This window comes from Azonexus sp. MM2026_4 (assembly GCF_055901855.1).
In genome coordinates this window covers 848474-1074509 of record NZ_CM148380.1, presented here as the reverse complement: position 1 = coordinate 1074509, position 226036 = coordinate 848474, and the positions used below count along the sequence as shown (strand labels likewise).

At 63.8% G+C, this 226036-nt stretch carries 204 protein-coding genes, 6 tRNA genes, 7 pseudogenes and 2 riboswitches (2 of these 219 cut by a window edge); of the genes and pseudogenes, 124 read left to right on the top strand and 93 right to left on the bottom strand.

All coding sequences use genetic code 11. The features are described 5' to 3' along the window. The 6 genes in view from AC0KWY_RS05000 to AC0KWY_RS04975 are tightly spaced (at most 23 nt apart) and all read left to right on the top strand, a layout consistent with a single transcriptional unit that may run on beyond the window. Window positions 1-155, top strand: partial view of a TolC family protein gene (locus AC0KWY_RS05000; RefSeq protein ID WP_474028541.1) — the end only. 1063 nt of this gene lie to the left of the window's left edge; 155 of the gene's 1218 nt are visible here — the last part of the coding sequence; its start codon lies beyond the left edge, outside the window; it ends in the stop codon at window positions 153-155. 5 nt (window positions 156-160) lie between these two features. Beyond that, window positions 161-676, top strand: coding sequence for a hypothetical protein (locus AC0KWY_RS04995; RefSeq protein WP_474028540.1), 516 nt, complete (start codon window positions 161-163; stop codon window positions 674-676). Continuing rightward, window positions 673-1782 carry an efflux RND transporter periplasmic adaptor subunit gene (locus AC0KWY_RS04990; protein WP_474028539.1) on the top strand — a complete coding sequence of 370 codons (1110 nt, stop codon included), beginning with the start codon at window positions 673-675 and terminating at the stop codon, window positions 1780-1782. Before AC0KWY_RS04995 ends, AC0KWY_RS04990 begins: the two co-directional genes overlap by 4 nt. Before the next feature lie 13 nt (window positions 1783-1795). Next, entirely contained in the window at window positions 1796-4900 is a 3105-nt protein-coding gene (locus AC0KWY_RS04985; protein WP_474028538.1) for an efflux RND transporter permease subunit, read from the top strand. A gap of 23 nt (window positions 4901-4923) precedes the next feature. Next, window positions 4924-5295, top strand: a complete 372-nt coding sequence (locus AC0KWY_RS04980) for a hypothetical protein (protein ID WP_474028537.1) — start codon at window positions 4924-4926, stop codon at window positions 5293-5295. A 10-nt stretch (window positions 5296-5305) separates the two neighbouring features. After that, on the top strand, window positions 5306-5770 hold the full coding sequence (locus AC0KWY_RS04975) for a DUF411 domain-containing protein (RefSeq protein WP_474028536.1): 465 nt from the start codon (window positions 5306-5308) through the stop codon (window positions 5768-5770). Here the strand turns inward: AC0KWY_RS04975 and AC0KWY_RS04970 are convergent. Continuing rightward, window positions 5761-8097 carry an ATP-binding protein gene (locus AC0KWY_RS04970; RefSeq protein WP_474028535.1) on the bottom strand — a complete coding sequence of 779 codons (2337 nt, stop codon included), beginning with the start codon at window positions 8095-8097 and terminating at the stop codon, window positions 5761-5763. The two genes, AC0KWY_RS04975 and AC0KWY_RS04970, sit on opposite strands and share 10 nt — an antisense overlap. Window positions 8098-8219: 122 nt before the next feature. On the opposite strand from AC0KWY_RS04970, the gene AC0KWY_RS04965 reads away from it, so the two are divergent. Both AC0KWY_RS04965 and moaE read left to right on the top strand, forming a co-directional pair. Next, complete coding sequence (locus tag AC0KWY_RS04965; RefSeq protein ID WP_474028534.1) at window positions 8220-9794, top strand: peptide chain release factor 3; 1575 nt, start codon at window positions 8220-8222, stop codon at window positions 9792-9794. Window positions 9795-9807: 13 nt separating this feature from the next. Continuing rightward, window positions 9808-10263: a molybdopterin synthase catalytic subunit MoaE gene (gene moaE / locus AC0KWY_RS04960; RefSeq protein ID WP_474028533.1), complete on the top strand. Its 456-nt coding sequence runs from the start codon at window positions 9808-9810 to the stop codon at window positions 10261-10263. On the opposite strand, the gene AC0KWY_RS04955 is transcribed toward moaE, so the two are convergent. Continuing rightward, the gene (locus tag AC0KWY_RS04955; RefSeq protein WP_474028532.1) at window positions 10260-11714 is read right to left on the bottom strand and encodes an MFS transporter; all 1455 of its coding nucleotides are present in this window, start codon (window positions 11712-11714) and stop codon (window positions 10260-10262) included. The genes moaE and AC0KWY_RS04955 overlap by 4 nt on opposite strands. Before the next feature lie 84 nt (window positions 11715-11798). On the opposite strand from AC0KWY_RS04955, the gene AC0KWY_RS04950 reads away from it, so the two are divergent. After that, window positions 11799-12752: a LysR family transcriptional regulator gene (locus AC0KWY_RS04950; protein WP_474028531.1), complete on the top strand. Its 954-nt coding sequence runs from the start codon at window positions 11799-11801 to the stop codon at window positions 12750-12752. 6 nt (window positions 12753-12758) lie between these two features. Here AC0KWY_RS04950 and AC0KWY_RS04945 read toward each other — a convergent pair whose 3' ends face one another. After that, on the bottom strand, window positions 12759-14384 hold the full coding sequence (locus AC0KWY_RS04945) for a methyl-accepting chemotaxis protein (protein WP_474028530.1): 1626 nt from the start codon (window positions 14382-14384) through the stop codon (window positions 12759-12761). Window positions 14385-14540: 156 nt separating this feature from the next. Between AC0KWY_RS04945 and clpB the strand changes: the two genes are divergently transcribed. After that, the gene (gene clpB / locus AC0KWY_RS04940) at window positions 14541-17123 is read left to right on the top strand and encodes an ATP-dependent chaperone ClpB (RefSeq protein ID WP_474028529.1); all 2583 of its coding nucleotides are present in this window, start codon (window positions 14541-14543) and stop codon (window positions 17121-17123) included. Window positions 17124-17175: 52 nt separating this feature from the next. Here the strand turns inward: clpB and AC0KWY_RS04935 are convergent, their stop codons facing one another. Next, on the bottom strand, window positions 17176-17463 hold the full coding sequence (locus AC0KWY_RS04935) for a DUF2502 domain-containing protein (protein ID WP_474028528.1): 288 nt from the start codon (window positions 17461-17463) through the stop codon (window positions 17176-17178). 87 nt (window positions 17464-17550) lie between these two features. On the opposite strand from AC0KWY_RS04935, the gene AC0KWY_RS04930 reads away from it, so the two are divergent. The 3 genes from AC0KWY_RS04930 (at window position 17551) to AC0KWY_RS04920 (ending at window position 20125) form a co-directional block, all read left to right on the top strand. Next, a complete protein-coding gene (locus AC0KWY_RS04930; protein ID WP_474028527.1) occupies window positions 17551-18333 on the top strand; it encodes a DUF1684 domain-containing protein in 783 nt (260 codons plus the stop codon). 78 nt (window positions 18334-18411) lie between these two features. Next, window positions 18412-18831, top strand: a complete 420-nt coding sequence (locus AC0KWY_RS04925; RefSeq protein ID WP_474028526.1) for a DUF4395 family protein — start codon at window positions 18412-18414, stop codon at window positions 18829-18831. A gap of 172 nt (window positions 18832-19003) precedes the next feature. Continuing rightward, complete coding sequence (locus AC0KWY_RS04920) at window positions 19004-20125, top strand: methyl-accepting chemotaxis protein (RefSeq protein ID WP_474028525.1); 1122 nt, start codon at window positions 19004-19006, stop codon at window positions 20123-20125. A gap of 42 nt (window positions 20126-20167) precedes the next feature. Here the strand turns inward: AC0KWY_RS04920 and ilvN are convergent, their stop codons facing one another. Both ilvN and ilvB read right to left on the bottom strand, forming a co-directional pair. Next, on the bottom strand, window positions 20168-20479 hold the full coding sequence (gene ilvN, locus AC0KWY_RS04915; RefSeq protein WP_474028524.1) for an acetolactate synthase small subunit: 312 nt from the start codon (window positions 20477-20479) through the stop codon (window positions 20168-20170). After that, window positions 20476-22152, bottom strand: a complete 1677-nt coding sequence (gene ilvB, locus AC0KWY_RS04910; protein ID WP_474028523.1) for an acetolactate synthase large subunit — start codon at window positions 22150-22152, stop codon at window positions 20476-20478. The genes ilvN and ilvB overlap by 4 nt, the downstream gene beginning before the upstream one ends. Window positions 22153-22542: 390 nt before the next feature. On the opposite strand from ilvB, the gene AC0KWY_RS04905 reads away from it, so the two are divergent. Further along, window positions 22543-22869, top strand: a complete 327-nt coding sequence (locus AC0KWY_RS04905) for a hypothetical protein (RefSeq protein WP_474028522.1) — start codon at window positions 22543-22545, stop codon at window positions 22867-22869. Continuing rightward, the gene (locus AC0KWY_RS04900) at window positions 22869-23708 is read left to right on the top strand and encodes an HDOD domain-containing protein (protein ID WP_474028521.1); all 840 of its coding nucleotides are present in this window, start codon (window positions 22869-22871) and stop codon (window positions 23706-23708) included. Before AC0KWY_RS04905 ends, AC0KWY_RS04900 begins: the two co-directional genes overlap by 1 nt. Here AC0KWY_RS04900 and AC0KWY_RS04895 read toward each other — a convergent pair whose 3' ends face one another. Beyond that, window positions 23709-23942 (bottom strand): hypothetical protein, encoded by a 234-nt coding sequence (locus AC0KWY_RS04895; RefSeq protein ID WP_474028520.1) that lies wholly within the window; start codon window positions 23940-23942, stop codon window positions 23709-23711. Window positions 23943-24056: 114 nt separating this feature from the next. On the opposite strand from AC0KWY_RS04895, the gene AC0KWY_RS04890 reads away from it, so the two are divergent. Both AC0KWY_RS04890 and AC0KWY_RS04885 read left to right on the top strand, forming a co-directional pair. Then, complete coding sequence (locus AC0KWY_RS04890) at window positions 24057-24608, top strand: YaeQ family protein (protein ID WP_474028519.1); 552 nt, start codon at window positions 24057-24059, stop codon at window positions 24606-24608. 46 nt (window positions 24609-24654) lie between these two features. After that, the gene (locus AC0KWY_RS04885) at window positions 24655-25131 is read left to right on the top strand and encodes an OmpA family protein (RefSeq protein WP_474028518.1); all 477 of its coding nucleotides are present in this window, start codon (window positions 24655-24657) and stop codon (window positions 25129-25131) included. A 43-nt stretch (window positions 25132-25174) separates the two neighbouring features. On the opposite strand, the gene AC0KWY_RS04880 is transcribed toward AC0KWY_RS04885, so the two are convergent. The 3 genes from AC0KWY_RS04880 to AC0KWY_RS04870 form a co-directional block, all read right to left on the bottom strand. After that, window positions 25175-25888, bottom strand: coding sequence for a zf-TFIIB domain-containing protein (locus AC0KWY_RS04880; RefSeq protein WP_474028517.1), 714 nt, complete (start codon window positions 25886-25888; stop codon window positions 25175-25177). Next, a complete protein-coding gene (locus AC0KWY_RS04875) occupies window positions 25885-27786 on the bottom strand; it encodes a peptidase U32 family protein (protein ID WP_474028516.1) in 1902 nt (633 codons plus the stop codon). Before AC0KWY_RS04875 ends, AC0KWY_RS04880 begins: the two co-directional genes overlap by 4 nt. 94 nt (window positions 27787-27880) lie before the next feature. After that, window positions 27881-28702, bottom strand: coding sequence for a class I SAM-dependent methyltransferase (locus AC0KWY_RS04870; RefSeq protein ID WP_474028515.1), 822 nt, complete (start codon window positions 28700-28702; stop codon window positions 27881-27883). Window positions 28703-28810: 108 nt separating this feature from the next. Here AC0KWY_RS04870 and AC0KWY_RS04865 point away from each other — a divergent pair, with 108 nt between their 5' ends. Then, window positions 28811-29089: a hypothetical protein gene (locus tag AC0KWY_RS04865; protein WP_474028514.1), complete on the top strand. Its 279-nt coding sequence runs from the start codon at window positions 28811-28813 to the stop codon at window positions 29087-29089. An 87-nt stretch (window positions 29090-29176) separates the two neighbouring features. On the opposite strand, the gene ettA is transcribed toward AC0KWY_RS04865, so the two are convergent. Both ettA and AC0KWY_RS04855 read right to left on the bottom strand, forming a co-directional pair. After that, window positions 29177-30841, bottom strand: coding sequence for an energy-dependent translational throttle protein EttA (gene ettA / locus AC0KWY_RS04860; RefSeq protein ID WP_474028513.1), 1665 nt, complete (start codon window positions 30839-30841; stop codon window positions 29177-29179). 72 nt (window positions 30842-30913) lie between these two features. Further along, the gene (locus AC0KWY_RS04855) at window positions 30914-31492 is read right to left on the bottom strand and encodes a bactofilin family protein (protein ID WP_474028512.1); all 579 of its coding nucleotides are present in this window, start codon (window positions 31490-31492) and stop codon (window positions 30914-30916) included. A gap of 238 nt (window positions 31493-31730) precedes the next feature. On the opposite strand from AC0KWY_RS04855, the gene AC0KWY_RS04850 reads away from it, so the two are divergent. From AC0KWY_RS04850 to AC0KWY_RS04840, 3 genes are read left to right on the top strand one after another with little or no spacing between them, the layout of a single operon-like run. Further along, a complete protein-coding gene (locus tag AC0KWY_RS04850; protein WP_474028511.1) occupies window positions 31731-33134 on the top strand; it encodes a sensor histidine kinase in 1404 nt (467 codons plus the stop codon). Beyond that, complete coding sequence (locus AC0KWY_RS04845; RefSeq protein ID WP_474028510.1) at window positions 33124-33651, top strand: permease; 528 nt, start codon at window positions 33124-33126, stop codon at window positions 33649-33651. Before AC0KWY_RS04850 ends, AC0KWY_RS04845 begins: the two co-directional genes overlap by 11 nt. Beyond that, window positions 33648-35036, top strand: a complete 1389-nt coding sequence (locus tag AC0KWY_RS04840) for a sigma 54-interacting transcriptional regulator (protein ID WP_474028509.1) — start codon at window positions 33648-33650, stop codon at window positions 35034-35036. The genes AC0KWY_RS04845 and AC0KWY_RS04840 overlap by 4 nt, the downstream gene beginning before the upstream one ends. Window positions 35037-35077: 41 nt before the next feature. On the opposite strand, the gene AC0KWY_RS04835 is transcribed toward AC0KWY_RS04840, so the two are convergent. The 8 genes from AC0KWY_RS04835 to tig all read right to left on the bottom strand — a co-directional run bounded on the left by AC0KWY_RS04835 (window position 35078) and on the right by tig (window position 41692). Continuing rightward, window positions 35078-35154, bottom strand: a tRNA-Arg gene (locus AC0KWY_RS04835). A gap of 51 nt (window positions 35155-35205) precedes the next feature. Continuing rightward, window positions 35206-35282: transfer RNA gene (locus AC0KWY_RS04830), tRNA-Arg, on the bottom strand. 111 nt (window positions 35283-35393) lie between these two features. Continuing rightward, window positions 35394-35469 (bottom strand) — tRNA-Val (locus tag AC0KWY_RS04825). A gap of 33 nt (window positions 35470-35502) precedes the next feature. Continuing rightward, a complete protein-coding gene (locus AC0KWY_RS04820) occupies window positions 35503-35775 on the bottom strand; it encodes an HU family DNA-binding protein (protein WP_374327525.1) in 273 nt (90 codons plus the stop codon). 161 nt (window positions 35776-35936) lie between these two features. Beyond that, entirely contained in the window at window positions 35937-38351 is a 2415-nt protein-coding gene (lon, locus tag AC0KWY_RS04815) for an endopeptidase La (protein ID WP_474028508.1), read from the bottom strand. A 70-nt stretch (window positions 38352-38421) separates the two neighbouring features. Continuing rightward, window positions 38422-39684, bottom strand: coding sequence for an ATP-dependent Clp protease ATP-binding subunit ClpX (gene clpX, locus AC0KWY_RS04810; RefSeq protein ID WP_474028507.1), 1263 nt, complete (start codon window positions 39682-39684; stop codon window positions 38422-38424). A gap of 14 nt (window positions 39685-39698) precedes the next feature. Next, window positions 39699-40328 (bottom strand): ATP-dependent Clp endopeptidase proteolytic subunit ClpP, encoded by a 630-nt coding sequence (clpP, locus tag AC0KWY_RS04805; RefSeq protein WP_474028506.1) that lies wholly within the window; start codon window positions 40326-40328, stop codon window positions 39699-39701. Window positions 40329-40390: 62 nt separating this feature from the next. Further along, on the bottom strand, window positions 40391-41692 hold the full coding sequence (gene tig / locus AC0KWY_RS04800; protein ID WP_474028505.1) for a trigger factor: 1302 nt from the start codon (window positions 41690-41692) through the stop codon (window positions 40391-40393). Between the two features lie 165 nt (window positions 41693-41857). On the opposite strand from tig, the gene AC0KWY_RS04795 reads away from it, so the two are divergent. Beyond that, a tRNA-His gene (locus AC0KWY_RS04795) sits at window positions 41858-41933 on the top strand. Between the two features lie 59 nt (window positions 41934-41992). Here AC0KWY_RS04795 and AC0KWY_RS04790 read toward each other — a convergent pair. From AC0KWY_RS04790 to AC0KWY_RS04760, 7 genes are read right to left on the bottom strand one after another with little or no spacing between them, the layout of a single operon-like run. Then, on the bottom strand, window positions 41993-42700 hold the full coding sequence (locus AC0KWY_RS04790; RefSeq protein ID WP_474028504.1) for a class I SAM-dependent methyltransferase: 708 nt from the start codon (window positions 42698-42700) through the stop codon (window positions 41993-41995). Window positions 42701-42750: 50 nt separating this feature from the next. Beyond that, complete coding sequence (locus tag AC0KWY_RS04785) at window positions 42751-43707, bottom strand: phosphatidate cytidylyltransferase (RefSeq protein WP_474028503.1); 957 nt, start codon at window positions 43705-43707, stop codon at window positions 42751-42753. Further along, complete coding sequence (locus AC0KWY_RS04780; RefSeq protein WP_474028502.1) at window positions 43707-44327, bottom strand: lysophospholipid acyltransferase family protein; 621 nt, start codon at window positions 44325-44327, stop codon at window positions 43707-43709. Before AC0KWY_RS04780 ends, AC0KWY_RS04785 begins: the two co-directional genes overlap by 1 nt. 6 nt (window positions 44328-44333) lie before the next feature. Next, window positions 44334-44771, bottom strand: a complete 438-nt coding sequence (locus AC0KWY_RS04775) for a hypothetical protein (protein WP_474028501.1) — start codon at window positions 44769-44771, stop codon at window positions 44334-44336. Beyond that, window positions 44768-46084: a phosphatase PAP2/dual specificity phosphatase family protein gene (locus tag AC0KWY_RS04770; protein WP_474028500.1), complete on the bottom strand. Its 1317-nt coding sequence runs from the start codon at window positions 46082-46084 to the stop codon at window positions 44768-44770. The genes AC0KWY_RS04775 and AC0KWY_RS04770 overlap by 4 nt, the downstream gene beginning before the upstream one ends. Continuing rightward, window positions 46081-47832, bottom strand: coding sequence for a bifunctional alpha/beta hydrolase/class I SAM-dependent methyltransferase (locus tag AC0KWY_RS04765; protein WP_474028499.1), 1752 nt, complete (start codon window positions 47830-47832; stop codon window positions 46081-46083). Before AC0KWY_RS04765 ends, AC0KWY_RS04770 begins: the two co-directional genes overlap by 4 nt. Further along, the gene (locus tag AC0KWY_RS04760; RefSeq protein ID WP_474028498.1) at window positions 47829-48440 is read right to left on the bottom strand and encodes a CDP-alcohol phosphatidyltransferase family protein; all 612 of its coding nucleotides are present in this window, start codon (window positions 48438-48440) and stop codon (window positions 47829-47831) included. Before AC0KWY_RS04760 ends, AC0KWY_RS04765 begins: the two co-directional genes overlap by 4 nt. A 130-nt stretch (window positions 48441-48570) precedes the next feature. Here AC0KWY_RS04760 and AC0KWY_RS04755 point away from each other — a divergent pair, with 130 nt between their 5' ends. Further along, entirely contained in the window at window positions 48571-50028 is a 1458-nt protein-coding gene (locus AC0KWY_RS04755) for an aminoacyl-histidine dipeptidase (RefSeq protein WP_474028497.1), read from the top strand. Here the strand turns inward: AC0KWY_RS04755 and AC0KWY_RS04750 are convergent, their stop codons facing one another. The 7 genes from AC0KWY_RS04750 to dapC all read right to left on the bottom strand — a co-directional run bounded on the left by AC0KWY_RS04750 (window position 50029) and on the right by dapC (window position 56859). Beyond that, the gene (locus tag AC0KWY_RS04750) at window positions 50029-50649 is read right to left on the bottom strand and encodes a hypothetical protein (protein ID WP_474028496.1); all 621 of its coding nucleotides are present in this window, start codon (window positions 50647-50649) and stop codon (window positions 50029-50031) included. It lies immediately after the preceding gene. 77 nt (window positions 50650-50726) lie between these two features. Continuing rightward, window positions 50727-51593 (bottom strand): spermine/spermidine synthase domain-containing protein, encoded by an 867-nt coding sequence (locus AC0KWY_RS04745; protein ID WP_474028495.1) that lies wholly within the window; start codon window positions 51591-51593, stop codon window positions 50727-50729. Window positions 51594-51602: 9 nt separating this feature from the next. Next, window positions 51603-52499: a 50S ribosomal protein L3 N(5)-glutamine methyltransferase gene (gene prmB, locus AC0KWY_RS04740; protein WP_474028494.1), complete on the bottom strand. Its 897-nt coding sequence runs from the start codon at window positions 52497-52499 to the stop codon at window positions 51603-51605. Continuing rightward, complete coding sequence (dapE, locus tag AC0KWY_RS04735; RefSeq protein ID WP_474028493.1) at window positions 52496-53629, bottom strand: succinyl-diaminopimelate desuccinylase; 1134 nt, start codon at window positions 53627-53629, stop codon at window positions 52496-52498. The genes prmB and dapE overlap by 4 nt, the downstream gene beginning before the upstream one ends. After that, window positions 53629-54813, bottom strand: coding sequence for a PilT/PilU family type 4a pilus ATPase (locus AC0KWY_RS04730; protein WP_474028492.1), 1185 nt, complete (start codon window positions 54811-54813; stop codon window positions 53629-53631). Before AC0KWY_RS04730 ends, dapE begins: the two co-directional genes overlap by 1 nt. 24 nt (window positions 54814-54837) lie before the next feature. Further along, a complete protein-coding gene (dapD, locus tag AC0KWY_RS04725) occupies window positions 54838-55653 on the bottom strand; it encodes a 2,3,4,5-tetrahydropyridine-2,6-dicarboxylate N-succinyltransferase (RefSeq protein ID WP_474028491.1) in 816 nt (271 codons plus the stop codon). 18 nt (window positions 55654-55671) lie between these two features. Continuing rightward, window positions 55672-56859 carry a succinyldiaminopimelate transaminase gene (gene dapC / locus AC0KWY_RS04720; protein WP_474028490.1) on the bottom strand — a complete coding sequence of 396 codons (1188 nt, stop codon included), beginning with the start codon at window positions 56857-56859 and terminating at the stop codon, window positions 55672-55674. Window positions 56860-57030: 171 nt separating this feature from the next. Here dapC and AC0KWY_RS04715 point away from each other — a divergent pair, with 171 nt between their 5' ends. From AC0KWY_RS04715 to AC0KWY_RS04685, 7 genes are all read left to right on the top strand, one after another. After that, window positions 57031-58104: an HD-GYP domain-containing protein gene (locus tag AC0KWY_RS04715; RefSeq protein ID WP_474028489.1), complete on the top strand. Its 1074-nt coding sequence runs from the start codon at window positions 57031-57033 to the stop codon at window positions 58102-58104. Window positions 58105-58191: 87 nt separating this feature from the next. Next, entirely contained in the window at window positions 58192-61701 is a 3510-nt protein-coding gene (smc, locus tag AC0KWY_RS04710) for a chromosome segregation protein SMC (RefSeq protein ID WP_474028488.1), read from the top strand. Next, a complete protein-coding gene (locus tag AC0KWY_RS04705) occupies window positions 61698-62999 on the top strand; it encodes a cell division protein ZipA C-terminal FtsZ-binding domain-containing protein (RefSeq protein ID WP_474028487.1) in 1302 nt (433 codons plus the stop codon). Before smc ends, AC0KWY_RS04705 begins: the two co-directional genes overlap by 4 nt. Further along, on the top strand, window positions 62999-65437 hold the full coding sequence (ligA, locus tag AC0KWY_RS04700) for an NAD-dependent DNA ligase LigA (protein ID WP_474028486.1): 2439 nt from the start codon (window positions 62999-63001) through the stop codon (window positions 65435-65437). The genes AC0KWY_RS04705 and ligA overlap by 1 nt, the downstream gene beginning before the upstream one ends. 109 nt (window positions 65438-65546) lie before the next feature. Beyond that, entirely contained in the window at window positions 65547-66416 is an 870-nt protein-coding gene (gene galU / locus AC0KWY_RS04695; RefSeq protein WP_474028485.1) for a UTP--glucose-1-phosphate uridylyltransferase GalU, read from the top strand. Then, complete coding sequence (locus AC0KWY_RS04690) at window positions 66413-67102, top strand: class I SAM-dependent methyltransferase (protein ID WP_474028484.1); 690 nt, start codon at window positions 66413-66415, stop codon at window positions 67100-67102. The genes galU and AC0KWY_RS04690 overlap by 4 nt, the downstream gene beginning before the upstream one ends. A 1-nt stretch (window position 67103) precedes the next feature. Next, window positions 67104-67874 carry an S-methyl-5'-thioinosine phosphorylase gene (locus tag AC0KWY_RS04685; protein ID WP_474028483.1) on the top strand — a complete coding sequence of 257 codons (771 nt, stop codon included), beginning with the start codon at window positions 67104-67106 and terminating at the stop codon, window positions 67872-67874. A gap of 12 nt (window positions 67875-67886) precedes the next feature. Here AC0KWY_RS04685 and AC0KWY_RS04680 read toward each other — a convergent pair whose 3' ends face one another. Then, window positions 67887-70445, bottom strand: coding sequence for a [protein-PII] uridylyltransferase (locus AC0KWY_RS04680; RefSeq protein ID WP_474028482.1), 2559 nt, complete (start codon window positions 70443-70445; stop codon window positions 67887-67889). Further along, a complete protein-coding gene (gene map / locus AC0KWY_RS04675; RefSeq protein ID WP_474028481.1) occupies window positions 70445-71245 on the bottom strand; it encodes a type I methionyl aminopeptidase in 801 nt (266 codons plus the stop codon). The genes AC0KWY_RS04680 and map overlap by 1 nt, the downstream gene beginning before the upstream one ends. Before the next feature lie 111 nt (window positions 71246-71356). Between map and rfbD the strand changes: the two genes are divergently transcribed. The 23 genes from rfbD (at window position 71357) to glmS (ending at window position 101216) form a co-directional block, all read left to right on the top strand. Beyond that, window positions 71357-72253 carry a dTDP-4-dehydrorhamnose reductase gene (gene rfbD / locus AC0KWY_RS04670; RefSeq protein ID WP_474028480.1) on the top strand — a complete coding sequence of 299 codons (897 nt, stop codon included), beginning with the start codon at window positions 71357-71359 and terminating at the stop codon, window positions 72251-72253. Window positions 72254-72456: 203 nt separating this feature from the next. Further along, window positions 72457-73200 (top strand): 30S ribosomal protein S2, encoded by a 744-nt coding sequence (gene rpsB, locus AC0KWY_RS04665; protein ID WP_474028479.1) that lies wholly within the window; start codon window positions 72457-72459, stop codon window positions 73198-73200. Window positions 73201-73261: 61 nt separating this feature from the next. After that, entirely contained in the window at window positions 73262-74161 is a 900-nt protein-coding gene (gene tsf, locus AC0KWY_RS04660) for a translation elongation factor Ts (protein WP_474028478.1), read from the top strand. 20 nt (window positions 74162-74181) lie between these two features. Continuing rightward, window positions 74182-74898 carry a UMP kinase gene (gene pyrH, locus AC0KWY_RS04655; protein ID WP_474028477.1) on the top strand — a complete coding sequence of 239 codons (717 nt, stop codon included), beginning with the start codon at window positions 74182-74184 and terminating at the stop codon, window positions 74896-74898. A gap of 11 nt (window positions 74899-74909) precedes the next feature. Beyond that, the gene (gene frr / locus AC0KWY_RS04650; protein ID WP_474028476.1) at window positions 74910-75467 is read left to right on the top strand and encodes a ribosome recycling factor; all 558 of its coding nucleotides are present in this window, start codon (window positions 74910-74912) and stop codon (window positions 75465-75467) included. Window positions 75468-75479: 12 nt separating this feature from the next. Continuing rightward, window positions 75480-76241: a polyprenyl diphosphate synthase gene (uppS, locus tag AC0KWY_RS04645; RefSeq protein ID WP_474028475.1), complete on the top strand. Its 762-nt coding sequence runs from the start codon at window positions 75480-75482 to the stop codon at window positions 76239-76241. Continuing rightward, window positions 76234-77064: a phosphatidate cytidylyltransferase gene (locus AC0KWY_RS04640; protein ID WP_474028474.1), complete on the top strand. Its 831-nt coding sequence runs from the start codon at window positions 76234-76236 to the stop codon at window positions 77062-77064. Before uppS ends, AC0KWY_RS04640 begins: the two co-directional genes overlap by 8 nt. Beyond that, window positions 77061-78248 (top strand): 1-deoxy-D-xylulose-5-phosphate reductoisomerase, encoded by a 1188-nt coding sequence (gene ispC / locus AC0KWY_RS04635; protein ID WP_474028473.1) that lies wholly within the window; start codon window positions 77061-77063, stop codon window positions 78246-78248. Before AC0KWY_RS04640 ends, ispC begins: the two co-directional genes overlap by 4 nt. Beyond that, a complete protein-coding gene (gene rseP, locus AC0KWY_RS04630; RefSeq protein WP_474028472.1) occupies window positions 78245-79612 on the top strand; it encodes an RIP metalloprotease RseP in 1368 nt (455 codons plus the stop codon). Before ispC ends, rseP begins: the two co-directional genes overlap by 4 nt. 2 nt (window positions 79613-79614) lie before the next feature. Further along, entirely contained in the window at window positions 79615-81891 is a 2277-nt protein-coding gene (gene bamA, locus AC0KWY_RS04625) for an outer membrane protein assembly factor BamA (RefSeq protein ID WP_474028471.1), read from the top strand. A 48-nt stretch (window positions 81892-81939) separates the two neighbouring features. Next, the gene (locus AC0KWY_RS04620) at window positions 81940-82410 is read left to right on the top strand and encodes an OmpH/Skp family outer membrane protein (protein WP_474028470.1); all 471 of its coding nucleotides are present in this window, start codon (window positions 81940-81942) and stop codon (window positions 82408-82410) included. Then, a complete protein-coding gene (gene lpxD / locus AC0KWY_RS04615) occupies window positions 82410-83453 on the top strand; it encodes a UDP-3-O-(3-hydroxymyristoyl)glucosamine N-acyltransferase (protein WP_474028469.1) in 1044 nt (347 codons plus the stop codon). Before AC0KWY_RS04620 ends, lpxD begins: the two co-directional genes overlap by 1 nt. A 4-nt stretch (window positions 83454-83457) precedes the next feature. Then, window positions 83458-83892: a 3-hydroxyacyl-ACP dehydratase FabZ gene (gene fabZ, locus AC0KWY_RS04610; protein ID WP_416692963.1), complete on the top strand. Its 435-nt coding sequence runs from the start codon at window positions 83458-83460 to the stop codon at window positions 83890-83892. Between the two features lies 1 nt (window position 83893). After that, window positions 83894-84664: an acyl-ACP--UDP-N-acetylglucosamine O-acyltransferase gene (lpxA, locus tag AC0KWY_RS04605; protein ID WP_474028468.1), complete on the top strand. Its 771-nt coding sequence runs from the start codon at window positions 83894-83896 to the stop codon at window positions 84662-84664. Between the two features lies 1 nt (window position 84665). Then, window positions 84666-85814, top strand: coding sequence for a lipid-A-disaccharide synthase (gene lpxB / locus AC0KWY_RS04600; RefSeq protein ID WP_474028467.1), 1149 nt, complete (start codon window positions 84666-84668; stop codon window positions 85812-85814). Beyond that, the gene (gene rnhB, locus AC0KWY_RS04595) at window positions 85802-86392 is read left to right on the top strand and encodes a ribonuclease HII (RefSeq protein ID WP_474028466.1); all 591 of its coding nucleotides are present in this window, start codon (window positions 85802-85804) and stop codon (window positions 86390-86392) included. Before lpxB ends, rnhB begins: the two co-directional genes overlap by 13 nt. After that, a complete protein-coding gene (locus tag AC0KWY_RS04590; RefSeq protein ID WP_474028465.1) occupies window positions 86389-87156 on the top strand; it encodes a TrmH family RNA methyltransferase in 768 nt (255 codons plus the stop codon). The genes rnhB and AC0KWY_RS04590 overlap by 4 nt, the downstream gene beginning before the upstream one ends. Window positions 87157-87278: 122 nt before the next feature. Continuing rightward, window positions 87279-94724 carry a type I polyketide synthase gene (locus tag AC0KWY_RS04585; protein ID WP_474028464.1) on the top strand — a complete coding sequence of 2482 codons (7446 nt, stop codon included), beginning with the start codon at window positions 87279-87281 and terminating at the stop codon, window positions 94722-94724. Between the two features lie 3 nt (window positions 94725-94727). Further along, a complete protein-coding gene (locus AC0KWY_RS04580) occupies window positions 94728-95975 on the top strand; it encodes an aminotransferase class I/II-fold pyridoxal phosphate-dependent enzyme (protein WP_474028463.1) in 1248 nt (415 codons plus the stop codon). 16 nt (window positions 95976-95991) lie between these two features. Beyond that, window positions 95992-97266, top strand: a complete 1275-nt coding sequence (locus AC0KWY_RS04575; RefSeq protein WP_474028462.1) for an aminotransferase class I/II-fold pyridoxal phosphate-dependent enzyme — start codon at window positions 95992-95994, stop codon at window positions 97264-97266. A 136-nt stretch (window positions 97267-97402) separates the two neighbouring features. After that, window positions 97403-98806, top strand: coding sequence for an MBL fold metallo-hydrolase RNA specificity domain-containing protein (locus tag AC0KWY_RS04570; protein WP_474028461.1), 1404 nt, complete (start codon window positions 97403-97405; stop codon window positions 98804-98806). 58 nt (window positions 98807-98864) lie between these two features. After that, the gene (locus tag AC0KWY_RS04565; protein WP_474028460.1) at window positions 98865-99203 is read left to right on the top strand and encodes a VanZ family protein; all 339 of its coding nucleotides are present in this window, start codon (window positions 98865-98867) and stop codon (window positions 99201-99203) included. A gap of 189 nt (window positions 99204-99392) precedes the next feature. Continuing rightward, window positions 99393-101216, top strand: a complete 1824-nt coding sequence (gene glmS / locus AC0KWY_RS04560) for a glutamine--fructose-6-phosphate transaminase (isomerizing) (RefSeq protein WP_474028459.1) — start codon at window positions 99393-99395, stop codon at window positions 101214-101216. Window positions 101217-101415: 199 nt separating this feature from the next. Here glmS and AC0KWY_RS04555 read toward each other — a convergent pair whose 3' ends face one another. From AC0KWY_RS04555 to AC0KWY_RS04540, 4 genes are read right to left on the bottom strand one after another with little or no spacing between them, the layout of a single operon-like run. Then, complete coding sequence (locus tag AC0KWY_RS04555; protein ID WP_474028458.1) at window positions 101416-102663, bottom strand: nucleotidyltransferase domain-containing protein; 1248 nt, start codon at window positions 102661-102663, stop codon at window positions 101416-101418. Then, window positions 102660-104405, bottom strand: a complete 1746-nt coding sequence (locus tag AC0KWY_RS04550) for an ABC transporter ATP-binding protein (RefSeq protein WP_474028457.1) — start codon at window positions 104403-104405, stop codon at window positions 102660-102662. Before AC0KWY_RS04550 ends, AC0KWY_RS04555 begins: the two co-directional genes overlap by 4 nt. After that, window positions 104402-104890, bottom strand: a complete 489-nt coding sequence (locus tag AC0KWY_RS04545; RefSeq protein ID WP_474028456.1) for a lasso peptide biosynthesis B2 protein — start codon at window positions 104888-104890, stop codon at window positions 104402-104404. Before AC0KWY_RS04545 ends, AC0KWY_RS04550 begins: the two co-directional genes overlap by 4 nt. A gap of 16 nt (window positions 104891-104906) precedes the next feature. Continuing rightward, window positions 104907-105194 (bottom strand): PqqD family peptide modification chaperone, encoded by a 288-nt coding sequence (locus tag AC0KWY_RS04540; RefSeq protein ID WP_474028455.1) that lies wholly within the window; start codon window positions 105192-105194, stop codon window positions 104907-104909. A gap of 75 nt (window positions 105195-105269) precedes the next feature. Between AC0KWY_RS04540 and AC0KWY_RS04535 the strand changes: the two genes are divergently transcribed. The 7 genes and pseudogenes from AC0KWY_RS04535 (at window position 105270) to AC0KWY_RS04505 (ending at window position 112123) form a co-directional block, all read left to right on the top strand. After that, entirely contained in the window at window positions 105270-106955 is a 1686-nt protein-coding gene (locus AC0KWY_RS04535; RefSeq protein WP_474028454.1) for an asparagine synthetase B family protein, read from the top strand. A gap of 265 nt (window positions 106956-107220) precedes the next feature. Next, on the top strand, window positions 107221-107478 hold the full coding sequence (locus tag AC0KWY_RS04530) for a hypothetical protein (protein ID WP_474028453.1): 258 nt from the start codon (window positions 107221-107223) through the stop codon (window positions 107476-107478). 43 nt (window positions 107479-107521) lie between these two features. Then, window positions 107522-109219: an IS1634 family transposase gene (locus AC0KWY_RS04525; protein ID WP_474026189.1), complete on the top strand. Its 1698-nt coding sequence runs from the start codon at window positions 107522-107524 to the stop codon at window positions 109217-109219. Window positions 109220-109660: 441 nt separating this feature from the next. Next, window positions 109661-110269, top strand: a pseudogene (gene tnpC, locus AC0KWY_RS04520) (IS66 family transposase); the annotation flags it as partial. Window positions 110270-110312: 43 nt separating this feature from the next. Next, window positions 110313-110450, top strand: a pseudogene (locus AC0KWY_RS04515) (IS3 family transposase); the annotation flags it as partial. Window positions 110451-110772: 322 nt separating this feature from the next. After that, window positions 110773-111384, top strand: coding sequence for an IS701 family transposase (locus tag AC0KWY_RS04510; protein WP_474028452.1), 612 nt, complete (start codon window positions 110773-110775; stop codon window positions 111382-111384). A 265-nt stretch (window positions 111385-111649) separates the two neighbouring features. Next, window positions 111650-112123, top strand: a complete 474-nt coding sequence (locus AC0KWY_RS04505) for a hypothetical protein (RefSeq protein WP_474028451.1) — start codon at window positions 111650-111652, stop codon at window positions 112121-112123. 504 nt (window positions 112124-112627) lie between these two features. Here AC0KWY_RS04505 and AC0KWY_RS04500 read toward each other — a convergent pair. Then, window positions 112628-112765: pseudogene (locus AC0KWY_RS04500) on the bottom strand (IS200/IS605 family transposase); the annotation flags it as partial. A 217-nt stretch (window positions 112766-112982) separates the two neighbouring features. Here AC0KWY_RS04500 and AC0KWY_RS04495 point away from each other — a divergent pair. Then, entirely contained in the window at window positions 112983-113270 is a 288-nt protein-coding gene (locus AC0KWY_RS04495) for a lasso peptide biosynthesis PqqD family chaperone (protein WP_474028450.1), read from the top strand. Between the two features lie 123 nt (window positions 113271-113393). Here the strand turns inward: AC0KWY_RS04495 and AC0KWY_RS04490 are convergent. The 11 genes and pseudogenes from AC0KWY_RS04490 to AC0KWY_RS04440 all read right to left on the bottom strand — a co-directional run. Continuing rightward, window positions 113394-113510 (bottom strand): annotated as a pseudogene (locus AC0KWY_RS04490) (hypothetical protein); the annotation flags it as partial. 5 nt (window positions 113511-113515) lie between these two features. Further along, the gene (locus AC0KWY_RS04485) at window positions 113516-114832 is read right to left on the bottom strand and encodes an ATP-grasp domain-containing protein (RefSeq protein ID WP_474028449.1); all 1317 of its coding nucleotides are present in this window, start codon (window positions 114830-114832) and stop codon (window positions 113516-113518) included. 9 nt (window positions 114833-114841) lie between these two features. Then, complete coding sequence (locus AC0KWY_RS04480; protein ID WP_474028448.1) at window positions 114842-115696, bottom strand: sulfotransferase domain-containing protein; 855 nt, start codon at window positions 115694-115696, stop codon at window positions 114842-114844. Between the two features lie 3 nt (window positions 115697-115699). Continuing rightward, complete coding sequence (locus AC0KWY_RS04475; protein WP_474028447.1) at window positions 115700-116596, bottom strand: hypothetical protein; 897 nt, start codon at window positions 116594-116596, stop codon at window positions 115700-115702. Window positions 116597-116864: 268 nt separating this feature from the next. Next, on the bottom strand, window positions 116865-118976 hold the full coding sequence (locus AC0KWY_RS04470; RefSeq protein ID WP_474028446.1) for a YjbH domain-containing protein: 2112 nt from the start codon (window positions 118974-118976) through the stop codon (window positions 116865-116867). After that, window positions 118973-119770, bottom strand: a complete 798-nt coding sequence (locus AC0KWY_RS04465; protein ID WP_474028445.1) for a capsule biosynthesis GfcC family protein — start codon at window positions 119768-119770, stop codon at window positions 118973-118975. The genes AC0KWY_RS04470 and AC0KWY_RS04465 overlap by 4 nt, the downstream gene beginning before the upstream one ends. Further along, window positions 119770-120429 carry a YjbF family lipoprotein gene (locus tag AC0KWY_RS04460; RefSeq protein WP_474028444.1) on the bottom strand — a complete coding sequence of 220 codons (660 nt, stop codon included), beginning with the start codon at window positions 120427-120429 and terminating at the stop codon, window positions 119770-119772. Before AC0KWY_RS04460 ends, AC0KWY_RS04465 begins: the two co-directional genes overlap by 1 nt. 4 nt (window positions 120430-120433) lie before the next feature. Beyond that, window positions 120434-121558 (bottom strand): polysaccharide biosynthesis/export family protein, encoded by a 1125-nt coding sequence (locus AC0KWY_RS04455; RefSeq protein ID WP_474028443.1) that lies wholly within the window; start codon window positions 121556-121558, stop codon window positions 120434-120436. 66 nt (window positions 121559-121624) lie between these two features. Continuing rightward, window positions 121625-122032 carry a hypothetical protein gene (locus AC0KWY_RS04450; protein ID WP_474028442.1) on the bottom strand — a complete coding sequence of 136 codons (408 nt, stop codon included), beginning with the start codon at window positions 122030-122032 and terminating at the stop codon, window positions 121625-121627. 63 nt (window positions 122033-122095) lie between these two features. Then, window positions 122096-124351: a polysaccharide biosynthesis tyrosine autokinase gene (locus tag AC0KWY_RS04445; RefSeq protein WP_474028441.1), complete on the bottom strand. Its 2256-nt coding sequence runs from the start codon at window positions 124349-124351 to the stop codon at window positions 122096-122098. A gap of 17 nt (window positions 124352-124368) precedes the next feature. Next, on the bottom strand, window positions 124369-124809 hold the full coding sequence (locus AC0KWY_RS04440; protein WP_474028440.1) for a low molecular weight protein-tyrosine-phosphatase: 441 nt from the start codon (window positions 124807-124809) through the stop codon (window positions 124369-124371). 125 nt (window positions 124810-124934) lie between these two features. Here AC0KWY_RS04440 and AC0KWY_RS04435 point away from each other — a divergent pair, with 125 nt between their 5' ends. From AC0KWY_RS04435 to AC0KWY_RS04340, 20 genes and pseudogenes are all read left to right on the top strand, one after another. Next, window positions 124935-125285, top strand: a complete 351-nt coding sequence (locus tag AC0KWY_RS04435; protein ID WP_474028439.1) for a MarR family EPS-associated transcriptional regulator — start codon at window positions 124935-124937, stop codon at window positions 125283-125285. A gap of 109 nt (window positions 125286-125394) precedes the next feature. Beyond that, the gene (gene wecB / locus AC0KWY_RS04430) at window positions 125395-126534 is read left to right on the top strand and encodes a non-hydrolyzing UDP-N-acetylglucosamine 2-epimerase (RefSeq protein ID WP_474028438.1); all 1140 of its coding nucleotides are present in this window, start codon (window positions 125395-125397) and stop codon (window positions 126532-126534) included. A gap of 13 nt (window positions 126535-126547) precedes the next feature. After that, window positions 126548-127801 (top strand): UDP-N-acetyl-D-mannosamine dehydrogenase, encoded by a 1254-nt coding sequence (wecC, locus tag AC0KWY_RS04425; protein WP_474028437.1) that lies wholly within the window; start codon window positions 126548-126550, stop codon window positions 127799-127801. Between the two features lie 312 nt (window positions 127802-128113). Then, window positions 128114-128749 (top strand): glycosyltransferase, encoded by a 636-nt coding sequence (locus tag AC0KWY_RS04420; protein ID WP_474028436.1) that lies wholly within the window; start codon window positions 128114-128116, stop codon window positions 128747-128749. A gap of 32 nt (window positions 128750-128781) precedes the next feature. Next, a complete protein-coding gene (locus AC0KWY_RS04415) occupies window positions 128782-128997 on the top strand; it encodes a hypothetical protein (RefSeq protein WP_474028435.1) in 216 nt (71 codons plus the stop codon). A 516-nt stretch (window positions 128998-129513) separates the two neighbouring features. Beyond that, on the top strand, window positions 129514-129984 hold the full coding sequence (locus AC0KWY_RS04410) for a hypothetical protein (protein WP_474028434.1): 471 nt from the start codon (window positions 129514-129516) through the stop codon (window positions 129982-129984). A 794-nt stretch (window positions 129985-130778) separates the two neighbouring features. Continuing rightward, a pseudogene (locus AC0KWY_RS04405) lies at window positions 130779-130991 on the top strand (CatB-related O-acetyltransferase); the annotation flags it as partial. A gap of 70 nt (window positions 130992-131061) precedes the next feature. After that, a complete protein-coding gene (locus AC0KWY_RS04400) occupies window positions 131062-131988 on the top strand; it encodes an O-antigen ligase family protein (RefSeq protein WP_474028433.1) in 927 nt (308 codons plus the stop codon). Between the two features lie 342 nt (window positions 131989-132330). After that, window positions 132331-133449 (top strand): glycosyltransferase, encoded by a 1119-nt coding sequence (locus AC0KWY_RS04395; protein ID WP_474028432.1) that lies wholly within the window; start codon window positions 132331-132333, stop codon window positions 133447-133449. A gap of 2 nt (window positions 133450-133451) precedes the next feature. After that, entirely contained in the window at window positions 133452-134492 is a 1041-nt protein-coding gene (locus AC0KWY_RS04390) for a polysaccharide biosynthesis protein (RefSeq protein ID WP_474028431.1), read from the top strand. A gap of 4 nt (window positions 134493-134496) precedes the next feature. Beyond that, window positions 134497-135624: a UDP-2-acetamido-2,6-beta-L-arabino-hexul-4-ose reductase gene (wbjC, locus tag AC0KWY_RS04385; protein WP_474028430.1), complete on the top strand. Its 1128-nt coding sequence runs from the start codon at window positions 134497-134499 to the stop codon at window positions 135622-135624. Window positions 135625-135650: 26 nt separating this feature from the next. Beyond that, window positions 135651-136502, top strand: a complete 852-nt coding sequence (locus tag AC0KWY_RS04380) for a UDP-N-acetyl glucosamine 2-epimerase (RefSeq protein ID WP_474028429.1) — start codon at window positions 135651-135653, stop codon at window positions 136500-136502. Continuing rightward, window positions 136423-136788 (top strand): UDP-N-acetylglucosamine 2-epimerase, encoded by a 366-nt coding sequence (locus AC0KWY_RS04375; RefSeq protein WP_474028428.1) that lies wholly within the window; start codon window positions 136423-136425, stop codon window positions 136786-136788. Before AC0KWY_RS04380 ends, AC0KWY_RS04375 begins: the two co-directional genes overlap by 80 nt. 4 nt (window positions 136789-136792) lie before the next feature. Then, the gene (locus AC0KWY_RS04370) at window positions 136793-138016 is read left to right on the top strand and encodes a glycosyltransferase family 4 protein (RefSeq protein ID WP_474028427.1); all 1224 of its coding nucleotides are present in this window, start codon (window positions 136793-136795) and stop codon (window positions 138014-138016) included. Between the two features lie 27 nt (window positions 138017-138043). Next, complete coding sequence (locus AC0KWY_RS04365; protein WP_474028426.1) at window positions 138044-138721, top strand: PIG-L deacetylase family protein; 678 nt, start codon at window positions 138044-138046, stop codon at window positions 138719-138721. After that, window positions 138721-139350, top strand: a complete 630-nt coding sequence (locus AC0KWY_RS04360) for a sugar transferase (RefSeq protein WP_474028425.1) — start codon at window positions 138721-138723, stop codon at window positions 139348-139350. Before AC0KWY_RS04365 ends, AC0KWY_RS04360 begins: the two co-directional genes overlap by 1 nt. A 15-nt stretch (window positions 139351-139365) precedes the next feature. Next, window positions 139366-140169, top strand: a complete 804-nt coding sequence (locus tag AC0KWY_RS04355) for a GNAT family N-acetyltransferase (protein WP_474028424.1) — start codon at window positions 139366-139368, stop codon at window positions 140167-140169. A 17-nt stretch (window positions 140170-140186) separates the two neighbouring features. After that, on the top strand, window positions 140187-140843 hold the full coding sequence (locus AC0KWY_RS04350) for a NeuD/PglB/VioB family sugar acetyltransferase (RefSeq protein WP_474028423.1): 657 nt from the start codon (window positions 140187-140189) through the stop codon (window positions 140841-140843). 3 nt (window positions 140844-140846) lie between these two features. After that, on the top strand, window positions 140847-142022 hold the full coding sequence (locus AC0KWY_RS04345) for a DegT/DnrJ/EryC1/StrS family aminotransferase (protein ID WP_474028422.1): 1176 nt from the start codon (window positions 140847-140849) through the stop codon (window positions 142020-142022). Between the two features lie 92 nt (window positions 142023-142114). Continuing rightward, window positions 142115-144163, top strand: a complete 2049-nt coding sequence (locus AC0KWY_RS04340) for a polysaccharide biosynthesis protein (RefSeq protein ID WP_474028421.1) — start codon at window positions 142115-142117, stop codon at window positions 144161-144163. Window positions 144164-144219: 56 nt separating this feature from the next. On the opposite strand, the gene ppsR is transcribed toward AC0KWY_RS04340, so the two are convergent. The 9 genes and pseudogenes from ppsR to AC0KWY_RS04295 all read right to left on the bottom strand — a co-directional run bounded on the left by ppsR (window position 144220) and on the right by AC0KWY_RS04295 (window position 155650). Beyond that, a complete protein-coding gene (ppsR, locus tag AC0KWY_RS04335; RefSeq protein WP_416691951.1) occupies window positions 144220-145038 on the bottom strand; it encodes a posphoenolpyruvate synthetase regulatory kinase/phosphorylase PpsR in 819 nt (272 codons plus the stop codon). Window positions 145039-145052: 14 nt separating this feature from the next. Beyond that, the gene (ppc, locus tag AC0KWY_RS04330; RefSeq protein WP_474028420.1) at window positions 145053-147815 is read right to left on the bottom strand and encodes a phosphoenolpyruvate carboxylase; all 2763 of its coding nucleotides are present in this window, start codon (window positions 147813-147815) and stop codon (window positions 145053-145055) included. Between the two features lie 105 nt (window positions 147816-147920). Beyond that, window positions 147921-149741 carry an L-lactate permease gene (locus AC0KWY_RS04325; protein ID WP_474028419.1) on the bottom strand — a complete coding sequence of 607 codons (1821 nt, stop codon included), beginning with the start codon at window positions 149739-149741 and terminating at the stop codon, window positions 147921-147923. Window positions 149742-149873: 132 nt separating this feature from the next. Continuing rightward, complete coding sequence (locus AC0KWY_RS04320) at window positions 149874-152657, bottom strand: FAD-binding and (Fe-S)-binding domain-containing protein (protein WP_474028418.1); 2784 nt, start codon at window positions 152655-152657, stop codon at window positions 149874-149876. Between the two features lie 99 nt (window positions 152658-152756). Further along, window positions 152757-153050 (bottom strand): lactate utilisation protein LutB domain-containing protein, encoded by a 294-nt coding sequence (locus tag AC0KWY_RS04315; RefSeq protein WP_474029699.1) that lies wholly within the window; start codon window positions 153048-153050, stop codon window positions 152757-152759. Between the two features lie 51 nt (window positions 153051-153101). After that, a pseudogene (locus AC0KWY_RS04310) lies at window positions 153102-153215 on the bottom strand (hypothetical protein); the annotation flags it as partial. Between the two features lie 166 nt (window positions 153216-153381). Further along, window positions 153382-154086: pseudogene (locus AC0KWY_RS04305) on the bottom strand (LUD domain-containing protein); the annotation flags it as partial. 110 nt (window positions 154087-154196) lie between these two features. Continuing rightward, window positions 154197-154865: a LutC/YkgG family protein gene (locus AC0KWY_RS04300; protein ID WP_474028417.1), complete on the bottom strand. Its 669-nt coding sequence runs from the start codon at window positions 154863-154865 to the stop codon at window positions 154197-154199. Then, window positions 154862-155650 carry a (Fe-S)-binding protein gene (locus AC0KWY_RS04295; RefSeq protein ID WP_474028416.1) on the bottom strand — a complete coding sequence of 263 codons (789 nt, stop codon included), beginning with the start codon at window positions 155648-155650 and terminating at the stop codon, window positions 154862-154864. Before AC0KWY_RS04295 ends, AC0KWY_RS04300 begins: the two co-directional genes overlap by 4 nt. Window positions 155651-155836: 186 nt before the next feature. On the opposite strand from AC0KWY_RS04295, the gene AC0KWY_RS04290 reads away from it, so the two are divergent. From AC0KWY_RS04290 to AC0KWY_RS04280, 3 genes are all read left to right on the top strand, one after another. Next, window positions 155837-156604, top strand: coding sequence for an FCD domain-containing protein (locus AC0KWY_RS04290; RefSeq protein WP_474028415.1), 768 nt, complete (start codon window positions 155837-155839; stop codon window positions 156602-156604). Between the two features lie 44 nt (window positions 156605-156648). Continuing rightward, window positions 156649-159024, top strand: a complete 2376-nt coding sequence (ppsA, locus tag AC0KWY_RS04285; RefSeq protein WP_474028414.1) for a phosphoenolpyruvate synthase — start codon at window positions 156649-156651, stop codon at window positions 159022-159024. 148 nt (window positions 159025-159172) lie between these two features. Further along, window positions 159173-159472: a hypothetical protein gene (locus AC0KWY_RS04280; RefSeq protein WP_474028413.1), complete on the top strand. Its 300-nt coding sequence runs from the start codon at window positions 159173-159175 to the stop codon at window positions 159470-159472. Here the strand turns inward: AC0KWY_RS04280 and AC0KWY_RS04275 are convergent. Together AC0KWY_RS04275 and AC0KWY_RS04270 are read right to left on the bottom strand one after the other, a co-directional pair. After that, entirely contained in the window at window positions 159453-159869 is a 417-nt protein-coding gene (locus tag AC0KWY_RS04275; protein ID WP_474028412.1) for a hypothetical protein, read from the bottom strand. The genes AC0KWY_RS04280 and AC0KWY_RS04275 overlap by 20 nt on opposite strands. Further along, window positions 159847-160437, bottom strand: coding sequence for a nucleotidyltransferase domain-containing protein (locus AC0KWY_RS04270; RefSeq protein ID WP_474028411.1), 591 nt, complete (start codon window positions 160435-160437; stop codon window positions 159847-159849). Before AC0KWY_RS04270 ends, AC0KWY_RS04275 begins: the two co-directional genes overlap by 23 nt. Before the next feature lie 360 nt (window positions 160438-160797). Here AC0KWY_RS04270 and AC0KWY_RS04265 point away from each other — a divergent pair, with 360 nt between their 5' ends. Next, window positions 160798-161175, top strand: coding sequence for an OsmC family protein (locus AC0KWY_RS04265; protein ID WP_474028410.1), 378 nt, complete (start codon window positions 160798-160800; stop codon window positions 161173-161175). A 57-nt stretch (window positions 161176-161232) separates the two neighbouring features. Here AC0KWY_RS04265 and AC0KWY_RS04260 read toward each other — a convergent pair whose 3' ends face one another. From AC0KWY_RS04260 to AC0KWY_RS04250, 3 genes are all read right to left on the bottom strand, one after another. Continuing rightward, complete coding sequence (locus tag AC0KWY_RS04260; RefSeq protein WP_474028409.1) at window positions 161233-161451, bottom strand: Nif11-like leader peptide family natural product precursor; 219 nt, start codon at window positions 161449-161451, stop codon at window positions 161233-161235. 124 nt (window positions 161452-161575) lie between these two features. Next, a complete protein-coding gene (locus tag AC0KWY_RS04255) occupies window positions 161576-161935 on the bottom strand; it encodes a hypothetical protein (protein WP_474028408.1) in 360 nt (119 codons plus the stop codon). Window positions 161936-161965: 30 nt separating this feature from the next. After that, entirely contained in the window at window positions 161966-163156 is a 1191-nt protein-coding gene (locus AC0KWY_RS04250; RefSeq protein ID WP_474028407.1) for a tetratricopeptide repeat protein, read from the bottom strand. Window positions 163157-163231: 75 nt separating this feature from the next. On the opposite strand from AC0KWY_RS04250, the gene AC0KWY_RS04245 reads away from it, so the two are divergent. Next, window positions 163232-163891: a 2'-5' RNA ligase family protein gene (locus AC0KWY_RS04245; RefSeq protein ID WP_474028406.1), complete on the top strand. Its 660-nt coding sequence runs from the start codon at window positions 163232-163234 to the stop codon at window positions 163889-163891. Between the two features lie 134 nt (window positions 163892-164025). Here AC0KWY_RS04245 and AC0KWY_RS04240 read toward each other — a convergent pair whose 3' ends face one another. From AC0KWY_RS04240 to AC0KWY_RS04210, 7 genes are all read right to left on the bottom strand, one after another. Beyond that, on the bottom strand, window positions 164026-164658 hold the full coding sequence (locus AC0KWY_RS04240) for a LysE family transporter (protein ID WP_474028405.1): 633 nt from the start codon (window positions 164656-164658) through the stop codon (window positions 164026-164028). Window positions 164659-164701: 43 nt separating this feature from the next. Further along, window positions 164702-164786: transfer RNA gene (locus tag AC0KWY_RS04235), tRNA-Leu, on the bottom strand. Window positions 164787-164831: 45 nt separating this feature from the next. Further along, window positions 164832-164916, bottom strand: a tRNA-Leu gene (locus AC0KWY_RS04230). Between the two features lie 127 nt (window positions 164917-165043). Further along, the gene (gene ribB / locus AC0KWY_RS04225; RefSeq protein WP_474028404.1) at window positions 165044-165676 is read right to left on the bottom strand and encodes a 3,4-dihydroxy-2-butanone-4-phosphate synthase; all 633 of its coding nucleotides are present in this window, start codon (window positions 165674-165676) and stop codon (window positions 165044-165046) included. A gap of 83 nt (window positions 165677-165759) precedes the next feature. Further along, a riboswitch (FMN riboswitch) is annotated at window positions 165760-165918 on the bottom strand. A gap of 45 nt (window positions 165919-165963) precedes the next feature. Continuing rightward, the gene (locus tag AC0KWY_RS04220) at window positions 165964-167037 is read right to left on the bottom strand and encodes an MBL fold metallo-hydrolase (RefSeq protein ID WP_474028403.1); all 1074 of its coding nucleotides are present in this window, start codon (window positions 167035-167037) and stop codon (window positions 165964-165966) included. Window positions 167038-167039: 2 nt separating this feature from the next. Beyond that, window positions 167040-167981, bottom strand: a complete 942-nt coding sequence (locus AC0KWY_RS04215) for a DUF533 domain-containing protein (protein WP_474028402.1) — start codon at window positions 167979-167981, stop codon at window positions 167040-167042. A gap of 90 nt (window positions 167982-168071) precedes the next feature. Beyond that, window positions 168072-168533 (bottom strand): PaaI family thioesterase, encoded by a 462-nt coding sequence (locus AC0KWY_RS04210; protein ID WP_474028401.1) that lies wholly within the window; start codon window positions 168531-168533, stop codon window positions 168072-168074. A gap of 165 nt (window positions 168534-168698) precedes the next feature. On the opposite strand from AC0KWY_RS04210, the gene AC0KWY_RS04205 reads away from it, so the two are divergent. Together AC0KWY_RS04205 and AC0KWY_RS04200 are read left to right on the top strand one after the other, a co-directional pair. Next, window positions 168699-170027 (top strand): malonyl-CoA decarboxylase, encoded by a 1329-nt coding sequence (locus AC0KWY_RS04205; protein WP_474028400.1) that lies wholly within the window; start codon window positions 168699-168701, stop codon window positions 170025-170027. 5 nt (window positions 170028-170032) lie between these two features. After that, window positions 170033-170641 carry a YitT family protein gene (locus tag AC0KWY_RS04200; RefSeq protein WP_474028399.1) on the top strand — a complete coding sequence of 203 codons (609 nt, stop codon included), beginning with the start codon at window positions 170033-170035 and terminating at the stop codon, window positions 170639-170641. Window positions 170642-170812: 171 nt separating this feature from the next. Here AC0KWY_RS04200 and AC0KWY_RS04195 read toward each other — a convergent pair whose 3' ends face one another. Beyond that, complete coding sequence (locus AC0KWY_RS04195) at window positions 170813-171142, bottom strand: DUF2917 domain-containing protein (protein WP_474028398.1); 330 nt, start codon at window positions 171140-171142, stop codon at window positions 170813-170815. A gap of 145 nt (window positions 171143-171287) precedes the next feature. Between AC0KWY_RS04195 and AC0KWY_RS04190 the strand changes: the two genes are divergently transcribed. After that, on the top strand, window positions 171288-172736 hold the full coding sequence (locus AC0KWY_RS04190; protein ID WP_474028397.1) for an aminotransferase-like domain-containing protein: 1449 nt from the start codon (window positions 171288-171290) through the stop codon (window positions 172734-172736). A 77-nt stretch (window positions 172737-172813) separates the two neighbouring features. After that, window positions 172814-174691, top strand: a complete 1878-nt coding sequence (locus AC0KWY_RS04185; protein WP_474028396.1) for a SurA N-terminal domain-containing protein — start codon at window positions 172814-172816, stop codon at window positions 174689-174691. Window positions 174692-174858: 167 nt separating this feature from the next. Here AC0KWY_RS04185 and AC0KWY_RS04180 read toward each other — a convergent pair whose 3' ends face one another. The 4 genes from AC0KWY_RS04180 to AC0KWY_RS04165 form a co-directional block, all read right to left on the bottom strand. After that, window positions 174859-175401: a lysozyme inhibitor LprI family protein gene (locus tag AC0KWY_RS04180; protein WP_474028395.1), complete on the bottom strand. Its 543-nt coding sequence runs from the start codon at window positions 175399-175401 to the stop codon at window positions 174859-174861. Window positions 175402-175428: 27 nt separating this feature from the next. Beyond that, window positions 175429-177117: a SulP family inorganic anion transporter gene (locus tag AC0KWY_RS04175; protein WP_474028394.1), complete on the bottom strand. Its 1689-nt coding sequence runs from the start codon at window positions 177115-177117 to the stop codon at window positions 175429-175431. An 89-nt stretch (window positions 177118-177206) separates the two neighbouring features. Next, window positions 177207-178004: an enoyl-ACP reductase FabI gene (gene fabI / locus AC0KWY_RS04170; protein WP_474028393.1), complete on the bottom strand. Its 798-nt coding sequence runs from the start codon at window positions 178002-178004 to the stop codon at window positions 177207-177209. A gap of 88 nt (window positions 178005-178092) precedes the next feature. Next, window positions 178093-179736, bottom strand: a complete 1644-nt coding sequence (locus tag AC0KWY_RS04165; protein ID WP_474028392.1) for an electron transfer flavoprotein-ubiquinone oxidoreductase — start codon at window positions 179734-179736, stop codon at window positions 178093-178095. Between the two features lie 87 nt (window positions 179737-179823). Between AC0KWY_RS04165 and AC0KWY_RS04160 the strand changes: the two genes are divergently transcribed. Beyond that, window positions 179824-180228 (top strand): acyl-CoA thioesterase, encoded by a 405-nt coding sequence (locus AC0KWY_RS04160; RefSeq protein WP_474028391.1) that lies wholly within the window; start codon window positions 179824-179826, stop codon window positions 180226-180228. A gap of 43 nt (window positions 180229-180271) precedes the next feature. After that, entirely contained in the window at window positions 180272-181624 is a 1353-nt protein-coding gene (gene dgt, locus AC0KWY_RS04155) for a dGTP triphosphohydrolase (protein WP_474028390.1), read from the top strand. Here dgt and AC0KWY_RS04150 read toward each other — a convergent pair whose 3' ends face one another. After that, window positions 181625-181930 (bottom strand): hypothetical protein, encoded by a 306-nt coding sequence (locus tag AC0KWY_RS04150; RefSeq protein WP_474028389.1) that lies wholly within the window; start codon window positions 181928-181930, stop codon window positions 181625-181627. A 99-nt stretch (window positions 181931-182029) separates the two neighbouring features. Between AC0KWY_RS04150 and AC0KWY_RS04145 the strand changes: the two genes are divergently transcribed. From AC0KWY_RS04145 to AC0KWY_RS04120, 6 genes are all read left to right on the top strand, one after another. Next, window positions 182030-183346: a methyl-accepting chemotaxis protein gene (locus tag AC0KWY_RS04145; protein ID WP_474028388.1), complete on the top strand. Its 1317-nt coding sequence runs from the start codon at window positions 182030-182032 to the stop codon at window positions 183344-183346. A 71-nt stretch (window positions 183347-183417) separates the two neighbouring features. Next, the gene (gene lexA / locus AC0KWY_RS04140; protein WP_474028387.1) at window positions 183418-184023 is read left to right on the top strand and encodes a transcriptional repressor LexA; all 606 of its coding nucleotides are present in this window, start codon (window positions 183418-183420) and stop codon (window positions 184021-184023) included. Continuing rightward, window positions 184020-184745 (top strand): translesion DNA synthesis-associated protein ImuA, encoded by a 726-nt coding sequence (gene imuA, locus AC0KWY_RS04135; protein ID WP_474028386.1) that lies wholly within the window; start codon window positions 184020-184022, stop codon window positions 184743-184745. The genes lexA and imuA overlap by 4 nt, the downstream gene beginning before the upstream one ends. Further along, complete coding sequence (locus AC0KWY_RS04130; RefSeq protein WP_474028385.1) at window positions 184678-186111, top strand: Y-family DNA polymerase; 1434 nt, start codon at window positions 184678-184680, stop codon at window positions 186109-186111. Before imuA ends, AC0KWY_RS04130 begins: the two co-directional genes overlap by 68 nt. An 81-nt stretch (window positions 186112-186192) precedes the next feature. Then, the gene (gene trhA / locus AC0KWY_RS04125) at window positions 186193-186837 is read left to right on the top strand and encodes a PAQR family membrane homeostasis protein TrhA (protein ID WP_474028384.1); all 645 of its coding nucleotides are present in this window, start codon (window positions 186193-186195) and stop codon (window positions 186835-186837) included. 77 nt (window positions 186838-186914) lie between these two features. Continuing rightward, complete coding sequence (locus tag AC0KWY_RS04120) at window positions 186915-189128, top strand: OsmC domain/YcaO domain-containing protein (protein WP_474028383.1); 2214 nt, start codon at window positions 186915-186917, stop codon at window positions 189126-189128. A 91-nt stretch (window positions 189129-189219) separates the two neighbouring features. On the opposite strand, the gene AC0KWY_RS04115 is transcribed toward AC0KWY_RS04120, so the two are convergent. Together AC0KWY_RS04115 and AC0KWY_RS04110 are read right to left on the bottom strand one after the other, a co-directional pair. After that, complete coding sequence (locus AC0KWY_RS04115) at window positions 189220-190290, bottom strand: IS30 family transposase (RefSeq protein WP_474025629.1); 1071 nt, start codon at window positions 190288-190290, stop codon at window positions 189220-189222. Between the two features lie 50 nt (window positions 190291-190340). Further along, on the bottom strand, window positions 190341-191435 hold the full coding sequence (locus AC0KWY_RS04110) for a hypothetical protein (protein ID WP_474028382.1): 1095 nt from the start codon (window positions 191433-191435) through the stop codon (window positions 190341-190343). A 232-nt stretch (window positions 191436-191667) separates the two neighbouring features. After that, window positions 191668-191762, top strand: a riboswitch (glycine riboswitch). Between the two features lie 154 nt (window positions 191763-191916). On the opposite strand from AC0KWY_RS04110, the gene AC0KWY_RS04105 reads away from it, so the two are divergent. From AC0KWY_RS04105 to AC0KWY_RS04085, 5 genes are all read left to right on the top strand, one after another. Then, a complete protein-coding gene (locus tag AC0KWY_RS04105) occupies window positions 191917-192585 on the top strand; it encodes a trimeric intracellular cation channel family protein (RefSeq protein ID WP_474028381.1) in 669 nt (222 codons plus the stop codon). Between the two features lie 58 nt (window positions 192586-192643). Next, complete coding sequence (locus tag AC0KWY_RS04100) at window positions 192644-195736, top strand: error-prone DNA polymerase (protein WP_474028380.1); 3093 nt, start codon at window positions 192644-192646, stop codon at window positions 195734-195736. Between the two features lie 55 nt (window positions 195737-195791). Beyond that, a complete protein-coding gene (locus tag AC0KWY_RS04095) occupies window positions 195792-196187 on the top strand; it encodes a hypothetical protein (protein WP_474028379.1) in 396 nt (131 codons plus the stop codon). Next, complete coding sequence (locus AC0KWY_RS04090; RefSeq protein WP_474028378.1) at window positions 196184-197152, top strand: CapA family protein; 969 nt, start codon at window positions 196184-196186, stop codon at window positions 197150-197152. The genes AC0KWY_RS04095 and AC0KWY_RS04090 overlap by 4 nt, the downstream gene beginning before the upstream one ends. A gap of 307 nt (window positions 197153-197459) precedes the next feature. After that, window positions 197460-197621, top strand: a complete 162-nt coding sequence (locus tag AC0KWY_RS04085) for a DUF3149 domain-containing protein (protein WP_474028377.1) — start codon at window positions 197460-197462, stop codon at window positions 197619-197621. 48 nt (window positions 197622-197669) lie between these two features. Here the strand turns inward: AC0KWY_RS04085 and AC0KWY_RS04080 are convergent, their stop codons facing one another. Further along, window positions 197670-198323, bottom strand: coding sequence for a pyridoxamine 5'-phosphate oxidase family protein (locus AC0KWY_RS04080; protein WP_474028376.1), 654 nt, complete (start codon window positions 198321-198323; stop codon window positions 197670-197672). 85 nt (window positions 198324-198408) lie between these two features. Between AC0KWY_RS04080 and pdxR the strand changes: the two genes are divergently transcribed. The 13 genes from pdxR to iscX all read left to right on the top strand — a co-directional run bounded on the left by pdxR (window position 198409) and on the right by iscX (window position 209090). Beyond that, the gene (gene pdxR / locus AC0KWY_RS04075) at window positions 198409-199845 is read left to right on the top strand and encodes a MocR-like pyridoxine biosynthesis transcription factor PdxR (RefSeq protein ID WP_474028375.1); all 1437 of its coding nucleotides are present in this window, start codon (window positions 198409-198411) and stop codon (window positions 199843-199845) included. A gap of 46 nt (window positions 199846-199891) precedes the next feature. Continuing rightward, complete coding sequence (locus tag AC0KWY_RS04070; RefSeq protein WP_474028374.1) at window positions 199892-200608, top strand: hypothetical protein; 717 nt, start codon at window positions 199892-199894, stop codon at window positions 200606-200608. A 20-nt stretch (window positions 200609-200628) separates the two neighbouring features. Further along, window positions 200629-201501, top strand: a complete 873-nt coding sequence (gene bla / locus AC0KWY_RS04065; RefSeq protein ID WP_474028373.1) for a class A beta-lactamase — start codon at window positions 200629-200631, stop codon at window positions 201499-201501. A gap of 56 nt (window positions 201502-201557) precedes the next feature. Beyond that, a complete protein-coding gene (cysE, locus tag AC0KWY_RS04060; protein ID WP_474028372.1) occupies window positions 201558-202307 on the top strand; it encodes a serine O-acetyltransferase in 750 nt (249 codons plus the stop codon). Window positions 202308-202365: 58 nt separating this feature from the next. Further along, window positions 202366-202869, top strand: a complete 504-nt coding sequence (locus AC0KWY_RS04055; RefSeq protein ID WP_474028371.1) for an Rrf2 family transcriptional regulator — start codon at window positions 202366-202368, stop codon at window positions 202867-202869. Between the two features lie 7 nt (window positions 202870-202876). Then, window positions 202877-204034, top strand: coding sequence for a cysteine desulfurase family protein (locus AC0KWY_RS04050; protein WP_474028370.1), 1158 nt, complete (start codon window positions 202877-202879; stop codon window positions 204032-204034). A gap of 21 nt (window positions 204035-204055) precedes the next feature. Then, complete coding sequence (locus AC0KWY_RS04045; RefSeq protein WP_474028369.1) at window positions 204056-205267, top strand: IscS subfamily cysteine desulfurase; 1212 nt, start codon at window positions 204056-204058, stop codon at window positions 205265-205267. A 20-nt stretch (window positions 205268-205287) separates the two neighbouring features. Beyond that, the gene (gene iscU, locus AC0KWY_RS04040; protein WP_374328440.1) at window positions 205288-205671 is read left to right on the top strand and encodes a Fe-S cluster assembly scaffold IscU; all 384 of its coding nucleotides are present in this window, start codon (window positions 205288-205290) and stop codon (window positions 205669-205671) included. Between the two features lie 3 nt (window positions 205672-205674). Further along, window positions 205675-205998 (top strand): iron-sulfur cluster assembly protein IscA, encoded by a 324-nt coding sequence (iscA, locus tag AC0KWY_RS04035; protein WP_474028368.1) that lies wholly within the window; start codon window positions 205675-205677, stop codon window positions 205996-205998. Between the two features lie 133 nt (window positions 205999-206131). Next, a complete protein-coding gene (gene hscB, locus AC0KWY_RS04030; protein WP_474028367.1) occupies window positions 206132-206665 on the top strand; it encodes a Fe-S protein assembly co-chaperone HscB in 534 nt (177 codons plus the stop codon). 12 nt (window positions 206666-206677) lie between these two features. Next, entirely contained in the window at window positions 206678-208558 is a 1881-nt protein-coding gene (gene hscA / locus AC0KWY_RS04025) for a Fe-S protein assembly chaperone HscA (protein WP_474028366.1), read from the top strand. Continuing rightward, a complete protein-coding gene (gene fdx / locus AC0KWY_RS04020) occupies window positions 208555-208899 on the top strand; it encodes an ISC system 2Fe-2S type ferredoxin (RefSeq protein ID WP_474028365.1) in 345 nt (114 codons plus the stop codon). The genes hscA and fdx overlap by 4 nt, the downstream gene beginning before the upstream one ends. After that, window positions 208896-209090, top strand: a complete 195-nt coding sequence (gene iscX, locus AC0KWY_RS04015) for a Fe-S cluster assembly protein IscX (RefSeq protein ID WP_474028364.1) — start codon at window positions 208896-208898, stop codon at window positions 209088-209090. The genes fdx and iscX overlap by 4 nt, the downstream gene beginning before the upstream one ends. On the opposite strand, the gene AC0KWY_RS04010 is transcribed toward iscX, so the two are convergent. Continuing rightward, the gene (locus AC0KWY_RS04010; protein WP_474028363.1) at window positions 209091-211652 is read right to left on the bottom strand and encodes a chemotaxis protein CheW; all 2562 of its coding nucleotides are present in this window, start codon (window positions 211650-211652) and stop codon (window positions 209091-209093) included. A gap of 193 nt (window positions 211653-211845) precedes the next feature. Between AC0KWY_RS04010 and AC0KWY_RS04005 the strand changes: the two genes are divergently transcribed. From AC0KWY_RS04005 to AC0KWY_RS03990, 4 genes are read left to right on the top strand one after another with little or no spacing between them, the layout of a single operon-like run. After that, window positions 211846-212160: a YkgJ family cysteine cluster protein gene (locus AC0KWY_RS04005; protein WP_474028362.1), complete on the top strand. Its 315-nt coding sequence runs from the start codon at window positions 211846-211848 to the stop codon at window positions 212158-212160. After that, complete coding sequence (locus AC0KWY_RS04000; protein WP_474028361.1) at window positions 212157-212354, top strand: hypothetical protein; 198 nt, start codon at window positions 212157-212159, stop codon at window positions 212352-212354. The genes AC0KWY_RS04005 and AC0KWY_RS04000 overlap by 4 nt, the downstream gene beginning before the upstream one ends. Window positions 212355-212356: 2 nt before the next feature. Next, window positions 212357-212629, top strand: a complete 273-nt coding sequence (locus AC0KWY_RS03995) for a hypothetical protein (RefSeq protein ID WP_474028360.1) — start codon at window positions 212357-212359, stop codon at window positions 212627-212629. Next, window positions 212616-213863 carry a threonine/serine exporter family protein gene (locus AC0KWY_RS03990; RefSeq protein ID WP_474028359.1) on the top strand — a complete coding sequence of 416 codons (1248 nt, stop codon included), beginning with the start codon at window positions 212616-212618 and terminating at the stop codon, window positions 213861-213863. Before AC0KWY_RS03995 ends, AC0KWY_RS03990 begins: the two co-directional genes overlap by 14 nt. Here AC0KWY_RS03990 and serB read toward each other — a convergent pair. Together serB and AC0KWY_RS03980 are read right to left on the bottom strand one after the other, a co-directional pair. Next, the gene (gene serB, locus AC0KWY_RS03985) at window positions 213844-214686 is read right to left on the bottom strand and encodes a phosphoserine phosphatase SerB (RefSeq protein ID WP_474029698.1); all 843 of its coding nucleotides are present in this window, start codon (window positions 214684-214686) and stop codon (window positions 213844-213846) included. The two genes, AC0KWY_RS03990 and serB, sit on opposite strands and share 20 nt — an antisense overlap. A gap of 65 nt (window positions 214687-214751) precedes the next feature. After that, window positions 214752-215279 carry an RBBP9/YdeN family alpha/beta hydrolase gene (locus AC0KWY_RS03980; protein WP_474028358.1) on the bottom strand — a complete coding sequence of 176 codons (528 nt, stop codon included), beginning with the start codon at window positions 215277-215279 and terminating at the stop codon, window positions 214752-214754. Between the two features lie 77 nt (window positions 215280-215356). On the opposite strand from AC0KWY_RS03980, the gene AC0KWY_RS03975 reads away from it, so the two are divergent. Next, on the top strand, window positions 215357-215638 hold the full coding sequence (locus tag AC0KWY_RS03975; protein WP_474028357.1) for a type II toxin-antitoxin system Phd/YefM family antitoxin: 282 nt from the start codon (window positions 215357-215359) through the stop codon (window positions 215636-215638). Then, the gene (locus AC0KWY_RS03970) at window positions 215635-216045 is read left to right on the top strand and encodes a PIN domain-containing protein (RefSeq protein ID WP_474028356.1); all 411 of its coding nucleotides are present in this window, start codon (window positions 215635-215637) and stop codon (window positions 216043-216045) included. Before AC0KWY_RS03975 ends, AC0KWY_RS03970 begins: the two co-directional genes overlap by 4 nt. A 14-nt stretch (window positions 216046-216059) precedes the next feature. Here AC0KWY_RS03970 and AC0KWY_RS03965 read toward each other — a convergent pair whose 3' ends face one another. Next, window positions 216060-217004, bottom strand: coding sequence for an MBL fold metallo-hydrolase (locus tag AC0KWY_RS03965; RefSeq protein WP_474028355.1), 945 nt, complete (start codon window positions 217002-217004; stop codon window positions 216060-216062). Between the two features lie 79 nt (window positions 217005-217083). On the opposite strand from AC0KWY_RS03965, the gene AC0KWY_RS03960 reads away from it, so the two are divergent. Continuing rightward, the gene (locus AC0KWY_RS03960) at window positions 217084-217917 is read left to right on the top strand and encodes an alpha/beta fold hydrolase (protein ID WP_474028354.1); all 834 of its coding nucleotides are present in this window, start codon (window positions 217084-217086) and stop codon (window positions 217915-217917) included. Between the two features lie 19 nt (window positions 217918-217936). Here the strand turns inward: AC0KWY_RS03960 and AC0KWY_RS03955 are convergent, their stop codons facing one another. From AC0KWY_RS03955 to AC0KWY_RS03940, 4 genes are read right to left on the bottom strand one after another with little or no spacing between them, the layout of a single operon-like run. Next, window positions 217937-218278, bottom strand: coding sequence for a hypothetical protein (locus AC0KWY_RS03955; protein WP_474028353.1), 342 nt, complete (start codon window positions 218276-218278; stop codon window positions 217937-217939). A gap of 33 nt (window positions 218279-218311) precedes the next feature. Beyond that, window positions 218312-219382: a 3-deoxy-7-phosphoheptulonate synthase gene (locus tag AC0KWY_RS03950; RefSeq protein WP_474028352.1), complete on the bottom strand. Its 1071-nt coding sequence runs from the start codon at window positions 219380-219382 to the stop codon at window positions 218312-218314. Beyond that, a complete protein-coding gene (gene mfd, locus AC0KWY_RS03945) occupies window positions 219379-222816 on the bottom strand; it encodes a transcription-repair coupling factor (protein WP_474028351.1) in 3438 nt (1145 codons plus the stop codon). Before mfd ends, AC0KWY_RS03950 begins: the two co-directional genes overlap by 4 nt. A gap of 54 nt (window positions 222817-222870) precedes the next feature. Further along, entirely contained in the window at window positions 222871-223638 is a 768-nt protein-coding gene (locus tag AC0KWY_RS03940; protein ID WP_474028350.1) for a hypothetical protein, read from the bottom strand. 92 nt (window positions 223639-223730) lie between these two features. Here AC0KWY_RS03940 and AC0KWY_RS03935 point away from each other — a divergent pair, with 92 nt between their 5' ends. Continuing rightward, on the top strand, window positions 223731-223907 hold the full coding sequence (locus AC0KWY_RS03935) for a hypothetical protein (RefSeq protein ID WP_474028349.1): 177 nt from the start codon (window positions 223731-223733) through the stop codon (window positions 223905-223907). Here the strand turns inward: AC0KWY_RS03935 and AC0KWY_RS03930 are convergent. The 3 genes in view from AC0KWY_RS03930 to amrA are tightly spaced (each overlapping or abutting the next) and all read right to left on the bottom strand, a layout consistent with a single transcriptional unit that may run on beyond the window. Next, complete coding sequence (locus tag AC0KWY_RS03930; RefSeq protein WP_474028348.1) at window positions 223897-224502, bottom strand: hypothetical protein; 606 nt, start codon at window positions 224500-224502, stop codon at window positions 223897-223899. The genes AC0KWY_RS03935 and AC0KWY_RS03930 overlap by 11 nt on opposite strands. After that, window positions 224499-225593 carry an AmmeMemoRadiSam system radical SAM enzyme gene (gene amrS, locus AC0KWY_RS03925; protein WP_474028347.1) on the bottom strand — a complete coding sequence of 365 codons (1095 nt, stop codon included), beginning with the start codon at window positions 225591-225593 and terminating at the stop codon, window positions 224499-224501. Before amrS ends, AC0KWY_RS03930 begins: the two co-directional genes overlap by 4 nt. Next, window positions 225587-226036: the 3' portion of an AmmeMemoRadiSam system protein A gene (amrA, locus tag AC0KWY_RS03920; RefSeq protein ID WP_474028346.1), read on the bottom strand. Its footprint extends 99 nt past the window's final position; the window shows 450 of its 549 coding nt (coding positions 100-549); its start codon lies off the right edge, out of view — the gene reads right to left on this strand; its stop codon occupies window positions 225587-225589. Before amrA ends, amrS begins: the two co-directional genes overlap by 7 nt.

Below are 226036 nucleotides of genomic sequence, written 5' to 3'. Positions count from 1 at the left end.
ACAAGGCTTTCCGCCTCGGAGAGAGCGACCTGCCGACGCGCCTGCGCATCGCCCAGGAATCCCTTGCCGCCGAACGCGCCGCCAGCCGCGCGCGCATCCAGCAGGCCGCCGCGCTGTCGGCCTATCGCCAGGCCCTTGGCCTGTTACCGGAATAAACATCATGAAGCTGAAAAAACTACTGATTGCGGGCGCCGCCGTTGCCGCGCTGCTGCCGGCCCAGGCTGCCGAAACCGTCGTCCCGCTGCCGGTCGTCGTCGCCGAGAGCGAGGCCTTCGAGATCGTCGGCCGGCTCGACGAAAATTCGCTGCTGCTTTATGTCAACCGGGCGCCGAGCAACGCGCCGCTGCTCGGTGCGACGCTGGCGGTCGAGGCCGGCGGTAAGGAAATCGCCGCCGCGTTCGACGCCGCCGCCGGCGCCTACCGGATCGCCGACGCCGCCTGGCTGCAGCCGCTGCGTGCGGTAGGCAAGCACAGCCTGGCGTTCACGCTGGTGGTTGGCGACGAAGCGGACCTGCTGGCCGGCGACCTGGTCGTCGAGGCCGCCGCGCCGACGGCCGGCCAGACACCCTGGCGGCTGTCGCCACTGGCCGGCGCCGCCTTGCTCGGCGGCCTAGGCTTGCTGGCGGGCGGTTTCGGCTGGCGCCGCTGGAAGCAGCGCCGGGGAGCTGCGGCATGAAGCGCGAACTCCTGATCGGTTGCCTGACGGCAGCGTTGGCGCTGCCGCTGGCGGCGCACGAGGGCCACGACCACGGCGACGAAAAGGCGGCCCTGCCCAATCTCGGCAACACGCCGCAGCGTTTGGCCGATGGCGTCGTTTTCCTGCCCAAGGCAGCGCAGCGCCAGCTCGGCGTGCGCACCGCACCGGTCGCCGCCGCCGACGTGGCACGAGCGCTCGAACTGCCCGGCCAGGTCGTGATCGACCCGCAGCGCGGCGGCCGCGTCCAGGCCATGCTCGCTGGGCGCATCGAGGCCGGCCCGCAGGGGCTGCCGGCGGTTGGCAGCCGGGTGCGCAAGGGCGAGGTGCTGGCCTGGGTGGTGCACGCCGCCGGCCAACTCGAGCGCGCCGACCTCGCCGCGCAACTGGCCGAAACGCAGGCGGCGCGGCAACTGGCGGAAAAGCGCCTGGCCCGCCTGCGCGAACTCGCCGACACCGTGCCCGGCAAGGAAATCGAGGCCGCCGAGAGCGAGCTGGCCAGCCTCAAGGGGCGAGTCGCCGCGCTCGGCCACGGGGTCAGCGGCCGCGATGCGCTGGTCGCCCCGGTCGCCGGTGTCGTTGCCGCGGCCAACGCGGTGGTCGGACAGGTCGTCGATGCGCGCGAGGTGGTGTTCGAGATCGTCGATCCCGACGGCCTGCAGATCGAGGCGCTGGCCTATGAGGCGCTGGCGCCCGACGAGGTGCTGGCGGCGGCGGTGGCCGTCGGCGAGCGCAGCGTCGACCTCGCTTTCCTCGGCGCCGCCCGCCGCCTGCGCGAGCAGGCGCTGCCGCTGCGCTTCGGCCAGCGCGGCGACGGCCTCGGCTTGCTGCTGCCGCTCGGCCAGCCGGTGAAAATCCAGGTCCAGCTGAAGGCGACCGCCAAGGGCTGGCCGGTGCCGCAGCGCGCGCTGGTGCGCAGCGCCGCCAACGTCGCCATGGTCTGGGTCAAGACCTCGCCCGAACGGTTTACACCGAAACCGGTGCGCAGCCAGCCGCTCGACGGCGGCCGCGTGCTCGTCACCGACGGCCTGACCGACGGCGACCGCGTCGTCGTCGACGGCGCGACGCTGATCAACCAGATCCGTTGAGCGAGGCCGCATCATGTTCCAGTGGTTATTGAACAACAGCCTGGCCAGCCGCCTGCCGGTCCTGGTCGTCGCCGTGCTGCTGATGGCCTACGGTGCCTTCGAGGCGCAGCGGTTGCCGGTCGACGTCTTTCCCGACCTCAACAAACCGACCGTGACGCTGATGACCGAAGCCGGCGGCATGGCCGCCGAGGAAGTCGAGCAACTGGTCAGCTTCCCGCTCGAGACGGCGCTCAACGGGCTGCCCGGCGTCGCCGGCGTGCGTTCGGTGTCGAGCCCCGGGCTGTCCATCGTCTATGTCGCCTTCGACTGGGAAGTCGATCTCTACCGCGCCCGGCAGATGGTCGCCGAGCGCCTGACCGCGCTGCAGGGCACGCTGCCGCCCGGTGTCGTGCCGCACCTGGGGCCGGTGTCGTCGATCATGGGCGAGGTGATGATGCTGGCGATCCCCTTGGCTGCAGAGGGCGGCAACGCCATGGCGGCGCGCGAGTACGCCGACTGGGTGCTCCGGCCGCGGCTGATGGCGGTCGCCGGCGTCGCCCAGGTCATCCCGATCGGCGGCGAGGTCCGCCAGTTCCAGGTGCAGCCGGATACGCAGCGCATGGCCGGGCTGGGGATCACGCTGGAGATGCTGGAAGGCGCGCTGCGCGGCTATTCGGCGAATACCTCGGGCGGTTTTCTGGAAGTGAACGGGCGCGAGTACCTGATCCGCCACATCGGCCGCAGCGCCAGCCTGGAAAACCTGCAGAATCTCGCGTTGACCGCCCGCAACGGCCAGGCGGTACTGCTCCGCCAGGTTGCTGCGGTCAATTTCGCCGCCGCCACCAAGCGCGGCGACGCCGGTTTCAACGGCGCGCCGGCGGTGATCCTGAGCCTCCAGAAGCAGCCGACCGCCGACACCGTCGACCTGACCCGCCGCCTGGAAAGCGCCCTGGCCGACATGCAGAAAAGCCTGCCGGCCGGCGTGTTGGCGCCGCAGGTGATCTTCCGCCAGGCCGATTTCATCCAGGCCTCGATCGACAACCTGCAGGCCAAGCTGCTGCTCGCCGCCTGTCTGGTCGCCGCGGTGCTCTTCTTCTTCCTCGGCAACCTGCGCACGATGCTGATCTCCTTGACCGCGATCCCGCTTTCCATCCTGATCGCGGTGCTGGTCTTCAAGTGGCTCGGCCTGTCGATCAACACGATGACGCTGGGCGGGCTGGCGATCGCCATCGGCGAGCTGGTCGACGACGCGGTGGTCGACGTCGAGAACATCCTGCGCCGGCTGCGCAACGCGGCGGCGCGCGGCACGCCGTACCAGCTCACCGAACTGGTCGTCGCCGCCTCGCTCGAAGTGCGCTCGGCGATCGTCTATGCGACGCTGATCATCGCCCTGGTCTTCGTCCCGCTGTTCGCGCTGCCGGGGATCGAGGGGCGGCTGTTCGTGCCGCTCGGCATCGCCTACATCGTCTCCATCCTGGCCTCCTTGCTGGTCTCGGTGACGGTGACGCCGGTGCTGTCGTGGTACCTGCTGCCGAAACTGGCGGCCGGCCGCCACGGCGATACGCGCCTGGTCGAATGGCTCAAGCGCCACTACCGGCGGGCGCTCGAAGCGGTGCTGCGGGCGCCGCGCCGGCCGGTGGCACTGGCCGCTGCCGCCGTCGCGCTCGCCGCCGTCGCCGTGCCTTTCTTCCCGACCACCTTCCTGCCGCCGTTCAACGAAGGCTCGATGACGGTGACGCTGCGCCTCAATCCGGGCATCACGCTGGCCGAATCGGTGCGCGTTGCCAGCCAGGCCGAACGCCTGCTGCTCGGCGTGCCGGAGGTCGAGCACATCGGCCGCCGTTCCGGCCGCGCCGAGCTTGACGAGCACGCCGAGGGCGTCCATGTCTCGGAGCTGGAAATCCGCCTCAAGCCCGGCGGGCGCAACAAGGAAGCGCTCTACGCCGACCTCCGCCAACGCCTGAAGGACTTGCCGGGCAGCCTCAACCTCGGCCAGCCGATCTCGCACCGGATCGACCACATGCTCTCGGGCGTGCGCGCCCAGGTGGCGATCAAGGTTTTCGGCGACGACCTCGACACCCTGCGCGCCCAGGCCGCGCTGCTGCAGCAACGCCTGCAGCGGATTGCCGGCGTCGCCGACCTGGAAATCGAGAAGCAGGTGCTGGCGCCGCAGATCAAGGTACAGGTCGATTTCGACGCGGCGGCGCGCTACGGGCTGTCGTCCGGCGAACTGCTGCGCAACCTGCAGATCCTGGTCGATGGCGAGAAGGTCACCCAGATCGTCGACGGCAACCGCCGTTTCGACCTGCTCGTCCGCCTGCCGGAAAGCGCGCGCGGCATCGACGGCCTGCGCGGGCTATTGATCGAGACGCCGGCCGGTCCGGTGCCGCTGGCCCAGCTGGCGCGCATCGAGGACGGCGACGGACCGAACCAGATCGTCCGCGACGATGGCCGGCGACGCATCGTCATCTCGCTCAACGCGCAGGGGCGGGCGTTGTCCGACGTCGTCGCCGACATCCGCGCGGTGATCGCCGAGCAGCCGCTGCCGGAAGGCTACTTCATCACCCTCGGCGGCCAGTTCCAGGCGCAGGAAGAGGCGGCACGGCTGATCGCGGTGCTCGCCAGCGGCTCGGCGATCCTCATCTTCCTGGTCCTCTACGGCCGCTATCGCTCGGCGCTGCTTGCCGCGCTGATCATGGCCAACGTGCCGCTGGCGCTGGTCGGCGCCGTCTTCGGCCTGTGGCTGTCCGGGCAGCCGCTGTCGATCGCGGCGCTGATCGGCTTCATCACGCTGGCCGGCATCTCGACCCGCAACGGCATCCTCAAGGTCAGCCACTGGTTGAACCTGATGCGCTTCGAGGGCGAGCAGTTCGACACCGCGATGATCGTCCGCGGTTCGCTCGAACGCCTGACGCCGGTGCTGATGACCGCGCTGGTTGCCGCCTTCGCGTTGGCGCCGCTGCTCTTCGAGGCCGAACAGCCGGGCACCGAGATCCTGCATCCGGTCGCCGTGGTGATCTTTTCCGGCCTGGTCGGCGCGACGCTGCTCGACACCTTCATCACCCCCGCGCTGTTCTGGCTGTTCGGGCGGCAAGCCGCCGAACGCCTGCAACGCGAGAATTTCAACGAAGCCCTCTGACTATTCATTACCAGGAGAAAACCATGAAACAACTGCTATCCATTTTCTGCCTTGCCGCCCTGTTGGCCGCCGGGCCGGTGGCCGCCCATGACATGCACGGCCAGCCGATGCACGGCGGCGTCGTCGCCGAAGCCGGCCACGCCCAGTTCGAGATCGTCGCCCGCGACGGGGTGCTGACCGTGTATGCCAGCAACCACGGGGAGCCGGTTGCCACGGCCGGCGCGACTGGCAAGCTGACGGTGCTGTCCGGTAGCGCCAAGCGCGAGATCGAACTGAAGCCGGCCGGCAACGACCTGCTGCAGGGGAAGGGCAGCCTCGCCGCCGGCGACAAGCTGCTGCTCAACGTCGTCTGGCCGGGCCAGAATCCGCTGACCGCGCGCGCCGTCGTCAAGTAAGGAGAAAATCATGTCGAACATCGAACGCCGCCGCCTGCTGCTGGCTTCGCTCGCCCTCGGCCTGCCCGGCCTGGCGCTGGCGGCACCGGCCAGGGTCCTGGTCGAGGTCTGGAAGAGCCCGTATTGCGGCTGCTGCAAGGATTGGGTGGCACACCTGGAAGGCGCCGGCTTTGCCGTCAGCGTGCACGAGGTCGGCGACCTCGACGGCGCCCGGCGCCAGCTGGGCATGCCCGAGCGCTACGCTTCCTGCCATACCGCGAAGGTGGCCGGCTACCTGCTCGAAGGCCATGTGCCGGCCGCCGACATCCGTCGCCTGCTGGCCGACAAGCCGAGCGCCATCGGCCTCGCCGTGCCGGGCATGCCGGTCGGCTCGCCGGGGATGGACGGCCCGGCCTACCAGGGCCGGCGCGATCCCTACGCGGTCCTGCTGGTGCGCCGGGACGCCAGCGCGAGCGTGTTCGCCAGCTACCGCTGAGCGGCGTCCAGCCACTTCAGCAGCATCGCGAACAGGTGCTCGGGGACGAAGGGCTTGGCGATGAAGTCGTTCATGCCCGCCGCCTCACAGCGCTGGCGATCCTCGGCGAAGGCGTTGGCGGTCATCGCCAGGATCGGCGTCAGTGCGTGGGCGGCCAGCCCGCGAATCCGGCGGGTGGCTTCGAGGCCGTCCATGCGCGGCATCTGCATGTCCATCAGGATCAGCCGGTAGTTGCCGCTGCCGGCGAGGTCGAGCGCTTCGCTGCCGTCGCCGGCGAGGTCGACGCAGAGGCCGACGTCTTCGAGCATGGCGAGGGTGATTTCCTGGTTGATCGGTTCGTCCTCGACCAGCAGGATCGAGGTGCCGGCGTGGCGGGCTTTCAGTTTGTCCTCGGCCGTGCTGTCGGGAGCGGACGCATTGCGCTGCAGGCTCGGGTTGCCCTTGCTCAGGCGGGCGGTGAACCAGAACGTGCTGCCGACGCCCGGTGTGCTGCTGACGCCGGCTTCACCGCCCATCAGCTCGGCAATCCGGCGGGTGATGGCGAGCCCCAGCCCGGTGCCGCCGTAACGCCGGGTCATCGAGTTGTCGGCCTGTTCGAAGGGCGTGAACAGACGGGGAACCACCGCTTCGTCGATGCCGATGCCGCTGTCTTCGACTGCGAAGCGGAGCAGCGCGCCGTCGGAGTTTTCCTCGAGCTGGCTGACGCGTAGCGTGATGCCGCCCTGTTCGGTGAACTTGATCGCGTTGGCGGCCAGGTTGAGCAGCGCTTGTTGCAGGCGGGTCGGGTCGCCGAGCAGGTGGCGGCAGAGCGGGCCGATGTCGCACTGGATGGCCAGCCCCTTGCCGCGCGCCCGCTCGTGCAGCAGCGAGGCGACGTTGCCGAGCAGGCTTTCCGGTTGCACCGGCAGGCGTTCGAGTTCGAAGCGCCCGGCTTCGATCTTCGACAGGTCGAGCACCGCGTTGAGGATTTCCAGCAGGTGCTGGCTGGCCGCTTCGAGTTTGCCGAGGCGGTCCATCTGGCGCGCTTCGAGGCCATTCTGGCGGATCAGGTGGGCGAGGCCGGTGATGGCGTTGAGCGGCGTCCGGATCTCGTGCGACATGTTGGCGAGGAAGGCGCTCTTGGCGATGCTGGCGGCCTCCGCCGCTTCCTTGGCCTGGGTCAGCTCGGCGGTGCGGGCGGCGACCAGCGATTCGAGCTCCTGCGAATAGCGTTGCAGCGCCTCCGCCTGTTTCAGTTCCTCGGTGATGTCGAGGCTGAGGCCGACCAGCGCGATCGGCTCGCCGCGGCCATTGCGCTTGACCGCCTTGATCACCTGCAGTTCGTGTACCAGCCCGTCGACGAACATCTGCTGCTCGTGCGAAACGACGACACCCTCGCAACGCAGCGCGGCGGCGTCGGAATCGAGGCACTGCTGGCAGTAGGCGGTGGGCAACAGCTCGCGGTAATGCGCGGCGGCGAGGAAGCGTTCCTCGCTGATCCCGGTCGAGTCGCAGAAGCACTTGTTGACGAAGACCAGGCGCCCCTTTTCGTCCTGCAGCCAGATGCCGATCGGCGCGTTGTCGAGGATCAGTTGCAGGGTTTCGCGCTCGCGGCGCAGCGCGCGCTCGGTTTCGAGCTTGTCCGAGATGTCGCGGGCAACGCCGAACAGGCCGATGAGGTGGCCGGCGTCGTCATGAATCGGGTACTTGCGGTTGTCCACCCAGCCGGTACTGCCATCCGGGCGGCGGAATTCCTGGACTTCGCTGGCGATCGCCTCGCCAGCGAAGACCTGCTTTTCCAGACGGTAGTAGATATCGGCGTAGTTCTCCGGAAAAACGTCGTAGTCGGTAAGACCGAGCAAGTCGGTCCAGTGTCGGCTGGGGTCGGTGATCCTTGTCAGCGTCTGGCTGGCGCCGGTGAAGACGTGGTTGCGGTCCTTGAAGTAGATGAAGTCGTCGGTGTTGTCCATCATCGCCCGGAAGTTCACCATCAGGCCGCCGACGTCGATCGGCGCGGCCAGCGCCCTGGCGTCGTCGAGGTAGACCTCGCGCAATGTCGGGTCGCTCGCCTCGGGGGCGACGCATTCGCCGCGGCAGCAGCGAATCCGGCCGTCGGCGTGGCGCAGGCGGATGTTGAAGCGGTAGGGGAGGGGCGTGTCGGCGGCAAACAGGCGGCTGACGATGTCGGCGTCGTCGAAATGGACGATACCGCCGGCGGCGAAACTGCCGGCCAGCAACGCTGCCTCGCTGAGGCCGAGCAGCTCTTCACAGGTCTGCGCCGCGAGCAGTAGCGGCGGCGAGCCGGCGCGCAGACGGATACGGCAGGTGGCGGGCTGTGGTTGGGGCATGGCCGTTCCTCCTCGGGACCGATCTTATACCGGGCTTTGTTGCGCGTCACCGACGTTTTGCGGGCCGGGTGGCGCCGGGGACAAGGGGTATAATCCGCCGTTTTGCGCCTTTCCGAAACGCCGTGAGCCAGCTCGAACAAGAAATTTCCCGTCGCCGCACTTTCGCCATCATTTCCCACCCCGACGCCGGTAAGACGACGCTGACCGAAAAGCTGCTGTGGTTCGGCGGCGCCATCCAGGTTGCCGGCGAAGTCCGCGCCCGCAAGGCCAGCCGCCATGCGACCTCGGACTGGATGGAGCTGGAAAAGCAGCGCGGCATCTCGGTGACCTCGTCGGTGATGCAGTTCCCGTACCGGGAATGCATGATCAACCTGCTCGACACGCCGGGCCACGAGGACTTCTCGGAAGACACCTACCGCACGCTGACCGCCGTCGACTCGGCGGTCATGGTGATCGACTCGGTCAACGGCGTCGAGGCGCAGACGATCAAGTTGTTGAACGTCTGCCGCATGCGCGACACGCCGATCCTGACCTTCATCAACAAGCTCGACCGCGAAGGCAAGGAGCCGATCGACCTGCTCGACGAAATCGAGTCCGTGCTCGGCATCCAGTGCGCGCCGATGACCTGGCCGATCGGCATGGGCAAGCGTTTTCGCGGCGTCTATCATCTCTACGACGACGCCATCGCCTTCTTCGATCCGCAGGCCGAGAAGGGCACGGCGGAAATGATCCAGGGCCTGGACAACCCGCGTCTCGACGAACTGATCGGCAGCCAGGCCGACGAGTTGCGCAGCGACATCGAACTGGTGCGCGGTGCTTCGCACCCCTTCGACGCCGAGGCCTATCTGTCGGGCAAGCAGTGTCCGGTGTTCTTCGGTTCAGCGGTCAACAACTTCGGCGTGCAGAGCCTGCTCGACGCCGTCGTCGACCTGTCACCGGCGCCCAAGGCGCGGCCGGCGGTGACGCGCAGCGTCGACGCTTTCGAGCCGAAATTCTCCGGCTTCGTGTTCAAGATCCAGGCCAACATGGACCCCAAGCACCGCGACCGCATCGCCTTCCTGCGCGTCTGTTCCGGCCGCTTCGACCGCGGCATGAAGGTCAGGCAGGTGGCGAGCGGCAAGACGCTGTCGATCAACAACGCGATCACCTTCATGGCGCGCGATCGGTTGACCGCCGACGAAGCCTGGTCGGGCGACATCATCGGCATTCCCAACCACGGCACGATCCGCCTCGGCGAGACCTTCACCGAGGGTGAAGACCTGCGCTTCACCGGCATTCCGTCGTTCGCGCCGGAACATTTCCGCCTGGCGCGCATCGCCAACCCGCTGAAGATCAAGCAGTTGCAGAAGGGCCTGCAGCAACTGGCGGAAGAGGGCGCGACGCAGCTGTTCCGCCCGCTGTCGGGTACCGACCTGATCCTCGGTGCGGTCGGCACGCTGCAGTTCGACGTCGTCGCCAGCCGGCTGGAAAACGAGTACGGCGTGCAGGTCATCTTCGAAAGCTACAATTGTTCGACGGCGCGCTGGATCCACGGCGACCCCGGCGAACTCAAGCAGTTGTCCGAGCGCTACAGCGCCAACGTCGCCCTCGACGGCGCCGATGATCCGGTCTACCTGGCGCCGAACAACGTGTACCTGAACATGGTCAAGGAAAAATACCCCAAGCTGCGTTTCGACGAAGCGCGCGAGGTGGCGTAAGCAGGAGCGAGAGATGAGCGTCCGCGTACAGACCGAAGATTTCGACGTCGGCGCCGAACTGGCGGCGTTGCGCGCGGGCGATGCCCGGGTCGGTGCGCTCGCTTCCTTCCTCGGCCTGGTGCGCGACATCAACGACGGCGCCAGCGTCTCCGGCATGACCCTGGAGCATTACCCGGGGATGACCGAGAAGGCGCTCGCACAGATCGTCGCCGAGGCGAAATCGCGCTGGGACATCTACGACGTGCTGGTCATCCACCGCGTCGGGCCGCTCGCCCCCTGCGACCAGATCGTGCTGGTCGCGGTGACCAGCGCGCATCGTGGCGAAGCCTTCGCCGCCTGCGAATTCATCATGGACTACCTGAAGACGAAAGCGCCGTTCTGGAAGAAGGAAGCGACGGCGGACGGCGGGCGCTGGGTGGACGCCCGCGACACCGACGACAGCGCGGCGGCGCGCTGGCAGCAGGCCTAACGGAAAGTCCGCTGCAGCCGGACCAGCGCGGCGACCGGCAGGGTAGCGATGGCCAGCCAGAAAAATACTTCGGCCGCCGCCAGCGTCAGCGGCGCCTGCAGGCCGCCTGACTGGCCGCCCAGCCCATGCAGCGCCAGCGCCCAGTCCGCCTGGATCGCCTGCGGTTGGCGGATGCGCTGGGCAGCGTAGAAATGCTGCAGGCCGACGGTGGCTAGCGCGATGCTGCTGGAAATGCCGAGCTGACGGACGATGTTCTTGACCTGGTAGGCGTGCGAGAAGACGTGTGCCGGCAGTTCGCTGAAGGTGCCGAAGGCGACCGGGCCGATATAGAAGGGCACGGCGACGCCGCAGACGAGAGCCGGCAGCAGCAGGAGCGGCCAGTCGGCGAGGTGTCCGGCCTGACTGAAGGCGAAGCAGGCGAGGGCGTAGAGGCCGAGGCCGGCGAGCATGAAGCTGCGCTGGCGCGCCAGCCGGCGGGCCGCCCAGGCGTGCACGATGGCGGCGGCGACGCTGCAGGCAGCGCTCAGGCCGAGGATCAGGGCGGTGCTGGTCAGCGACAGGCCGAGACCGTTGTGAAAGAAGATCGGCAGCAGAAAGCCGAGTGCGCCAAGCATGAAATAGCCCGAGAAATACAGGGCGATTCCCAGCAGGTAGCGCCATTGCAGCAAGCCCCGGTAATCGATCAATGGCCTTTCCTTGCGCCACTGCCGCCAGGCGAAGATGGTCAGCGCGATGATCGAGGCGAGGCCGATGGCGAAGACCAGGCGATGCGCCCCGGCGCCGGCCGCCGGGATTTCCTGGATCGCGTATTGCAGGCCGAAGATGCCGATCACCAGCCAGAGCAGCCAACCCCAGTGTTCCTCGCTGCGTTGTTCGGGGGCGACGGTGCTGTTGTCCAGATGCGGCCCGGCGATATCGGCGATCAGCAGGCAGAGCGGCAGCGCTACCCAGAACAGCGCCTGCCAGCCGAAAACGGCGAGCAGCACGGCGGCCACCACCGGGGCGACGGCGGAAGCGCCGAGCAGGCTGCCGATGAAGGCGAGCAGGCCGGCAAAACGCGCCGCCGCCGGCAGGCGGTTGATCGCCAGGCGTCCGGCGGTGAAGAAGGTGGCACCGCTGGCGCCCTGCAGCAGCCGGCCACAGGCAAACTGCCCGAAGCCGCCGGCGGTCGCCGCGAGGATGCCGCCGAGCGCGAAGACGCCCAGCGAAGCCAGGACGAAGCGGCGATAACCGAGGCGTTCGACCATCCATTGGTGCTTGTACAGCATGTAGATCGAGCTGACGCCGTACAGCGTGTAGGCCAGCGCGAATTGTTCGGGCGTCAGTCCGAGGCCGGCCATGATGTGGGTGGCGCCGAACATGACCAGCCCGGTTTCGAAGAACTCGATGCAGGTGATCGCAGCAATGCTGCGCAGCAGGCCGCGTACCTGCGGAGCGGGGAGGTTGGACATCGGTATCTGGCGGAGGAAAAACCGGACAGTTTAAGACCGGTTATTGAATGCATTAAATCGATTGATGTGATCTAGACTATCGATATGAACGATATCGACTACCAAGCCTTCCGCCGTCTCGATCTCAACCTGCTCGTTGCCTTCGACGCCCTGCTGCGCGAGGGCGGCGTCAGCCGCGCCGCCGCCCGGCTGTGCATCGGCCAGCCGGCGATGAGCCACGCCCTGGCGCGTCTGCGCGAGCTGTTCGAGGATGACATCCTGTATCGCGCCGGCGCCGGCATGCAGCCGACTGCCCGCGCTCTGGCCCTGGCGCCGCGCATCCGGCGCCTGCTTGCCGAAGTCCAGGCCGTCACCTGCAGTGCGGCGGATTTCGATCCGGCTCAGGTCGTTGGCGATTTCCGGCTGGCGCTCAACGATCCCCTTGAGGCCCTGTTGCTGCCCGGTCTGGTCGCCCGCATCCGGGAGCGGGCGCCGGGCCTCAGCCTGTCGGTGCGACCGATTCCCGCGTCGCGTCAGCTCGAGCATCTCGATGCCGGCAACATCAATCTCGCGGTCGGCCATTTTCCCAGCGTGCGCGAGGTTCATGAGGCGCAATTGCTGTTTCGCGCCGGGTTCTGTTGCGTCTTCAATCCGGCCCTGCTCGACATGCCGTCGCCGATCGGCCTCGCCGACCTGGTCCGGCATCCGCATATCCACACCAGCTATACCGGGGATGCGCCGGGGCTGACCGAGCGCCTGCTCGGCGAGGCCGGCCTGCAGCGCCACGTGGTGGCGCAGGCGGCGTCGCCACTGGCGATTCCCTTCGTGGTCAAGCAGAGTCCGCTGCTGGCGGTGGTTCCCGATCTGGTGGCGCGCTTGTTCGCGGCCCACGCCGATCTGGCGATCGAGCCGCTGGCGGTGGCCGGACTGGAACTACCGATTTCGCGCGTCACGCACCGGCGTGACCGGGGAGACCCGCTGACCGGCTTCGTCGCCGATCAGGTAGAGCAGGCGGCCACTGCCCTGTTCGGAGAAGCGGCCGCCGGCAGCCAGGTGTAAACCGCGTCAGGTCTTGAACTGGGCAACGGCTTGGTGCAGTTCGCCGGAGAGCTGGTGCAGGCGGCGCGCGGCGTCGGCAGTCTGGCGCACGGCAATGGCGCTTTCCTCGGACATCTGGGCGATCGTTTCGAGCTTCTGCGCGATGTCGTTGCTAGCCTGGCTCTGCTCGGAAATCGAATCGGAAATGCCGTTGACGACAAAGGTGACGCGCTGTGCGCCATCGCGGATGCGGTTGATCGAATCGCCGGCCTGGTTGGCCAACTGGACGCCGTTGCCGACCTTGGCGACGCCGTCCTGCATGCTGCTGACCGCGCTGCGCGTGCCGTTCTGGATCTTGGTCACCATGCCGGCGATTTCGGTCGTCGATAGACTGGTCCGCTCGGCCAACTTGCGCACTTCGTCGGCGACGACGGCGAAGCCGCGGCCCTGCTCGCCGGCGCGGGCCGCTTCGATGGCGGCGTTGAGGGCGAGCAGGTTGGTCTGGTCGGCGATCTCGCGGATGGTGTTGACGATCGAAGTGATCTGATCGGAGCTGCGGCCGAGGTCCTCGACGATTTGCGACGAGGATTGCACCGCCTCGGAAATCTTGCGCATTTCGGTGGCGGCGTTATGAATCACCGCGGCGCCTTCTTCCGAAATGTTGCCGGCCTCGCGCGAGATGCCGTGCGCTTCGGTGGCGTTTTCCTTGACCTGGTCGATGCTCACCGCCATCTGCTCGACCGAGGCGGCCATCGACGACGCGGCGTCGCTTTGCTGGCGGGCACGGTCGGCGACTTCGTCGGACGAACTGAGCAACTGGTCGGCGGCGCTGGCCAGATGCTGGGCGTTGCTGATGATGGTCGAGATCATCGCCCGCAGCGTGTCCTGCATGGCGCGGATGTCGGACAGCAGGTTTTCGCCCGGCGGGCAGTTGACCGGCGACGAGAGGTCGCCGGCGGCGATGCGCCGAGTGACGGCGGAGGCGGCCGAGGGGTCGCCACCGAGGGTCTTGATGATGTTGCGCGATACCAGGGTCAGCGAGACGGCGATGAAACCGCCGATGGCGAGGCCCCACAACAACAGGATGGCGGCGTCTTCGCGGAACCTGGCATCGACGTCGTCGATGTAGATGCCGGAACCAATGACCCAGCCCCAGGGTTTGAAACCCATGACGTAGGAAATCTTTGGTACGCCGTCCTCGTGGCCGGGTTTGGGCCACAGGTAATCGACGAAGCCGGCGCCCTGGTTGCGCACCACGGTATTGAATTCGAGGAACAGCAGCTTGCCGTTCTTGTCCTTGAGCTGGTCGAGTTTCTTGCCATCGAGTTCCGGCTTGATCGGGTGCATCACCATCAGATCGTCGAGATCGTTGATCCAGAAGTACTCGACCTGATCGTAGCGCATCGCCCGTACAGCGTCGGCGGCGGCCTTCTTGGCCTCGGCCTCGCTGAGGCGGCCGGCCACGGATTCGGCGTGGAAGTGGGCGACCAGCGCCTGGGTGGCCTCGACCAGGTTGCGTACCTTCGCCTGGCGGTCCTCGAGCATCCGTTGCTTGCCGCTGATCAGCAGGACGACGAACAGGATGATCAGGGCACCAATGGTGGCCAGCGTCATCGCGGTCAGCTTGCCGCGAAGTGTCATTGATTTTGCCATTTTTTCCTCTTGTGGGAATTGCTCTGCAAAGGGGAAACTAACATCCGCTAGTCCATGAGGCAATAGGGGTTATTGCGTAAAGTGCCGAACGGGACTTGAAAAGTGGCGGGGCGGACGCATCTGTGGGCTATCGAGAAATTACCGCGGGAGCACAGCATGCGATTTGACAAATTCACCACCATGTTCCAGCAGGCACTGGCGGAAGCGCAGAGCCTGGCCAATGGCAACGACCAGCAGTTCATCGAGCCGCAACACCTGCTGCTGGCGCTGCTCGAGCAGGACGATGGCGGCGCGACCTCGTTGCTGGCGCGCGCTGGGGTCAATGTGGCCAGCCTCAAGCGCGAGCTGACGCTGGCCCTGACCCGGCTGCCCAAGGTCGAAGGCCACGGCGGCGACGTCCAGGTCGGCCGCGATCTGGCCAATCTGCTGAACCTGACCGACAAGGAAGCGCAGAAGCGCGGCGACCAGTTCATCGCCAGCGAGATGTTCCTGCTCGCCCTGTGCGACGACAAGGGCGAGACCGGCCGTCTTGCCAGGCAGCACGGCCTGCAGAAGAAGGCGCTGGAAGCGGCGATCATGGCCGTGCGCGGCGGCCAGGGCATTGATTCACAGGAGGCCGAAGGTCAGCGCGAATCGCTGAAGAAATACTGCATCGACCTCACCGAGCGCGCCGCCCAGGGCAAGCTCGACCCGGTGATCGGCCGCGACGATGAAATCCGCCGCGCCATCCAGATACTGCAGCGCCGCACCAAGAACAACCCGGTGCTGATCGGCGAGCCGGGCGTCGGCAAGACCGCCATCGTCGAAGGCCTGGCGCAGCGCATCGTCAATGGCGAGGTGCCGGAAACGCTCAAGGGCAAGAAGGTGCTGGTCCTCGACATGGCCGGGCTGCTCGCCGGCGCCAAGTACCGCGGCGAGTTCGAGGAGCGTCTGAAAGCCGTGTTGAAGGAAGTGGCGCAGGACGAAGGCCGCATCATCCTGTTCATCGACGAGTTGCATACCATGGTCGGCGCTGGCAAGGCCGAGGGCGCCATCGACGCCGGCAACATGCTGAAGCCCGCGCTGGCGCGCGGCGAACTGCACTGCATCGGCGCGACGACGCTCGACGAATACCGCAAATACATCGAGAAGGACGCGGCGCTCGAACGCCGCTTCCAGAAGGTGCTGGTCGACGAGCCGAGCGTCGAATCGACGATCGCCATCCTGCGCGGCCTGCAGGAGAAGTACGAGCTGCACCACGGCGTGGACATCACCGACCCGGCCATCGTCGCCGCCGCCGAACTCAGCCACCGCTACATCACCGACCGCTTCCTGCCGGACAAGGCGATCGACCTGATCGACGAGGCCGCCGCGCGGATCAAGATGGAAATCGACTCCAAGCCGGAGTCGATGGATAAACTGGACCGCCGCATCATCCAGTTGAAGATCGAGCGCGAGGCGGTCAAGAAGGAGAAGGACGAAGCCTCGAAGAAGCGTTTCGCGCTGATCGAGGACGAGATCGCCAAGCTGACCAAGGAGTATTCCGACCTCGAGGAAATCTGGAAGGCGGAAAAGTCGGCCGTGCTTGGCACCGCGCAGATCAAGGAAGAGATCGACCACCTCAAGGCCGACATCGTCCGCCTGCAGCGCGAGGGCAAGCTGGAGCAGGTGGCCGAACTGCAATACGGCAAGCTGCCGCAACTGGAAGCCCAGTTGAAGGCGGCGGAAAAGGCCGGCGAGAGCGAGCCGAAGCAGAACAAGCTGCTGCGCACTCAGGTCGGCGCCGAGGAAATCGCCGAAGTCGTCAGTCGCGCCACCGGCATTCCGGTGAGCAAGATGATGCAGGGCGAGCGCGACAAGCTGCTCAAGATGGAAGAAAAGCTGCACAACCGCGTCGTCGGCCAGGACGAAGCGGTGCGCCTGGTCGCCGATGCGATCCGCCGTTCGCGCGCCGGCCTGTCCGATCCGAACCGGCCTTACGGCTCCTTCCTCTTCCTCGGCCCGACCGGCGTCGGCAAGACCGAGCTGTGCAAGGCATTGGCCGAATTCATGTTCGACGCCGAGGATCACCTGATCCGCATCGACATGAGCGAGTTCATGGAGAAGCACTCGGTCGCCCGCCTGATCGGCGCGCCGCCGGGCTACGTCGGTTACGAGGAAGGCGGCTACCTGACCGAGGCGGTGCGCCGCAAGCCGTATTCGGTGATCCTTCTCGACGAGGTCGAAAAGGCCCACCCGGACGTTTTCAACGTGCTCCTGCAGGTGCTCGACGACGGCCGCATGACCGACGGTCAGGGCCGCACCGTCGATTTCAAGAACACGGTGATCGTCATGACCTCGAACCTCGGCAGCCAGATGATCCAGCAGATGCAAGGCGACGATTACCAGTTGATCAAGCTGGCGGTGATGGGCGAGGTGAAGACCTATTTCCGCCCGGAATTCATCAACCGCATCGACGAGGTGGTGGTCTTCCACGCCCTCGACGAAAAGCATATCGCCGGCATCGCCAGGATCCAGCTCGGTTACCTGGAAAAGCGGCTGGCGCAGCTGGAGATGGGCATCGTCGTCGAGGACAGCGCACTGGCCGAACTGGCCAAGGCCGGCTTCGACCCGGTGTTCGGCGCCCGGCCGTTGAAGCGGGCGATCCAGCAGCAACTGGAAAACCCGTTGGCCAAGGCCATCCTCGAAGGGAAATTTGCCGCCAAGGACACCATCCGGGTGGCTTGCGACAACGGTGTGATGCGCTTCAGCCAAGGGTAAACGCAAACGGGCGGGCCATCAGGCCCGCCCGCTCCGCAGGAATGGCTATGCGTCAGCAATCGCCCTTTCTGGCGTGTCCCGGCGGACAGAACCCCGGACCGCGCTGATGCCGATGGCCGGTGTAGTATTTATGGCCGCGCGGGCCATGGTGTCTTTTCCAGTAGCGGGGTTCGCGCCACTCGTAGCCGTCCCAGTAATAGCCGCGATCGTCGCGCGAGCCGAACGTGACGGTGACACCGCCGGCCTGGACGCGGACGTTGCCGATATCGACCCGGATGTCGCTGGCGTTGCCGAACAGCGGCGTGGCGGCGAGCAGGGCCAGGATCAGGTATTTCTTCATCAGTTTTTCTCTCCGGAAATGCAGGAAGCGCATTGGCGGAGACTATAACGCCCGAGGCGTCAAAAAGATAACGCGAGAATCCCTGCCATGTCACAGAACTCCCTCGAAGACTGGCGCCAGCGGCGCCACGCCGAACTGGCCGGACCCGAGAGCTGGCTCGGACTGGTTGGCCTGTACTGGCTGGAGGACGAAATCTCCCGAGTCGGCAGCGCTGCCGATTGTGTCGTCCGGTTGCCTGCCGGGCCGTCGCATCTGGGCGATCTGCTGGTTCGCGACGGCGGCGTCGTCTGGCGCCCGGTCGGCGGGACCGAGCGTTCATTGGCGACCGACCGCGACGGCTTGCCGGATGTGGTCGAGCATCAGCAGTTGTCCTTTTTCGTCGTCGAGCGCGACGGCAAACTGGCGGCCCGGGTCCGTGACCGGGGCTGGGCACGGCAACGGCCTTTCACCGGTGTCGCGTATTTCCCGGAAGACCCGGACTGGGTCGTCGAAGCCGACTGGTTGCCGCTCGCAGCGCCGCTGACCCTGGAAGTACCGAATGTCAGCGGCGACCTGAAGCCGGTGACGGTAAGCTTCCAGGCGGTTTTCGAGCTTGCCGGCCAGCGCCTGGCATTGCTGCCGATGTCGGTTGGCGAGCACGAGGTCTTCTTCGTTTTCCGGGACCGCAGCAGTGGCCGAGACACCTATGGCGCTGGCCGTTTCCTGAAGGTGAAGCCGGCGGTGGACGGCAAGATCGTCCTCGATTTCAACCGCGCCTATAATCCGCCCTGCGCCTTCACGCCGTTTGCCACCTGCCCGCTGCCGCCGGCGGAAAACTGGCTGCCCCTGGCGGTCACGGCGGGCGAGAAACGCTGGCAGGGCGATCACTGAAGCCAGCCGCCGAGGATTGCTGTGCTGCATTGCAACATGCTAATATAAGCGGATGTTAATAGTCTTGTGGAGTCTGTCATGTTGCGTTTCGACATCGCCCCGGTCTGCTCGAATGCCTACCGCCTGCAGGCGACGATGAGTTTCGCCATCGCTGCGCTGTACCTGTTTACGCCCTATCAATGGGTCTCCATCCTGCTGGCGCTGGGTGGTTTGTTGCGCGGCTTCGTTTCGCCGCACAAATGTCTTTCCTACCTGGCTTTTGCTGGCGCAACCGGCAAGCTGGGCATCGCCAGGATGCAGAACGCCGGTTCCAAGATGTTTGCCGACAAGATTGCCGGCATCGCCGGCACCGCGATGTTCGTGACCTGGCTGCTCGGTTCCGGGGTCGGCGTAGTGCCGGCCTACGCCATCCTGATCTTCGCCTTCATCGACCTGGCGACCGGCTTCTGCGCCGCCTGCTGGGCCTACGGCGCCTGGTACAAATTCCGTCAAGCCTGACACATTGTCAGGGCAATGAAAAAGCGTGGGCGACCACGCTTTTTTCATTTTGTTGAGACGATTTCCCCATAGTAAAATCGCCACCCGAAAACCGACCATACGGTTTCAGCCGAAAACTATACATACAAGGCGCTACCCGACCGGGCGTGCCGTTGCGGATGAGGGTTGTACGATGTTCTGGAGCAACAATCGCCGAGTCAGCGAGCTTGAACGCTCGCTGGCCGAGGGGGCGCGCCGCGAAGCGGCGTTGTCCGACGAAATCGCCGCGCTCAAGCGCGACCTGGCGGCACAGACGGTGGCGCAGCGCGAGAAGGAGGCCGAGTGCGACACCCTGCGCGAGATCGTCCGCAATCTGGCCCTGTTCGGCGAATCGCTGGGCAGCTCGCAAGCCAGTCTGGGCGACATGGCCAATCTGCTGAAGCAGGAAAAACAGCAGGCCGTCCAGGCGGCTGAAGTCTCCCGGGCGAGCGGCCAGACGACCACCGAAATCGCCGCCAACCTGCACCGGCTGGCCGAGGATTCCGCCCAGGCCGCCCGCGAGGTCGACGTGCTGGCCCACCAGGCGAGCGAGATCGGCGCCATCGTCCAGCTGATCCACGAAATCGCCGACCAGACCAACCTGCTGGCACTCAATGCAGCGATCGAGGCAGCCCGCGCCGGCGAGGCCGGGCGCGGTTTCGCGGTTGTGGCCGACGAGGTGCGCAAGCTCGCCGAGCGTACCGCCAAGGCGACCAAGGATATCGATGGCCTGGTGACCGGCATCCGCCGCGATTCGAATTCCGCCAAGACGGCGATGGAAACCCTGGCCCACACCGCCGACGACTACAGCGAGCGCGGCAACCGGGCGACCGACGACATGAACCGGCTGATCGGCCTGTCGCAGAAGATGGAGCAGGTGATCGCCGGCAGTGCGCTGAAAAGCTTCGTCGAAGTGGCCAAGGTCGATCACCTGGTGTTCAAGTTCCGCATCTACCTCGGCTTGTTCGGCATCGAACAGGTCGATCCGGCGAACGTCGCCTCGCATACCACCTGCCGGCTCGGCAAGTGGTACTACGAAGGCGAGGGGCGCGACTGCTTCAGCCGTCTGGGCGGCTACCGCGAGATCGAGGCGCCGCACATCGACGTTCACCGTTACGGCATCGAAGCGCTGAAGGCACGGCTGGCCGGCGACTTCCCGGGCATGCTGCGCCATGTCCAGGCGATGGAAAGGGCGAGCATGCAGGTCCTCGACAGCCTGCAGCGGATGGCCGACGGCGCCGCCGACAGTCCGGATCTGCTCTGCCTTTCTCACTGATCCCGAACTCAGCAACGACAACCCGGCCGCGGCCGGGTTTTTTCATGGCCGGAAAAACTCCTCCAGTTCGGCGAAGACCGCGTGCTCGGCGTGGTGGCGCCGGACACTGGCGACATCTTCGAGCTTTTCCAGTTGCCGGATCATCTGCGGTAGCCGCTGGTCTTCATTGACCAGCAGCCAGATCCGGCTCTGCCGGCCGTCGCCGACCGGCAGGCAGAGGATGCCTTCGACGTTGTAGGCGCGGCGCGAGAAAAGGCCGACGACGTGCGACATCACCCCGGGGTGGTTGGCGACGTCGATCTGCAGCACGGCGCGCGCCAGGGCGCGGGATTCGTTGCGGCTCAGGGCGTTCATGCTTGGGCTCCGATCATGTCACGGTTGGCGGCGCCGGGCGGCACCATGGGATAAACCTTCTGTTGCGCGTCGATGCGGGCGTGGATCAGGCACGGGCCGGGGCGGGCGAAGGCCTCGGCGAGCGCCGCCAGCGGGTTGGCGGCGGCGTCGAGATCGACGGCGGCGATGCCGAAGGCGCGGGCGGCGGCGGTGAAGTCTGGCTGTACCTGGAAAGTCGAGGCGACCGGACCCTGGCCGTAGAACAGCGTCTGCTGCTGGTGCACCAGGCCGAGCGCGGCGTTGTCCAGGAGCACGATCTTGAGGTTGGCCTGCACCTCGGCGGCGGTGACCAGTTCCTGGATGTTCATCAGGATCGAGCCGTCGCCGGTGAAGCAGACCACTGTCCGCTCGGGGGCGGCGAGCGCGGCGCCGATCGCCGTCGGCACGCCGAAGCCCATCGTTCCCAGCCCGCCGGAAGTCAGCCACTGCCGGGGGCGGCGCAGCGGGTAGGCCTGCGCCACCCACATCTGGTGCTGGCCGACGTCGGTGACGACGATCGCCTCATCGTCCACACAGGCGGCGACGCAACGGATCAGCCCGAAGTGCGAGCGCGGGTCGGCCAGCCCGGGCAAGGGCTGCGGGTGCGCGGTTTTCAGCGCGTCGACGCGCTCGTTCCAGGCGCTCCGGGCATTCTCCGGGACCAGCGGCAGCAGGCGGGCGAGCGCTTCGCCGAGGTCGGCGACGATACCGACGTGGGCGGCCTTGATCTTGTCCAGTTCGGCGGCGTCGATGTCGATGTGGACGATCTTCGCCTGCGGGCAGAAGGCGGCGACCTTGCCGGTGGCGCGGTCGTCGAAGCGGGCGCCGACGGCAATCAGCAGGTCGCATTCCTCGAGCGCCAGGTTGGCGCAGGGGGCGCCGTGCATGCCCAGCATGCCGAGCGACAGCCGGTGATCGACCGGCATCGCGCCGAGCGCCATCAGCGTCATCACGGTCGGCAGATTGGCTTTTTCGGCCAGGTCGAGCGCCAGCCGCGAGGCACCGGCGTGGATGACACCGCCGCCGAGGTAGAGAATGGGGCGCCGTGCCGCGCCGATCAGCGCGGCCGCTTCGGTCAGCGCCATGCCGTCGGCCGGCGCCACCGGGCGGCGGCAGCCGGGTTCCGGCCAGTCGGCGATTTCGATGGCGCGGCTCTGCACGTCCTTGGGAATGTCGATCAGCACCGGCCCGGGGCGTCCGGAAGCGGCGATGGCGAAGGCGCGGGGAATCACCTCGAGCAGTTCCTCGGTCGAGGAAACCAGGAAGTTGTGCTTGGTGATCGGCAGCGACAAGCCGTAGACGTCGACTTCCTGGAAGGCGTCGGTGCCGATCATCGCCCGCGGCACCTGGCCGGTGATCGCCACCAGCGGGATCGAATCGAGCTTGGCGTCGGCGATCGCCGTCAGCAGGTTGGTCGCGCTCGGCCCGGAAGAGGCGAGGCAGACGGCGACTTCGCCGGAAACCCGGGCCATGCCCTGGGCAATGAAGCCGGCGCCCTGTTCGTGGCGGGGCAGGACGTGGCGGATCGTGGTCAACTCGCCGAGGGCGTCGTAGATCGGCAGGATGGCGCCGCCCGGGTAGCCGGTCAGCAGGCGCACGCCCTGGCGTTCGAGAAGACGCACGGTGAGCTGCGCGCCGGTGAGGGTTTCGGTCATTGAGAACTCCTTTCGGTTTCTGGCGATTCCGGGAGGCTCAACGAAAAACCCCGCCGGTTGCGCCGGCGGGGTTTGAGGGAAACTGTCTGCTGCTTACCCGATCCGCGACGGCGCGTGCGTGACGACACCTACGACGATGACGCGTACGACGACCGGCGATACTGCGCGGGCAGCAAACGGGAAGCGGGTCGGGGTGGCGGTCATCGACGTTGCGGGATGCGGAAAGTGGCTGAGCGGCGACTATCGCCGATTTTCCGGCGAAAAACAACAACGGGATGAATGGGGTTATTGCCCGGCCGATGCCGGTGAGCGTGCTTGCGGCAAGCATGCCTTGACCTGTGCGGCAAAAAGTGACAGATTCGATTCAAATAATAAATATTGGAGAAAGCAATGCGGCAACGTCTGCACTACATCCCGATTTCCGAGGCGGTCGAAGGCATGGTGCTGGGCGCCCCGCTGGCCATCGCCGATCACGGCGTGACCAACTTCACGCTGCCGGCCGGCAATCCGCTGACCGAAGGCAACCTGCACCAGATCGCCATGCGCCACGGTGAATTCGTCTGCATCCGCGAAGACGATCCACGCAGCGATGCCGAGCGCGACGCCGATCTGGTGAGGGAAAAGGCCCGTCTGGACCGCATCTTCGCCCATGCCGACCGCTCGCAGCCGGCGCTCGCCGCGCTGTATGCCGCGGTGCTGGCCTACCGGAGCCTGTGATGCCGCTGCACCTGAGTGAAAGCGATATCGTCCGCCGGTCGGCGCTGTTGCCGGCCTTTCCGACGGTGGTCAACGACCTGTTGCAGACGCTGGACGACGACAACGCGACGATCGGTGCGCTGATCCAGCTGGTCGGGCGCGATCCGGTGATCACCGCGCGCGTGCTGTCGATTGCCAATGCGGCGGCGATGGGCGGGCGCAACCAGCGTGACCTGCGCGACATGCAGGTCGCGGTCTCGCTGATCGGCCTCGCCAAGGTCAGGGAAATCGTGCTCGCCGTGGCGCTCGCCGAGTTTTCCCGGGAAAGCCGCATGGGCAGCCACTTCTGGGAACACAGCGTGGCAGTCGGCGTGGCCGCCCAGGAACTGGCCCGGATCGGCCACCTGTCGCAGGATTTTTCGCTGGTCTGCGGCTTGCTGCACGACATCGGCCAGCTCTGGATGGCGCGTTGCCATCCGCTGGAGTTCCAGCTGGTGCGCATGAGTCTGGAGCAGGACGAAGGGCTTGACATCATCGACGCCGAGCGCCGGGTGTTCGGCATCGATCATTGCACCATCGGCCGCCTGCTGGCGACCGCCTGGCGGCTGCCGGCGTCGGTGGTGGCGGCGATCGAGCATCACCACGACGTCCAGCCGCCGGCCGACAAGCTGGTCGCGGTGACCCATGTTGCGGAAGTCGTGGTCAATGCCCTCGACCTGGCCACGCACCAGAACTCGCGGGTCACCAACCTGGCCGAGAGCGCCTGCGAGCTGATCGGCCTGAACTGGAACGACGACCTCGGTTACCTGTTCGGACGCATCGAAGCGCGCAGCCACTACCTGACCCGCATTTTTTTCTGATCAGGCGGGCGGCGTTTCGCCATCGAGCAGCACCGGCCAGATCCGCCAGTGGCCGCAGGCCGAGCGGGCGCGCCGCTCGCTGGCGTGCCAGCCGCCGCCGTCGCACAGTCCGACGTCGGTTTCGGCGACGATGGCGACGCTGCCCGGTGTCGTGCCGACGGCGCGCGGGCCGCTCCAGCACTGGCAACTGGCGCAGCGCTTGCGGGCGACGGGCTGCAGCAACGTTCCGCTCATCGCCGAGCCGCTGTCGCTGACTGTCTGCCGACGGGGGCGTGTTCCATGGTCTCCTCCGGGTGGTTGGCGGGCCTGCCGCCATGGGATAATCGCGCACTTTTCCCAGGGGCTGCAATGGCGCTCAAATCCACCGTCTTCAAGGCCGAGCTGCAGGTGGCCGATCTCGACCGCGGCCACTTCGCTGATTACGCGCTGACCGTCGCCCGTCATCCTTCGGAAAACGACGAGCGGATGATGGTCCGCATCCTCGCCTTCGCGCTGCATGCCGGCCCCGATCTGGCTTTCGGCAAGGGGCTGTCGAGCGATGACGAATGCGCGCTGCAGGAGGTCGATCCTTCCGGCGTGCTGCAGACCTGGATCGAGGTCGGCCAACCCGACGAGACGCGCATCCGCAAGGGCTGTCACCGCGCCCGCCGGGCGGTGGTGCTGACCTACGGCGCCCGTTCGGTCGATGTCTGGTGGCAGCAGATTGCGCCGCAACTCGCGCGTTTCGACAATCTGACGGTACTGCGCCTGTCGGCCGAAGAAACCCAGGCCCTGGGGGCGCTGGCGTCGCGTTCGATGCAGCTCTCCTGCACGGTCCAGGAAGGCACGGTGTGGCTGGCGGCCGGAGAGCGTTCGCTGCAATTGCACCCCGATACACTGTTGAGTCCGAATGCTGGGTAGAATGCCGCGGTAATTTTTCCTTCTTCCTGAAATGAGGTTACCCAGTATGTCCAGTCAAGACGAAAACGAAACTCAGGGTGTGGTCTTCGGTGTTCTCGCCGGCGTCATCTTTGGTGTGATCGCGCTGGTTGCCGGTCTCGGCGTATGGAAGGCGAACCAGTCGCTGCCCGCCGTTGCGCTTGTTGCCGAAGGCGACATTGCGCCGGTCGGCGAGGCGCTGGCCAAAGTCTATTTTGCGGTTGGTTCGGCGGCGCTCGGCGACGGCGACCTGATGGTCGTCGCACGGACGGTCAACGCGCTGGCCGCCAAGAGTGAAGGCATCGTCCTGCTTTCCGGTTTCCATGACGCTTCAGGCGACCCGGCGCAGAATGCCGAACTGGCAAAACAGCGCGCGCTGGCGGTACGCGATGCCCTGGTGGCTGGCGGCGTGGCCAGCGACAAGGTCAAGATGCGGCGCCCGGAATCGACGCTGGGCAGCGGCAACGCCGAGGAAGGTCGGCGCGTCGAGATCCGCGTCCAGTAACGTCGGGCGCTTCGTCAGCGGCGGGCCGGCAGGCCCGCTTTTTTTAGCGGCGCAGGACGCGCCACAACAGATCGACGCCGGCGACGACCAGGTCGCCGATGTCGAGGTTGTTGAAGCGTTCGCGCTGTTCGCGTTCGAAACGCGATTTTTCCCGTTCGCGCATGACGATGGCGTCGCCGAGCATTTCGACATCGCGCCGGCTGCGCTGAACCTCAGCCTGGTCGAGCCGGTCCAGAGTCTTTTCGACGGCGGCCGGATCGAGAATGGCGATCGGCGCCCGGCAGTGGCGGCAGGCGTGGTCCTGGCGAATGTCGATCGGCGCACCGCAACCGGTACAGCGGACGATGCTGACCTTGCTCGCCAGTTCGTCGATTTCGGCGGATGACAACTGGCGGACGAAACCCTTTTCGACCATCAACTGGGCGAAGGTGGTGAAGCGCCCGTGTTTCTGCAAGCAGCGGTGGTAATTGAACTGTCCACCGTGCTTGGAGACGTCGAGGCCATGCAGCAGGCGATCGTTGCAACGCGGGCACTGCAGTACGTCGCTCAGTGGCTGGCGCGGTGCTTCCCGGTACTCGTGGATCAGGCGGAATAGTTCGATGACGCCGCCCGGCGTGATCTGCACGCTCTCGAATTCGTCGAACCAGACGCCGTGACACTGGAAGCAGAGGTCGAGGACGACCTCTCCATGCAGGTTGCGTTCGAAGCGCCGCTTTTCCATCGGCTGCCGGCAGGAGGGGCAGGGCGTCGGTTTCATCCACAGGCGGCGGTCGGCCGGACCGTTCCGAGGTTGAGAGTGACGCCTTTCTTCATCTTGCCGACAACGTGCATTTCGCAGGCCTTGCAGTCGAACTTGAGGATCAGCTTTTCGTTGCCGTTGATCAGCGTCATCGGGTCCGGCTTCAAGTGTTTCACCTCTTTAGGGCAGAGGTTGAAACTATAGCGCAGGCAGTGGCGGGTGATCATCAGCGAGACCATGCCTTTTTCATGGCCGGCCTCGTAGGCCTCTTCGATCAGCCGTACGCCGTGTTTTTCGTAGAAGGCGCGGGCCTTGGCGTTGAAGACGTTGCCGAGGTAGGTCAGTTCTTCCTGCGGGTAGGGCACCGGATCGGCAGCCGGCGCCGCGCGCGGCGGCCGTGGGTGGGTGGCGAGACGGGCGGCTTCGAGTTTTTCGGCGGCCTCGCGGCGCAGCGCATTGATCGCGCCGACCGGCAGGAACCAGGGCCGGGTCAGTTGCAGGTCGATGGCTTCGGCAACGAACATGGTGTTGCCGAACTTGCCGAGATTTTCCTTCAGCTTGCCCAGCGCGGCCTCCGGATTCTGTGCCAGTTCGCGGCCGATCCGCTCATCGCGGGGCAGGGCGACGGCCACGCTGACCTGATCCTCGTCGGTCAAGGTGAGTACGAAAGCGTCGGCCTGCTCGGCGAAAACCGCCTTGACGCTCACGCGCCGGTCGGCCGAGTCCTTTTCCAGCGCGCGCTCGAACTCCTGGTCGCGGTTGCGGAACAGCGTGGTGCCTTCGCTCAGCTCGGCCGGGATTTCCATCGGGAAGAGTTTCTTGCCCTCGACCCGGTTGATGCGCATCCCCTGGACGTCGCCGTGGGCGTCGTGGAAGCAGACGCCGTCACCGTTGTGGAAGGTTTCGGCGGTGTTGACCGTGAGCCAGCCGTCGCCGATTTCACTGACTTCGCCGATCGGCTCGCCGACGAAGGCCGGCGAATCGAAGGCGCCGATGTCGTCCTGGCGGTCGTTGGCGAAATAGTCGGTGTAGCCGCGGTTGAAGGTCTTTTCCGGCTGCGGCGTGAAGGTGAAGGTCGAGCGGCCACTGGAAGCACGCACGTAACGCGGGTCGGACGCGATGATCTCGTCGAGCAGCGTGCGGTAGTGGGCGGTGATGTTCTTGACGTAGGACAGGTCCTTCAACCGGCCCTCGATCTTGAACGAGGAGACGCCGGCATCGATCAGCGCGCGCAGGTTGTCCGACTGGTTGTTGTCCTTCATCGACAGCAGGTGCTGGTTCTCGGTGATCGTCTTGCCCTTGTCGTCGACCAGCGTGTAGGGCAGCCGGCAGGCCTGCGAACACTCGCCGCGGTTGGCGCTGCGCCCGGTGTGGGCATGGCTGATGTAGCACTGTCCGGAATAAGCGACACAGAGCGCGCCATGCACGAAGTACTCGAGCGACAGCGTCGTCGCGGCGGCGACCTGGCCGATTTCGGCGATGCTCATCTCGCGCGCCAGGACGATCTGCGAGAAGCCGGCATCTTCCAGGAACCTGGCCTTGGCCGGGTTGCGGATGTCGGTCTGGGTGCTCGCATGTAGTTGAATCGGCGGCAGATCGAGTTCGAGCAGGCCCAGGTCCTGGATGATCAGCGCATCGGCGCCGGCGTCGTACAACTGCCAGGCGAGTTGGCGGCTGGCTTCGAGTTCGCTGTCGTGCAGGATGGTGTTGAGCGTGACGAAGACCTTGGCCCGGAAACGGTGGGCGAAATCGCACAGGCGTCGGATTTCGCCGACATCGTTGCCGGCGCCGTAGCGGGCGCCGAAGGCCGGGCCGCCGATGTAGACGGCGTCGGCGCCGTGCTTGATGGCTTCGATGCCGAAGTCGGCGTTCTTGGCCGGGGCCAGGAGTTCTAGGGGGTGCTGGGGACGGGACATGTTCTTGTTTGCCGCAGGGCGTGGAGATTTGCAGGAGAGGAAGACAGCATGGCTTTTTCTGGGTTCCTCCTCGCCTCAGCGGTGATATTCATGGTCAATAGGTGAAACGGGGGGCGAGTTCCTCGATGTTGAATTCGCGCAGGATCGCTTCGGCCCGCTCGCGGGCGTTCTTGCGCGGCTTGCCGCGCTGGCTGGCGATGATCAGTTCGTTCTTCATCGAGTGCTCCCAGCCGACTAGTTCGGTGACGGTGACGTCGTAGCCGTGCGACTCCAGCAACAGGCAGCGCAGTACGTTGGTCAGGTGGCTACCCAGTTCGCGGGTATGGATCGGGTGCCGCCACAGTTCGGCGAGCGGCGTCCGCGCCAGCGATTCGGCCTTGCGTGCGCGCATTGTCGCGGCGACCTCGGCCTGGCAACAGGGCACCAGGACAATGTGGCGGGCTTGTCGTGACAAAGCGAAACGAATCGCGTCATCGGTCGCCGTATTGCAGGCGTGGAGGGCGGTAACGACGTCGACGGAGGGCGGCAGGTCGGTCGAAGCCTGGGCTTCCTCAACCGTGCTGGCGATGAAGCGCATCCGTGGAAAGCCCAGCCGCTGCGCCAGTTCGCGGGATTTCTCGACGAGTTCCGGGCGGCTTTCAATGCCGATGACCTCGCCGCTGGCACGGCTCTTGATATAGAGATCGTAAAGGATGAAGCCAAGGTAGGACTTGCCGGCGCCATGATCGACCAGGGATTCCATGCCATCGAGCAGGGGCTCGATGAACTGGGCGAGATGGTAGACCTGCTTGAGCTTGCGGCGGCTGTCCTGGTTGAGCTTGCCGTCGCGGGTCAGGATATGCAGTTCCTTGAGCAGTTCGATCGACTGCCCGGGGCGAATGTCCGGGATGGCGGCGCTGATGTTCTGTTTTTTCATGGAGGCAATTATCGCATTCAAACTTTGCCGACTTGCGTGTTAACCGGAACACGATCGCCTCGTTAATGGAAGCATGGTGCAACTGCACCGTATCTCACGGAGAAATGAATGGGCAGTCTGAGCAATGAATCCTTCGAGCAATTTCTGGATTCCCTGAAAAAGGCAGGTATCTCGATTTCCAACGAAGCCGAGTTGCGCGAGCGACTGGCCGAGGCACAGCGCTGGCGTTACGCTTTCCAGACGCTGGCAGCCAACGGCAAGAGCATCGGCATCTGTTTCGAGGACCACTCCGACGGCAGCAACCAGGCCGAAATCGAACGAGCCTTCGTCGAATTCCAGTTTTCCGAAAAGAGCAAGGCGGTTTTTTCCGCCAGCCTCAAGCACTGATTTTCAGCAGTAACCGCGACATGACAACAGACGGGCGCCACCAGGGCGCCCGTCTTGTTTTGCAACGGCCGATGCCGGCCGCTCCGCTCAGCGACTGATCGGCTTGTAGCGAATGCGCTTCGGCTTGGCGCCTTCTTCGCCCAGGCGGCGGCGCTTGTCTTCTTCGTATTCCTGGTAGTTGCCCGGGAAGAAGGTCCACTGCGATTCGCCTTCGGCGGCCAGGATGTGCGTGCAGATACGGTCGAGGAACCAGCGGTCGTGGGAGATCACCATGGCGCAGCCGGGGAACTCGAGCAGCGCATCTTCCAGCGCGCGCAGGGTCTCGACGTCGAGGTCGTTCGACGGTTCATCCAGGAGCAGGACATTGCCGCCGGACATCAGCGTCTTGGCCAGGTGCAGGCGGCCGCGTTCGCCGCCGGAGAGGTTGCCGACCAGCTTGCCCTGATCGCCGCCCTTGAAATTGAAGCGGCCGATGTAGGCGCGGCTGGGCATCTCGAACTTGCCGATCTGCAGGATGTCGCTGCCCTGGGCCAGTTCGTCGAACACCGTCTTGCTGCCGTCGAGGCAGTCGCGCGACTGGTCGACATAGGCAAGCTTGACCGTCTGGCCGATCTTCACTTCGCCCGAATCCGGCTGTTGCTGGCCGGTGATCATCTTGAATAGCGTCGATTTGCCGGCGCCGTTCGGGCCGATGATGCCGACGATGGCGCCGGGCGGGATGGCGAAGCTGACGTTGTCCATCAAGAGCTTGTCGCCGAAGCACTTGCTGACGTTGTTGAATTCGATGACCTGGTCGCCCAGGCGCTCGCCGACCGGAATGAAGATTTCCTGGGTCTCGTTGCGCTTCTGGTATTCGTGCGAGGACATTTCCTCGAAGCGGGCCAGGCGGGCCTTGGACTTGGCCTGGCGCGCCTTCGGATTGCTGCGCACCCATTCCAGTTCCTGCTTCATCGCCTTCATGTGGGCGTCGACCTGCTTGTTTTCCGTCTCCAGGCGGGCTTCCTTCTGCTCCAGCCAGGACGAGTAGTTACCCTTCCACGGAATGCCGTGGCCGCGGTCGAGTTCGAGAATCCACTCGGCGGCGTTGTCGAGGAAGTAGCGGTCGTGGGTGACGGCGACGACGGTACCGGGGAAGCGCACCAGGAACTGTTCCAGCCATTCGACCGATTCGGCGTCGAGGTGGTTGGTCGGCTCGTCGAGCAGCAGCATGTCGGGTTTCGACAACAGCAGCTTGGCCAGCGCCACGCGGCGCTTCTCGCCGCCGGACAGGACGCCGATCTTGGCGTCCCAGGGCGGCAGGCGCAGCGCGTCGGCGGCGATTTCCATCTGGTGTTCGGTGTCGGAGCCGGCAGTGGCGATGATCGCCTCGAGGCGGGCCTGTTCTTCGGCAAGTTTGTCGAAATCGGCTTCCGGGTCCGCGTAGGCGGCGTAGACCTCGTCTAGCTTGGCCTGCGCCTGCATGACTTCGCCGAGCGCCGATTCGACTTCTTCGCGCACGGTCTTGTCGGGGTCGAGTTGCGGTTCCTGCGGCAGGTAGCCGATCGAGACACCGGCCAGATGCTGGACCTCGCCGTCGTATTCCTTGTCGACGCCGGCCATGATCTTCAGCACGGTGGACTTGCCGGCACCGTTGAGACCGAGCAGGCCAATCTTGGCGCCGGGGAAGAAGGAAAGGGAAATATCCTTGATGATCTGCCGCTTGGGCGGAACAATCTTGCTCACGCGGAGCATACTCATCACATACTGAGCCATGAATCTGCCTGTAAAAAAAAGGGGGAAGTCCCGCAGTTTACGAGGCTTCCCCTTAAATGACCAGTTTTGTGTTCAGGCTGAGAGTGCGTTCAATATCGGTGGGCTGCTCCTTTCTGCCGACAAGGCGTTGATGTCACCACACAATTCGCCACCTTCGGCGATCACCAGTTTGCCGTAGCGGATTTTTCCGCTGACCCGGCCGGTGGCGTGGATGATCAGTTGAGAACGGGCGGTCAGTTCGCCATCGAAACTGCCGTGAATTTCGGCCACGTCGATACTGACCTTGCCGGAGAAAGCACCCTTGTCGGCGATGCGGATGACCCGGCTGTCCATTGTCGCCTCCACCCGTCCCTCAACGACCAGCATGTCGCAGTCCAGAATTTCCGCCCCTTTGAGCTTGACGTCCGGGCCGACAATGAGGCGGGCTCCCTTTTCTTTTTCGATGGATTGATCTTGCTGCGGCGCACTCACGGGATTGCTCGCGGCAGTGTTGGCTGTTGCGGAGGATGTCGTGATTTCCGGCTTGAGAGCTTCCGGGCGGTTCGTGCTGAGTGCTGCTGGGGTCGGGGTGCTGGTGATGCCGCTCTTGACATCCCTTCGGTTGATGCTGTCGTTTTGAATGCCTGACGCTGAGCTGGACTTGATGAACATGTATTCTCCTGGACGCTGGTTTCGGGGTTGCGGCTATCCCGTTGCGATAACTGTGCCAGCTTTGTAACTTCATTGGATTCATCATGTTACGAGAGGGTGTCGGCAATCTTGCCGATCATTTGTCGGTATATGGCGACAGATTTTTTGCGACTCTTCCAGAAGTCATTCAGGACAAGGGGATAGAATGTCGCTTGTTTCCGACATTTGCTTATGTTAATGATTCCATGGGGTTTTTTAGATGAGATGGCTCTCCTTCAGGCAGGGCTTGTTCGCCGGGTTCGTGATCGTGGTCTTGCTGCTGGGTGGGGTCGGAATTCACGGCTGGTTGTTGCTCGAAGGGATGGTTGCGCAAAGCCGCGAACGTAATGCCCAGGCTCTGCAGTTGAGCACCGCCGTGCAAGCTCTCGGCGAGCGAAGCGTCGATATCGAACGCAGTGCCCGGCAATACCTGGTGCTCGGCGATGCCTTGCTGCGCGAGCGTTTCGACGCCCATCTCGCGGGGGCGCTGGAGCAACTCGAGCGTATCGAGGCAACGCCCGTGGATGGATTGCTCGGTTTGTCCAGTCGTTGGCGGGAACAGGCCGGGCTGCTGCGCGACGGTATCGAGCAGACGCCGCCGCGGGGTAGTCTTGCCGATCAGCTTGATCGGCTGGCGGTGCTCAACGACGAAATACAAGCGCTGGCAAAGCGCTGGATCGATGGTGGCAACGAGCGCTTGCTGGATCAGCTCGAGCAGCGTCGGGTCGAACTCGGCAGCCGTCTGGCGCTTGCCCTGCTGGGGGCGGTGCTGGTCGCCATGGCCATGGGGTGGTGGCTGGTGCGGGCTGTGCAGCAACTGGAAAAGGCGATCGGGCGCTTGGGCGAAGGACGCTTCGACGCTCCCTTCGAGGTTTGCGGTCCGGCCGACCTGCGTCGACTCGGGCAGCGCCTGGATGGCTTGCGCACTCATCTGGCGGGACTGGAGGCGGATCGGGAACGGACGCTGCGTCACGTTTCGCATGAACTGAAAACGCCATTGACCGCGCTGAAGGAGGGTATCGCGCTGCTCGCCGAGGAAGTGCCCGGCCCCTTGAGCGAGGGCCAGCGCGAGGTGACCCGCATTCTCGGGCACAAGGTGGATAGCCTGCAGTGCCAGATCGAGAGTCTGTTGCGACTTAACGCGGCGGTGTTCGATGCGCGTCGCCTGAATCTGCTTCAGGTCGAAATGCGCCAGGTGCTGAACGAGGCGGCGCAGCGCCACGAATTACGCGGGCAGGCGCGCCAGGTGGGGGTTCAGGTCGAGGCCGGGGAAGGGCGGGCGCGTCTCGATCCGGGCAAGCTGGCGGTGATCCTCGACAACCTGCTGGCCAACGCTATCGATTTCAGTCCGCAGGGCGGTGTCGTCCGCTTGACGGCGGAGCGGCTCAAGGGCGGCTGGCGCATCGTCTGCCGCGATCAGGGACCTGGGGTGGCCGCCGAGGATGTCCAGCGCATCTTCGAGCCCTTCGTCCAGGGGCGTCGGCCGGCGCCGGTGGCCAGAGGAGGGAGCGGGGTCGGACTCTCCATCGTCAGGGAACTTGCCCAAGCCATGCGGGCTCGGATCAAACTTGTCGGCAGCGATATCGGTGCCGTCTTCCAATTGGATTTGCCGGATGAAAAATAGATTTTCGTACCTGATACTTGTTGTCGCGTTGTTGGCCGGATGTAGCAGTGCGCCGACGACGACGGTTTTTCCCTCGCCCGGCGAGCGTGCATCGGCGCTGGATGAGGCACTCGAGTATCGCCAGACACTGGCGGGCATGAGTGGCAACGAACTGGTCCGCGAACGGAGCGAGCTGGCGACGCGTGGCTCCGATCCGGAGGCGCAGATGCGGCTGGCTTTCCTGCTGCTGCAGCCCCGCCAGGGAAATGTCGAGTTGGCACGGGCGATTGCCTTGCTGGAGTCCATCCTGAAATCGTCCCGGCCGGGGGCGCAGGCCCTGCAGCCGCTGGCCCGGTTGCTGGCCGACCAGTTGAACGAACGGCAGCGTCTGGAGGGAGCGGTGGACCGGCAGGCCCAGCAATTGAAGGAGAGTCAGAAAAAGGTTCAGGAACTGCAGGAAAAGATCGATCGGCTCGCCGAGATTGAGCGCAGCCTGCCGCAGCGACCGGCGCTGCCCGCTGCGGGAGGGGCGCGGTGAGCCGCGCCGGCGCCGTTGGCGCGCATGTCCTGATCATCGATGACGACGAGGACATCCGCCGTCTGCTGACGATGCGCCTGCACGCGCGTGGCTTCCGGGTCACCCCGGCAACTTCGGCGGAGGAGGGGCTGGCCAGCATTGCCGTTGATCCGCCGCGGCTGGTGGTCAGCGATATCCGCTTGCCCGGGCGCGACGGCTTGTCGCTGTTCGAGGAGTTGCGGACGACGCGGCCGAGCCTGCCGGTGATCCTGCTGACTGCGCATGGCACCATTCCCGATGCGGTCGAGGCAACCTCGCGCGGCGTTTTCGGTTACCTGACCAAGCCTTTCGATAGCCAGACGCTGCTCGCCAAGATCGATCAGGCGCTGCTGGTTTCCGCTGCCCCCGAGGCGCAGCCGCTGCCGACGGACGACGGCCGCTGGCTGGAAGACATCGTTTATCGCAGCACCTGCATGGCCGAGTTGCTGGCCGATGCGCGGATGGTTGCCGCTTCCGACGCCAGCGTCCTGATCCGTGGCGAAAGCGGGACCGGCAAGGAAGTCCTGGCGCGCGCCATCCACCGCGCCAGCGCGCGCGCCCAGGGGCCATTCATCGCCATCAATTGCGGGGCGATTCCCGAGCCCTTGCTCGAATCGGAGCTCTTCGGCCATGTCCGGGGCGCCTTCACCGGTGCCGCCAGTGCCCGCAGTGGCCTGGTCCAGGCCGCCAACGGCGGCACCCTGTTCCTCGACGAAATCGGCGACATGCCGCTGGCGCTGCAGGTCAAGCTGCTGCGCGTCCTGCAGGAGCGGGTGGTGCGCCAGGTGGGTAGCACCAGCGCCGAGCCGGTCGACATCCGCCTTCTTTCGGCGACCCATCGTAACCTGGAGACGGCGATGGCGCAGGGGCAGTTCCGCGAGGATCTCTACTATCGGCTCGATGTCGTCTCGCTGACGCTGCCGCGGCTCGAGGAGCGACGCGAGGACATTCCGCTGCTGGCGGCGCACTTCCTGCGCAAGCTGGCCGAGAAATACGGCAAGCCGATCAGCGGCTTCGCACCGGATGCGCTGGAGGCGCTGGCGACCGCCGGCTGGCCGGGAAACGTCCGACAATTGCTGAACGTCGTCGAGCAGTGCTGCGCGCTGTGTTCGACGCCTCTGATCCCGGCCTCTCTGGTCCAGCGCTCGCTGCGGGTGCCGGTGATGGAAGCCTTGAGCTACGCCGAGGCCAAGCGGCGTTTCGAACGGGATTACCTGGTCCGGCTGCTCAAGCTGACCGATGGCAGTGTCGCCGACGCGGCGCGCATCGCCGATCGCAACCGCACCGAGTTCTACCGCCTGTTGCAGAAGTATGACCTGACGCCGGCGATGTTCCGCGGCGCGGAAACCGGCAATCCGCCGGAATGAGGCGAAAAAAAAGCACCGCAGTGGCGGTGCTTGCTTCGTTTTGGCGCGCCCGGAGCGATTCGAACGCCCGACCCCTTGGTTCGTAGCCAAGTACTCTATCCAACTGAGCTACGGGCGCGCTGTCTTACGAAGCTGGATTTTCCCCGGAAGGAAATCCATGTTTTCTGAATGGCGCGCCCGGAGCGATTCGAACGCCCGACCCCTTGGTTCGTAGCCAAGTACTCTATCCAACTGAGCTACGGGCGCGCTGTCAGAGCCGCGCATTATACGGGCGTGGAGCCAGATTGCAAGGGGTTTTCGCAGAAATGGCGGAGTTTGTCGCAAATGAAAAAACCCCGCCGGAGCGGGGTTTCGAATTGGTGGGTGCTGACGGGGTCGAACCGCCGACATTCGCCTTGTAAGGGCGACGCTCTACCAACTGAGCTAAGCACCCGTCTGCGCCTGGCGCAGAAGGAGCGGCAGTATATCAGTTAACTGCGTCCTTGAGGCCCTTGCCGGCGCGGAATTTCGGGGACTTGGCAGCCTTGATTTCCAGGCTCTTGCCGGTACGCGGATTGCGACCGGTACGTGCGGCGCGCTCGCCGACGTAGAAGGTGCCGAAACCGATCAGGTTGACGCTGTCGCCTTCCTTCAGTGCGCCCTTGATGGCGTCAACGGCGGCGTCCAGCGCACGGCCTGCAGCAGCCTTGGAAATATCGGCGGCAGCGGCGATCTGATCGATCAGTTCAGTCTTGTTCATGTAGGTCCCCTAGTGGAAGTTTGGAGTGGTGAAAATTCTGCGAGGGGCGATTTATATCCCCCCCGAAATCCTTGTGTCAAGCGGATTCTGAGCCGATCGACCGGGGTTTCGAGGGGGCTGCCGATGGCCTTTTTTTGCTGTCGGCAGCCGGCCTTTTAAAATCAATGGGTAAGGACCGTCTTGCTGACCGGGTCTTCGTTGCCGGCGGCCAGCCCGGGCGTTGCTTCTCCAGTGTCGGGCAAGGCCTGCGGCAGGCTTTCCAGGGCACGCTCGAGCACCTGGTCGATCCATTTCACCGGCACGATCTCGATGCGGTTCTTGAGATTTTCCGGCATTTCGGTCAGGTCCTTAGCGTTCTCTTCCGGGATCAGCGCCGTCTTCAGACCGCCGCGCACGGCTGCCAGCAGCTTCTCCTTGAGGCCGCCGATGGCCAGCACTTCGCCACGTAGCGTGATCTCGCCGGTCATGCACACGTCACAGCGCACCGGGATGCCAGTGTAGGACGAGACCAGCGCGGTGGTCATGGCGATGCCCGCCGAGGGGCCGTCCTTGGGCGTGGCGCCCTCGGGGACGTGGATGTGGATGTCGGTCTTCTCGAAGATCTCGTCCTTGATGCCAAGGCGGCGGGCGCGGGCGCGCACGACCGAGCGGGCAGCTTCGACCGATTCCTTCATGACGTCGCCGAGCGAGCCGGTGCGGATGATGTTGCCCTTGCCCGGCATGTTGGCGCACTCGATGGTCAGCAGTTCGCCGCCGACTTCGGTCCAGGCCAGACCGGTAACCTGGCCGACCTGGTTTTCCTTCTCGGCCATGCCGAAGGTGTAGCGGTGGACGCCAAGGTACTTGTCGAGATTGCGGGCGTTGACCGTGATCTTGCTGTCGCGCGACTTGAGTACCAGCGTCTTGACCACCTTGCGGCAGATCTTGGAGATTTCGCGTTCGAGCGCGCGCACGCCGGCTTCCCGGGTGTAGTAGCGGACGATGTCGCGGATCGCGCTTTCGGCGACGACCAACTCCGTTTTCTTGACGCCGTTGTTCTTCATCTGCTTGGGCAGCAGATAGCGCATCGCGATGTTGACCTTCTCGTCCTCGGTGTAGCCGGAGAGGCGGATCACTTCCATGCGGTCGAGCAGCGGCGCCGGGATGTTCAGCGTGTTGGCGGTGGCCACGAACATCACGTCGGAGAGGTCGAAATCGACTTCGACGTAATGGTCCTGGAAGGTGTTGTTCTGTTCCGGGTCGAGCACTTCGAGCAGCGCGGACGACGGGTCGCCGCGGAAATCCTGGCCGAGCTTGTCGACTTCGTCGAGCAGGAACAGCGGGTTACGGACACCGACCTTGGTCAGGCTGGAGAGGATCTTGCCCGGCATCGAGCCGATGTAGGTGCGGCGGTGGCCACGGATTTCGGCCTCGTCGCGAACGCCGCCGAGCGCCATGCGCACGAACTTGCGGTTGGTTGCCTTGGCGATCGACTGGCCGAGCGAGGTCTTGCCGACGCCCGGGGGGCCGACCAGGCAGAGGATCGGTGCCTTGACCTTGTCCACGCGCTGCTGCACGGCGAGGTATTCGACGATGCGTTCCTTGACCTTCTCCAGGCCGAAGTGGTCGGTGTCGAGGATCTTCTCGGCAGCACGCAAATCCTTGCTGATGCGCGTCTTCTTGCGCCACGGCAGGCCGATCAGCGTCTCGATGAAATTGCGCACGACAGTGGCTTCGGCCGACATCGGCGACATCAGGCGCAGCTTCTTCAGTTCGCCCTGGGCCTTGGCCAGCGCTTCCTTGCTCATGCCGGCGGCGGCGATCTTTTTGTCGAGTTCCTCGAGGTCGGCACCTTCCTCGCCTTCGCCGAGTTCCTTCTGGATCGCCTTGACCTGTTCGTTCAGGTAGTACTCGCGCTGGCTCTTTTCCATCTGCCGCTTGACGCGGCCGCGGATGCGCTTCTCGACCTGCAGGATGTCGATTTCGGATTCGAGCTGCGAGAGCAGGCGGTCGATGCGTTCGCGGACGTTGTCCATCTCCAGCACTTCCTGCTTCTGCTCGATCTTCAGCGGCAGGTGGGCGGCGATGGTGTCGGCCAGGCGGCCGGCATCCTCGATGCCGGTGATCGACGACAGGACTTCCGGCGGGATCTTCTTGTTCAGTTTGACGAACTGGTCGAACTGGGCGACGACGGCGCGGCGCATCGCCTCGATCTCGTGGTCTTCGGTGCCAGTCTGCTTGAGCGGCAGCGCGGTGGCCATGAACACCGAGGACTGGACGTCGATGGCTTCGATGCGGGCGCGCTGGGTGCCTTCGACCAGAACCTTGACGGTGCCGTCGGGCAGCTTGAGCATCTGCAGGATGTTGGCCAGGCAGCCGATGCTGTAGAGGTCTTCGGCCTCCGGCTCATCCTTGGCGGCCGACTTCTGGGCCACCAGCATGATCTGCTTGCCGGACTCCATGGCCATTTCGAGGGCCTTGATCGACTTCGGGCGGCCTACGAACAGCGGGATCACCATGTGCGGAAAGACCACGACGTCGCGCAGCGGCAGCAGCGGCAGTTCGAGGGTTTCCGGGAGCGTGTTGGGGTTCGACATCAGTGTGCCTTTGAAATGGGGTTGAGCCCCCTAGATGGGGGCGGGGAACCGGATTTCAAGAACCCCCGGCTCAGTTCGAGCCGGAGACCTTGGGCTGGTCGGCGTAGATCAGCAGCGGCGGCGTGTCGCCGGTGATCATGTTTTCGTCGATGACGACCTTTTCGACATTTTCCATGCCGGGGAGTTCGTACATCACGTCGAGCAGGGCATGTTCCATGATCGAGCGCAGACCGCGGGCGCCGGTCTTGCGCTCGAGCGCCTTCTTGGCAATGGCGGAGAGGGCGGCCGGGCGGATTTCCAGATCGACTTCTTCCATGTTGAACAGCTTCTGGTACTGCTTGACCAGGGCGTTCTTCGGTTCGGTCAGAATCTGGACGAGGGCGCTTTCTTCAAGCTCCTGCAGCGTTGCCACCACCGGCAGGCGGCCAATCAGTTCCGGGATCAGGCCGAACTTGATCAGGTCTTCCGGTTCGACGTCGAGCAGGATCTTGCCGACTTCCTTGCCGTCGTCCTTGCTCTTGACCTCGGCGCCGAAGCCGATGCCACCGCGTTCGGAGCGGTTGCGGATGACCTTTTCCAGGCCGGCGAAAGCGCCGCCGCAGATGAACAGGATGTTGGTGGTGTCGACCTGGACGAAGTCCTGGTTCGGATGCTTGCGTCCGCCCTGCGGCGGGATCGAGGCGGTGGTGCCTTCGATCAGCTTGAGCAGTGCCTGCTGCACGCCTTCGCCCGAGACGTCGCGGGTGATCGACGGATTGTCCGACTTGCGCGAAATCTTGTCGATTTCGTCGATGTAGACAATGCCCTGCTGCGCCTTCTCGACATCGTAATCGCACTTCTGCAGGAGCTTCTGGATGATGTTCTCGACGTCCTCGCCGACGTAGCCGGCTTCGGTCAGCGTGGTGGCGTCGGCCATCACGAAGGGAACGTTGAGCATGCGCGCCAGCGTCTGGGCGAGCAGGGTCTTGCCGGAGCCGGTCGGGCCGATCAGCAGGATGTTGCTCTTCGACAGTTCGACGTCGCCGGTGTTTTTCGCTGTATGGCGCAGGCGCTTGTAGTGGTTGTACACCGCTACCGCCAGGATACGCTTGGCGACTTCCTGGCCGATCACGTACTGGTCAAGGATGGCGCTGATCTCGCGCGGCGTCGGCAGGTCGGAGCGACCGGCCTTGGCCGATTCCTCCGGCAGTTCGTCGCGGACGATGTCATTGCACAGGGCGATGCATTCGTCGCAGATGAACACCGACGGACCGGCGATCAGTTTCTTGACTTCATGCTGGCTCTTGCCGCAGAAGGAGCAATAGAGCAGTTTTTCCTGGCCGTCCTTCGACATCCCTCTCTCCTTGATCAAACCGCGTCGCGGCGGGTCAGCACCTTGTCAATCAAACCATATTCCATGGCCTCGGCCGAGGACAGGAAATTGTCGCGGTCGGTATCCTTCTCGATCCGTTCCAGCGGCTGGCCGGTGTGCTCGGCCATGATGCGGTTCAACTTGTCCTTGATCGACAGGATTTCCCGGGCGTGGATCGCGATGTCCGAGGCCTGGCCCTGGAAGCCGCCGAGCGGCTGATGGATCATCACGCGCGAGTTGGGCAGCGCGAAACGCTTGCCCTTGGCGCCGGCGCACAACAGGAAGGCGCCCATCGAAGCCGCCTGACCGATGCACAGCGTCGATACATTCGGCTTGATGAATTGCATCGTGTCGTAGATCGACATGCCGGCGGTCACCGAGCCGCCAGGCGAATTGATGTAGAAATAGATGTCCTTGTCCGGGTTCTCGGCTTCCAGGAACAGGAGCTGGGCGACCACCAGGTTGGCGCTGGCGTCGTTGACCGGGCCAACAAGGAAAATCACCCGCTCCTTCAACAGGCGCGAATAGATGTCGTACGCACGTTCGCCGCGTCCGCTCTGCTCCACCACCATCGGGACCAGGCCCAAAGCCTGCGGGTCCCAGTTGCTTGCGTTGTCGATAATCATGTTGGCCCTTGTCTGTTGCATTTGATACGTCTGTCGGTTTTCTGACGAAGAACGGCTTACTGCTATTGCTGGCTCATCAGTTCATCGAAAGCGACGGCCTTGTCGGTGACCTTGGCCTTGCCAAGGACCCATTCAACGACGTTGTTCTCGATGGCGACGCCCTCGACATCGCTCAGGCGCTGCGGTTGAGCATAGTACCAACGGATCACTTCTTCCGGCTGTTCGTAGCTGGCGGCCATGTCTTCGACCATGGCGCGAACCTGCTCCGGCTTGGCCTGGAGGTTCTCCGTCTTCACCACTTCAGCAAGGATCAGGCCAAGCGTGACACGACGCTTGGCGTTCTCGGCGAACCACGCCGCTTGCAGCGGCATGTCCTTGGCCTTCATGCCGCGTTGTTCCATGTCCTGGCGGGCAGCCTGCATCAGGCGCTGGATTTCCATATCGACCAGCGCGTTCGGGATGGCGATCGGGTTGGCCTTGAGCAGGGCGTCCATGACCTGGTCCTTGAGGCGGGTCTCGATGCGACGCTTCACTTCGCGCTTCAGGTTGGCTTCGACTTCGGCGCGCATCTTCTCGACGTCGCCGTCGGCAACGCCCATCTGCTTGGCGAAATCGGCATCGACTTCCGGCAGGCGCGGTGCCTGAACCTGCTTGACGGTGATTTCGAACTGCACGGTCTGGCCGGCCAGATCCTTGGCGTGGTAATCCTCGGGGAAGGTCAGGTCGAAAGTCTTGGTTTCGCCAGCCTTGCTGCCTTCAACGGCCTTCTCGAAGTCGGGTAGCATCATGCCCTGGCCGAGGACGAAGGGGTAATCGGTGGCCGAGCCGCCGGCGAAGGCGACGCCGTCCTTCTTGCCGATGAAGTCGATGACGACGCGGTCTTCCTTCTCGGCGCCGCGCTCGGCGTTGTCGTAGCGGACGCGCTGCTTGCGCAGGATGTCGAGGGTCTTTTCGATTTCGGCGGCGCCGACTTCGAGCAGCGGACGTTCGATTTCAGCGGCCGACAGGTCGCCCGGGACGAATTCGGGATAGACCTCGAAGACGGCGGTGAATTCAATGTGCGTCGTGCTTTCGGTGCTCTTCGGTTCGAGGCGCGGATAGCCGGCGACCAGCAGCTTCTGCTCGGTCACGGCGGTGCCGAAGGCGCGGTCCAGTTGCTCGGACAGCACTTCATGACGAGCCTGGTCGCCGTACTGCTGCTTGACCATGGCGAACGGCACCTTGCCCGGACGGAAGCCCGGCACCTTCATGTTGCGGCCCATGCGCTTCAGACGCGGCTCCATTTCCTTCTCGACATCGGCGATGGCGATGGAGAGGTCGATGCGACGTTCGAGTTCGTTGGCTTGTGCGGTAGTAGCTTCCATGAATTTTCCTTGTGCTTGAGGCGCCAAAAAATAAAGCTGGTAATCATATCACGGCGAGCCGCCCAAGCATTGCGCCACGTGCGCCGAATCGCCGCTGCGGGAGATTTGAAAAAGCCTGTAGACAGCCGCGGCGACAGGCCTTACAATGCGCGCCTTCTTGCAGCGGCGGCTGTAGCTCAGTTGGTAGAGTCCCGGATTGTGATTCCGGTTGTCGTGGGTTCGAGCCCCATCAGTCGCCCCAGAATTCAAAAGCCCGTACATCGCAAGATGCACGGGCTTTTTCCGTTGGCGCGTCCGGACTCAGCGCTTGACCAGCAGGTCGACGCGTTGCGGCGGGTGGAAGGTGACGCCTTCCGGGGTCATGAAGGATTCGAACCTGGCCTTGACCGCGGCGTAGAGCTCCGGCGACAGCGCGTGGTCGGTGTGGGTGACGCGGATCATCCGGCGGTCGAACTGCTCGAAGCTCTCGAAATAGCTGCGGGTATTGAAGAACAACTGGCGTTCGAGCGCCAGCGGGCCTTGGTCAACGGCGCGGCAGAGCGCGGCGAAGGCGGCTTCGCGGACCGTCTTCTCGTCGTGGAAGAGGCGGAACACCTCGTTCATTTCGCCGGCGTAGACCGGTTCGGAGATCCAGGCCAGGCCGCCCGGTTTGAGGACGCGCGCGACTTCGGCCAGTGCCTGGTCCATCAGCTTAACCGGTACATGGTGCAGCGACTTCAGCATCAGCACGATGTCGAAGCTGCCGTCGGCGGCCGGAATCGCCTCGGCGCCGCCATGGATGAAACTGACCTTGGGCAGGTCGGTGATGGCGAGATTCTTCTCGTGCTGGATGGTATCCACCTCAAGGGCGACGATTTCGCTGATTCTGCCGGTTTCGGCTAGGGTGCGCGTCTTCTCGGCCCGGCCGCAGCCCAGTTCGAGGACGCGGGCGCCATCGAGCGGCAGGGTGTCGAGCATCAGCTTGACTTCGTTGACCAGGGTGTCTTGAGTGGGATCGGCGATACGCATGCTTGGCGATGAGGGAGGGTTGGCGAAGCGCTGGATTCTAACTGAAGGCGTCAGGGCACCCACCAGTAGCGGACGATGTGGAAGAAGACCGGCGCCGAGAAGCTGATCGAGTCGACGCGGTCGAGCATGCCGCCGTGTCCTTCGATCATCGAACCCCAGTCCTTGAGGCCGCGGTCGCGCTTGATCGCCGACAGCACGAGGCCGCCGAAGAAGCCGAAGAGGTTGATGCAGAGCGCGACCAACGCCGCCTGCCAGGGCGCGAACGGGGTGATCCACCAGAGCGCGGCGCCGAGCGCGGTCGAGGTGAGGACGCCGCCGAGCAGCCCCTCGACCGTCTTCGACGGCGAGATGCCGGGGGCCAGCGGATGGCGGCCGAGCAGCTTGCCCCAGATGTACTGGAAGACGTCGCTCGATTGCACGGTGAGGACCAGGAAGGCGATCAGTTGCAGGTTGCGTCCGGCGAAGTCGGGAATCTCCAGCGTCAGCAGCGCCGGCACGTGCGACACGCAATAGACGCAGATCATCAGCCCCCACTGCACCTTGGCCGCGCGTTCGAAGAAGCGTTTGGTATCCGCGCCGAGCGTCGCCGAAATGGGCAGCAGCAGGAAGGCATAGACCGGGATCAGGATCGAGAACAGGCCGTACCAGTCGACGGCGATCAGCGCGTACTGCAGCGGCAGGAAGAAAAAGAAGCTCCAGACCAGGGCGCCATGGTCGCCACTGCGCGTGTAGGTGACCGAGATGAACTCGCGCAGCGCCTGGAAGGAGATGAAGGCGAACAGCAGGATGACGCCGCCGCGGCCGATCCAGAAGGCGATGGCGAGGACGCCCACCATCACCCACCAGGCGTTGATGCGGGCGTTCAGGTTGGCGATCAGCGCACTGCCGGCGAGCGGGCCGCGCCAGGCCAGGGCGCCGCCGACGGTGCTGGCGAGCAGGAGGAAGGCGGCGACGCCAGCGAAGATCAGGCGCAGCGTCGAGGTCGGATCGAGGTCGGTCATGGTCATCATTCACTGGCCGGCGCCAGCGCCAGCAGGGCGTCGCGGCAACGCGACAGGAAGGCGCGGCGGGTCTCGCCGGCCTGCAGCCGGAGCGGCGGACCGAAGCTCAGGGAACACAGCAGCGGCACCGGAATCAGCGATCCCTTGGGCATGGCGCGGCCGAGGTTCTCGATCCACACCGGGACGAACTCGACCTCCGGCCTGGCCTGGGCCAGGTGGTGGATGCCGCTCTTGAACGGCAGCAGGCCGTCGCCCTGGTTGCGTGTGCCTTCCGGGAAGAGGATCAGCGATTCGCCGGCGGCCAGCGGCGCCAGCATGGTCGCCAGGGGATCGTCGTGTGGCCCCGGTCGGCGGTCGATCAGCACGCCGCGGAACACCCGCTGGATCAGGTAGCGGCGCAGACGGCCGCGCAGCCAGTAGTCGGCGCCGGCGACCGGGCGGGTCAGCGCGCGCAGCGCCCCCGGCAGGCAGGCCCAGATCAGCAGGAAATCGCCGTGGCTGCGATGGTTGGCGAAATAGATACGGGCCCCGGGCGAGGGCGCGTTGTCCAGCCAGACGGCGCGCACGCCCGTGACGGACTTGGCGAACTGGCACAGCGCGGCGGCGAGGAAGCGTTCGAGAGACATGCTCGTTCAGTGAAGTGACAGGAGAAGCACGGCGCTGCTGGCAGCGAGCAATTGTGCCGCAAATGCCTGGCCTTGGCGGAGGAGCAGGGCTCGGGCGCCGGCGACGCGTGGGGCGAGCGGCCGCTCGGCGTCGGCGACCGGCCAGCCGAGGCCGGTCAGCGCGGTGTCGAAGGCGGCGAGCGCGCTTGTCGCATCTTCGTCAGCCGCCTCGGCCCAGTGGGCGAAGAGCGGGCGGTCGAAAGCCAGGCGCAGCGCCCAATAGCCTTGAAGCAGGCCGAGCAGGACGCTGGCGGCGAGTGCTGCGGCGCTTGCCGCCGTGACCTGGGGCAACAGCAGGGCGGCCAGCGCGAGCAGCGCCAGCGGCCGGCTCCAGGCGTCGATGCGGCTGGCGGCGGCGCAGATGGCGCTGCCGATCGCGGCGAGCTGGCGGTCTGCCGGGCTCATGCGGGTTCGCTCCCGGCGGCATCGACTTGCGCCAGGCTCGCCCGCCAGCCGTCGTCGAGCGCGACCTGCGGGCGCCGCTCGCGGATCAGGCGGATCGCCTCTTCGGTGTCGGCAGCCAGGCCGCTCAGTTGCAGCCAGGCGGCGACCGCCGCTGCGCTGCGCGAATAGCCGAGGGCGCAGGCGACCAGGACCGGGCCGTCGGCCACCCGTCGGGCAATCTCGCGGGCCGCCGCGCCCAGGACTTCCGGCGCCGCCGGCACCAGGTCGAGGCAGGGCTGGACGTGGTGCGGCGTGGCGAGGCGCGGTGCCGGCAACTCCGCGCTGAGGTCGACCAGGGCGCCGAAGCCGCCGTCGGCATAGGCGGTCGCGTCGGGCATGCGCCCGAGCCAGACGGCGCCGGCGATATGCACCGGGGCGGGGTGGCGCCGCGTCCACCAGCGCGAATTGAGCCAGGCGGCGAACTGGTAGGGCGCGAACAGCCAGCGCGCAGCGAGGCTGTGGCCGCCGGCCTGCTTCTGGAATCCGGCGCTGCCCGCCCAGGCGTAGTTCCAGGCGACCAGCAGCAGCGCGAGCGCCGGCCAGGCGAGGAGCAGCGCCAGGCCGCCGAGGCCGATGGCGGCCGCCAGCAGGGCTGCCGCAGCGCCGCCATAGAGCGCTGCCAGCCGGAAGTGGCCGGCATCGGCGGCGCGCTGCAGCGGCGAGCGCAGGCCGCCTTCCGGCAGCAGCCAGAGGCAGAAGAGGCCGAGCGCGGCGCCGGTCGGGACGTCGATGAAATGGTGCTGCCAGGTGGTCAGCACGGAAATCCCGATGAGTAGCGCCCAGCCGTGCACCAGCAGGCGCCAGGGGCGGGCCAGCGGCAATTTGGCGAACTGGAACCAGATCAGGACGAGCAGGGCGATGTGCAGCGACGGCGCCTGGTTGTACGGCTGGTCGAAGGCGCTCAGGGCGGTGAACATGGCGCCGGCCAGGCCGTCGGTCGCTGGGCGGGCGAAGGCGAAGCGCAGCGGGAAGGCGAGAAAGCAGGCGACGGCGATCACTTGCGCGGCGAGCAGGCGCTGGCCGTGCCGGTCGACGGCGCGGGCGTCGCGGCAGCAGAGGAAGGACAGCCCGTAGAGGAGGTCGATCGACCAGTAGGGAACGATGGTCCAGGGCAGGAAGGGCAACTGCCTTTCCCAGGCGAAATACAGGCTGGCCACCGTCTCGCGGCTGGCCGCCAGCTGGTTCGCCTGACCGTAGCTGAGAAAGAAGAAAGGGCCGAGGAAGAGCAGCCAGAGCAGGCTGCGTTTCCAGGGCAGTGGCGGCTTGCCGTTCATGCCGGCCGGCGGCGGGCCAGCGAGACGGTGAAGATGCCCCAGGCGTCGATGCGCTGCTCGATCTTCTCGAAGCCGGCGTCGCTGACCAACTGGTCCATCTCCGCCTGGGTACGACGGCGCATCACCCAGGCCTCGCCGTCGCGGTGGCTGGTCAGCGCGCGGGCGATCAGTTCGAGCTGCGGATGCCAGGGCTGGCCGGTGTAGATCAGGTAGCCGCCCGGCGCGATGGCGTCGGCCATGCCGGCCAGCGAGGCGGCGACCCGGTCGTTGTCGGGGAACAGCTCGTAGAGCCCGGAGACGATGCCGAGCGTCGGCGCCGGCGTTACCGCCGCCACCGAGGTGCGGTCAAAGGCGTCGCCGCGCTCGAAGCGGGCGATGTCGCTCAGGCCCTTGGCGGCGATCAGGGCGCTCCCCTGGTCCACGTTGAGCGGGCTGAAATCGCGCAGCAGGACGGATTCCGGGCGCGGCGCGTCGGCCAGCGCTTCCAGCACGTAGCGGCCGTGGCCGGCGGCGATGTCGAGGATGCGCAGCGGCTGGCCCTCCGCCTGCAGGCGGCTGAGCGCCGCGCGCAGCAGTTCCTCGATGTTGAGCTTGCGCTGGCGGATGCCGCGCCAGCCGATGGCGTCGAGGTAGTTGCGGTCGATCAGTCGGCCGAGCGGGCCGCGGCCGGTCGGCGTGTTGCGGTAGACGTAGTCGAGGGTGCTGCCGGAATCGAAGCCGGTGCGGTGACCGAGCGCGACGCCGGCGGAGAGCAGGCCGCCGAGCTTCATGCCGAGGCGGTAGAAAGCCCAGTACAGGCCGCGCGGGCTGAACAGGGCGAGCGGGCGGGCAAGTGCCTGCGCCTCGTCGAAGGTCGGCCCCTGGCGGTGCGCCTGGCGCAGGTCGGGACGCGACCAGGGCAGCGAGAACTGGCGCAGGATGAAGCTGCGCGCCAGCGAAGTCGCGACGTGGCGATCCTTCTCGCCGAAGGTGTCGTGGTAGAAGCCGTCGAGGACGTGCTTCTCCTTGGCGCTCGTTCCCAGGCGCTCGAAGAATTCGTGTTGCGGCGCGTGATGCACGACCCAGTCGGCGCCGGAGACGAGGAGCTGGGTCGGCACGGTGATCGCCTGCGCGTCGGCGACGACGCGGTCGGCCGCCTCGTAGAGGGCGAGCAGGATGTTGACCGAGATCGGCCGCGAGATCTGCGGGTCGCTGTCGTAGGACGCCTGGCGCGCCGGGTCGTGGGTCAGGAACTTCGATTTGACGTAGCTGTTGACGAAGAAATTGCCGCGCAGCGCGCGCAGCAGGCGCAGTCCGGGGCGGGCGAAGGGGACGTAGAGCTTGACCTTGAACGCCGGCGAGGCGAGCACCAGGCAGCGCACGCGCGGCGCGTAGTCGTGGGCCCAGGTGCTGATCAGCACGGCGCCGACGCTTTGCGCCAGCACCGCCATGTCGCGCTCGGCCACGCCCCAGGTATCGCGGATGTGTTCGATGAAGGTCTGCACGTCGCGCACCGATTGCCCGAAGCTCGGCGAATCGCCGCGCGGCCCCGGCGAGTTGCCGTGGCCGCGGGCATCCCAGGCGTAGAAGTCGAAATCGGGTAGATCGAGTTCGTCGACCAGGTGGGCCATGCGCCCGCCGTGTTCGTGGCCGCGGTGGAAGAGGACGACGGCGCCGCGACGTTGCGGCGCGACGGCGGGCCAGCGGCGGTAGAAGAGGGCGCTGCCGTCGCTGCAGGGGACGTGGTGGTTTTCGGCGATTCGGGTCATGGGGTGATGGCGGCGATGCCGCTGCGGATACGGTTGACGATGTTCAGCGCGATGCCGGCGGCAGCCAGCGGCATCAGCCAGAAAACGGCTGCCGGCAGGCTGCCGGCGAGGCCGAGCCAGAAGCCCAGGCAGCCGAACAGGAAGGCGCGGTCGCTCTTGCCGAGCGGGCCGTCGTACTGGCGCGGGGCGCCGACCATCGGCCCGAGCGCGCCGGCCATTTCGGAGAGCGCGGCGAGGAAGACGACGGCGCCGATGCTCGCCCAGCCGAACGGCGGGACGAGGACGAAAGGCAGGTAGAGCGCGGCGTCGGAGACGACGTCGCTCAGTTCGTTGAGGTAGGCGCCGAGCGGTGTTTGCTGGCCGAACTCGCGGGCCAGCATGCCGTCCAGCGCGTTGAGCGCCATGCGCAGGAACATCCAGGCCGGCAAGAGCAGGAAGAGCTGCGGTGCGCTCGCGCCGAACAGGTAGAGAACGCCGCCGAGCAGCAGCGACAGCAGCATCGCCGCCACGGTGACGGTATTGGCGGTGACACCGAGTTGCGCCAGGCGGGTCGCGAGAGGACGCAGGAGATTCTGGAAAGCGGGCTTGAGCTGGTAGATCGAGATCATCGGAAGAGGTCCGGCTGGTGCGCCGGGATTGTACGTCAAAGGCATAGGACATTGGTTTTTCGATAATCGTCCGTACTTCACCGCCGGCCGGCCATTGGTTAAGCTGCCGCTTTTGCCCGGATTTTTGCCCATGTCGCAGCCCGAACTATTCTCCCGCCTGCAACCGTCCGTCGTCTGGCGGCATTTCGCCACGCTCTGCGCGACGCCACGCGCTTCCAAGGCCGAAGCCGCGCTACGCGACAGGCTGCTGGCCTGGGCGCGGGAGAGATCGCTCGCCGCCAGCGTCAACCGCGCCGGCAACCTGATTCTGAAGAAGCTGGCGACGCCCGGCTGCGAACATGCCCCGACCGTCGTCCTGCAGGCACACCTGGACATGGTCTGCCAGAAAAACGCCGACAGCGCCCACGACTTCTCCCGCGATCCTATCGTCCCCGAACTGCGCGACGGCTGGCTGGTCGCCGGTCAGACGACGCTGGGCGCCGACAACGGCATCGGCGTGGCGCTGATCCTTGCTGCGCTGGAAGACGAAACGCTGCGCCATGGCCCGCTGGAGGCGCTGCTCACGGTCGATGAGGAAGCCGGCATGGGTGGCGCCCGCGGCCTCGAACCAGGGCTGCTCGACGCGTCGCTGATGCTCAACCTCGATACCGAGGCCTGGGGCGAGTTCTACCTCGGCTGCGCCGGCGGGCTCGACGTCAACGTCCGCCGCGACGGCGATCACGAGCCGCTGCCGGCCGGCTGGACGGTGCGCCGGATCGCGCTGCGCGGCTTGCGCGGCGGCCATTCCGGCGTCGATATCCACGAGGAACGCGGCAACGCGATCAAGCTGCTGGTCGGTGTCCTGCACGACCTGGCCGGCGTCATGCCTTATCGTCTGGTCTCGCTGCACGGCGGTTCGGCGCGCAACGCGCTGCCGCGCGAGGCCTTCGCCGTGCTCGCCTTGCCTGACGCCGCTGGGCTCGATGCCTGGCTGGCGACGCAGCAGACGGCACTGTGCGAACTGCTGCGCGGCGTCGACGACGGTGTTGCGCTGGGCGCGGAAACGGCGACGGCCGATGCGGTGATGGCCGGTGAGGAACAATTCACCTGGCTCGCCTCGCTGCACGCCGCGCCGCACGGCGTCAAACGTGTCAGCCGGCAGGTGGCGGGCGTCGTCGAAACCTCGAACAACCTCGGCATCGTCGAGCTGACGCCGGCTGCCGGCTATTGCAATTTCATGGTCCGCTCGCTGGTCGACCGTGCCGCCGAGGCGCTCGCCGACGAGATCGTCAGCCTGTTCGCGCTGTCCGGCACCGCCGCCGAAAAATCCGGCCAGTATCCGGGCTGGCAGCCGAACCCGGAGTCGGCGCTGCTGCGCACCTGCCAGGCGGTGTTCAAACGCGATTTCGGCAGCGACTCCAAGGTCCAGGTGATCCACGCCGGCCTCGAATGCGGGCTGATCGGCGCCAAATACCCGGGCCTCGACATCGTTTCCTTTGGCCCCACCATCCACGGCGCGCACGCGCCCGGCGAGCGGGTCGAGGTGGCGTCGGTCGAGCGCTGCTGGCAGTTGCTGCGGGCGATCCTAGGCGAAATCGCCGGCGGCTGATCAGGCACTTGCCGGGCGCTGTTCGAGGTAGCCGGCCAGCGCTGCGAGACGTTTGGCGCTGGCGCCGTCGCTATCGACGAACATCGCCGTGAACAGCTTGCGGATGTTTTCCGGGCTGATTTCGGTCGTCGTCGGGTCGAAGCTGCTGCCGTCGGGCAGCGTCACCTGCTGGCCGCCCATGCCCTGGCGGGCCAGCGCGATCAGGTTCATGCCTTCGACCGCCGCGTAGTTGCCGGCGGCGACCATCTCGTCGTAGAGCGCCTTCTCGGCGGTCAACAGGTTGGCCATGGTGTTCACGAAGCCGCCGGCCTTCTGCTGGTAATCGACTTCATCGGCGGTCAGGGTTTGCGGGTCCTTGGCCCGGATTTCGGCCAGCCGCTTGTCGTTGGCCAGCAGGTATTCGGTGTCGGCGGCGCTTCGTTCGACGGCAGGTTTGCTTTTGATCTGCTCCAGCCGCGCTTCGACCCCGGCATCACTGGCGAGCAGCGCGCGGGCGGCGCTGGAGATGCTGACCTTGTCGGCAAGCGTTGCCGGGGGGGCGGCAGCGATTTGCCGCCCGGCGTCGGCGATTTTTCCGGATTGCCAGGCGCTGGAAAGGGAATTGATGCCGGTGACGATCATTTGGCGGGCTCCGTTGTCGTTGATGCGGAGCAATTGCAAACGGCATGCCAACGCCGATGCCGCGGCGACAAACCGCCTTACCGGCCGCGGATCGCCTCGCGCCGGGCGAAGCCGAGCTTGGCCGAGCGTTCCATCTTCTGCGCGAAGGCCGGGAAGTCGAGGCCGAGGCGGGCGCGCAGTTCCTTGGCGTGGTTGTGCAGCCAGCGCCAGCGCGGTTCGAAGTACTTTTCCTTGAACGCGTAGAGGATGTGGTTGCCGTCGTCGGGCACCGAGATGACGATCACCTGGTCGTCGAAGACATGCATCACCTCGCCGATCAGCCCGGCATAGCTCTCCTTGTCGCCGGCCAGGTTGACCACCAGCACGCCGTCACCGGAAAGTTTGGCGAAGGCGTTTTCGAAGAACTGGCGGTTGGCCAGTTCCGGCGCGTAGCCGCTGCGGTCGAAAGCATCGACCAGCAGCGCGTCGATGCCTTTCTCGGCCTGCGCGATGAACTCGGCGCCGTCGCCTGCGACGATCTGCAGGCGTTCGTCGTCCGGCGGTACGAAGAAGGCGTCGCGCAGCGCGATCACGTCGGGGTCGAGTTCGACGGCGGTGATGTGCACGCCGGGCAGCCGGCGGTGGCAGAACTTGACGATCGAACCGCCGCCCAGCCCGATCAGGACGATGCGTTTCGGGCGCGGGTGGAAGAGCAGGAAGCCCATCATTTTCTGCGTGTAGCGCAAGGCGAGGTCGTGCGGCGCCTTCAACGCCATCTCGCTCTGCATCAGGTGGACGCTGAAATAGAGGTAGCGCGATTTGCCGTCGTCGATGACGAAAGGCTTCAGGTAGCTTTCGTCGAGCAACTGCATGCGCAGTTCCCAGGCGGGCGTCCATTCCGGTTCGAGCATCAGCACCGTGCCGGTCTGGAGGTCGAACGGGCTGGGGAGTTCGTAGAGTTTCAAGCTGCCGCTTCAGTCGGGTAGATCGGCGGCATGCAGCAGGAAAACGTATTCGTCCCCGGCGGCGGTGTCGAGCCAGGTGAAGGGCAGGTCGGGGTAAGCGGCTTCGAGCGCAGCGCGGTTGTGGCCGATCTCGACGACGAGGATGCCGTCTTCGGTCAGATGTTTCTTTGCTTCGGCGAGGATGATGCGGGTGAAGTCGAGGCCATCGTCGCCAGAGCCGAGCGCCATTTCCGGCTCGTGCAGGTATTCCGGCGGCAGCGCGGCGACGGCTTCGGCGTCGACGTAGGGCGGGTTGGAAATGATCAGGTCGTAGCGTTTTCCGCCAAGCTTGGCGAAAGCGTCGGAGCGGACCGGGTGCACCCGGTCGGCGAGGCGGTAGTCGGCGATGTTGCGCTCGGCGACGGCGAGCGCGTCCTGCGACAGGTCGACGGCGTCGACCCGGGCGTTGGGGAAGTTCAGCGCCAGCTTGATCGCCAGGCAGCCGGAACCGGTGCACAGGTCGAGCGCGTTTTCCACGGCCCACGGGTCGGCGACCCACGGCGCCAGTTGTTCGTCGAGCAGTTCGGCGATGAAGGAGCGCGGCACGATGACGCGCTCGTCGACGTAGAAGCGGTCGTCGCCCAGCCAGGCCTCGTTGGTCAGGTAGGCGGCGGGCAGGCGGTCCTGGCAGCGGCGGCTGTAGAGGTCGAGCAGGCGGACGCGCTCGTCCGGCAGCAGGCGCGCGTCGAGGAAGGGTTCGAGGCGGTCGAGCGGCAGGTGCAGCGTGTGCAGCGTCAGGTAGACGGCCTCGTCCCAGGCGTTGTCGCTGCCGTGGCCGAAGAACAGGTGGGCGGCGTTGAAGCGGCTGACCGCGTAGCGGATGAAGTCGCGGACGGTGATCAGTTCGTGCTGGGCGTGAGCGGTCATGCGAGGAGGATTTTTTCCAGGATGCGGCGGTAGATCGCCGAGAGTTGCGCCGGGGCGTCGACGGCGATGCACTCGTCGATCTTGTGGCTGGTCGCGTTGGACGGGCCGATTTCCAGCAACTGGCCGCAGATCGGCGCGATGAAGCGGCCGTCCGAAGTGCCGCCGGTGGTCGACAGTTCGGTCTCGATGCCGCAAACGGCACGGATCGCCTCGACCGCCGTGTCAGCCAGCGGGCCGCGTCCGGTCAGGAAGGGGCGGGCGCCGAGCGTCCATTTGATCTCGTAGTCCAGGCCGTGCCGGTCGAGGATGGCGCACAGGCGCTGCTGCAGGCCTTCCGGCGTGCTGGCGGTGGAGAAACGGAAGTTGAACTTGATTTCCAGTTGGCCGGGAATGACGTTGGTCGCGCCGGTGCCGCCGTGGATGTTGGAGATCTGCCAGGTGGTCGGCGGGAAGTATTCGTTGCCCTGGTCCCACTCGGTCGCCGCCAGTTCGGCGATGGCCGGCGCCGCCTGGTGGATCGGGTTGCGGCCCTTTTCCGGGTAGGCGATGTGGCACTGGATGCCCTTGACGTTGAGCACGCCGGAGAGCGAGCCGCGGCGGCCGTTCTTGATCATGTCGCCGAGCGTGTTGACCGAGGTCGGTTCGCCGATGATGCAGTAGTCGAGCCGTTCGCCGCGCGCCTGCAGGGCTTCGGTGACGGCGACGGTGCCGTCGTTGGCGTCGCCTTCCTCGTCGGAGGTGAGCAGGAAGGCGAGCGAGCCGGGGTGTTCAGGGTGGGCGGCGACGAAGGCTTCGACGGCGGTGACGGCGGCGGCGACGCCGGTCTTCATGTCGGCGGCGCCGCGCCCGTAGAGCTTGCCGTCACGGATTTCCGGGGCAAATGGGGGGCTGGTCCATTTTTCCAGCGGGCCGGTCGGCACGACGTCGGTATGGCCGGCGAAGACGAACAGCGGCGCCGTATTGCCGCGGCGCGCCCAGAGGTTGCGGGTGCCGTTGCGGTCCAGCCATTCGAGGGAAAAGCCGACGGCGCTCAGACGCGCGCCGAGGATGTCCATGCAGCCGGCGTCGTCGGGCGTGACGGACGGGCACGCCATGAGTCGGCGTGCCAGTTCGAGAGTGGGGTCGGTCATCAGTGGGTTTCGTCGTCGTCGGCGAGACTGAGCTGGAATTCCTTGAACGAGGCACCGCCTTCGTCGGTGCTGTCGAATTCGAGCGAGATGTCGGGTTTCTTCTCGTCCTTGCCCGTGTTGGAATTGAACTCGGAGTTGTTGATCAGCCACGACAGGTTGGTCGGCGAATCGGCGTTGGCCAGCGCTTCGTCGAGGGTGATCGAGCCTTCGTGGTAGAGGCGGAAGAGATCCTGTTCGAAGGTCTGCGATCCCGGCGCCAGCGTCTGCTCCATCGCGTCCTTGATGCCCTGGACTTCGCCGCGCTCGATCAGTTCGCTGATGTGGCGGGTGTTGAGCATGATTTCGCAGGTCGGCAGGCGCTTGCCGTCCGGGTTGCGCACCAGGCGTTGCGAGACGATCGCGCGCAGCGCCACCGAGAGGTCGAGGAAGAGCGCCGGTCGGTTCTCCAGCGGGAAGAAGCTGATGATCCGGTTGAGCGCGTGGTAGGAGTTGTTGGCGTGCAGCGTCGCCAGGCACAGGTGGCCGGTCTGGGCATAGGAAATGGCTGCCTGCATGGTGTCGCGGTCGCGGATTTCGCCGATCAGGATGCAGTCCGGCGCCTGGCGCATCGCGTTCTTCAGCGCCGTGTTCCAGTCGTGCGTGTCCATGCCGATTTCGCGCTGGTTGACGATCGATTTCTTGTGCTTGAACAGGAATTCGATCGGGTCCTCGACGGTCAGGATGTGGCCGGCGCGCGTCGAGTTGCGGTGGTCGAGCATCGAGGCGATGGTCGTCGATTTGCCGGAACCGGTAGCGCCGACGATCAGGATCAGGCCGCGTTTCTCCATGATCAGCTCGCCGAGCAATGGCGGCATGCCGAGCGTGTCGAGCGGCGGGATGTTGCCGAGGATGAAGCGGACGACGATGCCGATCGAACCGCGCTGACGGAACAGGTTGATGCGGAAGTTGCCGACCTGCGGCACACCGAACGAGAGGTTCATCTCGTTGGTGGCCTCGAAGGTCTTGGCCTGATCCGGCGACATCAGCTCGTAGGCGATCTTTTCGATCATGTCGGGCAACATGATCTGCTGGTTGACCGGCATGGTCGTTCCCTGGATCTTGATGTGGATCGGGGTGCCGGCAGAAATGAAGATATCCGATGCCTGCTTTTCCGACATCAGCTGGAACAGTTTGTCGAGGATCATGGCAAGACCTCCGCGGGAGGAAAGTTAAGCGCGCAACAGTTCGTTGATGCTCGTCTTGGAGCGCGTCTGGGCGTCGACCTTCTTGACGATGATCGCGGCGTAAAGGCTGTAGCGGCCGTTGTCCTTGGGCAGCGAGCCGGAGATCACGACCGAACCCGGCGGGATGCGGCCGTAGCTGATTTCGCCGGTTTCGCGGTCGTAGATCGGCGTGCTCTGGCCGATGTACACGCCCATCGAGATCACCGAGTTCTCGCCGACGACGACGCCTTCGACGACTTCCGAACGGGCGCCGATGAAGCAGTTGTCCTCGATGATGACCGGGCCGGCCTGGATCGGTTCGAGCACGCCGCCGATGCCGACGCCGCCGGAGAGGTGCACGTTCTTGCCGATCTGCGCGCAGGAACCGACGGTGGCCCAGGTGTCGACCATCGTGCCTTCATCGACGAAGGCGCCGATATTGACGAAGGACGGCATCAGCACGACGTTCCTGGCGATGTGCGAACCCTTGCGGGCGAAGGCGCCCGGCACCACGCGGAAGCCGCCGGCCTTGAACTGTTCTTCGCTCCAGCCCTGGAACTTGGTGTCGACCTTGTCGTAGAAGCGCACGTCGCCAGCTTCCTGGACGCGGTTGTCGCGGGTGCGGAAGGAGAGCAGCACGGCCTTCTTGGCCCACTGGTTGACGACCCACTCGCCACCCACCTTCTCGGCGACGCGCAGCTTGCCGCTGTCCAGATCGCCGATCACGGATTCGATGATCCGGATCGCGTCGGTCGATTGGGTGGTCAGCTCGGTGCGCTTTTCCCAGAGTTCGTCGATGGTGGCTTGCAACGGATGGCTCATTTGGCGGTTCTCTCTTGGTTACAGTTGTTGTGTGAATTGAACGATGCGGCGGCTGGCTTCCAGGCATTCCTCCAGGCCGGCGACCAGGGCGATGCGAACGAAACCGGCACCCGGGTTGACGCCCTGGGAATCGCGGGCAAGGAAACTGCCGGGCAGGACTACGACATTATAGTGTTCGAGCAGGCCGCGGGCGAATTCGCTATCGGCAATCGGCGTTTTCGCCCAAAGATAAAAACTTGCGTCCGGCATGCCAGTGCCGAGCACCGAGGCGATCAGCGGCGTGCAGGCGGCGAATTTCTCGCGGTACTGGTTGCGGTTGTCGAGCACGTGCGCCTCGTCGTTCCAGGCGGCGACCGAGGCGGCCTGCACCGGGGGCGCCATGGCGCAGCCGTGGTAGGTGCGGTAGAGCAGGAAAGCCTTGAGCAGCTTCGCATCGCCGGCGACGAAGCCGGAACGCATGCCGGGCACGTTGGAACGCTTCGACAGGCTGGAGAACATCACCAGTCGGTCGAAATTGCGGCCGAGCAGCTTCGCCGCCTGAAGGCCGCCGATCGGCGGGTTGGCTTCGTCGAAATAAATTTCCGAATAGCATTCGTCGGAGGCGATGACGAAACCGTACTTGTCGGACAGCGCAAACAGCGTCTTCCAGTCGTCGAGCGACAAGACCTTGCCAGTCGGGTTGCCGGGAGAGCAGACGTAAAACAGCTGCACGCGCGCCCATTCTTCCGGCGTCAATTGCTCGTAGTCGAAGGCGAAGCCGTTTTCCGGCAGGTTGTTCAGGAAGCGCGGCTCGGCACCGGCCAGGTAAGCCGCGCCTTCGTAGATCTGGTAGAAGGGATTGGGGCTGACGACGATCGGGCTGCCCCGGCTCGGGTCGATCACTGCCTGGGCAAAGGAGAACAGCGCTTCGCGCGAGCCGTTGACCGGCAGGATTTCGCTTTCCGGATCGACGGCGATGTCGTAGCGGCGGGCGCACCAAGCGCTGATCGCCTGGCGCAGGGCCGGGATGCCCTGCGTCGTCGGGTAGTTGGCGAGGCCGCGCAGGTTGGCGTGCAGCGCGTCCATGATGAACTGCGGCGTCGCATGCTGCGGCTCGCCGATCGACAGCTTGATTTCCCGGTATTGCGGGTCCGGTGTGACGCCGGCGAACAGCGCGCGCAGCTTTTCGAAGGGGTAAGGCTGGAGTTGGTTCAGATGGGGATTCACTGGATCGATATTCGTGACGGCGAAGAGGAGCGATTATCGCCGAAAAATGTCGCCTTTCTCGCATAACGCCAAAAGTGGCATGCGGCTTACTGCTTTGGTGGCTTTGTTATTACCTTAGTAGTATTCTGCCTGCCAACGACAAAATAAGCGGACTGCCGTCCGACGATAAAAATGGAAGCATTGTCTGCGGATTCCCGGTCGGTCATCGATGCGCTGACGGCGCACGTTGCACTGATCGACGGCGAAGGGGAGATCGTTGCGGTCAATCTGGCCTGGCGACGGTTTTACGATGGCAACGGCTGTTGCCTGCCGGATTACGGCGTCGGCTGCAACTACCTGAAATTGTTGGCGCCGCTGGCGGAACAGGCGGGAGAAGGCGGCGCCTCCGACGACAGCGTGCTGGCCGGTGCCGTCGTCGCCGGCTTGCGCGGCGTGCTCGACGGCAGCCGGGAACGTTTCCAGCTCGAATACCCGTGCCACGCGCCGGACGAGCGCCGCTGGTTCCTGCTGACGGCGACGCCGTTCGCACCGGGGCACCGGATCCGGGCCGTCGTCTCGCACGAGAACATCACCGCCCTCAAACTGGCCGAGGAGAGGACGCGCCAGCAGGCGCTGCAGGTGGCGGCTTCCTTCTCCAGCATGGTCGAGGCGATCGCGCTTGCCATCGAGAAACGCGATCCCTACACCGCCGGGCATCAACGCCAGGTGGCCGCGCTGGCCAGCGAAATCGCCCGCGTCATGGGCTTGGGCGACGATTTCCGCCTGGGTCTGCATCTCGGGGCGAGCATCCACGACATCGGCAAGATTTCGGTGCCGGCCGAAATCCTCAACCGCCCCGGGGCGCTCAGCACGCCCGAATACGCGATCATCCGGCAGCATTCGCAGACCGGCTACGAGATTTTGTGCGGCATCGATTTTCCCTGGCCGATTGCCGACATGATCCTGCAGCACCACGAGCGTCTCGACGGCAGTGGTTATCCGCAGGGCCTGAAGGGGGACGAAATCTGCCTGGAGGCGAAGATCATCGCCGTCGCCGACGTTTTCGACGCGATCGTCTCGCATCGGCCTTACCGTCCGGGACGCAGCTTCGACGATGCGGTCCGGGAATTGCGCCGCGGCGCCGGGACGGTCTATGACGCCGGGGTCGTCGATGCCGGCCTGAGTTTCTTCGGCGAAGTCGGCGGCGACTGGTATCGGCAGCATCGCCACGGCCTCGCTGCGCTCCAATCGCTGGCCGCTTTCTGAGCCCGGCGATGCCGGAATGAGCGGCCGGGGCTTGGTGCTATCATACGGCCCCCGATGTGGCGGGCATCCTGGCCGCCCTAACCGCGCATGCGCCTGACCAAACTCAAACTCGCCGGCTTCAAGTCCTTCGTCGATCCCACCCAGGTTGCCCTGCCCGGGCAGCTGGTCGGCGTCGTCGGGCCGAACGGCTGCGGCAAGTCGAACATCATGGACGCGGTGCGCTGGGTGCTCGGCGAGTCGAAAGCTTCCGAGTTGCGCGGCGAGTCGATGATGGACGTCATCTTCAACGGCTCGACCAACCGCAAGCCGGTGTCGCGGGCTTCCGTCGAGCTGATCTTCGACAACCTGCTTGGCCGTGCGCTGGGGCAGTGGTCGCAGTACGCCGAGCTGTCGGTCAAGCGGGTGCTGACGCGCAGCGGCCAGTCGGATTACTTCATCAACAACCTGAAGGTCCGGCGCAAGGACATCACCGATCTCTTCCTCGGCACCGGGCTGGGGCCGCGCGCCTACGCCATCATCGGCCAGGGCATGATTTCGCGCATCATCGAGGCCAAGCCCGACGACCTGCGCGTCTTCCTCGAAGAAGCGGCCGGCGTCACCCGCTACAAGGAGCGGCGCAAGGAAACGAACGGCCGGCTCGAGGATACGCGCGAGAACCTGCTGCGCGTCGAGGACATCCGCGAGGAGCTCGGCCACCAGATCGAACGGCTGGCCTCGCAGGCCGAGGTTGCCCGCCGCTACCACGCGCTCAACGAACAACTGGTGCAGAAGCAGCAATTGCTCTGGCTGCTCAAGAAGCGCGAAGCCGACGCCGAGCGCCAGCGGCTGGCGCTCGAGGTGGAGCGGGCGACGACCGAACTCGAGGCGCAGAGCGCCGCGCTGCGCGAGACCGAGGCGCGCGCGGAGGCAACGCGGGAAGCTCACTTCGCCGCCGGCGACGCGCTGCACAACGCGCAGAGCTCGATGTACGCGGCCAACGCCGAAGTCGCCCGGCTCGAGGCGGAAATTCGCCATCGCCGCGAGTCGCGCAGTCAGCTCGAAGCGCGGTTGGTGCAACTGGAGGACGAGCTGGCGCGGTGGACGCAGAACGCCGAAAAGCTGGCCGAGGACCGCGAGAGGTGGGAGGAGCAGCAGGAAGTCACCCGCTTGCGCGTCGACGAGGCCGAGGAGCGCCTGCACGCCCAGATGAACCTGGCGCCGCAGGTCGAGGAGGACCACGCGCAGGCGCTCGACGAACTGCAGCGCCTCAAGACACGGACCGCCAACGGCGAGCAGAAGCTGGAAGTCGAGCTGACCAACAAGGCGCACGCGCAACGCTCGCTGCAGGCCTTGATTCAGCGGCGCGAGCGGTTGCGCGACGAGACCTTCGGCGAGGCGCCGGACGAACTGGAAGTCGCCGAGAAGGAAGAGGAACTGGAACTGCTGCGCGAGGAACTCGCCGGCGATCAGGAACACCTGCAGCAACTGCAGGAGGAAATTCCCCAACTGGAGGCCAGGCGCAAGGCGGCGCACGGCGAGCTGCAGCGCCTCGAGCGCGAGCTCGCCGCCGGCCAGGCGCGGCGCGCCGCGCTCGAACAGATGCAGGCGAAGACCGCCGGCAGCGGCAAGCTGCCGGAATGGCTGGAACGGCATGGTCTGGCCGAGGCTGTGGCGCTGTGGCAGAAGATCCATGTCGACGCCGGTTGGGAAGAGGCGGTCGAAGCGGTGTTGCGCGAACGCCTGTCGGCGATCGCCTGCGACGATCCGGCCAAACTCGACATCTGGTTGCATGACCGGCCGCAAGCGCGGCTTTCGGTGATGCTCGGCAATCTTGCGGAGCCGCCGACGGCAAGCGGGGAAACGCTGCTGGCCCGGGTGCGCTGCGACGATCCCGCGGTGCGCGCGGCACTCACCGACTGGCTGGGTGACATCGCCACCGCCGAAACGCTGGGCGAGGCGCTGGCGTTGCGCGAAACGCTGGCGCCCGGCGCCGTCATCGTCACCCGCGGCGGCGACCTGCTGACCCGCGGCAGCGTCACCTTCTTCGCGCCCGACCAGGGCGAGCACGGCCTGCTCGAACGCCAGCGCGAAATCGAAGCGCTGGCCGAGGGCATCGCGCTCGCCGAGGAAAAGAGCGAAAGTCTGCGCGAGCAGGCGGCGCTGCTCGACGAGCAGTACGCCGACAAGCAGGAAGAAATCGACGAGACCCGCCAGTACGTCACCGACCGCCAGCAGCGCGTGCACCACGTGCAACTGGAAGTGCTCAAGCTGACGCAGGCGCTGGCCCGCTACAACGAGCAGAAGGAACGCATCGCCGAGCAGCTCGCCGAACTGGCCGAGGAAGAAGAGGGCGAGCGCGAGCGGGAAATGGCCGCCGACGAGCGGATCGAGGAAATCCGCGACGGTCTCAACCGCATCCGCGTCCTGGTCGCCGGCGCCCAGGCCCGGCTCGACGAATGCGAACGCGCCGTGCGCGCCGAGCGCGAGAAGAACGCCGATTTCGACCGGGCATTGCGCGAGGCGCAGTTTTCGGCGCGCGAGGCCGAGGGCAAGCTGCAGGACATCTTCGCCCAGCAGGCGGTCGCCCAGCGCGAACTGAGCCGCATCGAGCGCGACCGCGCCGCCTGCGCCGAGCAGGTCGAGGCGGCGCCGGCCGACGTCATGGAAGAACAACTGCAGCAGGCGCTGGCCGCCCGCCAACTGGCCGAGCAGGAACTGGCGGCGAAGCGCGACGCCCTGGAAGCGGCGACCAACGCGCTGCGCGCGCTGGAAGAACAGCGGCTGAAGATCGAGCAGGGGCTGGAGCCGCTGCGCGCGAAGATCGGCGACCTCAAGCTGAAGGAGCAGGCGGCCTCGCTCAACGCCGAGCAGTTCGCCATGCAGCTCCTCGAAGCCGGCGCCGACGAAGCGGCGCTGCTGCCGCTGCTCGAAATGTTGGGAAACGCGGCGCGGCCGCCGGTGCTGCAGGGCGAGATCACCCGCCTCGGCAACGCCATCGCCGAACTCGGCGCGGTCAACCTGGCGGCGTTGCAGGAACTGGAAACGGCGAGCGAGCGCAAGGGTTACCTCGACATGCAGGCGGCCGACCTGACCGAGGCGATGGAAACCCTGGAAAACGCCATCCGCCGCATCGACCGCGAAACGCGCGATCTGCTGCAGAGCACCTTCGACACGGTCAACGGCCATTTCGGCCAGCTGTTCCCGGAACTCTTCGGTGGCGGCCGCGCCGAGCTGGTGATGACCGGCGAGGAAATCCTCGACGCCGGCGTGCAGGTAATCGCCCAGCCGCCGGGCAAGAAGAACTCGACCATCCACCTGCTGTCCGGCGGCGAGAAGGCGCTGACCGCGATCGCGCTGGTATTCTCGATGTTCCAGCTCAACCCGGCGCCCTTCTGTCTGCTCGACGAGGTCGATGCGCCGCTCGACGACTCCAACACCGAGCGTTTCTGCAGCATGGTCAAGAAAATGTCAGGGGCAACGCAGTTCCTGTTCATTTCCCATAATAAAATCGCGATGGAAATGGCCGAACAACTGGTCGGCGTCACCATGCAGGAAAGCGGCGTCTCGCGCGTGGTGGAAGTGGATATCGAAGAAGCCTTGAAGATGAGGGATGCATGACCGAACTCCAACTGGGAATGATCGGCCTGAGCGCGACCGTCGTGGTCGGCGTGTACGCGTACAACAAATGGCAGGAATATCGGCACCGCAAGGTCGCCGAAGCGATGCTCAAACCCGGGCACGACGATGTGCTGCTCAACGGCGGTGCCCGGCCGGCACGCCGTGAACGGCAGCCGGAACGGGCGCCGGAAAGACCGCTGGAGCGGGTGGAGCCGGCCTATGCGGCGCCGGTCGCCGAGGCGCCGGGGCGGCACGAAATGCCCTCGCAGAACGATCCGGAACCGCTTGTTTCGGTGGCGGACGAGCCTGACAACACGCCGGTCCCGGTATTCATGCCGGTGGAAGAGACGGAGCTGCCGCCGGTCTTTGCCGACCCCGTCGACGAACCCGTCCCGGACAGCCCGGTCGTCGACAGCGTCGCCGCGCCGGCGCCTGCCGAACGGACGGCGGCGGAGATTCCCCATGTTGCCCTGCCGCCGGAACTGCTCGATCCGCGGATCGAACTGATCGTCGCCATGGAGCTGGTCGAGTCGGTGTCGTCGCGCCAGATCCTCGGTTCGCAGCGCGAGACCCTGCGCCGCCTCGGCAAGCCGGTGCATTGGGTTGCCTTCGACGAGAGCCGCCGCAAATGGCTGCCGCTGCACAGCGACGAGGACATCCCGGTGCGCCGCCTGCGCGTCGGGTTGCCCCTGGTCAATCGCCTCGGGCCGGTGGCGGAGGGCGACCTCGCGCTGTTCAACGGCGCCATGCAGGCGCTGGCCGACGAACTGATGGCGGTGGCCGACCTGCCGTCGTCGCGTCCGCTCGACCAGGCGGCGGAGATCGACCGCTTCTGCGCCGCCGTCGACCTCGAGATCGGCCTCAACCTGGTCAGCCGCGGCATTCCCTTCCCCGGGACCAAGATCCGCGCGCTGGCCGAAGCCGCCGGCATGATCCTCGGTGTCGATGGCCTGTTCACCCGCTACGACGACGCCGGCCGCCCGCAGTTCAGCCTGCAGAACTACGAGAACACCCTGTTCTCCGGCGACAGCCTGCGCACCCTGACCACACACGGCATCACCTTCCTGCTCGACGTGCCGCGCGTCGAACACGGCGAAGCGGTGTTCGTGCAGATGGTCGCCCTGGCGCAACGTTTCGCCGAGGTGCTGCAGGGCACGCTGGTCGACGACAACCGCAACCCGCTCGGCGACAGCCAGCTCGATCACATCCGCCGCGAGTTCATCGGCAAGCCGCAGGCGACGATGCGCTCCTTCGGCCTGCCCGCCGGTTCGCCGCAAGCCCTGCGCCTGTTCTCGTGATGCCGGCAGCGGAAATCACGGCGCGCGCCGCCTGGCTGCGCGCCGAACTGGAACATCACAACCACGCCTACTACGTCCTCGACGCGCCGACCATTCCGGACGCCGATTACGACGCGCTGTTCCGCGAACTGCAGGCGCTGGAAGCTGAATATCCGGCGCTGGCGACGGCCGATTCGCCGACCCGGCGCGTCGGCGGCAAGCCGCTGGCGCAGTTCGCACCGGTGGTGCACGACGTGCCCATGCTGTCGATCCAGACCGAAACCGACACCGAGTCGAGCGGCGCGCTCAACTTCGACGCGCGCGTCCGCCGCGAGCTGGAACTGCCGGCCGACGCCCCGGCCATCGCCTACGCCGCCGAACTGAAGTTCGACGGCCTGGCCGTCAGCCTGCGCTACGAGAACGGCGTGCTGGTGCGCGGCGCGACGCGTGGCGACGGTGCGACCGGCGAGGACGTCACCCAGAACCTGCGCACCATCGGCCAGATTCCGCTGCGCCTGCGCGGCGAAGCGCCGCCGCTGCTGGAAGTACGCGGCGAGGTGTACATGCGGCGCGACGACCTCGAGCAATACAACGCGGCGGCCGCGGCGCGCGGCGAAAAGACCCTGGTCAATCCGCGCAACGCCGCCGCCGGCAGCGTTCGCCAGCTCGACCCGGCGATCGCCGCCAGCCGGCCGCTGAAATTCTTCGCCTACGGCATCGGCACGGTCGCCGGCTGGGATGAACCGTCAACCCACAGCGGCTTGCTCGATGCGCTGGCCGCCTTCGGCCTGCCGGTCTGCGAGCATCGCGCGGTATTGCAGGGCGGTACGGCGCTGGCCGGTTTTCATCAGCGCGTTGCCGAGTTGCGCGAGGATCTGCCGTTCGACATCGACGGCGTGGTGTACAAGGTCGACGACCGCGCACTGCAGCGCCGTCTCGGCTTCCGCTCGCGCGAGCCGCGCTGGGCGGTGGCGCACAAGTATCCGCCGCAGGAGGCGGCTACCGTGCTCGAGGCGATCGACATCCAGGTCGGCCGCACCGGCGCCCTGACGCCGGTGGCGCGCCTGCAGCCGGTGTTCGTCGGCGGCGTCACGGTGACCAACGCGACCCTGCACAACGCCGACGAGATCGAGCGCAAGGGCGGCATCTGCGTCGGCGACACGGTGATCGTCCGCCGCGCCGGCGACGTCATTCCGCAAATCGTCGGCATCGTCGCCGAACGCCGGCCGGCCGACGCCCGGCCCTTCGCCATGCCCGATGCCTGCCCGGTGTGCGGCGCGCACACGGTGCGCGAGCCGGGCGAGGCGGCGACCCGCTGCTCCGGCGGTTTCTCGTGCAGCGCCCAGCGTACCCAGGCGATCCTGCATTTTGCCGGCCGCCGCATGATGGACATCGAAGGCCTCGGCGATCGCTACGTCGAGCGCCTGGTCGAGTTCGGCTACATCCACGGCGTCGCCGACCTGTACAAGCTGACGCTGGGCGACCTGCTCGAGATGAAGCGGCGCGCCGACGAGAAGGACGCCGAGGCCAGTCTCGGCGCCCCCATCCCGTGCGGCGCCGATGGCGCTGCGGAGGCGAATCGCGGCAGCGCTCCGGAGGCGCCGAAGGCCGGCCAGACGCCGACGCGCTGGGCGGAGAACCTGCTCGCCGGCATCGCCGCCAGCAAAACGCCGAAGCTCGCCCGGCTGCTTTTCGCGCTCGGCATCCGTCATGTCGGCGAGAGCACCGCCAAGACGCTGGCCGACTGGCTCGGCAGTCTCGAACGCGTGCGCCGCGCGCCGGCGCCGCTGCTCGCCGTGCTGCCCGACATCGGCGCGACGGTGGCGGCGGCGATCGCCGATTTCTTCGCCGAGCAGCGCAACCTCGACGCCGTCGACGCCTTGCTCGCTGCCGGCGTGACGCCGGCCGACGAGCATCCGCCGCATCCCGGCCTGGCCGAACGCCTGGCCTGGGCCGACATCTACACGGCGCTGGCGGTGCCCAAGCTGACCGCCAAGCGCGCCGGCCAACTGGCCGTCGTCGTCGACGGCGCCGCGCTTGCCGACGGCAGCGTCGATGCTGCCGCGCTGTCGGTCGCCGGCCTGCCCGGCGAGGTGATCAGCGCCTTGTTCGCCTGGCTCAACGAGACCGGCAGGCGCGGTCTGCTCGCCGCCGTCGCCCATCGTCGCCAGGAACTGCTCGACGCGCTGCCGCAGGGCGTCGCGGCTGCCGCACCGGCGCCGCTGGCGGGCAAGACGCTGGTGCTGACCGGCACGCTGCCGACGCTGAAACGCGACGACGCCAAGGCGATGATCGAAGCGGCCGGCGGCAAGGTCGCCGGCTCTGTGTCGAAGAAGACAGACTATGTGGTCGCCGGCGAGGAAGCTGGCAGCAAGCTCGACAAGGCGCGCGAGCTGGGCGTCGCGGTGGTCGACGAAGCGGGTTTGCTGGAACTGTTGGATCGGGGAGCGGAAACATGAGAAAAGTCAGGAAAGCCGTCTTTGGCTGCGGCCGCCATGCCAAAGCATGGCTTAACGCCGGCTATGCCGGGTTAGCCTGTGCTGAAAACGGCTTTCAATGGAGTATGAAATGAAGAAAGTCAGGAAAGCCGTTTTTCCGGTGGCCGGGCTGGGAACGCGTTTCCTGCCGGCGACCAAGGCCAGTCCGAAGGAAATGCTGCCCATCGTCGACAAGCCGCTGATCCAGTACGCGGTCGAGGAAGCGGTGGCGGCGGGGATCACCGACATGATCTTCGTCACCGGCCGTTCGAAGCGGGCGATCGAGGATCACTTCGACAAGGCCTACGAGCTGGAAAGCGAACTGGCAATGCGCGGCAAGATGCAGATACTTGAATTCGTGCGCAACATGATTCCGAAGGAAATCAACTGCATCTACATTCGCCAGGCGGAAGCCCTGGGGCTTGGTCATGCGGTGCTGTGCGCGCGGCCGGTGATCGGTGACGAACCCTTTGCCGTCTTGCTCGCCGACGATCTGCTCGACGGGACGCCTTCGGTGATGAAGCAGATGGTTGATAAATACGACTATTACTGCTGTTCGGTGCTTGGCGTCCAGGATGTGCCGCGTGCCGACACGGCCAGTTACGGGATCGTCGACGCCCGCCCGGTGGCCGAGCGCCTGGAGCAGGTCAGCGCCATCGTCGAGAAGCCGACGCCCGATGTCGCGCCGTCCACCCTGGCCGTGGTCGGACGTTACATCCTGACGCCGCGCATTTTCGATCATCTGGAACGGGTGACTCCCGGTGCCGGCGGCGAGATTCAGCTGACCGACGGCATCGCTTCGCTGCTCGCCGAGGAACAGGTGCTGGCTTACCGTTACGATGGCGTGCGCTACGACTGCGGCTCCAAGCTCGGCTACCTGAAGGCGACGGTCGCTTTCGGTCGGCGCCACCCCGAAATTGGCACCGAATTTGCCGCCTATCTCGACGGCGAGCAGGGATGAGCGGCGCCAATCTCGACAGTTTCCTCGACTACTGGGAGAGCGAGGGCGAAGCGCTTGCCCGGCACGGCGACTACGACTGGATGGCGGCGCTGACGCCGGGGCGTCGGGTGCTGGAAATCGGCTGCGGGCCGGGTTTTTCGACGCTGGCGCTGGTCCAGCGCGGGTTGGCGGTGCTCGCCGTCGATGCCCAGTCGAGCTGTCTGGCGCTGGCCCGGCAACGTGCCGGGGAGCAGGCGCTGGCTGTGCTCGAAGCGGAAGTGACGGCGCTGAGCGCCGAACAGCGGGCGGCGATCGTCTCATTCGCGCCCGATACCGTCGTCTGCTGGCTGATGGGGGCGCCGGCGGCAATTACCGGGGCGAGCGCCGGCGACGGCGGCAAGGCGGTCGTCGCCTACCGCGAGCGCGTGCATCGGGCGGCGGCCGAGCTGGCGGTCGACCTGCCTTCGGTGACGGCGCTGCATCTCGTCGACCGGACGGCGATTCCCTGGCAGGCGAAGGATATCGGCCGCGACACGCTGCTCGGGTATCATCGCCAGAAAACCTTGGCCGGCCTGCCTTTCCAGGCGCAGCGCAAGGATGCGCTGTACCGCAAGCTGGAGGCCGCGGCCCCTTCCTTCAAACCGCATGCCGCCCTCAAGGGCGTCGTGCCCGTGCTGGCTTCGCTGCTGGCTTACCGGAGTTCCTGACATGCTGGCCATCATCGGCGGCAGCGGCCTGACGACGCTGTCCAATCTCGACGTTTCGCACCGTGAAGTGGTGCGCACCCCTTACGGCGAAGCTTCCGGGGCGCTGGTCTTCGGCCAGATCTGCGGCCGGCCGGCGGTTTTCCTGCCGCGCCACGGCTACGGCCATACCATTCCGCCGCACATGGTCAATTACCGCGCCAACCTGTGGGCCCTGCATCACCACCAGGTCAGCGGCATCATTTCCGTGGCCTCGGTCGGCAGCATCCGTCCCGACCTGCAGCCGGGCGACATCGTCCTGCCCGACCAGATCATCGATTACACCTGGGGCCGCAAATCCACGTTCTTCGACGGCGTCGGTGGCCCGGTGACCCATATCGACTTCACCGAACCCTACGATGCGGCGCTCGGCCAGCGTATTGCCGAGGCGGCGGCGGCATTGGGGATCGGCATCGCCATCGGTGGCGTCTACGCGGCGACGCAGGGGCCGCGACTCGAGACTGCGGCCGAGATCAACCGCCTGGAACGCGACGGGGCCGACCTGGTCGGCATGACCGGCATGCCGGAAGCGGCGCTGGCCCGCGAGCTGGGCGTGCCCTACGCGGCGATCAACGTCGTCGCCAACCATGCCGCCGGGCGCGGCAGCAGCGCCAACGGCATCCGTTTCGACAGCCTGGAACACGTGCTGCAGGAAGCCATGGGCCGGGTCAAGGCGATCATCGAACGGGTGGTCGGCTGCGAGAAGGCGTGCCTGCCGCTCGGCATGTCGGTGTGAAGCCCGCCGGGCTCACACCTTCAAGCGTTCCATCAGCTCGGTTTCCAGCCGGATGCGGCGGTTGGTGTCCGAGAGGTCGCCACCGCTGATCAGGAAGACGTCCTCGGCGCGCTCGCCGAGGGTGACGATCTTCGCCGTGTGCAGGTTGGCGCCGTGCTCGGCGAGCGTGCTGGCCACCGTGTACAGCAGGCCCGGGCGGTCGGCGGCGGTCAGCGAGAGGATGAAGTGCTTGCCCTTCTCGTCGCCGCTGATGCTGACTTCCGGCTTGATCGGGAAATGCCGGACCTGGCGCGACAGCCGGCCGGGCGAGGGAATCTCCGGCGGCAGTTCGCGGGTCAGGCGGTCTTCCAGCTCGTGTTCGATGTAGCTGAGCATTTCCCGGCTGTGGTCACGCCGCTCGACGTCGAGCAGGATGAAGCTGTCGAGCGCGTAGCCATGCTCGGTAGTGTGGATCTTGGCATCGACGATGCTGTAGCCGGCGCGAGCGAAAAAGCCGACCAGGCGCGCGAACAGGTCGCGCTGGTCGCGGGTGTAGACCATCACCTGCAGGCCGACGCCTTCCTGCCAGAGGCGGGCGCGGACGACCGGCTGGTTGTTGTGGATGCGGTAATGCAGCGAGCGCGTGTGCCAGGCGATTTCCTCGGCCGAGTGGCGCAGGAAATAGACCGTGTCGAGCTGTTTCCAGAGCCGCTCGTGCACGGTGTCGGAGAGTGCGAAGAAGCGCAGCAGGCGCATCGCTTCGGCCTGGCGGTCGGCGATGATGCCGTGGCTGACCGGGGTTTCGTCCTGCGCCAGGTAGTGCAGCGTCAGTTGGTAAAGGTCGGCGAGCAGTTTGCCTTTCCACTGGTTCCAGACCTTCGGGCTGGTGCCGCGGATGTCGGCGTGGGTCAGCAGGTAGAGCGCCTGCAGATGCCGGACGTCGCCGACCAGCGCGGCAAAACGGCCGATCACCGCGGGGTCGCCGAGGTCTTCCTTCTGGGCGATCTGCGACATCACCAGGTGATGGCGGACCAGCCAGACCACCAGCTCGGTGTCGGCTTCCGGCAGGCCGTGGTTGTCGCAGAATTCGCGGGCGTTGACGGTGCCTTTTTCGGAATGGTCGCCACCGCGTCCCTTGGCGATATCGTGGAAGAGGGCGGCGATGTAGAGCAGCCAGGGTTGTTCGAACTCGTTGATGGTGCGTGAACAGAGCGGGTATTCGTGGGCGAACTCGCTCATCGTGAACCGGCGCAGGTTGCGCAGCACCTGCAGGATGTGCTGGTTGACGGTGTAGACGTGGAACAGGTCGTGCTGCATCTGGCCGACGATGCGTCCGAAATTCGGCAGGTAGGCGCCGAGGATGTCGAGCTGGTTCATGCGCCGGAATTCGTGGATGACGCCGCGCTCGGCCTGCAGCAGGCCGAGGAACATGGCACGGTTGGCCGGGTCGGCGCGGAAGCCGTCGTCGATCCGTTCGCGGGCCAGCCACAGGGCGCGCAGCGTCGATGCCGTCATGCCTTGCAGTTCCGAGTTCTCCTGCATGATGCGGAAGGCGTCGAAGATCAGCTTCGGCTGGCGCTCGAACAGCTCCTCGTCGCAGATGTCGAGCAGGTTGCCGACGATCTGGAAATTGGCGTCGTAGGCTTGCGGGTGCTGCAGGTTTTCCGGGGCCAGCGCCGCGCCCATGTTCTGCAGGACGATGGTGTTGAGCAGCATCAGTCCCTTGGCGTTGCGGTAATACGCCTGCATCAGCTGTTCCGAGGCGCGCTTCGATTCGCTGTCCAGGTAGCCGTAACGGGCGGCCAGCGCGGACTGGTAGTCGAACAGCAGGCGATCCTCGCGGCGGCGGGCGACGAAATGCAGGCGGATGCGCAGGTGGCGCAGGAACTCCTCGAACTGCTTGCCGAAGGCGACGCCTTCCTGCGACATGACGCCGCCGTTGCCGAGTTCGTCCCAGGTGCCGCCGAAACCGGCCGCCTTGGCGATCCAGAAGATCACCTGCAGGTCGCGCAGGCCGCCCGGCGATTCCTTGAGGTTGGGCTCCAGGCTGTACGGTGTTTCGTTGTGCCGCAGGTAGCGGTCTTGCTGCTCGAGGCGTTTGGCTTCGAAAAAGCCGAGCGGGTCGAGGTTGCCGAACAGCCGCTTGCGGAAGGTGGCGAACAGTTTTTCACTGCCGGTCAGCAGGCGGGCTTCGAGCAGCGCGGTCTGCACCGTGATGTCGCGCGTCGCTTCGTCCAGGCATTCCGGGATGGTGCGGACGCTGTGGCCGATTTCCAGGCCGATGTCCCAGAAACAGCCGACCAGGCGTTCCAGCTTTTCCGCCGTGCTTGCGCTCGGCGCCTGCGGCAGCAGGATCAGCAGATCGATGTCGGAGGCCGGGTAGAGTTCGCCACGGCCGTAGCCGCCGACGGCGGCGAGGGCGATCGAGGCGGGAAAGCCGAAGCTTTCCCAGAGGCGGCGCAGGGTGTCGTCGACATCGGCGCAACGCTGCTTGAGCAGGGCCTCGGCATCGTTGTCGGCTTCGTAACGGGCCTGCAGCGTGGCCTGGCGGGTCCTGACCTCGTTGCGCAGCGTCGCGATGTCGAGGCTCATCAGGCGATCCAGTCGGGCTTCGGCCGGCAACCGGCCGACTGGGTGAGGATTTCGTAACCGTTGTCGGTGACCAGGATGGTGTGCTCCCATTGCGCCGACAGGCTGCGGTCCTTGGTGACGATGGTCCAGCCGTCGGACATTTCGCGGATCGCCGCCTTGCCGGCATTGATCATCGGCTCGATGGTGAAGGTCATGCCCGGTTCCAGCGCGATGCCGGTGCCGGTCTTGCCGTAGTGGACGACCTGCGGGTCTTCGTGAAACTTGCGACCGATGCCGTGGCCGCAGAATTCGCGGACCACCGAGTAACCGTTCTTCTCGGCGTGTTTCTGGATGATCGCGCCGATGTCGCCGAGGCGGGCGCCGGGGCGGACCACCGAAATTCCCAGCCACATGCATTCGAAGGTGATTTCGCACAGGCGCTTGGCCTGGATCGAGCCTTCGCCGACGATGAACATGCGGCTGGTGTCGCCGTGGTAGCCGTCCTTGATCGTCGTGATGTCGAGATTGACGATGTCGCCGTTCTTCAACACCCGGTCGCTGGGCACGCCGTGGCAGACCTGCTGGTTGATCGAGGTGCAGATCGATTTCGGGTACGGGTCGTAACCGGCCGGCGCGTAGTTGAGCGGGGCCGGAATGCAGCCCTGGACATTGACCATGTAGTCATGGCAGAGGCGGTCGAGTTCCTCGGTGGTGACGCCGGGTTTGACGAAAGCGTCGATGTAGTCGAGAACTTCTGCGGCCAGCCGGCCGGCGACGCGCATTTTCTCGATTTCCTCGGGCGTCTTCAGGGTGATGCTCATGGCTGTTCTGGGGGCTGGGGTAAAGGAACAAGGATAAATGATGGCCCCCGTTTCGCAAAGCTGGCACGCCAAAAATGGCATACTGCGCGGGTTTGACGGAGGGAATGGCGGATGAGCATCTTGTTGCTGGGCAAGGACGGCCAGTTGGGTTGGGAGCTGCAACGCTCGTTGGCGCCGCTGGCGCCGCTGGTCGCCTGCGGGCGCGGCGAGTGCGACCTTGGTGATGCGGCGGGCTTGCGCGCGCTGGTCGCGGCTTGCCGGCCGTCGGTGATCGTCAATGCGGCGGCTTACACGGCGGTGGATAAGGCGGAATCCGACGCCGCCACGGCCCATGCCGTCAACGCCGAGGCGCCGCGCCTCCTCGCCGAATGCGCCGCCGCCACCGATGCGCTGCTGATCCATTATTCGACCGATTACGTCTACGACGGCGGCAAGGCTTCGCCTTATGTCGAAAGCGACCCGGTGGCGCCGCAGAGCGTCTATGGGCGCAGCAAGCTGGCCGGGGAGGAGGGGGTGCGCGCCAGCGGCGCCCGTTCGCTGATCTTCCGGACCAGCTGGGTGTTCGGCGAGCACGGCGGTAATTTTGTCCGCACCATCCTGCGCCTGGCGCGCGAACGCGACAGCCTGTCGGTGGTCGACGACCAGCTCGGTTCGCCGACGCCGGCGGCGCTGATCGCCGATGTCACGGCCGCCGTCCTGCTGCGCCTTGACCTCGGTCGTCATCTCGCCAGCAGGGAGAGCCGGCTCTACCACCTGGCGGCCGCCAATCCGGTGAGCTGGTGCGAATTTGCCCGGTGCATCGTCGGGCTGGCCGGGGGGCGTGCCGGTGGGCTGCGTTTCGATGCCGCGGCCATCCGGCCGATCACCAGCGCGGAATATCCGACCCCGGCGCGGCGTCCGGCCAATTCACGCCTCGACTGCAGCCGGCTGGCCGGCGATTTCGGGCTGCATCAGCCGGACTGGCAGCCTTACCTGCAGCGCATGCTGGCGCAGATTGCCGGGAAATGACATTGGAGCTGCGGGTGGCTTTGGCTTGGGCGAATTCGCTGCTATAATCCTGCGGCTTTTCCGGGCCTGTCTCGGGAATGACGGCGGCGCGCACGGTGTGCGTCGTCAAATCCTCACATCCGCCGATTAAGGGTGTTCGTCAAAATCAAATAATGACGGACGTTTGCGGCGGGTGGCGGTTCAACCCTTAAAGGAGTTTTGCAATGTCCGTTACCATGCGCGAAATGCTGGAAGCCGGTGTCCACTTCGGCCACCAGACCCGTTTCTGGTCCCCCAAGATGGCCCCGTACATCTTCGGCGCCCGCAACAAGATTCATATCGTCAACCTCGAAAAGACCCTGGCCAAGTACAACGAAGCCATGGCTTTCGTGAAGAAGCTGTCGGCCAACCGCGGCAACATCCTGTTTGTCGGTACCAAGCGCCAGGCCCGCGAAATCGTCGCTGAAGAAGCGGCGCGCGCCGGTGCACCGTGTGTCGACCAGCGCTGGCTGGGCGGCATGCTGACCAACTTCAAGACGGTCAAGACCTCGATCAAGCGCCTCAAGGACATGGAACTGGCCGTCGAAGCCGGCGACCTGGAAAAAATGTCGAAGAAGGAAGCGCTGACCTTCCGTCGCGAACTGGAAAAGCTGCAGAAGTCGATCGGCGGCATCAAGGATATGGGCGGCCTGCCAGATGCCATCTTCGTCATCGACGTCGGCTACCACAAGATCGCCATCACCGAAGCCGAAAAGCTCGGTATCCCGGTGATCGGCGTAGTCGATACCAACCACTCCCCGGAAGGCGTTTCCTACGTCATCCCGGGTAACGACGACTCTTCCCGCGCCATCCAGCTTTACGCCCGCGGCGTTGCCGATGCGATCCTCGAAGGTCGCACCCTGGCCATTCAGGAAGTGGTTGCCGGCGGCGACGACGAATTCGTCGAAGTCGAAGAAGCTGCCGAATAAATAACGGTGTAACGGCGGAGCCCCAGGCTCCGCCTGTCTCATAAGCTCAGGAGAATCAAGTATGGCGGCAATTACCGCAAGCATGGTCGCGGAACTGCGCGGCAAGACCGATGCGCCGATGATGGAATGCAAGAAGGCGCTGACCGAAGCCGACGGCGACATGGCCAAGGCTGAAGAAATCCTTCGCGTCAAGCTGGGCAACAAGGCCTCCAAGGCGGCCACCCGGGTCGCCGCGGAAGGCATCGTGGCAATCAGCATCTCCGCTGACGGCAAGATCGGTGCGATCGTCGAAGTCAATTCGGAAACCGACTTCGTTGCCAAGAACGACGATTTCATCGCGCTCGCCAACGGCTCGGCGGCCCTCGTCGCGGCGCAGAATCCGGCCGACGTCGCTGCCCTGTCGGCGCTGCCGATGGGCGACGGTACCGTCGAATCGACCCGTGCCGCGCTGGTCGGCAAGATCGGTGAGAACATGACGATCCGCCGTTTCGTCCGTTGCGAAGCCAAGGGCAAGCTGGTTTCGTACATCCACGGCGGTGCCAAGGTTGGCGTGCTGGTCGACCTGGTCGGCGGCGACGAGCAACTGGGCAAGGATCTGGCGATGCATATCGCCGCCTCCAAGCCGAAGTCGCTGGATGTCTCGGGCGTTTCCGCCGAGTTGCTGGAAACCGAGCGCCGTGTCGCCATCGAGAAGGCGCGCGAAGCCGGCAAGCCGGAAGCGATGCTCGAGAAGATCGCCGAAGGTACCGTCCAGAAGTACCTGAAGGACGTGACCCTGCTCGGTCAGGTCTTCGTCAAGGCGGAAGACGGCAAGCAGACGATCGAGCAGTTGCTGAAGCAGAAGGGCGCTTCGGTCGCCAGCTTCACGCTGTACATGGTCGGCGAAGGCATCGAGAAGAAGGTTGACGATTTCGCTGCCGAAGTCGCTGCCCAGGCCGCTGCCGCGGCTGCCAAGAAGTAATCTGCCGCAAGGGAAAGCCGATGACCACACCCAAATACAAGCGCATCCTCCTCAAACTCTCCGGTGAGGCCCTGATGGGCACCGACGCCTACGGCATCAATCCGAAGGTGATCGGCGAAATCTGCGGCGAGATCAAGGCGGTTGCCGACCTGGGCGTGGAAATCGGCGTCGTGATCGGCGGTGGCAACATCTTCCGCGGCATGGCCGGCACGGCCACCGGGATGGATCGCGCCACCGCGGATTACATGGGCATGCTGGCCACGGTGATGAATGCCATGGCGCTGTCCGACGCGATGCGTCAAGTCGGCCTGAATGCCCGCGTGCAGTCGGCCCTGAATATCGAGCAGGTGGTCGAACCCTATATCCGCGGCAAGGCCATCCGCTACCTCGAAGAAGGCAAGGTGGTGATCTTCGGTGCCGGTACCGGCAACCCTTTCTTCACCACCGATACCGCCGCCGCGCTGCGTGGCTCGGAAATCGCTGCCGAGATCGTCCTCAAGGCGACCAAGGTCGACGGCATTTATACCGCCGATCCGAAAAAGGACCCGGCGGCGACCCGCTACGACAAGATCAGCTTCAACGATGCGATCTCGCAAAACCTCGCGGTGATGGATGCGACCGCGTTCGCACTGTGCCGCGACCAGAAACTGCCGATCAACGTGTTTTCCATCTTCAAGGCCGGCGCGCTCAAGCGCGTGGTCTGTGGCGAAGACGAAGGCACGCTGGTCTATTGCTGAGGGAGAGAGCAATGATTGCCGAACTCAAGAAAACCGCCGAAGCGAAGATGCAGAAGTCGCTTGAGGCGCTGAAGAACGACCTGCTGAAGATTCGTACCGGCCGTGCCCATACCGGCCTGATCGACCACGTCATGGTCGATTACTATGGTTCGCCGGTGCCGGTGAACCAGGTCGCCAACGTCACTCTGGTTCACGCTCGCACGCTGGGTGTCCAGCCGTGGGAAAAGAACATGCTGCAGAAGATCGAGAAGGCGATTCGCGATTCCGATCTCGGCCTCAATCCAGCCTCGCAGGGCGATCTGATCCGGGTGCCGATGCCAGCGCTGACCGAAGAACGGCGCAAGGAAATGATCAAGGTCGTCAAGCACGAGGGCGAGGGTGCCAAGGTGGCGATCCGCAACCTGCGCCGCGACGCCAATACCCATCTCAAGGATGCGCTGAAGAAGGGCGAAATTCCGGAAGATGCCGAGCGCAAGGCGCAGGACGATGTCCAGAAGCTGACCGACAAATACATTGCCGAAGTCGACAAGATGCTCGCCACGAAAGAGGCCGAGCTGATGCAGGTCTGAGTCGCGCCCGGGATGGCGTTTTTTTCCAGTTCGACGCGGGATCTGCCGCAAAGTACCGTCGTGCCGCGGCACCTTGCGGTGATCATGGATGGTAATGGCCGTTGGGCAAAGAAGCGCTTCCTGCCCCGCGTCGCCGGCCACGTCAAGGGCGTGGATGCCCTGCGCGACATGGTTCGCGTCTGTCTTGACCGGGGCATCCGTTATCTGACGGTGTTTGCCTTTTCGTCGGAGAACTGGCGGCGTCCTCAGGACGAGGTCAGTCTCCTGATGCAGTTGTTCGTCAAGGCGCTGCAGCAGGAAGTCGAGCGGATGAACCGCAACAACGTCCGTCTACGCGTTATCGGCGACCTCTCCCGTTTCGATCCCCTGTTGCGATCCCTGGTTGCCGAGGCTGAAGCAAAGACGGCGACGAATACCGCGCTCGACCTGACGATCGCCGCCAATTACGGCGGGCGCTGGGACATCATGCAGGCGCTCAACCGGCTTGCCGCCACCGACCCGTCGCGTGCCGGCGCCTGGACCGAGGCCGATCTGGAGCCTCACCTGGCGATGCATTTCGCGCCCGAGCCGGACCTTTTCATCCGCACCGGCGGCGAGGAGCGGATCAGCAATTTCCTGCTCTGGCAACTGGCCTACACCGAGTTCTACTTCACGCCGACCCTGTGGCCGGATTTCGACGCCGGCGAACTGGACAAGGCGATCACCTCCTACCAGCAGCGCGAGCGCCGTTTCGGGCGGACCAGCGAGCAGCTTACCGACACCGGCAATGCTTAAGACGCGCGTGATCACGGCGTTGGTGCTGGTCAGTCTGCTGCTGCCCAGCATGTTTTTGTTGCCACAGGCTGCCTGGGCGATCCTGGTGGCGCTCTTCATCGGTGTCGGCGCCTGGGAATGGGGGGCGCTGCTGGGCTGGCAAAGTTCCGCGCGCATCGCTCTCGGTGCCGGCGTGGCCTTGCTCTGTTCGACGCTGGCCTGGATCGATCCGCTGGCCGTCGGTGCTGCCGGCTTCCAGCCGGGGCAGACCTGGGTTTTCCTGCTGTATGGCGCGGCAGCGGTGTTCTGGCTGCTGCTGATACCGTTCTGGCTGCGTGGCAAGTGGGCGCTGCAAGGTATTACCGGCCTGTTGGTCGGGGCCGTCGTCCTGTTGCCGACCTGGCTGGCCATGGTCCAGCTGCGGGCTGCCTCGCCGCTGCTGTTGCTGGCGGCGTTTGCCGTCGCCTGGGTGGCCGACATCGCCGCCTATTTCGCCGGTCGCCGTTTCGGGCGCCGCAAGCTGGCACCGACGATCAGTCCGGGCAAGACCTGGGAAGGCGCGGCGGGCGCTGTGTTGGGCGTCCTTGTCTATGGTCTGTCGCTCGGCCACTATTTTCTCGCCGGCAGCCTGGCCTTGCCGCTCTGGGTGCTGGCCCTGCTGGCGGTGACCGCGGTCAGCATCGTCGGCGACTTGTTCGAATCTCTGCTCAAACGCAAGGCCGGCATCAAGGACAGCAGCAACGTCCTGCCCGGGCACGGCGGCGTGCTCGATCGCATCGACAGCCTGACCTCGACACTGCCGTTGATCGCACTTGTCTGGTTGCTGGTAATCTACCGCGGATGACCCAGAACATCACCGTCCTTGGATCGACCGGTTCGATCGGCAGCAGCACGCTCGACGTGATCCGACGTCACCCGGACCGTTATCGCGCCTTCGCGCTTTGTGCGCATACCCAGGTCGACGCCCTGTTCGAGCAGTGCCTGGAATTCCGCCCGGTTTTCGCCGTCATCCGCGATGCGGCGTTGGCTGCCGAACTGGCCGGGCGCTGCCGGGGTGCCGGTTTGTTGACCGAGGTCCGGCACGGGGTGGATGCCCTGGTCGAACTGTCGGCGTTGCCGGAAGTCGATGCCGTGATGGCGGCGATCGTCGGAGCCGCCGGTCTGGCGCCGACGCTGGCCGCAGCCCGCGCGGGCAAGCGGGTGATGCTGGCCAACAAGGAAGTGCTGGTCATGGCCGGCGAGCTGTTCATGCACGCCGTCCGCGATCATGGTGCGACCCTGCTGCCGGTCGATAGCGAACACAACGCGATCTTCCAGGCGCTGCCCGCCGATTTCCCGCGTGGCCTGGCCGCAGTCGGCGTCGAGCGCATCCTGCTCACGGCTTCCGGCGGCCCGTTCCGTAACGTGGCGCTGGCCGATCTCGGCGCGGTGACGCCGGAACAGGCCTGCGCCCATCCCAACTGGGTGATGGGGCGCAAGATTTCGGTCGATTCGGCGACCATGATGAACAAGGGGCTGGAAGTCATCGAGGCGCGCTGGCTGTTCGATGCGCCGCCGGAGATGATCCAGGTCGTCGTCCACCCGCAGAGCGTGATCCATTCCGCGGTCCAGTATGCCGATGGCTCGACGCTGGCCCAGCTCGGCAACCCCGACATGCGCACGCCGATCGCCTGTGCCATGGCCTGGCCAGAGCGTATCGCCGCCGGCGTCGCGCCACTCGACCTGTTCCAGGTCGGTCGACTCGACTTTTTCGCGCCCGATTTTGAGCGTTTCCGTTGCCTGCAACTCGCCTACGATGTCCTGTGCGAAGGTGGGACGGCGCCGGCCATCCTCAACGCGGCGAACGAGGTTTCGGTGGCCGCCTTCCTTGATCGGCGCTTACCCTTCCTCGGTATCGCCCGCCTCAACGAAGCCGTTCTCGCCGACTTGCCGGCCGGCCCCGAAGGCAGTCTCGACGATGTCATCGCCGCCGACGCCCGGGCGCGGCAACTGGCGGGCGAGATGGTCGCCGACGGGCGTTTCGCATGAACGATCTGCCGCTGACCCTGGCCGCCTTCGCGCTGGCGCTGGGCATCCTGATCGTTGTCCATGAATTCGGGCATTACCTCGTTGCGCGCTGGTGCGGCGTCAAGGTGTTGCGCTTCTCGATCGGGTTCGGCCCCGTCCTCTGGCAGCGGCGGCTCGGGCGCGATGCCACCGAGTGGGCGGTCAGCGCGCTGCCTCTGGGCGGCTACGTCAAGATGCTCGACGAGCGGGAAGGCGAAGTGGCCGCGGAAGAGCTGCCGCGCGCCTTCAACCGGCAGGGCGTCGGTCGGCGCAGCCTGATCGTCGCCGCCGGCCCGCTGGCCAATTTCCTGCTCGCCATCCTGCTCTACTGGGCGGTCTTTCTGCACGGTACCAACGAACTGCTGCCTGTCCTCGGCGCGCCGGCGGCGGCTACGCCCGCTGCCGCAGCAGGCATCCGGGCCGGCGACCAGGTGACGCGGATCGACGATGAGACGGTGGCGACCTGGGACGATTTCCGCTGGCAACTGCTGCAACTGGCCGCATCGCGCGCCCAAGTCACGCTCGATGTCGTCGATGCCGACGGGGTCGGCCGTACCCGTCTTCTACCGCTCGAGGTCGTGCGGGAAGAGGGCTGGGAGGGCGATCCATTGGTTCACCTCGGCCTGCGTTTCTATCGTCCCGACCTGCCGGCGGTCATCGGCCGCCTGGTCGATGGTGGTCCCGGCGCCCGCGCCGGGCTGCGGGAAGGCGACCGCGTGCTGGCCATCGACAGTCGTCCGCTCGCCAACTGGCAGGCGCTGGTCCTCACGGTCCGCGAGGCGGCCGGGCGCCGCCTGCGTTTCGACATCGAACGGCAGGGTGTCAGCTTGACGCTCGATGTCGTCCCGGACGAAGTTACGGAAGGCGGTCAGCGGATCGGTCGTATTGCCGTAGCGGTCGCCGAAACCCCGGAAAGCCGCCGCGAATTGCGTACTTTCGTGCGTTACGGCGTCATCGATGCGGGGCGCAAGGCCATTTTCGAGACCTGGGACAAGTCGGTTTTCAGTCTGGTCATGCTGGGCAAGATGCTGACTGGCGAGGTTTCCTGGAAAAACCTCTCGGGGCCGGTGACGATCGCCGATTACGCCGGGCAGACGGCGAAGCTTGGCATCGATTATTATGTCCGCTTCATGGCGCTGATCAGCATCAGCCTGGGGGTCCTCAACCTGCTGCCTGTCCCGGTGCTGGATGGCGGGCATTTGATGTATCATATGATTGAAGTCGTCAGGCGGAAGCCCCTCTCGGAGCGGGCAATGGCAATCGGGCAGCAGTTCGGTCTCGCCATTCTGTTCAGCTTGATGGCTTTCGCATTTTTTAACGACTTGAATCGCCTGTTCGGCGGCTAACGATGAAAAAATCCCTGTTGCCAGCCCTGATTGCCGGTCTGTTTGCCTTGCCCGCGATGGCCTTTTCCCCGTTCGTGGTCAAGGACATCCGTGTCGAAGGCATTCAGCGTACCGAGGCGGGGACGGTCTTCAGCTATCTACCGGTCAAGGTCGGCGAAACCTTTACCGACGAAAAAGCGGCGCAGGCCATCAAGTCCCTGTTCGCCACCGGTTTCTTCAAGGATGTGCGGATCGACGTCGAAGGCAACGTCATGGTCGTCGTCCTGCAGGAACGCCCGGCCATCGCCTCGCTCGATTTCGTCGGCATGAAGGAATTCGAGAAGGACGCCATCGTCAAGGCGCTCAAGGAAGTCGGCATCGCCACAGGCCGCATCTTCGACCGTTCGCTGCTCGACAAGGCGGAGCAGGAACTGAAGCGTCAATACCTGACCCGCGGCAAGTATGCCGCCCGGATCACGACGACGGTGACGCCGCTCGAACGCAATCGGGTCGGCGTCAATTTCACCGTCGTCGAAGGCGATGCCGCCAAGATTCGCCAGATCAACATCGTCGGCGCCAAGGCCTTTCCCGAGAAGGAACTGCAGTCGCTGTTCGAGTTGACCACGCCGGGTTGGCTGACCTGGTACACCAAGAACGACCAGTACTCCCGCCAGAAGCTTTCCGCCGATATCGAGAAGCTGCGTTCCTTCTACCTTGACCGCGGCTACATGGAATTCAACGTCGAGTCCACCCAGGTCTCGATCTCGCCGGACAAGCAGGACGTCTACATCACCCTCAACATTGTCGAGGGCGAGCGCTACAAGGTGGCTTCGGTCAAGCTGGCGGGCGATTTCACGATTGCCGAGGCGGAGTTGCGCAAGCTCGTCACGGTGCGTCCCGGCGATGTCTTCTCGCGGGAAAAGCTCAACGAATCGACCAAGGCGATCGTCGATCGCCTGGGCGTCGAGGGTTACGCTTTCGCCAACGTCAACGCTTCGCCTGACATCAATCGGGAAAAGCATCTGGTCGATTTCACCATCTTCGTCGATCCCGGTAAGCGGGTTTATGTCCGTCGCATAAATGTCACGGGCAATACCAAGACGCGCGACGAAGTCGTGCGTCGCGAAATCAGGCAGATGGAAAGTGCCTGGTACGATGCGCAGAAGGTTCAGTCCTCCAAGGAACGCATCGATCGTCTCGGTTTCTTCACCGAAGTCGCTGTCGAAACGCCTCCGGTGCAGGGAACGACCGACCAGCTCGACGTCAATGTGAACGTCACCGAGAAGCCGACCGGCAACCTGATGCTCGGTCTCGGGACTTCCAGCGCCGACAAGGTGATCCTCTCCGGGGCAATTTCCCAGAACAATTTCATGGGCAGCGGCAACAACGTCGGTCTGCAGGTCAATACCTCGAAATCCAACCGCACCTATTCGGTTTCCTACACCAATCCCTATTTCACGCCGGACGGTGTCAGCCAGGGCTTCGACGTCTATCACCGGACAACCGATACCAGTTCGACCGATCTCGCCTACTACAAGTCGCAATCCAGTGGTGGCGGCATCCGTTTCGGTTTCCCGATCGACGAGTACCAGTCCTTCTCCTTCGGCATTGCCGCCGATACGACGACAATCGACGTCTTCGACAGCAGTCCGAGCTATTACAAGAAGTATGTCGCGGATTTCGGCAAGACCAATATCTCGCTCCCGTTGACCCTGACCTGGGCCAAGGATACGAAGAACAGCTTCTTCTTCCCGACCAACGGAACCTACCAGCGCGCTGGTCTGGAAATTGGTCTGCCCGGTGGCGACCTGACCTATTACCGTGCCAATTACCAGATCCAGCATTTCCTGCCCGTGTCCAAACGCTTTACCCTGATGCTCAACGGTGATGTCGGCTATGCTCGCGGTTATGGTGGCAAGGAGTTGCCGTTCTTCAAGAACTACTACGCCGGTGGGGTGAACTCGGTACGCGGTTTCAAGACCAGTACGCTCGGGACTTCTGGTACGCTCGATGGCGACGATCGCGTCGGCGGCAACCGCAAGATCATCGGCAATGCCGAACTGCTCTGGAGTTTGCCGGGCTTCGAGAGGACGGCGCGGGTTGGTCTGTTCTTTGATGCCGGCCAGGTATACGCTGCGGGCGACAAGTTCGACCTCGGGGAGTTGCGTTATTCAACCGGTGTGACGGCGTCCTGGGTGTCGCCGATCGGACCGTTGAAATTCAGTATCGGTACGCCGCTGAACAAGAAGGATGACGATGAAAAGGAAGCCTTCCAGTTCCAGTTGGGTACCACTTTTTGATCCAGGAGTCTCATGTTGAAAGCCAGAACCTTTGCAGTCGCCTCCCTGATGTCCCTCTTGAGCGTCGGTGGGCTCGGAGCCGCCGAACTCAAGGTGGGTTACGTCGATACCCAGCGCATTTTCCGGGAGGCGCCGGCCGCCCAGAAGGCCGCCAAGAAGCTCGAAAGCGAGTTCTCCCGGCGTGACCAGGAATTGCAACGCATGGCCAAGCAGTTGCAGGGCCTGCAGGAATCCCTGGAAAAGAACGGGGTGACCATGGCTGAGCCGGAACGCCGTGGCAAGGAAAAGGAATTGGGCGACCTGTCGCGTGAATTCCAGCGCCGCCAGCGTGAGTTCCGCGAGGACCTCAACCTGCGCCAGAACGAGGAAAACGCTGCGATCATCGAGAAGGCCAACCGTGCGATCAAGCAGATTGCCGATGCCGACAAGTACGACCTGATCCTGCAGGACGTCGTCTGGGTCAGCCCGCGTCTGGATGTCACCGATCGCGTCATCAAGGCGCTGTCCGACGGCAAGTGATGCCGGATACCACAGCCCATTCGCTGACGCTAGCCGAGATCGCCGCCCAACTGGGCGGCGACTTGCTTGGGGACGGCGATATTCGCATCTTCCGGGTGGCGACTCTGGCGACGGCGGGAGAAGGTGAAATCGCCTTCCTGGCCAACCCGAAATACCGCGCCCAGTTGCGTTCATCGGGGGCTGCCGCAGTGATTCTGGGAGCGGATGCCGCGGCTGATTTTGCCGGGCCGCGCATCGTTGCCGGCAACCCCTATGCCTACTACGCGCGCGTTGCCTCGCTGCTCAATCCGCTGACGGCTGGCTTTTCCGGCGTTCATGCCAGCGCGGTGGTCGATTCGGCAGTACCGGCCAGCGTCGCCATCGGGCCGCTGGTCAGCATCGGTCGCGGCGTGACCCTGGGCGAGAATGTCATCGTCCATGCCGGTTGCGTGATCGGCGACGGGGTCAGCATCGGCAGCGGTAGCGTGCTCTATCCGAATGTCACCGTCTATCACGGCTGCCTGCTCGGCGAGCGGGTGATCGTCCATTCCGGTGCGGTGATCGGTGCCGACGGCTTTGGCTTCGCTCCCGAGGGAAAGCACTGGATCAAGATTCCGCAGACCGGTATCGTGCGCATCGGCAACGATGTCGAGATCGGCGCCAACACCACGATCGACCGTGGCGCCCTCGACGATACGGTGATCGGCGACGGCTGCAAGATCGACAACCTGGTGCAGGTCGCCCACAACTGTCAGATCGGCGCCAACAGCGTGCTGGCCGGTTGCGTCGGTATTGCCGGCAGCGCCACCTTGGGGGAGCACTGCGTGGTCGGTGGTGCCGGCATGATTGCCGGACATCTCGAACTGGCGGCGGGAACGACCGTCTCCGCTGGTACCTTGGTGATGAAGAGCATCAAGGAGGCCGGCCGCTACACTGGTGTCTTCCCGCTCGATAGCCACGACGACTGGGTGCGCAATGCGGCGCATATCCGGCGCCTGTCGAAGTTGGCGGAGCGGGTTTCCGAACTTGAGAGACTACTTAAAGAAAATAATATAAAGGACTGAAAAAATGGATATTCACCAGATTCTTGAGCACCTCCCGCACCGCTATCCCTTTCTGCTGGTCGATCGCGTCGTCGATCTCGTCCCGGGTAAGTCCATCCACGCCTACAAGAACGTCACCATCAACGAACCCTTTTTCGTCGGTCACTTTCCGCACCATCCGGTGATGCCCGGCGTGCTGATCATGGAAGCGCTGGCCCAGGCGGCCGGCATCCTGTCGTTCAAGACCATGGAAGAGAAACCGTCGCCGGACACCGTGTTCTATTTTGCCGGCATCGACGACGCGCGTTTCAAGCGGCCGGTGATGCCGGGCGATCGTCTTGACCTGCACGTCGAGATCGAGCGCCAGATGCGCGGCATCTGGAAGTATGTTGCCGAAGCCCGGGTCGATGGCCAGCTCGCCGCCTCGGCCAAGCTGATGTGCGCCAAGCGGGACCTCTGACATGATCCATCCGACCGCCATCGTCGATCCGGGCGCACGCCTCGGCGCCAATGTCGAAATCGGCGCCTATTCGATCATCGGGCCGCACGTCGAGATTGGTGACAACACTGTCGTCGGACCGCATGTCGTGATCACCGGCCACACCCGCATCGGTTGCGACAACCGCATCTTCCAGTTCTGCTCGCTGGGCGAAGTGCCGCAGGACAAGAAATACGCCGGCGAGCCGACCCGTCTTGAGATCGGCGACCGCAACACGATCCGCGAGTGCTGTACCTTCAACGTCGGCACCGTCCAGGATGCGGGTGTCACCCGTATCGGCGACGACAACTGGATCATGGCCTACGTGCATATCGCGCACGACTGCCAGGTCGGCAACAAGTGCACCTTCGCCAACAATGCCTCGCTCGCCGGCCATGTCGTCGTCGGTGACTGGGCCATCCTCGGCGGTTTCACCGGCGTGCATCAGTTCTGCCACATCGGTGCCCACGTCATGACCGCCGTCAGTTCCGTCATCCTGCAGGACGTCCCGCCTTACCTGATGGCCGCCGGCAACACCGCCCAGCCTTACGGCATCAACGTCGAAGGCCTGAAGCGGCGTGGTTTCGGTCCGGACGCCATCATGGCACTCAAGCGCGCCTACCGGACGATCTACAAATCCGGCCTGCTGCTCGAAGAAGCGAAGGCCAAGCTGGTCGAGGAGGCCACGACGCATCCGGAATTGCAGCTCTTCGTCGACTTCTTCGCGCAGTCCCGCCGCGGCATCATTCGTTGACATGACTTCCGTGGTCCGTATCGCACTGGTGGCAGGCGAGGCCTCCGGCGACCTTCTGGGCGCCCACCTGATCGCCGCGCTGAAAAACCGGCTGCCCGATGCCGTCTTTTTCGGCATCGGCGGTCCGCGCATGCAGGGGCAGGGGATGGACTGCTGGTGGCCGATGGGCAAGCTGTCGGTCATGGGCTACTGGGAGGCGCTCAAGCATTACCGGGAAATCGCCGGCATCCGGCGGAAACTGAAGAAGCGCCTGCTTGAGCAGCGGCCGGACATCTTCATCGGCATCGATGCGCCCGATTTCAACCTCGACCTGGAAGCCGACCTCAAGTCGGCCGGCATTCGGACCATCCACTACGTCAGCCCGTCGATCTGGGCCTGGCGGGGCAAGCGGATCAGGAAGATCGGCCGGGCCGTTTGCCGAGTGCTGGCGCTGTTCCCGATGGAGCCGCCGCTCTATCACCAGGCGGGGATTCCCGTCAGTTACGTCGGCCATCCGCTGGCCGACAGCATTCCCCTGGAAACCAGCCGCCAGGCGGTCCGCGAAAAGCTGGCCCTGCCGCGCGCCCTGCCGATCTTCGCGCTGCTGCCCGGCAGCCGCCAGGGCGAACTGGGCGCCATGGCCGATACCTTCGTGCAGACGGCGCGCCTGATCCGCGAGCGCTACCAGCCCGATGCCGTCTTCGTCGTGCCGCTGGCCACCCGCGAGACCCGGCTGCAGTTCGAAGCCGCCATCCATCGCTGCCAGGCGGCGGACATTCCCTTCCGCCTGCTCTTCGGCCACGCCCAGGATGCCGTCGGCGCCGCCGATGTCGCCCTCGTCGCCAGCGGTACGGCGACCCTGGAAGCGGCGCTGATCAAGCGGCCGATGGTGATCACCTACAAGATCGCCAAGTTCTCCTACTGGCTGATGAAGCGCATGGCCTACCTGCCTTACGTCGGCCTGCCCAACGTCCTTTGCGGCCGTTTCGTGGTGCCGGAAATCCTGCAGGACGAAGCGACCCCGGACAACCTCGCCGAAGCGCTCAACAAGCTTTACGAAGACGAAGAGGCAGCGACGGCGATCGAAGCGGCGTTCACCGACCTCCACCTGCAGTTGCGCCAGAACACCGCCGAGAAGGCGGCGCAGGCGGTGATCGAATGCCTGAACTGATCGTTCCCGAAGGCCTCGTCTGCGGCGTCGATGAAGCCGGGCGCGGACCGCTCGCCGGGCCGGTCGTCGCGGCCGCGGTGATCCTCGACCCGGCCAGGCCGATCCTCGGTCTCAACGATTCGAAGAAGCTCTCCGAACGGCGGCGCGCGGCGCTGGCCGTCGAAATCCGCGAGAAGGCGCTGGCCTGGGCGGTGGCCGAAGCCAGCGTCGAGGAAATCGACCGCCTCAACATCCTGCATGCCAGCCTGCTCGCCATGCAGCGCGCCGTCGCCGGGCTCGGCGTGGCGCCGGAGCGGGCACTGATCGACGGCAACCGCTGTCCGCGCCTGCCGATGCCTGCCGAGGCCGTGGTCAAGGGGGACGGCAAGATCGCCTCGATCGCTGCTGCTTCGATCCTCGCCAAGACCGTCCGCGACGCCGGCATGCTCGTCCTGCACGAGCAGTATCCGCACTATGGTTTCGACTGCCACATGGGCTACCCGACGCCGGCGCATTTCGCCGCCCTCGAAGCGCACGGCGCTTCGCCGGTGCATCGCCGGAGCTTCGCCCCGGTCGCCCGCCAACTGTCGCTGCTGTGAAGCTGATCCAGTCGCGCGACAACGCCTACTACAAGCAGCTCAAGCGGCTGGCCGAATCCGGCCGCGAGCGCAAGAAGCGCGGCCAGACCTTGCTCGATGGCCTGCATCTGGCGCAGGCCTGGGAGGCGCAGCGCGGCCCGCTGGCCGAACTGGTGGTCGCCGAATCGGCGCTGGCCGGCGGCGAGATCGCCGACTGGCTGGGCGGCCGCCACTGCACGGTGATCGGCGACGCCTTGATGCGCGAACTGGGCATTGTCGACACCCCGAGCGGCCTGCTCGCCGTCGTTGACACGCCGCAGCCGGCGGCGGCCGCCGATCCCGAGCGCGATGCTGTTCTCCTCGATGGCGTCCAGGACCCCGGCAACCTCGGCAGCATGCTGCGCAGTGCCGCTGCCGCCGGTGTTGGCCAGGTGCTGCTGTCCGCCGGCTGTGCCGCCGCCTGGTCGCCGAAAGTCCTGCGTGCCGGGCAGGGCGCGCATTTTGTCCTGAGCATCCATGAAGACCGGGAGCTCGCCGATTTCATGGACGCTTACCGGGGAACGACGCTGGCGACCACACTTGATCGGGCCACTTCGCTCTATGCAGCGCAATGGGCCGGGCCGCTCGCCTGGGTGTTCGGTGCCGAAGGACGGGGCGTCAGCCCGGCGCTGATCGAGCGCGCCGGTCTGCGCATCCGCATCCCGATGCCGGGCGCCGTCGAATCGCTCAATGTCGGCGCGGCAGCGGCCGTCTGCCTGTTTGAAATGGTGCGGCGGCGCGGTTAGCGCGAGGCTTTTTGTATGGTACCGTTGGCTTTGGCGGGATATACACGAAGCAGTGCAGGGGACATTGCCTTACCCGAAAAGGTCGTGGTTTTCGCTCGCACGCCTTACAAAGAGAAGTTGCCATGAACAACGATAACATCGCGATCGTCGGGATCGCCTTCCGTTTCCCCGGGGATATGTCCAACGAAACGGAATTCTGGCAGGCCCTTGCCGGCTGCCGTGATCTGGTCACCGAAATTCCCGCCAGCCGCTGGGCGACCGAGCGGCTGCAGCATCCCCAGCGCAATGAGCCGGGCCGCAGCATCACTTTCGCTGCCGGGGTGCTTTCCCGGATCGAAGAGTTCGATGCCGCCTTCTTCGGCATTTCGCCGCGCGAAGCGACCTGTCTCGATCCGCAGCAGCGCCTGCTGCTCGAACTGGCCTGGGAGGCGATGGAAAACGCCGGCACCCCGGCCAGCCACCTGGCCGGCAGCGATTGCGCGGTGTACGTCGGGATCTCCGGCATGGATTACGCCAACCGCTCGATGGACGATGTTGCCGTCCTTGGCGCCCATTCGATGACCGGCAACACCTTGAGCATCGCCGCCAACCGGCTTTCCTACGTCTTCGACCTGCATGGGCCGTCGCTGGCGGTCGATACCGCCTGCTCCTCGTCGCTGGTCGCGCTGCATCACGCCTGCACCGCCTTGCGCACCGGCGAGGCGTCGCTGGCCCTGGCCGGCGGCGTCAGCATCCTGCTTCATCCGCATCCCTTCATCGGCTTCACCAAGGCCTCGATGCTCTCTGCCGGTGGCCGCTGCAAGACCTTCGATGCCAGCGGCGATGGTTACGTCCGGGGCGAGGGCGGGGCGCTCCTGCTGCTCAAGCCGCTGTCCCAAGCGCTTGCCGACGGCGACCGGGTCCATGCCGTGATCCGCGGCTCCGGCGTCAATGCCGACGGCAGCCGCAAGACCGGGCTGACCATTCCCAGCATCGACGGTCAGGTCGAACTGATGCGCCAGGTGCTGGCCCGCCACGACCTCGACCCCGCCGCCATCGATTATCTGGAAGCCCACGGTACCGGCACCGCGATCGGCGATCCGATCGAGACCGCCGCCATCGGCGCCGTCTACGGCCAGGCGCGGGCCGCCGACGATCCCTTGCCGATCGGTTCGGTGAAGACCAACGTCGGCCACCTCGAGCCGGCTTCCGGCATGGCCGGGCTGGTCAAGGCGCTGCTCGTGCTCAAGCACCGCGAAGTGCCGCCGTCGCTGCACATGGAAACGCCCAATCCGAAGATCGACTTCGCGGGCTGGCATCTGCACGCGGTCAATGCGCCGTATTCGCTGGCCGAACGCGCCGCCCGCAAGCCGCTCATGGTCGGTGTCAATTCCTTCGGTTTCGGCGGCGCCAATGCCCATGTCGTGCTCGAAGAACACCGTCCGGCCGCCAGCGTCGCCAGCACGCCGGCGACGAGCGGTTTGCCGCTCGTCCTTTCCGCGCGCAGCGCGCCCGCCCTGCGTGCGCAGGCCGCTGCTTACGCGGCGCGCCTCGCCGAGCCGGTCGATGTCTACGATCTCGCCTGGTGTGCCGCGCACCGCCGCGACTGGCTCGAACACCGCCTGGCCGTGCGCATCGACGACCGGCAGTCGGCGGCACAGCTGCTCCAGCGCTACGCCGAAAACGGCGAAGCCGCCGGTGTCGTGGTCGACGAAGCGCCGACCGTCGCCGGCAAGCTGGCCTTCATCTACGCCGGCAACGGTTCGCAGTGGGTCGGCATGGGACAGATGCTGCTCGTCGAAAGCCCGCGCTTCCGGCAACTGATCGAGGAACTGGAAGCGCCGGTGCTGGCGCAATCGGGAATCTCCCTGCTCGCAGAACTGCAGGCCGGTGCCGAAACCGCCCGTCTCGACGATACCGGCGTCGCCCAGCCGACCTTGTTTGCACTGCAGTACGCCCTGACCGTGCTGCTGCGCGAGCAGGGCATCGTCGCCGATTGCACCGCCGGCCACAGCGTCGGCGAAATCGCCGCCGCCTGGGCGGCTGGTGCCTTGAGTCGGGACGAAGCGGTGCGCGTCATCTGCGCCCGCAGCGCCGCCCAGGCCCTGACGCGCGGCGCCGGCCGGATGGCTGCCGTCGCCATCGGCGAGGCGAGCCTGCGCCTCCTGCTGGCCGAGCACGGCCTGGACAGCATCGAGATCGCCGGCATCAACAGTCCGCAGAATCTCACCGTTTCCGGCCCGCTCGCCGCGCTCGAACAACTGTCGCCGCTGCTGCGCGCGCGCGGCGCCGCCTTCCGCCTGCTCGACCTCGACTACGCCTTCCACAGCGCGGCAATGGAAGCGACGCGCGAGATGCTGCTCGTGTCGCTGGCCGATTTCGCGCCGCGGCCGGCGCTTTCGGGAACGCAGTTCTTCTCGACGGTGACCGGGCAGGCCTGCGCCAGACCGCTCGATGCCGTTTATTGGTGGGACAACATCCGCCAGCCGGTGCGTTTCGCCGACGCCATCACGAGCCTGGCGGCCGCCGGCGCCAACGTCTTCGTCGAGATTTCCCCCAACGCCATCCTCCAGCGCTACCTCAAGGAATGCCTGGCGGCGGCCAAGCTCAAGGGGCGCTTGCTGCCTACGCTGCGCAAGAACGACGACGGCCTGGACCGGGTCGAGGAACTCGTCCTGCGCCTGCAACTGCTCGGCGGTGTCGACCGTCTGGGTGCGCTCTTCCCGGTGGCTGGGCGCTTCGTCGATCTACCGCTCTATCCCTGGCAGCGCGAACGTTTCTGGCAGGAGAATTCCGCCGAGGGTTACGGCCTGATCGCGCGCGACCGCGTTCATCCGCTGCTCGGCTGGGCGCTCAAGGAAGCGCCGGCCGCCTGGGAGAACCTGCTCGATCCGCGCGTCGACCGCTGGCTGGCCGACCACCGCGTCGGCGGTGCCGTCGTCCTGCCCGGCGCCGCCTACGTCGAGATGGCGCTGGCCGCGTCGCAGCAGTTCTACGGTGGCGACAGCATCGAGGTCGAACAGCTCGACATCATTTCGCCGGTGGTCTTCGACGAAGCCCACGCGCGCAGCATCCGCTTCGACCTCAATGCGCGCGACGGCAGTTTCCAGATCCGCAGCCGGCAACGGCTGAGCGACGACGAATGGTCGCTGCACGCCGCCGGCCGCCTGCTCGGCACGATGAGCGTGGCGCTGGCGACGCGTCCGGCGCTTGCCATCGACCCGGCCGCCGCCATCGATCACGACACCCACTACCGCCTGGCCGGCGAACTCGGCCTCGACTATGCCGGCGCCTTCCGCGGCCTGGCCAGTGCCAGCCACGACGACGCCCGGCTGAGCGGTGAGTTCGTCGCCGCCACGGAAGCCGACAACTGGCTGCTGGCGCCGGCCCGGCTCGACGTCTGCTTCCAGTCGCTGCTCGATTTCCACCGGCCGCAGATCGAATCCGGCAACGGCGTTCCCCTGCTGCCGGTCAAGGTCGGCCGCCTGCAACTGCGCCTTGGCGCCGGGCCGGTCGTCGCTTTCCGAACCAACCTGCGCAAGCGCAGCCTGCGCTCGGTGCTTGCCGACTTCGAACTGTTCGACGCCGCCGGCCAGTGCGTCGCCCGCCTTACCGGTTGCCGCTTCCGGGCGGCGGCGCTGCGCCGGGAAGGACGGACGGCGCCGGCCGCCTGGGAAATCGTGCCAACCCTGGCGGCGCACCCGTCGGCAACCCGCCAGGCGGCCTTCGCCGCCGGTACCGACTGGCCGGCAATTCTCAATCAGGCGCTGCTCGCCCAGGAACCCCGCCTGCAGCGTCAGTCGGCCATCGGCGAAGCCCTGCCGCTGCTCGACGCGCTGGTCACCGCCTACGCGTTGCAGGCGATGGCCGGATTGCTGCGCGATGCCCCGGAAAGCGCCGGGCGCTTCCTGGCCGGCGAGGGCTTTGCCAGCGAAGCGCAGCAGGCCCTGTTCACCTGGATGCGGGCTCTGCTGGAAAGTCAGGAACTGCTGCAGATCGATGACGGCGTTCCCGAACTCGACGCCGACGCCTTGCCGGCGCCGGCCGAAATCTGGCGTACCCTGCTTGCCGAGTACCCGGACAGCCTGGCCGAACTGATCCTGGTCGCCGCCGCCGGCAGCCGGCTGGCCGATGTCCTGGCCGGGCGCGCCGACGCCGGCGCGCTTGCCGCCGCGCTCGCGCGCAGCCCGCAATGGGAAACCCTGCACGACGATTCGCTGAGCTACCTGGCCAGCCGCGTCGCCTGCGAAACCCTGGTCGTCGAGGCGATGCGCCGACGCGACCCGGCGCGCCGCCTGCGCGTCCTGGAAATCGCCGCCGGCGCGACGACGATTCCGCGCCAGATCGCCGGCGCCATCGACGCCAGCGGCATCGACTACTGGATCGCCCATGCCGATCCGGAAATTCGCGACCGCCTGAGCCGCGATTACCAGGAGCGCGACTGGGTACAGGTCGCCGCGCTCGATGCCGAGGCCGCGCGTCTCGACGCCGCCGCCTTGCTGGGCGGTGATTTCGACCTCATCCTGCTGCGCCATGCCTTGACCGCCAGCGCCAATCCGCGCGCGCTGCTGGGCATGCTGCAGGGCGTGCTGGCCGAGGGCGGTCTGCTCGCCGTCAGCGAACGGGCGGCCGATCCGGCCGCCGGGCTGCTCGCCGCCGGCCGTCTGCTGCCCGGGGCCGGCGCCTGGCAGGCGCTGCTCGAAGGCAGCGGTTTTGCCACCTGCCGGCTCTGGTACGAACCGGCCGCCGCCGACCTCGCCGCCGGCAGCTACCTGTTGCTGGCCGAAGGCGGCGCGCGCGCTGGCGAGCCGATGCCCGAAGCGGCGCCCGCCGTCGCCGAACACTGGCTGCTGCTCGCCGCCGAACCGGCTGCCGCCGGCGTTGCCGGGCTGCAAGCCGCACTGGCCGCCAGCGGCAAGAGCGTGGAAGTCGCCAGCGAACTGCCGGCCACGGCCTGCCCGGCGCACGTCGTCTGGCTGCCGGCCGCTGTTTCGGCCGACGATACGGGACCGACGCTGGCCTTTTTCGAACTGGTCCATCAGCTTGCCGCGTGTAGTCCGGCGCCGCAACTGCACTTGCTGCTCGGCGGCGGGGCACCGGTCGATGGGCTGGCCGACGAACTGCCGGTACAAGCGGCGCTGGCCGCCGTCTGGGGACTGGCGCGCGTGGTCATGAACGAGATGCCAGGGTTCAAGCTGCAACTGATCGACAGCCCGCTGACTGGCGATGTCGCCGCGCTGTGCGCCGAACTGACGCAGCCCGATGGCGAAAGCGAAATCATCCTGCGCCCGTCGGGGCGCCAGGTGCTGCGCATGCGTGCGACGCAGGTCGCCGCGCCGCCGGCCGTAGCCGAAAGTGAATCCCGCTACCGCCTCGATTTCCGCATTCCCGGCCAGTTGCGCAACCTGCTCTGGCTGGAGGCGCCGGCCGTGACGCTCGGCGCCAAGGAGATCGAGGTCCGCCCGCAGGCGACCGGCCTCAATTTCCGCGACGTCATGTACGTCATGGGGCTCTTGCCCGACGAGGCGGTCGAGCACGGCTTCGCCGGCGCGAGCCTGGGGCTGGAGTTCGCCGGCGTGGTCAGCCGGGTCGGCAGCGAAGTCACCGGCTTCAGGCCCGGCGACGCGGTGATGGGCTTCGGTTCGGCCTGCTTCGCCAGCCACGTCGTCACCCGCGCGGATGCGCTGATGCCGATTCCCGACGGCTGGTCCTTCGCCGCCGCGGCGACGGTGCCGACCGTCTTCTTCACCGTCTATTACGCGCTCCACGAGCTGGCCCGCCTGCAGCCCGGCGAACGCGTGCTGATCCACGGCGCCGCCGGCGGCGTCGGCATCGCTGCCGTGCAACTGGCCCGGCATCTCGGCGCGGAGGTTTTCGCCACCGCCGGCAGCGACGAGAAGCGCCTCTTCGTCGAACTGCTCGGCGCCGACCACGTGCTCGATTCGCGCAGCCTGGCCTTCGCCGAGGACATCCTGGCGCTGACCGGCGGCGAGGGCGTCGATGTCGTCCTCAACTCGCTGGCCGGCGAAGCGATCCGCCGCAACTTGCAGATCCTGCGTCCCTTCGGGCGCTTCCTCGAACTCGGCAAGCGCGATTTCTTCGAGAATACGCCGATCGGCCTGCGCCCGTTCAAGGACAACATCAGCTATTTCGGCATTGACGCCGACCAGTTGCTGATCGCTCGCCCGGCGCTTGCCGCCCGCCTGTTCGGCGAAGTCATGGCGCTGTTCGGTGAGGGCGTACTGACGCCGCTGCCGGCACGCGTCTTCCCGGCGGAACAGGTGGTCGATGCCTTCCGCTACATGCAGCAGGCGCGGCAGATCGGCAAGGTCGTCGTCTCCTTTGAGGACGCCCGGGTCGATGCCCAGCCGCTGTTTGCGCAGCGCCACGTGGCGCAATTCGACGCGGACGGCAGTTACCTGCTGACCGGCGGCGTCGGCGGTTTCGGTCTCGAAACCGCCCGCTGGCTGGCCCGCCATGGCGCCGGCCAGCTCGTCCTGGTCAGCCGGCGCGGCGCCGAAACGCCGGGGGCCGAGGCCGTGCGCCAGGAACTGGAAGCGCTTGGTGCCCGCGTCCGCATTGTCGCCTGCGATGTCGCCGACCGGGCGGCAGTGGTGCAATTGCTGGCCGGTCTGGCCGACCTGCCGCCGCTGAAGGGGATCTTCCACGCGGCGATGGTGATCGACGACGCACTGCTCGGCAACCTCGACGCCCAGCGCGTCGCCCGCGTCCTCGAACCGAAGATCAAGGGCGCCTGGCACCTGCACGAACTGACGCGCGACTGTTCGCTCGAGCATTTCGTCCTCTATTCGTCGATCACCACCAGCATTGGCAACCCGGGGCAGGCTTCCTACGTCGCCGCCAACACCTGGCTCGAGGCGCTGGCCGTGCTACGTCGCCGCAGCGGCTTGCCGGCGACCTGCGTCGGCTGGGGGCCGATCGGCGATGCCGGTTACCTGACCCGCAACCAGGCGGTCAAGGACAGCCTCGCCAGCCGTCTTGGTGCGGCGCCGCTGGCGGTGGAAACGGCGCTCGCCATGCTCGGCGAAGTGCTCGCTGCCGGCAGTCCCAATCTGGCGCTGGCCGATTTCCACTGGCCGACGCTGGCGCGCCTGTTGCCGTCCAGTCACAGCCCGCGTTTCGCCGCGCTCTGGCGCAACGGCGACGAAGCGGCGAGCGGCCCGGAGAACCTCGAGGACTTCCGCAGCCTGATCGAAGGCAAGTCGCCGGAAGAGGTCAGGCAACTGGTGCGTTCGCTGGTCACCCAGGAAGTCGCGCAGACGCTGGCGATCAACCCCGAGCGCATCGACGCCGGCCGCTCGTTGCACGATCTCGGCCTCGATTCGCTGATGGGCGTCGAACTCGCCCTCGGCCTGGAAAAGCGCTTCGGCGTCCAGGTGCCGGCGATGATGCTGAACGAAGGGCCGACCGTCGACCGCGTCACCGAGCGCATCGTCGAGCGTCTCGGCGGCGGTGGCGAGAGCACCGATCTCGCCAGCACGGCGGCCGGCATGGCGGCGCAGCACGCGCCGGACATCGCGCCGGAAATCCTGCAGTCGGTGGTCAACGATCTGCAAAAGGAAGCCTGATCGATGGCGATTTTTTCAGTGGGGCGCAGCGACGCTGCCGCCGGACTCAAGGTGCCGGACAAGTTCTGCCGCATCGACAAGCTGCCCAGCTACACCAAGATCGCCCTGTTTCGTCTGGCGGCGCAGAAGCTGCGCATCGACGATCCCTATTTCATCTGTCACGAAGGCGTCGCCGGTGCGACGACGACGGTCGCCGGCCGTAGCCTGGTCAACTTTTCGAGCTACAACTACCTCGGCCTGTCCGGCGATCCCCGCGTCAGTGCCGCCGTCAAGGCGGCAATCGACCGTTACGGTACCTCGCTGGCGGCCGCCCCCCGGGTGGCCGGCGAGGTCGCCGTGGTGCGCGAACTGGAGACCGCGATCGCCGGACTGTACGGTGTCGACGACGCGGTGACCTTCGCCAGCGGCCACGCTACCAACGTCAACACCATCGGTTTCCTGTTCGGACCGAAGGACCTGATCGTTCACGACCAACTGGTCCATAACAGCGTGATCGAAGGTGTCCGTCTCTCGGGAGCGACGCGCCGCGCCTTTCCCCATAACGATCCCGCCGCGCTGGATCTCCTGCTCAGCGAAATCCGCGGCAACTTCGAGCGGGTGCTCGTGGTGATCGAAGGGCTCTACAGCATGGACGGCGATCTGCCGGCGCTGGCGAGCTTTGTCGAAATCAAGCAGCGGCACCGCGCTTTCCTGATGGTCGACGAGGCGCATTCGCTCGGCGTGCTCGGTGGCAGCGGCCGGGGGATTCGCGAACACTGCGGCGTGCCGGCCGGCGACGTCGATATCTGGATGGGCACCCTGAGCAAATCGTTTGCCGGTTGCGGCGGCTTCATCGCCGGCGAGCAGGCGCTGGTCGACCTGATCCGTTACGCGGCACCGGGCTACAACGCCAGCGTCGGCCTGGCGCCGGCCCTGGCGGCAGCGTCGCTGACGGCGATCCGGATCATGCGCGACGAGCCCTGGCGGCTCGATCAACTACGCGCGGCGGGCCGTCACTTCCTCGAACAGGCCCGGCAGCGCGGCTTGCATACCGGACTCTCCGAGGGCTACTGCGTCGTTCCGCTGATCACCGGCAGTTCGCTGAAGGCGGTCAGTCTCTCGAAAAAGCTCGCCTGGGCGGGAATCAACGTGCAGCCGATCATTCATCCGGCGGTCGAGGAGAAGCTGGCGCGCCTGCGTTTCTTCATCAGCCACGCCCACACGCCGGCCCAGATCGAGCACACACTCGACGAAATTTCCCGTTGCCGCTGAAATCATGAAGAAACCGATGTCCGTTCTTGCCGGCGATGTCCGGGAGAAACTCGTCAAACGCTTTGCCGCCCGCCGGGAAACCGGCGAAGTTCCGGCCGCGCCGAGCCTGCCCGCCGCGTCGCCGGATATCGACCAGTTCTGTCGCTTCGATGCCTTTCCGGCCTATCGGCAGATTCCGCCGTCGCTGAAATCCAGCCGCCCGGCGCTTGCCCCGGGGCAAGGCGAGGGCGATTTCGCGAGCTACGACTATCTGGGCCTGGCCGGCGACGCACGCGTCCAGGAAGCGGCCAAGCAGGCCGTCGATCGGTACGGCAGCTCGGTCTCGGCCAGTCGCCTGGTGGCCGGCGAGCGCCCCTTGTTGCGCGAACTCGAAGCGGCGCTGGCGGAAATCTACGCGGTGGACGACGCGCTGGTTTTCGTCAGCCGCTATGCCGGCAACGAAACGACGATCGGCCATCTGTTCGGCCCGCGGGATCTCGTCGTCCATGACCAGTTCTGTCATCTCAGCGTCCTTGAAGGCGCCCGTCTGGCCGGGGCGACGCGGCGCGCCTTTCCGCACAACGACTTGCCGGCCCTGGAAAGACTGCTCGCCGCGGCGCGCGGCGATTACGAGCGGGTGCTGATCGTCGCCGACGGGCTATCCCCGGTCGAAGGCGATATCTGCGACTTGCCTGGCCTGGTTGCCCTGAAACGGCGCTACCGGACCTTCCTGATGCTCGATGACGCCCACGCGCTGGGCGTGCTCGGCGAAGGCGGCCGCGGCAGCCGCGAGCACTGGGCGCTGGCCGGCGACGATGTCGACCTCTGGTCGGGCAGCCTCGGGCACGTACTGGCCGGGGCGGGCGGTTATATCGCCGGCAGCCGGGCGCTGATCGACCTGCTGAAATATTCGGCTCCGGGTTTCGTCTACAGCGTTGGCCTGGCGCCGGCGATGGCCGCCGCCGCGCGCGAGGCGCTGCGCATCCTGGGCAGCGAACCGGCGCGCCCCGCGCTGCTGCGGCAAAACGCCAGGCAGTTTCTCGCCGGCGTGCACGCCCTGGGTTTCGCTACCGGCGCCTGTGCCGGGCAGGCGGTGATTCCGCTCCTCCTCGGCGATTCCCGGACGGTCCTGGCTTTCTCCGAGCACTTGGCCAGCCGGGGAATCCGGGCACTGCCGCTGGTTTCCCCGGCGGTGGACGAGAGCCAGGCGCGCCTGGTCTTCTGCATTCACCATGGGCATGGCGCTGAGTTGCTGGAGCGGGCGCTGGCAGCGCTCGACAGCGCCCGGCAGCGGGCAGGCGAGAAGCCGTAGGCAGCACCCCGTAGTCTGCGGTTCGCCGGCATGCGCCGGAGGGCGGCGCTAATTCGTTGCAGCAGCGATTCGCCAGCCGGATCGCGCTGCATGAAAAATGCAAATATCATTGCCGAGTCCTTCCCCGGAGAGTGCAATGAACGATTACACGCTGCTGCATCACGGTGCCGTCGATGGCGTCACCGGTTCCTGCCACGAACTGCGCGCCCGGGATGGCACAGCCATTCTTGTCGACTGCGGGTTGTTTCAGGGGGCCGAGGTCTCCGCCGAGGGCGGTTCGGCCGGCACGCCGGCAATCGACTTTCCCGTAGACCACATCCGGGCCATCGTCATCACCCATGTGCACATCGATCATGTCGGCCGTCTGCCCTACCTGCTGGCGGCCGGATTTCGCGGCCCCATTCTGTGCAGCGAGGCGAGTGCCGAACTGCTGCCGTTGATGCTGGAGGATGCGATGAAGGTTGGCATGACGCCTGACCAACGCCTGATCCGGCGGATACTGGAACAAATCGCCGGCCAGTTGGTGGCGCTGCCCTACAAGCACTGGCATGCCTTGCTTCCCGGTTGGCAGATCAAGCTGCACTCGGCCGGACACATTCTCGGTTCCGCCTTCGTCGAAGTCCGCCTCAGCGGCGAACTGGCTACGGGTTCCGACAAAGGCGACTGGCGTATCGTCTTTTCCGGCGATCTCGGCGCTCCCCTCAGCGCGCTCTTGCCAGCACCCCGTTCGCCGTGGCGGGCCGACCTGCTGCTCCTCGAAAGCACCTACGGCGATCGCTTGCACGCCGACCGGAAGCAGCGTCGCCGGCAACTGAAGGAGACCATCGAACGCGCCCTGCGCAACCGGGGCAGCGTCCTCATTCCCGCCTTCAGCATCGGGCGTACCCAGGAAATCCTCTACGACCTGGAGCATGTCATCGCCAGCGCGAAAAAGCAGCCGGCGGAAACCGATTGGTCGGCGCTGGAGATCATCGTCGATTCCCCGCTGGCGGCGCGTCTGACGCAGGCACATATCCGCCTGCATCACCTGTGGGACGTCGAAGCCCGCCGCCGCACCGCCAGCGGTCGCCACCCCCTGGCCTTCGAACAGCTATATACGGTGGACGGTCACGACGAGCACCTGCAAACCGTCGCCTACCTGGCGCGTAGCGCCCGCCCGGCAGTCGTCATCGCCGCCGGCGGGATGTGCTCCGGCGGGCGCATCGTCAATTACCTGAAAGCCATGATCGGCGACGCCCGGCACGACATCGTCTTCGTCGGCTATCAGGCGGCCGGAACGCCCGGGTACGCCATCCAGCAATACGGACCGCGCGGCGGATATGTCGAATTCGACGGTGAGCGCCACACCATCCGCGCCGGCATTCACCGCATCGCGGCGTATTCCGCGCATGCCGACCAGGCCGATCTGCTGCGCTTCGTCGGGCGCATGCGCTACAAACCGGAGGAAATTCGTCTGGTCCATGGCGATCGCCGGGCCAAGCAGGTTCTGATGGAAAAACTGCACGCAAGATTTCCAGAGGCGCTGGTCCACATTCCCTAGCCGTCAGTTCGCTGGGCGAAACGGCTAAAATGCCTGACTCGCGTTCGGGCAGATGTGCATGCAGATGACAGTCATCAACAGGGTAGGGCGGGGCGCCACCGTCATTGTATTTTTGGCGATTTGCTGGCTGTCTGTCATGCCGAGCGAGATTGCTGCAGTGGATGGTTTCAACGACAAGGCCAAGCACGTCTTTGCCTTTCTGGTCCTGGCCTTGTGCATCTCCTTGTTCTGGCGGGCGTCACGGCCATTTGTCGCTGCGACGCTGATCGTTTATGGCGTCGCTATCGAACTCGTCCAGTTGTTCGTGCCAGGACGTAGTGCCAGCGTCTGGGATGTCCTGGCTGATGTGATCGGGATCGCCTGCGGTTTGTTGCTGGCAACCAGAAGGCTTGGCTAATTCCCCGAAAATCGTCTGATGGCCTTGGTTTTACGGCACTTTCCCGGCTGGCTGGCGAACATGTTGTGATATCTTTCGGTCATGGAATATGGTGCGGTGCAATATGTTTTCCTGCCTGATTTCGGAGGGGAAGATGGGGTTTGCGGGACGCATGTTGAATAGTCGGAATATTCGAAAGGAAATGGCAGGATGTGTGGGATCGTTGTCGCAGCGGCTGGCGGTTGTATCGTTTCGGTTCTGGTGGAAGGACTCAAAAAGTTGGAATACCGCGGTTACGATTCCGCGGGGCTCGCAGTCATCGCCGATGGCGAAATTGCCCGGGTACGCTCGGTGGGCCGGGTTGCCGAACTTGAAAAGGCGGCCGCCGAACTGAGCGCTTCGGTCGGCATTTCCCATACCCGTTGGGCCACCCACGGCGTTCCTTCCGAACGCAACGCGCATCCCCATGTTTCCGGGAAAATCGCGGTGGTCCATAACGGGATCATCGAGAACCACGAAGCCTTGCGCCAGGAACTGAGCGCGCTGGGCTACGTGTTCACTTCCGATACCGATACGGAAAGCATCGCTCACCTGATCGAGTTCGTCTTGCGTACCGAACCCGACCTTTTTGCGGCGGTGCAGCAGGCCTGCCAGCGACTGATCGGCGCCTACGCCATCGGCGTCATCGATCTCGATTTTCCGGAGCGCGTCATCGTCGCCCGCGAAGGCTCGCCCTTGCTGCTCGGAGTGTCCGACGCAGGCAACTATGCGGCGTCCGATGCCTCCGCGCTGCTGCAGGTGACCCGCAACATGATCTACCTGGAAAACGGCGATGTTGCCGAGCTGACGGCCAACTCGCTGCGGATCGTCAGCGGCAACGGCCAGCCCGTCGTCCGGCCGATCACGGTGTCCGAACTCTCCGCCGCCGCCGTTGAACTCGGTCATTACCAGCACTTCATGCAGAAGGAAATCTTCGAGCAGCCGGAAGCGCTGGCCAATACCCTGGAAATGATCGGTGGCAGCAAGACCATCCAGCCCGGCATCTTCGGGGCCGCAGCCGGGGAACTCCTTGCCGGTATCGATTCCGTGCTGATTCTCGCCTGTGGTACCAGCTCTCATTCGGGCATGACTGCCCGCTACTGGCTGGAAGGCCTCGCCGGCATCCCGTGTACCGTCGAGATCGCCAGCGAATACCGCTACCGGACCTCGGTGCCGAATCCGCGGCAGCTCGTCGTCGCCATCTCCCAGTCCGGTGAAACCGCCGATACGCTGGCGGCGCTCCAGTACGCGAAAAGCCAGGGCCAGCAGAATACGCTGGCAATCTGCAATGTTCCCGAATCCGCCATCGTTCGCGAATGCGCGCTGCGCTTCATTACCCGCGCCGGCCCGGAAATCGGTGTCGCCTCGACCAAGGCCTTCTCCACGCAACTGGTCGCGCTGTTCCTGCTCACCCTTGTCCTGGCCAAGGTCAAAGGCCGCTTGAGCAGCGAGGATGAAAGCTGCCATCTCGAGCAACTGCGCCATCTGCCGGTCGCCGTCGGCAAGGTGCTGACGCTGGAACCGGAAATTGCAGCCTGGGCGGCACGATTCGCCAACAAGAAGGATGCGCTCTTCCTGGGGCGTGGCCGGCACTATCCGATCGCGCTGGAAGGTGCCCTCAAGCTCAAGGAAATCTCCTACATCCACGCCGAGGCCTATCCGGCCGGGGAACTCAAGCATGGTCCGCTGGCGCTGGTGGATGCCGAGATGCCGGTGATTTCCGTTGCTCCCAACGACGAACTGCTGGAAAAGCTGAAATCCAACCTGCAGGAAGTGCGCGCCCGTGGTGGCGAACTGTATGTCTTTGCCGATGCCGGTTCCGAAATCGCCGAGAGCGACGGCGTGCATATCCTGCATCTGCCGGAGCACTACGGACAGCTTTCTCCCGTCCTGCATGTCATTCCCCTGCAACTGCTCTCCTACCATGCAGCGTTGGTCAAGGGGACGGACGTTGACAAGCCGAGGAATCTGGCGAAATCGGTGACCGTCGAATAAGGCGGGACCCGAAAAAATGAAAGGCTAGACGGTCTCAAGAGTCAAGTGCACCACTGACATCCCCGACACCGGATTCGTTCACCAAGAAAGCAAACGCCAGAAGTCCATCATGCGCAGTATCCTAGGGCTTCGAGAATTATGATTTTCGAGTGAAAAGGCCCTGGTGTCATGCCATGGCCCAAACTGCCTTGCTTTCACTTCATGTTCGGAGCCAGTGACTTAAATAATTCAATCGTTGCAAGTCTGCACTGGTTTGAGATTGTCGTTGGCTTTTCAGAAAATCGGGAAGGCGCTGGGTGGCAAGTCGCCACCAGTTTTTAATATAAAAAGGTAAAACCATGACCGAGTTGGGTGAGACCGGGTAGTTTGCGGCGAGTTTGGTCCGGGAGGGGAAGGCTTTCGACAGGATCAGACGAAGCTTGCTGATTCCGCTGTTCTCAATATCGATTTCCTTGGAAAGCTTTAGATTTGAGCGAGCATCGAAATCTTGCAGGATCAACAGAGAGGCGGTCTCGATAACATCGCTCATGTCCGTGTTCAAAACCAAGAGATGCTCTGGCCACTGTACAGGTTGGCTACCGTAATAGCGCTCTACTAGTTTGAGAGCCAGCAGGCAGGCACGGGTTTGTCCATGGGTCTCGGCGAGTCGCCAAAACAGCGGCCAGTTGATGTTGTGCAATTCCAGCAGAAAGGCAATATCACTGAACAGCAAGGGGCCGTTGTCAAACATGTGGTCGTTGACCGCATGAACAATCAAGTGCAGCAGAAGATCGGTAACCGAGAGAAAACCGATCGATTCGCCCGCCACTTCGCGATGAATGGCGCGAAGCCATAATTCAGGATCATCAGCTAGGTCAACTTGCTTGTCTTGTTGCTGAGGATGAAATAACCGCAGGTGCAGCTCAATACTGGTCTGCCCGGAAGGCGAAGCCAAGGGGGGCAAATGTTTATTGAGTTCAGCAACAGCCGAGGGGTCGCCCTGATACTCCGCTAGTCTCGATAGTCCGCTAGACAGGAGCACCTGATAAGCACGCAAGACTGATTCTTTCGGCACCAGAATGTCTAAATCACGTAACGGACGAAGCGCTGGATTCGGGTAGGCGTTAAACGCCAGAAAAGCCCCTTTCAGGGCGATATGCGGAATGCCGGCATTTTTCAAAATGCGGTGCGTGAGCAGCAGCTCACGCTGCATCACTAAGGCGCGCAAAGCCGCTCTCTTGAAGCTGGCAGCCAGCTCTGTTTTTACGGCCTCAGGAACTGGTAAATCGCTGCGCTCACGGGTCAGCCGCCAATGCAGAAGCGGGCCGAGCCGATGTTGGCGGACCATGTGGAGCAGAATCTCCCATTCTGGTAACTCAAGCGCCACAATTGCTCTGATTTCAATTTGGCGATGTGTGGAGAGCATGTCCAACAGCAGGCCTTGTAAATCAGGAAGAGTGTGTGTCATATCGACAGATTCCTTGAAGTGTTGATCTCAGCCCAAGTACCTTGGGCAACAATCCGTCCCTCTGCCAATTGAATCACCTGATCGGCGTGCTCCAAGGTTGGTAGTCTGTGGCCGATTATGACCACCGTCAGATTTCCATGCAGTTGTTCGATGGCCTCGCGCACGCGCGCCTCGTTGTTGAGGTCCAGGGCACTGGTGGCCTCGTCCAGAATCAACAGGCTGGGTCGCTGCAGCAAGGCGCGGGCAATGGCGATTCGCTGGCGCTCGCCTCCCGAAAGACGAACGCCGCCATCGCCCACCAGGGTATCGAGAGCTTGAGGCAGGTCAAACACGAAGTCTGCGGCAGCCTGCTGCAGGGCTTCGCGCAACTCAGCTATGCTGGCCCCCGGTGCAGCCCAGAGCAAGTTGTTGCGAATGCTGTCGTGAAACAGAAAGACTTCCTGAGGTACGTAGGCGACCGAACGACGCCAGAGCATGCGCTGCCCGCCATCGATCCGCACTCCATCGACCTCCAGATTCCCGGCGTCCGGTCGTAACAATCCCATCAACACATCGGCCAGCGTGCTCTTGCCCGCACCAGAAGGCCCAATAATTGCGGTAGTCGTCCGGACGGGGAAACGAACCGTAAGCGCGTCCAACGCGGGTTGCTCGCGGCCATCGTAACGCACGCTTATGTCTTTTAGCGTCAAAGCCTCCCGCAAAGGCAAGGTAAGGAGACCTTCCGGCGCCACAGGTTCTGCGGCCTGCCGACAGGCGCGGAGCAATTCATCGATCTCATCCAGGGCCGGCATGGCATGCAGCCAGTGGTGATAATGCTGATGCGCAGTCATGAATAAGGGAATCATCCGGGAAAACAGCAACACCAGCGTCAAAAGTTCTGGCAAGGGCATGGGCCACACGGTCAGACCCAAATAAAGGTAGATGCAGAGTAAAGCAGCCCCCCCTACCTGAAAGAAGGCCCGCGACAAACTGGTATCGGCAATAAAGCGTAGCTGCTGTTCACGCAGATGCCTCGTGGTCTTCAAAAAATAGGCCAGATGCCGGGATTCATTTCCCAATATCTTGGCTAGCTTGATTCCAGCCAGGCTCTCCTGCACGTTGCCCTGCAAAGCACGATTGGCACTGCCGAGATTTTGCCCAAGCATCAACGCCGCCCGCCGGTGCCGCGACAATAGCCCGAACACCAGGCCAGCGCTCATCAGGACGACGGCGGTCATGCTCCACGAAAGTACCAAGGCCGCAGACACATACGCCGCCAGCGTGGCCAGCGCCGCTAGCAGGCTCAGGCCGAAGTTGAGTCCTACCCCCACCCGGGAGACATCGGTCAGCAACAGGTTCGCGTGATCGGACTTGCGTCCGGCTACGATCCAGCGCCACTCCACCCCCAAAAGGGCAGCAAAACAGCGCTCTCGCATCCGGTCGGCGATCTGGTGTTGCAGGCTCGCTCCCAGACGTTCTCGGGCGTATTGCACAACGCTGCGTAAGCCGATCAATATTAGAAAGGCGACCAGCAAGCCCTCAACGGAAATCGGCAGGCCAGCTCTCGGCAGGGTCGTGAGCAAGTAAGTGACCAAAGGATTTTCACTATCGCTCCGTCCACCAAGCAGCCCCAGCAAGGGTACCAGCAGCAGGAGACCGATGCCCTCGGTCAAACTGGCCAGCACCATCAGGGCTAACAAGGCCATTGGCCAACCACGAGGTGCTTCCCGCAGCAGGCTTACGAAACGGGACGGCGCGTTCATGTCGAATCAGGCATGCCGAGCCCCGGCGATACGAAGCAACCCACCACCGTAAACTGGCCGAAACTTTCGCCCCCCGTCACCCGAATTCGCCCGGCCGCTACCCAGGCATGCGCCTTCATCTCGGCGGATTCCGGGTCGCGCATCAGGCCGAAGTACAGGGCATAGGGCACGTTGTACCAGCCAAGCAAAAGGCGGGCTACCACGGCCTGAGGAAAGCAGTTGGAGTCCCAGGGCGTGTAGCGGGCCGTCATGCGAACCAGTCGGCCAATTTGCAGTGCTCGGACCTCCTTGGCGGGGTCAAGTAGGGGCACCTGGGCTGAAATGCCGGCGTTCGCCCCCAAGCGCGGTGCAAGACGACGGAAAGAGATGGTGAAGATCAGGGCTTTGGCTATGCCCAGCAATAACCAAACCGGCACAAAGCCGATCTGGTTCAACAGCGGTTGGCGCAGAAAACTCTTCGCCTTGCGCAGCAAAAGCTTGAGCATGTAAATCTGCGACGGGTCAGCGTGCAGAAATGCTAACCAGTCCGTGGCTCTGCATATCCTCGACAAACCATTTCATATCGGCCTGGCAAGTGGGTTCATTTACCTCGAATTCGCCGCAAATGGCCTTAACGATGTCTGTTATCGAAGCGGGGGACTCCGGTAGTTCCCATACCCGTGAACCGACACCGCCGACGCCATAATGCTCAGCACGTTCGATGCTCATCATCACGGTGTCACCATCCATGTCGGTGGCGACCAGGTCGGGGTTACGGACAAAAAGACAAGTGGGATCAAAATCGGGCATGGCGTATATTGGGTTCAGGAATATCAAGCAGAAGTGTAGCATCTCGACCCTCTCAGCCCAATCCTACCCATATTCATGACTTCAGATTCCATTCAGATTGATTTCACCGGCCAGATTCATAATCTCGCCGATCTGCACAGGGAATTGGGAATCCCCGAGAAAAATGCTGAAGTAATTGTCGTGGCAGCCTGGCGGCGCTGGGGTGAGGCCTTGGTTGAACACCTGATCGGCGACTACGCCCTTGCCATCCGCGATGACGCGCGCCATCTCACCTACCTTGCCCGCGACCCGCTCGGCGTCAAACCGCTTTATTACCGCCTTGACCAAGGGCGGCTTACCTACGGCTTCAGCATCCCGGAACTGCAACGGCGTGCGGCACTGCCTTCAACCAAGGACCTGGATTGGGCCGCCGCCTACATGCTGCATCTCTCCTTCAGCCAAACCGAAACGGCTTACAAGGAGATCAAAAAGGTCGCCCCTGGCCATTGGCTGACCTGCGACGACAATGGCCGCATCAAGATCCAGCGTTATCACCACTGGCGCGACGACGCCCCCTTCACCACGAAGCGAGATCCGCGCTGGGTCGAGGCGTATCGTGAAGTGTTGGAAGAGGCTATTCGCTGCCGCATGGACCCGGATGCCCCCATGGGCACCGAGAACAGCGGCGGCATCGATTCCGCCACCATCACCGCCTACCTGGCCCATTTCCTCGGCGAGCCAGGCGACCGGCTATATAGCTTCGGCTTCGCCCTGTGCGAACAGGAACCCGCCTTCATCCTCGAAACCAGTCAGGCGCAGCATATCCGCCACAACTACCTCATCACCGCCCGCTGCGCTCCAGGCATCGTCGACAGTGTTGCGCACGGCTTCCCGATTCTGGGTTACCCCCAAGAACATGGTAATGCCAGCGGTCACATTCCCTTCCACGAGGAATGCCAACGGCGTGGTATCCGTAGTCTGTTCTCGGGTTTTGGGGGCGACGAGGTGGTGACCAACTCGGGCGGCCATTTGCGCCATGAACTCCTCGACGGACGGCATTACGCCGCCTTGTGGAATATTCTGCCGGGCGACCCGGTACGGCGCAGCCTGCGGCTGATCAAGGCGCTCGCCACCCCAAGCAGCAGGCCAAGCCACAACCCCAACTATCTCCGGGCCTGGCAGCAGCACTGGCCCAATCAGTTAGTGCGGCCCGAGGTGGTACAACGCCTGAACCTGTACGAGCAGTACATGGAAACCGCCATCTACGACGCCCCCTACCGACGGATTAACGACTTCATCCTTATGCATCACCTAAAGCGGATGCAGGTCACCGCCCGCCTGGAAGACTGCACGCTGATGGCGGCGGCCTATGGCGTCGATTACCGCTGGCCGCTGTGGGACGTGCGCCTGGTGCAGCAATACCTGTCCACTCCGAGTATCGAAAAGGTCGGCCCGAAGGGCGTCGGTCGCTACCTGCACCGCCGCGCCATCGATGCGGTGGTGCCCAAGCGGGTGGCCTGGAAGCCAAGCAAGGACATGGGCTATGCCCGCGTGTACCAGGACATGAAAGACACAGGAATCGTGACAATGGCCGAACAGGCGCGGCAACTTGAAAGTGGCCTGCATCCGGCGTTCGATGCCCTCATCGACCGCGACAAATGGCGTCGGCAGATTGCCCGCGCCCTACAAGGCCAAGCCGACGACGGGATTGCCTTCCAGTTCAGCCGTAGTGCGAATGCCATCGCCTGGCTCGACCGGTGGCTAAACGACGGCCCCGCATAGGCGAGGCATCGGACATTTTGTGGGAAGGTGCCGCCTGTCAGCGACCGCCGTATTGGAGCCACCAAATGATCGGCATATAGGAGCCAGGCTGTGACTGGCGTAATGGAGCCAGTGCGTGATCGGCGTATAGGCGCCACTGGATGATCGGCGTTATGGCGCCAGCGGCGATGAAGAGGTAAGCAACGGGCATTTCGGGATATCAACCACGACTCGTTACCCTCGGCGATTTTTTGCTGGAGGGTTGGTGAGCAGGAGGAGGTTCGAAATGCACCACTACCGACAGGCCCTGATGCGGATGCGTCAGGGGGATTCCGACCGCGACCTGGCCAAGAGCGGCCTCATGGGCCGGCGCACGGCGGCCGCGCTGCGGACACTGGCCGGCAGGGCTGGCTGGACAGCCAGCACCCCCGAGTTCGACAGTTCGAGCCCAAAAAAGGCCATTTTCGAGCAGTTGCCCACGCAGCCATGCGGGTTTCAAGGCGATTTTCCAAAAAGTCGTGTAGTGGCACGTCGCTGGTTTTAATAGCTATATTTGACAAGCATTGCCGTGCTGGTAAAGTATTGGCATGTTCCTCAAGATCACTCGTTCCGGTCCGCGCCAGTATCTCCAGCTTGTCGAAGCCTTCCGTGACGACGCTGGCAAGGCCAAGCATCGCACCCTGGTCACGCTCGGTCGCCTGGATCAACTGACCGACAGCCTGGATTCCGTCATCTCTGGCCTGCTCAAGGTCACCGGTCGGCCGGATTTCCTGAATGCTCCATTGCCCGCAGTCGAGTTCGAATCGGCGCGTGCGCTCGGCAACGTCTGGGCACTCAACGAACTGTGGGAATCGCTGGGCTTTGGCGAACTGCGCCGCGTGTTCCGCAAGACCCGGCACAGCATCGATGTCGAAGCGCTGATTCGGGTCATGGTGTTCAATCGCCTGTGTGATCCGGAGTCGAAGCTCGGTATCTTGCGCTGGCTGGAGACGGTAGCGATGCCGGACGTTGAGGTGGAATCGATCACCCATCAGCATCTGCTGCGCAGTATGGATGCCCTGGTCGATCATCAAACTGAAGTCGATGCTATGGTCGCCAACTTGCTGCGCCCCTTGATCGATCAGGAATTGTCGGTGGTGTTCTACGACATGACCACCATTCGCACGGAAGGTACCTCTGACCAGGAAGGCGATGTCCGCCAGTTCGGCATGGCCAAGGAAGGCCTCATCGCCCGTCAGGTCATGCTGGGAGTGGTGCAAACGGGCGATGGCCTGCCGATTTATCACGAGGTGTTTGCCGGCAACACGGCGGAATCGCCCACCTTGTTGCCGACCTTGAAGACGGTGCTCGAACGCTTCCCGTCGATTTGCAGGGTGGTGCTGGTGGCAGATCGGGGCTTGCTGTCGCTGGATAACCTGGAGGCGCTCTCCGAGATCCGCCTGCAAAGCGGTGAGCCACTGGAATTTGTGCTGGCCGTTCCCGGACGACGCTACAGCGAATTTGCCGAACTGCTCGACAGCTTTCAGGCGCAGTGCGTCGATGCTGAGCAGGAAATCGTCAGCGAATTGCCGTGGCGTGGATTGCGCTTGGTCGTTGCCCACGATCCTGACGTCGCCAAGGATGCCCAGGCATTGCGCCGCGAACGAATCGAAGCGCTGGAAGCTCAGGCGAACGCGTGGGTAGGCAAACTCGATGCGCAGGATGCCGGGGTGAAAGCCCGTGGCAAAAAGCTCTCCGACAGCGGCGCCAAGGCGCGGCTGTATCACGCGGTCAAGGATGCGCATCTCGCCAATATCATTCGCGTCGATTTGAAGAATGAGCTCTTTGCCTACGAAATCGACCCCGATGCCCTGGCGCTGGCTGAACTGATGGATGGCAAATTGCTGCTGGTAACCAATACGCCGGATTTGTCGCCACAGTGCGTGGTTGACCGTTACAAGTCGCTCGCCGATATCGAGCGCGGCTTCCGGGTGCTGAAATCGGAAATCGAGATTGGCCCGGTGTTTCATCGACTGCCAGAGCGGATCAAGGCGCACGCTGCCATCTGCTTCATTGCCTTGATCCTTTACCGCGTCATGCGACAGCGATTGAGCAGCGCCGATGCGCAACTGTCGCCGGAGCGGGCGCTGCAGGAGTTGCAGAAGCTTCAGCATCATCAGATTCGCATCAATCAGGCCGAACGGCCAGTCACTGGCATTTCTCGCCTCTCCGAAACACAGGACCGCGTTTTTGCCGCTTTGAGATTGAAAAAACCGACGCAACCACAGCAACTTTCTCTCTTGTAGTACACGTTTTTGAACTGCGGTTCATATAAAACAACAGCTTGCGCGTTTAACTGTCGAACTCGGGAGCACCCGTTGCCGGAAGACGCCAACATTGCCGACGCCCTGGCACCGCCAAAGCGGGCGAGCACCACCATTTCCCATCTGGAACCGCTGCGCGAGCAGATTGCCGCTTGGCACGCCCAGGGTGTTTCCGGCGTCGTCATTCTGGCCGCCCTGAAACGCGAGCATGGCTACACCGGCAGCTATTCGGCGGTCCGGCGCCTGCTGGCCACCTTGAAGCGGGAATCGCCGCCGGACACCACCATCCGGCTCGATTTCGCACCCGGCGAGGCGGCACAGGTCGATTTCGGCGCCGGGCCGATGCTTGGCCGATGCGGCCGGCGTGGTGTGCCGAACCTGGGCCTTCGTCATGACCCTGTGCTTCTCGCGGCACCAGTACGTCGAGTGTATGCCAAGGGTGACATCCTGGAAGTCGCATGCTGGGCCCATGCCCGCCGCAAGTTCTTCGAGATTCATCAAGCTCAGGGCTCACCGATCGCGGCCGAGGTGCTCAAGCGAATCGCCGCCTTGTATGCGATTGAAAGCAAGGTTCGCGGACAACCGCCAGATGTCAGATGCAAAGGGCGGGAATCCGCCAAGCCCCTCCTCGATGAATTCCATGCCTGGCTACTCGACACACGACGACAGCTCTCGAAGAAATCCGGCCTGGCGGATGCCATCGGCTGTGCCCTGAACCATTGGCAGGCATTGATCCGCTATGCCTCGGACGGGCGCATCGAGATCGACAACAATGCCGCTGAACGGGCGCTACGGGCGATAGCGCTCGGGCGAAAGAATTTCCTGTTTGCCGGTTCGGATGCCGGCGGTGATCGCGCTGCCGCGATTTACAGCCTGATTGGTTCGGCGAAACTCAACGACCTCGACCCGGAAGCTTATCTGCGCTTCGTCATCGAGCGAATTGCTGACTACCGAATCAGCCAACTCGACGACCTGCTGCCTTGGAATGTCGCGGACCAGATCGCCAAGACCGAGTTCGCTGTTACTGCCTGATTCCGATTACCTCGGAAAGACGGTGGTCGCCGGACGGTTACCCTTTCAGGAGAAGCTCAAGGAATACGGCATGACCTGCTCGATGAGCCGGAAGGGGAATTGCTGGGATAACGCACCAACGGAGAGCTGGTTCAAGAGCTTCAAGAACGAGCGGGTGCATGGCATTCGCTATGCCACTCATGCCAACCCGCAATCGCGGTCTGGAAGATTGAAAATAAATACACCGAGAAGCGTTGAGTTGGATGCTGATTCTGCCGCAGAGCGCAAAGAAGGCGACCATCCCCGAGGAACCGCAACCTACGTCCCCCCCCCCCACATTCAAGCAGTTAGGCATGATGGGGGCACATAAGGAGCAAAACTGGGTAACTCTTGTTCTACCTTGCCAGATTCGCCGACAGTCATCTGAATTCGTCATGCGATAAAATACAAAACATTGTTTTTAATGGTTTTAATGAGGCTTTAAATCACCATGACGGACTCAATATACCAAATGCATTCACGGCTTGGTCAAGTCGGCGCTCGGCCATTTTGACGACCATTTCACCCCCTATCGGCACTGTTTTCAACGCCGGACCCGCTCGGTTGAAGATGCAGCCAAACGCTACGTCCACGGCTTGTTTCAGTGTGACCGGCGCAACATGGAGCAGATGGCCGAGCAGGTGGCAGATAGCCACTACCAACGGCTCCATCACATGCAGAGCGAGTCAAACTGGTCACGCGCCGATGTCAGGCAACAACTGATCGCCGACGCCAATGCTCACTTCGGCCACGGCGCCGCCTTGGTCTTCGATGAGTCCGCCTTCGCGAAGAAAGGCGACAAGTCCGCCGGCGTGGCGCGCCAGTGGAATGGTCGTCTGGGCAAGACCGAGAACAGCCAGGTCGGCGTCTTTGCCGCCTTGGTGCGGGATCGTGCCTGCGCCTTGGTCGATGGTGAGCTGTTTGTGCCCGAGCATTGGTTTGATGACCTAGAGCGCTGCCGTGAGGCGGGCATGCCGGAAACGCTGGAATTCCGGACCAAAGGTGAAATTGCCTTGGCCCTGTTGTTGCGTTTGCGGCGTGAAGGACTGCGTTACAGCCATGTCGTGTTTGATGCTGGTTATGGCCACCTGCTCTAGTTGTTGAACAATCTGGATGACGAGGGCGAAACCTTTCTCGCTGCGATTCATGCCGGCCAGGGCATTTATCTGGAAAACCCGCAGCCGGCCCTCCCTGAGCGCACGTCACTCCGAGGCAAAGTGCCCAAGACCTTGCACGCACAAATCGAGGTACGGAGCGTCACCGACTGGGCGCATGCCCAACCGGAGAGTGCCTGGCGTCTTTTGGCGGTACGCCCCGGCGAGAAGGGGGTGGTCATCGCCGAGTATCTGGCCCGGCGGGTCTATGGTTGGGATGGCAAGACGACCACAGTACGCTGCTGGCATCTGCTGGTGCGCCGAGATCGACGGCCGCAAACTCAAGTTCTGTTTCGCCAATGCCAAGCCCCAGGCCTCGTTACGCCGACTGGCCCGCATGCAGGCCGATCGCCATTTCGTCGAACGGGCTTTCGAGGATGCCAAGAACATCTGCGGCATGGCCGACTATCAGGCCCGAGCTTGGCAGGCCTGTCATCACCACATGGCGCTGGTCATGATCGCCCTGATGTTCCTCGCCAAAGAGCGCTTGGTGTATCGGGAAATCACTGCCAGCATGCTCTCTTGCCATGACCTGATCGACATCCTGCGTCACAAATTACCCAGCAAAGTCAAAACAGATGACGACCTTGTCGCCATGATCGAGGAGCGCCACCAACGACGCCTGAAAGCCACGCAATCCGCCTATCAAAAACAGGCCGAATCCCTTGGCGCATCAAATTGAAGACCAATCTGAGAAAGTAGAACTATTGTCCCCTTATGTGTATTAAAATCCAGCAACCCTCCCCACCGCAAAGGCACTGATATGCAATCTTCCGCCGACCCGAGCCCCTGCACAGACCCACATAGTTCTGCAGCCGTTCATGAATATGCGCCCCCCACGGTCATAGTGTTGTTTGCCCCCTCGGTCACTTGCGGCAAACCAGGTGGCAATCCAACAGAGGGATCCCCATCCCCACCGTGGGGCCCCTCGTAGGAGCCCACAGCGCCGCGCCATCCGCGAAGCAGCCTAAAATTTAACAAGCAACAACCGTCCCGCCAAAGTCGGTTACATTCAGACGAAGACGATTTCGGCACCGGGAAAATCGTTACCGGGATTGAAGGTAAGCGCTTGTTGGCTGCACTTGTCTGATAACGAAGGTCCATTACATGCAAGCCGCTCAAAGCGGCTATGCGGGGGCGCTAACGCGGCCCCGAGCTCTTGGCGCCATCCTCGGCGCCCCATCGGTCACACGAGATTGAGCTGATCCAACCGCTCGTCCTCCTTCTCTTGATCTCGGATGCACTTCCGAATCACCTCTTCATCTCGCCCAACCGTCAACACAAAATAGCCTCTTACCCAGAAGCGCCGACCGACAAAGTTACGCCGCTGATCTGGCCCGCGAAATCGAACTGTATATCGTCAAAAAGTGACATGAGATCGAATGGATGTATGGTGGGAAGCAAGCCGAGATGACCTACAGTCTTCATCGTACATTCAATCGTGATCGGTTGTTTATCAACTCCGTTTAGGGGTGATCTGAATGCCCCTGCTCGTAATTTGCTAGCCAATCAAACCCAATTTCACTTGCGCCCAATTTGCCATGACCCTCTTCGACCAAACCAGCACCTTCGTCCGCAACCCCGATTTGATTGCCACCGACATGGATGGTGACACGGTCATGATGAGTATCGAACATGGCACATATTACGGCATCGGTGGAGTCGGTTCTCGTGTCTGGGAGTTGTTGGCGCAGCCCGTCTCCTTTCCTGAAATCACCAGCACGATCTGCACGGAATTCAAGGTTGACAAAAGCACCTGCCAAGCAGATATGGAGCGCTTCCTCGGCGAACTACACACACTTGGCCTGATCGACGCCCATCAGCCGTGATTTCGTTTCATCACTGATTTGGCCAAGGCGGCAAATTTCCGTCGTCTATCCAACAGCGCGCCCGAAGTTTGAGGCCCCCTCGGTTTTTCGTCTGCCAAAGGGGAGGGGATTTCATGCTACCAGTTATTCCTGTTGTTGCTCATTGATCCAGTTTTCCAGGAACCGAATCGGCGACCTGTAGCCGAGGGTCGAATGCTGCCGCTTCCGGTTGTAGAAGACCTCGATGTACTCGAAGCTGGCGGCCTTCATGTTGTGTCTTTGGTGGTAGTCGAATTTTGAAACCGCCTACGGGCTCGTGTTGTTTCACAAACCGTGCTCAAAAATCCCTCCCCCCGAATAATTTGCGGCGTTTCCGTCGCCCAACCCGTGTTGGCCTCCAACAGGAGCGGACCATACGGGGTCAATACCCAGTCCCAGGCTAAGGCGCGAATATCCGGAAAACGGCGATGGGCAGCATGTGAATGCCGCACCAATTCGGCCCAGTCCGGAAGGGGCGGCAGAGCGAGCGCCAAGGCTTCGATGCCTTTCATCCTAGTGCGGATCGCTACATCGTGCATCGGCAGAGCGGGTAAGGACAAAAGTACGCCGGCTTCCGGGCGGATGGGGAGGATGCAATAGACGGTATGACCGCGCTTGCTGGTGCCGGCCGGGATTTCCAGTGTAGCGCTCAGGCAGGTCGGCTCCGACAGGGCGGGATCGACCTCATCCGGCCACTGGCTGATGTAGCGCACGGTGATGACTTCCAAGTCGTAGGTAAGGGGCGCCAGCTGTGGATGATTTTCCAGGCACGGCTGGACCAGAGCCGTATCCAGCCTTAGCAGGGATTGCCAGGCGGCCTCGACAGCCAGCGTGTCCGGCAACGGTTTGCCGGCGAAGGTGTGGCCTTCGAAGCCCCGTTCGGTACGCCAGGCGGCGAAAGCGCCGCGCCCCTGGTTGCCGCTGTTCATCTTGCAGAAGACGCGCGGGTGCTCCCCCATGAGACTGGCCAACGTGGCGCTCCCGCCAGCCATCTGGGCCAGGGTGGGGACTACCGGTATACCGTCAGCGGTAAGCGACTCCGCGAGCGCGACCTTGTTCTGGATCAGGCGCAGCGATTCGGCCTTCCAGCCCAGTGGTGTGCTGCGCCAAGCGTGATAGGCCGAGGTTTCGCTATCGTAGACGTAATCGAGCGCTTGCTGCGTGTCTCGGTAAAGGTGGAGCTGGTAACTGGCATGTGGCGGAATGCACCAATTCAATGCCAGCTTCGCGACTCGCCAGCCCTGGCGGGCGCGCGAGATGCCTTCTTGTTCCGCAACGGCTAGGCCGAAGCGCCAGACGCTGCGCCAGCAGGCCGGCAGGGCAAACCACAAGACCCAGCGTAGCCACAGCCAGGCTTCGAGGGCCAGCCAGAGCGGGCGTGACCAGCGCATGCCACTTTGCCACCAGAACATCCGATGCAAGAGGATACGGCGATCCCGTCCCGGCCAGAGATAACGTAAGCCGATCAGGCCGTGGGGCCGCCTGCGCTGGAGGATTTCACGATGGATACCGCTGACCAGTCGGCGCAATCGTGCGGCGTTCATCGTCCGGCTTCAGAGCGGTTTGCCGGCGGCGTCCAGGTAGCCGAAGCGGCGCATGACCGGACCATGATCGGCGACGATGCGTTCGACCTGTTCGGGCGTCAGCTTGTCGCGCCAGCCGCCGCTTTTGCCTTGGCGGAAGAAGCGCTCGGTATGTTGCGGGCGTTCGCGGAAGCCTTTTTCCACCTCCTGGCGCGCCAGTTCGTGGAAATCGCTGAAGCGGATGGCTTTCTCGATTCGGGTTGGATCGGCGGGCAAGTCCAAAAAGGTCGTAGCGCGGGTAAAGGTAGTCATGGGGTCGCCCTGCATGTCCTCGTAGCGAATCGCCAGGCAATTCAGGTCGGGCGCATCCGCCCAGCTTAGTACATGCTCAGACCAAGTGAGGAGTATTTGCCGTACCTGTTTAGGCAAGGACTTGCGCGAACATGCGAGCGCCATTTTCGGGTCGCCCATGAGTTCGATGGCCTGATCGATACTGCAATGCCAGTGGTTGGCCGCGGAAGGTGCGACATCGAGTGGGTTTCTCAGGATGTACAGGGCGCCCAGCGTGGCTTCGTGGCTGATCAGCGGTTCGCCGTCCGTAGTGGAGATGTAGGCATCGTGAATCTTGTGGTAGCTGATCTCCTCTTCTCGCAAGGACCAGCGATAGACCTCCGGACGCAGGCGCTCGACCTCGTCGGGAGTCAGCTCGGCGGTATCGAAACCGAGTACTTCATCCAGCCAGCCGCGCGCGCCGGCAATACTGCCGGTCGAGAGGTCGTTGATGTCGACGGGTTGCGCGCCGTCTTCCACAAGATTGCGCATGAAGGTGCGAAACCAGGTGTTGCCGGATTTTGGGTAGGAGGCCAGCCAGTAAATACCGCCCATGGCTCAGGGGGTCTCGGCGATGTCGGTCAGGATGCGATCGATCAGGGCGTCCAATGCAAAGCCTTGCTCGGGGCGGGTGATTCGGACCAGACGAATCTTTCCCGCCAGTTTGCCGCAGAGCTTGAGATGCTCGGCTTTCAGGGCCATGCCCTTGAGAAAACGCACCCGATAGGTATTGGCGTGCAGCGGCTGTAGGCGGTCCATGCCGCCGATGGGTTCGAACCGGATCTCGGGTTGTTGGTGACTGCCGAGGATATAGATCCAGCGAATGGGCAGCGGCCGGTCGGTGAATCGGTCTGGCAACGGATAATTGAATTTCTCCAACTCGGGGCGGATGCGCCGCAGTTCCTGGGTGTCGATGTCGAGCCGGCTTGCCGTGTCCTGCCACAGCTTGATGCGAGGAAAGCCGGGCAGCGCGCGGCATTCGGCATCAACCGGCACGACATCGTCGGCCAGAATGTCGTGACCGCGTTTCAGGAACCCGGCCGCCAGCGTGGACTTGCCGGCTCCAGAGTGGCCGACGCAAACCATGCATTGGTCGCCGATGCGGATGGCGTTACCATGCAGAACGAGATGGCCGCGCTGGAAAAGTAGGGCCCCAAAGGCTGAACCGAGCAGAAAGACGCGCAGGCTGTCTTCATCAATCCCGGGGGCTGGGTCGATGAGGATTTCGTTGCCATGACTGACCAAAAAACGGGCGACATGGGGCACCTGCAACCAGAGCTGGGTTGGGGAGGTCCACAGGAAAGGCCCTAGCTGTTGGCCATCCGGGAGGCCATCGGGGGGCACTGCCTCGACTCGGATGCTGACATCGGGCAAATGGTTGCCCCCATCCAGAAAAGGCAGCTCTGGCAATAGCAGGGCGCTGTCAATTTTCAGGCTATAGGCGGTGTAGATCATTTAGTCGGGGGGGGCTGTTTCATATTTTTCGATTAAAGCGGCCCGCTGGTTGCGTCTCAGGGAAATTGCATCAACCCTGGCAGGGGGCGTTTTGTTCACTACGACAATGTCCCCGCTTGAATCCCAATCTGAAGCCATCGACATCATCCGTGAATTCCCTGTTTCTTGTCGAGGCCTCAATCAGATTCAATGCCGTAAAGCTGACACTCCATCCGCAATTGAGGTAGGTCGCATGGCTCCTCCCTATGTCGATTGGGGCATGGATTTTTTATTGAAGGATGCTTGAGAAGTTCTTGTGGAAGAAATCCACGTTGCGTCCCTCGGTGATTTCGTAGAGCGTCGGGCCACGATTCAAGCGTGCGCCGCCATCGCGGGTCAGCGGTTGCAGGACGATATTCGCCCAGCGCCGCGTTGACGCCGTGGTCATCAGGTCGAAGGGCAGCGACAGGTAAAACCCCTTGTCGAAGCTGCCTTCGCCGAACTGTGCCGCAGAGACGTTGGTGAAAGTCGCCCAGGCGCCCATGCGGACACCGTTGTCGAATTCCTTGGAAACGTCGAAAGTCACGCCCAGATCCTTGGCCAGGTAGCGACCGGCACTGAGTGTCAGATTCAGTCCGGGCGCCACGGTCGGCACGAAATTCCGGAAATAGGCGGAGGCATGGCCGGTCACGACCGAGTAATCGCGCAGGGAGAAGTTCTGTTTGAAGCCCCGTTGCTTGACCCAGTTGAGATTGAAACCCAGGGCCAGGTTGCTGTTCAGCGGACGATAGAGGATTTCGCCACCGACGCCGGCATACATCGATTCCAGGAAACCGCCGTAGGCCATGGCGTACCAGTCGCTGTTCAAGCGCTTGACGTGATTCAGTTGCAAGCGCGGCATGATCACGTCGGAACTGATCATGTACTCCCGCAGATAGGTCCGGACGCGGGGCAGGTTGCTCGGGGCCGTGTACGTGAACTTGTCGAAGTTGTTGTACAAGTTAAAGCTCATCAAGCCATCGATCCAGGTATTTTCCGAGAGACGCAACTGAGCATCGAGGTTGGCGGTTAATTGATACAGCACGAACGCATTCGGCCCGCCCAGATTCTGGTTGTAGCCGGGGGCGAAACCCCAGTCGAATTCGACTTCATCCTTTTTTGCGTACAGCTCCTCTTCACGCCGCGGCAGGGCATTGACCTGTTCGACGGTTCGCCTCAAATCGCCGAGGGAGGCGTCTTGTTGCAGGGTTTTGCGGAAGGTGTCGCGCTTGATCGAGGTTTCAACCACCGGCACGCCGCTGTGCGTTTCCGAAAGCGTGATCCAGTCGATATCGGCGGCGGCCTGAGCGTCGACGATACGGGCCGTACGGCCGAGTGCGGCAGCAGTGTAGAGATAGCGCTTGTGTTCGCCCCTGACGACCAGCTCCCGGTTGCGTCGAGTGATCTTTTGTACCTTGATCCCGGCATTGTCCTCAATCTGCCGAACGATCTCCGGCCAGTCGTTGGCGATCGCCGGACGGCTGTTGTCCGGACGGACCGGCACCGGCGCCGGATCGGAAACCTTGCGCGGCACGCCGCGGCGGGGACTGAAATCGCCGGTGAAGTTGATCCCGAAAAGGAGCGTGTTGCCGCGCTCCCAGCCGATATTGAAGGCTAGGTAGTCGCTGTGGCGGTAAGTCAGGCCGATATTGAAAGGCCTGTCCTGCTTGACGGTGGGGCCGCCGGTTTCATTCTTGTAGTTGTTGCCTTCGTATTCCAGCTTGAGGATCAGGGGTTTCCACGGTGTTTGCCACTGCACACCGGCAAACAGCGCGGCTGGGCCACGGAAGAAACTCGTGAGAGCGACCTTGCCCCCCTGGTCGCCACCGCTTGTGGGGCGGTTCCGGAAACCACTGTAAATCCAGCCCAGTGGGTTCTCGATATCGCCGCGTTTGCCCAGATAGCCCCAGCCCAAGCCAAGGCTGAAATCGAGGTCGTTCCAACGCTTGTTGGCGACGATGTATTCGCCGGAGAAAAGCCCGGTACCGCCGATGTCGCGCAAGCCGACGGAGATTTCCGGCAGATGCCGGCTTTCTTCGTTCAGCCGCACTTTCAGGTCGAAGCTTTTGTCCTTGTTGCTTTGCTTGCCGGTGGGATCGGCTTCATACTTGACTGTGGAAACGCTGGTGTAGCGATAAACCGCTTCAAGCCAGTCAAAAGGCTGCAGTGTCATGGCCAGACGGCCGTAGGGTTCGACCTTCGAGGTGCCGATTGCCACCGAGCCAGAAGGGAGCATCCGGGCTGAGGGCGTTTGCATCAAGCCGGCGCCACCAAAATCGCCGAGTGTCGGCGGCACCACGTTGGCGAGGCCGTTTGCGGAGTAGGCGGCGAGAACCGCCAGAAACAGGGCGCGCAGCGTCATTGGCCTGCTTCTTCCAGAGGCAAGGGGAAGGTGGCAATGAAATTTGCTAGATCGGCGTTCAGCCCACTTGCGTCCATGCCGTTGGAACCGGCAACGCGAACCAGAATAAAAGCGCCAGGTGCCAGTTGCGGTGAAGGTTCGTTGTTCCAGGCCGCGATACCGATGCGTGTGAGGTGGCCATCCGGCTGGATGACGTCGATCCAGTCCGGGTCGGCGGCAGGGTGGCGGGGGCAGGTCTGGAGCGCGTCGCTGGCGCGCATCAGCGGGGTGAAGGAAATCCGGCAATGCGCTTGTACTGCGCCTACCACCATGACCCAGGTCGGGCGGGCGGGGTAACGCACCACATCGCCGTTCTTCAGGAACTGGTTGTTCTGGCGTTGCAGTTCGATATCGATCGGGTCCATGCTCACCAGGCGGCGGCCGGAAACCGGTTGCGCGGTGATCCAGGTACGCAAACGCTGCAACAGGGCAACGGTTTCTCCTGCGGCGGGTTGCAAGCCGGCTGCGGTGAGATGAGAGCCTAGTTCGAACAACAAGCCCGCCTTGAGCTTGCGTTGCGCCAGCATGCTGTCCTGGTGCAACCAGGCGGCACCAGGCAAGTAGGCGTCGGCAAGCGCCCTGGCCGGCAAGACGAGGTCGAGCAGGCGGGAACCTTCGGGCAGGGTGTACTTTCCAGGATACTGGACTTTGCCCTGGATCCCGACTTCGATCTGGGGGGCGGCCTGAACCCAAGCTGCGCTCAGAGAGAGCAGGGCGGAAAGCAGACCGTGGCGCAGGAGTGACCAATTGCGCATCAACGCCCCCACCAGGATTTGAGCAAGGTGGTCCGGATACGCTGGACCGGCGTCAATTGCTGCTCGCTGCGCAGCACCTTGCCGTTGTCCGGATCGACCCAGAAATAATTGGTCGCCCGGAATCTGGCCGGCGGCTCAGCTACCAGATACTCCTCGACATACATGACGCGCGTTGAAACGCCGCCGATGTCGATGGCGGTGACCTGAGGCTGCGAATAGCGAGTCAGCAGGCGAACGCCGGCGTAGTAACCCGGCATCCAGTCGACAACACGAGCGGCCGTGGCGTTTTGCGGCAGGCGGTGCAGGCCGTGGGCGAAAGGATTGAAATTCTCCCAACGGCTGGCGGTAAGGTTCTGTGGCAATCCGGTGCTGCGCACGACCAAACCATCGCTCTCGACCAGAACTTGCTGCGATGAGGTTGCCCAGAAGCGCCGGTTATCCACGCTCCGGCCAAGCACCATGATGGCCGAGCCGAGTTCGGGGATCTCCAGCCAGAGCTTGGCGAAGGGAGTGGCGTCAATTTCAGCCTGTGCCGGAGTTTTGGCACTGCGGGAAGTGACAGCCTCGCCCAGCGTCTCGATGGTCGCTTGCCCCAGTTGGGTGCAGCCGGATAGACCGAGCAGCAACCCCGGTAGCAAAGCCAGAACAGCGAGGTTCATGGCCTTACTGACTGTCCCGGAATTCTCTAGCGCTGATCGTTCCGTAATAGAACGTCTGGACCGTCGGCAGCAATTGCGACAGGAAGCGGTTCCAAAGCACGATGCCAGCCGGACCGACGAAGACGACATCCTGCGGCTGTACCTCGAAATGCGACGCCAGCGCCATGGAAACCGGGGAGCGCGCGGAGAGTTGATAGACCTTGATCGGTGCCGGTACGTCGCCCACCGCACCGCGGATCACGTAGACGGCATCGCCGTTGGCCGTATCCTGGCGAATGCCGCCCGCCTGCCCGATGACGTCGGAGAGCGGCAGTGAGCTGGTCTTGAAGACCAAACTGCCGGGGCGGGTGACTTCGCCGAGGACATAGGCTTTGCGCCTGTCGTTGTAGGCCAAGTGAAGGTGGTCACCGGCCTTGAGGAAAACCTTGTCGAACTGGTTGGTCTGGCCACGGCTCAAGGCGTCGAGGTCGATCGGGTAATCCTTGCCGTCACGCTTCAGCGTCAACGCGGTAAGGTCCGCATCCTGGGTTTTGATGCCGGCATTGCCGATGGCGGCCAGCAAGGTGAGCGGTGCCTGGGTGATCGCTTGTTCCTGAGGGCGCTCAAAGGCGCCGGACAGGGTGACCTTGGCGCTGTTGACACGGATGACGTTGACGTCGACCTGGGGCATTTCGACCCATGCCGCAAGCTTCTTGGCCAAGGCGTCACGAATTTCGTTGATGGTTTTGCCGGCAACGGGCAGGGCGCCGACGAAGGGGAAGAACATCGTGCCGTCGTGGCGGATCTGGCGCCCGTTGGCTTCCGTCTGCTGCTGCTGACCGGCAGGGGCGCTCAGTTCAGGGTGGTCCCAGACGATCACTTGGAGGACATCGCCAACGCCAACCCGGTAAGGCGCCGGCTGATACTTCAGTAGCTCTTCCGGCAGGGCAGTCGAAACCGCCGGAACCGCTGTGGATTTCTGCACCGCGAGCAGCTTCGGGGTGATCGGAATGACTTCGATGTCCCCGTTATCCGCCGTCGGCGTACCGAGAAACGACGACGATCCAAAATGCTGCCCCGGCGCCAAGGCGCATCCAGCGAGGAGTAGGAAGGAAAATGCGGAAATAGCGAAGAGACGTTGATTGATCATCAGGAATACAAGAAGCAACCTCTGCGGCTGCCCGCAGAGGTATTTTTGAATTGCAGGAGGGTGAGTTTACCTGGTGCCAGTGGTGCCAGTGGTGCCAGTCGTGCCGGTACCACTACTGCCATTGCCGCCGCTGCTAGCGGCAAGGATCGCGACCAATGCCGCGGTGACGATGCCGACGGTGCCTGCGCTGACGCCGGCGGTACCGGCGGCGCCGAGGGAACCGGATTCGGTCAGCGCGGCTGCGACAGCGTCATCGGAAAGTTCGAAGAGACCGGCGGCGTCCTTCTGGCTGACCAGACCATACTTGCCAAGACATTGGTTGGTGACCGTCTGGCAGCCAGCATCAGCGCCCATGTCGGCGTTCAGCTTCGCCTTCAGGGCGGCACGCTTTTCCGGGGTCAGTGCCGGAGCTTGGGCAAAGGCGGTGGAGGTGGCGAAAACGGCGGCCACGAGCAAGGGGAGGATTTTACGCATAGGAGACTCCGTCAGGATGGTTGGAAAATGAATTCTAGGATAAATAGATGGAATACCCAAGCCTCAGGACTTGGTGTTCTTGTTGCTATGGTACTCGTACTGATAATAACCGTAACCGCCGTAACCGTAACGACCATACGCCGACGCGCGTTTTTCCAGGCCGTTGAAGATGGCGCCCTTGATCGCGATGCCATTCTGGGCAAAGCGGCGGACGGTGATGTCGATCTCGCGCGCCGGGTTGACGCCGAAGCGGGTGACGATCAGGCTGGTGCCCATTAAGCGCCCAACGATGGCGGCATCGGTCACCGCCAACAGTGGCGGGGTGTCGACAATCACTAAATCGAAGCGTCTGCTGGCTTCCTCAAGGAAAGCCTTGAAGTTCGGGTGCAGCAGCAACTCGGAGGGGTTGGGCGGAATCTGGCCGCGCGGGATAAAGCTCAGGCCAGGCACGTTGGTCGCGTGGACTGCCTGTTCGAAGCTGAAATCGCGTGCTAGCAGGCCGGAAAGGCCCTGGTTTTCGACGCCGGTGCCGAACATGCGGTGGAGGTGACCCTTGCGCATGTCCGCGTCGACCAACAGTACCTTCTGTCCGCTCTGGGCAATGATGGCTGCCAGGTTGGCGGAGACGAAGGATTTGCCGATGCCGGGGCTGGGGCCGGAAATCATGATCCGGTTGTTGGTGGCCTCCAGCATGGCGAAATGCAGGCTGGTACGCAGGCTGCGAAGCGCTTCCACGGCGAGGTCATGCGGGTGGGCTTCGGAAAGCAGCGGAACGTGATCGCTGGCGTTTTCCCCTCGTTTGCGCAGGCGTTTGATCGCTTCTTCGTAGTCGCGCTGGGTTTCGCTGAGCGGCACGGTGGCGTACACCGGCAGGCCAAGCTTTTCGATGTCTTCCGGATTTTCCACGCCACGGTTGAGGGCGCGCCGCGCCAGGACGAAGGCGGACGACAGCAAGGCACCGAGTAGGGTGCCGACGGCCAGGATCAAGGCCTTCTTGGGAGCGACCGGCGCCCGGGTATCCACCGCTGCTTCGTCGATGATGCGGGCGTTGCCGATGGTCCCGGCGCGGACTACATCCAGTTCCTGCATCTTGTTCAGCATACGCGAATAGATTTCCGTGCCGACCTGAACGTCTCGGGTCAGGCGGAGAATCTGCTGCTGATTTTCCGGCAGGTTGCGGATGTTGCCGGAAAGATATTCCCGCTTTTGGCTGAGTTCGCCAATTTTCTGCAGCAGCGCCTTGTAGGTGGGGTGTTGCTTGGTGAAGCGCCTATCTAGTTCGGCCTGCTGCATCTTCAATTCGGTCAACTGGCCGTCAAGGGCGATTGATTGCTGCAGCACGCCTTGCGTTTCGGCGTTGATGTCAACTGACGCGTATTTTTTCTTGTAAGTGTTCAGTTCGCTGCTGGCACGATCCAGATCTTCCTTGACCTTGGGCAGTTGCTCACGGAGAAAGACCAGACTGTTGGCTGCTTCCGCCGAGTTGCGCTCAATGTTCTGGCGCACGAACTGCTGGCTGATCTCGTTGAGAATCGTGGTGATCTTCTGCGGATTGATGCCGTCGAGGGCAAGATTAAGGATGCCGGAATCCTTGCCGCGCTCAGATACCTGGAGCATCTGCTGGTACCCGAGAATGGTCTCCAAGCGGGGCTTTTTGACAACGAAAAAGCCAGTCCCAACGCGGGCCTTGAATTCTTCCGCGAGCACAGAAAAGCCGTTCTGCTCGATCGTTTGCCCGACTTTGCCCCGCAACAGTTCGTTTTCGTCATCATCAAGCACGACAAATTCGTCTCTCGCCGTCAGGCGCAGCAGCAAGGGCTTATTCAGCAAGCTGGCTGGAATTTCAAATTGTTCCAGTAGCAGCTCTTCTCCTCCCCAAGCATAGGAATCAAGGCCCAACCAGGCTTCGTTGAGCGGTTTTTCGGTTGTTGGCGTGAAGCGGCGAGCAATCGTTTTGCCAATCAGCGGGAAATACCTGGGGGAAACGATCAGGTCCAGATGCAGTTCATCGACCGCCTTGCCAACCACGGTACGCGACTTGATCAGCTCGATTTCCGTCACTGCCTTGGACTCCCGCCCGAGGGCGGCGCCGAGGTCATCCAGACCGGTAAGGCCGCTGGACTTTTTTTCCACCTGGACGAGTGCGTTGGCCTTGTAGACCGGCGTAGACAGCAGGCCATAGGCCAGGCTGGCGGCCATAGAAGTCACGGTGGCGCCAATGATCAGCCATTTGTTGTCGATCAGCGTGCCAAGCATGCCGAGCAAGTCGATTTGATCGCCTTCCGGCGCTTCGGTTTTGAGCACAGTCTGATTTTGCATGTGTCGGTACAGGTCAGTTAACGTTTAATGCGGGCAGCCCAGGCGGCAACGCCTTCGGCGATCTGATCGTAGGCCAGGGCAAAGGCGGCTTCGCCACGACGATATGGGTCGGCGATCTCGCGTTCGTTTTGCCACTTGCCGAGCAGGAACACCTTACCCCGGGCTTCTGGCGCGATCGAGAGTATATGCTCAATGTGTGGTTTTTCCATAGCCAGAACGAGATCGACATGGTGCAGCATGTCTCGGGTCAACATGCGTGCCGCATGCTTGTCAGTGGCATGGCCGTGGGCTTTCAGCAGGCTGGCCGCCGTTGCTTCGACACCTTTGCCAACCAGCGCGCCTACGCCAGCCGAGGATATTTGATGCTTCGGTTCCGGGAGTGCTGCGCGCAGCAGTATCTCCGCGGTGGGGCTTCTGCAGATGTTGCCGACGCAGACTGTAAGGATTCGTTGAAACATTGGGGGGCTTTGACGAAAAACGGTCGATTGTACAACGATCTCGTTCGGAAACTAATTTTGCACTTAGGGCTTTATCCACTTTGCTTACCCGGCTACAATCCATTCATTTTTGAACAGGCGACTACATGATGACGGAGCGAAAGCAGGCTCTCCAAGAGGATGTGAGATTTCGCATCCTGCGCCTGTTGCAGGAAAATCCGCAGTTGTCTCAGCGCGAGCTAGCGCAAATTTTAGGGGTAAGTCTGGGCAAGGCGAATTTTTGCGTTCGGGCCCTAATAGACAAGGGCTTGATCAAGCTGCAGAATTTTCACGCCAGTCGCAATAAATTGGCTTATTCATATCTGTTGACGCCTGCTGGCATCGCTGAAAAGAGCGCGTTGACAGCTCGATTCCTAAATCGAAAGATGGTGGAATACGAGCAGCTAAAAATTGAGATCGAATCGCTAAAGCAAGAATGTCAGGGGGGCAATGAGTAGCTTTTCTACCTAATACTGGATGCTCCAAAAATGAATAATTTTTGATATTTTAAGCATCCTTGCCATTTAAGACCGCTTCGGTTATTTAATTCAAGAAATAATAAAAGTGATGAAATCAATCAGTGTCCTGCTTGTCTTCGGTACGCGCCCAGAGGCAATAAAAATGGCGCCGCTTGTAAAATTTTTGCAGGCAAATATAGAGAGTTTTGTTGTCCGCGTTGCGGTCACCGGACAGCATCGACAAATGCTGGATCAGGTGCTGGAATTGTTTGATATTAAACCGGATTTTGACTTGAATTTAATGAAACCAGGCCAAGATTTGTCCGATATAACCTCGGGGGTGTTGCTCGGGATGCGTGACATATTTTCGCTGTGGCGACCAGATGTAGTGCTAGTTCACGGGGATACTTCAACCACCTTTGCAACCAGTCTCGCGGCTTATTATCAAAGAATTGATGTTGGTCACGTCGAAGCAGGTTTGCGTACAGGAAATCTCTATTCTCCTTGGCCAGAGGAGGCTAACCGGAAACTAACAGGTGTCTTGGCCCGTTGGCATTTTGCGCCAACTGAAATTTCGAAACAGAATTTGCTTCGCGAAGGCGTTAATTTAGATGACATACATGTCACGGGGAATACTGTAATTGATGCTTTATTTCGAGTGATCGAAAAAATTCGCAGCAGTGATGTCATTAAAGACGCTTTTGCTCATAAATTTTCATTTATCAGAAATGACGCAAAACTAATATTGGTTACCGGGCATCGGCGGGAAAATTTCGGAGGAGGTTTTGAGCGAATATGCGAAGCTCTTGGTTCGATTGCTGCCGCATATCCAGATGTCGATATTGTTTATCCCGTTCATTTAAACCCTAACGTTCAGGAACCTGTAACTCGATTACTGAGAGGCTATACAAACGTTCATCTGATTGAGCCTCAGGATTACGAGCCGTTTGTATATTTGATGGATCGCAGCTACATCATACTAACCGATTCTGGTGGAATTCAAGAAGAGGCCCCCTCTCTCGGTAAACCTGTATTGGTAATGCGAGATACCACTGAGCGCCCAGAGGCCTTAGCTGCTGGTACCGTTTGCTTAGTTGGTACTGATTCTGAAAAAATATGTGCCGAGGTTACTAAGCTTATTAAAGATCCTCTTGCATATCAAAGCATGGCCATGGCGCACAATCCATATGGCGACGGTTATGCATGCCGGCGCATAGCTGAAGCATTAAAATTTTCTTTTTCTCTCTAAGGGCATTAGATCCATGAAGTTCAATACCATTTCCATCATCGGTCTAGGTTATATCGGCCTTCCCACCGCAGCTGTTTTTGCTTCGCGGAAAGTTAAGGTAATTGGTGTTGATGTAAATCAGCACGCAGTTGACACGATAAATCAAGGGAAAGTTCATATCATTGAGCCCGATCTGGAGGCTGTTGTTCGTGCTGGTGTACAAGATGGTTACTTGCGCGCAACTACGAAGCCTGAGGCAGCTGAAGCATTCCTAATCGCCGTGCCGACTCCTTTCAAGGAAGAATATTTGCCAGACATGAGCTATATCGAGTCTGCAGCAAAATCAATTGCTTCTGTTTTAAAACCGGGTGATCTTGTCATTCTTGAATCTACTTCTCCGGTAGGCGCCACCGAGCAGATGGCAACTTGGTTATCCGAAGCGCGACCAGATTTGACATTCCCGCAGACTCATGGAGAGGCATCGGATATTCGCGTAGCTCACTGTCCTGAGCGTGTACTACCAGGCCATGTTTTGCGAGAGCTTGTTCAAAATGATCGAGTGATTGGCGGCATGACAAAAAAATGTTCAGAAGTCGCCACGAAGCTATACAAAACTTTCGTTGAGGGCAATTGCGTCGTCACAAATGCACGTACCGCCGAAATGTGCAAATTAACGGAGAATAGCTATCGCGATGTTAATATTGCTTTTGCCAATGAACTTTCCGTTATTTGCGATAAGCTCGATATTGACGTTTGGGACTTGATCAATCTTGCTAATCGGCATCCTCGAGTTAATATACTTCAACCCAGCCCGGGGGTTGGAGGACACTGCATTGCGGTAGATCCATGGTTTATCGTAAGTAAAACGCCGAATGAGGCTCGCCTTATTCGGACAGCGCGAGAAGTAAATGACAGCAAGCCGGGATGGGTGATTGAAAAGGTAAAAATTGCTGTTGCCGAGCACTTGCAAGCTAATCCTGGAAAAACAGCGTCCGAGGTTGTCATTGCATGTTTGGGATTGGCATTTAAACCAAATATCGATGATTTAAGAGAAAGTCCCGCTCTCGCTATTACAAAGGAAATTTCAAATATCCATCCTGGGCCTGTTTGGGCTGTCGAGCCGAATATTGAACTTCTGCCCCAAAGCTGCATGAATTTATTTTCGCTGAAGAATCTAGATGAAGCGCTAAAAATGGCAGATGTGAAAGTGTTGCTAGTTGCGCATTCTGAATTTTCAGGATTAGCTAAACCTGAGTGCTATTTTGTCGATATTAATAATATAGCTTAACATGAAATAGTGTTGGGTTTGATTTATTGACTTTCATTGTTGATGCGGCGGATTATTTTCATCGTTCAACGATTAGGTAAAGTGGTTTGCTCAGAATAAGGTCGTGCATGAAACTAACTATAGTTGTAACCAATTCGTTACGAAAAGATCCAAGAGTTCAGAAATCGGTAAGAATGGCAGTGGATAATGGGATATCAACTTGTTTTGTCGGGGTGATAGATAGTAACTACAGGCCTGAATATTTTGAGGGTGTTAAGTTTGACGTCAGATTGGTTAAATATCCGAAGTACTTTTATTTCACTTGGTTATAGCTTGCCCGTAAAAATTTTCCGTGAAATTCACCGAAATGTTTTGATTGCACGGGAGATATATCGAAGTTCGCCAGATGTGATTCATGCGAACGATTTCGATACTCTTCCTGCTTCCTGGGTTGTTGCCAAATTAACCGGTGCGCGGGTTATTTACGATTCGCACCAAATATTTACAGAAAACGGGTCTATTGCAAAAAAGCCAGTAATAAAAAAGGTTGTTAAGTATGTTGAAGGATTTTTGGCGAGGCGGGTTTGTCATATGGTTAGCGTAAGTCATTCCGCTAGTGACCTATTGAGCAATTTTTACGGTATAAAAAAACCTACAGTAATTACAAATTGCCCTTATCGTGAACGGGTAGATAACTGCCAAAAAAGTGCTAAATTTGAAGTGCTCTATCAAGGGCAATATTATAGAGGGCGTGGTTACGAAAACTTCATTCTTTCGGCTAAATATATCAGCGAAGATATAGTTCTCGTTTTACGCGGCTACGGAGATTTGGAGGGCGAACTAAGAAGATTGGTTATTGAAAATAATCTTGAGCATAAGGTTCGTTTTGATTCTCCTGTTGAGATTCGTGAATTGATTTCTGCCGCATCGAAGTCGAATTTAGGTGTGGGTCTGCGACTGAACCGATAAGCGACAATTTTAAATATACCGTTTCGAATAAGTTGTTCGAATATATCGGGGCAGGGCTTCCTGTTCTGCTATCTGATCTTCCCGAACATCGCTTGTTGGTTGAGAAATATGGGTTTGGAGAGATTTTGGATAATATTGAGCCGAAAACAATTGCAGATGCGTTGGTTCGGTTAAGTAAAAAGGGGGGCGTTTTTGATCAGATGTTGGAAAAAGCCACCCAAGCAAGATGTTTTGTGTTGGGAAAATGAGGGGCGAAAATTTATTGAAATATACGATCGCTGTTTTGGCAGAGTAAATTGAGTACGCTAAAGTCCGTCTCTACCCTCGTTTGGCGGAACGGGGGCTTTGGCTATTTCTTTTTTGACGCAGCCTATATTAACTAGGTTATATCTTCCTAGCGAAATCGGTTTTTATGCATCGATTGTTGCTTATGTGAGCGTTCTTTTATACCATTTCTCACGGCGGATACGACCAGGCCATCGTAACAGCAGAATATAAGCGCGAGTCCGCAAATTTATTCGTGCTTTCAGTCGGGGTGTTAATTTTTGTATGTGCGCTGTTGTCGTTGTTTTTGCTGTTTTTGCTTTCACGAGGCGAAGATTTTTTGTATCTCGCACTGGTTGCTCTACTTTGGCGCTCGGGGCGGTAAATAATCTTATAGTTTCCTTATTGAATAGAGAGAGGGCTTACAGCGATATAGCTAGTGGTGTTTTCATTCGGCAGATATTCGTTTCTGTGCTCCAAGTTATATTGGGTCTCCTAGGATGGTCCGCATTGGGATTGTTGCTTTGCCAGATTTTGGTGCTGCTATTTCCAGTGTGTTTCTTTGGAATAAAGTCGGCATTGCAGGGCGTAGGCAGATATTGCAATTGGGTAGAACTGGTATTTGTTATGTTGCCAGTAAATTTAAATCTCAATTGATTTATTATGTACCTGCTGTTTTTATAGCTTCTGTTTCATATGCTATTTTGATTTTCTGTGTAAAGTACATATATGGGGTTGAGTTGCTTGGTTTTTACTCAATGGCATTTTCGATATTAATTCTTCCGATAACTATTATCGCTCATTCGGTTCATAAAGTTTATATGAGAATGGCTAGCGATGAATTCGCTAGAACTAAGTCATACAGAAAATCGCTGTTTTTTTTCAATAAAGGTATTGGCGGCGATTTCTGTCTTTATATATGTTTTGCTTTATATTTCAGCGGAAAAGTTTTCTGTTATATATTTTGGTGAAAAGTGGCTGGTGACGGGGAAGATAATTGCTTTGCTCTGTCCAATGTTTGCTGTAAGGTTTGTGTTCAACGGTTAATGGCCGTTATACGATTATCTGACCATCGCCAAAAAACCAATTTGGTTTTTCAAGTCGTGCTAATGTTTGCTCACCTTGCTGGTTGCAGCGGCCGCATTCGAGCTATCGCTCGGTTATGAGGTTTTTTTGAATGGAATCGTTGTTTCTTATTTGTTTTGCTATATTTTTCAAATATTTTATGTTTGCAAACCGTATTTGTTTTTAACTAAGAGCAAGGGGTTTGATTAAAAGAGGTGGTTTATTTGGGCGGCTTTTGGTCGGTTTGTCTGAATATAATATCTCTTAATAAAATTCGGATTGGGTCGCCATGCTAGATTTTCTATATAAGATTTTTGCGATACTTGTGTGCATTCCCATAGCTGTTCGTCAAGCATTAATTGAAAACTCTCTTACAGTGCTCTCTAGATTGAGGCATAAGTCTGTTTTGGTTTGGTCCACAATCTTATGCCTGATAAGTCATCCTGTTTTGAAAGGGAGAGCCTTCATATGGGAAGGCGCTACATTACAAAATGTACGGTTTGGTAAATATAGTTACTGCGCTCATCGTACAAGAATAAACTATGCAGAGATTGGGCGTTATGTTTCGATTGGGCCCGATTCTTTCATTGGGCTCGGTGTTCATCCATCAGGATTTGTTTCGACGTTTCCCGGGTTTTATTCGAAAAATAGGCATGCAATCAATTATTTTGTCGATGATTCTGTGAGAGAAAATGTCAAGACATATATAGGCAACGATGTGTGGATTGGTGCCGGAGTTATTATTCCAGGAGGGGTTACCATTGGTGATGGAGCCATTATTGCCGCAGGTTCCGTGGTTACAAAAGATGTTCCTCCTTACTCGATTATGGGCGGTGTGCCAGCGAAACTAATTCGAAGTCGATTTTCTCCAGATGTTGTCGATAAGCTGTTGAAAATTCAATGGTGGAACTTTACAGAGGAGCGATTGTTGGAGTGCGCACAACACTTTTCGTCCCCGGATATATTCTTGAGGATGATTTCAGATGCCGGTGGCTTTAATGAATAATATTGAGCGGAGCTTCAACAGCGATAGCCGGTTTTTGGGATTTCTCGTTGGGTTTTGGTTTGTCTCATGGAATTATTTCGCTATTGAAGGTGCTCTGCAGATCACATTGTATATTTTGGCTACAATTGCTAGTTTTGGGCTTGTTTTTTTGAATCGTCAGAAAGTTTCCGTCGGTTCTCTTGTTTTTGTACTTGCGATTAATTGTGTGTTTTTATTGAGTACGATTTACTTTTTGATCCAGGGTAGGGATTTAGAAGATTTCTTTCTTGATAATTATATTAGATTCTGTTTGTTCGGGTCTTTAGGCTTTTTGTTAGCGCAAATGGTGGAGGATTTCTTTTCTCTCCTTAAGTCGCTTTTGCTGTTTTCACTCTATGGAGTATTGTTGTCTGGAGTTATTGTTTATTCGGGTGATGAACGGGTTCTTTTGAACACCTATATGCAGTTGTCTTATTATTTGTTTTATGCGTTTGTTTTTGTTCCGATGTTTTTTTTGCTGAAAGGTAGATGGCTGCTTTTTTGGACTAGCTTTCTGATTTTCGGCGGTGTTTTGATTTTTCTTGGGACTCGGGGAGCGGTTGTTTCTTTTTTTGTCCTGGTGTGTTCGGTAATGTTTGTATTTAAGTATGGCAACTCAGTTAGAAACGGAATTTTTCTGTTATTCACATTGATTGCTGTGATTTTAATCGTGCAGCAGGTGGTTTTTTCGAACTTTAGTGTATTGGCGGATTTTTCCGATCTATTTTCCCATTCCAGACTGATGGCGCTTTTCAGTGATGACGCTATAGGAAGTGATTCGGGTCGAGGTGATTTTTATGGTGCTGTTTACGATGGAATAAAATCAAATCCTTTTTTTGGAGGAATTGGTGTTGATCGGTTTTATTTGGTGAGAGGGGGGTGGTAGAGAATTTAAATAGCTATGCACATAAGTATTTACCTCGAATTGCTGTCGCATTTTGGAATTGTTTTTGGTTTTGTTGCTATATTTTTTTCTCATTATTTGATTTATAAAACCTTGGTTGTTTCATACCGCGATAAAGTTGTTTTTGTGGTATTGGCGTCTTGCATTGGTATATGGTTTTTTCCACGGCTGTTTTCCTCTACCTATTTGGTTAGTCAAACTTTGGTAGTTGCTGGTTTGTGCGTTGCGGCATTCAGAACTAAGCGCAGGGTGATATTGTGAGGTTGATTTTTTTGGGTGGTATTTTATCTACTCCTAATAAGGGGTTGTTTCTGAAAAACTCTATTGGGCCAGTTTGGATATGCCGCCGATGTCTTGCAAATTGGGTTTGTTCAGGGATTTGATGCAAATTATCCGGGAGAGGTTTTTGTTTTAAATTTGCCTTATATCGGTTCCTTCCCGCGGCGATTTAAAAGAATATACCTCCCTGGTGAGGTGGGTGTTTTTTTTAGTAAAACGCGTTTGATTGGGGTTGGGTTTATTAATCTCGCCGTTTTTAAAGCGGTAGCGCGTTTTTTTTCCTCTTTTTTTGGTTTGTTGAAATACGGCTTCAAAGCAGATCACCTTGTTGTATATGCTGCTCACTTGCCTTTTGTTTGTTCTGCGATTTTGTTCTCTTACATGCGTAGGCGAGTACAACTCGCGATAATTGTTCCCGATCTTCCCGAGTTTATGAGTGATAAAACAGGGCTCATGGGGTTGTTAAAGAAAATTCAGGCATTTGTTTTTTATTTTCTTGTAAAGAGATTTGATAAATTTGTGGTGCTTACGGAGGCGATGTCTGAACGTATTGGGGGGAGGGGTGAGGCCTTTATTGTTGTTGAAGGAATCGCGCTACCAAGAATGGTGACGCAGAGAATAGGTGAGCGCCGATATATTCTATATACAGGCACTCTCGAGTTGCGTTATGGGATAAAGCTGCTAGTCGAAGCGTTTAATTTCGCTAATCCTACTAATTGTGAGCTCTGGATTTGTGGTGATGGTGATGGTAGAGATTTTGTTACTCAGAGCTCGGCGGAAAATAGTAAAATTGTTTTTCTCGGTCAATTAGAAAGAGAAAAAGTTCTACAGCTTCAGGAAGAGGCTCTTGTACTGATAAATCCAAGGCAGCCAATTGGCGAGTTTACGAAATATTCATTTCCCTCTAAAGTTATAGAATATATGAGTTCAGGTCGGCCCGTTTTGATGTACGACCTCCCCGGGGTGCCTCGCGAATATTCACCATACTACTTCCGTCCACGAGACCTGACTCTCGAATCATTAGCTGAGGTTATTCTTTATGTTTCCGAGGCAAGTGATAGTTTTTTAGATGATTTCGGCTTGGAGGCCAAGAAGTTTATCGATGAGCATAAATCTGCAAATGCGCAGGTTTCAGAGGGTTGTCCAATTTTTTTTCGGAGATAAAAATGATTAACAACGTTTTATTGATTACAGGTGGTACTGGTTCCTTCGGTAATGCTGTGCTTCGACGTTTTATTAATAGTGATATTTCAGAAATCCGAATCTTTAGCCGCGACGAAAAAAAACAGGACGACATGCGCAAGCGTTACAACAACGCCAAGCTGAAGTTCTACATTGGCGATGTTCGCGATCCGCACAGCGTTGCGCAGGCGATGCGTGGCGTGGATTACGTTTTCCATGCTGCGGCGCTGAAGCAGGTTCCTTCCTGCGAATTTCATCCCATGCAGGCGGTGCGTACCAATGTCTTGGGAACGGAAAATGTTCTGACGGCCGCCGTTGATGCCGGCGTCAAGCGCGTGGTTTGCCTGAGTACCGACAAGGCGGTTTATCCGATCAACGCCATGGGGATTTCCAAGGCGATGATGGAAAAGGTCATGGTGGCGTCCAGCCGTAATCTGGAAGGTACCGGGACGGTCATTTGCGGTACCCGTTACGGTAACGTGATGGCTTCTCGTGGTTCGGTGATTCCGTTATTCGTTGATCAGGTGCGCAACGGTCAGCCGATCACGATCACCGATCCGACGATGACCCGTTTCATGATGACGCTGGCCGATGCGGTTGACCTCGTCCTGTACGCTTTCGAACACGGCAACAACGGCGACATCTTCGTGCAGAAGGCGCCGGCGGCTACGGTTGATGTCTTGGCTCGCGCCGTTCTCGAATTGATGGGCAAGCCGGAACATCCGGTGAATGTCATGGGTACCCGCCACGGCGAGAAGCTTTACGAAGCGCTGCTGAGCCGCGAGGAAATGGCTTGTGCGGAAGATATGGGTGACTATTTCCGCGTGCCGCCGGACGGTCGCGATCTGAACTACTCGAAGTACGTGGATCAGGGCGAACAACGCCTGACGCAGACGGCGCACGGCGAGGACTACAACTCGCACAACACGACCCGGCTCGATGTCGAGGGGATGAAGAAGTTGCTGTTGAAGCTCGATTTCATGCAGAAGATTGCCCGCGGCGAGTACGCGGTTGCCGAGGAGTAATCCGATGAAGGTGCTGATCACTGGGGCGGCCGGCTTTGTCGGCCGGAACCTGCAGTTGTTCCTGGCGGAACGCAAGGATGTCGAGGTAGTTTCCTTCGAACGCGAGGACAGCCTGGATGACCTGCCGTCCAAATTGGCCGGTGTCGATTTCGTGTTTCACCTGGCTGGCGTCAATCGCCCGCAGGATCCGCAGGAGTTCGTGACCGGCAACACCGACCTGACGTCGGTACTGTGCGAAGCGGTCGGCCGTGCGGTGCGGGAAGGCGGCAAGGCGATCCCGGTGATTTACACCTCGTCGATCCAGGCGGATCGCGACAACCCTTACGGGCAGAGCAAGCTGGGGGCAGAGCAGGTCTTGCGCAGCGCCGGCCAGGCGTTCGGTTTTCCGGTTTATCTCTTCCGTCTGCCGAATGTTTTCGGTAAGTGGTGCCGGCCGAATTACAATTCGGCGGTGGCCACTTTCTGCCACAACATTGCCCGCGATCTGCCGATCCAGGTCAATGATCCGGCAGCGCCTGTCACCCTGGTTTATATCGATGATGTTGTCTCCCGTTTTCTCCAGTTGATGGACGGTGCCGATCCGCAACCGTCGCCGGAGGGTTTTGTCACGGTGGCGCCGCAGTACTCGACGACGGTTGGCGAGCTTGCCGGACTGATCCGTTCTTTCCGGGAGAGCCGCAATACGCTGATTACTGAGCGTGTTGGCACGGGCCTGGTGCGCGCTCTGTATTCCACCTATGTCAGCTATCTGCCGAAGGAGGCGTTCGCCTACCCGGTGACGCAACATGGCGACGCGCGGGGTGTCTTCGTCGAGATGCTCAAGACGCCGGATTGTGGCCAGTTTTCTTTCTTCACGGCACATCCGGGGATTACCCGCGGTGGGCATTATCACCACACGAAGACCGAGAAGTTCCTGGTCATCAAGGGTAAGGCGCGCTTCAAGTTCCGCCACATGCAGAGCGGCGAGTGTTACGAGCTGTTCACGTCCGGCGAGAAGTCGGAGATCGTCGAGACGGTTCCCGGTTGGACCCATGACATCACCAATGTCGGCGATGACGAGATGGTTGTCATGCTGTGGGCCAACGAAATCTTCGATCGCGAGCACCCGGATACTTTTTCCGCACCGCTCTGAACAAATCACTTTTCGAACGTATAACGATGAAAAAACTCAAAGTCATGACCGTGGTCGGTACCCGGCCGGAGATCATTCGCCTGTCGCGCGTGCTGGCCCGCCTCGACGAGCATTGCGAGCATGTGCTGGTGCATACCGGGCAGAATTACGATTACGAACTGAACCAGGTCTTTTTTGACGACCTGGGCGTGCGCAAGCCGGATCATTTCCTGAACAGCGCGAGCGGCAGCAGTGGCGCGGCGCATACCATCGGAAACCTGATCATCGCCGTGGACCAGGTGCTGGCTACCGAGAATCCGGAAGCGATGCTGGTGCTGGGCGATACCAACAGCTGCCTGGCAGTGATCCCGGCCAAGCGGCGCAAGATCCCGATTTTCCACATGGAAGCCGGCAATCGTTGTTTCGACCTGCGCGTGCCCGAGGAAACCAACCGCCGTATCGTCAACCACACGGCCGACATCAATTTGACCTACAGCACCATCGCCCGCGACTACTTGCTGCGCGAAGGTCTGGCGCCCGACCAGGTGATCAAGACCGGCAGCCCGATGTTCGAGGTCCTGAATCACTACCGGCCGCGGATCGAGGCGTCGGATGTGCTGCAGCGCCTGGAGCTGCAGCCGGAAGGCTACTTCGTGGTCAGTGCGCACCGCGAAGAGAACATCGAGTCGGAACGCTGCTTCTCCAAGCTGGTAGCGGTGCTCAACGCTGTGGCAGAGGACTACAACCTGCCGGTCATCGTGTCGAACGCATCCCCGGACGCAAAAGCGTGTCGATGCGACGGGCGCCAAGTTCCACCCGATGGTGCGCCTGCTCAAGCCGCTGGGCTTCCACGATTACGTCAAGCTGCAGCTTTCGGCCAAGGCGGTGTTGTCGGATAGCGGAACGATCAACGAGGAATCGTCGATCCTCAATTTCCCCGCGCTCAACCTGCGCGAAGCACACGAACGCCCGGAAGGCATGGAAGAAGCCGCCGTGATGATGGTGGGCCTGGAAGTCGAGCGCGTCCGCCAGGGGCTGTCCATCCTCCAGACACAGCCGCGCGGTGAAACCCGTGGCCTGCGTCTGGTCGAGGACTACAGCATGCCCAATGTCTCCGACAAGGTGCTGCGCATCATCCACAGCTATACCGATTACGTGAATCGGGTGGTCTGGAAGCGGTACTGAAAACGTGCGCGTTCTGTTGCTGACCCAATGGTTCGATCCTGAACCCGTTCCCAAAGGCTTGGCTTTTGCGCGAGAGTTGGTGCGCCAAGGGTGCGAGGTTGAGGTGGTGACGGGTTTCCCGAATTACCCGGGAGGCAAGCTGTATCAAGGTTATCGTGTTCGACCGATTCAACGGGAGGAAATCGATGGTGTGAAAATCACTCGGGTTCCGCTTTATCCGAGTCATGATTCTTCCGCTATTCGACGTATTGTCAATTACCTGAGTTTTTCAGCTTCCCTGTTGCTCTATACCCTTTTCGGTGCGCGTCGGGCTGACGTAATTTATGCTTATCATCCGCCGTTAACCGTCGGGGTTGCAGCCGGCATTGTCAGGTTGTTGCGACGTATCCCGGTGGTCTACGACATCCAGGATATGTGGCCTGACAGCTTGCGAGCATCAGGTATGTTGGGTAACGAGAAAATCCTGACGGTGGTGGAGCAAGTCTGCCAGTGGGTCTACCGCAAGGTGGACAAGATCGTCGTGCTATCTCCGGGCTTCCGGAATCTCCTGATCAGCCGCGGTGTTGATGAGCGCAAAATCGAGGTGATCTATAACTGGTGCGATGAGTCGTCGATATTCAACGCGGCGGAAATTGGCGAACGTACAAGTTCCCTGCCGGAAGGATTTAACATCCTGTTTGCCGGGACGATGGGCAAGGGGCAAGGGCTGGCATCCGTGCTTAGAGCTGCAGAGATCGTTAGGGATATGGCCCCCAGGATTCGTTTTATCTTTCTGGGAAGCGGCACCGAATGTGATGCACTAAAAGAACAGGCGCGAAGCAGGGGACTTGAGAATGTACTTTTCCTGCCGCGCGTGCCGATGGCAGAAGTCGGCGCAGTGTTGCAGGCTGCGGATGCTCTGCTGGTTCATCTAAAGGACGATGAGCTTTATCGCATCACGATTCCTTCCAAGACGCAGGCTTACATGGCAGCCGGGAAACCTATCCTGATGGCGGTGAGCGGTGACGCTGCCGATTTGGTGAATGTTGCAGGATGCGGGCTGACAGCGCTTTCCGAGAATCCGGACGCTATTGCTGCTGCAGCAATGGCGCTCGCAAAAATGTCGAGCAGTGAACTGGCTGCAATGGGCAAGCTCGGACAGGATTATTACTGGCGGGAGTTATCCTTGTCGGCAGGTGTTACGCGTTTCAAACAAATTTTTTCAGGTATTGCCCGAGACCGTCGTTGATCCGCGGGTTTGAAAGGAAGAGAGAATATGACGATTCTCGTATTGGCGCCGCATGCCGACGATGAGGTTTTGGGCATGGGGGGGACTATCGCCCGCTTTGCCAATCAGGGCAAAAGAGTGGTTGTTGCTGTCTTGACCGGGCATGGAGAGGATAAGCATCCTCTTTGGGAACCGGCAATGTGGGACCGCATTCGCGGGGAGGCAAAGGAAGCTTGTGCTGGGCTCGGAGTAGCGGATTTGCTTTTTCGAGAACTGCCCGCCGCTTGTCTGGATAACGTGCCAGCTTGGCAAATCAATCAGGTTGTGACCAGCGTTTTGAAGGAGGTTCAACCCGAAGAGCTCTACATACCGTTTTCCCACGATTTGCACCAAGATCATCATGCAATTGCATATGCAGCGACCGTCGCATGCCGGCCGTATCTCGAGATGGGGCGTCAAGTCAAGCGGGTATTGGCTTATGAAACTTTGTCCGAGACTCACCTTGCTCCTCCCTATCTTGCGCCTCCATTTCAACCGAACGTCTTCGTTGATATTTCCGATTCGCTGGAAAAAAAGCTCGATGCGATGAGGCGCTATGCTTCCCAGCTTCAAGCCGATCATCTGCCGCGTTCAATTGAGGCGTTGCGGGCCTTGGCACGTGTTCGTGGCACGCATATCGGCGTTGAGGCAGCCGAAGCTTTCGTTTTGCTAAGGGAGAGCATCTGATGTGCAATGGTTTTTGGGGGAGGTTCGGTAAGCGTGCCTGCGATCTAGCGCTGGCGCTTGGGATCGTGTTGCTTCTTTGGCCATTGTTGCTTGTCGTAGCTATATTGGTTCGTTTGAAACTCGGATCGCCGGTGATCTTTTCGCAAACTCGCCTTGGTCGAGGCGCCACAGAATTCAGGTTGTACAAGTTCCGCTCGATGACAGATGCTCGTGGTCCGGATGGAGAGCTTTTGCCGGATGAAGTCAGGCTGACACGCTTCGGACGTTTGTTGCGCAGTACGAGTCTCGACGAACTTCCGCAGATTGTTAACATCCTGAAGGGAGAAATGAGTTTTATCGGTCCCCGGGCAACACTTCCGGCGTACAAATCACAGCTTCTTGAGAAGTATCCGGAGAGATTTGATGCGACTCCTGGAATTACCAGTCTCCCTGCGATTCGTGGGCGGAATTCTTTGGATTGGGATCAGAAATTTTCTCTTGATGTCGAATATGTCCGGCGCTTCGGTTTCAGGATGGATCTGGAGATTTTTTTGAAGACAATTCCAGTCGTCCTGGGGCGAGAGGGGATTTCTATGCCAGGGCAGGCAACGGCAACTCGTTATGATCAGCATGCCAACAAGAAAAACTGATTTGGAGACTATTTGATGTATTTGGATCTCAAGGATAAAAAGGCGCTTCTTGACAAGGAAGAGGAAATCGGACAGCTTTTCCTGGACTCGTTCGGTAAACCGCTATCCCGCGATGAGTGGCGTTGGTTTTATATCGATAATCCAGTGGGTGAGCCATATGTCTCCCTTTTTTATGAAAACGGAAAATTGCTCGGGCACTATGCAGTTCTTCCCACACGCTTGAGTTTCCGAGGGAAATCTTTTGTTGCTTATCGTTCGATGACGACCATGGTTCATCCAGATGGCAGGGGGAAGGGCCTATTCACCGAGTTAGCCAAGCGGGTTTATTCGATGCTCGAGACCGACGGCGCATCGATGGTTTACGGTTTTCCGAACGCGAATTCGGCACCCGGTTTCATCCGGAATCTAGGCTGGACACTTTTGATTCCGGATGGGGTTTTTGATTTTTCCGGAGGTGAAATTCTGGACAACCAGGATTTGCAGAAGGCGCTGTTGAAGCCTGCCGAAATCGAATGGGATTCGCTCGACGAGGTACAGGCCAACTGGCGATTTTCCATGCCAGGCGCAAAGGTGGACAGAAAGCTGGGACTCGTTGTCAAGGAGTATCAAGGTGTCTGGAACCTTTTGCATATTAACCAGAATGGATTGAACTCGATAGAGCGACATCAGAAATACAGAGTTTTGCTTGATGGGAAATTTTCGGCTGAAAATTTCCTAACCCCCAACCTGTTTGAATATCAGTTTGGATTCCGTTTATTTGACGGTGCCTATCAAGGGGCCGACTTTCGGCGTGAATTTGTCATGTCGGATGTTTTCTAATCTCGGTTTTTAATCTGATGGCTAATTTGTTCGCTATTTATGGTGCTAACGGTTGTGGTCGCGGCATCATTCCGCTGGCCCGGGCACAGCTTGCGCAGGCAGGTATTCCGGCGGATCAGTTAGTGTTCGTTGATGACAACCCGCCGGCTCTGGAGGTTAACGGCCACCGCGTGCTGACTTTCGAGCAGTTCCTCGCTGAGGATTGTGTGGAGCGATATGCCTCATTAGCAATCGCCAACAGTCGTGTACGCGAGATGCTGGCGGGGCGTTGCATTGGAGCAGGTGTCCATTTCTGGAATATTCGTGCGGCCAATGTCGTCGAGATGGATGATGTGGCGCTTGGCGATGGGGCTATTCTGAGTCCGTTCGTGACCTTGACTTCCAATATTCGGATTGGCGTTCATTTCCAGGCGAATCTCTACAGCTACGTCGAGCACGATTGCGTGATCGGCGATTTTGTTACCTTTGCACCAGGCGTCAAGTGCAACGGTAATGTGCATATTCATGATCACGCTTACATCGGCTCTGGCGCAGTAATTCGTCAGGGGATTCCCGGCAAGCCCTTGGTAATTGGGCGTGCTGCAGTTGTTGGTATGGGTGCGGTGGTGACCAAGGATGTTCCGCCGGGTGTTACTGTGGTCGGTAATCCAGCCCGGCCGTTGATCAAGGATTGAGAAATGTTGAATACCCCGTTTTCCCCTTGGCCGAGCTTCACGCAGGAAGAGTCTGAAGCCGTTTCGCGTGTGCTACTTTCGAACAAGGTCAATTACTGGACCGGCCAGGAATGCCGCGAATTCGAGAAGGAGTTTGCGACCTGGTGCGGCAGCGAGTACGCAATTGCTCTGGCAAACGGTACGTTGGCACTTGATCTGGCACTGAGAGTCCTCGATATCGGTCCGGGCGACGAAGTGGTAGTGACCTCGCGCACCTTCCTGGCTTCGGCCTCCAGCATTGTGACGGCCGGGGCTGTGCCGGTTTTCGCCGATGTGGATCGCGATTCGCAGAATATTACGGCAGATACCGTTCGGGCGGTTCTGACACCGCGTACGCGGGCGATCATCTGTGTGCATTTGGCCGGTTGGCCGTGCGAGATGGATGAGATCATGGCGCTGGCCGATGAAAAGGGGCTGTACGTCATCGAAGATTGCGCCCAGGCGCATGGCGCGCGCTACAAGGGGCGGGCGGTTGGCTCGATAGGCCATTTCGGGGCATGGTCCTTCTGCCAGGACAAGATCATGACTACAGGTGGCGAGGGTGGCATGTTGACGATGAATCGGCGCGATTGGTGGAAGAAGGCTTGGTCGTACAAGGATCATGGCAAGTCCTGGGATGCTGTGTACGAGCGTCAACATCCGCCAGGTTTTCGCTGGGTACATGAGTCGTTTGGTACCAACTGGCGGATGACGGAGTTGCAAGGGGTGATTGGTCGCATACAGTTGGCGCGGATGCCTGAATGGCATACTGCTCGCACGACGAATGCCCATCGCTTGGTCAACGCGGCTGTGGCTTCTCCGGCGTTGCGGGTGCCTCTGCCAACTGCCGAGGTGGAACATGCATGGTACAAGTTCTACATGTTCGTTCGTCCCGAGATGCTGGGGGAGGGCTGGTCCCGTGATCGCATCATGGCGGAAATCAATGCGGCTGGCGTGCCGTGTTATTCCGGTTCATGCTCCGAGGTCTATCTGGAAAGAGCTTTTGACGAAACCGGCTGGCGGCCCGAGCCAGGTTTGCCGGTGGCACATGAACTTGGCGAGACGGCATTGATGATGCTGGTTCATCCCACCCTGCGCGACGCGGAGATCGATAAGGCCGGGCAGGTGTTGCGCGACGTCATGGCTCGTGCCATTTGCTGATTCGCAATCAGCAGCTTGCTTTCGAGCAAATGAAAGTTTGACAGTTCTTTACATTTGGGCTGCATGCTAGAATGCTAGCCCGAACGTAATTCATGAGCTCGGCTTTGGACACAAACGCAAAAATAGAAGGTGACCAGGTAGGCAGGTGCGGCGGGTTCTGTCATCCTTTGCTGAAGCTTTCCTGGGCACAAAAGCGCGGTCTGCAGGTTGCGGTTGATGTTGTATTGATCTGGTTGGCCTTGTGGCTCGGTCTTTTTGTCCGTTTCGACACGGCGTTTCCCATCGATCCCCTGGGGCGGCACGCCTGGCTGTTCCTTTTCGTGCCGCTATATACGATCCCGATTTTCGTTCTGACCGGGATGTATCGCGCAGTTGTTCGCTACTTTGGTGCGCGGGCCTTGTTGACGGTGTTCAAGGCGATTTTTCTTTCCGCTGCCATATTGGCGCTCGTCATCCTGTTGCGCGGGCATTCGCCGGCCTGGGTGGTGCCGCGTTCCCTGCCTATCCTGTACGGCGCATTTGCGCTCCTGATGATCGGCGGTGTCCGGGTTCTGATGCGTGTTCTCTTGAGCCAGACCGTTTCCACGCGCGTCGAGGTCAATCATGTCTCTGAGTTGCCGCGCGTAGCCATTTACGGCGCTGGCAGTGCGGGGCAGCAGCTATTGACTTCTCTGCGCATTGGCCGGGAGATGCAGCCGGTGGCTTTTGTCGATGACGATGGCGATCTGGTAGGCCGCGCCGTTGACGGGATACCGGTGTTTTCCGGCAACCAGATTGCCGAAATGATCAAACGCACTGGCGTCAAGGAAGTGCTGCTGGCGGTGCCTTCCGTCAGCCGCAACCGGCGGCGGGAAATTCTCAACGAGCTCGGCAAATTTCCCTTGCACGTGCGCACGGTGCCGGGGTTCATGGATCTGGCCAGTGGCAGGGTGAAGGTCAATGATTTCCAGGAAGTCGATATTTGCGATTTGCTGGGACGTGAGCCGGTGGCGCCGGATACCGCCCTGTTCGAGCATTGCATTCGTGGGCAGGTGGTTCTGGTCACCGGTGCCGGTGGTTCGATCGGTTCCGAACTTTGCCGCCAGGTGATGACCAGCGCGCCACGGATACTGGTGCTGTTTGAACATTCGGAATATTCGCTGTACGCCATTCACGGCGAGTTGGAGCGTTTGATCAAGGGGCGTTCACTGGATACGCGCCTGATCCCCATCCTGGGCTCGGTCGGAAACTTCGGGCGCTTGCTGGACGTGATGCAGACCTGGCAGGTCAATACGGTTTATCACGCTGCGGCTTACAAGCACGTGCCGATGGTCGAGTACAACGTGGCCGAGGGCTTCTTCAACAACACGATGGGTACCTTGCATACCGCGCAGGCGGCCATTGTCGCCGGCGTGCAGAATTTTGTCCTGGTTTCCACCGACAAGGCGGTGCGCCCGACGAACATCATGGGCTGTACCAAGCGCATGGCGGAACTGGTGCTGCAGGCGCTGGCGCGCGAGCCGCAGCCGGCGCTGTTCCGCGATTACGGTCAGGTCAAGGTACGCAATCAGACGCGGTTTACGATGGTGCGTTTCGGCAACGTGCTGGGCTCTTCCGGTTCTGTCATCCCGGTTTTTCGCGAGCAGCTGAAAAACGGTGGGCCGCTGACGGTGACCCATCCGGAGATCACGCGCTACTTCATGACCATTCCCGAAGCGGCGCAACTGGTGATCCAGGCGGGGTCGATGGGCGAGGGCGGCGACGTGTTCGTCCTCGACATGGGCGAACCGGTAAAGATCGTCGAACTGGCGGAAAAGAAGATCCGTCTTTCCGGGTTTACCGTGCGCAACGCCGAGAATCCCAACGGCGATATCGAGATTGTGTTCACCGGCCTGCGTCCCGGTGAAAAGCTCTACGAGGAGCTGTTGATTGGTGATGATGTTCTGCCGACTCAGCACCAGATGATCATGCGCGCCCAGGAGGCTTACATTTCCTGGGACGAGTTGAAGCAGAAGCTGCAATCGACCATTGATGCGATCAAGAGCGACGACTATCCCGTTGTCCGGGCGCGCATCCAGGAATTGGTGACCGGTTATCGTCCGGAAGCCCGCATCTGTGACCTGATCTACGCCGAGCGCCAGGCGCTGCCCAAGGTGGCTTGAGCGTCAATACGGTTTCCCGTTGCCGGGAAACCGTATTTTTCCTGTTTTCCCGCTCCTCAGCGCAGATTCAGTTCCTGCAGGATGGTGGCCGAGATTTCCTCGATCGACTTGGTCGAGGAATCCAGCCAGCGGATGCCTTCGCGGCGCATCATCTTTTCGGCCTCGGCGATCTCGTAGCGGCAGTTCGGTAGCGCGGCGTATTTGCTGCCGGCGCGGCGTTCTTCGCGGATCTGATGCAGGCGTTCGGGTTGGATGGTGAGGCCGAACAGCTTGCTGCGGTGCCTTTCCAGCGTGCCGGGCAGGCGGCCGCGGTCGAAGTCTTCCGGGATCAGCGGGAAGTTGGCGGCTTTCAGGCCGAACTGCATGGCCAGGTAGAGCGAGGTCGGCGTCTTGCCGCAGCGCGAGACGGCGACCAGGATGACGTCGGCCTCCTCGAGGTCGCGGTCGGTGATGCCGTCGTCGTGGGCCAGGGTGTAGTTGATCGCTTCGATCCGCTTCTTGTATTCCGAACTTTCCGCCGTGCCGTGCGAGCGACCGACGGTGTGGCTGGATTTGCGGCCGAGTTCGACTTCCAGCGGGGCGAGGAAAGTTTCGAAATAGGACAGGCAGAAGGCGTCGGCCTGGTGGATGATCGTCGCCAGGTCCTGGTTGACCAGCGTGGTGAAGACGATCGGCCGCATGCCGTCGGCTTCGCCTTGCGCGTTGATGCGCTGCAGCGTTTCCTGGGCTTTGTCGATGCTGTCCAGGAAGGGGACGCGGATCTGCCGGAATTCGACGTCCTCGAACTGGGTCAGCAGGCTGTGGCCGAGGGCTTCAGCGGTGAGGCCGGTGCCGTCGGAGATAAAGAATACGGTGCGTTTGATCGGATTGGGCATGATGGCGGGGGATTCTAGCCGCTGTTGCGCAGGCCGGCGGCGATGCCGTTGATGGTGATGTGGATGCCGCGGGCGACGCGCTCGTCGCCGTCGCCGGCACGGTGGCGCTTGAGCAGTTCGACCTGCAGGTGATTGAGCGGGTCCATGTAGGGCGCGCGCAGTTGCAGCGAACGCTTGAGCATCGGGTTGTCGGCGAGGAAATCGTCCTGTTCGAGGATGGCCAGCAGGTGGCGGCGGGTCAGTTGCCATTCGCCGACGATGCGGCCGAAGATGCGTTCGCGCAGCTCATTGTCGCCGACCAGTTCGGCATAGCGCGAGGCGATGGCGAGGTCGGTCTTGGCCAGCACCATATCCATGTTCGAGAGCAGGCTCTGGAAGAAGGGCCAGGACTTCAGCATGCGGCGCAGCGTCGCTAGACCGTCGGGGTTTTCCGCCAGCCAGCCGTCGACGGCGCTGCCGAAGCCGTACCAGCCGGGCAGCATGAGCCGGCATTGAGCCCACGAGAAGACCCAGGGAATCGCCCGCAGGTCCTCGATGCGCTCGGAGGCCTTGCGTGATGCCGGGCGGCTGCCAATGTTGAGCGAGGCGATTTCGGAAACCACCGTCGATTGCCGGAAGTAGGTGGTGAAGCCTGGGGTTTCATAGACCAGGCCGCGGTAGGCATTGAAGGCGCGCTGCGACAGTTCGTCCATCACGCCGTGGAACTGGCTGGCCGGTTCGACGCGGTTTTCGTGGTCGGTGAGGCTGGCTTCCAGGGTGGCGGCGAGCAGCACTTCGAGGTTGCGGCGGCCGGTGTCGGGGTTGCCGTACTTGGTCGAGATCACTTCGCCCTGTTCGGTCAGGCGGATCTGCCCGGAAACGGCGCCGGCCGGCTGGGCCAGGATCGCGTGGTAGGACGGACCGCCGCCGCGGCCGACCGAGCCGCCGCGGCCATGGAACAGGCGCAGGCGAATGCCGTGTTCGGCAAAGGTTTCGGCGAGCTGGATTTCAGCCTTGTAAAGCTCCCAGCCCGAGGTCAGGAAACCGCCGTCCTTGTTGCTGTCCGAGTAGCCGAGCATGACCTCGTGTTCGTCGCCGCGGGCGCTGACCAGGCGGCGGTAGGCGGGCAGCGCGAACAGCCAGTCCATGATGGCGGCGCTTTTCTGCAAGTCCTCGATGGTTTCGAAGAGCGGGATGATATTGACGTCGAGCGCCGGTTCCGGCCCCGGCCGCAGCAGCCCGGCCTCCTTGAGCAGCAGCGCCAGTTCGAGCAGGTCGGAGACGCCGTCGGTCTTCGAGATGATGCTGTTGGGCAGGGCGGCGCTGCCGTATTGCTCGCGCAGTTCGCGGGCGGCGAAGAAGATCGCCAGTTCGCCGCGGCTTTCCTCGTCGTAGTTGAGCCAGGGCGAATAGAGCGGGCGCGGCGAGGCGATTTCGGCGCACAGCAGGTCGATCCGCTCGTTTTCGGAAAGCGCCTCGTAGTCCGGGCAGCGGCCGGCGGCGGCGAGCAGCGCGGCGACGGTGCGGGCGTGCACTTCGGAATTCTGGCGCAGGTCGATCGGCGCCAGGTGGAAGCCGAACACCTGCACCGCGCGCAGCAGCCGGCGCAGGCGGCCGCCGGCGAGGCGGGCGCCGCCGTTGAGCTTGAGCGAGCTGGCGAGCACCTTCAGTTCGTGGCGCAGCTCGCCCGGGTTGGCGTAGGGCTCGGCCTGGCCGATCTCGTGGCGCACCGGCTCGACATGGTCGAGGGCGCGGGCGGTGGCGGCGAGGCGGGCGTAGATGCCGGACAGCGCGCGGCGATAGGGTTCGTCGATGCGTTGCGGCGAGCGGTCGGGCGATCGTTCGGCGAGCGCCCGCAGTTCCGGGGTGATGTCGACCAGCAGTTCGGAGAGCGGCAGCTCGCCGCCCAGTTCATGGACTTCGTCGAGGTAGTGGTTGATGACGGCGGCCGATTGCAGGCGCAGCGCCTCGCGCAGGATTTCGGCGGTGACGAAGGGGTTGCCGTCGCGGTCGCCGCCGATCCACGAGCCGACGCGGAAGAAGGGCGGCAGCGCCCAGCGCGTTTCCGGGTAGCGTTTCTGCAGTTGTTCGGTGGCCTGGATGTAGAGGCGCGGCAGTTCGCTGAAGAAGGTTTCCTTGAAATAGCTGATGCCGTTCTTGACCTCGTCGATCACCTTGAGCCGGGTCGGGCGCAGCATGCGCGACTGCCACAGGGTGAGGATGGCGTTGGCCAGCGCCAGTTCGTTGTCGGCTTCCTCTTCCGGCGTCAGTTGCAGACGTTCGCGCCGGTCGAGCAGGCGGGCGATGTCGCGATGATTGCGCAGCAGGCTCTGGCGCTGGACTTCCGTCGGGTGCGCGGTGAGCACCGGGGCGACCAGGGCGTGGGCGAAGAAGTCGGCGATGGCTTCCGGCGAGACCTTGGCCTCGGCCAGCGCGTCGAGCGCGAACAGCAGGCTGCCTTCGCGCGGCGGCGCGGCGAGCAGGTCGTGGGCGCGGCGGCGGCGGATGTGGTGCTCGTCCTCGGCAATGTTGGCCAGTTGCAGGAAGTAGCTGAAGGCGCGGACGACGGCCTGGGTGGTGTCGCGCGGCAGCGGATCGAGCAGCGCGGCGAGTTCGGCGCGGCTTGCCGGGTCGCCGTCGCGGGCGAAGCGGATGGCGGTCTGGCGGACCTTTTCGACGATCTCGAAGACGCCGTCGCCTTCCTGGTCGCGCACGGTATCGCCGAGCAGGCGGCCGAGCAGGCGGATATCGGTGCGCAGGGGTTCGTCCTTGCGCGGATCGGACGCGGAATCAGACATGGAAATTCCCGGGGAGAAGAAAACGAAACAGCGGCGATTGTAGCCAGTTGTCCGCCCTTGATGGGCGGTCAATGCCGCCGGGGCGGGCCCCGGCGGCGGTGTTGCTTAGTGGAAATGCACTTCGTCGTGGCCGGCGGCGGGCGCTTCGAGGTCGGCGCCGAGGCGGCGGGCCAGGAAGGTGACGCAGGTGATGATGGCGACGAAAATCCCCAGCCACATCAGGCCGACCGGGTTGATCGCCGCCTGCACGGCGCCGGCGGCAGCAGCAGCGGCCGCCGCGACCGGCTTGACGTAGGTCGGCACCATGCCCGGGAAGACGTAGGCCCACAGCATGTGCATGCCGCCGACGACGACGGCCATGCCGATCGAGTGCTTGAAGGTGAAGCGGAAGATTTCCGATTCACGGCCGACCATGCCGGTGGCGCCGGTGGCGACCGAGATCGACTGCGGCGAGATCATCTTGCCGCAGACGCCGCCGCAGGTGTTGGCGGACATCGTGATCACCGGGTCGATGCCGATCTTCTCGGCGGTGACCGCCTGCAGCTTGCCGAACAGCGCGTTGGTCGAGGTGTCGGAACCGGTCATGAAGACGCCCAGCCAGCCGAGCAGCGCGGCAAAGAACGGGAAGGCGACGCCGGTCGTGGCGACGGCGTAGCCGAGCGTGATGGCCATGCCGGAGAAGTTCATGATGTAGGCGAAGCCGAGGATGGTGGCGATGGTGACGATCGGCCATTTCAGCGTGACCAGCGTGTCGCGGGCGACGCCGCCGGCGGTCTTCAGCGAGGCGCCCATGACGACGATGGAGAAGAACCAGGCGAAGAGGATCGCCGTGCCGGCAGCCGACAGCACGTTGAACTTGTACACCGCGGCCTTCGCCTTGCCGGCCTGGTCGATCACCATCTGGTCGAGACCGGCGATCGGGAAAGCGAAGTTGAAGACGGTCTTGGTGATCTGGTCGAGCGCCTGATTGACCGGCTTGATGCCCCAGGCGCAGACGAACAGCGAGAGGATGATGAACGGTGCCCAGGCGCGGAAGATCTGCCCGCCGGTATAAAGCAGCTTGGCCTTGCCTTCGCGCTTCGGCTCGTCGGCGAAATGCCAGCTTTCCTTCGGGTGCCAGACCTTGAGAAAGGCGACCGTGCAGACGATCGAAGCGATCGAGGCGATCAGGTCGGGCAGCAGCGGCGCGGTGAGCGGCGAGTTGGCCGAGAAATACTGGGCGATGGCGAAGGAGCCGCCGCTGACCAGGCAGGCCGGCCAGACTTCCAGGCCCTTCTTCCAGCCGGCCATCAGGATGACCAGGTAGAGCGGCACCAGGAAGCTGAGGAAGGGCAGGGTGCGGCCGACCATCTGGCTGAGCGCCAGATCGGGAATGCCGGCCACCTGGCCGCCGACGACGATGGGAATGCCGATGGCGCCCCAGGCGACCGGCGCCGTGTTGGCGATCAGGCAGATCGACGCCGCGTACAGCGGGTTGAAGCCGAGGCCGGCGAGCATCGCCGCGGTGATCGCCACCGGCGTGCCGAAACCGGCCGCACCCTCGATGAAGGCACCGAAGGAGAAGGCGATCAGCAGCGCCTGCAGACGGCGGTCGTCGGAGATCGAGGCGAGCGAGTTCTTGATCACCTCGAACTGGCCGGTCTTCACCGACATGTTGTAGATGAAGAGCGCGGTGATGACGATCCAGCACACCGGGAAAAGGCCGAAGGCGCCGCCGTACAGCGTGGACAATGCGGCCAGGTCAACCGGCATGCCATAGACGAAGATGGCGATCAGGAAGGCGATGCCGGTACCGCCGAGGGCCGCGAAATGGCCCTTCATGCGTTTGATGGCGAGCGCCCAGAAGAGGAAGGCGATGGGCAGGGCCGCGACCAGCGCGGACAGGCCGATGTTGTCGAAAGGATCGACATTCATTTGCCAGGTCATACAATTATTCCTTATAACAAAAAGTAGTCAGGCAGCCGCCGCTTGAGTTGTCATTCACGGCGCTGTCAATTCGGGCATTGTCTCGACGCCGGGCGCGAGCTGGTACCTCGCTTCCGGCGTGTCTTTTCCCCCTCAGCAACCCATGATGTCCTCCTTGCGCGAGCACGCTTCGAGCAGGTAGGCGACCGAGCGGTAGGTGATACCGGTTTCGGCGGAGAGGCCGATCTCGCAGGTGCGATTGGTGGAAACGCCGCAGGCACAGCTGGCCAGCGCTTTTTCGTTGGCGCTGTCGTGCAGGTGGCGCAAGGCGTGGCGATTGAGTTCCGGCACGACGAAACCGCGGTCGCCGCCGAAACCGCAGCAGGTGATTTCCGACGGTTCGATCACCTGTTCGGCGCAGGCGGCGAGCAGGGCGCGCAGCTTGCCGTCGGCGCCGCTGCGTTTGACGCTGCAATTGACGTGCAGGGCGACCGGCGCGCTTTGCTTGCGGATGACCAGGCGTGGCAGCAGCGCGTCGTGGGCGAATTCGTGGAAGTCGTACAGCTTGAGCTTGCCGGCCAGGTGCGTGCGCATCCGTGCCGAGCAGGCGCTGGCGTCCATCACCACCGGCAGGCGGCCGTTATCGGAAGCTTTCATTAACGCGGCGCTGAGCTGGTCGGCCATGGCGTCGGCCTCGGCGGCCATCCCCTTGCTCGCCAGCATCTGGCCGCAGCACAGGCGGTCGAAACCTTCCGGCAGGATCGGCGCGTAGCCGGCGCGCAGCAGGAGTTGCTGGACGACGTCGCCGAGTTGCCCTTCGCCGTCGGCGGTCGGCCCGAAGATGCGGGCGCCGCAAGTCGGGAAATAGACCACCGGATCGCCCGCGCCGTGGCGCACCGCCGGCGCCCGGCCGGCGCGTGGCATCGGCACGCGCCAGGCCGGCCCGGCGAGGCGAGCGACGGTGTTTTCCCCGAGGACGGCCGCCGCCGCGTGGCCGGCCTTGAGGCCAAGCCGGGCGAGGCCGGTGAAGGCGCCGAAATGCTCGCCGCTCCAGGCGGCGGCCGCGCGGCCGAGGCCGCCGAGCTGGCGGCCGCGCAGGCGGCGGGTGAGGTCGCCGGTATTGATGCCGACCGGGCAGGCGGTCGAACAGAGGCCGCAGCCGGCGCAGGTGTCGAGGCCGAAGTAGGGGTAGTCGGCGGCCAGTTCGCCCGGCGCTTCGCCGGCGGCGGCGCGGCGCGCCAGTTCGCGGACGCCGACGATGCGCTGGCGCGGACTGAGCGTCAGCCGGTGCGACGGGCACAGCGGTTCGCAGAAACCGCACTCGATGCAGCGGTCGACCAGGTCTTCGGCGGCCGGCATCGGCTTCAGGTTGGCGAGGTGGGCGCGCGGGTCGTCGTTGATGATGACGCCCGGGTTGAGGCGGTTTTCCGGGTCGAACAGGGTCTTGATCCGGCGCATCAGCTCGGTCGCCTGCTTGCCCCATTCCATCTCGACGAAGGGCGCCATGTTGCGGCCGGTGCCGTGTTCGGCCTTGAGCGAGCCGTCGTACTTGTGCACCACCAGGGCGCAGACCTCGTCCATGAAGCGGGCGTAGCGCTCGATTTCGGCCGGATCGCCGAAATCCTGGGTGAACACGAAATGCAGGTTGCCCTCCAGCGCGTGGCCGAAGATGATTGCCTCGTCGTAACCGTGCTTGCCGAGCAGCGCCTGCAGGTCGAGCGTGGCGTCGGCGAGCGCCGGCACCGGGAAGGCGACGTCCTCGATCAGTACCGTGGTGCCCGGCCGGCGCACCGCGCCAACCGCCGGGAAGGTGCCCTTGCGCACCTTCCAGTACATCTCGCAGGTTGCCGGGTCGGTCGAGAAGGCGAGCGGCTCGAGCGTGGCAATGCCGTCCAGCGCCGCATGGACGGCGGCGATGCGGCTTTCCAGAACGGCGGCGTTTTCGGCGCGCACCTCGATCAGCAAGGCGGCGGCGCCGTCGCCCAGCGTGCGCATCACCGGCGGCAGGCCCGGCTTGTCCTCGACCGAGCGCAGCGCCGGGCGGTCGAGCAGCTCGACGGCGGCAACCGGTTGCGGCTTGAGCCGGATCACCGCTTCGCAGGCGCTGCGGATGTCCGGGAAGAAAACCAGCGCCGAGGCCTTGTACGGGTCTTCGGCGACGGTCTGGTAGGTGACCCGGGAAATGAAGCCGAGCGTGCCTTCGGAGCCGATCATCAGGTGGGCCAGGATGTCGATCGGGTCGCTGTAGTCGACCAGCGCGTTGAGGCTGTAGCCGGTGGTGTTCTTGATCTTGAACTTGCGCCGGATGCGCTCGGCGAGCGCGATATCGGCGCGTGTCTCGCGGCCGAGCCGGTCGAGTTCGCCGAGCAGCGCGCCGTGCGTGCTGCGGAAAGCGGCGATGCTGGCCGGGTCTTCGGTGTCGAGTCGGCTGCCGTCGGCGAACACGACGCGCAGGCCGGCCAATGTCTGGTAGCTGTTCTGCGCCGTGCCGCAGCACATGCCGGAAGAGTTGTTGGCGGCGATGCCGCCGATCTTGGCGGCGCCGATCGACGCCGGGTCGGGGCCGATCTTCCTGCCCAGCGGCGCCAGCCGGCGATTGACTTCGCCGCCGATCATGCCGGGGCCGACGCGGACCTGGCCGGCGTCGTCGCTCAGTTCGAAGCTGGCGAAACCCTCGCCGATCAGCGCCAGCACGCCGTCCGTGATGGCCTGGCCGGAGAGGCTGGTGCCGGCGGCGCGGAAGGTGACCGGCGTGGCGTGGCGATGGGCGGCGGCGAGCACGGCGCGGACTTCGTCTTCCGATTCGACGATGGCGATCACCTGCGGAATCAGCCGGTAGAAGCTGGCATCGGTACCGTAGGCGAGGCGGCGCAGTTCGTCGGTGATGACCTGGTGGGGCGGCATGCTGGCGGCGAGGGTCTGGATCAGGGCGTTCATTCTCTTCTGTCTTATAGAGGACTGGACGGGGCGAATTCGGGCGTTCCGGGCAAAAAAAAGCCCGGCCACCGAATCAATCGGCGGGCCGGGCAAGAGGGATCAGTTGCGGTCCTTGAGCAGGTCGCGCAGGCGCTTGGGGGCGGGCTGCAGCGGCGTGCGGACCGAAGTCCAGCCGCCCTGGCGGCGCGGCACCAGGAAACGCAGGCGGCTGCCCAGCCAGGAGACGGTGCGGTACAGCGCGGGCGAGCCATAGACCGCCGACCAGCCGCGCCAGATCGCCGACTGCAGCGCCGAATGGCCGGCGCCCTGGCCGCGCATCGCCGGGTTGGCGTGCGGTGCCGAGAAGGCCTCATTGCGCAGGCGGACCAGCAGTTCGGGAATCGGGATCTTCACCGGGCAGACTTCGCCGCAGGCGCCGCACAAGGACGACGCCGTGGTCAGGCCGGCGGTGGCGTCGAGCCCGAGCATGTGCGGCGAGACGATCTTGCCGATCGGGCCGGGATAGGTCGTGCCGTAGGCGTGGCCGCCGATGCGGGTATAGACCGGGCAGTGGTTCATGCAGGCGCCGCAGCGGATGCACTGCAGCGTCTTGCGCAACTGCTCGTCGGCGTAGGCCTGGCTGCGGCCGTTGTCGAGCAGCACCAGGTCGGACTTCCTCGGGACCGTCCTTCTCGCCGGGCTGGCGCGGCGAGGAGATCATGTTGAAGTAGGTCGAGATGTTCTGGCCGGTTGCCGAGCGGGTGAGCAGCGAGTAGAGCGGCGGCACGTGCTCGAGCTTCTCGACGATCTTCTCGATGCCGGTGATGGCGATGTGGATGGCCGGTGCCGTCGTGCACATGCGGCCGTTGCCCTCGTTTTCGACCAGGCACAGCGTGCCGGTTTCGGCGACGGCGAAATTGACGCCGGACAGCCCGATTTCGGCTTCCTGGAACTTGCGGCGCAGCACGTTGCGGCCGATCTGGATCAGCGCATCGACGTTGTCGGTGCTCATTTGCCCACTGCGGACGCCCGGCACCTTTTCGGCGAACAGGCGGGCGATTTCCTCCTTCGTCTTGTGGATCGCCGGCATGATGATGTGCGAGGGCTTCTCGCCGGCGAGTTGGACGATGTACTCGCCCATGTCCGACTCCAGCGCCTCGATGCCGGCCGCTTCGGCGGCGTGGTTCAGCTCGATTTCCTCGCTGACCATCGACTTGCCCTTGACCATCTTGGTCGCGCCGTGGCTCTGGATGATGCCGAGGATGATCGCGTTCGCCTCGTCCGGCGTTTCCGCCCAATGCACCTTGACGCCATTGCGCGTCAGGTTGGCTTCGAGTTGTTCGAGCAGGTCGGGCAGCTTGGCCAGGTTGTACTGGCGGATCGCTTCGCCCAGGCTGCGCAGGCTTTCCAGCTCCTCGGGGTCGGGGAACTGGGCGGCGCGCTTGCTCATCAGGAAGTCCATCGCGCCGCGGAAGCTCTGGCGCAGGAAAGGATTGTCGACGACTGCCTTGGAGCGGGCGCGGAAGCCTTCGGCCGGCTTGAAGTGCAAAGTGTGTTCGCTCATGCCTCGCCCTCCAGCAGCAGGACGATCAGTTCCTTCGGGCCGTGCGCGCCGTAGGCCAGCGTCTGCTGGATGTCGGCGGTCTTCGACGGGCCGGAAATGAGCAGCGAATTGGTCGGCAGGCCGTTCTTCCAGCCTTCCACCGCCATCGCCTCGAAGAAGGTGTTGTAGATTTTCGCCGCGTCGAGCAGCACGATGTGCACCGGCGGCACCAGCGACATCAGCCGCGGCTCCAGCGCGTTCGGCCAGAGGATCAGCGTGCCGGTTTCGGCGATGGCGGCGCGGGCGGCGGTCAGGCCGGCCGGCGTATCGTTGAACATCTCCGACTTCCAGGCCTCGATCGCCATGTCGTAGACGCTGCATTCGATGCCGCGCGGTGGCAGGGCGTCGAGCGCCGCGTCACCGTGCGGCGTGCCTTCGGCGACCAGCAGCTTGTCGATGGCGCGCGCCTTGAGCACGGCGTGCAGCGTCTCCGTCCAGTTGCCGGCGGTCACCGCATGCACTTCGGCGTGCGCCAGTTCGATGAAGTGGCGGAAGCGCCTGGCTTTCTCGGCGGCCGCTTCGAGCGGGCGATGCGCGGCGTACCAGTTGCCGACGTCGGGCAGCGGTTTGGCCGTTTGCGGCGCGTGCTGGCGCAGCTTGCCGAGGATGCGGTCGCGGGCGTTCATTGTTCACCTCCGGTGCGGCGCAGCAGGAAACTGGCGATGTGTTCGCCGGGCAGCGAGGGCTGTTTTCTGCCTTCCTGTTGGTCCTTCCAGGCGGCGTGGCCGAGGATGTTCATCAGGCAGCCGCAGTCGGCGCTGACGACGCGTTCGGCGCCCGTTGCCTTGAGCGCCTTGACCTTGTCCTCGACCATGGCGCCGGAGATTTCCGGTTGCTTGACCGAAAAGGTGCCGCCAAAGCCGCAGCATTCCGATTCGTGATCCTGCTGGACGACGCTGACCTTCTCCAGTCCGGCCAGCAGCTTGCGACCGGTGAGGTGGACGCCCATCTCGCGGCGCGCCGAGCACGAGGTGTGCAGGACGACCTTGCAGTCGCCGCCGCAATCCTGCGACTGGAAATCGAGGACCTCGACGAGGAACTGCGTCAGCTCGTAGACCCGCGCCGAAAGGCGCTCGGCAACCGCCTTGCGGCTCGGGTCGGCGGCGAACAGCGTCGGGTAGTGGTGCTTCATCATGCCGGCGCAAGAGCCGGAGGGAACGACGATCGGCCAGTCGTTGGGAAACAGCGTCAGTTGGTGGGCGGCAACGCGCCGGGCTTCTTCTTCGAAGCCGCTGCTGTAGGCCGGCTGGCCGCAGCAGGTCTGGTCTTCCGGGAAGTGCACGCGGATGCCCTGGCGTTCGAGCAGGGTGATGGCGTCGAGGCCGGCGCCGGGAAAGAACTGGTCGACGACGCAGGTCGCAAAGAAATAGACGTCGCTCGGCCGGCTTGTCTGGGTTGTCGGGTTTGTCATCCTCGCTCCGCGTTTTTATTTAATGGATAAATGGTAAGACCAGTTACGTTGCGGAATGGAAATTTAAGGTAAAACCGTGACTTGGTCAATGCATCAAGGCGATGGTCGAGGGAAATCCCTAAGCTTGCACTTTGTTTTTCGGCTGGTTAGAATTGCCCGGTCTTACCAATCATGGTGGTCTTACCAATGCCGAACAAGGTGCAGGTTCAGCGGATTTCCGATGTCGTCGCTTCGACGCTGGAACGCCGCATTCTCGAAGGCTCGCTGAAGCCGGGCGACCGCCTGCCGGCGGAGCGCGAACTGGCGCTCGAACTCGGCGTGTCGCGGCCGAGCCTGCGCGAGGCGATCCAGAAGCTGGCGTCCAAGGGCATGCTGCAGAGCCGACAGGGCGGCGGTACCTACGTCACGGCGGCGCTGGAGAAAAGTTTCTTCGATCCCTGGCAGGAAATGATGGGTTCCTACCCGAACCTGCGCGAGGACATGCTCGAATTCCGCCGCATGATCGAGGGGCAGGCCGCCGAATGGGCCGCCGAACGCGCCACCGAGGCCGACCTGCTGCGCCTCGACCAGGCCTTCGGCGCCTTGCAGACAGCCTTCCAGAGCGACGACACCGACAAGCGCTCGGCGGTCAACATCGCCTTTCACCAGGCGATCGGCGACGCCTCGCACAACGTGCTGATCGGCCACCTGTCGGCGGCGCTGCTGCGCCTGATGCACGACAACATCCGTCTCAATCTCGGCGAACTGAAGAGCGTGCCGGCCGCCAGCCGCCTGCTGCTCACCCAGCACGAGGCGATCTACCGCGCCATCCGCGACAGCAAGCCGCAGGCGGCGCGCGCCGCCGCCGAGACGCACATCGACTTCGTGCGCGAGACGCTGGCCCACTCGTTGCGCTCGGTCGCCCGCCGCGAAACCGCCGAACGGCGTCTGAATACCGATTTTTCGACCTCCTGATTTTTCTTTTTACAACTTCGACCCCACCGAAAGGACCATTCCTGATGGAAGCTCTTGTCATCCCCTTCGAAAAACTGCGCATGACCGACGTCGACCAGGTCGGCGGCAAGAACTCGTCGCTCGGCGAAATGATTTCGCAGCTCGCCGACACCGGCGTCCGCGTCCCCGGCGGCTTCGCCACGACGGCGCACGCCTACCGCGAGTTCCTGGCGCAGTCCGGCCTCGACAAGAAGATCAACGACACCCTCGACGCGCTCGACGTCGATGACGTCAATGCCCTGGTCAAGACCGGCGCCGAAATCCGCCAGTGGATTCTCGAAACGCCGTTCCCGATGGACCTGACCATCGCCATCACCGAGCAGTACCAGCGCCTGGTCGCCGAGTCGAACGCCGACATGTCCTTCGCCGTGCGCTCCTCGGCCACCGCCGAAGACCTGCCGGATGCATCCTTCGCCGGTCAGCAGGAAACCTTCCTGAACATCGTCGGCCTGGAAAACATCATGCACGCGATCAAGGAAGTCTTCGCCTCGCTGTATAACGACCGCGCCATCTCCTACCGCGTGCACAAGGGCTTCGTGCATGCCGACGTCGCGCTGTCGGCCGGCATCCAGCGCATGGTCCGCTCGGACAAGGGCGCCGCCGGCGTGATGTTCACGCTCGACACCGAATCCGGTTTCCGTGACGCCGTCTTCGTGACGTCTTCCTACGGCCTCGGCGAAACGGTGGTGCAGGGCGCCGTCAATCCGGACGAGTTCTACGTGCACAAGCCGATGCTCGAACTGGGCAAGAAGGCCGTGATCCGCCGCAACCTCGGCTCGAAGATGATCAAGATGACCTTCGCCGCCGAGAAGGTTGCCGGCAAGTTGACGATCACCGAAGAAGTGGAAGAATCGCTGCGCCACCAGTTCTCGATCAACGACGAAGAAGTCATGGAACTGGCCCGCTACGCCCAGATCATCGAAAAGCACTACGGTCGTCCGATGGACATCGAGTGGGGCAAGGACGGCGTCGACGGCAAGCTCTACATCCTGCAGGCCCGCCCGGAAACCGTGCAGTCGCAGGCGCACGCCGGCAAGCAGCAGAAGTTCAAGCTGAAGTCCTTCTCCAAGGTGCTCGCCTCCGGCCGCGCCATCGGCCAGAAGATCGGCGTCGGCCCGGTGCGCGTGGTCAAGGACCCGAAGGAAATGGACCAGGTCAAGCCGGGCGACGTGCTCGTCGCCGACATGACCGACCCGAACTGGGAACCGGTGATGAAGCGCGCTTCCGCGATCGTCACCAACCGCGGCGGCCGCACCTGCCACGCTGCGATCATCGCCCGCGAACTGGGCATCCCGGCCATCGTCGGTTGCGGTGACGCGACCGAAACGCTGACCGAAGGCGAAGTCGTCACCGTCTCCTGCACGGAAGGCGACACCGGCCACGTCTACCGCGGCAAGCTCGATTTCGAGATCACCACGCGCGACATCTCGGCCATGCCGGACGTCCCGGTCAAGGTCATGATGAACGTCGGCAACCCGGAACTGGCCTTCGAATTCTCGCAACTGCCGAACGCCGGCGTCGGTCTGGCCCGCGTCGAGTTCATCATCAACAACGTGATCGGCATCCACCCCAAGGCGATCCTCGACGTCGAACGCCTGCCGGCTTCCAAGCGCGAGGAAATCAAGCGCCGCGCCCGCGGCTACGCCAACCCGAAGGAATTCTTCGTCGAGAAGCTGGTCGAGGGCGTCGCCACCATCGCCGCCGCCTTCTGGCCGAACCCGGTGATCGTCCGCCTGTCCGACTTCAAGTCGAACGAGTACCGCAAGCTCCTGGGCGGCGAACTCTACGAGCCGGAAGAAGAAAACCCGATGCTCGGCTTCCGCGGCGCCTCGCGCTACATCGCCAAGACCTTCGAGGACTGCTTCGAGATGGAATGCCGCGCCATGAAGAAGGTGCGCGAGGAAATGGGCCTGACCAACGTGCAACTGATGGTGCCGTTTGTCCGCACCGTCGGCGAAGGCCAGGCCGTCGTCGACCTGCTCGCCGAACACGGTCTGAAGCAGGGCGAACACGACCTGAAGCTGATCATGATGTGCGAAATCCCGTCCAACGCGCTGCTCGCCGACGAATTCCTGCAGATCTTCGACGGCTTCTCGATCGGGTCCAATGACTTGACCCAGCTCACCCTCGGCCTCGACCGCGACTCTGGCCTCGTCGCCAACCTGTTCGACGAACGCGACCCGGCGGTCAAGAAGCTGCTCGCCATGGCCATCGCCTCGGCGAACAAGGCTGGCAAGTACATCGGCATTTGCGGCCAGGGCCCGTCCGACCACCCGGACCTCGCCGAATGGCTGATGGACCAGGGTATCAACTCGATCTCGCTGAACCCGGACACCGTCGTCGATACCTGGACGCGGTTGGCGACGCACAAGAAGGGCTGATCTTCGCGATCAAGCATGGTGTAAAAGAAAGGCCGGGAGCGATCCCGGCCTTTTGTTGTTCAGTCCGATTTTACGTTGAACAACAGGTGGTTCTGTTTCAGATTTCGAGATCAAAGAGGCGGCATAAGCACTTGGGGTGCTCGCAGTCTTGGCACTCAAAACCGTTATCGGACCCGACCTCGGTCTCAACGTCTGGCATGTCGTTGCCGATTCCAGAGATATCGTGCTCGATATCGAAAACGATGACTTGGCAGCCCTCGACGGGGCATTTGCGATAGTTGCTGAAGCTCATATTTGCTCCTCTGAGCGGTGGTTGATGAGCCTCCAAGTATCTTGTCACGACAAAATGGATGAAAACTGGGGTGTGGTGATCAGAGCGCTTCGAGCGGCTCGGAATTCAAGACAGTTGGGCGAAAGTTCATTTATTGCTATCCAGTCAGGCGGCTGACAGCCGCGATCAGCGCTTCAACTAGTTCGCACAACTCAGCGATGGTCGACTCCTCAATCTCAAGAAATCCCTCGTACTCGGCCAGATTCCGTTTCTGATGCGCACTGTCCAAAATGCGCCATTGCACGGCCGACCAGCCCAGTGTGTGGGGCAGGCACTGGAAGACGATATAGCGGTTTTCGCTGCGGTAGCCGTGCCAGCGCAGCGCGGCCAGGGCGGCGGCGTGGGCGGCGTTGTAGATTGAGGTGAAGCGGCCTTCGGCGGAGATGCTGGCGACTTGCGCGTCGTCGAAGCGAGTCCGTGCCATGTTCAGCAGACGGGCGACTTCGAGGTCGTTGCGTGCTTCGGCCTTTAGTTGGCCGATGCGAACCAGATTATCCAGCGCCGCTTGCGGCAAGGTTTCCTCCGATCAGGGGCAGGGTCGGCTGGGCGAGGATGCGATTGATGAAGGAATCCGGCTCGGCCAAGCGTTTTGCGTATTCGGATTGAGTATAGCAGCTAGGGTTGATCTTCCGCCCCAGTTGCCCTTCCAGCGGCAGGAGCAGGGTGAGGACTTCGTTCAGCGAGAGTTGCTCGCCGACCAGCAGCAGGTCGATGTCGCTTTGCGCGGTGTCGGTTTCCTTGGCCACGGAGCCGTAAATGAACGCGACGCTCAGGCGTGCCGCGATGGGTTGCAGGGCTTCGGCGATCAGCGGGCCAATGCCGAGCGTCTTGCGGGTCAGGGCGAGTAGTTCGCCATAGACCGGGCTGTCAGGATTGGCCTGAAAGCGGCGCTGGTTGCCGACGTGTTCCGAAAGCACCAGTCCGGCGTTGACCAGTCGATTCAGTTCGCGTTGCAGAGAGGCGCTGCCGAGCAGCGTCAGACGGCGCAGTTCGCTGAGATGGTAGCTGCGTTCCGGCTGACCAAACAGCCAGCGGAAAACGCGGGTCTGGCTATCGGTGAAGAGGGCGGTAGCAATCGACATTGCTAAATATTAGCACGAACATGCTAAATAATGGCATGAGCTGATTCCGGAATATCCTGCTGAGGATTTGTTCATGGAGTGTCGCGGACCGATTAATTGGTCAGCCGCTTGGTATTCCGAGCCAATCCGGGGCGCTGGCGCTACCTCACGACAACCAGCACCATCTGACGAAGTGCGTGTGGCCGTTCATGAACGGTCAGGCCGAGGTGTTGCCGCCCGCCCAGAGCGAATGATCCCCGATCAAAGTGGGCGCGCCATTGTTGCGCCGCAACAGCCTGCTGGTTTAAACTTCAGTGTATAAGAATTTTCTGATTTACGAGCCTGCCCGGACGCGGCGGCCCTTTTTCTTCGGAGAAAAGCATGTATTCCATTCACGTTGACGATACGCCGGTGATTACCGTTGCCGGCAGCCGTCATGAAGTCCGCTTCGCGGTCAACGGGTCGGAGATGAACCCGCTCGAAGGTTTCTACGCCACGCTCGCCGGTTGTGCGGCGGTTTATGCCAAGAAGGCCTGCAAGGAGATGGGGGTGTCGGCGGCGGGTATCGATATTTCGTGCAAGCCCTTTGCCGGTTCCCAGGGGCCGCTGTCGCTGGCCAGATTCCGGACCGAAGTCCGCTTTCCGGAGCATTTCTCGGCCGAGCAGCGGGCTGCGGTGCTCGAAGCGATTGCCGAGTGCGCGGTGAAGAAGATCGTCCAGGGTGGCAGCGAGATCGAGTTCACGGTCTTTGAGGCCTGAGACTTTCCGCCCGGATAGAAAAAAGCCGGGAAATTCCCGGCTTTTTTGTTGGGCCGATCAACTCGGCAGCAGGTTCTTGATCAGGCGTTCGGAAAGCTGGTCGTGGGTGAATTGCGGTTCGTTCGGCGGGTAGAGCGAGTCTTCGTCGAATTCGTAGCCGTGCTCGCGGGCGAGGCTACGCAGTTCCTTGAGTTTCTGGCAGGCCTTGAGGGCTTCGCCGAGGGCGGCGTCGGCCCTGGCTTTTTCGGAAAATGCCTTGATGTTGGCAACGGACATCGGGTTTTCTCCTGTGCGGTTGCAATAGTGGATGAGGTTGTTGCTCCGCTGGTTTGTGTCGGGTTGTTGACAGAAAACGCAGCTTTGAGCAACCGGAAAACCCTGTAAGCAATTTCCGCGCCGTTCAGCGGCCGAACGTGAAGTGCGGGCTGCCGTTCGGCCACAGGTGGCGATAGCGGTTTTCGCCGATCTTCTGTACCGCGCCGCAGCCTTCGTATTCCCAGCGCCGCCATTGCAGGCAGAGCTTGCCGTCGGCGATTCGCCACTTGCCCGAATCGGTGCCGCCGCTGGCGTTGCCGTAAAGGCTGCCGTTGGCGTCGAACTGCAACTGGACGCTCCCCCAGCGGAGGTTATCGGTGGCCAGGCGCTGGCCCTTGATCAGTTCGATCAATGTCGGTTCGTCGACATCGACGGGTGGCGGAGTTTCCTGGGCGGAGGCGCTGAGCGAGGCGGCGAAGAGCAGCAAGGCGAGATGGCGTGGCACGAAAGTCTCTTTCGGTCGGGTCGGGAATTCTCAGGTGACGGCCGGCGGCAGTTCGCCGAGGCAGGGGTGGCGCTCGATCCAGGGACGCAGCAGGCGTTCCTGCAGGGCGAGCACCGCTTCGTTCTGGCCGATGTGGCGGCCGTCGCCGGGCGTTGGCAGGCGGCGGCTGCCGGGCTGGTCGAAGCAGCGGTCGTGGATCAGGCAACTGTGCTGGAGATAGCCCCAGACCCGCTCGCCGAGAAACCACTGGTTGACGTTCGGGGTTTCCATGCGCTGCGAATCGTACTCGGCCAGCATGGCGGAGAGGTCGGGCAGGACGCCGGCGACGCCGCCCCAGAGGCCGGCGAGGATCAGGTCGGTATGCGTCCACCAGTCGCGGATGACGTGGAACCAGCGTTCCGAAGCCAGCCATTCGGCGACGGCATTGGCTTCGCGCAGGCTGAACACCGAATCGACGTCGCGCACCAGGAAACGTCCGACGCTCGGGTCGTTGGCGACCTGGAAGCGCCAGCACAGCTTCTGGCGCAGGCTCTGGCCGTCCGGCTGGCGAACCGCTTCGCCGCCGAGTTCGCCGATCAGCGCGATGAACTCGGCCGGTACCGTGGCGTCGTGGTAGAAGCGCAGGCGCCAGCCGGGGTAGAGGTCGGCGGCGAGCAGCAGGTTGCGCAGGCCGCCGCGCAGGTAGCGCGGCTGCTTGCCCCAGAGCGAGAAGGCGATCACCGACGACTTGCCCGGCTGGTCGGCCCAGGCCGCCGGGCTGCCGGCCGGCAATCGCCAGTCGTTTGCCGTCGGCCGGGTGGCCGCTGCCTTCAGTTGCAGCGCCCGGGTGCCGGCCTGGCGGGCGGCGGCGAGGTCGCCGAGGCCGAAGCAGGCGCTGGCCAGGGTGTCGTGGGCGACGATGTCGTCGGGGTGGCGAGCCAGCGTCCGTTGCGCCATGGCGACCGCCTCCGCGAAACGCTGCAGGCGCAGGTAGCAGACCGCCAGGTTGAGCGTCACGGCGGGGTTGGTTGTGCTGGCGAGGCGGGTTTCGAGGACGCTTGCCGCCGAGCGGTAGTCGCCGAGCAGGAAGAGGTAGTAGGCAAGCTGCAGGACTGCCGCTTCCGGCTTCTCCGGGCCGCTGGCGTTGATTTCGCCGACCAGCGTCTGGATCGCGTCGTTGCGTCGGTTTTCTTCCCAGGCCGTCTGGGCGACCGTGTTCCATTGCGGGGGAAGGCGCGGCATGGCAGCATTTCCGGTAGAAGCAATGGCGCGATTATCGCGGATTCGCGGCCGGCGTTGCCATTTTCCGGATGACGAATGATTCGCCCTGCCGATTTTTCCCTGACCCTGCCCAGCGAGCGCCGCGACTTCGTCGACTGGCACCGCGGCCGTGCGCCTTACGTCTTCTGGGTGCTCGATGTCGATCTGCCGGCGGTGCGCGGGCGGCTGGCGCTTGCCGCCGAACGTCTCGCCGGCCGCCTGCTGCCGGACTATTTCCGCCAGCCGCACGTGACGCTCGACCTGTGCGGTTTTCCCACCGCGCTTGCCACTGCCGACGACGAGTTCGACGCCGCCCATCTCGCTGCCTGCCTGCAGCGTCTGCAGGCAGCGGCCGTGCCGCCGCTGACGGTGGAAGTCGGCGGCCCGGCGAGCTTTGCCTCGGCCCCTTACCTGACGGTGGGCGACCGCGACGGCGGCATCCGCCGGCTACGCGCCGCGCTCGCCGGCGAGGCCGGCAACCGCCTGCTCGGCGACTATGTGCCGCACGTGACGATCGGCCTCTATGCCGGCGCCTGGCCGGTGGCCGAGGTGCTGGCCGCGACGGCCGGGGTGCCGGCAACGCCCCTGCTGCTGCAGCTCGAACGGGTCGGCCTGATGGCTTATGCACCGGCGGAAATCGGCGGCGCGCTCGATTACCTCGGCGATTACGATCTGCGCGACGGGGTTTTCCGCTGGCGGGGAAAGCCGCTGTTCTGATTTAACCTTGAAACCTCAGTTGGGCGCGGCCGCGTAGCGCCATCACCCAAAGGGTGAGTTCAATAGTAGACGCAGAGGTCAGCATTCATGCGGCTGCACCAGGAGAGATAAGCGGTCAACCGGGGTTTCAAGGTTCAGTGCGTCGCCTGGCGCACGCTGGCGAGCAGCGCGGCGGCGGCGCCGAAGAGGCCGCCGAAGACCCGATTGAGCAGGCGCTGTTGCCCCGGCTGGCGCAACAGGCGCAGGACGCGCGCGGCGAGCCCGGTGTAGCCGGCCATTACCACCAGGTCGACGGCGACCATGGTGGCCGCCATGGTCAGGTACTGCGGCAGCAGCGGGCGGGTCGATTCGAGGAATTGCGGCAGGACGGCGAGGATGAAGACGATCGCCTTCGGGTTGCTGGCGTTGACGACGAAGCCGCGCAGCACCAGTGCCAGCGGCCGGCCACGGCGGGCGTCGACGGTTTCGGCGGCGAGGTCGGCGGCCGGCGCCATCCATTGTTTCCAGCCGAGGTAGAGCAGGTAGGCGACGCCGAACCACTTGATCAGCGAGAACGCGAGTTCGGAAGCAGCGAGCAGGGCGCCGACGCCGGCGGCAACGATGGCAATCTGCAGCAGCAGCGCCAGTTGCAGGCCGATCGCGTTCCAGAAGCCGCGGCGGAAGCCGAAGCTGAGGCCGGACGACATCGAGGCGATGGCCCCGGCGCCGGGCGACAGGCTGATCGCCCAGCAGGCGACGAAGAAGGCAAACCAGGTTTGCAAAGACATGTTCGGTGAGATTTTTTGCGGAAAGCCTGAGGATAGCTGTTCCTGGTGCTCTGGGCGAGACTCGAACTCGCATGCCTTGCGGCACTACCCCCTCAAGATAGCGTGTCTACCAATTTCACCACCAGAGCTTTGCCGGTTTTGCCGGACAGGACGCGATGCGCCCGATCTTTCGTTGGTGCCCAGGAAGGGACTCGAACCCCCACGGAGTTACCCGCTAGTACCTGAAACTAGTGCGTCTACCAATTCCGCCACCTGGGCAGGCGTCGAAAGGGGGCGAATAGTAAGCCATGAAGCGCCGCTTGCCAAGGGGGGAGGGGAAAATTTTTCAAGCGGCCGGCGCAAGGCGGGGCGGGCAAAATGCGCGCGGCATCTTGCCCGCCCGTTTTCAGGCGGCGGCGCCGGCGGCCAGCGCGGCGATCGAGGTGATCGGCAGGTCGTGACGGGCGGCGTAGTCGCGCACCTGTTGGCCGCGCATCATGGTGCCGTCCGGGTTCATCAGTTCGCACAGGATGGCCGCCGGGCGCAGGCCGGCCAGTTCGGCGAGCAGCACCGAGCCTTCGGTGTGGCCGCGGCGGCCGGCGACGCGGCGGTCGTTGGCGCGCAGCGGGAAGATGTGGCCGGGGCGGACGAGGTCGGCGGCGCTGGCATGCTCGGCCACCGCCATCAGCACGGTGACCGTGCGGTCGGCGGCGGAAACGCCGGTGGTGACGCCGTGGCGGGCCTCGATCGAGACGGTGAAGGGTGTCGCGTGGCGGCTGGTGTTGTCGGCCACCATCGGCGGCAGCTCAAGGCGGTCGGCGATCGCGTTGTCGAGACAGAGGCAGACGATGCCGCTGCAGTCGTGGATGAAGCGGGTCATCCACGAGGCGGTGACGTGCTGCGCCGCCATCACGAGGTCGGCCTCGTTTTCGCGGTCGTCGTCATCGAGCAGGATCACCGGGCGGCCGGACCGGATGGCGGCGACGGCCGCGGCCAGCGAGCCGTCGAGATGCGGGGAAAGGGATTGCGTGGTATTCATGAAACGCTCCTGTGAAGATGGAAAAGAGGCGTTTCAGGGATGCAGAAAGCCGCAACGATCCCTCGCGGGATGGCTGCGGACATGGCTGCCTTCTTTCATCCGGACTGTGACCGTCGGCTTCGGCATCGCACCGAATCTGCTGACCCGCGGCTTCTTGCAAAGCCGCGGCGCTCGCGGGCTGGTACGCGTTCGCACGCGCACTTACTGCCGGTGGGGAGTTCCACCCCGCCCTGAAGACAGGCGCAGGATAGGCCGATTCGCCGGATCAGGCAAACCGGGGAGACGGCTCAGGGCAGGCGTCGCGTCTCGCCCTGGCGCAGCCACCAGACGCGGTTTGCCGGCAGTTGCCGGCGCTCCAGCGCGGCAGCGAGGTCGCGCGGCGGCTGGTCGACACTTTCCTGCGACAGCGCGAAGCTGCCCCAGTGCACGCCGACGACGTGCCCGGCGCCGAGGTCTTCGGCGATCTGCAGGGCATCGTCCGGGTTGGTGTGCTGGCGGCGCATGAATTCGCGCGGTTCGTAGGCGCCGATCGGTACCGCCAGCAGGTCGGGGGCGCCCAGGCGGCGGCGGATCTCCCGGAAATCCGGCGCATAGCCGGTATCGCCGGTGTACAGGAAGGTGCTGCGCGTGGCGCCGGCCGGCAGGTCGAGCCAGAAGCCGCCCCACAGCGTGGCGTTGGTGTCGAAGGGCGTGCGTTTGCTCCAGTGCTGGGCGGGCGTGAAATGGATCGTCAGGTCGTCCACCGCGACGCGGTCCCACCAGTTGACCTCGCGCACGCGGTCGATGCCGAGTTCGTCGAACCAGGCCTTGACGCCGAGCGGGACGATGAACTGCGGGCGGTCGCCGCGGGCGAGCAGGGCTTGCAGCGTGGCCTGGTCGAGGTGGTCGTAGTGGTTGTGCGAGATCAGCACGAGGTCGATGCGCGGCAGTCCGGCGACGCGCAGCGGCGGCGCCACCAGGCGGCGGGCCGCCAGCCAGGGGCTGGGGCCGGCGAAATCGGCGAGGTTGGGGTCGATCAGGATGTTGCGCCCGCCGGCCTGCAGCAGCAGTGTCGCATGGCCGAGCCAGGTGAGGCGCGGCGGGCCGCCGGGGGCGTCGAGCTGGGCGCGGTCGGGTGCCACCACCCAGCGCGCGGCGAAGGCGGCGTAACCGCCGGCGGGTTCGGCGGCCGGCTGGAAGTCGCCGCGCCAGCGCCGGACCAGGACTTCGTACCAGGGGGCGCCGCCGACGCGGGCCGCCGGGTCGTTGTTGACGAAGCCGGTCGGCCGGTGATGCGCCTTGTCCGGGTTGTAATGCGGATTGACCGTGCCGCAGGCGGCCAGCGTCGCCAGCAGCAACAGGCAGGCGAGCCGGCCGGACATGCTCAGAGGCTGCCGCCGCGCACCAGATTCATGACCTGACCGGCATCGAGCGTCTGCGCGCGCTGCTCGATCTGCGGCAGGTACTGGCTCTGCAATTGTTTGGCCGGGCCGAGCAGGCCCTGGAAGCTCTCCTGCAGCAATTGCGTGCTCATCTGCCGGCCGCCCGCGTAATAGCGCTTGGCGACCTGGCCGAGGGCGTAGGTGCTGGCGAACGAGAAGGCCATGCCGGTGGCGGCGCGGCCGATCTTGCCCGCGGTCTTGCCGACCATCTTGCCGAGCAGGCCGCCGAGCAGCTTGCGGCCGAACTGTTCGAGGTATTGCGAGGTCAGGCCGACGCCGACGGTGGCGAGGAATTCCTTGATGTGACCCTGATCGAGTTCGACGCCGTAGGCCTTGCCGATCCGGTAAACCATCTTCACCTGCAGCGGGATGATCGCCACCGAGGCCCACGACTGCGGCAGCAGTTCGAGGGCGCCGTTGAGGATCGAATAGTTGAGGATCGACTTGTCGAGTTCGGCCTCGTTGACCGTCGCCGCCGGTGCGGCGGGCGCGGCGGCGGGCGGCGGCATGGCGGCGGCCGCCGCCAGCGTGTCGGCCTGGGTGGCGAAGGCGCTGGCGTCGGCGTTGCCGTCGAGGCCGAGGCGCGTCTTCAGGTCGGCCAGGAAACGCTGTTCGGCGGCGCTCTGCACGCCGTCGGCGTCGCAGACGCAGACCGCCATCTCGTAGGCGAACTGGCGCTGGCCGAGTTCGCCCAGTGCCTGCACGGCGCCGTCCAGCGTTACCCGCTTGAACAGCACGTCCTGGTAGAGCCTGGGCAGTTCGGGGGCGGTGTCGCCCATCGATTCGGCGAAGCGGCGGATGTGTTCGCGTTCGCGGTTATCGTTGCTGCCGTCGGCGAAGGCGGCGAACAGGCTGATCGTCAGGATGGCGTTTTCCGGGGTCATGGATTTGTCTCTCGGGATGGGAATCGCGTCATTCTGCCGACGGCCCCGGGGTTTGGACAGTAGCCGTCTGTAACGATCTGTTGCCGGGTTTCAGGCGGCGAAGCTGGGCGGCATCTGGGCGGCGACGATCTCGCCGCGCGCGGTGGCGACGCCGTTGGCGTAAACGGTGGCTTCGACGATCACCTTGCGGCCGCGGATTTCCTTCACCTTGCCGCGGATTTCCAGTTCCGGCCCGAGCGGCGTCGGCTTCAGGTAATCGACGTGCAGCGACGCGGTGACGAAGCGGAACGGCGGTTCGCTGTCCATCGCCCGGTTTTCCTGGCGGTACATCGCGGCGGCGGCGGTACCGGTGCCGTGACAGTCGATCAGCGAGGCGAGCAGGCCGCCATAGACGAAACCGGGAATTGCCGTGTGTTCCGGGCGCGGCGCGTAGCGGGTGACGGTTTCGTCGCCGTCCCAATAGGTCTTGATCTGGTGGCCGTGTTCGTTGAGCTTGCCGCAGCCGTAGCAGTGGGCGACGTTTTCGGGGTAGTAGTCCTGGAAGGCGAGCATGCGTATCTCCGCGTGGGTTGATCAGGAAACGATGATAGTGCCCGGGCGGGCCCAAGGCGATTGCGCGGTCGGACAGCTTGCGTGCAAATTCCGCCAGGGGCGGTTCCTGCAGACGCTGACGGGGCGGGGCTTCTCGGGCAAAATGCCGGGAAGGAGGAAATCGGCATGGCCAATGACAGCATCGTTGATCGCTTGCGTTCCCTGATCGTTCCCGGGCAACGCCGCAGCTCGCTGACCGCGAAGGGGCTCGAACGCTTGCGCGCGCAACTGGGCGAATGTGCCGCCGGGCAGGGCGGCGAGGTGTCGGCGCGGACGCGCGCGGCGAAACTGGCGGAAACCTATCAGAGTCTCGACGATAGCGGCCGCCAGCAGTTCCTCAAGCTGATCGCCCTCGAATTCGGGCCGGCACCGGAGAAGGTCGCCGCCGCCCACACCGCCTACCAGGCGGCGGTCGGCACGCCCGGCCAGTGGAAGGCGGAAGCGGCGTTGCGGGCGGCGATGCGCTCGTCGCGCATCCGCATCATGACGCAGTTCAACGCGATACCGCAGGGCGTCAAGTTTCTCGTCGACCTGCGCGCCGACCTGCTGCGTTACCTGCACGACGACCGTGAGCTGGCGGTACTCGACCGCGAGTTGGAATCGCGCTTCAACGCCTGGTTCGATGTCGGCTTCCTCGAATTGCAGCGGCTGACCTGGAATTCGCCGGCGGCGCTGCTCGAGAAGCTGATCGCCTACGAGGCGGTGCACGAGATCAAATCCTGGGACGACCTGAAGAACCGGCTCGATGCCGACCGCCGGCTCTACGCCTTCTTCCATCCGCGCATGCCGGCCGAACCGCTGATCTTCGTCGAGGTCGCGCTGACCGACCACCTCGCCGGCAACGTCCAGGAACTGCTCGACGTCCATGCGCCGGTGTTCGACAACCGCAAGGCCGATACGGCGATCTTCTATTCGATTTCCAGCACCCAGGTCGGCCTGCGCGGCGTTTCCTTCGGCAATTTCCTGCTCAAGCGGGTGATCGACGACCTGAAGCGCGATTTTCCCAAGCTCGACAAGTTCGCCACGCTGTCGCCGATTCCGGCACTGGCCAGCTGGGTGCGGCACAACCCGCAGGTGCTCGGCGAGGTCGGCATCGACTTCAGCCTCGAACAACTGGCGGCCGGCGCCTGGGCCGAGGACAAGGAAATCGCCCGCCAGTTGCGCGAGCCGCTGCAGCGCCTGGCCGCCCGCTACCTGGCGACGGCCAAGCGCGGCGACGGCGACAACGCGCCGCCCTACGACCCGGTGTCGCGCTTCCATCTCGGCAACGGCGCCCGCATCGAACGTCTGAACTACCTGGCCGACACGGCGCCCAAGGGCTTCGCCCAGTCGTTCGGGATGATGGTCAATTACCGCTACGAACTCGACGACATCGAGGGCAATCTGGAGGCCTTCACCGGCAGCGGGCGGATCGCCATGTCGTCGTCGATCCGCCGCCTGGCGCGCGCCGACTGAGTGCCGTGCGGCCGGAAACGCCGACCCGCCACAGCCTGTTCGAAGATGCCCAGGCGTTGCTGGTGGCGCCTATGTTCGTCGCCTTCGCGGTGATGTTGCTGCAGCAGGCCGGCTTGCTCACCGGCGGCACGGTCGGCGTCGCCTTCCTGATCCACTATTTGTCCGGCTGGCCGATGGCCGGGGTGCTGTTCGTCGCCAACCTGCCGTTCTATCTTTTTGCCTGGCGGGCGATGGGCATGGTGTTCACGCTCAAGACTTTCTTCTGCGTCGGCCTGCTTTCGCTCTATACCGCGCTATTGCCGCTGGTCGTCTCGGTGGCCTGGGTCGATCGGCTGTTCGCCGCGGTGATGGGCGGTTTCCTGATCGGCGTCGGCCTGCTGATGATCGTCCGCCACCGGGCAAGCCTCGGCGGCCTCGGGGTGCTGGCGCTGTACCTGCAGCAGCGTCGCGGCTGGTCGGCGGGCAAGGTGCAGATGGCGGCCGATGCGGCGATCCTGCTCGCCGGCCTGGTGATCCGCGATCCGCTGACGGTGGGGCTGTCGATCGTCGGCGCGCTGGCGCTCAACCTGGTGCTGGCGGCCAACCACAAGGCTGGCCGCTATCTCGGGACCTGAGCCGGCGCTAGCAGCCTGTCGGACTTGACCAAGTCGGCTGCAAAAAGCGGGAAGACGGTTCATTTTTCCCCGTGTTTCTGCGCGAATAGAACGACTATTCGCTTGAAACCCGTGAAAAACTGCCCTCGTCTCCCACTTTTTTCGCTGCGACCCATCAAGTCCGACAGGCTGCTAGGCGGTCAGCTGTTTGGCGGCACGATGCATGCCGGCCAGACGGCGCATGCTGCCGAGCATGGCGCCGGCGGCGCGGGCGATGCGCTCGCCGGTGCTGGGTTCGAAACGGACGCGGGCGTCGCTGCCCAGGCTTTCGATGACGACCCGGCCGGCCACCCGCACGCGGTGGCTTTCGCCGGCGGCCAGCACGATGTCGCCGGCCTCGCCGGTGATGGTCATCCAGAGCACGCCGCGGGTGCAACGGACGACGATGCCGCGTGCCTCGGAAAGCCTAAGGGGGCAGTGTTCCCGCAAATAAACCTCGCCTTCGCCAAACTTGATCTTCATCTCGCATCTCCTTTCTGAATGCAGGCACAGTTTAGGGGCGGACGAATCGATGATACAGTCACACGGAAACGAAATTGTGACCGTCACAGTTCTCGGCATGAGAAACTGTGCTGGTGTTTTTCAATGACAACTGTGTTGGTGTGCCATGGCCATAGAACCCCTTCGTTACGAGAAACTCGCCGGCGAGCTGGCCGGCATGATCGGCGACGGCATCCTCAAGCACGGCGACCGCCTGCCGTCGGTGCGTCGTCTGTCGCAGGAACGCCGGCTGTCGGTGTCCACCGTGGTGCAGGCCATGCGCCAGCTCGAGGAACGCGGCCTGGTCGAGGCCCGGCCGCAATCCGGGTATTTCGTCCGGCCGCCGGCGATGGCGCGGCGCGAGCCGGAAGCGCGGGCGACGCCGGACGGGCCGATGCCGGTCGATATCTCGCAGCGCCTGGTGCACGTCCTGCAGGCCGGCGCGCAGCCCGGCGTGGCGCCGCTGTCGGCAGCGCTGCCGGCCAACGAGCTGTTGCCGATTGCCGCCCTGCATCGCCTCTACGCCGGTGTCGCGCGGCGCCATCCGCACCTGCTCGAAACCGGCAGCCACGTGCATATGGACCTGCCGCCACTGGTCCGCCAGTTGGTGCGCCGCTCGCTGGCCTGGGGCGGGCCGCTGGCGGCCGAGGAGTTCGTCATCACCAACTCCTGCACTGAAGCGCTCAACCTCTGCCTGCGCGCGGTGACCCGGCCGGGCGACACGGTGGCGGTCGAATCGCCGGCTTATTACCTGATGCTGCAACTGCTCGAGACATTGGGCCTGAAGGCGCTGGAAATTCCCTGCGACCCGCGCACCGGGATGTCGGTCGAGGCGCTCGAACTCGCCACCCGCAACGGCGGCGTCGCCGCCTGCCTGCTCGTCGCCAACGGCAGCAACCCGCTGGGCAGCGTCATGCCCGACGAGCGCAAGCGGCGCCTGGCGGCACTCATGGCTGCGCGTGGCATTCCGGTGATCGAGGACGACATCTACGGCGACCTGCATTTCGGCGACGAACGGCCGTGGCCGGTCAAGGCCTTCGACGACAGCGGCAACGTCATGCTCTGCGCGTCGTTTTCCAAGTGCCTGTCGCCGTCGCTGCGCATCGGCTTCATCGCCGCCGGCCGCCACAAGCCGGCGGTCGCCCTGCAGAAGACGATCACCAGCGGTGGCACCAACCCGTTGACGCAGATGGTGCTCGCCGAATACCTGGAGTCGGGCGCCGTCGACCGGCATCTGCACAGCCTGCGCCGGACCTACCGGCGCCAGGTGGAAAGCATGCAGGCGGCGGTTTCCCGCTATTTCCCGGCGGCCACCCGGATCGCCCAGCCGCAGGCCGGTTACGTGCTGTGGATCGAACTGCCGGAAGGCATCGACACCACCCAGCTGCACGGCCGGGCGCTGCGCGAGCGCCTGTCCTACGTGCCGGGCGAACTGTTCTCGCCCAGCGGCATGTACCGCAATTGCCTGCGCCTCAATTGCGGCAACCCGCACACGCCGGAGATCGACGACGCGGTGCGCCGCCTCGGTCGCATTTTCGGGGGTGGCGAAAGCGCCGCGAAGGAGGGCAGGGCGTGAACAACTACGGTATCATTGCCCCTTTTGCGGCGGCAGCCGTGCCGCTGCAGTGAACGTACTCGAAGGATTTTCTGCTCATGTTCGACGCAGTCCGCAACAACAAGAGGATCGTCCAGGGCTTCCTGGTGCTGATCATGCTGCCTTTTGCCTTCTTCGGCCTCGATTCGTATTTCAATGGCGGCGGCGCCGGTGCCGGTGTCGCCAAGGTCGGCGACGTCCAGATCAGCCAGCAGGAATACCAGCAGGCCGTGCGTGAGCAGCAGGAGCGCGTGCGCAGCCAGGTCGGCCAGGTCGATCCCAAGATGTTCGAGAACCCGGTGTTCCGCAAGGCGATTCTCGACGACCTGGTCAATCGCCGCCTGCTGCTGCTCGAAGCCGGCAAGCGCCGCCTGTACGTCAGCGACGAAGCGGTGCGCAACGCGATCGCCTCGATCGAGGCCTTCCATGAAAACGGCAAGTTCTCCAGTCAGCGCTACGAGGCGCTGCTGCGTGGCCAAAGCATGTTGCCGCAAAGCTTCGAGGCGCAGGTCCGGCAGGACATGACGCTGCAGCGCCTGGCCGGCAGCATCGGCCAGTCCGGCGTCCTGTCGACCACTGTCGGTGAGCGCGTTCTCGCGCTGCAGACCGAGCAGCGCGATGTCCAGGAAGTCCTGCTCGGCCTCGATGCCTACCGGGCCAAGGTGAAGTTGGCCGACGACGCGGCGCGCAAGTTCTACGACGAGAACGGCAAGCGCTTCGAGACGCCCGATCAGGCCCGCGCCGAATTCGTTGTCCTGACCCAGGACGGACTCGAGGTCAAGGTCGGCGACGACGAGATCAAGGCCTGGTACGACGGCCACAAGGATCGCTACCAGCAGCCCGAGGAGCGGCGTGCCAGCCACATCCTGATCGCCACCGAGGGCAAGGACAAGGCGCAGGCCCGGGCCAAGGCGGAACAGTTGCTGAAGGACGTGCAGAAGACGCCGGCCGCCTTCGCCGAGATCGCCAAGAAGAACTCCGACGACCCGGGCTCCGCCAGTCAGGGCGGCGACCTCGGTTTCTTCGGTCGCGGCATGATGGTCAAGCCGTTCGACGACGCGGTCTTCGCGCTCAAGGAAGGCGAGACCTCCGGCATCGTCGAATCCGATTTCGGTTTCCACATCATCCGCCTGGCGAGTGTCCGCGCCGCCCGCGAAAAGCCGCTGGCCGAAGTGCGCGGCGAGATCGAGAAGGAATTGAAGGCGGCGGCCGTTGGCCGCAAGTTCGCCGAAGCCGTCGAAGCGTTCAGCAACGCGGTCTACGAGCAATCCGACAGCCTGCAGCCGGCCGCCGACCAGTTCAAGCTGAAGATCCAGCAGAGCGGCTGGCTGGCTCGCCAGGCCGATCCGGCGAACGGCCCGCTGGCCAACGCCAAGCTGCTGGCGGCCCTGTTCTCGGACGACGCGATCAAGAACAAGCGCAATACCGAAGCCGTCGAGATCGCCCCCAACACGCTGGCCGCCGCGCGCATCGTCGAATACAAGCCGGCGGCGCTGCAGCCCTTCGACAGCGTCAAGGCCGAGATCGAGACCATGCTGCGCAACGAGGAAGCCTTCAAGCTGGCGGTTGCCGATGGCCAGGCCCGCCTCGCCGAACTGAAGAAGGGCGAGGACAAGCAGGCCTGGGGGGCCGCCAAGCGCGTCTCGCGCATGGATTCCAGCCGTCTGCCGCCGCCGGCGGTGCCCGCGGTGTTCCGCATGAATTCCGACAAGCTGCCGTCTTACGCCGGCGTCGAGATCCGTGGCACCGGCTACCTGCTCTACCGCCTGAACAAGGTCGAAGCCGGCGAGAAGCTCGACGACGTCCGTCGTCAGGGCCTGCTCGGCCAACTGCGCTCGCTGGCGGCGCAGGAAGACATGCAGATGTATGTGAGCGCGCTGCGCAGCCGCTACAAGGTGGAAATCAACGAGAAGGCGCTGAACAGCAGCGATCGCTGAGCGCTACCGGAAGCGCCTGGAAACAGGCGCAAAGACGCCAAAGCCCGCCGATTTCTCGGGGGGGCTTTTCCGTTAACGGCACACCGGGATATTCCCGCGTTTTCCCGCGGCTTGCCGCTTCATGGGCAAGCGCCGGGAGGCTTCACCGGCAGAGGTTTTCGTCGGCGCTAGCGCAAAGGCAAAGCCGACACCCAGTCATTCAACTGGCTGGCCCGCCGGTTATTGAGTTCGGAAACGCAAGCCAGGCGTCTCATCTCCAGGGCGCTGCCAATTGCGCCACCTGCCAAGGCCGCAGCCAATCCGCACTGGGTGTCGCGGTAGCTGGCGAAACGTTTGTTGGCTGTGGCGAGTTCGACCTTGGCCTGCCTGATGTGCCTGGGTGTTTCATCCCATTTCGAGAGCGTGCCGGCGGCCTTTTTCTCGGCTTGCCGTAATGCCTTCCGGCTGAGCTCGGCATTCTCTGCCAGGCAGTCCCGCCTTTCCGCCTGCGAGAAGGAACTGCATTCTTCGGATGCTTCCTGCGCCGCTTGAACGGCAAGTTCCGGCGCAGCGTCGGCCAGCAGCGGCAGGGCAAGAACGAAGGGCAAGGCAAGACTGCGTAATGCGGAGCGGAATCGGGGATCAAGCGGCCCTAGCGCTACTGGGCGGTGCGTTGCCCGGGGCCGGTCCGAAAAGCGCCAGCGATTTTCATCGGCAGTGAGAAGTTTCATGTGCATTGTTCCGGTGGCGTGTCGGGCTCAGCCCTGCAGCGCCTCGTAGGCGTCGTTGACCGAGAGGAAGACCCGGCCGGACAGTTCCTGGAGCAGCGCGGTGTCGCGCAGGCGGTCGTGCACCGGTCCCTTGATCTCGGCGAAGTTGAGGCGGATGGCGCGGGCGCCGAGTTCGCGGTCGAGGTCGTGCAGCACTTCCATTGCCGTCGCGTTGACGCGGTTGACCGCGCTCATGATCAGCACCACGTCGCGCAGTCCGTCGTTGCGTTCGATCTCGGCGAGCAGGCGGGCCTCGACGGCGTCCAGGTTGCCGAAGAACAGGCTTTCGTCGATGCGCAGGAAGAGGGCGTTGGGCAGGGTCTGTACGGCGTGCCGCTCGACATTGCGGAAATGCTCGCTGTCCGGAATCCGCCCGAGCACCGCGATGTGCGGCGTGCTGGCGCGGTAGAGCAGGGTCGCCAGCGAGAGCAGGATGCCCAGCCCGATGCCGGCTTCGAGGCCGAGCACGAAGACGCCGGCGCCGGTGCCGAGGGCGGCGATGCCGTCGGCGCGGTCGTAATGCCAGGCCTGGCGCAGGCCGCGCAGGTCGATCATGCTGAGCGCGGCGACGATGATGCTGGCCGCCAGCACCGCCAGCGGCAGGCGGGCGAACAGCGGGGCGGCGCCGATCACCACGGCGAGCATGGCGCAGGCGGCGACGATGCCGGCCAGCGGCGTCTGCGCGCCGGCCGCGACATTGACCGCCGAACGCGAGACGCCGCCGCCGACCGGCATGCCGCCGTGGAAGGCAGCGACCACGTTGGCGGCACCGAGACCGACCAGCTCGGCGTTGGCGTCGATGCGTTCGCGGCGGCGGATGGCCAGCGCCTGCGCCATCGAAATGTTCTGCACCATGCCGATCAGCGCCATCAAGGCGATCGGCACCGCCAGCCGTTTCAGGTCGCCGGCGTCGGGCAGGAACAAGAACGGTGCCGGCAGGCCTTCGACGATACTGCCGACGACGGCGACGCCGTGCTGGGTGTCGAGATTCCAGCCGACCACGGCGAGCGTCGCCAGCAGCACGACGAGCAGCGGCACCAGGCGGACGACGAAGGCGGCGGCGCCCGGCTTGATACCGACCTTGCCGAGCAGGCCGGCGAGGCTGCTGCGGGCGAAGGCGAGCACGGCGATGGCAGTCAGGCCGATGGCGGTGCTGACGTCGATGCGCCCTTCGGTGAACAGTGCACTGAGCACGGTTAATGCGTCGCTCGCCGCCGGGTGGGCGTTGAACAGGTATTTCAGTTGGCTGAAGACGATCAGCACCGCCGAGCCGGAAACGAAGCCGGCGATCACCGGCCGGCTCAACAGGCGGGCCAGGAAACCGAGGCGCAGCAGGCCGCAGCCAAGCAGGACCAGTCCCGAGGCGAGTGCCAGCGTTGCCGCCAGGGCGATGTATTCGGGCGAGCCGGGGGCGGCGATCGGCGTCAGCACCGAGTAGGTCATGATCGAAGTGATCGCCACCGGGCCGACCGCCTGCACCATGCTGCTGCCGAACAGCGCATAGGCGATCACCGGGAAGATCGCCACGTATAGCCCGGCCTGCGGCGGCAGGCCGGCGAGCAGCGCGTAGGCGAGGCTTTGCGGAATGACCAGGATGGTGACGATGACCCCGGCCAGCAGGTCGCTGGTCAGGTGTTGCCGGGGGTAGGGGCTGGCCCAGCGGGGCAGCAGGCGCATCAGTTTCTCCTGGCGGCAATGAAAAACGCCGACCGGGCGGAGCCGGGTCGGCGTTGCGTGCGGGGCTTGCGGTTCGGCCGCAAGGCCGGTCAGGCCGGCAGCGGGTCGGCGTTGCCCAGGGCGACGGTGTTCATGCCGCCATCGACGTACATGATCTCGCCGGTGATGCCGCTGGCCAGATCGGAGAGCATGAAGGCGGCGGCGTTGCCGACTTCCTCGATGGTCACGTTGCGGCGCAGCGGCGCGTTGTGCGAGTTGTAGGCGAGCAGCTTGCCGAAGTTGCCGATGCCGGAAGCGGCCAGCGTCTTGATCGGGCCGGCGGAAATGGCGTTGGCGCGGATGCCCTCGGGGCCGAGGCAGAAGGCGAGGTAGCGGGTGGCGGCTTCGAGGCTGGCCTTGGCAACACCCATCGTGTTGTAGTTGGGCATCGTCCGTTCGGCGCCGAGGTAGGTCAGCGCCAGTGCCGAACTCTTGCGGCCGCGCATCATCGGGCGGGCGGCCTTGACCAGCGCCGGGTAGCTGTAGGCGGAAATTTCGTGGGCGATGCGGAAGGATTCGCGGGAAATGCCGTCGAGGAAGTCGCCTTCGATGGCTTCGGTCGGTGCGTAGGCGATCGAATGGACGAGGCCGTCGAGGCCGTCCCAGCGCTTGCCGAGTTCGGCGAAGACGTTGTCGATCTGTTCGTCGCTGGTGACGTCGAGCGGAATCGTGATGTCGCTGCCGAACTCGGTGGCGAATTTCTTGATGCGGTCTTCGAAGCGTTCGGTCTGGTAGGTGAAGGCGAGTTGCGCGCCTTCGCGGTGGCAGGCCTTGGCGATGCCATAGGCAATGGAATGCTTGGACAACAGTCCGGTGATCAATATCTTCTTGTCGGCAAGAAAGCCCATGTCTTTATTCTCCCTCAGGGGTCAGGCGCGAGATTATAAACCGAGAAACCGCGGATCGCGGCTTCCCGGCGTTTTCCCGTCAGCATGACTACATGTTGGGATAGGTCGGCCCCTCGCCACCCTGCGGCACGACCCAGACGATGTTCTGCGTCGGGTCCTTGATGTCGCAGGTCTTGCAGTGCACGCAGTTCTGCGCGTTGATCTGCAAGCGCGGGGTGCCGGCGTCGTCGCGCAGGATTTCATAGACGCCGGCCGGACAGTAGCGTTGCTCGGGCGCGTCGTAGGTTGCTAGATTGATGGCGATCGGTACGCTGGCATCTTTCAACTGCAGGTGGCAGGGCTGGTCTTCCTCGTGGTTGGTGCTCGACAGGAAGACCGAGGACAGGCGGTCGAAGCTGACGACGCCATCCGGTTTCGGATAATCGATCTTCGGGCAGTCGGCCGCCGGCTTCAGCTTGGCGTGGTCGGGCACGGTGTGGCGCAGCGTCCAAGGCGCCTTGCCGCGCAGCAGCAACTGGTCGATGCCGAACATCAGCGAACCGAGCCACAGGCCCTTGCTCATCCACGGCTTGAAGTTGCGGGCGCGGTGCAGCTCGTCGTACAGCCAGCTTTGCCGGAAGGCTTCGGGATAAGCGACGAGTTCGTCGCGCAGGCGGCCTTCGCAAAGTGCCGCGAAGCAGGCTTCGGCGGCCAGTGCGCCGGTCTTGATCGCGCAGTGCGAGCCCTTGATGCGGGCGGCGTTGAGGAAGCCGGCGTCGTCGCCGATCAGCACGCCGCCGGGAAAGGTGGTTTTGGGCAGCGACTGCAGGCCACCGGCGGTCAGCGCCCGGGCGCCGTAGGCGATGCGCTTGCCGCCTGCGAGGAAACGACGGATTGCCGGATGCGTCTTGAAGCGCTGGAATTCCTCGTACGGTGACAGGTGCGGGTTTTCATAGCCGAGGCCGACGACGAAGCCGACGGCGACCTGGTTGTTCTCCAGGTGATAGAGGAAGCCGCCGCCGTAGGTGTCGGGCTGCATCGGCCAGCCGCCGCTGTGGATGACCAGGCCGCTCTGGTGCCTGGCCGGGTCGATTTCCCAGAGTTCCTTGAGGCCGATGCCGTAGGTCTGCGGGTCGGCCTCCTTGTTCAGGTCGAAATGCGCGATCAACTGCTTGCCGAGGTGGCCGCGACAACCTTCGGCGAAGAAGCTGTATTTGCCGTGCAGTTCCATGCCGGGCTGGAAGTTCGGGCCTTCCGAACCGTCGTGCAGGCGGCCCATGTCGCCGGTGGCAACGCCCTTGACCGCGCCGTTCTCGTCGAACAGCACTTCGGCGCCGGCAAAGCCGGGGTAAATCTCGACACCGAGCGCTTCGGCCTGGCCGCCCAGCCAGCGGCAGAGGTTGCCGAGCGAGATCACGTAGTTGCCGTCGTTGTGGAAACAGCCGGGGAGCAGGGCGTTCGGTATCTGCGTCGCGCCGGTTTCCGAGAGGATCAGGAAGCGGTCCTCGCTGACCGGGGCGTTGAGCGGGGCGCCGGTCGTCTGCCAGTCGGGCAGCAGTTCGGTGAGGGCGCGCGGGTCGATCACCGCGCCGGACAGGATGTGGGCGCCGATTTCGGCGCCTTTCTCGATCAGGCAGACCGAAAAGTCCTCGCCGTTCTCGCCGGCCAGTTGCTTCAGGCGGATCGCCGCCGCCAGTCCGGCCGGGCCGCCGCCGACGATGACCACGTCAAATTCCATGGCTTCGCGTTCCATGCTTGTCTCCTCGATTATTGTTGGCTTGTTTTCAATACGCTACAGTATGGAAAAGCTTTCTTCAATCCATTTTAAAACGATCGTTTCATGGACCATCGCAAAAAACTCATCCACACCACGACCCTGCCCATCCGCTGGGGCGACATGGACGCCTACGGGCACGTCAACAACACCGTCTATTTCCGCTACATGGAGCAGGCCCGGGTCGAGTGGATCGAGGACATGAAGGTCATGGTCCGCCCCGGCGGCGACGGTCCGGTGATCGTCAATGCGGCCTGTACCTTCCTGAAACCGATGAATTACCCGGGGACCGTCGAGGTGCGCACCTACGTCGGCACGGTCGGCCGTTCCAGCTGCCAGACCTACGTCGACATGCTGATCGACGGCGAGCTTTACGCCGAAGGCGCCGCCAAGGTGGTGTGGATGAACACCCAGACCGGCAAGTCGGTGCCTTTGCCGGATCACGTGCGGGCCTTGCTCGAAGCGGAGTAAACTCGGCGCCCAACGGGTAACGACGGGCAAGCACGGAATCGGCATGGGCAAGCGAAAAATCTGGGAAAGACTGCTCTCCAGCGAACGGCTGGGGGCCGGCAAGGCGCCGGGCACGGCGGAGCGCACCGCCTTCCAGCAGGATTACGACCGCATCGTCTTCACCTCGGCCTTCCGCCGGATGAAGGACAAGACACAGGTCTTTCCGCTGTCCAAGAGCGATTACGTGCGCACCCGCCTGACGCACAGTCTGGAAACCAGCTGTGTTGGCCGTTCGCTGGGTGCTGTCGTCGGCCGCGAGATCATTGCCCGGCACGGCCTGCATCACGTCGAATCGGGCGATTTCGGGGCGATCGTCGCCGCCGCCTGCCTGGCCCACGACATCGGCAATCCGCCCTTCGGCCATGCCGGCGAGGATGCGATCCGCGAGTGGTTCCGCAGTTCCGGCCTGCTCGACCGGCATCCCCTGACGCCGGCGCAGCGCGCCGATTTCGAGAAGTACGAGGGCAACGCGCAGGGCTTTCGCATCGTCTCGCGGCTGCAGAGCCCGGCCAATCCCGGCGGCCTGCAACTGACCAGCGCAGTGCTGGCGACCTTCACCAAGTATCCGCGGCCGTCGGCGCTCGACGGCGAACTCGACGGCAAGAGCGGCCGCAAGTTCGGCTTCTTTCAGCAGGACGCCGACAACTTCGCCCGCGTCGCCCACGCCACCGGACTGGTCGAGCGCATTCCCGGGCAGGCCTGGCGCCGCCACCCGCTGGCCTTCCTGGTCGAGGTCGCCGACGACACCTGCTACCTGATCGTCGATCTCGAAGATGCGGCGCGCCTCGGCTTCGTGCCCTACAAGGACGCCGAGTGCCTGCTCGGCGATCTCGCCGGTTCGTCGGTCAACGGCGGCCGCCTCGACCGCCTGCACGACCCGAAGGAACGCCTCGAATACCTGCGCGCCAAGGCGATCGGCCGCTTGCTGGAGGGGGCGGCGGCGGTCTTCCTGGAAAACGAGGCGGCCATCCTCGACGGCCGCTTCGACGACGAACTGCTCGACGCTTCGCCGGTCGGCGTGCCGCTGCAGGCGGTGCTGCGGGTGGCCAAGGAAACCATCTACACGGCGCGGCCGGCGCTGGAAATCGAAACCGCCGGTTTCGAGGTGCTCGGTGCGTTGCTGGCGCTGTTTACCCATGCCGTCGAAGCGGCGGCCGAGGTGCCTGGGCTGCACATGACAAAGCGCGAAGAGATGCTGCTGCGCCTGCTGCCGGCGCAGTTCCTCGGTCACGGCGGCAAACCCGATGCCGATCCCTACGTGCGTCTCTTGCAGGTGGCCGACTTCGTCGCCGGCATGACCGACTCCTACGCCGTCGACATGTACCGCAAGCTCAAGGGCTTCGACCTGCCGACCTGATCACTCGAAGATGGCGAGGAATTCGCTGCGCGCCCGCGCCAGTTCGGCGTGCGCGGCGCTGTCGCAGAGGCGTTCGCTGGTCCGGTAGAAACGGTCGAAAGCGGCCAGCACCGCCGCCTTGTTCAGGCGCTCGCGGCCGCCGGCCCGGCTTTCCGGCTGCGGCTGGTCGAGCGGCTTGAGCACCGCGTAGCGGGGAATGACCTGCTGTCCGCCCTGGTCCGAGGAGGCGGTGAGTGGGCCGGTCTTGACGAAGATTTTTCCTTCGTATTCGAAGCGGTCGCCGATGGCGAGATGCTGGAGTTTCATGCTGGGTCCTGTTGCGCGGTGCGCCGGATATTAGCAAGGCGTGTCGCGCCCGGGCGGGTTTTGATAGGATCGGCCGCTTTACCGAATCGAGGAGAGGGAATGTTCGGCAACAAGTACCGGCAGCAGGTCGGCGAACTCGAAGCGGCGCTTGCCGATTGTCACGCCCTGCACGCGGCGCTCCAGCGTTCGATGGCGATCGTCGAACTGATGCCCGATGGCACGCTGATCGACGCCAACGACAATTTCTGCCGGACCCTGGGCTACACGCTGTCCGAACTCAAGGGCCAGCATCACCGCCGCCTGTGCGATCCGGCCTACGCCGGCTCGCCGGAATTCGACACTTTCTGGGCTGCGCTGCGGCGCGGCGAGTTCTTCCGCGGCACCGTGCACCGCCGTCAGCGCGACGGTCGGGATGTCTGGCTGGAAGCCACCTACAACCCGGTTCTCGGGCCGGACGGCCGGGTGGTCAAGGTGGTCAAGTTCGCCACCGACGTCACGCCGCAGGTGATCGAGGCCGCCAGTCAGCGCGCCATGGTCGATGCCATCGAGCGTTCGATGGCGGTCATCGAATTCGCCACCGACGGCCGCATCCTGCGCGCCAACGACAATTTTTGCCGGGCCATGGGCTATTCGACCCGCGAACTGGCCGGCCAGCATCACCGGATCTTCTGTCCGGAGGATTTCGTGCGCGGGCCGGAGTACGCGCAGTTCTGGGCTCGCCTGGGGCGCGGCGAATTCTGTTCCGGGCAGTACCTGCGGCTTGACCGCCAGCGCCGCGAAGTCTGGCTGGAGGCCAGCTACAACCCGGTGTTCGGGCCGGACGGCCAGGTCGTCAAGGTGGTCAAGTTCGCCACCGACATCAGCGAGCGCATCCGTCGCCACATGGCCGAGCGCGAAGGGGCGGAAACCGCCTACAAGGTGGCGCTGGAAACGCGGGAGATTTCCCAGACCGGCGAGGGCATCATCCTCGACACCGTGGACAAGATGCAGCACATCGCCGGCATCGTCGACGAATCGGCGGCGCTGGTTGCCGTGCTTGGCGAACAGACGGCTCGTATCTCGTCGATCGTCGGCACCATCCGCGAGATCGCCGACCAGACCAACCTGCTGGCGCTCAACGCGGCGATCGAGGCGGCGCGCGCCGGCGAATCGGGGCGCGGTTTCGCGGTGGTGGCCGACGAGGTGCGCAAGCTGGCCGAGCGCACCGGCAAATCGACCGGAGAAATCGCCGCCATGATCCAGACCATCCAGAAGGAAACCGGTTCGGTGACGGCGAGCATGAACAACGGCCTGGCCGAGGTGCGCGCCGGCGTCGAACTGGCCAACAGCGCCGGCGCGGCGATCAAGCAGATGCGCGACGGGGCGACCCGGGTGGTCGATGTCGTCCAGGCTTTTTCGAGCACGATCCAGGATTGATCGACGCCGGGCTTGCCAATTTCCGGTAACTGTACAAAAATACAGTCATCGGAAATTGCCGGAGCCCCGCCATGAAACTCACCCCGCGTCAGCAGGAAATCCTCGACTTCATCAGGAATACCGTCGAAGTCCTCGGCGCGCCGCCGACCCGCGCCGAGATCGCCACCGCCTTCGGCTTCGCCTCGCCGAACGCCGCCGAGGACCACCTCAAGGCGCTGGCCAAGAAGGGCGCGATCAACCTCGAACCCGGCTCGGCGCGCGGCATCCGCCTCGTCGAACAGCTCGGCCTGCCGCTGATCGGCAGCGTCGCCGCCGGCTCGCCCATCCTCGCCGTCGAGAACGTGCAGGGGCGCTACAACTTCGACGCCAGCCTGTTCAACCCGCGCGCCGATTTCCTGTTGAAGGTGCGCGGTCTGTCGATGATCGACGCCGGCATCTTCGACGGCGACCTGATCGCCGTGCATAAGACCAATCAGGCACGCGACGGCGAGATCGTCGTCGCCCGTATCGACGAGGAAGTCACCGTCAAGCGCCTGGAACGCGGCAAGAACCAGATCCGCCTGATCGCCGAGAACCCGGATTTCGAACCGATCGTCATCAACCCCGGCGAAGTCGAATTCGCCATCGAGGGCGTCGCCGTCGGCCTGATCCGCGGAGCCGTCGCCAAGCTGTCATGAGCGCCCAACCGTCGCCGGTCGCTGTGTCGACCAAGCTGGCGGCGGTCCTGGCGCGCGGTGACATCTGGCGCGGCGATGCCTTGCCCGGCCTGCCGGCGGGCACCGTCGCCAGCGGCTACGCCGAACTCGACGCCGAACTGCCGGGCGGCGGCTGGCCGCGCGGCAATCTCACCGAAATCCTGAGCGACCGCGGCGGCATCGGCGAAATCAGCCTGCTGCTGCCGGCGCTGGCCCGCCTGTCGGGCGAGGGCGGTCGTCTGGCTCTGGTCGCGCCGCCCTGGCTGCCGCACGCGCCGGCCTGGGCGGCGGCCGGTGTGGCGCCGGAGCGCCTGCTGGTGATCCGTCCCGGCAAGCAGGCGGCCTGGTGCGTCGAGCAGTTGCTCAGATGCGGCGGTTTTGCCGGCCTGCTCGCCTGGCCGGACGCCGGCATCGACGCCCGGGTGCTGCGCCGCCTGCAGGTGGCGGCCGAGGGGCAGGCGGTTGTGGCGGTGCTGTGGCGGTCGACCGTGGACGCCGCGACGCCGTCGCCGGCTCCGCTGCGCCTGACGCTGACCGCCAGTGCCGACCGGCTGGCGTTGCGCATTCTGAAGCGACGCGGCCGGCCGGCGTCGCGCCTGTTGCAGATCGACATCCCCCGACCGGGAAGGAAAGCACGTGTTGTGGCTGGCCCTGCATTTTCCGCTGCTGACGCTGGAAGCCCTGCCATCGCGGCAGTCGCCTAGCGTCGTCACGGCCCGTGGCCGGGTGCTGGCCGCCGATCCGCTTGCCGCTGCCGCCGGCGTTCTGCCTGGCCAGAAATTGTCGACCGCGCTCGGCCTGCTGCCCGGGCTGCGCGCCAACGAGCGCGACCCGGCGCGCGAAGCCCGGGCGCTCGCCGATCTCGCCTGCTGGTCCGGGCGTTTCACGCCGACCGTCAGCCTGGCCTCGCCGGATGCGCTGCTGCTGGAAATCGGCGCCTGCCGGCGCTTGTTCGGCGGCGTCGCCGCCATCGTCGCGGCGGCGCTCGACGGCTGCCGGGCGCAGGGCTGGAGCGTCGCCTGGGCGGTCGCGCCGACACCGCTCGGCGCCCGCTGGCTGGCGCGCGCCGACGCGGCGGCCAGCTACGAGAGCCTGGCCGCGCTGCAGGCGGCGCTGGCCGATTTGCCGTGCACCGTGCCCGGCTGGCCGGTCGAGGTCGTCGCCCGTCTGGAAGCCTTCGGTCTGCGCCGTCTCGGCGAATTGACCGCGCCCGCCGGCCTGCGGCGGCGCATCGGCAACGGCCCGGTCGACGACCTGCTGCGCGCCCGCGGCGAACTGCCCGATCCGCAACGCGCTTTCGTCTTTCCCGAACGCTTCGCCGCCGGGCTGGAGCTGCCGTCGCGCGTCGATTTCGCCGAAGGCCTGGCCTTCGCCGCGCAGCGCCTGTTCGCCGCGCTGGCCGGCTGGCTGCAGGTGCGCCAGTCGCTGCTGCGCGCGTGCACGCTGCGCCTGACTCACGACGACGGCTCAAGCAGCGCGCTGCCGCTGCGCTTCGGCGAGCCTTGCGCCGACGAGAGCCGCTTCATGCGCCTGTTGCGCGAACACCTCGGCCGCCTGCAACTGGCGGCGCCGGTCGAGGCGCTGCATCTCGACGCCGACGAGGTCGTCGCCCGGCCCGCCGCCAGCGCCGGCCTGTTCGAGCAGGCGGCGAGCGGCGAGGGCGCCGCCGCCTGCCTCGAACGCCTGCGCGCCCGCCTGGGCGACACCGCCGTGCACAGCCTGGCGGTGCACGCCGAGCACCGCCCGGAATGCGCCACGCGCAACGCCGATCCGGCGGGCATTCTGGTCGCCAAAGCCGCGTCGACCGCAAGCCGCGCCATGCCACGCCCGCTCTGGCTGCTGCCGGTACCGCAGCCGCTGACCGAACGCGCCGACGGCCCGCACTGGCATGGTCCGCTGCAACTCGTGACGCGCGGCGAGCGCCTGGAAAGCGGCTGGTGGGACAGCGGCGAAAGCGCTGCGGTCGGCGACATCCGCCGCGACTACTTCGTCGCCCGCAACGGCGAGGGCCAATGGGCGTGGATTTTCCGCGACGCGCAGGGCTGGTATCTGCACGGGCTGTTTGCGTGAACTGCTGCCGCGTGGCCGGATAACACGATCCGGGCAAATCGCTACCGATGGTCACGGAGAAAAAATGCCTGAGGTGCTACGATGAACCTCATGACTGAACGACCGCAAAGCCTGGGTGAAGAAATCGCCAACAGCGTCAGCCACGGCGTGGCGCTGCTGGCGGCGATCACCGGCGTCCCCTTCTTGATCGCCTCGGCCCGCCATTTCGGCGTGGCCAACGTCGTCGGCGCCAGCGTGTTTGCGGCGACGATGGTTCTCCTTTACCTGACCTCGACGCTCTACCACGCCTTCCCGGCGGGCAAGCTGAAACGCCTGTTCCAGAAGCTGGATCACGGCGCCATCTACTGCTTCATTGCCGGCAGCTACACCCCGTTCGCGCTGGGCGCCCTGGCCGGTTCCTGGGGATGGACGCTGTTCGGCCTGGTCTGGTCGATGGCCGCCGCCGGCGTCGCCCTGAAGGCATTCAACCGGCTCTCCCATCCCTGGCTGTCCACCGGCTTGTATCTGGCCATGGGCTGGCTGGTGCTGATCGCGGCGGTGCCGCTGGTCGAGCACGTCTCGCTGCCCGGCGTCATCCTGCTCGTCGCCGGTGGCGTCGCCTACACCGCCGGTGTCGTCTTCTTCATGCTCGATTCCCGTGTCCGCTACGCACATGCCGTATGGCACGGTTTCGTCGCAACGGGCACCGGCTGCCACTTCTTCGCGGTGCTGCATTACGCGGCCTGAGCGGCTTCACCTCGTACCCGGCCGCCGGGAAACCCGGATAATGGCGGCCAATTCGTTTTGAACGCTGGGACGCCCGCATGGAAATCAAGGTCAATTTTCTCGACAAGCTTCGTCAGGAAGCCAAATTCGACGACTTCACGGTGATCGCCGACCAGTCGATCCGCTACAAGGGCGACGGCTCGGCGCCGGGGCCGTTCGACTACTTCCTCGCCTCGTCGGCCTTGTGCGCGGCCTACTTCGTCAAGCTCTACTGCGACACGCGCAACATCCCGACCGAGCACATCCGCCTGTCGCAGAACAATATCGTCGATCCGGAAAACCGCTACAAGCAGACCTTCAAGATCCAGGTCGAGCTGCCGCCGGACATTTCGGCCAAGGACCGGCTGGGCATTTTGCGCTCCATCGACCGGTGCACCGTCAAGAAGGTCGTGCAGACCGGCCCCGAGTTCGTCATCGAGGAAGTCGAGAATCTGGACGCCGACGCGCAGGCGCTGTTGACCGTCAGCGCGGACGCCGACACGCAGACCTTCATCGCCGGCAAGGACCTGCCGCTGGAACAGACCATCGCCAACATGTCCGGCCTGCTCGCCGGGCTGGGTATCAAGATCGAGATCGCCTCCTGGCGCAACCTGGTGCCCAACGTCTGGTCGCTGCACATCCGCGACGCGCATTCGCCGATGTGCTTCACCAACGGTAAGGGCGCCAGCAAGGAAAGCGCGCTGGCGTCCGCCCTGGGCGAATACATCGAGCGCCTGAGCTGCAACCATTTCTACAACGACCAGTACTGGGGCGAAGAATTCGCCAACGCGCCCTTCGTGCATTACCCGAACGAGCGCTGGTTCAAGCCGGGCAAGAAGGATGCGCTGCCCAAGGGCCTGCTCGACGACTACACGCTGGAAATCTACAACCCGGACGGCGAGCTGCGCGCCTCGCACCTGTTCGACACCAACTCCGGCAATACCGAACGCGGCGTCTGCGCGCTGCCCTACGTGCGCCAGTCGGACGGCGAGACGGTGTTTTTCCCGACCAACCTGATCGACAACCTGTTTCTCAGCAACGGCATGAGCGCCGGCAACACGCTGGCCGAAGCGCAGGTGCAGTGTCTGTCGGAAATCTTCGAGCGGGCCGTCAAACGCGAAATCCTCGAAGGCGAAATCGCGCTACCCGACGTGCCGGCCGAAGTGCTGGCCAAATATCCGGGCATCGTCGCCGGCATCGAGGAACTGGAGAAGCAGGGTTTCCCGGTGCTGGTCAAGGACGCCTCGCTCGGCGGCCAGTTCCCGGTGATGTGCGTGACCCTGATGAACCCGCGCACCGGCGGCGTCTTCGCCTCCTTCGGCGCGCATCCGAGCCTGCAAGTCGCGCTCGAACGCAGCCTCACCGAACTGCTGCAGGGGCGCAGCTTTGAAGGCCTGAACGACCTGCCGCGGCCGACCTTCGAGAGCAACGCCGTCACCGAGCCGAACAACTTCGTCGAGCATTTCATCGATTCGAGCGGCGTCGTGTCGTGGCGCTTCTTCAGCGCGAAGGCGGATTACGATTTCGTCGAATGGGACTTCTCGGGCCAGGGCGAGAATTCCAACGCCGATGAAGCCGCCACGCTGTTCGGCATCCTCGCCGAAATGGGCAAGGAGGTTTACGTCGCCGTCTACGACCAGTTGGGCGGCAGTTTCCACACTAAGGCCTGCCGCATCCTGGTGCCCGGTTACTCGGAAATCTACCCGGTCGACGACCTGATCTGGGACAACACCAACAAGGCGCTGGCCTTCCGTGAAGACATCCTCAACCTGCACCGCCTCGACGACGCCGGCCTGGAAGCCCTGCTGGAGCGCCTGGAAGAGAGCGAGCTCGACGACTACACCGACATCATCACGCTGATCGGCGTCGAATTCGACGAGAACACGGACTGGGGCCAGCTGACCATCCTCGAACTCAAGCTGCTGATCAACCTCGCGCTGCAGGATTTCGAAGCGGCCAAGGAACAGGTCGAGGCCTACCTGCAGTACAACGAAAACACCGCCGAGCGCGGCCTGTTCTACCAGGCGGTCAATGTGGTGCTGGAAGTGCTGCTTGACGACGAACTGGAACTGGAAGACTACGAGCCCAACTTCCGCCGCATGTTCGGCAACGAGCGCATGGACGCCGTGCTCGGCTCAGTCGATGGCAGCATCCGCTTCCACGGTCTAACGCCGACCAGCATGCAGCTGGAAGGCCTCGACCGTCACCAACGCCTGCTCGACAGCTACCGCAAGGCGCACGCGGCGCGGGCGAAGGCGGCGGGAGTAGGCTGATCGCCGGGAGTGGACGGCTCGGGGGCGCTTGAGGCTTGAGATCCGCAAAAGACCGGTAGCGACCGAGGTTGTGTGGAAACGCCCGGCGGTTTCAAAGACCGAGTGCAACATTTGGAATCAGCCCTGCTTTGTCCATGAAGATGTTATCGAAGAACACCTCGGCGGGAGAGCGCCACCCCAGGGTTTTTCTCGGCCGCATATTGAGTTCCCAGGCCATGTGATCGAGTTCGCGCTGGGAGTGGACACTCAGGTCAGTGCCCTTCGGCAAATATTGGCGCAGCAAACCATTGGTGTGCTCATTGATGCCACGTTGCCACGGGCTGTGAGGATCACAAAAGTAAATTTTCAGGCCGGTGTTCTCGGCCAGCTTCTTGTGCAGCGCCATCTCCTTGCCTTGGTCATAGGTGAGGGTCTGTCGGATCTCAGGCGGCAGCCCGCTGAAGGCCTGCGTGAATCCGTTGAGCGCATCGATCGCCGTACTGCCGTCGAGCTTGACCAGCATGGCAAACAGCGACTTGCGGCACACCAGGGTGCCGACAGCCGAAGCGTTGGCCTTGCCCTTGATCAGGTCGCCCTCCCAGTGGCCAGGCAGCAAGCGGTCGCTGGCCTCGGGCGGGCGTACGTGGATGCTCAGCATGTCCTGCAGCGATCCCCGCCGATCTTTGCCTCGCGTGCGAGGCTTGCGTGCGCCTCGCCCCTGGCGCAGCAGGACGACCAGTTCGCGGCGAAGATCGCCCTTGGGCATGGCATAGATCGCGGTGTAGATGGTTTCGTGGGAGGCTTGCAATTGGGGCTGCTCAGGGTGGCGTTGCTTGAGTTTGGCAGCAATCTGCTCGGGCGAGAGCTTGCGTTCCAGCAACGCCCTGACCTCGGCCCACAAGGCGCCTTGGCGGTGGAGCTTGCGCACCGGCCAGGCCGCACGTCGCACCCGCCGGGCTCGCTTGCCGGCGCGGTTTGCATCGTAGCCGCCAGCCACTCGGGGGCGTCCCATGACGCATTGCTCCTCTTCGCTCTGGTAGCCGTTGCGGCGAAGTTCTCTCGTGATGGTGCTGGGCGATCTGCCAAGCACCTTGGCTATCGCCCGCGCACTACTGGCCTGCTCCTTCATCGCCATTACCACGCCGCGTTCTTCCGCACTCAATTGTTGATACGTTCTCGTCATGCAACTCCTCCGGTTATGAAGTGTTGCACTTGGGATTTGAAACCGCCCCCCTAAATGTTGGCCCGACTTCTCACATAGTCGATGCACTTCAGCGTTGGTACAACGCGATTCAGGTCTTTTGGCAAATGAGCGATCTGGGCGAAGAACTCCTCGCACAAGGCTTCCAGCCGAGGGTTTTTCGCCAGATAGGCGGTCACAATGTGATCTGAACCGCTACTGAAACTGGTGAAAAAAACCGAGTCAGTAACCGGGTCCGGATTGAGGATTTGATCCAGGCCGCTGATCGTTTTGTATTGTTCCAAGATTGGTAGCAAGCGGGTCTGTAACTTCCCGAGAAGGTGTTCGATCACCCCGTCGATTTCTGAGTAACTGCGCACGACATAACCCTTGTCGGTTCCCTGGAAGGGACCGATCTCGTCCATCCATTTGGGTTGGCCTGCAGAGGTCGTAAAAGACAGCTTCACTTGATCAGGAGGCTTGTCTGGCCAGGCAATCGAGGAAACAAGGTTGGTGACCTCGTGAAAGCGACTTTCGACATTCAGGCAGAAGGGCACATTGAGAGGCCACATGTCGGTGCTGCCGATGTACAGCACATGCCATCCGTTGGGAAAAACGGCTTTGAAACTGCGATCGCTTTTTCTTGCCTTGAAGCCATGTTCGGCGAGAAAAGGGGTCAGGCGCTCGAAGACGATTTTTTCCAGGGCGGCACGCTTTGGCACGTCATCGTAATTTTTTTCCGCCCGCGAAGTCGGCGGCGTAGCCACCGTCAGACGCTGACCATTGGCCAGATAGACGACACCTTCCTGCGCGTCCATGACATTGAGTCCGAACAGGCGTGCCTGTCCGACCACAAACGGCAAGACGGCATCCAGCATTTCCGGATTGACCCCCAGTGCAAAGACCGCGGCGTCGGTCTTGCCGTCGAGTGGCCCGTCGCTCCAGGCCCATTCGGATTCCGGTATCTCTTCGGCCCGGGGCGAGCAGATGCAGGGGTAGCGTAGCGTCAGCCGCAGTGCCAGAAGACGAAATTTCTTGTGCTGCGCCGTTCGCTGCTGCAATTGATCGAGCTGCCGCGAGGCTGCTTCGAGAGTGGCAGGCACCGGAAGGTTTGCTGGTGTTTCCCAAACTTGAAGCACATAACTCATCGACTTGCTCTTTCAAGAAAATGGCCTGATCGCACATCAGGCCATGCCAGTCCCTGATGCCGCCAAAGCTGCTGCGAATAATTCGACAGCATACCTCGCGAGCCACCCGCTGGCTCTTTTTGGAGAGAGCTTGTAGCCGGAGGCGGAAGTCGGCCTCAAGCAAATTCAGCCGTTTCAAATCCCAGACGACCGCGCGCTGATTGACAGGCATCCCCAGCGCTGCCGATAATCCGGCCCCTCTGCAGGAGAGAGAGCGCTGGTTCGCCAGGCTCCGCCGAAGGCGCAAACTCCCATAATCGCTCAGGCATGCCGAACTGCAGACATGATTCGCCGGCTGGAGAGAAGTCGCGAGCGCGCCGCGCCCGCCGACTCACCGAAGGGGCAGGCTCTTGCGGGCCGAAACTCTCAGGTAAAAGGACAGGGGGAGAGGCGTCGCGGAAACACCCGTTGGGAGTTTCCGCTTTTTGACGGAATCCTCCCGATGTTCGACAGTCTCGCCCTCGTTTTTCAACCGCTCGCCAGCAAGCAGTTCGACCTCTTGCTGGTTGTCTACCTGGTCGCCATCGCCGCCGAGGCGATGTCCGGCGCGCTCGCCGCCGGCCGTCGCGACATGGATTTCTTCGGCGTTGCCGTCATCGCCTTCGTCACCGCGCTGGGCGGCGGCACGATCCGCGACGTCGTGCTCGGCCATTACCCGATCGGCTGGACCCAGCATCCCGAGTATGTCTACCTGGTCATCCTGGCGGGGCTGGCGACGACGCTGATCGCCCGCTTCATGCACCACATGAAGCGCCTCTTCCTGATGCTCGACGCGCTCGGCCTGGTCGCTTTCTCGCTGATCGGCTGCAGCGTCGCGCTACAGCTCGATTACCCGGTAGTGGTCGTGATCATGGCCGGCATGCTGACCGGGATTTCCGGCGGCGTGCTGCGCGACGTGCTGTGCAACCAGGTGCCGGTGGTCTTCTGCCGCGAGCTTTACGCCAGCGTTTCGCTGTTCGTCTGCGTGCTCTTCCTGGTGCTGCGCGGGCTCGGCTGGGACAGCGACCTGATCACGCTGATCTGTTTCGGCGCCGGTTTCGCCTTCCGCATGCTGGCGCTGCGCTTCGCCTGGAAGCTGCCGACCTTTTCCTACCAGCCGCGCTGGGACTGAAACGCGGGGTGGGCTAAAATGACTGTATGAAAATACAGTTGTTTGCCAGAGGCCCGCATTGACCGTCCCGTCCGCGCTCCCCGACTACGCCGAGCTGCACTGCCTGTCCAACTTCAGCTTCCTGCGTGGTGCTTCGCATCCGGAGGAGCTGGCGGCGCAGGCGGTGGCGCAGGGCTACGCGGCGCTGGCGCTGACCGACGAGTGCTCGCTGGCCGGCGTGGTGCGCGTGCATCAGGCGTTCCGGGCCCAAGGCGGGGCGACGCGTCTCATCATCGGCAGCGAGATGAGCACGGTCGACGGCCTGAAACTGGTCTTTCTGGCGCAGAACCGGGAGGGTTACGGCAACCTCTCGGCGCTGATCACGCTCGCCCGGCGGCGGGCGGAGAAGGGCGCCTATACCTTGCAGCGCCACGACCTGAACGCCATCTCACCGAATGGCGCGCTGCCTGATTGCCTGGTGCTGTGGGTGCCCGAGGCGACGCCTTCGGTCGCCGACGGGCGCTGGTTGGCCGAACGCTTTCCCGGACGTTGCTGGATCGCCGTCGAACTGCACGCCGGGCCGGACGACGCGGCCAGGCTCGCGGAACTGCAGGCGCTCGCTGCCGCCTGCGGCCTGCCGCTGGTGGCGGCGGGCGACGTGCACATGCACGTGCGGGCGCGGCGGCCGGTGCAGGACGTGCTGACCGCGCTGCGCCTGAAGACCTCGGTGTTCGAGGCCGGCCACGCGCTGTTCCCGAACGGCGAGCGCCACCTGCGTTCGCGTCTGCGGCTGGCGCGGCTCTATCCGCCCGAACTGCTGGCCGAGACGCTGCGTATCGCGGCCTTGTGCACGTTCTCGCTCGACGAGTTGCGCTACGAATATCCGGAGGAAATCGTCCCCGCTGGCCACACGCCAATCTCCTGGCTGCGCCACGAGACCGAGGCCGGACTGCGCCGACGCTACCCGGCGGGCGTGCCGGCGGCGGTGCGCGAGCGCATTGAGCACGAACTGCGGCTGATCGCCGAGCTGAGTTACGAAGCCTATTTCCTGACCGTCTACGACATCGTCTGTTTCGCCCGCGGCGCTGGCATCCTCTGCCAGGGGCGCGGTTCGGCGGCGAATTCGACGGTCTGTTTCGCGCTCGGCGTCACCGAGGTCGACCCGGCGCGTTCGGCGATGCTGTTCGAGCGCTTCGTCTCGAAAGAGCGCGGCGAGCCGCCCGATATCGACGTCGATTTCGAGCACGAGCGGCGCGCCGAGGTCATCGCCTACATCTACGGCAAGTACGGCCGCGAGCGCACGGCGCTGGCCGCCGCCGTCATCACCTACCGGACCAAGGGCGCGCTGCGCGACGCCGGCCGCGCGCTCGGCTTCGACATCGCCCGCATCGACGCGCTGACCGCTTCGCTCGCCTGGTGGGACAAACGCGAACAGATGCCGGAACGCTTCGCCGAGCAGGGGCTGGACCCGGCTTCGCCGCGCGTCGAGAAATGGCTGTGGCTGGCCGAGCAGCTGCGCGGCTTTCCCCGCCACCTGACCCAGCACGTCGGCGGCTTCGTCATGTCGCGCGGGCCGCTGGCGCGGCTGGTGCCGGTCGAGAACACGGCGATGGAAACGCGCACGGTGATCCAGTGGGACAAGGACGACCTCGACGCGGTCGGCCTGATGAAGGTCAACGTGCTGGCGCTCGGCATGCTGTCGGCGCTGCGCCGGATGCTGGCGATGATCGGGCCGCTGGCTTTGAACGAAATCCCCGAAGGCGACAAGGCGACCTACGACATGCTGTGCCGCGCCGACAGCATGGGCGTCTTCCAGGTCGAATCGCGGGCGCAGATGAGCATGCTGCCGCGCCTGAAGCCGCGCAACTATTACGACCTGGTGATCGAGGTTTCGCTGGTGCGCCCCGGGCCGATCCAGGGCGACATGGTCCATCCTTACCTGAAGCGGCGCCAGGGCAGGGAGGATATCGAGCGCATCACGCCGGCGATCGACGCGGTGCTGGCGCGCACCTGCGGCGTGCCGATCTTCCAGGAACAGGTGATGCAACTGGCCATCGTCGCCGCCGGCTTCACGCCCGGCGAGGCCGACGAGCTGCGGCGGGCGATGGCCGCCTGGCGGCGCAAGGGCAATCTAGCCCGCTACCAGGACAAGCTGCGCGCCGGCATGGCGCGCAACGGCGTGCCGGCCGCCTTCATCGAGCGCATCGTCGCCCAGATCCAGGGCTTCGGCGAATACGGCTTCCCCGAATCGCACGCCGCCAGCTTCGCGCTGCTGGTCTATGCCTCGGCCTGGGTCAAGCGCCACCACCCGGCGGCCTTCCTCTGCGGCTTGCTCAACAGCCAGCCGATGGGTTTCTATTCGCCGTCGATGTTGATCCAGGATGCCCGCCGCCACGGCGTCAGCGTGCTGCCGGCCGATGTCACGGCCAGCGACTGGGACAGCCGGATCGACGAGGGCGGCGCGGTGCGCCTTGGCCTGCGCGAGATCAAGGGACTGAGCCGGGAGGCGGCCGTGCGCATCGCCGACGCGCGGCGGCGGGCGGCGTTTGCCGATGTTGCCGACCTCGCGGCGCGCTGCGCCCTGGGCAAGCGCGATCTGGATCAGCTCGCTGCCGCCGATGCCTTGCGCGGCCTCGCCGGTCATCGCCGGCAGGCCGCCTGGGCGGTTGCCGACAGCGGCCAGCGGGCGATCCAGGGCGACCTCTTCGCCGGCCTGCCGGCGCCGGAAGCTGCGGTCGAACTGGCGGCGCCGACGCTGGCCGACAACCTGGTCGCCGATTACCAGCAGCTCGGCCACAGCCTGCGCCCGCACCCGCTGACGCTGCTGCGCGAACATCTCGCAGCGCGGCGCTTCCTCAGCGCCAGCGAACTGGCGCAACGCGGCGACCGCGCGCTGGTCCGCGTTGCCGGCATCGTCACCGGCCGCCAGCGGCCGGGCACGGCGACCGGCATCGTCTTCGTCACGCTGGAGGACGAAACCGGCTGGACCAACGTCGTCGTCAAGCCGGCGCTGGTCGAGAAACAGCGGCGCGAACTGCTCGCCGCACCGCTGCTCGGCGTCTACGGCCAACTGCAATGCGCCGACGGCGTCGTGCACCTGGTTGCCCAGCGCCTGGTCGACCTGTCGGCCTGGCTGGGGCGGCTGGAAACGCGCAGCCGGGATTTCCACTGAGCCGGCGCCAGCATTTTCCCGGTTATGATGCTGGCCACAGGGGAGGGGAAACGCGATGCGTCTTGAGGCTTGTCTACTCGCCGCGCTGCTCGGGGCGCCGGCACTATCCGCCGCCGCCGACGGGCCGTGGCTGCACTGCCGGCTGGAGCAGTCGAATACCGTCCAGGTCCTCGACTACGGACCGGCCGCCGACATCTACCGGGTGCCGGCGACCAACATCAACGACAATTTCCACTTCAAGGCCGTCGTCGTCGCGGCCGACGGCGTTGCCGAGTACGTCAAGATCTACGCCTATTACCAACGCCGCGGCCAGCCCATCCTGTTGCAGCAGGCAACCTACCGCGCGCCGACGGCCGACGGCCGTTCGCTGACCGGCGAACAGCGCCTCTATTCGCCCATCCTCGGGCGCGAACTGCAGTACGACTGCACCCTGACGAGTGTCCGCCCATGAGATCGCTGCTCCTGCTCGCCGCCTGCCTGCTGCCGCTTCCGGTGTGGGCCGATGACGGCACCGTCTCGGTCGCCTTCGTCGGCGACGTGATGCTCGACGACACGCCGGGCAAGGTGATCCGCCAGGGCCGCGACCCGCTGGCGCCGTTCGCCGCCATTCTCGCTAGCGCCGACCTGCGCATCGCCAACCTCGAATGCGTCGTTGCTCGCGGCGGCAAGGCGGAAGCCGACAAGCCCTATACCTTCCGCGCACCACCGCGCGTGCTGAAGCTGGTGAAACGCCATTTTGACGCCGTCGGCCTCGCCAACAACCATTCCGGCGATTACGGCCCGGCGGCCTTCGGCGAGATGCTCGGCCACCTCGAGCGGGCCGGTCTCGGCTACTTCGGCGGCGGGCGTACGCTGGCCGACGCCCATCGGCCGCTGATCGTCGAACGCAAGGGGCTGCGCATCGCGCTCCTCGGCTACAACGAATTCTTCCCGCGCAGCTTCGAGGCCGGCCATAACCAGCCGGGCATCGCCTGGAGCGAGGACGAGCAGGTGCTGCACGACATCCGCCAGGCGCGCCAGCGCGACCGGGCCGACCTGGTGATCCCGGTGATGCACTGGGGCTGGGAGCACGAAACGCGGGCCAGCGAGCGGCAGAAAGCGCTGGCGCGGCGGATGATCGACGCCGGTGCCGACGCCGTCGTCGGCGGCCATCCGCACGTCACCCAGGAAATCGAGATCTACCGCGGCAAGCCGGTGATCTACAGCCTCGGCAACTTCGTCTTCGACGGCTTCGACGACCCGCTCAACAACACCGGCTGGCTGCTGCGCCTGGAACTCGACAAGGCCGGCGTCGTCAGTTCGCGCATCGTCGTCGCCAAAATTGACCGCGAAGGCACGCCGCACCCGGCGCCGCAGGCCGCCAGCGCCTGCTGGGAACGCGGCCAGGCGGCGCCGGCGGATTGCCGCGGTCGCTGATTGCCGCAACCCGGGGATGGGCCGCGGACGGCACCGACGGACCGGCTTGGCGGCGTATTTCATTGGTGGTGTGTCACTTCTGGCGCACTTGGCGGAAATGAATTGCCATTTCTGGCGCATGGCTTTGCCGCCTATCCCTGCCGAGGCTCCGGGCGCCCTCGCAAAACTCAGCAGCAGTGAGGATTTCGGAGGTTTTTCCCGGAGCGTGGGAGACTGCGACAGGATGTCGCATCTGGGCATGCTTATTGCGGGTGGATTGCTGCTTTAAACGGCATTTTCCATCCAACAATCCAAAGGGAGAACGGTCATGGCGTGGAATCTTCTTTTCACTTCCGACATTGGTCTGCTCAGCCTGTTCACGATCCTCTTCATTCTCGTGATGGCGGTCTACCTCGGCGTTTACGCCGCCAAGCAAGCCAACAAGGATGGAAGTAACGCGTCGGCGAAGCCGCATCAAGGGGCACACTGACAACAGCAGCAAAATCAGGGGGGATTCGCCGGCGTTGGCCGGCGAATTTCATGCGGCCCGCAAAACAACAAGATCGGGCAGCGCCGGTTCTGCAAGGGCGGCGCAATTCTCATCCGGCAGCAAGACGCCGGCGGCGGTGTGCAGCGGAACGACACCCGACCAGACGGCGATGCCAAGATCGCCGGCATCGTCTTCGACACCCCAGTTACGGATTTTTGCCGCGGCTTCGTCCAGCGCCAGGCGCAGGACGCGGGTGCCGGCGAGTTCGGCCGGCGTCGGCGCGCGCACCAGCGACGAACGCCCGGGGCTGACGTGTTCGACGAAGGCGGTGAGGGCGGCGGCTTTGTCGTCGCTCGCCAGCACTTCGGCAAACTGCCCATAGACCGCCAGCGAGCGGTAATTCATCGAATGGTGGAAGGCCGAGCGCGCCAGCACCAGGCCGTCGACCAGCGCGATGCTGACGGCGCATTCGTCAGCCAGCAGGGCGTCCGCCATGCGCGCGTTGTTGGCGGCATGGACGTAGAGGTGGCGGTCGATCCGCCAGCAGGCGGTGGGCAGGCTATGGACGCTGCCCGCGTGCCGGAAGGCGACGTGGCAGATCAGTGCCGCATCGACGATGGCGGCAATGGCGGCGAAATCGTAATGGCCGCGCTGCGGCTTGCGGCGGATTTGCGTCCGCGGGCTGGGGGCGGTGGCTGGCATCGCTATCTCCTGAAAAAGTCCGGTCAGCATAGCCCGCCTGTGGCACCATCGATGGAGCCACAAATCCCCCGATTGATGGAGCCAGATGGCGCTCGATCTCCTTCTCGATGAACTGCGCCGGCCGGCCGTCGGCGAAGCGCGCCAGCAGCGCCTGTACCGCCTGCTCAAGCAGGCCATCGTCGCCGGCCGCCTTGGCGCCGGCCTGCGCTTGCCGGCCAGCCGTCGTCTGGCGGCCGATGTCGGCATGGCACGCAACGGCGTGTTGTTCGCCTACCAGCAACTGCTCGCCGAAGGCTTCCTGATCGCCGACCGCGGCGGCACCCGGGTGGCCAGGCTACCGGCCGCGCCGACGCTGGCGCCGTCCGCACCGGTGGCCGGTGTCCTGTCGCGGCGGGCGGCGGCGCTGTCGGCCAGCGCCCGCGGCGAGCCCACGCTGCCGTTCGCGCCCGGCGTCCCCGACCTCAACGCCTTTCCCTGGCCGCTCTGGTCGCGCCTGCTGCAGGACGCCTGGCGCGCGGTCGGCGCCCGTCATCTGGCTTACGCCGAAGTCGGCGGCGAACCGGCGCTGCGCCAGGCCGTCGCCAGTTTCCTCGGTGCCCGCCGCGGCGTTGCCTGCACGGCGGCGCAGGTCTTCATCCTGCCCGGCGCCCAGGCGGCGCTCGACGCTTGCGCCCGCCTGTTGGCCGATCCCGGCGACCTCGCTTGGGTCGAGGAACCGGGCTATCCGGTCGCCCGCAACACGCTGCTTGCCGCCGGGCTGACGGTGCAGCCGGTGCCGGTCGACGGGCAGGGCATGGCGGCGCCGGATGCGCTGTGGCGGGAACGGCCGCCGCGCCTGCTGCACTTGACGCCGTCGCACCAGTACCCGGGCGGCAGCGTGCTGGCGCTCGACCGGCGGCTGGCCTTCCTGGCCCGCCTGGTGCCCGGAGAGCACTGGCTGATCGAGGACGACTACGACAGCGAGTTCAACCACGCCCGGCCGCTGCCGGCGATCCAGGGGCTGCGCCCGGAAGCGCCGGTGGTCTATCTCGGTACCTTCAGCAAGCTGCTCTATCCCGGCCTGCGCATCGCCTACCTGGTACTGCCGCGCTGGGCCGTCAACAGTTTCGGGCAGGCGCTCGGCGAACTGCATCGCGGCGGCCAGGCGGTCGAGCAGCGGGCGCTGGCGCGTTTTCTCGACAGCGGCCGCTTGACCCGCCACCTGCGGGCGATGGCGCCGGTCTATCGGGAGCGTCAGCAGGTTCTACGAGCGGCGCTGGCGCAGCATTTTCCCGGCGCCCGCATCGCCGGTGGCGACGCCGGCCTGCACCTGGTACTGCATCTGCCGGGACGGGTGGCGGACGTGGCGATCGTCGCCGCGGCGGCCGGGCAGGGCGTCGCGGCGCGGGCGCTCAGCCGCTACAGCAGCGACGGCCGGGGCGACAACGGCCTGGTCCTCGGCTACGGCATGGCGGAGGCGGCGATCATTCCCGAACTGGTGCGCCGCCTTGCCGTCGCCAGCGCGCAGGCGGAAATGGCATGAGGCTTGCAGAGCAAGCTGCAACTTCATTGCCCGAGAGTCTTGCGCCATGTTCGTTCAAGCCGCCAACCCCTGGTCCGCCGCGGTTTCCGCGGTTTCCACGCTGAATCGCAGTACGGTGCTTACGGCAAGTGTCAGCCCGGCGCCGGCAAATGCTGCCGGCACGGTCAGCATTTCGCAAGCTGCCCGCGATCGTCTGGCGGCCGAGAGTGATGCTTTCACTTCGGCGCGCACGGCGACCTTCGATACCAACCAGGGATCGGTCGACATCGACATCGAAGCCTATTTCCAGCCGCCGCCCGGCGGTTTCACCGAACTGCCGCCACTGATGTTGCCGTCGCCGGCCAACATCCAGGCGCTGAGCGATTACGTGTCGCAGGAGATGCCGGGTTTCCTGGCCGCCAACGGCATTCCCGAAGCCCCGGCGAGCGTCAGCTACGACCGCCATGGGCAACTCCAGTTGCCGGCCGATTATCCCTACGCCGAGCAGTTCAAGGCGGCGCTGGCCGAAGAACCGGCGCTGGCGCGCAGCATGCAGACGGCGGCTGCGCTGACCTCGCATCAGGTCGAGATGCAGAAGAGCCTGCCTTTCCACGAGGAATACACCGCCGCCGCATCGTCGGCCGAGGCTGCTGCGGTGGTCGCCAAGTACGCCTGGCTGTTCGCCGACAACCGGCCGGCATCGCAGATCGCGCTGCAGTTTTCCGCCGACGGCCGGATGAGTTTGAGCGCCGACGGCAAGCCGGTCACCTGGCCGGGCGCCTGAGCGGCTGGCACAATGCGCGCATGTCGCGCCGCCGCTTTTTCCGTTCCCTATCCGCGATCGGTCTGATTGCCGTCATGCCGCGGGCGGTGCTGGCCGCTGCCACGGTCACCGAGCGCCTGCGCGCGCTGGAAGCGGCGGTCGGCGGCCGCCTCGGCGTACACATCATCGATACGGCAAACGGTGCCAGTTTCGGCTATCGCGCCGACGAGCGCTTCATGCTGCTCAGTTCGTTCAAGGCGCTCGCCGGCGCCTGCGTGCTGCAGCGGGTTGATGCCGGTATCGAGCGTCTCGATCGGCGCATCGTCTTCGAGCGCTCGCTCCTGCTGCCGTGGTCGCCGGTGACCGAGAAATTCGCCGACGGGCAGGGCATGACCCTGGGCGAACTGTGCGCGGCGACCATCGCCAGCAGCGACAACGCCGCCGCCAACCTGGTCCTCGACAGCTTTGCCGGGCCGGCGGCGCTGACCGCCTTCCTGCGTAGCAGCGGCGACGACGTCACCCGGCTCGACCGCCGCGAACCCGAACTGAACCAGCCCGGTGCCGATCCCGCCTTCGATACGACGACGCCCCGGGCGATGGCGGCGACGCTGCACCGGTTGCTGCTTGGCGACGTGCTGTCGCCGGTGTCGCGCCGGCAACTGCAGGACTGGCTGCTTGCCTGCGCCACCGGCGGGCGCCGGCTCAAGGCGGGGCTGCCGGCGGACTGGCGGATCGGCGACAAGACCGGCAGCAATCGCAGCGACGCCAACGATGTCGGCATCGTCTGGCCGCCCGGTCGGCCGCCGCTGCTGGTCGCCGCCTACCTGAGCGGTAGCCCGGCCGAGCCGGCGGCGCGCGAGGCCTGTCTGGCCGGGGTGGGGCGCGTTCTGGCCGAGCTTTCTGCAAATAGCTGACAAATTCAGTCGAGTATTCTAGAATTCACCCCCTTTCAATAGGGAGATAGCACCCCATGTTCCGGCACTTGCGTGAGGATATCCGCGCGGTCTTCGACCGCGATCCGGCGGCCCGCTCGTTCTGGGAAGTGCTCACCTGTTATCCGGGCATTCACGCGCTGATCCTGCATCGCGTCGCCCATTGGCTGTGGGGTCACCGGCTGCGCTGGCTGGCGCGGTTCACCGCGCACCTGGCGCGTTTCTTCACCGGCATCGAAATCCATCCCGGCGCCACCATCGGCCGTCGCTTCTTCATCGATCACGGCATGGGCGTCGTCATCGGCGAGACCGCCGAAATCGGCGACGACGTCACGCTCTACCACGGCGTCACCCTGGGCGGCACCTCATGGGCCCGGGGCAAGCGCCATCCGACGCTGGAGAACGGCGTCGTCGTCGGTGCCGGCGCCAAGGTGCTCGGTCCCATCGTCATCGCGGCGGGTGCCAAGGTCGGTTCCAACGCGGTCGTCACCAAGGCGGTGCCGGCGGGCGCCACCGCGGTCGGCAACCCGGCGCGCATCATCGATGCGCAGAGCAAGGAGCGCGAGGCGCAGGCGGAAAAGCTCGGCTTCTCGGCCTACGCCGTCGCCCGCGACCAGGACGATCCGCTGGCCAAGGCGATTCACGGTCTGCTCGACCACGCCGCCGAAACCGATCGGCGCCTGGCGTCGCTGCTCAAGGAACTCGACGCGCAGGGCGTCAAGTGCGACCAGGAAGTGCAGCAGAGCGACGATTTCGATCCGAAATACCTGAGCAAAATAGTTGACTAATTTTGTCTGGATTGGCTATAGTTGACCGCAATACTTGGTTATTAGTCGGGAGGCCGCAATGCGTTTGACCACCAAAGGGCGTTTTGCCGTGACAGCGATGATGGATCTCGCCTTGCGCGGCGGCGAAGGGCCGGTCGCCCTGGCCGGCGTCGCCGAGCGGCAGAGCATCTCGCTGTCCTACCTGGAGCAGCTATTCGGCAAGCTGCGTCGCTACAAGCTCGTCGATTCCGTGCGCGGCCCCGGCGGCGGCTACTGCATCGCCCGGCCGCTGGCGCTGGTGAGCGTCGCCGACATCATCCGTGCCGTCGATGAGAACCTCGACGCGACGCAGTGCGGCGGCAGCGAGAACTGTCTGGACGACCACCGCTGCATGACCCACGATCTGTGGACGACGCTCAATACCAAGATGTTCGAATACCTGGCCTCGGTGACCCTGGCCGACCTCGTCGAGCGGGAAAAGGCCAAGGCCGCCGCCCGCGGCGAATCGGTGATCGCCGATCAGCGTCCGCTCGGCCCGCACCCGCGCCGGACGATCCGCGACAAGACGGCAGTCGCCGCCTGATTCCGGCATGTTCGCCCCCGTCTACCTCGACCACAACGCGACCACCCCGCTCGATCCGGCGGTGCGGGCGGCCATGCTGCCGTGGCTCGACGGGCTGTGCGGCAATGCGTCGAGCCGCCATGAATACGGCCGGCGTGCCCGCCAGGCGATCGACGAGGCGCGCCAGCGCGTCGCCGCGGCGCTCGGCGCGCACCCGACCGAAGTGCTGTTCACCAGCGGCGGCAGCGAGGCCAACAATCTCTTCGTCAAGGGCGCCGCCGCCAGCCTGCGCCCCGGCGTCGTCGCGGTCAGTGCCATCGAGCATCCCTGCGTGCTCAAGCCGGCGGCGCAACTCGTCCGCCAGGGCTGGACGCTGCGCGAGATTGCCGTTGATGGAGCAGGGCGGATCGACGACGCAGACTTCGCCGCCGTGCTGCAATTGAAACCGAAGCTGGTCTCGGTGATGCTTGCCAACAACGAGACCGGCGTCGTCCAGGATGTCGCGGCCCTGGCCGCCGCGGCGCGCGCCGCCGGCGCCTGGACGCACAGCGACGCGGTGCAGGCTTTCGGCAAGCTGCCGATCGATTTCCGGATGCTCAACGCAGCCGGCCTGCACGCGCTGACCGTTTCGGCGCACAAGATCAACGGCCCCAAGGGGGCGGCGGCGCTGCTCGTCGACAAGCGCATCGAACTGCAGCCGCAGATTGCCGGCGGCGGTCACGAGCGCGGTCTGCGCTCGGGGACCGAGAACGTGCCGGCAATCGTCGGTTTCGGCGTCGCCGCGGAACTTGCGGCGCAGCGCGTTGCCCAATCGGCTGCGCGTCTGGCCGCCCTGAAGGATAGTCTCGAGCGCGGATTGACCGCTCTCGGGGCGAGCATTTTCGCGGTCGACGCGCGACGCCTGCCGAACACCAGCTACTTCGCGATCGCCGGCATCGACGGCGAAACCCTGGTCGGCAAGCTCGACCGGGAAGGTTTTGCCGTCGCCAGCGGCGCCGCCTGCTCCAGTGCCAACCCGGAACCCTCGCACGTGCTGCGGGCGATGGGCGTGGCGCCGGAAATCGCCCGTGGCGCGGTGCGCGTCAGCCTCGGTAACGACAACGGCGATGCCGATGTCGAACAATTCATCAATGCCTTGCGGGTCACGGTCGGACGCCTGCAGGGACTGACGGCGGTCACCGCCTGAACCGACCCAGTGAGAAAGACGATGAAACTGCCTATCTACCTCGATTACTCGGCCACCACCCCGGTCGATCCGCGCGTCGCCGAAAAGATGATTCCCTACCTGTGCGAGCATTTCGGCAATCCCGCATCGCGTTCGCACAGCTTCGGCTGGGTGGCCGAGGCAGCCGTCGAGGAGGCGCGCGAGGAGGTCGCCGCGCTGGTCGGTGCCGATCCCAAGGAAATCGTCTGGACTTCCGGTGCCACCGAATCGAACAATCTGGCAATCAAGGGCGCCGCCAACTTCTACGCCGCCACCAAGGGCAAGCACATCATCACGCTGAAGACCGAACACAAGGCGGTCCTCGACACCGTGCGCGAGATGGAGCGCCAGGGTTTCGAGGCGACCTACCTCGACGTCCAGGAAAACGGCCTGATCGACCTTGAGGTATTCAAGGCGGCGATCCGCCCGGATACCGTGCTTGCCTCGGTGATGTTCGTCAATAACGAAGTCGGCGTCGTTCAGCCGATCGCCGAACTCGGCGAAATCTGCCGCGCCAAGGGCGTCATCTTCCACGTCGATGCGGCGCAGGCGACCGGCAAGGTCGATATCGACCTGAGCCAGCTCAAGGTCAACCTGATGAGCTTCTCGGCACACAAGACCTACGGCCCGAAGGGCATCGGCGCGCTCTACGTGCGGCGCAAGCCGCGCATCCGGCTGGAGGCGCAGATGCACGGCGGCGGTCACGAGCGCGGTTTCCGCTCCGGCACGCTGGCCACGCACCAGATCGTCGGTATGGGCGAAGCCTTCCGTATCGCGCGCGAGGAAATGGTCGAAGAAAACAAGCGAGTCAAAGGCTTGCGCGATAAACTTCTGAAAGGACTTCAAGATATTGAAGCGACTTTCGTCAATGGCGACCTCGAACAGCGCGTCGCCCACAACCTCAACATCAGCTTCGCCTACGTCGAAGGCGAGTCGATGATCATGGCGATCAAGGACCTCGCGGTGTCGTCCGGTTCGGCCTGCACCTCGGCCAGCCTGGAGCCGTCCTACGTGCTGCGCGCGCTGGGGCGCGACGACGAACTGGCGCACAGCTCGATCCGTTTCTCCATCGGCCGCTTCACCACCGAAGAAGAAATCGACTATGCGGTCAAGCTGTTGCACGAGAAAATTCAGAAATTGCGTGACCTTTCCCCGCTGTGGGACATGTACAAGGAAGGTATCGATCTGAGTACCGTCCAGTGGGCCGCCCACTAACGAATTAACGGAGAAACAACATGAGCTATAGCGTAAAAGTCATTGATCACTATGAGAATCCTCGCAATGTCGGCTCGCTCGACAAGGACGATTCCGATGTCGGCACCGGGATGGTCGGCGCGCCGGCCTGCGGCGACGTGATGAAGCTGCAGATCAAGGTCAACAAGTCGGGCGTCATCGAGGACGCCAAGTTCAAGACCTACGGTTGCGGCTCGGCGATCGCCTCGTCGTCGCTGGTCACCGAGTGGGTCAAGGGCAAGACCGTCGATCAGGCGCTGGACATCAAAAATACCGACATTGCCGAGGAACTGGCGCTGCCGCCGGTTAAAATCCACTGCTCGATCCTGGCCGAGGACGCCATCAAGGCGGCCGTGGCCGACTACAAGAAGAAGCACGGAGAATAGAAAATGGCGATCACCTTGAGCGACAAGGCGGCGAAGCACGTCGCCGGTTTCCTGCAGAAACGCGGCAAGGGCATCGGCCTGCGCCTCGGCGTAAGGACCAGTGGCTGTTCCGGCATGGCCTACAAGCTGGAATTCGTCGACGAGGTCAATGAAGACGACCAGGTTTTCGACAGCAACGGGGTCAAGGTCATCGTCGATGCGAAGAGCCTGCCTTACCTCGACGGAATGGAACTGGACTTTGCCCGCGAAGGCCTGAACGAGGGGTTCAAGTTCAATAATCCCAACGTCAAGGATCAGTGTGGTTGTGGTGAGTCCTTCAACGTCTGATTCGGTTGGGAATGGCTCGGCGGGGCGGCGTTGAGCCCCGCTTGCCGTACTGACGTACTGTCTGCGCGGGGCTCGCCTTGCTCCGCCTTCGCTTTGCCGTTTGTCGCATCCTGATGCGTTGCCTTTCCGAGGTTTGTCTTTGGACCTGACCGCTGATTTCTTCTCCCTGTTCGACTTGCCGAAGACCTTCCGGCTCAACCTATCGGAGCTCGATTCGCGCTATCGCGACGTGCAGGCGCGGGTTCATCCTGACCGTTTCGCCAGCGCCCCGGAGACCGAGCGGCGGCTGTCGATGCAATGGGCGACGCGCGCCAACGAGGCGTACATGACGCTGAAAAAGCCGCTGGAGCGGGCGAAGTACCTGCTCGAACTGGCCGGCCACGACCTGCAGGCGGAAAGCAATACCGCGATGCCGGCCGATTTCCTGATGGAACAGATGGAATGGCGCGAGGCGGTGATGGAAGCGCGTGCCGGCGGCGATCATCACGAGCTGGAGCGGCTGTTCCAGCGCCTGACGGACGACATCGCCGGCCGCTACGAGGAAGTGGCGGGTCTGCTCGACGACGTCCAGGATTACACCGCCGTCACCGACCGGGTGCGGCGCCTGATGTTCCTGGAAAAACTGCTGTTTGAAATCGACGACGCGCTGGCGTCGCTGGAAGACTGAAAGAAAAGACCAATGGCCCTGTTCCAGATCGCCGAACCCGGCGAATCCGCCGCCCCGCACGAACACAAGCTCGCTGTCGGCATCGACCTCGGCACCACCAATTCGCTGGTCGCCACGGTGCGTTCCGGCATCGCCGTCTGCCTCAACGACGACCAGGGGCGGCCGCTGCTGCCGTCGGTCGTCCATTACCACGCCGACGGTTCGACCGAGGTCGGCCACGAGGCGCGGCGCAACCAGGCGCTCGACCCGAAGAACACCATCGTCTCGGTCAAGCGCTTCATGGGCCGTGGGCTGAAGGACATCGCCCATCTCGAATCGATGCCCTATGACTTCGTCGAAGCGCCGGGCATGGTCAGGCTGAAGACCCAGGCCGGCGTCAAGAGCCCGGTCGAGGTCTCGGCGGAAATCCTCAAGGTCCTGAAGGAGCGCGGCGAAACGGCGCTCGGCGGCGAACTGGTCGGGGCCGTGATCACCGTCCCGGCCTACTTCGACGACGCCCAGCGCCAGGCGACCAAGGACGCGGCGCGGCTGGCCGGTCTCAATGTGCTGCGCCTGCTGAACGAACCTACCGCCGCTGCCATCGCCTACGGCCTCGACAACGCGGCGGAGGGCGTCTATGCGGTCTATGACCTGGGCGGCGGCACCTTCGATATTTCCATTCTCAAGTTGACCAAGGGTGTTTTCGAGGTGATGGCCACCGGCGGCGATTCGGCGCTCGGCGGCGACGACTTCGACCACCGCATCTACTGCTGGGCGATCGAGCAGGCGAAGCTGCAGCCGCTTTCCGCCGAGGACGCGCGCCGGCTGATGATGAGCTGCCGCGAAGCCAAGGAATTCCTGACCAAGAACCCGGAAGCGCCGATCTCGCTGCGCCTGTCCACCGGCGAGAACATCGACCTGCGCCTCGACGTTGCCAGCTTTTCCGATATTTCCCGCACCCTGGTCTCGAAGACCCTGCAGCCGGTCAAGAAGGCGCTGCGCGACGCCGGCCTGCGCGTCGACGACATCAAGGGTGTGGTCATGGTCGGCGGCGCAACGCGCATGCCGCAGATCCAGAAGGCGGTCGGCGATTTCTTCCGCCAGGAACCGCTGACCAACCTCGACCCGGACAAGGTCGTCGCCCTCGGCGCCGCGACCCAGGCCAACCTGCTGGCCGGCAACAAGACCGGCCGCGACGACTGGCTGCTGCTCGACGTCATCCCGCTGTCGCTCGGCCTGGAAACGATGGGCGGGCTGACCGAGAAGGTGATCCCGCGCAATTCGACGATTCCCACCGCGCGCGCCCAGGAATTCACCACCTTCAAGGACGGCCAGACGGCGATGGCGATCCACGTCGTCCAGGGTGAGCGCGAGATGGTTGCCGACTGCCGCTCGCTGGCCCGTTTCGAACTGCGCGGCATTCCGGCCATGGTCGCCGGTGCGGCGCGCATTCGCGTCACCTTCCAGGTCGACGCCGACGGCCTGCTTTCGGTCACCGCCCGCGAGCAGACCACCGGCGTCGAATCGAGCATCACGGTGAAGCCGTCCTACGGCCTGTCCGACGACGAGATCGCCGGCATGCTGCAGGATTCGCTGGCGCACGCCAAGGACGACGCGATGGCCCGCGCCCTGCGCGAGGCGCAGGTCGAGGCAAAGCGGATGATCGAGGCGACCGCGGCGGCGCTGGCCGAGGACGCCCATCTGCTGAACGAAGCGGAGGCGACCAAGATCCGCAACGCCATCGCCAAGCTGCAGGAAGCGGCGGCCGGCGACAACCGCCGCCTGATCAACATCGCGATGGACGACCTCGGTTTCGAGACCCAGGAATTCGCCCATCGCCGCATGGACCAGAGCATCAAGAAAGTGCTGTCCGGCCGCAAGGTCAACGACATCGGCACGGGAGAGGAAGAATGACGCAAATCATCGTGCTGCCGCATGTCGAGCTGTGTCCGGACGGCGCCGTCATCGAGGCGCAGGCCGGCAAGTCGATCTGCGAGAACCTGCTGGCCAACGCCATCGAACTCGATCACGCCTGCGAGATGTCCTGCGCCTGCACCACCTGCCATGTCGTCGTCCGCGAGGGTTTCGCCTCGCTGGAGGAAGCCAGCGAAATCGAGGAAGACCTGCTGGACAAGGCCTGGGGGCTCGAACCCTGTTCGCGCCTGGGCTGTCAGGCGATCGTCGGCGAGACGCCGCTGGTCGTCGAGATTCCCAAGTACAGCATCAACATGGCGAAGGAGGGGCACCGCAAATGAAGTGGACCGACATCAACGACATCGCCATCGAGCTCGCCGACAGCCGGCCGGACACCGATCCGCTGAAGGTAAATTTCGTCGACCTGCGCAACTGGGTGCTGGCGCTGCCCGGCTTCGCCGACGATCCCAAGCACTGCGGCGAAAAGATCCTCGAAGCCATCCAGCAGGCCTGGATCGACGAAGTCGCCTGATCAGGCCGACTGCGGCGCCGGCAACGGGCAGCCGCGCAACTGTTCGCGCATCGTTTCCTCGGAGAGCAGGACCAGCATCGGTTGCGCGCCGCCGCCGTGCGTCGTCACCACCGAAGCCAGCACCGACGCCACGCCGACGTAGATGTTGGCGAGGTCGTTGATGTCGCTGGTCGGCACTTCGAGGATTTCGCCCAGGCGGTCGACCAGGATGCCGAAGTTGCCGCCCGACTCGCCGCGCACCACCACCACCTGTCGGCGGACGCCCGGCTGCTCGCTGTCCGGCAGGCCGAGCGCGGCGTGCAGGTTGTAGATCGGCAGCGTCGCGTTGCGGTGGATCAGCGCCCCGTACACCTGCTTCGGCGCGTTCGCCAGGCAGGCGACGCCGACCAGGTTGACCGCCTCGATCACCGCCGTCACCGGCAGTCCCAGCCAGTGGCCGGCGAGGTGGAAGGTGGCGATCTCGCGGATTTCGCCGTCGCTGGGCTGGCTGGTGCGGCGCATCGCCACTTCGCCTTCCGGCGCCGCGCTGCGCGCCTGCGCATCGTAGGCGCCGAGCGGAATGAAGACGAGCGCGGTGACCGCGTTGCGGTAGGCGTCGTCGGCGCCCTTGAACTCCCGGTAGCCGGCCGAGGGTCGGGCGCCGACCGCCATCACCTGGCCGTCGAGGGCGATCAGGCGGGCGCAGCCGCCGGCCTCGGGATGCAGCAGTTCGGCCGGTAGCGTCACCGCCTGGCCGACGCGGTAGCTGTCGTCGCTGGCGGCGATCACCTGGCCGTCGCCATCGACGAACAGCGCGACGCTGCCGGCCACCGCTTCGCCGGAAGCCTCGCGGGGCAGGGCGTCGCGCAGCATGTTGGCGAACTGCGGCGCGCCGTCGAAGACGATGGCGATGCCGCCGACCACACGCTCGTCGCCCGGCGCGCGAACGGCGGCGAGGTAGGTGTAGGTCGGCCGGCCGCCGTACAGGGCGCCGGCCGCGAACGGCGACACGGCGTAGGACTGGCTGTCGCGCAACGCCAGGCATTCGCCGACCCAGGGCGCCTCCAGCGTCTTGCCGACGAGGGCGCCGTAAGCCGGATTGGAGACGGCGACGACGACGCCCGCCGGGTCGAAGACCAGCAGGTTGTCGTAGACCGTGTACAGGCTGTTGATGTAGCGGATCACCTGTTCCAGCCCCTCGCGCCGGCCCTTGGCGGCGGGGTTGGCGAGCAAGGCGCGGATGCGGTCGTCGAGCGCCCACCAGCGGCAGTCGTTGGCCCGCTCGTAGAGGTTGCGGTCCATGATGTCGATCGCCAGCCCGGCGAAGAACTGGCTGTCGGCGAGCAGCGAGGAAAGTACCGTCGATTGCAGCTTGCCGATCGAGCGCGAGAAGACCTCGCGCATGTTCATGCCGATGCGGCTGATCTCGCGCAGCAGGATCTTCGAGAAGGCGCTGTTGACCACCGCCGAGGTGGCGACGCCGTGGCGTACGGTGCCGTTCCAGACGGCCCGGCTGAGGTCGCGCTGGATTGCCTCGGCCTTGCGCGGGATCGCCCGCAGCGGTTCGGAGAAGGCGCGGCCGCCCGACATCACCGAAGCGAGCAGCGCCGGATCGTCGATATCGAGCGCGTCGTCGTCCTGGATGTCGAAGGCCTGATCGACCGGCATCATCACCAGGCCGCGCCAGCCGGGGCCGAGATAGCCCTGGTAGCCCTTGGTGTCGCTGGCGAAGGCGAGGTAGGCGCGACCGGCGAAGCGCAGCCGCTGCATGCGCCCGGAGGCGACGCGCAGTTCGGCGCCGACCGGCACCTGCCAGCGGTCGCTGCTGGCGATCACGCAGCCGTCGGCGTCGAGCAGCGTCATCACGGCCGGGTCGTCATGCAGCGTCAGGCCGTGGAAGATGCGTTGCATCTCGTCGGCAAAGCGGAAGCAGAGGGCGAGCACGCCCAGAGTCTCGCCGTATTCGGAGCGGATCCGGTAGGCGTAGATCAGCGAACGTTCGCGTTCCGGGAACAGTTCGGAGTGTGTGTAGCTTTCGACGTAGGGGGCCGCGGTGCTTGCCGCCTCGCGCACCCAGGGGTCGCGGATGGCGCTGATGCGGTCGTTCTCGGCCAGCCGGACGAGAATCCGCCCGTGCTGGTCGAGCAGCACGATGTCGTCGTAGACCGAGTACTTGCGCACGTATTCCCGGAAGCGCTGCTGCATTGCCCAGAGATCTTCCGGGTTGGCGGCGAACTGGCGGATGGCGCCGTCGGTGGCGAGAAAACCGATGTCGGCGGTGCGCTCGAACAGGTTGCGGATCAGGATGTCGATCACTACCTGCGAACGCGCCTTCATTTCCTGTTCGCGCTTGGCCAGCGTCTGCTCGGCGAGGTTGTTGAGCAGTTCGCCGGTCAGGCTGGCGAAGGCTTCCCGGGTCTGGCCGATTTCCGCCGTCGTCCCGGACAACTGGCCGAGCAGGTTGAGGTTGTCCCAGATGGCCTGCAGCGACTGCAGCATTTCCCGGTATTCCTCGATCAGCGGCATGTGCGGCAGCAATGGCCGTACTGCGTCCTCGACCTCGATTCCCTTGTACTTGGCCACGCCTATCTCCCGCAGATTTCTGAAACGCTTTCAGCGAAGCAAGCGACATGCCTGTCGCTCGCCCGCCTCAGAGGGCAATTTCCGGCATTTTCCGGCACAGGAAAAGGGAATGATCTTTTTCGGGCACCGTCTTGGTGCATTCGTCCGCCTTGCCGTTACGCGGCGGCGGCACAGTCGTGGGACAATGCCGCCCATGAGTTCTTCCCCTTGCCAGGATACCCCCGGAATCAGTTGCCAGCGCTGCGACGCCTGTTGCTGCCAGCTTGAGGTCATGCTGATCTGCGACCGCGATATCCCGTCCCGCCTGATCGCCGACGATTGCTGGGGTGGGCAGGTGATGCGCCGCCTGGACGATGGCTGGTGCGCAGCGCTCGACCGCAACAGCATGCGTTGCAGCATCTACGAAGATCGCCCCGACATCTGCCGCGATTTCGCCATGGGCGACAGCGATTGCGTCGCTGTCCGCACCCAGTATTACAGCCCGCCCGCAACCCAGGAGCAGCCATGACCTACGAAGAACACCTCGACGAGGTGACGACGCTGATCACCGAAAAATACGATGTTGCCGACCAGGCCGCGATCAAGATGGTGATGCGTGCCCAGGCCGACGATTTCTTCAGCGGCCACGACGACAACCCGGCGATCTGCACGCTGGACCGCGCGCATCTCGACGCCCGGGCCGTCTACCAGAAGTACCGCTGAGCATGCGCTCGACCCGTGCCACCGCCGCCGTCGCCCGCCTCAATCAGCGCAGCGAGGGCCGGCATTACCTGATGGTGATGACCGGCAACGGCCTGTTCCGCTTGCGCGAACGCATCGACGGCAAGGACAGCGAGGTTTCGGAAGCGCTGCCGCTCGACGATTTCGTCCGCCTGGTCGATGCCACCGGCCCGCAGCCGGTGCGCCGCGTGACCAAGAGCGACGAGGCCTTCGCCCGCCAGTTGGCGCGCCGGAAAACCCCGGATGGCGATGACTGACGACAGCCTGCCGCGGCTCGGCCTTTTTCTCCGCGATCTCGGCCGGGCCCTGCACGTCAGCGGCGCGCCGGCGCAGGAACTGGAACGCCGCCTGAAGGCGGTCGGCGCCCGACTCGGCGTCCAGGTCGAAGGTTTCGCGGTGCTTACCTTCCTGGCCTTGACGCTGGTCGATGCGGACGGCGAGAGGCGGGTCGAGTTGCTGCGCCTGCCGCCCTACGACTACAACATGGCGCGCCTTATCGAACTGGAAGCGCTGTGCGCCGAAATCGATGGCAGCGCCAGACTCGCCGAGTACGAGCAGCGGCTGGCGGCGAGCATGGCATTGCCGGTGCCGTGGTCCGGCATTTCCTTCATTGCCCTCGGTTTTCTGCTCTCCGCCAGCGTCGCGCTGCTGTTGCGCGGCGGCTGGATGGAAATGCTGTGCGGCGGCGCAGTCGGTGCCGCCTTCGTCGGCGGGGTGCTGGCCTGCGCGCGTTTTCCCCGGCTCGGCCCGGCCGTGCCGGTCATCCTGTGCACGCTGGCGGCGTTGCTGGCGCAGGCGCTGGCCTGGTTCTTCCCGCAGCAGAATCCTTTCGTCTCGGCGGTCGCCGGCGTCGTTTTCCTGCTCCCCGGTTTCATGCTCACCGTCGCCATGTCGGAACTGGCGACGCAGAACTACCTGGCCGGCAGCGGCCGTCTGACCGGCGCCTTCCTGCAGCTCTTCCTGATGGGCGCCGGGCTGGCGATCGGCACCCAGATCGCCCAGACGCTCTACCCGGTGGCGGCGCAGGGCGTGGTCACGCCGCTGCCCGACTGGGTCATCTGGCCTGCGGTCGCCGTGCTCGGCGTTTCGCTGCTGGCGGTGCTGCAGGCGCCGTGGTCGGCGGTGCTTGTCTCGGCCGGCGGCTGCCTGCTCGCCTGGGCAGGCTATTCGCTGGCCGGCGCAGCGCTGGGCTATGTCGTCGGCGCCTTCTGCGGAGCCTTCGCGCTCGGCGTCGGCGGCCACCTCTACCACGCGCTGAGCGGGCGGCCGTCGCTGCTCGTGCAAAGCCCCGGACTGATCACGCTGGTGCCGGGGAGCATGGGTTTTCGCGGCGTGCACGCGCTGCTGGCGCAGGACAGCGCCGCCGGCATTTCCCTGCTCACGGAAATGCTGCTTACCGGCGCCGTGCTGGCGGTCGGCCTGCTGCTCGCCGACAACCTGGCGCCGCCGCTGTTGCAGCGCAAGGGCGGGGTCAGCGCTCGAACAGGTTGAGCAGCGCGTCCAGCCCGCCGAAATTGATCGCCACGTCGGCCTTGGCGCGCGTTGCCGGCTTGGCGTGGAAAGCCACCGAGAGGCCGGACTCGGCCATCATCAGCAGGTCGTTGGCGCCGTCGCCGACGGCGATCACCTGATCGCGGCGCAGCCCCAGCTCGTCGCGCAGGCGGCCGAGGTGATGGGCCTTGGCGGCGGCATCGACGATGTCGCCGACGACCCGGCCGGTCAGCTTGCCGCCGGAGATTTCCAGTTCGTTCGAGGTGGCGAAGTCGAAACCCAGTTCGATGCGCAGCCGCTCGGTGAAATAGGTGAAGCCGCCGGACAGGATGGCGGTGCGCAGGCCGGCGTTCTGCACGCCTTCGAGCAGCTCGCGGGCGCCGTCGGAAAGCAGCAGGCGCTCGCCGAAGACGCGCGCCAGCACGCGGGCATCGAGCCCGGCCATCAGCGCCAGGCGGCGGCGCAGGCTCTCGCGGTAATCGATCTCGCCGCGCATTGCCGCTTCGGTCACTTCCGACACCTCACGCTTCTTGCCGGCAAAATCGGCCAGTTCGTCGATGCATTCGATGGTGATCAGCGTCGAATCCATGTCGAAGCAGATCAGGCCGAAATCGGACAGCTTGCGCCCGGCCTCGACGAAGGCCCAGTCGAGCCGTTCCGCTTCGATCAGCGGAATCAGCGCATCGAACTCGGCCGTCCGCCGCGCCTCGCGCAGGCGCACCACCTGCGGCGGCAGCGGTTCGGCGGCCGTTGCGCCGGTGGCGCTCAGGATGCGGTCAAGCAGGAAAGTGGGCAGCGCGCCGCCCTGGATGATCAGGTTCATGGTTGGGGCTTGGGAAGTCATCTGTTCGCTTGATTCTCGTGATACGTCTTGCCCGACATCATCGTTCAGGCACAAAGCTGCTGCAACAGCGCCTGGCCCGCCGGCCAGTCGCCGAGATTGCTGCTGGCGTTGATGTGACCGGCAGCGCCGATTTCGACCAGGCGACTGCCCCACGCCGCAGCGCAAGCCGCCGCGTGTTCGGACGAGCCGTAGGGATCGTCGCTGCTGGACACGACGATGCTGGGAAAGGAAAACGGCTGCATGGGGAGCGGCGAGAAACCGCTTGCCTCGATTGGAAAAGCCGCGCCGTCGGGATCGGGCACCGCCACCAGCAAGACCGCCCGGATCGGCGCATGCGCCCGCGCCGCCCAGTGCGCCACGGCCAGGCAGGCCAGGCTGTGGGCGACCACGACCACCGACGGCCCCAGGCGCTGCACCGTGCTTTCCAGCGCCGACGTCCATTCGGCACAGACCGGGTTGTCCCAGTCGCGCTGCGCGATGCGCACGAAATCCGGGTTACCGCGCTCCCAGCGCGACTGCCAGTGTTCCGGGCCGGAATTGCCGATGCCGGGGAAGATGAGGAGGGTGGGCATGGGGATCAAGGGATGTTGGGGGAAAAGTGCTTTGAAATTGGTTTGACAGTCGTTGTCGATGCTTGCAGACTAGGCAGATGACTAGTTTTGGTGAGGTTGCTATGCATACATGGCCAGTTCAGGATGCGAAAGCGCGCTTCAGCGAGTTTCTGGACGCCTGCCTGCAGGAAGGCCCCCAGATGGTAACGCGAAGAGGCGCGGAAACGGCAGTGCTGGTGCCCGTCCAGGAATGGCGGCGTCTGCAGACGGCGGCACGTCCCTCCCTGAAACAATTGCTGCTCTCCGAGCAGGCTCGCGTTGACCTGATCGTCCCGGCGCGCGGGCTGGCAAAGCGCCGCACCGTCGAGCAAATGCCGTGACGGCCATCTACCTGCTGGATACGAACGTGGTTTCCGAACTGCGCAGGCCGCGCCCGCATGGCGGCGTGCTTGCCTGGCTCGAATCGCTGGACGACGCCCAGCTCTACCTGTCCGCCGTGACCCTGGGCGAGATCCAGGCCGGTATCGAGATAACGCGGGAACAAGACCCGGACAAGGCCAAGGAAATCGAGGCCTGGCTGGAACTGGTGGCGGGCGCCTACAACGTCCTGCCGATGGATGCAGTGGTTTTCAGGGCCTGGGCGAAATTGATGCACGGCAAGTCCGATACGCTTTACGAAGACGCGATGATCGCCGCGACGGCGAAAGTACACGGGCTGACGGTGGCGACAAGAAACGTGGTGGATTTCAATGTCTTTGGCGTTGAGGTGTTCAACCCATTTGCTTAGTTGTTGCTTCGACGTTACGGCCGATGATCCAGCCAGTAAGCCAGCCCCTGCGCATTCAGTTCGAGGTCGGTTGCCAGGACGTCGAGGATTTCGGCTTCGGGCAAGGTGCAGCCGTGCGTCCGCAGGTCGGCCAGTAGCGCGTCGGTGATGCCCTGCTTGATCTTCGCGTGTCGCTCGGCGCCAGCATTGGCGTGGGCTTCGGCAATCGCCACGTGGCTGTCGAGGCGCTGGCGCAAGGCCGCGGCCTGCGTCGCCACGTCGTGTACCTGGGCATAGTGGGTCAGGTACATCGCCGTCGGGGAAAAGCTCATCAGGCGGTCGATCGAGGCATGCATTTCGACGGGGTCGAACTGCGTCGGCGAGGTTGTCGGCAGGATGAACTGGCGGCCGTCGACGTCGAATTCGCGGTACGACAGGCCGAACATGTCGCCGGTGAAAATGCCGCCGCTCTTGCGGTCGACGACGCAGATGTGATGCTTGGCATGGCCCGGCGTATCGATGCAGAGCAATTCCCGGCCGCCGAGTTGCAAGCTGAGTCCTTCGTGGGCGTCGATGATCCGTTCGGCCGCGATCGGCAGGATTTCGCCATAGACCTGGTCGACATAGTCCTGGCCATAGACGGCGGTGACGCCGGCGACCAGCTTGGACGGCTCGGCCATGTGGCGGGAACCGCGCGGATGCACCACCAGCCTGGCGTTCGGCAGTTCGCGCATGAGCGTGCCGGCGCCGCCGGCGTGGTCGAGGTGGATGTGGGTCAGGATGATGTAATCGACGGCGTCGCGGCCCAGGCCGAGTTTTTCGAGCGCCGCCAGGACGTTGGGCAGCGAATCGTTGCTCCCGGTATCGATCAGGGCGACCCGCCCGTCGTCGACCAGCAGGTGTATCGCCGCCAGGATCGGCCGCACATAGCCCGCATCGAAAGCGTAGATGCCGTTCTTGTAATCGCGCCAGTCAAACATGCGTTCTCCTCGTTGGCTTTTTTAGTATTTGGGGGCCCCGATTATACTGGCGGGCCTTCGAATTTCCGCCCCCGCTCCGATGACGCATTTCCCCGCCGACGACGGCGAAAACATCCATCTTCATGTCTCCGGCGCAGGCTCGCCGCTGATCCTGCTGCACGGCTGGACGTCGAGTCATCAGGAGTGGACGCCGTTCCTCGCCGCGCTTGCCGCCCGGCACCGGGTTTATCGCTGGGACGCCCGCGGTCACGGCGGGCATGCGCTGGCCCATCCCGGTTCGGCGACGGTCGAGCGGATGGCCCGCGACCTGAAGAACCTGATCGACCGCTACAAGATCGCCAACGCGACGGCGGTCGGCCATTCGATGGGCGCCCTGACTCTGTGGCAATACCTGCGCGACCACGGTACGCACGGCCTGGGCAAGCTGTGCCTGATCGACCAATCGCCCAGGCTGCTCACCGACGACGACTGGGACCATGGCATCTATGGCAATTTCGGCGCCGACCGCAACCGGCAGCTGATCGACTGGCTGCGCGAGGATTTTGCCGAAGGTGTGCTGAAGCTGACGGCGCTCGGCCTCAACCAGCGCGCCCGACAGAAATACGAGGAAAACGCCAGCGGCTGGGAGCGCCTGCGCCAGGCCTTGCGCGGCCAGAACCCGGAACCGCTGATTCACTGCTGGCAAAGCCTGACTGCCGCCGACTACCGCGACGTGCTGGCGCGGATTTCATTGCCGACACTGCTCGTCTATGGCGGCCAGAGCAATTTCTACGGCGGCGAAACGGCGCGTTATGTCGCCGACACCATCCCCAACGCCATCCTCAACATCTACGAGGGCAGCGACCATTCGCCGCACCAGTGGCAACGCGAACGCTTCGTCCGCGAGTTGCTGGCATTCATCGACGGCAAGTGAGGTTTTTCCTTGCCGACGGTCAGCGCTCCAGGCGCGGCATGGCGAGCCCGGCGGGCAGCCAGCTCTGGATGGTGAATAGCGCGTCGTTGGCGTGGGCCACCAGTACGAGTTGCGCGTCCAGGGTGGGCTTGATCTGGGTCTGCATGTTGGGGATGTCGCGGTGTTTCTCGAACTTGGTCATGAACACGTGGTGCGCCTGATTGACCTGCATCAGCGTCTCGCGGCAGCGGTCGATGACCTGGAAGGTCATCGGTTCGATGCCGGTGAGGACGTTGTCGAGGAACTTCGTCTTGTTGGTGCAGTAGTGGTGCAGGGTTTCCAGCTCACGCGAAACGTTGTACAGCGACTCGGTGGTGCTCATGCCTGACTCTCCAGAAATGGCGAAAAAATGGAATTAGCCGATGCGCTCCGGCAGCACGTCGCGCAGCAGCACGGCGGCGTCGCGCAGCATCTTCTCGGTGGCGTCCCAGCCGACGCAGCCGTCGGTGACCGAGCAGCCGTATTTGAGCTGGGCGAGGTCGGCGGGGATCGGCTGGTTGCCGGGCTCGATGTTGGACTCGATCATCACGCCGAGGATCGACTTGTTGCCGGCGCGGATCTGGTTGACCACGTCGGCCATGACCAGCGGTTGCAGTTCCGGCTTCTTGGAGCTGTTGGCGTGCGAGCAGTCGACGACGATGTTGGTCGGCAGCTTGGCCTTGACCATCGCCTGTTCGGCGACGGCGACCGAGACGGTGTCGTAGTTCGGGCCGCTGTCGCCGCCACGCAGCACGACGTGGCCATAGGCGTTGCCGGTGGTGCGGACGATGGCGACGCGGCCTTCGTTGTTCAGACCGAGGAAGGAGTGCGGGCGCGAGGCGGAGAGGATGGCGTTGGTGGCCACGGTGAGGTCGCCGCTGGTCGCGTTCTTGAAGCCGACCGGCGTGGACAGGCCGGACGACATCTCGCGGTGCGTCTGCGATTCGGTGGTGCGGGCGCCGATCGCGGTCCACGTGATCAGGTCGCCGTAGTACTGCGGGCCGTAGGGATCGAGCGCCTCGGTGCCGGCGGGCAGGCCGAGTTCATTGACCTGGAGCAGGAAGTCGCGGGCCTTCTGCATGCCGACGTCGACCTGGAAGGAGTCGTCCATGAACGGATCGTTGATGTAACCCTTCCAGCCGACCGTAGTGCGCGGCTTCTCGAAATAGACGCGCATGATGATCTGCAGCGTGTCGCCGACTTCGTCGGCGAGCGCCTTCAGGCGGCGGGCGTAGTCCATGCCGGCGACCGGGTCGTGGATCGAGCAGGGGCCGACGACGACGAACAGGCGGTGGTCCTTGCGATCGAGGATGTTGCGCAGCAGGTCGCGGCCTGCGCTGACGGTGGCTTCGGCCTGGGCGGAAAGCGGCAGTTTCTGGTGGATTTCCGCCGGCGTCGGCATCGCGTCGAAGGCGGAAACGTTGATGTTTTCGAGGATCTGGGTCATTTGGTCAGCTCGCGTATCATGTCCTTGACCGCCGCAACCTTGTCCTGCAAGGCCGGGCAGTGGCGCAAAAGTGAAATCTTATCCTGTCCGGCCAGCTTATAGCTGCGGTTCTTCTGGATCAAATTGATGATCCTGATCGGTTCGATAGGCGGATTCTTCGAGAATTCCGGGGCGAACTGGATCGTCACCTGGTCGTTGCCGGCGTCGAGCTTCTGCACCAGCAGCGGCTTGACCAGCAGGCGCAGCCGGTGCGTGGCGACCAGCGCCTGCGCCTGCAGCGGTAGTTCGCCGAAGCGGTCGACCAGTTCTTCCTGCAGCGCGTCGATGTCGTCGTCGGCCTCGCAGTTGGCCAGGCGCTTGTACAGCGTCAGCCGCTCGTGCACGTCGGGGCAGTAGGCGTCGGGCAGCAGCGCCGGGGTGCGCAGGTTGATTTCGCCGCTGACACCGATCGGTTGCGTCAGGTCGGCGGTTTCCAGCACCTTGCCCTGTTTCAGGTGGGCGACGGCACGGTTGAGCATTTCGCTGAACATCGTGAAGCCGACTTCCTGCATCTCGCCCGACTGGTTGTCGCCGAGCACCTCGCCGGCGCCGCGGATTTCCAGGTCGTGCATGGCCAGGAAGAAGCCGGAACCGAGTTCCTCCATCATCTGGATCGCTTCCAGGCGCTGCTTCGCCTGCTTGGTCATCGCCTTCTCGTCCTGCACCAGCAGGTAGGCGTAGGCCTGGTGGTGCGAACGGCCGACCCGGCCGCGCAACTGGTGAAGCTGGGCGAGGCCGAATTTCTCGGAGCGGTTGATCAGGATGGTGTTGGCGTGCGGGTTGTCGATGCCGGTTTCGATGATCGTCGTGCACAGCAGCAGGTTGGCGCGCTGGCCGGTGAAGTCGCGCATCACCTTTTCCAGTTCGCGCTCGTTCATCTGGCCGTGACCGATGACGATGCGCGCTTCCGGCACCAGTTTTTCGAGCTTCTCACGCATGTTCTCGATGGTGTCGACCTCGTTGTGCAGGAAGTACACCTGGCCGCCGCGCTTCAATTCGCGCAGCACCGCTTCGCGGATGATGCCGTCGGAGAACTTGCTGACGAAGGTCTTGATCGCCAGGCGCTTCTGCGGTGCCGTGGCGATCACCGAGAAGTCGCGCAGGCCTTCCATCGACAGCGCCAGCGTGCGCGGGATCGGTGTCGCGGTCAGCGTCAGCACGTTGACCTCGGCGCGCATCGCCTTCAGCGTTTCCTTCTGGCGCACGCCGAAGCGGTGTTCCTCGTCGATGATGACCAGGCCCAGGCGATTGAATTTCACGTCCTTGCCGATCAGCTTGTGCGTGCCGATGATGATGTCGATCTTGCCCTCGGCCAGGTCCTGCAGCGCCTGCGCGGTTTCCTTGGCGGTCTTGAAGCGCGAGATTTCGGCGACCTTGACCGGCCAGTCGGCGAAACGGTCGACGAAGGTCTGGTAATGCTGTTCGCAGAGCAGCGTGGTCGGGCAGAGCACGGCCACCTGCTTGCCGCCGGCGACCGCGCAGAAGGCGGCGCGCAAGGCGACCTCGGTCTTGCCGAAGCCGACGTCGCCGCAGACCAGGCGGTCCATCGGCTTGCCCGACTTCATGTCGGCGATGACCGCGGCGATGGCCTGCGCCTGGTCGGCGGTTTCCTCGAAACCGAAGCCGTCGGCGAAGGCTTCGTAGTCGTTTTCCGAAAAATCGAAGGCGTGGCCCTGGCGAGCGGCGCGCGCGGCGTACAGCGCGAGCAGCTCGGCGGCGGTGTCGCGTGCCTGCTCGGCGGCCTTGCGCTTGGCTTTTTCCCATTGGCCGGAACCGAGCGTGTGCAGCGGCGCGGCGTCCGGTTCGGCGCCGGAATAACGCGAAATCACGTGCAGTTGCGCCACCGGCACGAAGAGCTTGGCGTCGTTGGCGTAGTGCAGTTCGAGGAATTCCTGCTCGCCGAGGCCGAGGTCCATCCGTACCAGACCGCGATAGCGGCCGATGCCGTGGCTTTCGTGCACCACCGGGTCGCCGACCTTGAGCTCGGTGAGGTCCTTCAGCCAGTTGTCGAAGCTCGCCTTGCGCGCCGCTTCGCGCCGGGTGCGGCGCGGGCTGCCGGCGAACAGCTCGGTTTCGCTGACGAAGGCGACCTGGTCGAGGGCAAAGCCCTGCTGCAAGGGGCCGACGGCCAGCGCCAGCGTTTCCTTGCCGCTGGCGAAGGCGGCAAAGTCGGCGCAGGCGGCGGGCTTGAGGCCGTGTTCGGCGAACATCGCGGCCAGCGTCTCGCGGCGGCCGGCGGTCTCGGCGAGCAGCAGCACGCGCCCGGGATAGCTGGCGAGATGGTTCTTCAAGGCGCCGAGCGGATCGTCGCTGCGCCGGTCGACGGCGATATTGGGCAGCTTGCCGGTGGCGGCGTTCCTGGCGTCCAGCGCCAGCCGGCCGTAAGATTTTGCCGCGACGAAGAAGGCTTCGTCGGTCAGGAACAGTTCTTCCGGCGCCAGCAGCGGCCGCGCCTTGTCGCCCTGCAGCAGGTTGTAGCGCGAGCGGGTGTCGTTCCAGAAGGCGGCGATGGCGGCCGGCGCGTCGCCGTGGGTGACGAAGATCGCGTCCTTGGGCAGGTAGTCGAACAGCGTCGCCGTCTCGTCGAAGAACAGTGGCAGGTAGTACTCGATGCCGGCGCTGGCGATGCCGGTCGAGATGTCCTTGTAGATGCCGGACTTGGCCGGGTCGCCCTCGAAACGCTCGCGGAAGGCCTGGCGGAAGTGGGTGCGGCCCTTGTCGTCGAGCGGGAATTCACGCGCCGGCAGCAGGCGGACTTCCGGCACCGGGTAGACGGTGCGCTGGGTGTCGACGTCGAAGGTCTTGATGCTCTCGACCTCGTCGTCGAACAGGTCGAGCCGGTAGGGCAGTTGCGAGCCCATCGGGAAGAGGTCGATCAGGCCGCCGCGGATCGAGTATTCGCCGGGCGACACCACCTGGGTGACGTTGGCGTAGCCGGCCAGCGTCACCTGGGCGCGGAACTTCTCGGCGTCGAGCGTCTGGCCCTTCTTGAACTCGAAGGTGTAGGCGGCCATGAATTCCGGCGGCGCCAGCCGATTGACCGCGGTTGCCGCCGGCACCAGCAGGATCTGCACCTCGCCCTGCAATGCCGCCCACAGCGTCGCCAGGCGTTCGGAAACGAGGTCCTGGTGCGGCGAGAAATGGTCGTAGGGCAGGGTTTCCCAGTCCGGCAGCAGGCGCACCTTGAGCTGCGGCGCGAACCAGGGGATTTCTTCCAGCAGGCGCTGCGCGTCGGCGGCACTGGCGGTGACCACGGCCAGCGTCCGGCCGGGGTGGGCGGCGGCCAGTCCGGCCAACGCCAGCGCATCGGCCGAGCCGGCAAGCGGTGCGAGATCGACGCGCTGCCCGGGTTTGGGTAGGGCGGGAAGTTGTATCAGGGAGGGGGCAGCGGACACGGCGGCAGGGTCAAACGACGGGGCTGGGATTATAGCCGTTGGCGCGCCCGCCCCCTACGGCGTCAGGCCAATCTCGCGCGCGGTGAGCGGGCCGATCACCGCCTGGCGCAGGCTGGCCGGCATCTCCGCCTGATCCTTGGCCAGCGGGATGCGGCCGCCCATGATTTCGGCCAGCCGCTGCGGCAGCAACGGTTGCCGCTCCGGTTCGGCGTAGCCGTCGGGGAAGACAGGCTGCAGGGTGCGCAAGTCGTATTTGTCGGTGGCGCCGAAGGTGTGCAGCATTTCGTGGGCGATGACGACGGCGTTCTGGCGCTGCTGGCGGCGGCTGGCAAAGGCGTGGATCAGGCCGAGCTGGCCCTTGCTGAGGCCGACCGAGTGATCGAGCCGTTCGTTGCTGTCCGGGTCGTGATAGAGGACGAAGAGGCGGATCTGCGGCGGTGGCCCGGCAATGTCGTCGTGTTTTGCCGCCCACCAGCGCAGCTTGAGGCTCCACAGCAGGTTGTCGAGGGCGCTGCCGCCGGCCGCCGGTAGCGGCGGCAAGGCCTGCTGCGCCGGGGCGACGCGGACGACGACCGGTTGCAGCACGCGTTTGCCGTGGCGCTGCATTTCCTGATCGATCCACTGGCCGATTTCTGCGAAGCTGTCGTTGTCCAGGGTTTTCAGGTAGTCCGCGGTTTTCGGCGATCCGTCGGCGGCGAGCGGGTAAAGCGCGACATGGACGGTGCGCTCCCAGGATGTCAGCCGGCTTTCCGCGCGCCAGGCGGCAAGAGCGACGGTGGCCAGGGCGAGAAGCAGGAACAGGATGCGGAATTTGCGGAACATGGGGATTTGCATGAGGGGGATGCGCAAGTCGAGGGCTGCATTATATGATCGCGCTATCGCGTTCAGACCATCTGCATTTTTGTTTCAATCACATGACCATCTTTGACGAAAAACGTGCCGGCCGCGAACGCCGCAGCAACCCGCATGGCACCCCGAAATACGGGGTCGAACGCCGCAACGGGGAACGGCGCCAGATCAGCCTGGAAGAGATCTCTTTCGTCGAATGGGCGACCAAGTTCGCCGAATACAAGAAACAGCTCAAGAAGTAGCCGGTCGCGGCAAGCGCTGCGCGAACCATTTCACCGCCGGTACGGCGGGATTGTCCTCGGCCGTCAGGCGCTGTGCTTCGAGCGGGCAGGACAGATACTTGAGCGCCCGTTGCCAGGCTTGCGACGAATTCTCTTCCGTCGTCGAGAACAGCATCAGCAGCGGCGCCGTCAGCAGTTCCAGCGCCTGCACGCCAGCCCGGTCGATCAGGCCGTCGCAGACGCAGAGCGCCAGGACCTGACGGTCGCGCTGGGCGGCCACGCGAACCGCCGCCGGCACCAGTTCATCCCGGGCGTGGATGGCGCAGGGCAGATGTTCCATGTCGCCGTCGCCGCGGATCAGGTCGAGGATGTCGAGCAGGCGACGGGTCAGGCGGGCGACGTCCTGCGTCGCGTCGGCAAACTGCACCTCGCGGCCGTTCAGCAGTTCCATCGCCAGCACGGCGTAGCCGTTCTGCTGGAAGGTCGTGCCGACGGCATCGTCAACCGCGACCCGGTGCGGCTTGGGCAGCAGCACCAGGCCTTTGGCATTGTCCGGCAGCGCCAGTTGGCCGTGCAGGCGGCCGGTCGGCGTATCGAGCAGGATGTCGCGTCTCATGCGGCGATCCTCACCGGCACGCGGCGGGCGCCGAAGGCCTGGCCCTGGCGGCCGAGTGTCGGCCCGAAGCGGCCAGCCAGCGCGCTGCCGCAGTGCGGACAACAGCCTTTGGCATCGAGCGCGTAGCGGCGGATCTCGTACCAGTCGCGGACGATCAGCGGTGCCTGGCAGTGCGCGCAGAAGGTGGTGCCGCCGTCGGTATCGTGCACGTTGCCGGTATAGACGTGTTGCAGGCCGGCGTCGCGGGCGATGCGGCGGGCCCGGGCGAGCGTCGCGGCCGGCGTCGGCGGCAACTGGTCCAGCTTCCAGTCGGGGTGGAAGGCGGTGAAGTGCAGTGGGACCTCGGCGCCGAGTTCGGCGTGAACCCATTTCGCCAGCGCGTCGATTTCGCCGTCGCTGTCGTTTTTGCCGGGGATCAGCAGGGTGGTGATTTCCAGCCAGCAATCCGTTTCATGGCGGATCAGCGTCAGCGTGTCGAGCACCGGTTGCAGCCGGCCGCCGCACAGGCTGCGGTAGAAGTCGTCGGTGAAGGCCTTGAGGTCGACGTTGGCGGCGTCCATCACGGCGAAGAATTCGCGCGCCGGCGCCGGGTGGATGTAGCCGGCGGTGACGGCAACGTTGCGCACGCCGGCGGCGCGGCAGGCCTGCGCGGTGTCGATGGCGTATTCGGCGAAGATCACCGGGTCGTTGTAGGTGTAGGCCACGGCGTCGGCGCCGTGGCGGCGCGCCGCTGCGGCGATGGCGGCGGGGGACGCGCTGTCCATCAGGCGGTCCATGTCCTTGGAGCGCGAGATGTCCCAGTTCTGGCAGAACTTGCAGGCGAGATTGCAGCCGGCGGTGCCGAAGGAGAGGATGCTGCTGCCCGGGTAGAAATGGTTGAGCGGCTTCTTCTCGATCGGGTCGATGCAGAAGCCCGACGAGCGCCCGTAAGTGGTCAGCTGCATCTGTCCGTCGACCATGCGGCGGACGAAGCAGGCGCCGCGCTGCCCTTCGTGCAACTGGCAGTCGCGCGGGCAGAGGTCGCACTGCAGCCGCCCGTCCGGCAAGGCGTGCCACCAGCGGCCGGGATGCGCCGATTCGGGATTCAGCATGGGTCTTCCTTCCATTTGCGCACCGCGTAGCGCGCCAGGCGGACGTCCGGCCCCCAGTAGCTGGCCGGCAGCCCGGCCTTCTGGCGCAGGCGGGCGAGGAAGTCGGCCGGCTCGGGCAGTTGTTCCCAGACCTGCGGCAGGAAGGTGGCGCGCCGGCTGCCGGCGGTGAGGATGACGCCGTCGACGCCGGGGTGCAACTGGCGGCAGGCGTCGGCTTCGGAGGCGACCGGCAGCGGCTCGGCCGGTGTCAGCAGCGAGACCTCGACGCGGGTACGCGCCAGTTCGCTCGCTACCAGCGGCGGGAAGCGCGGATCGCGCAGGGCGGCGGCGCGGGCGTTGGCGCGCACGTCGTCGAGCAATGGCCGGTGTGCTTCGAGGCTGCCGATGCAGCCGCGCAGTTCGCCGCCCTGGGTCAGGGTGACGAAGGTGGCGCCGGGTTCGTG

Coding starts and splice junctions, on each gene's coding strand:
- AC0KWY_RS04300 (WP_474028417.1), bottom strand. CDS start 154,865: ATGAACGCCCGCGACCGCATCCTCGGCAAGCTGCGCCAGCACGCGCCG.
- tsf (WP_474028478.1), top strand. CDS start 73,262: ATGGCGGCAATTACCGCAAGCATGGTCGCGGAACTGCGCGGCAAGACC.
- AC0KWY_RS04995 (WP_474028540.1), top strand. CDS start 161: ATGAAGCTGAAAAAACTACTGATTGCGGGCGCCGCCGTTGCCGCGCTG.
- AC0KWY_RS04790 (WP_474028504.1), bottom strand. CDS start 42,700: ATGCGTATCGCCGATCCCACTCAAGACACCCTGGTCAACGAAGTCAAG.
- AC0KWY_RS04295 (WP_474028416.1), bottom strand. CDS start 155,650: ATGACAAACCCGACAACCCAGACAAGCCGGCCGAGCGACGTCTATTTC.
- AC0KWY_RS04540 (WP_474028455.1), bottom strand. CDS start 105,194: ATGCCCGATTTTGATCCCACTTGTCTTTTTGTCCGTAACCCCGACCTG.
- dgt (WP_474028390.1), top strand. CDS start 180,272: ATGGGCAAGCGAAAAATCTGGGAAAGACTGCTCTCCAGCGAACGGCTG.
- AC0KWY_RS04765 (WP_474028499.1), bottom strand. CDS start 47,832: ATGACCCGAATCGCCGAAAACCACCACGTCCCCTGCAGCGACGGCAGC.
- lexA (WP_474028387.1), top strand. CDS start 183,418: ATGAAACTCACCCCGCGTCAGCAGGAAATCCTCGACTTCATCAGGAAT.
- AC0KWY_RS04445 (WP_474028441.1), bottom strand. CDS start 124,351: ATGCAAAATCAGACTGTGCTCAAAACCGAAGCGCCGGAAGGCGATCAA.
- AC0KWY_RS04950 (WP_474028531.1), top strand. CDS start 11,799: ATGAACGATATCGACTACCAAGCCTTCCGCCGTCTCGATCTCAACCTG.
- AC0KWY_RS04865 (WP_474028514.1), top strand. CDS start 28,811: ATGGGCAGTCTGAGCAATGAATCCTTCGAGCAATTTCTGGATTCCCTG.
- rnhB (WP_474028466.1), top strand. CDS start 85,802: ATGCCTGAACTGATCGTTCCCGAAGGCCTCGTCTGCGGCGTCGATGAA.
- AC0KWY_RS04535 (WP_474028454.1), top strand. CDS start 105,270: ATGACTTCAGATTCCATTCAGATTGATTTCACCGGCCAGATTCATAAT.
- ligA (WP_474028486.1), top strand. CDS start 62,999: ATGCCGGCAGCGGAAATCACGGCGCGCGCCGCCTGGCTGCGCGCCGAA.
- rfbD (WP_474028480.1), top strand. CDS start 71,357: ATGAGCATCTTGTTGCTGGGCAAGGACGGCCAGTTGGGTTGGGAGCTG.
- AC0KWY_RS04880 (WP_474028517.1), bottom strand. CDS start 25,888: ATGAAACCGACGCCCTGCCCCTCCTGCCGGCAGCCGATGGAAAAGCGG.
- AC0KWY_RS04105 (WP_474028381.1), top strand. CDS start 191,917: ATGTTCGACAGTCTCGCCCTCGTTTTTCAACCGCTCGCCAGCAAGCAG.
- AC0KWY_RS04000 (WP_474028361.1), top strand. CDS start 212,157: ATGACCTACGAAGAACACCTCGACGAGGTGACGACGCTGATCACCGAA.
- AC0KWY_RS04495 (WP_474028450.1), top strand. CDS start 112,983: ATGACCCTCTTCGACCAAACCAGCACCTTCGTCCGCAACCCCGATTTG.
- AC0KWY_RS04355 (WP_474028424.1), top strand. CDS start 139,366: ATGTATTTGGATCTCAAGGATAAAAAGGCGCTTCTTGACAAGGAAGAG.
- AC0KWY_RS04320 (WP_474028418.1), bottom strand. CDS start 152,657: ATGAACGCCCTGATCCAGACCCTCGCCGCCAGCATGCCGCCCCACCAG.
- AC0KWY_RS04785 (WP_474028503.1), bottom strand. CDS start 43,707: ATGACCATGACCGACCTCGATCCGACCTCGACGCTGCGCCTGATCTTC.
- trhA (WP_474028384.1), top strand. CDS start 186,193: ATGAACCTCATGACTGAACGACCGCAAAGCCTGGGTGAAGAAATCGCC.
- AC0KWY_RS04160 (WP_474028391.1), top strand. CDS start 179,824: ATGGACCATCGCAAAAAACTCATCCACACCACGACCCTGCCCATCCGC.
- AC0KWY_RS04455 (WP_474028443.1), bottom strand. CDS start 121,558: ATGATCAATCAACGTCTCTTCGCTATTTCCGCATTTTCCTTCCTACTC.
- AC0KWY_RS04705 (WP_474028487.1), top strand. CDS start 61,698: ATGACCGAACTCCAACTGGGAATGATCGGCCTGAGCGCGACCGTCGTG.
- AC0KWY_RS04325 (WP_474028419.1), bottom strand. CDS start 149,741: ATGACCTGGCAAATGAATGTCGATCCTTTCGACAACATCGGCCTGTCC.
- AC0KWY_RS04465 (WP_474028445.1), bottom strand. CDS start 119,770: ATGCGCAATTGGTCACTCCTGCGCCACGGTCTGCTTTCCGCCCTGCTC.
- moaE (WP_474028533.1), top strand. CDS start 9,808: ATGAGCGTCCGCGTACAGACCGAAGATTTCGACGTCGGCGCCGAACTG.
- AC0KWY_RS04260 (WP_474028409.1), bottom strand. CDS start 161,451: ATGTCCGTTGCCAACATCAAGGCATTTTCCGAAAAAGCCAGGGCCGAC.
- AC0KWY_RS04345 (WP_474028422.1), top strand. CDS start 140,847: ATGTTGAATACCCCGTTTTCCCCTTGGCCGAGCTTCACGCAGGAAGAG.
- rpsB (WP_474028479.1), top strand. CDS start 72,457: ATGTCCGTTACCATGCGCGAAATGCTGGAAGCCGGTGTCCACTTCGGC.
- AC0KWY_RS04360 (WP_474028425.1), top strand. CDS start 138,721: ATGTGCAATGGTTTTTGGGGGAGGTTCGGTAAGCGTGCCTGCGATCTA.
- AC0KWY_RS04935 (WP_474028528.1), bottom strand. CDS start 17,463: ATGAAGAAATACCTGATCCTGGCCCTGCTCGCCGCCACGCCGCTGTTC.
- AC0KWY_RS04120 (WP_474028383.1), top strand. CDS start 186,915: ATGGAAATCAAGGTCAATTTTCTCGACAAGCTTCGTCAGGAAGCCAAA.
- wecC (WP_474028437.1), top strand. CDS start 126,548: ATGAAGTTCAATACCATTTCCATCATCGGTCTAGGTTATATCGGCCTT.
- AC0KWY_RS04580 (WP_474028463.1), top strand. CDS start 94,728: ATGGCGATTTTTTCAGTGGGGCGCAGCGACGCTGCCGCCGGACTCAAG.
- lpxB (WP_474028467.1), top strand. CDS start 84,666: ATGACTTCCGTGGTCCGTATCGCACTGGTGGCAGGCGAGGCCTCCGGC.
- AC0KWY_RS04365 (WP_474028426.1), top strand. CDS start 138,044: ATGACGATTCTCGTATTGGCGCCGCATGCCGACGATGAGGTTTTGGGC.
- AC0KWY_RS04095 (WP_474028379.1), top strand. CDS start 195,792: ATGCGTCTTGAGGCTTGTCTACTCGCCGCGCTGCTCGGGGCGCCGGCA.
- AC0KWY_RS04690 (WP_474028484.1), top strand. CDS start 66,413: ATGAGCGGCGCCAATCTCGACAGTTTCCTCGACTACTGGGAGAGCGAG.
- AC0KWY_RS04435 (WP_474028439.1), top strand. CDS start 124,935: ATGATGACGGAGCGAAAGCAGGCTCTCCAAGAGGATGTGAGATTTCGC.
- lon (WP_474028508.1), bottom strand. CDS start 38,351: ATGTCGAACCCCAACACGCTCCCGGAAACCCTCGAACTGCCGCTGCTG.
- AC0KWY_RS04085 (WP_474028377.1), top strand. CDS start 197,460: ATGGCGTGGAATCTTCTTTTCACTTCCGACATTGGTCTGCTCAGCCTG.
- AC0KWY_RS04150 (WP_474028389.1), bottom strand. CDS start 181,930: ATGAAACTCCAGCATCTCGCCATCGGCGACCGCTTCGAATACGAAGGA.
- wecB (WP_474028438.1), top strand. CDS start 125,395: ATGAAATCAATCAGTGTCCTGCTTGTCTTCGGTACGCGCCCAGAGGCA.
- AC0KWY_RS04145 (WP_474028388.1), top strand. CDS start 182,030: ATGTTCGGCAACAAGTACCGGCAGCAGGTCGGCGAACTCGAAGCGGCG.
- AC0KWY_RS04885 (WP_474028518.1), top strand. CDS start 24,655: ATGTCCAGTCAAGACGAAAACGAAACTCAGGGTGTGGTCTTCGGTGTT.
- AC0KWY_RS04620 (WP_474028470.1), top strand. CDS start 81,940: ATGTCCCTCTTGAGCGTCGGTGGGCTCGGAGCCGCCGAACTCAAGGTG.
- AC0KWY_RS04545 (WP_474028456.1), bottom strand. CDS start 104,890: ATGCTCAAGCTTTTGCTGCGCAAGGCGAAGAGTTTTCTGCGCCAACCG.
- serB (WP_474029698.1), bottom strand. CDS start 214,686: ATGAACCTGATCATCCAGGGCGGCGCGCTGCCCACTTTCCTGCTTGAC.
- AC0KWY_RS04480 (WP_474028448.1), bottom strand. CDS start 115,696: ATGGGCGGTATTTACTGGCTGGCCTCCTACCCAAAATCCGGCAACACC.
- AC0KWY_RS04470 (WP_474028446.1), bottom strand. CDS start 118,976: ATGACGCTGCGCGCCCTGTTTCTGGCGGTTCTCGCCGCCTACTCCGCA.
- clpP (WP_474028506.1), bottom strand. CDS start 40,328: ATGATTATCGACAACGCAAGCAACTGGGACCCGCAGGCTTTGGGCCTG.
- AC0KWY_RS04550 (WP_474028457.1), bottom strand. CDS start 104,405: ATGAACGCGCCGTCCCGTTTCGTAAGCCTGCTGCGGGAAGCACCTCGT.
- ilvN (WP_474028524.1), bottom strand. CDS start 20,479: ATGAACGCCCTGAGCCGCAACGAATCCCGCGCCCTGGCGCGCGCCGTG.
- AC0KWY_RS04640 (WP_474028474.1), top strand. CDS start 76,234: ATGCTTAAGACGCGCGTGATCACGGCGTTGGTGCTGGTCAGTCTGCTG.
- AC0KWY_RS04780 (WP_474028502.1), bottom strand. CDS start 44,327: ATGTCTCTCGAACGCTTCCTCGCCGCCGCGCTGTGCCAGTTCGCCAAG.
- AC0KWY_RS04070 (WP_474028374.1), top strand. CDS start 199,892: ATGTTCGTTCAAGCCGCCAACCCCTGGTCCGCCGCGGTTTCCGCGGTT.
- AC0KWY_RS04250 (WP_474028407.1), bottom strand. CDS start 163,156: ATGCCGCGCCTTCCCCCGCAATGGAACACGGTCGCCCAGACGGCCTGG.
- lpxA (WP_474028468.1), top strand. CDS start 83,894: ATGATCCATCCGACCGCCATCGTCGATCCGGGCGCACGCCTCGGCGCC.
- clpX (WP_474028507.1), bottom strand. CDS start 39,684: ATGTCGAAGGACGGCCAGGAAAAACTGCTCTATTGCTCCTTCTGCGGC.
- dapE (WP_474028493.1), bottom strand. CDS start 53,629: ATGACCGACCCCACTCTCGAACTGGCACGCCGACTCATGGCGTGCCCG.
- rseP (WP_474028472.1), top strand. CDS start 78,245: ATGAACGATCTGCCGCTGACCCTGGCCGCCTTCGCGCTGGCGCTGGGC.
- AC0KWY_RS04975 (WP_474028536.1), top strand. CDS start 5,306: ATGTCGAACATCGAACGCCGCCGCCTGCTGCTGGCTTCGCTCGCCCTC.
- AC0KWY_RS04215 (WP_474028402.1), bottom strand. CDS start 167,981: ATGACCCCGGAAAACGCCATCCTGACGATCAGCCTGTTCGCCGCCTTC.
- AC0KWY_RS04165 (WP_474028392.1), bottom strand. CDS start 179,736: ATGGAACGCGAAGCCATGGAATTTGACGTGGTCATCGTCGGCGGCGGC.
- AC0KWY_RS04730 (WP_474028492.1), bottom strand. CDS start 54,813: ATGATCCTCGACAAACTGTTCCAGCTGATGTCGGAAAAGCAGGCATCG.
- AC0KWY_RS04245 (WP_474028406.1), top strand. CDS start 163,232: ATGATTCGCCCTGCCGATTTTTCCCTGACCCTGCCCAGCGAGCGCCGC.
- iscA (WP_474028368.1), top strand. CDS start 205,675: ATGGCGATCACCTTGAGCGACAAGGCGGCGAAGCACGTCGCCGGTTTC.
- AC0KWY_RS04845 (WP_474028510.1), top strand. CDS start 33,124: ATGAAAAATAGATTTTCGTACCTGATACTTGTTGTCGCGTTGTTGGCC.
- ribB (WP_474028404.1), bottom strand. CDS start 165,676: ATGAATACCACGCAATCCCTTTCCCCGCATCTCGACGGCTCGCTGGCC.
- AC0KWY_RS03960 (WP_474028354.1), top strand. CDS start 217,084: ATGACGCATTTCCCCGCCGACGACGGCGAAAACATCCATCTTCATGTC.
- wbjC (WP_474028430.1), top strand. CDS start 134,497: ATGAAGGTGCTGATCACTGGGGCGGCCGGCTTTGTCGGCCGGAACCTG.
- ispC (WP_474028473.1), top strand. CDS start 77,061: ATGACCCAGAACATCACCGTCCTTGGATCGACCGGTTCGATCGGCAGC.
- AC0KWY_RS04750 (WP_474028496.1), bottom strand. CDS start 50,649: ATGATCGTCACCGGCATCAATTCCCTTTCCAGCGCCTGGCAATCCGGA.
- AC0KWY_RS04890 (WP_474028519.1), top strand. CDS start 24,057: ATGGCGCTCAAATCCACCGTCTTCAAGGCCGAGCTGCAGGTGGCCGAT.
- AC0KWY_RS04850 (WP_474028511.1), top strand. CDS start 31,731: ATGAGATGGCTCTCCTTCAGGCAGGGCTTGTTCGCCGGGTTCGTGATC.
- AC0KWY_RS04290 (WP_474028415.1), top strand. CDS start 155,837: ATGCCGAACAAGGTGCAGGTTCAGCGGATTTCCGATGTCGTCGCTTCG.
- AC0KWY_RS03995 (WP_474028360.1), top strand. CDS start 212,357: ATGCGCTCGACCCGTGCCACCGCCGCCGTCGCCCGCCTCAATCAGCGC.
- AC0KWY_RS04485 (WP_474028449.1), bottom strand. CDS start 114,832: ATGAACGCCGCACGATTGCGCCGACTGGTCAGCGGTATCCATCGTGAA.
- AC0KWY_RS04760 (WP_474028498.1), bottom strand. CDS start 48,440: ATGATCTCGATCTACCAGCTCAAGCCCGCTTTCCAGAATCTCCTGCGT.
- AC0KWY_RS04005 (WP_474028362.1), top strand. CDS start 211,846: ATGAGTTCTTCCCCTTGCCAGGATACCCCCGGAATCAGTTGCCAGCGC.
- AC0KWY_RS04055 (WP_474028371.1), top strand. CDS start 202,366: ATGCGTTTGACCACCAAAGGGCGTTTTGCCGTGACAGCGATGATGGAT.
- glmS (WP_474028459.1), top strand. CDS start 99,393: ATGTGTGGGATCGTTGTCGCAGCGGCTGGCGGTTGTATCGTTTCGGTT.
- AC0KWY_RS04110 (WP_474028382.1), bottom strand. CDS start 191,435: ATGAGTTATGTGCTTCAAGTTTGGGAAACACCAGCAAACCTTCCGGTG.
- fabZ (WP_416692963.1), top strand. CDS start 83,458: ATGGATATTCACCAGATTCTTGAGCACCTCCCGCACCGCTATCCCTTT.
- AC0KWY_RS04985 (WP_474028538.1), top strand. CDS start 1,796: ATGTTCCAGTGGTTATTGAACAACAGCCTGGCCAGCCGCCTGCCGGTC.
- AC0KWY_RS04220 (WP_474028403.1), bottom strand. CDS start 167,037: ATGTCCGGCCGGCTCGCCTGCCTGTTGCTGCTGGCGACGCTGGCCGCC.
- AC0KWY_RS04565 (WP_474028460.1), top strand. CDS start 98,865: ATGCAGATGACAGTCATCAACAGGGTAGGGCGGGGCGCCACCGTCATT.
- AC0KWY_RS04460 (WP_474028444.1), bottom strand. CDS start 120,429: ATGAACCTCGCTGTTCTGGCTTTGCTACCGGGGTTGCTGCTCGGTCTA.
- AC0KWY_RS03965 (WP_474028355.1), bottom strand. CDS start 217,004: ATGTTTGACTGGCGCGATTACAAGAACGGCATCTACGCTTTCGATGCG.
- AC0KWY_RS04820 (WP_374327525.1), bottom strand. CDS start 35,775: ATGAACAAGACTGAACTGATCGATCAGATCGCCGCTGCCGCCGATATT.
- AC0KWY_RS03930 (WP_474028348.1), bottom strand. CDS start 224,502: ATGAGACGCGACATCCTGCTCGATACGCCGACCGGCCGCCTGCACGGC.
- ppsR (WP_416691951.1), bottom strand. CDS start 145,038: ATGCCCAATCCGATCAAACGCACCGTATTCTTTATCTCCGACGGCACC.
- AC0KWY_RS04955 (WP_474028532.1), bottom strand. CDS start 11,714: ATGTCCAACCTCCCCGCTCCGCAGGTACGCGGCCTGCTGCGCAGCATT.
- AC0KWY_RS04875 (WP_474028516.1), bottom strand. CDS start 27,786: ATGTCCCGTCCCCAGCACCCCCTAGAACTCCTGGCCCCGGCCAAGAAC.
- AC0KWY_RS04870 (WP_474028515.1), bottom strand. CDS start 28,702: ATGAAAAAACAGAACATCAGCGCCGCCATCCCGGACATTCGCCCCGGG.
- AC0KWY_RS03935 (WP_474028349.1), top strand. CDS start 223,731: ATGACCATCTTTGACGAAAAACGTGCCGGCCGCGAACGCCGCAGCAAC.
- clpB (WP_474028529.1), top strand. CDS start 14,541: ATGCGATTTGACAAATTCACCACCATGTTCCAGCAGGCACTGGCGGAA.
- AC0KWY_RS04920 (WP_474028525.1), top strand. CDS start 19,004: ATGTTCTGGAGCAACAATCGCCGAGTCAGCGAGCTTGAACGCTCGCTG.
- AC0KWY_RS03980 (WP_474028358.1), bottom strand. CDS start 215,279: ATGCCCACCCTCCTCATCTTCCCCGGCATCGGCAATTCCGGCCCGGAA.
- AC0KWY_RS03950 (WP_474028352.1), bottom strand. CDS start 219,382: ATGACCCAGATCCTCGAAAACATCAACGTTTCCGCCTTCGACGCGATG.
- ilvB (WP_474028523.1), bottom strand. CDS start 22,152: ATGACCGAAACCCTCACCGGCGCGCAGCTCACCGTGCGTCTTCTCGAA.
- fdx (WP_474028365.1), top strand. CDS start 208,555: ATGACGCAAATCATCGTGCTGCCGCATGTCGAGCTGTGTCCGGACGGC.
- AC0KWY_RS04390 (WP_474028431.1), top strand. CDS start 133,452: ATGATTAACAACGTTTTATTGATTACAGGTGGTACTGGTTCCTTCGGT.
- lpxD (WP_474028469.1), top strand. CDS start 82,410: ATGCCGGATACCACAGCCCATTCGCTGACGCTAGCCGAGATCGCCGCC.
- iscU (WP_374328440.1), top strand. CDS start 205,288: ATGAGCTATAGCGTAAAAGTCATTGATCACTATGAGAATCCTCGCAAT.
- uppS (WP_474028475.1), top strand. CDS start 75,480: ATGGCGTTTTTTTCCAGTTCGACGCGGGATCTGCCGCAAAGTACCGTC.
- AC0KWY_RS04575 (WP_474028462.1), top strand. CDS start 95,992: ATGTCCGTTCTTGCCGGCGATGTCCGGGAGAAACTCGTCAAACGCTTT.
- AC0KWY_RS04925 (WP_474028526.1), top strand. CDS start 18,412: ATGTTGCGTTTCGACATCGCCCCGGTCTGCTCGAATGCCTACCGCCTG.
- AC0KWY_RS04905 (WP_474028522.1), top strand. CDS start 22,543: ATGCGGCAACGTCTGCACTACATCCCGATTTCCGAGGCGGTCGAAGGC.
- AC0KWY_RS04895 (WP_474028520.1), bottom strand. CDS start 23,942: ATGAGCGGAACGTTGCTGCAGCCCGTCGCCCGCAAGCGCTGCGCCAGT.
- AC0KWY_RS04755 (WP_474028497.1), top strand. CDS start 48,571: ATGTCGCAGCCCGAACTATTCTCCCGCCTGCAACCGTCCGTCGTCTGG.
- AC0KWY_RS04175 (WP_474028394.1), bottom strand. CDS start 177,117: ATGCGCCTGCTGCCCCGCTGGGCCAGCCCCTACCCCCGGCAACACCTG.
- AC0KWY_RS04190 (WP_474028397.1), top strand. CDS start 171,288: ATGGCCATAGAACCCCTTCGTTACGAGAAACTCGCCGGCGAGCTGGCC.
- AC0KWY_RS04240 (WP_474028405.1), bottom strand. CDS start 164,658: ATGTCTTTGCAAACCTGGTTTGCCTTCTTCGTCGCCTGCTGGGCGATC.
- hscA (WP_474028366.1), top strand. CDS start 206,678: ATGGCCCTGTTCCAGATCGCCGAACCCGGCGAATCCGCCGCCCCGCAC.
- AC0KWY_RS04185 (WP_474028396.1), top strand. CDS start 172,814: ATGTTCGACGCAGTCCGCAACAACAAGAGGATCGTCCAGGGCTTCCTG.
- AC0KWY_RS04945 (WP_474028530.1), bottom strand. CDS start 14,384: ATGGCAAAATCAATGACACTTCGCGGCAAGCTGACCGCGATGACGCTG.
- AC0KWY_RS04525 (WP_474026189.1), top strand. CDS start 107,522: ATGTTCCTCAAGATCACTCGTTCCGGTCCGCGCCAGTATCTCCAGCTT.
- AC0KWY_RS04930 (WP_474028527.1), top strand. CDS start 17,551: ATGTCACAGAACTCCCTCGAAGACTGGCGCCAGCGGCGCCACGCCGAA.
- AC0KWY_RS04980 (WP_474028537.1), top strand. CDS start 4,924: ATGAAACAACTGCTATCCATTTTCTGCCTTGCCGCCCTGTTGGCCGCC.
- AC0KWY_RS04210 (WP_474028401.1), bottom strand. CDS start 168,533: ATGCTCGCCTTCCAGGACTACTACCCCGAAAACGTCGCCCACTGCTAC.
- iscX (WP_474028364.1), top strand. CDS start 208,896: ATGAAGTGGACCGACATCAACGACATCGCCATCGAGCTCGCCGACAGC.
- AC0KWY_RS04770 (WP_474028500.1), bottom strand. CDS start 46,084: ATGAACGGCAAGCCGCCACTGCCCTGGAAACGCAGCCTGCTCTGGCTG.
- cysE (WP_474028372.1), top strand. CDS start 201,558: ATGTTCCGGCACTTGCGTGAGGATATCCGCGCGGTCTTCGACCGCGAT.
- AC0KWY_RS04350 (WP_474028423.1), top strand. CDS start 140,187: ATGGCTAATTTGTTCGCTATTTATGGTGCTAACGGTTGTGGTCGCGGC.
- AC0KWY_RS04685 (WP_474028483.1), top strand. CDS start 67,104: ATGCTGGCCATCATCGGCGGCAGCGGCCTGACGACGCTGTCCAATCTC.
- AC0KWY_RS04855 (WP_474028512.1), bottom strand. CDS start 31,492: ATGTTCATCAAGTCCAGCTCAGCGTCAGGCATTCAAAACGACAGCATC.
- amrS (WP_474028347.1), bottom strand. CDS start 225,593: ATGCTGAATCCCGAATCGGCGCATCCCGGCCGCTGGTGGCACGCCTTG.
- AC0KWY_RS04475 (WP_474028447.1), bottom strand. CDS start 116,596: ATGATCTACACCGCCTATAGCCTGAAAATTGACAGCGCCCTGCTATTG.
- frr (WP_474028476.1), top strand. CDS start 74,910: ATGATTGCCGAACTCAAGAAAACCGCCGAAGCGAAGATGCAGAAGTCG.
- AC0KWY_RS04570 (WP_474028461.1), top strand. CDS start 97,403: ATGAACGATTACACGCTGCTGCATCACGGTGCCGTCGATGGCGTCACC.
- AC0KWY_RS04505 (WP_474028451.1), top strand. CDS start 111,650: ATGGTTGGGATGGCAAGACGACCACAGTACGCTGCTGGCATCTGCTGG.
- AC0KWY_RS04715 (WP_474028489.1), top strand. CDS start 57,031: ATGGAAGCATTGTCTGCGGATTCCCGGTCGGTCATCGATGCGCTGACG.
- bamA (WP_474028471.1), top strand. CDS start 79,615: ATGAAAAAATCCCTGTTGCCAGCCCTGATTGCCGGTCTGTTTGCCTTG.
- AC0KWY_RS03955 (WP_474028353.1), bottom strand. CDS start 218,278: ATGAGCACCACCGAGTCGCTGTACAACGTTTCGCGTGAGCTGGAAACC.
- AC0KWY_RS04970 (WP_474028535.1), bottom strand. CDS start 8,097: ATGCCCCAACCACAGCCCGCCACCTGCCGTATCCGTCTGCGCGCCGGC.
- AC0KWY_RS04375 (WP_474028428.1), top strand. CDS start 136,423: ATGGTGCGCCTGCTCAAGCCGCTGGGCTTCCACGATTACGTCAAGCTG.
- AC0KWY_RS04680 (WP_474028482.1), bottom strand. CDS start 70,445: ATGAGCCTCGACATCGCGACGCTGCGCAACGAGGTCAGGACCCGCCAG.
- AC0KWY_RS04045 (WP_474028369.1), top strand. CDS start 204,056: ATGAAACTGCCTATCTACCTCGATTACTCGGCCACCACCCCGGTCGAT.
- ettA (WP_474028513.1), bottom strand. CDS start 30,841: ATGGCTCAGTATGTGATGAGTATGCTCCGCGTGAGCAAGATTGTTCCG.
- prmB (WP_474028494.1), bottom strand. CDS start 52,499: ATGACCGCTCACGCCCAGCACGAACTGATCACCGTCCGCGACTTCATC.
- AC0KWY_RS04410 (WP_474028434.1), top strand. CDS start 129,514: ATGGTCCGCATTGGGATTGTTGCTTTGCCAGATTTTGGTGCTGCTATT.
- fabI (WP_474028393.1), bottom strand. CDS start 178,004: ATGGGCTTTCTTGCCGACAAGAAGATATTGATCACCGGACTGTTGTCC.
- ppsA (WP_474028414.1), top strand. CDS start 156,649: ATGGAAGCTCTTGTCATCCCCTTCGAAAAACTGCGCATGACCGACGTC.
- AC0KWY_RS04265 (WP_474028410.1), top strand. CDS start 160,798: ATGTATTCCATTCACGTTGACGATACGCCGGTGATTACCGTTGCCGGC.
- AC0KWY_RS04180 (WP_474028395.1), bottom strand. CDS start 175,401: ATGAAACTTCTCACTGCCGATGAAAATCGCTGGCGCTTTTCGGACCGG.
- AC0KWY_RS04400 (WP_474028433.1), top strand. CDS start 131,062: ATGCCGGTGGCTTTAATGAATAATATTGAGCGGAGCTTCAACAGCGAT.
- AC0KWY_RS04555 (WP_474028458.1), bottom strand. CDS start 102,663: ATGACACACACTCTTCCTGATTTACAAGGCCTGCTGTTGGACATGCTC.
- AC0KWY_RS04585 (WP_474028464.1), top strand. CDS start 87,279: ATGAACAACGATAACATCGCGATCGTCGGGATCGCCTTCCGTTTCCCC.
- AC0KWY_RS03975 (WP_474028357.1), top strand. CDS start 215,357: ATGACTAGTTTTGGTGAGGTTGCTATGCATACATGGCCAGTTCAGGAT.
- AC0KWY_RS04900 (WP_474028521.1), top strand. CDS start 22,869: ATGCCGCTGCACCTGAGTGAAAGCGATATCGTCCGCCGGTCGGCGCTG.
- AC0KWY_RS04530 (WP_474028453.1), top strand. CDS start 107,221: ATGCACCACTACCGACAGGCCCTGATGCGGATGCGTCAGGGGGATTCC.
- AC0KWY_RS04440 (WP_474028440.1), bottom strand. CDS start 124,809: ATGTTTCAACGAATCCTTACAGTCTGCGTCGGCAACATCTGCAGAAGC.
- tig (WP_474028505.1), bottom strand. CDS start 41,692: ATGGAAGCTACTACCGCACAAGCCAACGAACTCGAACGTCGCATCGAC.
- pyrH (WP_474028477.1), top strand. CDS start 74,182: ATGACCACACCCAAATACAAGCGCATCCTCCTCAAACTCTCCGGTGAG.
- map (WP_474028481.1), bottom strand. CDS start 71,245: ATGAGCATCACCCTGAAGACGCCCGAGGAAATCGAGAAAATGCGCGTC.
- AC0KWY_RS04115 (WP_474025629.1), bottom strand. CDS start 190,290: ATGACGAGAACGTATCAACAATTGAGTGCGGAAGAACGCGGCGTGGTA.
- AC0KWY_RS04270 (WP_474028411.1), bottom strand. CDS start 160,437: ATGTCGATTGCTACCGCCCTCTTCACCGATAGCCAGACCCGCGTTTTC.
- pdxR (WP_474028375.1), top strand. CDS start 198,409: ATGGCGCTCGATCTCCTTCTCGATGAACTGCGCCGGCCGGCCGTCGGC.
- AC0KWY_RS04050 (WP_474028370.1), top strand. CDS start 202,877: ATGTTCGCCCCCGTCTACCTCGACCACAACGCGACCACCCCGCTCGAT.
- AC0KWY_RS03940 (WP_474028350.1), bottom strand. CDS start 223,638: ATGTTCCGCAAATTCCGCATCCTGTTCCTGCTTCTCGCCCTGGCCACC.
- imuA (WP_474028386.1), top strand. CDS start 184,020: ATGAGCGCCCAACCGTCGCCGGTCGCTGTGTCGACCAAGCTGGCGGCG.
- AC0KWY_RS04775 (WP_474028501.1), bottom strand. CDS start 44,771: ATGAGCCCGGCAGACCGCCAGCTCGCCGCGATCGGCAGCGCCATCTGC.
- AC0KWY_RS04195 (WP_474028398.1), bottom strand. CDS start 171,142: ATGAAGATCAAGTTTGGCGAAGGCGAGGTTTATTTGCGGGAACACTGC.
- AC0KWY_RS04080 (WP_474028376.1), bottom strand. CDS start 198,323: ATGCCAGCCACCGCCCCCAGCCCGCGGACGCAAATCCGCCGCAAGCCG.
- AC0KWY_RS04340 (WP_474028421.1), top strand. CDS start 142,115: ATGAGCTCGGCTTTGGACACAAACGCAAAAATAGAAGGTGACCAGGTA.
- AC0KWY_RS04990 (WP_474028539.1), top strand. CDS start 673: ATGAAGCGCGAACTCCTGATCGGTTGCCTGACGGCAGCGTTGGCGCTG.
- galU (WP_474028485.1), top strand. CDS start 65,547: ATGAAGAAAGTCAGGAAAGCCGTTTTTCCGGTGGCCGGGCTGGGAACG.
- dapD (WP_474028491.1), bottom strand. CDS start 55,653: ATGAGCCATCCGTTGCAAGCCACCATCGACGAACTCTGGGAAAAGCGC.
- smc (WP_474028488.1), top strand. CDS start 58,192: ATGCGCCTGACCAAACTCAAACTCGCCGGCTTCAAGTCCTTCGTCGAT.
- AC0KWY_RS04090 (WP_474028378.1), top strand. CDS start 196,184: ATGAGATCGCTGCTCCTGCTCGCCGCCTGCCTGCTGCCGCTTCCGGTG.
- AC0KWY_RS04205 (WP_474028400.1), top strand. CDS start 168,699: ATGGCCAATGACAGCATCGTTGATCGCTTGCGTTCCCTGATCGTTCCC.
- AC0KWY_RS03990 (WP_474028359.1), top strand. CDS start 212,616: ATGGCGATGACTGACGACAGCCTGCCGCGGCTCGGCCTTTTTCTCCGC.
- ppc (WP_474028420.1), bottom strand. CDS start 147,815: ATGTCTGATTCCGCGTCCGATCCGCGCAAGGACGAACCCCTGCGCACC.
- AC0KWY_RS04380 (WP_474028429.1), top strand. CDS start 135,651: ATGAAAAAACTCAAAGTCATGACCGTGGTCGGTACCCGGCCGGAGATC.
- bla (WP_474028373.1), top strand. CDS start 200,629: ATGTCGCGCCGCCGCTTTTTCCGTTCCCTATCCGCGATCGGTCTGATT.
- AC0KWY_RS04450 (WP_474028442.1), bottom strand. CDS start 122,032: ATGCGTAAAATCCTCCCCTTGCTCGTGGCCGCCGTTTTCGCCACCTCC.